Here is a 230,686-nt window from a genome sequence, read left to right on the forward strand (position 1 = left end):
GTGACCACACCGATCGGCGCCGAAGCCATGCACGGCGACGCTCCGTGGCCGGGAGCCGTCGCCCTCGACGCAAACACCTTTGCCGAACAGGCGGTGCAACTGTACGAAAATCCGGCGCGCTGGCAGCAGGCGCAGATTCAGGCTTCGGCACTTTTGCAGCAGCGTTATCAGCGCAGCGTACATGGCCCGCGTCTGATCAACCGGATAGATGATTGCCGACAACACTTGGCACAACTTAGAAACGACAACTTCACCGGCGCCATGTTGCGACATCACACACTCAAAAGCACTCAATACATGGCTCAATGGATCGAAGCCAAAAACCAATTGAGCCCAACAGAGCGCTGATTACATCAATTACATGACTTGCATTAAAAGCCAACTTTCGCAATAACACGAACATGCTTATAAACATCCTGCGCGCAACTTACTAACCACTTCGCAGGATGTGCAACATGGAAAACTTCGACGATATACCAACCCATCAATGGATGGCTTATTCACCACAAATCGATAATCTTTCGTTATTTGAAATGACCCTGCCCGGCGCGCATAACGCCGGTTGTGACTGGGAAGCGTCTTACGCCCTTATTCCCGGGAAAAACTGGCTTGCCTGCCAGGACGTTTCCTTTTATTCGCAGTTGAATCGCGGCGCTCGCGCACTTGATGTACGCCTTGTTTACAACAGCAAGGCGAAACAACTGGCGAGATTCCGTTTTCACCACAATGGATTCAACTCTTCGCGAACGCTTGAAGACCTGATCAGGGACCTTAAGGGGTTTTATGAAAGAAGCCCGAATGAGTTTATCATTCTGGACTTTCATGAACTTTCCAGCGCTACAGATCCATTCAACCATGAGGAATTCAAAACAGCTTTGCTGGAGCACCTTGGGGAACGGATCATTCCCACCGACAATCTGCATCTGACAATTGGCCAACTCAAAGCCATCAATCCATTGCAACGCATTATGGTGGCCGCGCCGATGACCTGGGAAAGCGAAGACTTTCGTTTCTACAGACCAATCAATCACAAGTGGATCGGCAAATCACAGGTCAGCACCTCGGATCTTTATGGCTATATAGACAACGTACTGAGCACACCTGTCAGTACGCTTCGCCCATGGTCGCTGTCGGCAACCAGTTACACACTCGGCGGGCCGCAGCGAATCCTCGACAGTCTTGACGAGTGGTTCGACCCGGAAAAATCCGATTGGGCGCGCAAGTGCAACATTATCAATTTCGACTTCATCAAAAATTCCAACATCGTGCGTTTCTGCCAAATGGCCAACCTGCAAAAGGCGCGCGACAAGCTCAGTTGAGCGGTCACCACGGACGGCCGGTCGGAAGTGGCACAAATGGCAAAAAACGAGGCATGATCGCGCAGCGATAATAAAAAAGTGCCCCGTCATGACCCGAACCGCTCGCGTGACCGACCCTTCCTACGAGTTGATGGACGACCATAACGGTTTGTCCATCATCTACCGCCAGCACGGCTTCCCCTGCCCGCTGGTGCGCTGGCATTTCCACAAGGAGTACGAGCTGCACCTGATCGTGGCCAGCTCCGGCAAGGTGTTCATCGGCGATTACATCGGCAACTTCTATCCAGAGACTTTGTTTTTGACCGGTCCCAACCTGCCGCACAACTGGATCAGCCAGGTCGCCGAGGATGAAGTGGTGGAGAAGCGCGACATGCTGGTCAACTTCACCGACGAATTGTTCGAGAGCGGGCACCAGGTGTTCGCTGAGCTGAAATCCCTGGCGCCACTGCTTGAGCGTGCGCAGTACGGCATCGAATTTCGTTGCAAGCGCACGATCCGTCAGGCCATGACACTGATGCAGCGGATCGCCGACAGCACCGGCATCACTCGCCTCGGGCACTTTTTCATCCTGATGGAATTGCTCGCGGCCAGTGATGACTTCCAGTTGTTGTCCGGCGCCACCACGCCGCAACTGGCCGACGAACACAACATCGACCGCACCAACCGCGCGGTCGACTACATCTTCAGCCACTACGCGCGGGACATCTCACTGGAAGAAGTGGCCGAACACCTGGGTATGACACCGACCTATTTCAGCCGGGTATTCAAGCAGGCCACCGGGCGCAACTTCATCGAATTCGTCAATCGCCTGCGCATCAGCAAATCCTGTGAGCTGCTGGCCGATGGTGACAAACCGGTGACCGAGGTGTGCTTCGAGTCGGGCTTCAACAATATTTCCAACTTCAATCGACGCTTCCAGCAACTCAAGGGCATGACGCCGTCGCACTATCGACGGCTGGCGGTGCAGCGGCTGACTGAACAGAACCATCTCTGACGACACGCCACCTGTGGGAGCGAGCCTGCTCGCGAAAGCGGTCTGTCAGTGAAAAATCCTGTGGCTGACACACCATCTTCGCGAGCAGGCTCGCTCCCACAAAAAACCGTGCCCCGGCTGGCGAAATCTGTACGCATTCGCTAACGGTCCCTCGCGCAAAACCCCTTCCCTGCGTTCCCCCGCCCAAACCCCAGTGCAAAAAAGTATCAACAAAAGTGCTAGGGATGATTTGTCAGCTCCGCCGTGGAAGGCTGTAATCAGCGCAGATTCTTCCTGCATTCGGAAGACACAAAAACAATAACTGTCCTTCTGCCCCGTCGGGTGTCAGAAAAGGAGTGCACGATGCAACCCACTGCAAAAGCTCTGCTCGCTCTCACCTGCATGACCCTCAGCAGCGTCAGCCTTGGCGCCCAGACCCTGACCATCGCCACCGTCAACAACAGCGACATGATCCGCATGCAGAAACTCTCGAAAACCTTCGAGAGCGAGCATCCGGACATCAAGCTCAATTGGGTGGTGCTGGAAGAAAACGTCCTGCGTCAGCGCCTGACCACCGACATCGCCACTCAGGGCGGCCAGTTCGACGTGTTGACCATCGGCATGTACGAAGCCGCACTCTGGGGCGGCAAGGGTTGGCTGGAGCCGATGAGGGACCTGCCGGCCAGTTACGCCCTCGACGATGTCTTTCCGTCGGTGCGCGAAGGCCTGTCGGTGAAGGGTTCGCTGTATGCGCTGCCGTTTTACGCGGAGAGTTCGATCACCTATTACCGCACCGACCTGTTCAAGGAAGCCGGGCTGACCATGCCGGAGCGGCCGACCTGGGAAGAGATCGCCGGGTTTGCCGAAAAGCTCACCCACAAAGACAAAGAGCAGTACGGTATCTGCTTGCGCGGCAAGGCTGGTTGGGGCGAGAACATGGCGCTGGTCACCACGGTCGCCAATGCTTATGGCGCGCGCTGGTTCGATGAGCAATGGAAACCGGAATTCAGCGGCCCGGAGTGGAAAAACGCGCTGAATTTCTACGTCAACACCATGAAGAAATCCGGCCCGCCGGGCGCATCCAGCAACGGTTTCAATGAAAACCTCGCCCTGTTCAACAGCGGCAAATGCGCGATCTGGGTCGATGCCAGCGTCGCCGGCTCGTTTGTCACCGACAAGACCCAGAGCAAGGTCGCCGATCACGTCGGTTTCACTTTCGCTCCGCATCAAGTCACGGATAAAGGCTCGGCGTGGCTGTATTCGTGGGCGCTGGCGATTCCGACCAGCTCCAAGGCCAAGGACGCAGCAAAAACCTTCAGCGCCTGGGCCACGTCCAAAGAGTACGGCGAACTGGTTGCCAAGACCGATGGCATCGCTAACGTGCCGCCGGGCACCCGCGCTTCGACCTACAGCGATGCTTACATGAGCGCCGCGCCGTTTGCCAAAGTGACGCTGGAATCGCTGAAAGCCGCTGACCCGAGCAAACCGACGCTGAAACCGGTGCCGTACATCGGCATTCAACTGGTGACCATTCCTGAATTCCAGGCAGTCGGCACCCAGGTCGGCAAGCTGTTCTCGGCAGCGCTGATCGGCCAGACCACGGTGGATCAGGCGCTGGCGGCGGCGCAGCAGACCACGGAACGCGAGATGAAGCGCGCCGGTTATCCCAAGTAACCGCTGAATGCCTTGCTCCTGCCTCTTGTGGGAGCGAGCCTGCTCGCGAAGGCGTCGTGTCAGCCAACACACATGACACTGACCCAGCGCTTTCGCGAGCAGGCTCGCTCCCACATGGGGATCTCCATAGGTCTGTATGACTCGGTTGTGAATGCCATGAATACTTCAACTGCCAAAGCCCACATCGACCTGTCGCCACCGCAGCGCAAGCTGCGCGTGCGCAATCCCGGCTGGTTTCTGGTCAGTCCTTCGGTGGCGCTGTTGCTGCTGTGGATGATCGTGCCGCTGGGCATGACCCTGTACTTTTCGATGATCCGCTACAACTTGCTCTATCCCGGCGAAAACGAATTCGTCGGGCTGGAGAACTTCACCTATTTCCTCACTGATTCGGGTTTCATGCCCGGCGCGACCAATACATTGCTGCTGGTTGGCAGCGTGTTGCTGATCAGCGTGGTCTTCGGTGTGTTGATCAGCGCGTTGCTGGAGGCCAGCGAATTCCTTGGGCGCGGCCTGGTGCGGGTCATGCTGATCTCGCCGTTTTTCATCATGCCCACCGTCGGCGCGTTGATCTGGAAAAACCTGATTTTCCACCCGGTCTCGGGGATCCTCGCCTACATCTGGAAGCTGTTCGGTGCGCAACCGGTGGACTGGCTGGCGCACTACCCGCTGCTGTCGATCATCATCATTGTTTCGTGGCAATGGCTGCCCTTCGCGATCCTGATTCTGATGACCGCCATGCAGTCACTGGATCAGGAACAGAAAGAAGCCGCGCGCCTGGATGGTGCCGGCCCGATCGCGATTTTCTGGCACTTGACCCTGCCGCATCTGGCGCGGCCGATTGCTGTGGTGGTGATGATCGAAACAATCTTCCTGCTCTCGGTGTTCGCCGAAATCTTCACCACCACCAACGGTGGCCCCGGCTACGCCTCGACCAACCTCGCCTACCTGATCTACAACCAGGCGCTGGTGCAGTTCGACGTCGGCATGGCCTCGGCGGGCGGCTTGATTGCCGTGGTCATCGCCAACATCGCCGCGATCATTCTGGTGCGAATGATCGGCAAAAACCTGACTGACAAAGCGTGAGGCCTGCCATGACCCTCCAACAATCCCGCCGCCTGCAAAGCCTGCTGCTCGGCACGCTGGCCTGGGCCATCGCGATCGTGATTTTCTTCCCGATCTTCTGGATGGTGATGACCAGTTTCAAGAGCGAAATCGACGCTTTCGCCACGCCGCCGCAGTTCATCTTCACGCCAACGCTGGAGAACTACCTGCACATCAACGAGCGCAGCGATTACTTCAGCTTCGCCTGGAACTCGGTGGTGATCTCCTTCAGCGCCACCGCCCTGTGCCTGTTGATCGCGGTGCCGGCGGCCTACTCGATGGCGTTCTACGAAACCCAGCGCACCAAAGGCACGCTGCTGTGGATGCTCTCGACCAAAATGCTGCCGCCGGTGGGCGTGCTGATGCCGATCTACCTGCTGGCCAAGAGTTTCGGCCTGCTCGACACGCGCATCGCGCTGATCGTGATCTATACGCTGATCAACCTGCCGATCGTGGTCTGGATGGTTTACACCTACTTCAAGGACATCCCCAAGGACATCCTCGAAGCCGCCCGCCTCGATGGTGCGACGCTGTGGCAGGAGATGGTCCGCGTGCTGCTGCCAATCGCCAAGGGCGGCCTCGCCTCGACCGTGCTGCTGTCGCTGATCCTGTGCTGGAACGAGGCGTTCTGGTCGCTGAACCTGACCTCATCGAATGCCGCACCGCTGACCGCGCTGATCGCCTCGTATTCAAGTCCCGAAGGGCTGTTCTGGGCCAAGTTGTCGGCCGTATCGACCCTGGCCTGTGCGCCGATTCTGATCTTTGGCTGGATCAGCCAGAAGCAACTGGTGCGCGGTCTCTCGTTCGGCGCCGTGAAATGAACATCCCGAATCCAACCCTATCCCCTGTGGGAGCGAGCCTGCTCGCGAAAGCGGAGTGTCATTCAACCCTGATGTCGACTGACACGGCCCCTTCGCGAGCAGGCTCGCTCCCACAGAAAAGCCGATCTGGTTTAACCCAATAATAAATTGCGGAGGCCCATCTCATGGCCAACCTGAAAATCAAGAATCTGCAAAAAGGCTTCGAAGGCTTTTCCATCATCAAGGGCATCGACCTTGAAGTGAACGACAAGGAATTCGTGGTCTTCGTCGGCCCCTCGGGCTGCGGCAAATCCACCCTGCTGCGCTTGATCGCCGGTCTGGAAGAGGTCAGCGGCGGCACTATCGAACTTGATGGCCGCGATATCACCGAAGTCAGCCCGGCCAAGCGCGATCTGGCGATGGTGTTCCAGACCTACGCGCTGTACCCGCACATGACCGTGAAAAAGAACATGTCGTTCGCCCTCGATCTGGCCGGCGTGCCGAAAGCCGAGGTCGAGCGCAAGGTTGGCGAAGCGGCACGTATTCTTGAACTCGGGCCGATGCTCGAGCGCAAACCGAAACAGCTGTCCGGCGGTCAGCGTCAGCGCGTGGCGATCGGCCGCGCCATCGTGCGCAACCCGAAGATTTTCCTCTTCGATGAGCCGCTGTCCAACCTCGACGCGGCGTTGCGCGTGCAGATGCGGCTGGAACTGCTGCGCCTGCATAAAGACCTGCAAGCGACGATGATTTATGTGACCCACGATCAGGTCGAAGCGATGACCATGGCCGACAAAGTCGTGGTGCTCAATGGCGGCAGGATCGAGCAGGTCGGCTCGCCGCTGGACCTCTATCACAACCCGGCCAATCTATTTGTCGCAGGCTTCCTCGGTACGCCGAAAATGGGTTTCCTCAAAGGCAAGATTGCCCGCATCGACGGCGCCAGCTGCGAAGTTTCGCTGGACGCCGGCACGCGCATCACCCTGCCGTTCAACGCCGCCAGCCTCAGTGTCGGCAGCGCTGTCACGTTGGGCATTCGCCCCGAACATCTTGAGCTGGCGCAACCCGGCGACTGCACGTTGCAAGTCACTGCCGACGTCAGCGAACGCCTTGGCAGCGACACCTTCTGCCACGTCACCACCAGCGCCGACGAAGCCCTGACCATGCGCGTGCGCGGCGATCTGGCCAGCCGTTACGGCGAGCAATTGAGCCTGCGCCTGGACCCGACTCACTGCCATCTGTTCGATGCCGAAGGTGTGGCGCTGACCCGTCCGCTGCGTGCTGCGGCCTGATTTCGAGACTATCCGATGAAACTCAACCAACAGAACCTCAATCGCCTCGCCGCCCAGGTGCAACTGCCAGGCTACGACCTCGCTGACACGCGTCAGGGCATCGCCCACATCGGCGTCGGTGGTTTCCATCGTGCGCATCAGGCGTATTACACCGATGCCTTGATGAACACTGGCGAAGCGCTGGACTGGGCAATCTGTGGCGTCGGCCTGCGCCCGGAAGATCGCCGTGCTCGCGATGATCTGCGCGAGCAGGATTACCTGTTCACCCTGTTTGAACTGGGCGACAGCGATGACACCGAAGTGCGCGTGATTGGCGCGATCCGCGACATGCTGCTGGCCGAAGATGGCGCCCAGACGCTGATCGAAAAACTCGCCGGACCACAGATCCGCATCGTCTCGCTGACCATCACCGAGGGCGGCTACTGCATCGACGACAGCAACGGCGAGTTCATGGCGCATCTGCCGCAGATTCAACACGACTTGGCCCATCCCGAGGCGCCGGGCACCGTGTTCGGTTTCCTCTGCGCCGCGTTGGCCAAACGGCGTGCGGCGGGCGTTCCGGCATTTACTGTGATGTCCTGCGATAACCTGCCGCACAACGGCGCCGTCGCCCGTAAGGCGCTGCTGGCTTTCGCCGCCCTGCGTGATCCGGATCTGCGCGACTGGATCGACCAGAACGTCAGTTTCCCCAACGCCATGGTCGATCGAATCACACCGATGACCAGCACCGCGCATCGCCTGCAACTGGCCGACAAACACGGTGTCGACGATGCCTGGCCGGTGGTCTGCGAACCGTTTGTGCAGTGGGTGCTGGAGGACAAATTCGTCAACGGCCGCCCGGCGTGGGAAAAGGTCGGCGTGCAGTTCACCGACGATGTGTCGCCGTACGAAGAGATGAAGATCAAACTGCTCAACGGCAGTCACCTGGCGCTGACGTATCTGGGCTTTCTCAAGGGCTATCGCTTCGTCCACGAGACCATGAACGATCCGCTGTTCGTGCGGTACATGCGCGCCTACATGGACCTGGATGTCACGCCGCAACTGGCGCCGGTGCCGGGCATTGATCTGAGCGAATACAAGGACACGCTGGTCGCGCGGTTTTCCAATCAGGCGATTGCCGATCAACTGGAGCGTGTGTGTTCGGATGGCTCGTCGAAATTTCCCAAGTTCACCGTGCCGACGATCAATCGCCTGATCGCCGATGGCCGCGAGACCAAACGTGCAGCGCTGGTCGTGGCGGCGTGGGCGCTGTATCTGAAGGGCGTGGATGAGAATGGCGATACGTATTCGATTCCGGATCCGCGAGCGGCTTTCTGCCAGGGATTGGTGGCGGACGATGAGTTGATCACCGAGCGCCTGTTGGGCGTGGAGGAGATTTTCGGCACGGCGATACCGAAGTCGGCGGAGTTTGTTGCGGCATTCGAGTGGTGCTGCCAGAGTTTGCGCGAGGTTGGGGTTTCGCGGACTCTGGAACGGGTGCTCGGCTGAAAAGCCTCTCACCCTAGCCCTCTCCCGGAGGGAGAGGGAACCGACCGCGTGGTTCTTCCGTTATTCATCGACCTGAAATTCCGAGTCGAATACAGAGTGTGAAAGGCATGAAAATCTGCTCCCTTTCCCCCTCGCCCCCGTGGGGGAGAGGGCTGGGGTGAGGGGGTAGCTCTTGATCTTCAGCGCAATCTGACAGGCCCATACATGACAACAACAAAGCTCTTCCTGGGTATCGACTGCGGCACCCAAGGCACCAAAGCGATCATCCTCGACGCCGACAGCGGTCAGGTGCTCGGTCTGGGCGCGGCGCCGCACACGATGATCAGCGGCGCCAACGGCCGCCGCGAACAAGACGTTCAACAGTGGCTCGACGCTTTCGTCAGCGCCACCCGCCAGGCCTTGCAAGCGGCAGAAGTCGACGGTCAGGCGATCCTCGGTGTCGGCGTCTCCGGCCAGCAACACGGCCTGGTCCTGCTCGATGAGCAAGGCGCAGTGCTGCGTCCGGCCAAACTCTGGTGCGACACCGAAACCACGCCGGAAAACGAGCGCTTGCTCGCACAACTGGGCGGCGAGAAAGGTTCGCTGGAACGCCTCGGCGTGGTCATTGCGCCGGGCTACACGGTGTCGAAACTGCTCTGGACCAAAGAGCAGCATCCCAATGTGTTCTCACGCATCGCGCGGATTCTGTTGCCTCACGACTACCTCAATTACTGGCTCACCGGCCGCGCCTGCAGCGAATACGGCGACGCTTCCGGTACCGGCTATTTCAACGTGCGCACGCGGCAATGGGATGTGCAGATCCTGCGCGACATCGACGCCAGCGGCCGTTTGCAAACCGCGCTGCCGGAGCTGATCGACGCGCACGCCGCCGTCGGCACCCTCCTCCCGGCAATCGCCGAGCAACTCGGCATCAACCCCAACGCCGTGGTTTCCAGCGGCGGTGGCGACAACATGATGGGCGCCATCGGCACCGGCAATATCCAGCCCGGCGCGATCACCATGAGCCTCGGTTCGTCCGGCACGGTCTACGCCTATTCGGAGGAGCCGAACGTCAGCGCCGATGCCTCGGTTGCCACATTCTGCTCCTCCAGCGGCGGCTGGCTGCCGCTGATCTGCACGATGAACCTGACCAATGCCACCGGTGCCATTCGCGAACTGTTCAAGCTCGACCTGCCGACATTCAACGAATTGGTCGCGCAATCGCCGATCGGTGCCGAAGGCGTGAGCATGTTGCCGTTTCTCAACGGCGAACGCGTGCCCGCCCTGCCCCACGCCACCGGCAGCCTGCACGGGCTGACGATGGACAATCTGACCCAGGCCAATCTGTGCCGCGCGGCTGTCGAAGGCACCACCTTCGGTTTGCGCTATGGGCTGGATTTGCTCCGCCAGAATGGTTTACAAAGCCTGCGCATCTGCCTGATCGGCGGCGGCTCGAAGAGCGCGGTGTGGCGGCAGATCGTCGCCGACATCATGAACGCCCCGGTGATCTGCACAGAACAAAGCGAAGCCGCCGCACTGGGCGCGGCGATTCAGGCAGCGTGGTGCGCGTCGCGCTCGAACGGCGATGATGTGTCCCTGGCCGATCTGTGCGAACGCTGCGTCAAACTCGACGCGCGCAGTGAAACCCTGCCGATCGCCGCCAATGTCGCGGCGTTCCAGCAGGCCTACGAACGCTATCAACAGCATGTCGCAACCCTATAACGAGCAAACAACTATGTACCTGGTGTGTGGCGAAGCCCTGTTTGATTTTTTCAGCGAAAACGACGCCATCGGTCTGGCCTCGAAAGTCAATTTCAAGGCAATTGCCGGCGGCTCGCCGTTCAACGTCGCCGTCGGACTGCGCCGCTTGGGCGTGGACTCGGCGCTCTTCGGTGGGCTGTCCACCGACTACCTCGGCCGACGTTTGCAGCAAGTGCTGCAGGACGAAGGCGTGCGCCCGGAATACCTGGTGGATTTCGCCGCGCCGACCACCCTGGCGATGGTCGCGGTAGGCGCCAATGGCTCACCGCACTACAGCTTCCGTGGCGAAGGCTGTGCCGACCGGCAACTGAGCGAGGCGCATCTGCCGACACTTGGCGACGAGGTGCGCGGCCTGCACATTGGCTCGTTTTCGCTGGTGGTGCAGCCGATTGGCGACACGTTGCTGAAACTGGTCCAGCGCGAAAGCGGCAAACGCCTGATCAGCCTCGACCCCAACGTGCGCCTCAATCCCGAGCCGAACATCGAGCTATGGCGCGAACGCATCGCCACGCTGGTACGACTGGCCGATCTGATCAAAGTCAGCGACGAGGATCTGAGCCTGCTCTATCCCGAGCAAGATCCGCAGCATGTTATTGAAGGCTGGCTCGAACATCGCTGCCAGATCGTGTTCCTGACACGCGGTGGCGACGGCGCAACGGTGTTCAGTCGCACCCATGGCTCGTGGTCGGTGCCGGCCAACCCGGTTCAGATCGCCGATACGGTAGGCGCCGGCGACACCTTCCAGGCGGCGCTGATCACCTGGCTGACCGAACATTCGCTGGACTCGGTAGAAGGCGTCCAGCAGCTCAGTCGAGAGCAAATCGACGGCATGCTCAGGTTCGCCGTACAAGCCGCCGCGCTGACCTGCAGCAAAACCGGTCCGGATCTGCCCTATCGTCATCAATTGAGCTGAGCGCGTAGACTGTCGGCCTTTTTGCGCACGACGGAAAACAGCTCTTGAATCACAGGCACATCCTCGCCCTCCTGACCATGGCCACCCTGCTGAGCGGTTGCGGCACCTCGCCGCCCCGCTCCCCGGAAGACATCTGCGCAATCTTCCGCGAGAAAAGCGATTGGTACGACGCTGCGCAAGTCACGCAGAAACGCTGGGGCGTGCCGATCCAGGTGCCGTTCGCGATCATGTATCAGGAATCCGGCTACCGCTACGACGCCAAGACGCCGCGCAAATACCTGCTCTGGGTGATTCCTTGGGGCCGCGTCTCGACCGCGTCCGGCTACGCGCAAGCCAAGGACGAAGTCTGGGCCGACTACCAGAAAAGCACCGGCCGCAACTGGGCCGATCGCGAAGACTTCGACGACGCCATCGACTTCGTCGGCTGGTACATGGACAAGACCACCTCGATCAACGGCGTGTACAAATACGACGCCTATAACCAATACCTGAACTACCACGAAGGCTGGGGCGGCTTCCGCAACAAGACCTACGCGAGCAAAGCCTGGCTACCGCCGACCGCGCGCAAGGTGCAGAACCGTTCGGATCTGTATGCGCAGCAATATGCCGGCTGCAAGGAAGACCTCAATCGCGGGTTCTGGAGCCGGTTCTGGCATTGGTTGTAGAAGCCCTTCGCGAGCAGGCTCGCTCCCACAAGACCTTAGTGAACGCCGATTTTGTGTACACCCGAGAAACCTGTGGGAGCGGGCTTGCCCGCGATGGCAATCTCTCAAACACCATCAAAGTCTATGAAAGGCCCGATTTCACTGACCCAAACCGCCCTCCTAAGGGTTTTCCCTATGGCACTGACGCCCCACACCTACGCCATTTGCGCCTTGAATGAGGCCGTCTAATCCTGCAACATCCATCACCTGCTTATTCAACGGACGGAATTCAAGGCATGCTGGACGCCAATGCAACCCACATCACCCTCTCGATCGAAGACGCCAACGCCGACCTGCAAGTCCTCAGCTTCACCGGTCGCGAAGCCCTCAACGAACCGTTCCGTTTCGACCTCGAACTGGTCAGCGCCCGCCCCGACCTGAAGCTCGAAGAGCTACTGCACAAGCGCGCCTGCCTGACCTTCGGCGCCACCGGAGAAGGCAAGATTCACGGCCAGGTCTACCGCATCGAGCAGGGCGACTCCGGCAAGACCCTGACCCGCTACAGCATCAGCCTGATGCCGCAACTGGCGTATCTGCAGCACAACCATGATCAGCAGATCTTCCAGCAACTGACGGTGCCGAAAATCATCGCCCAGGTGCTGGAAGATCGCGGCATTCTCTCTGACGCCTACAGCTTCCAGCTCGGCGCCGAGTATCCGGAACGCGATTATTGCGTGCAATACGACGAGTCCGACCTGCATTTCATCCAGCGTCTGTGCGAAGAGGAAGGCATCCACTTCCACTTCCAGCACAGCAGCATCGGCCACAAACTGGTGTTCGGCGACGACCAGACGGTGTTCCGCAAACTGAAGCCGGTCAGCTACCAGCAAGACTCCGGCATGGCCGCCGAGAAGCCGGTGATCAAGCGCTTTAACCTGCGCCTGGAAACCCGCACCACCCGCGTCAGCCGTCGCGACTACGATTTCGAAAAACCAAAGCTGCTGCCCGAAGGCGCGGTCAAATCCGAATTCGCCCCGGATCTGGAAGACTACGATTACCCCAGCCGCTTCACCACCCGCGAGCGCGGCAAGTTCCTCTCGACTCGCGCCCTCGAACGCCATCGCAGCGACTACAAACTCGCCGAAGGCAAAGGTGATGAACCGACGCTGACCAGCGGCCATTTCCTCACGCTCGCCGAACACCCGCGCGCCGAGTGGAACGACCTGTGGCTGCTGCTGGAAGTCTTCCACGAAGGCAAACAGCCGCAAGTGCTCGGCGAAAACGTCACCAGCGACGTCACCGACAACAAAAGCGATTTCCATCAGGGCTACCGCAACAGCTTCCTCGCCACCCCGTGGGACGCGCACTACCGACCTGCCCTCGAACATCCGAAACCGAAAGTCCTCGGCAGCCAGACCGCCGTCGTCACCGGCCCTGCCGGTGAAGAAATCCACTGCGATCAATACGGCCGCATCAAGGTGCAATTCCACTGGGACCGCGACGGCCAGTCCGACGACAAAACCACCTGCTGGATGCGCGTCACCAGCGGCTGGGCCGGCGCAGCCTACGGCGGCATCGCCATCCCGCGCATCGGCATGGAAGTCCTCGTCACCTTCCTCGAAGGCGACCCCGACCAGCCCCTCGTCACCGGCTGCCTGTACCACAAGGAAAACGTCGTCCCCTACGACCTGCCGGCCAACAAAACCCGCAGCACCTTCAAAACCCTCAGCTCCCCGGGCGGCAAGGGCTACAACGAATTCCGCATCGAAGACAAAAAAGGCGCCGAACAGATCTACATCCACGCCCAGCGCGACTGGGACGAAAACATCGAACACGACCAGAAAATCCGCGTCGGCAACGAACGGCATGACACTGTTGAAGCCAATGTGCTTAGCGAATTCAAGGTTGAAGAGCACCGGATCACCCATCTGGACCGCATCAGCGAAATGCGCGCGGATGATCACCTGACGGTGGGTGTGACGCAGCATGTGAAGGTTGGGACTGGGCAGTTTGTTGAGGCCGGCAATGAAATCCATTATTACGCCGGCCAGAGAGTCGTGGTCGAAGGCGCCATGGAGCTGACCGCGAAGGCTGGAGGCAGCTTCGTCAAGGTCGATGCGGGTGGCGTGACCATCAGCGGCGCTGAGGTGAAGGTCAATACCGGCGGCTCGCCCGGGGTGGGCACGCCGGCGGCGCCGTTGTTGCCGGGGCCGATGAAGGTTGTGGATGCGGATAAGGCGGGGAAAGCACCGCTCCCTGCCCGTCTTAATGAGTCAGGTATCACCCCGCTGTGCGGAAAACAGAGTAACGGCGCTTGCAGCCGTAAGGATTGCACATGCATGTAAAAGCGCTGAGCGCTCTCCTCGCCGAGCCTCGTTACGACTTTTCAGACCTGCCCGCTACAAGCGAATCGCTGTGTTTCATCATCGACCAAGGGCTCCAGCCAGACGCTTTGGGTCGTCTTTATCGATTAGGCGAACCCGTCGTCGCTCAAGGTCTGTTTGTAGGGACAGACCTTGCAGAGATTCCTGACGAGCCATTGTGGCTGGTGGCCCCAAAGGGCGGCAAAGTGGCAAAGGTCGCTGTGGAACTATGTGAGGAACGCTTTTCGGGAATTGCAATCTCAACCCGGGATCCTGAAAAAGCTCTGGCTCATGCGCGCTGGCTGCTTAAGGCAAACGATGGTTCAGGTGGCCAAAGTCTGCTGAGTTTCCACAAGCCGAGTTTATGGGCTGCGCTGGCCTACACCGCCGATAAAGCATTCGACCAGTTACTAGGCTGCTGGGAGGCGGTCTACAGCCCTGCGCCGATTCATTTCGGTCAAGAGCGTGGGCGATGGCTGACCTGGAAGGCCACCGATCAATCAACGTGGGACGGTGACAGAGCGGCGTTCAATCTGCCCGAGGCGGCCGCGAAAGTACAAGCGCGCCTGGGCTGGATGTACTGGATCGATGAGGAATACACAGCATTCAATGAGCCATCCGATGACCGCTTGAATGACATGGCGGACAACCTCGACATGTTGCTCAAAAACAACATTTATGATGGCGATCACCTGCTCAAGCTTGGCCATGTCGTGAACGGTCCGCTGTTCGAGACCCAGCTTGGGATCATGGCGATCCTGCAATCAAAGGACGAGTCGTTTATCAAAGTAGATCGGCTCCTGGAATCAGCCGCCGTTGCCCAACACTAAGGCGACGCGACAACAGAACGGAATCACCATGGAAATTACAAATCACGCTGTGATGCCCGGCGAAACTCTGGGCCAGATTGCTACGCGCTACAACACTACTGTGGCGCAACTTCGTCAGATGAACCCCTTCATCACCAACCCGGATAACGTCAAAGTCGGATGGAACCTGAGCGTTCCGAAAAGCGCACTAACGCCTGCTGCGCCTGCCGCTCAGACACCTGCCGCGGCTCAACCGCCTGCGCAAACTACCCCGGAAGCCGCAACTCAGTGCTCTGCGGAGGATCTGGTTGAACTGGAGCCTGTCAAAGATACCCCTGATCAGAGCTCAAAGACTTTCAAACCGCACGCGCCTCCCTGCTCGAAAAAGTTTGCAAGTGCGATTTATGCCACCGAAGAGCAAGAATTTTGGCTGCTTCCCGAACGGGCAAAGTCCGCCATCAAAGAATCCATGTTCGCCCTGGATAAAATGATTGCGCCCAGCAAACCACGTGATGCACGCCTGAACGGGTTGCAGGAATCTGGTTTGCTGGAATACTTCCTTGAGCCTAAGTTGAGTAATTTCCTCACGGGCGCACAGCGTGCACGTATGGAAGAGTTTGAAGCGATGGGCGATGAGATCGAAATCGATCCAGCCACCGCTAAAAAAAGGCAGAACGAAGCTAATGGAAACAAACCGGCAGTCGCTCCTGCTCAGTCCACGGAGGAGGAGACGCCAGTATCTCGCCTCGACCGTCTAGCGGCAGACATAGCTACTGACCAGCGCGTTCACGAAGCATATGCCGACTTTTACAAGCGGCGGGCTGAGTGGGTCGCGTTAAAAAAAGAAGCGGTAGCGGCCGCTAAGTTAGAAGGCTACACCTACGAAAGCGGCTCGCTGTACTCCAAGGAGGCGATTGAAGCGCGGGCACGCGTGCAAGCTTATCTGGAGGCTCGCAAGAAATTCCTCGGCAACAAAAACTTCAAGCAGGTATCGCTGGAAGACGTTGCCAAAGCCTTGGCAGAGAAGAAAAAAAGCTACGAAAACATCTGCAGCGGCATGACTGACTGCACCGCCGATCTGGTCGGCTATGTCTACACTCTACACAAAAACGCCGATGCGCTTGAATACCACGCTTACACTGAATCCATCATCAAAGCGTCTGAATATGGTCTGGCTCTTCCGGAATTCGCCTTGATCAGTGACGGACTCCCTTCCGGTATCGAGCAGTTCAAACTGTATCTGGACACAGAGAAAGAGCAGGTAGAAGTTACAGCGCAACTTCAGGAGAAATACAAACGCTGGATCGAGGCAACAGGCCAAAATGCACAGGCGCCAGCCGGCCTCGTTGATGCAGAACGTGCCAAGTGGGATCAACTACAAAAAATCAAGGATGACCTCCAGGCCACAGCCCAAAAAAATGTCAGCACCAGTAAACCTGGGCGCTATTTAATTTGGGAACCAGAAGAGTTCCAACCGAAACCAATCGACCGTATGGTAAAGCCAGGCTTTCCACTGCGTGAAGTCAGCCTTTCTGACGCCAAGGGCACGCCCCTTGGATGGTTCAGCATGGCGAACCTGAAAGACGCAAAAAAAATCATCAATGAAGATTTAAAAAAGGCGGCTGGCTCGATAAAGAAGGTAAAAGAAAGTTTACCTACCGACGCTACCGAAGGCTCTGATAAAAACAGTGAAATCAGTTCGTTCCGCCAATGGCTCTTGGATCAGGGCGCAATAAAAATCAGTGATCAGGCTGGCGACTGTTTCGACGAAAAAGGCTGGTTCAAAGCTAAAGACTTTTACGCGTACTTGAAAAAGCAAGGTTATGAGATTACTGAACTAGAAGACGACGCGGCCCTAACTAACTGGGGCAAGCACCTTCAGCAACTAGTGTTCCAGAAAAGTGTGCGCGGCGAAGTAAGGCTGTTTGATGCAAGTCCTCAGGCTCAATTCGTCCGCTGTCTGACTCCTCCACAGCCGAGCATTCACGGTGAACTGAAGCTAGAAGGCCCGAAGATGTCCGCCGCGGAAGGCTTCCAAATATCTGGGGAGATGGGATTGAGCCTGGACTTGGCACGGGGCGAAGTTCAGTTAATGAAAGTGGACATGCCTGCCAAAGCCAACGCTCAAGAAATCATGCTTGACTATCTCTTGGACGGCAGCCCACGACAAATGAGTTTCGGCCGCTTCTCCTTTCACTTTGGTGTAAAGGCCTGGGGTTACGCTGGAGCGTCGTTATTGTTAGCTGGCAGCGTCGAGCTGAGCCCTATCTTCGGGAACGTCAAATATGGAGCGTCGCTGAGCCCGGTAAAACGCGCACAGCGTGAAGACGCTTCTGCAAAAGAAGAACGCGCCGATCACGCAGCCGCCAAGCAAGCAAAAACCGATAGCGGTGACGATAGTCCTACTCCTGATCTTGAACACAAATCGAGATCCGGCACCTACGCCGACTCCAAAAGCACAGAGCAACTGCGCGGCGGACGTTTCGCCAAAGTACAAATCGAAAACGGCGCAAAAGCCAGCTTCAATATTTTTGGAGGCTTGCAAGCCGCTATTGAGCTTACCGGCGTATTGAACTGGGCACCGCCAAAAGAACTCGTCGCCTTACGCACCCGACCTTCAATGGGGATTGGCAGCGCTAAAGACGCGAAAAACGCAAATCCCTGGTTGACGCTGGCGAAGTTGAGCGGATCAGTTGGGGTGGCATTTGGCGCGGGCTTTCAGGGAACGGCGCAGGTGTCTCTGGATAAGGGGCGTTTTATTTTGAACTTGAAAGCGGCTGTGGTACTTGGCCCCGGTGCAAATGGTAGCTTCAAGTTCGAAGTCGGTTATGAGGCAGTGGTTGATCTTGTCAACTTGTATCGCAAGGAGTTGCACAGAGCCAAAGGCAGAAAAGTGGAGTGGATGGAAACAGAAGCGGGACAGTTTGCATCGGCGCTGAACGCATTAGGAGCTGCTGGGCTTAGTGTGGAAATGTCTTACCTGATGGGTTGGAGTGTTGTCATGGACTTGTATGACGCGATGACCAGCGGAGGAAAAGGTGGTCCGATTGCTCATGCGATCATTGAATACCAGAATCCCGACGAACTAAAAGCTTGGGTAGTTGAAGCCACTCCCGCAGCACTAGGCCCCATTTTAATGACTCTTACGTCCAATCCTGAAGATTTTTCAATTGCAGCGACAGAGGAAAGCGACACGTCTTCAGCATTTAGCAAGCAAGATTACCCAAAAGACAAGGCGCATTTAGCCCAACAGCTGGCAATCGGAACAATTATCGACCACATAGTCACTAACGCGAAAGAAAAGAACACATTAGAAGAGGCTCAGAAACAATTCGAACTGGCCTGTGCCAGCATGAATAAATTTGGTATCGAACCTGTTGACATTGGTCAAAAATACTGTGAAAACCGTTATTTACTCGATAATTTCATGAGCGACGCTGTACTCAGTTTTACCGATCCAAGGGGAAATAAAGCAAGAGCACGCTATAAAGAAAACTCAAAAATTTTAGGCCAACGTATTGACGGCGCTTGTAAAATCGCAATGGGCGAAAACAGTTATATTCCTAGAACATCCGTAAAATACTTACCCGCAGCGAGCGAATAACTTTGAAAATGAAGTTCAATATAATTCGGGCACCCTTCTATGCTTTTTTTATTTTAATGTGTGCGACCGCGAATGCGGAACTCACCTCCCAACAACAGGAGGCAAAGCAGAAAGGTATAGAGCTATACAATCAATACAAAGCTATCTCTGCAATTGAACCATTACAAATAGCAGCCGATGGCGGTGACGATGAAGCACTTTATTATCTCGGTGAAGCGCGAAGAAAAAACAACCGTCACATGACTGCGGAGGCTAAAAAAGCATACGAAAGCTCCGCAAAAAAGGGGAACATCTACGCCATGATTCGCCTTGGAAGGATTGGAGAAGATTTGTGTACGACCATGAAAAACTGTCCTCCAGGTGAAGATTCTGCCAGTAGCTGGGTGATTAAAGCTAAAAGCCTTGCCGTTGAACGAGCAAAGCAGGGAGATAGCGAATCAATGTACTTGTTATATGAAATGACGGGCAACGATGAATGGTTGGAGAAATCCGCAGAGAACGGATTCGCATTTGCTCAGTTCCGTCTGGCGACGAAGTACCAAGAAGGGAATGGCTCATTTTTACTACCCTCAAGGCGCAAACAAGCTATCGAACGATGGATGAAGGCGTCCGCTGAAAATGGTTATCCACTCGCAATGATGGGGTTAGCCGCAATCATGATAGAAAAAAATGATCTAGCCTCGTTCAGATTCTGGAACGAGAAAGCCGCCGACTCAAGCTATGTAGAAGGTGTATTTGGATATGCATCCTACATAGGTGAAGAAAACTCCAAGTACGGTTTCGCATTCGACCCAATTAAGTCCTATGCTCTACTTTCAAATCTGCTGGAGCTTAATGGCGGAGGTAACGTAACACGAGATGTCAATGACACATTACCTGACATAGAAAAAAACCTGTCAAAAGAGCAATTAGAAAAAGCAAAAGAACTCGCAAAAACGTGGAAGGCCACCCACCCGCCGCTCTCGTTCTTTCCAGATAAGTTAGGGTACTGAAATTTTGCAGCACAGCCTTATCATTAATTTTTTTCGAGCACGTCAAAGCCCGTACCCTAATGATTCATATCGCAAACGACAAATGCCCGAGACAAGGGAAAAGCAACCGTAAATAACTCAGCTCATGTTCACATCGGTTAACTCAGCCTTAACGCCATAGTCAGAGACTCCATACCACCGCACACCCTCAGCTCTCCCCCGCTGACGCCCAGTGCGGCAGGCTCGTCCGGCTTCGTGCCGGGCGCCTCTCCGTTACGCTGGAGTCCTCTCATGAACATTCGTCCCTTTCTGCTCACCGCCACCCTCGCCTGCTGCTCATACGCCGCACTGGCCCAAGCCAACGACACCTCCGCCACATCGAATCAAACACCCTACCAATACGGCATGCCACTACACGTGGCGAAGGTGCTTTCGTTAACCGAGCCGCCGACCTCGGAATGCAAAGTCATCACCGCCGACATGAAATACATCGACAACACCGGCAAGCACGCACAAATCAGCTACCGGAAATTGTCTGACGCATGCCGTCAACAGAACTGACAGACGCTTCTGATTTTCCGGTTGGCCATAGGCTTGGGGTGGCTTCGGCGGTTATGCTCAGGGCCTTCCCTACTGCCGCAAGGATTGGCCATGCAGTTGTCGTTCCGCACGTTGTCGAGCTTCACTTCAATCCTGTGTTTTCTGCTGGCGCTGGTCTGGGGATTTTTTCCGGAGGTGTCGCTGGCGATCTGGAGCATTGGCTATTCGGAAGGCACTGGCGTAGTCGCAAGGCGCAGCGCGGTGCTGTTTGCGGCGTTGGGGGTGATGTTTTATTTGCTGCGCAATGCTCCGCCGTCAGCGGCACGCAGTGCACTGAGCAATGGTTTCATCGTCGGCTGTTTCGGTTTGGCGGCGTTGGGTTTTGGCGAATGGCTCAATGGCCATGCCGGCCCCGGAATTTTGCTCGCGGTGCTGGTCGAGTTCGCGCTGGGCCTTGGCTTTGTGCAGGCCCGGCGCGTGACGGTCGAACTGGGTGAAACGGTGGGTTAAACAGCTCGAGAACGAGCGCTGGTTTGATGGGTCGTGGTTTGTTGCGCGAGGTCGGAACGCAGGCCAGCGACCAGGTTGTTGATTTCACGGCAGCTGTTCAGGCGGCTGGCGTCGATTCCACTGACGTAGAGATCGGCTTGGTCGGTTCGATGGTCGCCAAATACTTTGACGGACATCGACAAGTCGGGTGACAGCGTGCACTGGCAGCGTTTCGGCAAGAAGCTGCTTTCAATGATGTTGCGTAATTCCAAGGCAGATAAAAACATGGCGAACCCTCTCCTTTCTGTGCGATTGCCAATCAAGTATTCACGCTGACCCTCTGCTGCGCCTTCACGGGTGTGCCCCCGCTGTTTCCCTGGTGCGGCAATTGGTGGTACTGCGAAATGCCCATTGGAGTGTAGGCGCCCAAATCCTGTGCGCCTCACCCAAAGAACGCATAAAACGTGCCTTTGATCGGTTCGTTTTGCTCCCTTAAAAATCAAGCACTTGGAAATGTGGCCAGTATCCTGCTATTTGCAAATTGCATGAATCGACCACCCGTCCACTGCAATCTGCAATCTTCAGGCGAATTTGCTTTCGACGACCATGACGGCAAGAATGTCTCCCATTGCAATTCAACCCGCACGGAGGCCTTCATGAATTCCTTAAGCGTTTGCGCGATCACCGGCCTGTTGATCGCCAACCTTTCCACCCTCGCCCACGCCGCCAAGCTCGAAGACATCGCGCCGTATCCCAAAGCCGAAGCCGGGTTTACCCGACAAGTCATCCATCTGCCCAAGCAAGAGCAGGAAGAGAATTTCCAGGTTGAAATTCTCGCCGGCAAAACCCTCGAAGTGGATTGCAATCGCCAGCGTTTGGGCGGTGTGCTCGATGAAAAGAATCTGCAAGGTTGGGGCTATCCGTTCTATCGCCTGGAAAAGGTCGTCGGCCCGATGAGCACGATGATGGCCTGCCCGCCTGGCAGCAAGAAAAAGCGCGCTTTCGTTCCGGTCGTCGGTGATGGCTTCATGTTGCGCTACAACAGCAAGCTGCCAGTCGTGGTGTACGCGCCTTCGGACGTCGAAGTGCGCTATCGCATCTGGTCGGCGTCGGACAAAGTCGGCACCGCCCTGCAGGAATAACCGGAGCCCAGCCCTTGATTACTTGCCACGTCAGATATGTGATCGATCCTTACCAGTTACCCGCTTTCGAAGCCTATGCCAAAGCGTGGCTCGACATCGTTGAGCGCTTGGGCGGCACCCATCACGGCTACTTCCTCCCCTCGGAGGGCGCGAGCAACATTGCTTATTGCCTGTTCAGTTTCCCGTCGCTGGCCGATTACGAAAGCTATCGACATATTGCAATGACCGACCCGGAAAGCACCGCACTGGTTGCCGATCTGGTCGAGAAGAAATTCATCGTCAGTTACGAGCGCACGTTTCTGCGCCCGCTGCTGCCCTGATCGACATCACGCCGGCACGCCGCAAGCAGCGGCGCGTTCGGCGACATGGCGCAGGCTGTCGAAGTTGATGTTGGCCCCGGAGTCGATGGCGACGAATGTCTGATCGCGAACCCCACTGCGCGCCACGTACTGCTTGATCCCCGCAACAGCCAGCGCACCTGAAGGTTCAGTGATCGAACGGGTATCGTCGTAGATATTCTTGATCGCGGCGCAGAGTTCGTCATTGCTGACCGTGATCACCTCATCTACGCAGAAGCGGCATACCTCAAAGCCATACGCGCCGATCTGCGCCACCGCGACGCCATCGGCGAAGGTGCCGACGCTCGGTAGAACCACCCGCTCGTCCGCACTTAAAGCCGCTTGCAGGCACGCCGAATGTTCGGATTCGACGCCGATGATCCGCACTTCCGGGCGCAGGTATTTGACGTAGGCCGCGATACCGGCGATCAAACCTCCGCCCCCGACCGGGATGAAGATGGCGTCCAGCGCGCCTTGATGCTGGCGCAGGATTTCCATTGCCACCGTGCCTTGTCCGGCGATCACGTCAGGATCATCGAATGGTGAAACGAACGTGCATCCGGTCTGTTCGGCCAAATGCAACGCATGGGCCAGAGCAAAGGGGAAACTCTCGCCATGCAGCAATGCGTCGGCACCGCGACTGCGCACGCCGAGCACCTTGAGCTCAGGGGTGGTAGACGGCATGACGATCGTCGCGCCGATGCCCAATTCCCGTGCCGCCAGCGCTACACCCTGCGCGTGATTACCCGCCGATGCAGTGATCACTCCCCGCGCTCGCTGCTCATCGCTCAGTTGCACGAGTTTGTTGTAAGCACCACGGATCTTGAAAGAGAACGTCGGTTGCAGATCTTCGCGCTTGAGCAGGACCCGATTGCCCAATGCTTGCGACAATGCCGGCGCAGGCTGCAACGGGGTACGCACCGCAATGTCGTACACCGGCGCGGCCAGGATTTTCTTTACGTAGTGCTCGAGCAGGGCTTGCTGGTCGGGGCTGTGCGGCATGGTCGTCTCCTGACATTTATCAGAACCCCGGAGACAGAAAGTAAAAACCCGCCTCTAGGGCGGGTTGGGTGCTGCAGCCGTGAGCTAGCCCGCCAAATGAGGAATGGCGGTAATAATGCTTGGCTGGCAGCGCGATACGGTGAAAGTCATGGGCTGGAAATTAGCCTGCCAGCGGATGACAAGTCAATGGCCCGCTGCAGAACTTTGAATCTTCCTAATGACTGAACAGTCACTGCAAAAGAGCACAACAACTTCCGCTCCAAGCCGATGAAAGTGGAGATTGACCATGAATATCCGCCAAGCGCTATTCGCCGTCCCGCTGCTGGTCGCCGCCCTGTCCAGCCCTGCTGTATTCGCTGTCGATGAAAGCGACGCCGTGAAAAAGCCCGAATGTCCGAAAGGTCAGGTGTGGGACAGTAAAACCCAGCAATGTGTGTTGCAGACCAGCGGCACAACGCAGCCCTGAAATTCGTCATACGGTTCAGGCCGTGGCCGGCAACCACAGTCTGAATCGCGCCCCACCCAACGGCGAACTCTCAACGGTCAGCGTGCCGCCCTGCGCTTCCAGCGCGCGGCGGCAGATCGCCAGACCGAGGCCGAAACCACCCGTCGCGCGATCACGGCTGCGGTCGAGCCTGTAGAACGGTTCGAAAATCCGCTCGCGCTCATCGTCGGGAATGCCGATACCATCATCGTCGACCCATATCTCACACCCTCCGGCAATGACCTGCACACCGATCTGAATGCGCTTTTCGCAATAGCGCATGGCATTGCGCAACAGGTTCTGGATAGCCCGGGCGGTCAGGCGCGGATCCAGCGCGAAGCGTTCGAGTTGACCGTGCAGCAGAACGTCAATCACGATGTCTGGCGACTCCAGTTCCTCATCGACGCTGCCGAGAATGCTGTCGATGAACTCGTCCAGCGACACCTCGATGCGCTCGGGCAATTGCGCCGGATTCTGCAAGCGGCTGTAGGAAAGCAACTCCAGCACCAGTTCATCCAGTTCACGAATATGCGCAACCAGGCTCTGCAAACGCTCGCGACTGGCGGCTGGCAAGTCTTCGGACAACGCCAGCGCCAGGCCGAAATCCAGACGCGTCAACGGCGTACGCAGCTCATGGGAAACAGCGTTAAGCAGATCGCGCTGCTGGTTGAGCAGGTTTTCAATATCGCCGGCCATAGTGTCGAACACATTGGCGAGACTGCCGATGTTCGAACTAGGGGCAATTCTGGTTCGCTCGCTCAAGTGGCCTTTGCCGAAGCGTTCGGCGGTGCCTTTCAGACGTTCAAGATCGCGCCAGTGCGGGCGCAACCAGAGCAGCAGGCAGCCGAGCAACATGGCGCCGATCAGCACGTTGATGCTCCAGTACAACAGATCGACGTCGACAGGATCCGGCGGTACGACCATACGCACGGCCATGTCCGCATTCAGCGGAGTCACCGCCAGCGTTCGCCAGCCCCAATCGCCGATGCGCACCACGTTCTCACCACGGTGCAAACGTTCCTGCTCGATGGGCGTGAACACCGGGTCGTCGATTGGCGTCAGGACGATGTGCAGCGGCTGGAATTCCTTGTCCATCGCCGCCGCAATCGCCGGCCATTGCTCTTGCGGCGCAGCATGAAACTGCTTGGTGATCAGCGATTGCAGACCTCGGGAGAACTCCAGGTTGTAGGTGACGAAGCGGTCCCGAAAGGCCATGACCACCAGATCCGGCACCAGATAGATCGCCGCACTATAGGAGACGATTGTCACCAGATACAGGCGAAACAGAATGCGAAACATCAGCTCAGCATTCCCACTCGGAGCGGCTGAACAGATAGCCCTTGCCCCACACGGTCTTGATCTTGCGCGCCTCGCCGGCGTGATCATCGAATTTGCGCCGCAGCTTGGAAATCGCCACGTCCACCGAGCGGTCAGTGCCATTGAATTCAATACCGCGCAGCCGCTGAAGAATCTGATCGCGACTCAGCACTTCGCCGGCATGCCGGGCCAGCACCACCAGCAAATTGTATTCGCCGCTGGACAGTTCAACCGCTTGATCACGCCAGGTCACGGTGCGCTCGGACAGATCGATGCACAGATTGCCCATGACGATCCGATCGTTGACCGCCAGCGGTTCGCCGAGGCTGCTGCGCCGCAACAACGTGCGCACTCGCGCCAGCAGCACTCGTGGCTCGCAGGGTTTGGTGACGTAGTCGTCAGCGCCCATTTCCAGGCCCAGTACCTGATCATGACTGTCATCGCGGGCCGTGAGCATGAGGATCGGCAGTGTCGCCGAATCGGCACGCAGCAAACGGCACACCTGCAAGCCGTCGAGGCCCGGCAGCATGAGGTCGAGGATCACCAGATCCGGCGGACTGATCCGCGCCCGCTCGCGCACATGGTCGCCACGGCCGATGACGCTGACGGAATAACCGTTGCGCTCCAGGTAGCTGGAAATCAGTTCGGCGAGGGCGGTGTCGTCTTCGACCAGGAGAATGTTGGGCATGGGGTGTTCCAGAGAATGCTGTGGCGACAGTCGGGACTCATTCGCTCGCACATTGAAATGCGATCTCCTGTGGGAGCGAGCCTGCTCGCGAAAGCGATCGAACTGTCGCAATAAATTTCAAGGCCTGCAGGATATACGCCCTCGCGCACCACCGAGCAAAACCCTTACACAATTTCACACAGCAGCTACAAAGCTTCACCGCTAACCTCCCCGTCTGGCCGTAGGATGCGGCCTTCAATATTGGGGGTTGTACATGTCTGGAAAACTGCTGGCCGGGCTCGGCCTGATCGCATTGGCGCTGACGCTGAGCGCCTGTGACTCATCCTCGAACGCCGAAGAGCAAGCACCACCAGCCACCGTGCGCATCGAGACCATCAAAACCCAGCCATTGTCGATCAGCAGCGAACTGAGCGGCCGCATCGCCGCGCCACGGATTGCCGAAGTGCGCGCACGCGTGGCCGGCGTGGTGTTGCAGCGCACCTACCGCGAAGGCAGTGACGTAAAAAAAGGCGATGTGCTGTTCCGCATCGACCCGGCACCTTTCAAGGCGGATCTGGACAGTGCCGAAGCCGCGCTGCGCAAAGCCGAGGCCAACGCCTTTCAGGCCAGATTGCAAGAACAACGCTATGCGCAGTTGATCGAGGATCAGGCCATCAGCGGTCAGGACTACGACAACGCCCGCGCCGCTGCCCGGCAGACGGCAGCTGATGTCGCGGCCAGCAAAGCGGCGCTTGAACGGGCGAAACTGAACCTCGGCTATGCCACCGTCACCGCGCCGATTTCCGGCCGTATCGGTCGCGCCTTGGTCACCGAGGGTGCGTTGGTCGGGCAGAACGAAACCACGCCGCTGGCGTTGATTCAGCAACTCAACCCGATCCATGCCGACCTCACCCAGTCGACCCGCGAGCTCAATGAACTGCGCCGGGCATTGCGCTCCGGGCAGTTGCAGGAAGTCGGTCAGGATCAAGCGAAGGCCACGCTGATTCAGGATGACGGTAGCGTGTATCCGTTGCCCGGCAAGCTGCTGTTCAGCGACATCACTGTCGATCCCGGCACCGGGCAGATCATTGTGCGCAGCGAGTTTCCCAATCCGGATCTCGACTTGCTGCCGGGCAGCTTCATCCGCGTACGCCTTGAGCAGGCAACCATCCAGAACGGCATCACCGTACCGCAACGCGCGGTGCAGCGTGACAGTGCCGGCATTGCCCAGGTGCTGACTGTCGATGAACAGATGCGCGTGGCGCAGCAACCGGTGCAACTGGGTGCGGTGCAGAACAATCGCTGGATCGTCACCGGCGGCCTGAAGCCCGGCGACCGTGTTGTCATCGAAGGCCTGCAACACGCCCGTCCCGGGGAAAAGGTGCAGATCGACGAAACCCCACTTCCACTTGCCCAGACCACTGGTCAGTAAGCAGGACGCTTCTATATGCCGCAGTTCTTTATCGACCGCCCGGTGTTTGCCTGGGTGGTCGCCCTGTTCATCCTGTTGGCCGGTGTGCTGGCCATTCCGCAGTTGCCGGTGGCGCAATACCCCGACGTCGCCCCGCCGCAAATCGAGATTTACGCCGTCTACCCTGGCGCCTCGGCGCAAACCGTCGATGAAAGCGTGGTCAGCCTGATCGAGGAAGAGCTCAACGGCGCCGATCACTTGCTCTACTTCGAATCACAAAGCAGCCTGGGCAGCGCGACGATCAAGGCAACCTTTCAGCCGGGCACCAATCCCGAGCTGGCGCAGGTCGATGTGCAAAACCGCCTCAAGGTGGTCGAGTCGCGCCTGCCGCAAGCGGTCAATCAGCAGGGGTTGCAGGTGGAGAAGGTCTCTTCCGGTTTCCTCTTGCTGATCACCCTGACCTCCAGCGACGGCAAGCTCGATGACGTTGCGCTCAGCGATTATCTGGCGCGCAACGTGATGAACGAGATAAAGCGTCTGGACGGTGTCGGCAAGGCGCAGTTGTATGGTGCCGAGCGGGCTATGCGCATCTGGATCGATCCGCAGAAGCTCATCGCGTTCAACCTGACGCCGGCCGATGTCAACGACGCCATTGTTGCGCAGAACGCCCAGGTTTCGGCAGGTAGCATCGGTGATCTGCCGTCACCTTCGACGCAGGAAATCACCGCGACAATTCTGGTCAAAGGCCAATTGTCGACGCCGCAGGAGTTTGCCGACATCGTGCTCAAGGCCAATCGCGACGGCTCCACGGTGCGCATCGGTGATGTTGCGCGGGTCGAAATCGGCAGCCAGGAATATCAGTTCGGCACACGCCTGAACGGCAAGCCGTCCACCGCCGTTGGCGTGCAGCTTTCTCCAGGCGCCAACGCGCTGAACACCGCGACACTGGTGCGGGCGAAGATGGATGAACTGGCGCGCTACTTCCCGGCCGGCGTGGAATACAAGATTCCTTACGACACTTCGCCGTTCGTCAAAGTCTCGATCACCAAAGTGATCTACACCCTCGGCGAAGCGATGCTGCTGGTATTTGCAGTGATGTTCCTGTTCCTGCAAAACGTGCGCTACACGCTGATCCCGACACTGGTGGTGCCGGTGGCGTTGATGGGCACTTTCGCGACCATGCTGGCGCTGGGGTTCTCAATCAACGTGCTGACCATGTTCGGCATGGTGCTGGCCATCGGCATTCTGGTGGATGACGCCATCGTCGTGGTGGAGAACGTCGAGCGCATCATGGCCAGCGAGGGCCTGTCGCCCAAGGAAGCCACGCGCAAGGCGATGACGCAGATCACCGGGGCGATCATCGGCATTACTCTGGTGCTGGTCGCGGTGTTTATTCCGATGGCATTTATGCAGGGTTCGGTCGGGGTGATCTACCAACAGTTCTCGCTGTCCATGGCCACCTCGATTTTATTCTCCGCGTTCCTCGCCCTGACCTTGACGCCGGCGCTGTGCGCGACATTGCTCAAGCCTGTCGGCAAAGGCGAGCACCACGAGAAGTCCGGATTTTTCGGCTGGTTCAATCGCCGATTTGAGCAATTGACCGACCGTTATCAGGGTTGGGTCGGCTATGCGCTCAAGCGTACGGGTCGCTACCTGATGATCTACGTGGTCCTGCTGATTGGACTCGGAATCTGTTTTGCGCGCCTGCCCTCCTCGTTTCTGCCGACCGAGGATCAGGGCTACACCATTACCGATATTCAATTGCCACCCGGCGCAACGAAGAACCGTACTGTACAAGTAGCCGAGCAGCTCGAAGCGCACAACGCCGGTGAGCCGGGAATCAGTGACAGTGTGGTGATCCTGGGTTTCAGTTTCTCCGGTAGCGGGCAGAACGCAGCGCTGGCGTTTTCGACGCTCAAGGATTGGTCGGAACGTGGCAGTGACGATACTGCCAGCTCAATCGCCGACCGCGCCAACGCGGCGCTGAGCCAGATCAAGGACGCCATGGCCTTCTCGGTGCTGCCGCCGCCGGTGGATGGCCTTGGCACGTCCAGCGGTTTCGAGTTCCGCTTGCAGGATCGCGGTGGTCTGGGTCATGCGACGTTGATGCGGGCGCGTACCGAGTTGCTCGCCGCGGCCGAAAAAAGCCCGGTATTGATGAACGTCCGTGAAAGCGCGCTGGCCGAAGCACCGCAGGTGCAGCTGATCGTCGACCGCAAGCAGGCGAATGCCTTGGGCGTATCGTTCGCCGACATTGGCAACGTGCTGTCCACTGCCGTGGGTTCGAGTTACATCAATGACTTCCCCAATCAGGGCCGTATGCAGCGGGTGGTCGTGCAAGCCGAAGGTGATCAGCGCAGTCAGGTGGATGATTTGCTGAAAATGCATGTGCGCAACAATGCTGGAAACATGGTGCCGCTGTCCGCATTCGTCCAGGCCAACTGGATTCAAGGCCCGGCGCAGTTGACTCGTTACAACGGCTATCCAGCGATCGCGATATCTGGTGAACCGTCACCCGGGCACAGTACCGGCGAGGCCATGGCGGAAATCGAACGACTGGTTGCGCTGGGGCCGAAAGGTCTGGGTCAAGAGTGGACCGGTTTGTCGTTGCAGGAACGCCTGTCAGGCAATCAGGCGCCGGTTCTGCTGGGCCTGTCGCTACTGGTGGTATTCCTGTGTCTGGCGGCGCTGTACGAGAGCTGGTCGATTCCGACCTCTGTATTGCTCGTTGTCCCGCTTGGTGTGCTCGGCGCGGTACTCGCCGTGACACTGCGCGGCATGCCCAACGACGTGTTCTTCAAGGTCGGACTGATCACCATCATTGGTCTGTCGGCGAAAAACGCGATCCTGATCATCGAGTTCGCCAAGAGCTTGTATGACGAAGGTCACGATCTGATCGATGCGACGTTGCAGGCCGCGCGTTTGCGTCTGCGGCCGATCGTGATGACATCGCTGGCGTTCATTCTCGGTGTGGTGCCGTTGGCCATCGCCACCGGCGCCAGTTCGGCCAGCCAACAGGCGATCGGCACTGGCGTGATCGGTGGGATGATTACGGCGACGCTGGCGGTGATCTTCGTCCCAGTCTTCTTCGTCGTAGTGATGAAACTCGTACAACGGTTCACCAAACCCCACTGATCCAAATGTAGGAGCTGTCGAGTGCAACGAGGCTGCGATCTTTTGATCTTGAAAAGCTAAAGTCGAAAGATCGTCCGATCGCGGCCCGAGCCTTCGGCAGCTCCTACAAAAGCCGGATCGCCTGCGCTATGGTGCGCTGACAGTTCACCAACGTGAGTCACCATGCGTTTCCTCGCCCGCACCCACCCTCGCCTTTCCGCTGCCGCCTCGCTCGGCCTCGCCACCGGCCTGTTGGTCCCGGCCGATTCCATCGTCAGCAAAATTCTCATTGGCTGGAACGTCGGTGTCTGGACATACCTGATCCTGATGTTCTGGCTGACCATACGCGCCAAGGCACCGGACGTGCGACGCATCGCCGAAGTCGAAGACGAGAACGCCGGACTGGTGCTGTTTGTGGTGTGCATTGCCGCGTTGGCCAGTCTCGCCACCATCACCCTTGAACTGGCCGGCAGCAAAGACCTGGAAACCTCACGCAAACTCATGCACTACGGGTTCACAGCGCTGACAGTGACCGGCTCATGGCTGCTGATAGGTGTGATCTTCTGTGTGCACTACGCCAGATTGTTTTACACCTGGGACGGCAAAGAGCCGGCGCTGCGTTTTGCTGAAGGACTGACCACCCCCAATTACTGGGATTTTCTGTACTTCTCGTTCACCATCGGCGTGGCTGTGCAGACTTCGGATGTGGGTGTTGCAACGCGGGATATTCGAAAAATTGTGCTGGCGCAGTCGTTGATCGGTTTTGTGTTCAATACCGCGATCCTCGGGTTCTCGATCAACATTGCAGCAGGATTGTTCGGCTGAAAAACACGGCTTGTTCTGGCAGTTCAAAGCTCACAAAAACGTACGCCTGTAAACTGTCAACACTGACAGTTTACAGGCGTACTGTATTCACGCTTCCATACAACATCCAGAAGTAGGACGGGTCAGTCTTTGGATGTCCCCAACCATATTGTATGGAGATAAAACTCATGAGCTATGCAGCCCGAGCCTACACGACGATCTCTCCGGTTTTAGCGCCGACCTATTTGTCAGCCACTATCAACGGCGATGCCAACCCAAACTACAGGTTTGTCAAAATCCCTCAATTCATGGAGTTTCGATCTACCTCTGTACCTTCCTTCGGGCCGAAGCCCTACCCGGAAGGCCTGCGTTACGTCCTGACAGCTGGACACACTAAGGATGGTGTGACGCGTACGCTTGAGTTTGTGTTCCCTTTTAAACCCCAATCGTCGACCTATGACCTCTCCAAAGATAGCGATGATGTCAGAAGTACCTACTATTCCAATCCTGCGACGGGTGATCTGCACGTCTCTGTGAGCGGGAGCCTGACATTGAAATATGACGACATTAAAAAAACCTTGAGTGGCACTTGGTCCGGCACATATGACCATGGTGGAGAGAGCGGCAACGAAGAGTTTCCGATCACTGGGGAGTTTGTCGCTAACGCAGACCTGAGCAAGAGAAAAAACGCTTACTGACTACGACAAAAAGGAAGCTGCGAGGCTTCCTTTTTTTAATGCTGATGCAATCAGAAACTGAAGCTCAGCCCGACACTCCCTCCTAGCTCCTGGTCAGCTTTGCTGCCCCTGCTGGTCCCTATCTCGCCATACAGTTGCCATTTGTTATTGGCCGGAACCCAATTGAGGCCCCCGGTCAGCTCTAGGCTGGTGCTGGACAAATCGTTGTTGAATCCAGTGTCATTCACGCTGACACGATTATTGTTGACGAATTCATGACTTAACGCCGCGTGCAGCCTGGGTTGCAATTTTCCGCCATTGTTCAGCACCACCTCGCGGCCAACGGTCATTCCGACCTTGCCGAGCAATGAGCGGGTCTCGTTGCTGTCTACCTGCAGTCCGTTGTCCAATTTGTAGTCCTTGCCTTTTACCGTCGCAACACCAACCTGAGCAGAGGGTTCGATGAAGTAACCTCGGTTAAAGACTATATGCTTACCCACTTCGACGGTTCCACTGATGCCGAGATTATCGAAGTCACCCTTTGTTCGAGTGTCATCGCTCAAGGTGACTTTGACGTCATTACTGAAACGGTTGATTTTGCCAACGGTATCCACGTAATACCCGGTCGTTTCGTCATACCAGGACAGATACATCCCGCCATAGGTGCTGTTGATCGTGCCGGCGCTGCCGCGGGCCAGGTTAAGGCGAGTGGTGCTGTAGCCACCAAAAACCCCGATCAACCATTGGCCATCACCTATCGGTAGTGGCGTGTCCACCCCCAATGAGACGCCAGTCTGATTTTGTTTATAACCATCACCGTAGGCATTCTTGACGTTGTACTGATTGGCATGAGTGCGTATCCACAGGCCGCTGGTCGCGTTCTGATTATCTGAGTCCAGTGCCGCAATCGATCGCGATCGCGGCTGAGTGCCGGCCATGCGACGGTCGCCGAGGCGAGTATTGAGAGTGGTCATTTCCGAATAGATAACCGTAGGAGCGGTACCGGCAATAGCCAATGCTGTTTGTGAACCTGTACTCGGCGTTGTCCCATCAGTCCGCAGGAAAATACCTTCGCCCTCTCGCACCAGTTTGTACGCCAAAGCACCACGATCAACCTGACCGTTTCTCAGATCGAACTCAGCATCCCCGCCAGCGATGTTAGCCACTTGAAGCGGTGCACCGGTGACAGGTTCGCTGGCGCTTGCACCAACTACCAGCTCGTGACGGCCACTGGCTGATTCCGTGACATTGAGAAAGTCCGTTTCACCGGTGGACACGTCAGCATCCAAAAAAACCGGCCGTTGCCTGACAGGTTGGCAACATCCAGACGGACGAACTCGGCGGGCGTGCCGAATCTGACGTTCCCTCCCTGCATTTCGAGATTCGATAACGAATTGCTGCCATCCAGGTTCCATTCAGCGCCACGCCCGATGGACATAGCGCTGACGCCAGTAACCGAACCGTGCAGGATCGAGTCGTTATCCAGCATCACGACGCCAGCCCCGGAGCCCTGAATGTTACCGGTGAGTATGCTTCGGGTATCAAGCGAAACAGAATCGACGTTGGTCAAATCGCCGTCAAGGCTGGCATTGTTTTGCAAGAAAACCGCGGCGGTCCCGCCGTCAGCAACCGCTACATTGCCGGTCAACTGGCTGTCGTCGATTTGAAAGCGCGCTGCTGCGCCATCCATGACCTCGAGGATATTACCGTTGCCGCCGATCAGATTCGAACGGTTAGCTATCTCGATCAATACCGGTTGATCGTCCGGCGTCGCAAAATCGACTTTGATCGCTGCGCCGGTGCGGCCCTGCACGGTTGACCCATCAATCTTCAGTACACTCTGTGCGGTGACATCGCTCGGGTTCAGGACAGTATCCTCGCCAAAGATGATCCCATTCAGTTCCCCGGTGACCTCGCTGGCTGCACTGACATTGGCGTTGCCGCCATAGAGTTCGAGACCAACACCATCGGCGTCTGTCCCTTCAACCCGGCTGTCCACCAGATTCAACGTACTGAGGGATGTCACCGCTGCACCCGAAAAACCGCCTGTCAAAGTACTGCCAGTGACGGTCGCTGTTGAGCCAACGGGTATATTCAGGTCGCGCGCAAGCGACATTGCTCTGCCATCGCTGGACAGCGTACTGCCGGATACCACTGCCGAGCTGTCGGTCAAGCTCAGCGCAGTGTCAAAATTGCTAGCCGTCACCGTTGCCGCGTCCAGAGACACTCGGGCGTCTGCGGAGGCTTCAATCTGTGAAGTGCTGGCGGAAATCGCGTTTAACGTCCCACCGCCGACAACGATGTTCAGCGTATCACCGCCATTGACGTTGAGCGTGGCGGTGACAGGGATGAACCAGGCTTCTGGCGTAGCACCGCCGGATACGGTTTCGACTTCACCAGGATTGAGATTTCGGGAAAAGGCCGTCTCGGATATTGCAATCAGCAATGCTGCGCAAGAGAGCGTGCCAGCGAGTTTTGAAACTGTCGGTCCCAAGCAATTTTCAAACGTCATATTCACTTCTCGTTGAGTTTTATCGGGACGGAAGAAAGACGGTTCAGACGTACATATTCCATCAGACGACCGTTGTAGACGGCGCTGGAGAATACCTGCTAGTCCGGACTTTCTCTGTAGGACTAATCCTCTTAATAGGTGGGCTTAATCGCCCACTCGCGACATTTCGAGATGTTTCTTACTCCGCAAATAAAATTGCATTGCCTGAAGAGGCTGGCTCTCCGGCAATGCAATGATCGCGAATGCCGTTTATGGAGCAGGCGCAGGATCCCAGCCCGGTTCCGATTCGCAGTACAAGAAGTCAGCATTGAGCAAGTAGACAATCATTTCCTGAACTTCTGACGTGGTTACAATTGGCGTCGAATACCAGATTTTTACATAACCTGCGTAAAAGTCGGTCGGATCAGGCGTGGTAGCAGGTGGACGAGGAAGATTACGAATAAAAGGTGCGTATGGCACTTCCCAAAGCATCCCCTCCGTTAACTCGAGCGAAGTGATCGCACGAGTATCGGAAAAAACCGTATCCGGCGGTGCGTCTATGGTGTATTTATCGTCATGCCAGCCTTGCCAATTGAATGTGATATTCATCCCATCGGTGAAATGATCATTAGGTTTGATCTTGAACGTCGCAACGTGATCATCCCCCGTCAAGCTCTCGCAAATAATGTATGGGTCTTCGGTGCCATCTGTAGGTGGGCGTTGGAATTCTGGCTTATCGAGAACGATGACTACAGTATTGACAGTTACCGTCTCCTTTGCCGAGTCTTGAGTATTATTCCGGGCGGGGTTTTCATATGTCCACCAAGCCTCTTTAAGCCCGATACCACCCGGACCGACAACGGTATATGGCAAATCTATCTGAACGACATTATTGATATTCGACTGAGTCATTTGAATGGAATTAACGATAATTTCGCCTTGATCCCCAAGATACTTCAGGGTAACCAGATCGCCCGGTTCGGGATCGGGAAACGACGTCCCGGCGGTGACAGGCGAGACATCGATGTGAGCCTTGGCTGTCTGATCGACATCCTGAGGGCCCAGTAAGTTATCCGTGACAGGTGGCTGTCCGCGGACGATCAGTTTCCGGAATTCGGGATTAACTTCAGGGGGCGGGGTCGTCGGGTCGACGGTATAAGGCGGATGCGTCGAGAAATCTGTTTTGACAGTTGTTGATCCGTCGTCGATGGATAAGCCGCCACGCATCAAGTCAGCTTTGACGACCACGTCCAATTCAAAATTCGTACCCGTCTGGTTATCAAAGTATTGTTTGCTCAGACTCGACCAAGGAATGGTGAACTCCAGCTCCGTGAGTGCGTTGAATGGCAGATCCTGGGCTGGTTGAGCGCCGTATGTCAGGCTCACTACGTCGGTGCCGATTGTATCTACCAACCGGCTGACTTTTACCTTCACACCTGCACGCGCATCTTTTAAATCGATCAGACCATCTTCGTTTGCCGGGACGGTAATGACGCCCAGTTTGGGCAGTGGCAGAAAACGCACGTTTTTGAAATACACGCCCCATGCGCTCTGGTTGCCAGCAGCGTCAGTAATGATGAACCAGATGAAGGCCCGGCCGCTCGTTACCTTGCGTAGCTCTGCGGTCGGGATGGACAGCTTGCCATCGGTGGGCATCGGTCCGTTGAAAAAAGGGGGCACCTGCGGAGGGTTGGTACGTGTACCTGCCACGTACAGGGTCAACGTGTCATCCGGCTGAACGTTGGCGTAGCCGGTATCAATTTGTACCTGCAATCCCCCTTCGTTACCTGGCTGACCCGCCCATGTGTCATCCAGATCCCCGGGGGCATTTGGAAAGGTGGCTGGCGGAATTGTTCTGGCGCCTGGAACCTGTCCTGGATTTGTACCTGTTTGTGCAGGTTTCGCTTGCCAGGCACCAGTACGGTCGATAAAAAACTTCATCACCGGACCGGTCAGCGGGTTGAGCCCCCGCTCATACAGCACGCTACGCACCCAGATCGGCGTCGGCCCCACCGGGGTTGCATCCTCACCCAGAAATTCGGTAGGCACTGTGATCGGAAAATCTACAGGACGGCTGGCCACGTCGCCGAGGTTTACCCTGTTTAACCGCGTGAAGTCTGTCGGCAGCGGATTGGCAGGAGGCTGGGTTCGCGTAACGTCAAGGGCGATCTGATCTCTGCTGTTAGGATTCGACCACACATTGGTCTTGACCATAAGTGTCAGCGCGGCGCCCACAGGTATCGCAGCTATCGGAATGATGTCCTTGTTCGTGCCGCGCCCGTCTGGCAATTCGGGGGTAGGTGCGACCAGAACGCCCAAGGGTGTGCCTGACTCCGCAGTTTGAATACTTGTCATGTGCCTTCTCCATTGCGTAGAAAATGTTTTTTGATCCATGCATCTTCGACAATGGCGAATGTCGCCAACTGCAGTCGTAATATCGCTGCTACTGTTGCGGCCTGATCACTTCATCCAACTTGCATCCGAGCAATACTTGCTTTCTCCCGGAATTTTCCTGTCTACCTTCACCAGCCCGGTAAACGAGCGAAAGATAGGTACACCGTCGCGCAATAGTTGGTAATTAACTAAGGCCGAATCGTTTTCCTCCATGGGTTCTATATGTGAAGCAAAGGGCTTGATTACAATCTTCACTGGCTCCTTGGTCACAACATCTGTCACAACCTCAGTAAAGTTAAACACCTGTGTCAAAGGGTTTCCCGACCCGTTTAAAGAATCCCATGCCTGCCAATCCAGGCTGAGGACATCCGTAAGCTGAAACAAGTCATCGAAAGGAATTTCGATACGTACCCCTTCCCAGATAAACAAGGCTTCCGGATCGCCGGGATGGTTCTTGTAACATCCGATATATCCCCAAGCATCCGCATCGGGAAAAGTAACCTCCTTCAAAAGTTGCGGCGGCTTAACTATCGCAAAAGTCAGGCGTCGTGAAGGTGACGTAGTAGGGTTGATCGAACGTACTGTGTAAAAAGTTCAAACGTAGCCACATCCGGAAGTTTCTCGGGAGCTACTGGAATACGAAACTCCGGCGCATCGTCCGCGGCTCCATACTCGCCAAAGGCGACGAAATCAGGGTTACCAACGATGAAAATTTCAACACGATCTTTATTCACGCCTGAAACAGGAAAGCTCGGCCAGCGGTCAATAATACAAACGATGCCCACCTGTTTTGCGTCCGGCGGCAATGTTCCGGCCGGGTCAAGCGGATCGACGCCTTCCACTCGTGGCAGGCTCAGAAGCACGCCGGGATTCAATGGATCGCTGGAGGTAATCGGCGTTTCGATCGGCATGGAATTTCTCACTGGCTGGTCATCTAGGCCTGAAAGAAATTAAGCGCTGGTATTGGAAAGATGCCTACTGTCAGATCTGACAGGTAAAGCAACCGTTTGTCGGAAATCCATTTTGCCGTGACTGCTTCCGCTGCATTTGAAGGTTGACGGCTCAAGGTCAGATAGTGTCTTCTGAAACCGGTTTCAGCGGTATCCATGCCGTTAAAACGCTACATTTCAAAAATAAGGTCTGACCCATTGAACGACTTCTCCGCCGCCCAGCGCAGCCGCGTGACCATGCTTGATGTTGCCGAACGCGCTGGTGTATCCAAGGCCAGCGTCTCGCGCTTCATCGGCGAAGACCGCGCGCTGCTCTCCGATGCCATTGCCCGGCGCATCGAGCAGGCGATTGATGAACTCGGTTACCGCCCCAACCAAATGGCCCGTGGCCTGAAACGCGGACGCACTCGGCTGATCGGCATGCTCGTCGCCGATATCCGTAACCCCTATTCGATTGCCGTGATGCACGGGGTGGAAACCGCCTGCCGTGCGCACGGCTACAGCCTGGTGGTGTGCAACACCGACCGCGATGACGAGCAGGAACGCCAGCATCTGGCGCTGTTGCGCTCGTACAACATCGAAGGGCTGATCGTGAACACGCTGGGCCATCACCGGGACGAACTGCATGAGCTGCGCCGCGAGATGCCTATGGTGTTGGTGGATCGCAAGGTCGACGGGCTCGACAGCGACATGGTCGGACTGAACAACTCGCAAGCAGTTGAAATGGCGCTCGCGCACCTTGAGCAGCGCGGATATCAGGATTTATTGCTGGTAACCGAACCGTTTGATGGCACCAGTTCGCGGATCGAACGGGTCAGCAGTTTTCAAGCGCAGATTGCCCAACGCTCGGCCCTGACCGGGGCGGTGCTGGAAACCGGCGATGATCTGAAGGCGCAACTTCAAACTTTTTTAAACACCCACGTTGACGGTCCGAAAGCACTGTTTTGCGCCAATGGCGTGGCGGCGCTGGCGGCGACTCACGCGTTGCGCGCACTCGGTGTGCGCTTGTTCGAGGATGTCGGGCTGATTGCTCTGGATGATCTGGATTGGTATCCGCTGGTGGGCAGCGGGATTACCGCGCTGGCACAGCCGACGCAAGAGATAGGCGCGCGGGCGTTTGAGTGTCTGCTCAAGCGCTTGCGCGGGGATGATGAGGTGGCGCGAATTGTGGATTTTGCGCCGGTGCTGATTGAGCGGGGTTCGACCCGAGGGATTGGCGGCGTCTGATCTGGCGCTTTCGCGAGCGGGCTCGCTCCCACAGGTGACCGTGTTGCAAATGTGCGGGCGAGCCTGCTCGCCAAAGGGCCTGCAAAAACACTACAGAATCACCTGATTTTTTTTGAACAAAAATGAAACCGGTTTCAGAGGTCAATAACAATGAATAAACCCGCCGTTTCCATCAGTCTGTCCAGCTACGGTGCCGAGCTCGTGCGCCAGCGTGGGCAGGATTGTTTTATCGACATCCTCGCGGCAGCCGGGGCGAATCGCATCGAGTGGCGTGAAGAGCTGCTGACCCGTGAAGACCCGGCGCAACTGGCTCAGGCTACCCAGGCGCAGGGCCTGCAAAGCATTTACTCCTCACCCACCGAACTCTGGCTCGCAGGGCAAGCGCAGCCAAATCCCGAACTGATTACCGCGCTGCAGCAGGCCCAGGCATTTGGCTCGAAATGGCTGAAAGTGTCCCTCGGTTATTTCACCGACAACTCTGACTTGCAGGCACTGGCCGAGCGACTCAAGCAAAGCCCGGTGCAACTGCTGGTGGAGAACGACCAGACCTTGCACGGCGGACGTATCGAACCGTTCCAGCGTTTCTTTACCGCCGTCGAGCAACACAACCTGCCGATCAAGATGACCTTCGACATTGGCAACTGGCACTGGCAGGACCAGTCCGCCGCCAGCGCCGCACGCGCGCTCGGCCGTCACGTCGGTTATGTGCATTGCAAAGCCGTTGCGCGCCGCGCCGACGGCAAACTGATCGCCGTACCGCCGGCCATCAGCGATCTGCATCTGTGGGAACAACTGCTGCGGCACATGGACCAAGGCGTTATGCGCGCCGCCGAATACCCGCTGCAAGGCGATGACCTGGTGCAACTGACCCGTGAACACGTCGCCGCCCTCGCCCGCCTCGGTCAATCGCGCCTGGAGCCAGCTCATGTCTGAGATCGATATTCTTTCTTTCGGTGAAACCATGGCGATGCTGGTCGCCGAGCAGACCGGCGATCTGGCCAAGGTCGAGCAGTTTCACAAACGGATTGCCGGGGCCGACAGCAACGTCGCGATCGGCTTGTCGCGCTTGGGTTTCAACGTCGCGTGGCTGAGCCGGGTGGGTAATGATTCGCTCGGACGCTTTGTGGTGGAAACGCTGATCAAGGAAGGTCTGGATTGCAGCCACGTCGAAGTCGATAAAAACCAGCCAACGGGTTTCCAGTTCAAATCGCGCAACGACGATGGCAGCGACCCGCAGGTCGAATATTTCCGGCGCGGTTCGGCGGCCAGTCATTTGTCGCCGCACTCCATCAGCGACAACCTGCTGAGCGCCCGTCACTTGCACGCCACCGGTATTCCGCCGGCGCTGTCAGGTACCAGCCGGGAAATGTCCTTCGAGCTGATGACCCGGATGCGCAACGCCGGGCGCAGCGTGTCGTTCGACCCGAATCTGCGCCCGAGCCTGTGGGCCAGCGAGGGCGAGATGATCCGCCAGATCAACCGCCTCGCCGCTCTCGCCCACTGGGTGTTGCCGGGGTTAAGCGAGGGCCGCTTGCTCACCGGTTTCGACGACCCAGCCGACATTGCTGCGTTCTATCTGGATCAGGGCGCCGAGGCGGTGGCGATCAAGCTCGGGCCTGCGGGCGCTTATTACCGCACGCAGCTGGATCAGGGTTTTGTCGCTGGCGTGCCGGTGAGCAACGTGGTCGATACCGTGGGCGCCGGGGATGGCTTTGCGGTGGGGATGATCAGCGCCCTGCTCGAGCATCAGAGTTTTGCCGAGGCCGTGCAGCGAGCGAACTGGATTGGCAGTCGCGCGGTGCAGAGTCGTGGCGACATGGAGGGGTTGCCGACCCGCCAAGAGTTATCGATTGAATTTGAATCCGCCTTCGCGAGCAGGCTCGCTCCCACATTTGGAATGCAATCCTCTGTGGGAGCGAGCCTGCTCGCGAAGAGGCCCGCCTGATCACCGCAAATCAATGAACCTGCTGCGACAAAAACAACAAGCTCAGGAGTCACACCGATGAAAACCGCTACCCTCGCCACCCGCCGCTGGTGGTACATCATGCCGATTGTGTTCATCACATACAGCCTGGCCTATCTTGATCGCGCCAACTACGGTTTTGCCGCCGCGTCGGGCATGGCCGAAGACCTGATGATTACACCGGGTCTGTCCTCGCTGCTTGGTGCGCTGTTCTTTCTCGGTTACTTTTTCTTTCAGGTTCCCGGCGCGATCTACGCGCAAAAGCACAGCGTCAAGAAGCTGATTTTCGTCAGCCTGATCCTCTGGGGTGGTCTGGCCACGTTGACCGGCGTGGTGTCCAACGCCTATTGGCTGATCGTCATTCGCTTCATGCTCGGCGTGGTCGAAGCGGCGGTGATGCCGGCGATGCTGGTGTATCTGTGCCATTGGTTCACCCGTGCCGAACGTTCGCGGGCCAACACCTTTTTGATCCTCGGTAACCCGGTGACGATGCTGTGGATGTCGGTGGTGTCGGGCTATCTGGTGCAGCATTTCAGCTGGCGCTGGATGTTCATCATTGAAGGTCTGCCGGCGGTGCTGTGGGCGTTTATCTGGTGGCGTCTGGCCGACGACCGCCCGGCCCAGGCCAAGTGGCTCAATGAGCAGGAAAAACACGATCTGGAAAGCGCGCTGGCCGCTGAGCAGGTCGGGATCAAAGCGGTGAAGAACTACGCCGAGGCGTTCCGCTCGCCGAAGGTGATAATCCTGGCGCTGCAGTTTTTCTGCTGGAGCATCGGCGTCTACGGTTTCGTTTTGTGGCTGCCATCGATCCTCAAGGCCGGCGCGCAAATGGACATGATCGAGGCTGGCTGGCTCTCGGCGCTGCCGTATCTGGCGGCCGTGCTGGGCATGCTCGCGGTGTCGTGGGGTTCGGACAAATTGCAGAAGCGCAAACGCTTCGTCTGGCCGCCGCTGCTGATCGCTTCGATTGCGTTTTATGGCTCGTATGCCTTGGGCGCCGAACATTTCTGGTGGTCGTACACGCTGCTGGTGATTGCCGGCGCCTGCATGTACGCGCCGTACGGGCCATTCTTCGCCATCGTTCCCGAGATCCTGCCGGCCAACGTCGCTGGCGGCGCCATGGCGCTGATCAACAGCATGGGCGCGCTCGGTTCTTTTGGCGGCTCGTATCTGGTCGGCTATCTGAACAGCTCGACCGGCTCGCCCGGCGCTTCCTATCTGCTGATGAGCGGCGCGCTGTTGCTGTCGGTGGTGTTGACCATTTTCCTCAAGCCCGGCGCCAGTGATCGCGTCGTCGCCAAAGCCGTCGCCACGCCGCGTGTGCCGGCGCATTCCTGAAAGGACTTTTGCCATGAAAAAACAGGTCGTGCTGTATAAAAAACTTTCGCCCGCGCTGATGGCGCGCCTGCAAGAGCAATTTGACGTAACGCTGATCGAAAGCCTCGACGCCGATGGCCTAATGCAGCTGCGCGATGCCCTGCCCCGCGCCCACGGTTTGCTCGGGGCCAGCCTGAAACTAGATGCCGCGCTGCTGGATCTGGGGCCGCAGCTGGAGGCGATTGCCAGCGTCTCGGTGGGTGTTGACAACTACGACATCGAGTATCTGAATCGGCGCAAGGTTCTGCTGACCAACACCCCCGACGTGCTCACCGAAACCACCGCCGACACCGGTTTCGCCCTGATCCTCGCTGCCGCGCGGCGGGTGGTCGAACTGGCGGACATGGTCCGTGGTGGGCAATGGAGCCGCAACATCGGCCCGGCGCATTTCGGCACCGATGTGCACGGCAAGACGCTGGGCATCATCGGCATGGGCCGCATCGGCGAGGCCTTGGCCCAGCGCGGGCATTTCGGTTTCGGCATGCCGGTGATCTACCACAGCCAGTCGCGCAAACCGGCGGTCGAGGAGCGTTTCGACGCGCAATATCGCAGCCTCGAAGATTTGCTCCAGCAGGCCGATTTCATTTGCCTGACTTTGCCTCTGACGGCGCAGACCGAACGCTTGATCGGCGCGGAACAATTTGCGCTGATGCGGCCGGAGAGCATTTTCATCAATATCTCGCGGGGCAAGGTGGTTGATGAGGCGGCGATGATCGAGGCGTTGCGCAGCAAGCGGATTCGCGCGGCGGGGCTGGATGTGTTCGAGCGCGAGCCGTTGAATCATGATTCGCCGTTGTTGCAGTTGAGCAACGTGGTGGCGACGCCGCACATGGGCTCGGCGACCCACGAAACGCGTGAGGCAATGGCGCGGTGTGCGGTGGAGAATCTGTTGGCGGCGTTGAATGGACAGCGGCCGGCGAATCTGGTGAACGCCTCTACTTGGCAAAACTGAGATCTTTATTGCCGGCTCTGGCCTCATCGCTGGCAAGCCAGCTCCCACAGGATTCGGGTCGTCCATGAGTGTCATGGACACTGAAAAACCTGTGGGAGCTGGCTTGCCAGCGATTTGGCCAGTGAAGACACAGCAAATCCATCAGGCACTGCGCGCCTGCAACAGCTGCACCGCACACAACGCAATCCGCGCGCAGGCATCCGCCAGTTTGACCCGATCCACCACCAGCCCGATGCGAATATGCCCCGCCGCGCTCGGCCCGAACGCTTCACCGGCCAACACTGACACCCCGTAACCTTCCAGCAAGCGCTCGGCAAATGCCTGGGCGCCGAGGCCAGTCTGGCGCACATCGACCATCACGAACATGCCGCCATCCGGGCGAATCGGCTGCAACCCAGGGCAACCGTGCAAACGTTCGCAGACCAGATCGCGGCGCAAGCGATACTCCTCGCGCATCTGAGAGACTTCCGGCAGATCACTTTGCAGCGCCACTTGCGCGGCTTTCTGTACGAAATCCGGCAGACCGAAGAGCATGCTCAGCGACAGATTCACCAGATGCTCGGCCAAGGCATTCGGGCCGATCATCCAGCCGATACGCCAACCGGTCATCGCATGGGATTTCGACAGACTGTTGATCGTCGCGGTGCGCTCGGCCATGCCCGGCAGGCTCGCCGGGCTGATGTGCTCGCCTTCATATAACAGCTCGCTGTACACCTCATCGCTTATCAGCCACAAGTCATGGCGAATGCACAGCGCCGCCAGTTCCTGCCAGATCAGCAAGGGCAAACTCGCGCCGCTGGGATTGTTCGGACTGTTGAGCAGCATGGCGCGCGTTCGCGGGGTAATGCGCGCGGCAACATCGGCCGGGTCGACACGGAAACCGTTGTCGGGGCGTACCGGCACCGCAATCACCTTGGCACCGCAGGCGCCAAACACACCTTCGTAAGTGACGTACATCGGCTCAGCGACGATCACTTCATCGCCCGGATCGAGCAGACACTGCGCCACCGAGTACACCGCGCATTGTGCGCCGGGCAGGACAATCACCTGATCAGGATCAACCCGTTGACCACTGCGCTGGCGATGACGCTCGGCAATCAGCCTGCGCAGCTCAAACCGCCCACGCACATCGGCGTAATGGGTATCACCGGCCAACAGGCTATCGATCGCGCCATGGACGATCGGCAACGGCGTATCGAAATCCGGATCGCCGACGCTCAACAACAAAACATCAACGCCCTCGGCGCGCAGTTCCAGCGCTCGGTCGTGAATCTGCCAGGCAGCGGCACCCTCCCCGGCGATTCGTTGGGTCAAGGCTGAATAGCGCATGTACGTCTCCTGTTAGCGCGGTTTCCAGCCTTCACCGTATCTCAAATCACGAAACGCGCCACCATGGCGTTCAAATCCACTGCCAGTCGCGACAGTTCGTGGGTCGCGGCGCTGGTCTGGTTGGCGCCGGCGGCCGATTGCGTGGCGAGGTCGCGGATGTTGACCAGATTGCGATCGACTTCGCGGGAGACTTGCGCCTGCTCTTCCGAAGCGCTGGCGATAACCAGGTTGCGTTCGTTGATCTGGTGAATCGATTGCGTGATCTGCTCCAGTGCCACGCCAGCCGCGCGGGCCATTTCCAGAGTGGACTGGGTACGCTGGTTGCTTTGCTGCATCGAGGAGACCGCTTCACCGGTGCCGTTCTGGATGCCGGCAACCATTTTCTCGATTTCCTGGGTCGACTGCGCGGTGCGATGGGCCAAGGCTCGCACTTCATCAGCCACCACGGCAAAGCCACGGCCAGCCTCGCCGGCACGCGCGGCTTCAATCGCAGCGTTGAGCGCCAGCAAGTTGGTCTGCTCAGCGATGGCGCGAATCACGTCCAGCACCTTGCCAATGTCACGACCTTGCGCGGCGAGGCCTTCGATCATCTGCGCGGTGTTCTGCACGTCGTGAGTCATGGTCTGGATCGCGTCGACGGTTTTCACCACCTGATCACGACCTTCGCGGGCGGCGTGGGTCGACTGGTTTGACGCTTCGGAAGTCGACACGGCGTTGCGCGCCACCTCTTCCACCGCAGCGGTCATCTCGTTGACGGCCGTGGCGGCCTGTTCGATTTCATTGTTCTGCTGCTGCAGCCCGCGCGACGCTTCTTCAGTGACGGCGCTGAGTTCTTCGGCAGCGGCGCCCAGTTGCGTGGCGGAACCGGCGATCTGCTCGATGGTTTTGCGCAGGTTGGACTGCATCGCTGCCAAGGCTTCAAGCAAGCGCGCCGGTTCGTCCTTGCCGTCGACTTCGATGGCTTTGCTGAGGTCGCCGTCGGCAATGGTTTGCGCAGCGAGCACGGCGCGGTTGAGTGGTGTGACGATGCTGCGGGTCAGCAACCAGGCAAGCAACACGGTGGCCAGCGCCGCGATGACGGCGACGATAATGATCCCGGTGATGGCGCTGTCATAGTTTTCACCGGCCTTAATGGCCGCCGCTCTGGCCCCGGCGGTATTCATGCCGATCAGCTTGTTGAGCTGCTCGCCCATCTGATCGGTGCCTTCCTTGATGCGGGTGTTGATCAAGGCACGCATTGCTTCCAGATCGCCCTGGCGCGACAGCTCAAGCATCCGGTTCTGCGCTTGCAGATAGTTATCGAGGGTGGTCGAAAACGTCTGGAAAACTGCGTGCTCTTCAGGACCTGCCGGCAACGCAGCATAGCTGGCCTGAGCTTTGCGCACCTTGTCGACCAGCACCGCGATGCGGGTTTCTGCCTCTTGCAGGCTGGCCGGTTCGCGATTGACCAGCACACGGAACGAGAGAATGCGCATGCGCAGGACGTTTTCCGTGACCACGCTGAGGTGGGTCACGCTTGGCAATTGGTTGGTGTCCATGTCGACCGACGCCTGACGAATGACCGTCATGCGGCTGACGGCGAATACGCCGAGGACAATCACCAGCAAGGCGATAAAGGCAAAACCGAGGAAAGCACGGGGCGCGATATTCAGGTTACGCAGGGACATGGTCGGACTCTCGAAAGAAAGAAACTGCGAGCGTCCATGCCGTGAGCACTGGCCCATAGCGGGCGACAGTCCGGCGGCACTGAGTTGTGGTTTTGTGTGCGCCTGACCGTTGTATCGGCCAGGCTTGAGGAAGGTTTCGGGTCTGCGGTAAATATTTTTCAGGACGTGGCAACAATCAAAAACTGCTCCGCTGCCCTTGGTAGGAGCTGTCGAGTGCAACGAGGCTGCGATCTTTTGATCCTGCTTTTAAAAGTCAAAAGATCGCAGCCTCGTTGCACTCGACAGCTCCTACATAGGCAAGCCGATCAGCGTTGGGCGGCGAGTTGCCAGACCCGAGCAATATCGGTGGCGCGTTCACGCAGCAGGCGCGGTGCTTCGGCGCAGGCTTGTTCGAGTGTCATCGGTCCGCTGGTCACGGCGAAAGCGGCGTCGATGCCGTGTTGATAGAGCTCCTGATAGCCCTCGCCCAAGGTCCCGGCAATCACGATCACCGGCACAGCGTGTTGTTTGGCAACTCGCGCAACACCGAACGGCGTTTTGCCGCGAAGGGTTTGCGCATCGAAGCGGCCTTCTCCGGTAATCACCAGATCCGCACCTCTGACCGCGTCAGCGAGCCCGACCAGTTCCGCTACCACCTCGACGCCCGCCTGAAACTGCGCACCGAGAAAAGCCTTGGCAGCAAACCCCAGACCACCCGCCGCGCCGCTGCCCGGTTCATCGCGCACGTCCCTGCCCAATGCTTGCGCGCAGAGTTTGGCAAAGTGCCCCAGCGCCTGATCAAGTTGCTCAACCTGCGCAGGCGACGCGCCCTTCTGAGGGCCGAAAATGGCCGAGGCGCCGTGGGGGCCGCAGAGCGGATTATTGACGTCGGCGGCGATGTCGAAACGCACATCGGCCAGACGTCGATCAAACCCACTCAGGTCCAATCGCGCCAGTTGCGCCAAGGCCAGGCCGCCGGGCACCAGCGACTGATTCTGCGCATCCAGCAACTTCACCCCCAGCGCCTGCATCGCCCCGGCGCCGGCGTCATTGGTCGCGCTGCCGCCAATCGCCAGAATCACCCGTTGCGCGCCGGCATCCAGCGCTGCACGAATCAATTCACCTGTGCCAAAGGTGCTGCTGATGCAGGCATCGCGCTGTCCCGGCGGGACCAGTTGCAGACCGCTGGCCTCGGCCATTTCGATGATCGCGGTGTGGTTGTGCGGCAGCCAGCCCCATGCGGCTTCGACCGGCGCGCCCAGTGGACCGCGCACGCGGGTGCGGCGTAACTCACCTTCGCAGGCTGCAAGAATCGACTCGACCGTACCTTCGCCGCCATCGGCCATCGCGCATTTGATCAGCGTCGCCTGCGGCCAGACCTGGGCCAGTCCGAGGGCAATGGCTTCGGCAACGCCTTGGGCACTCAGGCTATCCTTGAACGAGTCGGGGGCGATGACGATTTTCATGGGAATTCTCCGGTTGCAGTGGCATTCATGCTGCCAGTCGGCCTGCGCCTTGACGCCGGTCGAGTGCACAAGTGGCGTCGGCGTTTATTGTTCATTTCCACAAAAGATATGTGTTGGTCGTACCGGCCTCATCGCTGGCAAGCCAGCTCCCACAGGGTTCTGCGGTGACTATGGAAGTTATGAACGCCTTCTGACCTGTGGGAGCTGGCTTGCCAGCGATGGCGGCCTCAAGGACAACTCATGGCAATGGATCAGTCTGCGGCAGCAGCTGCACCCCAAGATACAACGCCAGCATCCCGTCCAGCTTCAACGGATCAACCCCGCTCAACTCGGCAATCCGCTCCATGCGATAACGCAGACTATTGCGATGAATGCCCAACGCCTCGGCACAGGCCTGGCTCTGCCCGTCGTGCTCGCACCAACTGCGCAGGGTCGCCAGCAACTGGCCGTTGCTGTCCTTGGCGATGACCTGGCGCAGCGGCTTGAGCAGTTCGTCCAGCGCATCATCGTTGCGATGACGCCACAGCATGACCGGCAAGCGATAACGATTGAGCGTCAGCAGTCTCGAATTCGGCAGCACGTCACGACCATAAGCGAGCAAATCGCCGACTCGTCGATAACAGCGACGCAACCCGGCCAGACCATCCGCCTGCCCGCCGACGGCGATGCGCAAAATCTTCCAGCCGAGGCCATCGAGTTTTTCCAGCAGGCGATCATGCTCGACGTTCTGGCTCGCCGGGCGACACCACAACAACGAAGACTTCGCCGAACTCACGCACCAACTGTCCGGATAACGCGAGGTCAGCCACGCACTCAGTGCCTCGACGGTTTGCCCCGGCCCGTGCTCAAGACCCAGCTCAAACAAATACGGCACGCGGGTCAATTGCGGCTTGAGCCCTAGTTGCTGCGCCTCATCGATCAGACGCGGCGAATCCCCCGCCTCGCTCAGCAGCAACGCCAGCAGATCATCGCAACGCTGCCGTCGCCATTGTTGCTCGGCCTGCTGGTTGCGCTGGCCGACCAGCATTTCAGCGGTCATGCGCACCAGCTCGGCGTAGGTGCGCAATTGCTCCGGCTCGCCGGTGATGCCGAGCACGCCGATCAAGCGCTGATCGAGCAGCAGCGGCAGATTGATCCCCGGTTGCACACCTTTGAGATGCACCGCCGTCTGCGCGTCGATTTCCACCACACGCCCGTTGGCCAGCACCAGTTGCGCGCCTTCATGCCGGGTGTTGATGCGTTCCGGTTCACCGCTGCCGAGGATCAGGCCCTGACTGTCCATGACATTGACGTTGTACGGCAAAATGGCCATGGCCCGGTCGACGATGTCCTGGGCAAGGTCGTGATCGAGTTCGAACATAGCGGCGGCAATCCTTCAGTTCAGGCACGAACGGTTGTTCAGCCGCACAGGGTCTGGCGGCAAACCCTGTGCTCAGGCACAAAGACAATCCGGCCAAAGGTGGCCGAGACTCTCAGGGCGATCAACGTTACCCTTTGCATCGCAAAAAATCATAATAAAGAGAGAGCCGCTATGTCGCAGAGCGCCGCAGCTACCCAGACCATCGACGACGGTAAAAACGCCGTCTACAAACGCATCACCCTGCGTTTGATTCCCTTCATTTTCATCTGCTATCTGTTCAACTACCTCGACCGGGTCAACGTCGGCTTCGCCAAATTGCAGATGCTTGACGCACTGAAATTCAGCGAAACGGTGTACGGCCTCGGCGCCGGGATTTTCTTCATCGGTTATGTGCTGTGCGGCGTGCCGAGCAACCTGGCACTGACCCGCTTCGGTCCTCGGCGCTGGATTGCCTTGATGATGATCACCTGGGGCACGCTGTCGACCTGCCTGTTGTTCGTCACCACCCCGACCGAGTTCTACACCCTGCGCTTTTTCACCGGTGCCGCTGAAGCCGGGTTCTTCCCGGGCGTCGTGCTGTATCTCTCGCAGTGGTTCCCTACCTTCCGCCGTGGCCGGATCATGGCGTTGTTCATGTCGGCAATCCCGGTCTCCGGTTTGCTCGGCAGCCCGTTTTCCGGCTGGATTCTCAACCACTTCGCCGCTGGCCGGGGTGGCCTGGCCGGCTGGCAGTGGATGTTCCTCCTGCAAGGCATTCCGACGGTGATCCTCGGCGCACTGGCGTATTTCCTGTTGAGCGACAGCTTCGCCAACGCCAAATGGCTGACCGCCCATGAACGTTCCGTGCTTGAAGCCGACCACGCCGAAGACCTCGCCAACAAACCGAAAACCGCGACCGACTCGCTGCTCGCGGTGTTCAAGAACCCGGCGATCTGGGCCTTCGGCCTGATCTATTTCTGCATCCAGAGCGGCGTGTACGCGATCAACTTCTGGCTGCCGTCGATCATCAAGAACCTCGGCTTCAGCGACAACCTGGTGATCGGCTGGCTGAGTGCGATTCCGTACCTGCTCGCGGCGGTGTTCATGCTGGTCGTCGGGCGCTCGGCGGACTTACGCAAGGAGCGCCGCTGGCACTTGGTGGTGCCGATGCTGATGGGCGCTGTCGGGCTGGTGATCGCGGTGAATTTCGCGGCCAATCCGGCGATTGCGATTCTCGGCCTGACCATAGCGACCATGGGCGCACTGACCGGTCTGCCGATGTTCTGGCCGGTGCCGACCGCCATGCTGAGCGCGGGCGCGGCGGCTGGTGGGCTGGCGCTGATCAACTCGATGGGGCAGATGGCCGGGTTCCTCAGCCCGTACCTGGTGGGTTGGGTCAAGGACAGCACGGGTTCGACGGATGCAGCGTTGTACGTGCTGGCGGCGGTGATCGTCGGCGGGAGTCTGCTGGCGTTGCGGATGACTCGGACGTTGCGGGCCTAATCAGACGCGCAGATCAAAAGATCGCAGCCTTCGGCAGCTCCTACTCTGGAATGCGTTCCCTGTAGGAGCTGCCGAAGGCTGCGATCTTTTTGCGTTTAAGCGGTGCAATCATGCATAGCGCCAGTCGACGCAACATCTATGCTGAATCTGCTGGCCTCTTAGCGAGCAGGCTCGCTCCCACAGGTTTTGTGCTTGGCTCCAGGATGTGGGAAATAATGAGCATCCGCTCAATATTCAGCACAAAAACCACGTATCCTGCGCGCCCCGTTCAACCATCACGTCGCGAGGACAGTTTGTCTAAAGGTATCGCTCTATCGGTTTCAGCCTCCGTGCTGTTTGCCGTCATGTATTACTACACGTCGCTGCTGACCCCTCTGAGCGGCGTGGAAATCTTCGGCTGGCGCATGCTTCTGACCGTGCCGTGCATGACGGTGTTCATGCTGGTTTCCGGGGAATGGCGGCGGGTGCTGGAGCTGCTTCGATTGATGGCCGCCAGGCCGAAGCTGATCGCCGGGCTGCTGGTTTCTTCCGCCCTGCTCGGGGTTCAGCTGTGGCTGTTCATGTGGGCACCGCTCAATGACTACAGCCTGGATGTATCACTGGGCTATTTCCTGTTGCCACTGGCGATGGTGCTGACCGGGCGGATTGCCTATGGCGAGAGCCTGTCTTACCTGCAGAAAATCGCGGTATTTTTCGCCAGTCTTGGCGTGTTGAACGAGCTGTATCAGGTTGGCGGATTTTCCTGGGCGACGCTGGTGGTCGTGGTCGGTTATCCGCTGTATTTCGTGCTACGCAAATACCTGCAAACCGACAACCTCGGTGGCCTGTGGGTCGACATGACCCTGATGCTGCCGGTCGCCTACTGGTTTGTGCAGGGCGGCGAACAGGGTCTGGCCGTGTTCGATCAATATCCGGGACTGATGTGGCTGATTCCACTGCTCGGCCTGATCAGTGCGTCCGCGCTGGTGGTGTATATCATCGCCAGCCGCTTGCTGCCGTTCAGTCTGTTTGGGTTGTTGAGTTATGTCGAACCGGTGCTGTTGCTTGCGGTGGCGTTGTTGCTGGGAGAGAGCATCAAGTCAGGCGAGTGGCTGACTTACATCCCGATCTGGCTGGCGGTTGTGGTGCTGGTGTTCGAGGGCTTCAAACACTTGACGCGCCAACGCCGCTCTTGAATGCAACACAAGACAAATGTGGGAGCGAGCCTGCTCGCGAAGTCGTCAGACCAGTCAACATGACTGTTGAATGAAAGTCCGCATTCGCGAGCAGGCTCGCTCCCTCAGGTTTTGTATGAAGCAAAAAAATCCCGGCCCTGCATTTCTGCAGGCCGGGATTTTTTCATTTCAGATTACTCGGTGGTCAACACACCACGACGCACCTGGTCACGCTCGATCGATTCGAACAAGGCCTTGAAGTTGCCCTCGCCGAAACCATCGTCGCCCTTGCGCTGGATGAATTCGAAGAACACCGGCCCCATCAGGGTTTCCGAGAAAATCTGCAGCAGCAGACGCTTGTCGCCCTGCTCCGATGCGCCATCGAGCAGGATGCCGCGCGATTGCAGCTGATCGACCGGCTCGCCGTGATTCGGCAGGCGACCTTCGAGCATTTCGTAGTAGGTATCCGGCGGCGCGGTCATGAAGCGCATGCCGATTTTCTTCAGTTGATCCCAGGTCTTGATCAGGTCGTCGGTGAGGAACGCGACGTGCTGGATACCCTCACCATTGAACTGCATCAGGAACTCTTCGATCTGCCCGGCGCCCTTGGACGACTCTTCGTTGAGCGGAATGCGGATCATGCCATCCGGTGCGGTCATGGCCTTCGAGGTCAGGCCGGTGTACTCGCCTTTGATGTCGAAGTAACGGATTTCACGGAAGTTGAACAGCTTCTCGTAGAAGTTCGCCCAATAGGCCATGCGACCGCGATAAACGTTGTGGGTCAGGTGGTCGATGATCTTCAGGCCAGCGCCAACCGGGTTGCGATCAACACCTTCGATGAACACGAAGTCGATGTCGTAGATCGAGCTGCCTTCGCCGAAACGGTCGATCAGGTACAGCGGCGCGCCGCCAATGCCTTTGATTGCCGGCAGGTTCAGTTCCATCGGACCGGTCTCGATGTGAATCGGCTGAGCGCCGAGTTCGAGTGCGCGGGAATAGGCCTTCTGCGAATCCTTCACGCGAAACGCCATGCCGCAAACGGACGGGCCGTGTTCGGCGGCGAAGTACGAGGCGACGCTGTTGGGTTCGTTATTGAGGATCAGGTTGATTGCGCCCTGACGATACAGGTGCACGTTCTTGGAACGGTGGGTCGCGACTTTGGTGAAGCCCATGATCTCGAAGATCGGCTCCAGTGTGCCAGGAGTCGGCGCTGCGAACTCGATGAATTCAAAGCCCATCAGGCCCATTGGGTTTTCGTATAAATCTGCCATGGTGACGCCTCATCATTTCTTATCAATTAACCAGGGTTATTTGTCAGGAAAGTGATGTGGAGGGCGGCGCGCAGGAGATGCCACGCACGCTGCGCGCGAGGAAGTCTCCGTAGATCAGTTGAAACCCGAATATCTTCATTGTCGACCCAAGGCTCTTGCGGGCGAGGCTTCTGCTGCCAGAAGACGATTATTATTGTATGCGTAACCCGATTCTACACAGCGTAACCAGACCTGTCTGCCCTCTGTATAAAATCCGCTTTTTTACCTACGGCGCAAGCGCCATCTGCCATCTATTCTCCTCTCTGGCTCAATTGTTTATCGGGTCGGATTTCTAAACCACAGGATGTGTCCATGCCACTGACCCACCGATCCCGCCGCAAACGCAGCACCCGAATCGCCGTGACTTTGCTCACCGGTCTGCTGCCAATCGTGCTGGGCAGTGGGATTCTTTATATGCAGGCAAAACGAACGCTGGAGCAAAGTGCCGGGGAAACGGCCGAACAAGCGTTGCAACAGTTCGATCTGATGCTCGACAACACGGCAGAAGCCGCTCGGGTTCTGCTGCCTCTGGCCGGGAAAAATTGCGAAGACGTGAAACTGGCCCTGCGCGAACAAGTGACCCGCCGCCCCTTCGTGCGCTCGACCAATCTGGTCTGGGACAACACGCTCTACTGCAGCTCACTGTTCGGGCAGTTCAAGGAAGCGGTCAATGCCGGGGACTATCATCAAGGCAAACTGTGGTTGATGAACGGCAATCCCGTCACTCCCGACACGGCATTGTTGATCTACCGCCTCAGCGACGGTCGTGGCGGCGCGCTGACCACGCTTGATGGTTATCACCTGAGCAACATCCTGCGCCTGATCGGCCGCCAGACATTACTGATGTTGCAAGTGGGCGATAACTGGCTGTCCGCCGACGGCAGAGTGCATCAAGGGCCCCTGCCCGCTTTGCCAGTCGCGCATAGCATGCTCGAATCCGAACGATACGGTTTCAACGTGTCGGCGGGTTTTCCCGAGGGAGAGACCTGGCGTTACATGGCGGCCAACTACCCGCCGTTGTTCAGCCTGCTGATATTTTTCGGCGTGATCTCGGGCGCCATCGGCCATGTCGTGCAGAAACGCTCGAACTCGCCCAGTCACGAAATGCTTCGCGCACTCGAGGCCGGGGAATTCATTCCTTATTTCCAGCCGGTGGTTCACGGTGACAGCAAGCAGTGGTCCGGCGCTGAAGTGCTGATGCGCTGGAATCACCCGAAAGAGGGCCTCGTACGCCCGGATCTGTTCATTCCATTTGCCGAGCATTCAGGCTTGATCGTGCCGATGACCCGCTCGCTGATGCAACAGACTGCCGCCCTGCTGGGACCGCATTCTGCGGTCTTCGCCAAACCTTTCCATATCGGCATCAACATCACTGCCAGCCATTGCAAGGATCTGGAACTGGTCGAAGACTGTCGCGACCTCCTGGCGGCGTTTGCGCCCGGCAGCGTCGAACTGGTGCTGGAATTGACGGAGCGCGAGCTGATCGAACCGAATGAGATGACCCTGCAACTGTTTGAGCAATTGCACGCACTTGGAGTGAAAATCGCGATCGACGATTTTGGTACTGGCCACTCAAGCCTCGGCTACTTGCGCGCCTTCAAGGTCGACTTTCTCAAGATCGATCAGAGCTTTGTCGCCATGATCGGCATCGATGCGCTATCACGACATATTCTCGACTCCATCATTGAACTGTCGGCAAAGCTGGATCTGGCCATTGTTGCCGAAGGTGTCGAAACACAGGCCCAAGCCGATTACCTGACGGAGCATCAGGTGGATTTCATGCAAGGCTATTTGTTTGCCAAGCCAATGCCGGCAGCAGATTTCATCAGCGCATTAAGTGATCGTTAACTCATTAGCATAGCCCGTCCAACAACCGCACCAAATTGATACAAAAAGTCATTGTTGTTACATGGCGACAACATCAGGATTTACTCTTGTCGCATTAACTACTACAATTTTTTCAACCTGAGCCAGACTGACAGGTGAGCCAATTATCACCGAGTCGCTTCCAGGCTCTTGGCTTATAGCTTTGTTTGCGGTTGGTATCAGCCAAACACACTATTGGAGTAAAGATATTGTCCAGACTCGCTGAATTTCGCGCAGCTGAAAAGGCCCTTCAGGAACAGCTCAAACAGCTGGAGTCACTGAAGAATGACGCCGGGCTCAAGAAAGAAATCGAATTCGAAGAAAAGCTCCAGGGACTGATGAAAACCTATGGCAAAGGCCTGAAAGACATCATCGCCATCCTCGACCCGAACCCGGCGAAGTCCGGTCTGCAGGCTGCCCCAGCGCCGAAGACCCGCCGCGCCCGCGTCGTCAAGGTTTACCAGAACCCGCACACTGGCGAGCTGATCGAAACCAAGGGCGGCAACCATCGCGGCCTGAAAGCCTGGAAAGAACAGTACGGTGCGGCCACCGTGGATTCATGGTTGCGCGGTTAATCTGACGCCAACAAAAAGCCCTGCGCGATGCAGGGCTTTTTTATTGACAATATCTAACAAATGAAATGATTTTCATCGAACAAGTTAGAAAAATGTGTAACGTTACTGAGTCATCACGCTAAACATTTTGCTGCGCGATGTTGCTGCAAACGATGAATCAAACTTTGTGCTTAATCCTTTCCGGCATTCAAAACACCGCGAGTTAGTACGGACGTTTATAATTTCAGGCTGTTACGTGCCGCCTCTATGTCGTCGGCGCTCGCCTTATAAACCTCAGCCTGACCGGCATATGAAAGTACATAAGCCTTGTCTGTTTCCACGGCAGCCACCAGCGTTTGTGATAATACGTGCCGGCCGTTCTCGGTGATCGTGCAGGTCGTCTCCAACCCGGTCAATGATCCGAACGCAGCCGGATGGATTCGGTTGCAGACGCTCTGATAACCACTGCGGAAGAAATCCTTCTGGATGGATTTACGCATCTCCAGCAGCACGCCTTGCAAATTGACCTGATGCCCCGCCTCCACTTGCGTCATGGTCAACTCCATCACCATCACCTGATTGCCGTCGGCATCGAGCTTCACTGCCCTTTGCCGCGAGACTGGCGGCGCGGTATCCGGCAACACTTCAACCTTCCAGCCCGCTGGCCAGGTGATGCTCGGTTCGGCCATGGCCGGGAAAACCACGGCCAATGACAAAGCAAAAAAAACAAACACGGATTTGAACAGTCGGATCATTGCCGGACGCACTCGAAGGTAGAGAGCAAAGTCTGAGCCCCGCCCTCGCGCAGGGCAAGCCCGCCTTGCATTTGGCGATGCCGGCCGGCATGCGTATCATTGCGCCCATTCACTCGCCCATTGTTATTGGAGGGCCCATGAGCCTCAACGAACTGAACACTTTCCCCGGCGTGACCGCCACGCCAGACAGCGCAACCCGCAACTTCGTGTTCAACCACACCATGCTGCGCGTGAAGGACATCACCAAGTCGCTGGATTTCTACACCCGCGTCCTGGGTTTCTCGCTGGTCGAGAAGCGTGATTTTCCGGAAGCCGAATTCAGCCTGTACTTCCTTGCGCTGGTCGATAAAGCGCAGATCCCGGCCGATGCTGCTGCGCGTACCGAATGGATGAAATCGATTCCAGGCATTCTCGAATTGACCCACAACCACGGTACCGAAAACGATGCCGACTTCGCCTATCACAACGGCAACACCGATCCCCGTGGCTTTGGTCACATCTGCATTTCGGTGCCGGACATCGTCGCAGCGTGTGCACGCTTTGAAGAGCTGGGTTGCGATTTCCAGAAGCGCCTGACCGACGGCCGGATGAAGAGCTTGGCCTTCATCAAGGACCCGGATGGCTACTGGGTCGAGATCATTCAGCCTGCGCCGCTGTAAAAGCTGAAAGCCCCTACCCTAGCCCTCTCCCAGAGGGAGAGGGGACTGATTGCGGGATGTTGGAGAATTACGCCGACTTGAACGATTGGCGGTGAATCCATAATCGACCGGCTCTCTCAGGTCGATGGATGACTTCAGACACCTCGGTCGGCTCCCTCTCCCTCGGGAGAGGGCTGGGGTGAGGGGTGGCTTTCCACGCGCAATAAAAAACCCATGATCGCTCATGGGTTTTTTCGTTTTCGACCTGGCAGTTACGCCGGGGCCGAAGTCCGGATCAAGTGATCGAACGCACTCAGCGAAGCCTTGGCGCCCTCGCCCACTGCAATCACGATCTGCTTGTACGGCACAGTCGTCACGTCACCCGCTGCAAAGATCCCCGCAATGGAAGTCTCGCCACGGTTGTCGACAATGATCTCGCCACGCGGCGACAGCTCGATGGTGCCCTTCAGCCAATCGGTGTTCGGCAGCAGACCGATTTGCACGAAAATGCCTTCCAGCTCAACCGTGCGCAGTTCATCGGTAGTGCGGTCCTTGTAGCGCAGGCCGTTGACCTTCTCGCCATTGCCGGTGACTTCAGTGGTTTGCGCACTGGTGATCACGGTAACGTTCGGCAGGCTGTGCAGCTTGCGCTGCAGCACGGCGTCGGCACGCAGTTGCACGTCGAATTCCAGCAGCGTTACGTGCGCCACGATACCCGCCAGGTCGATCGCCGCTTCAACGCCGGAGTTACCGCCGCCGATCACCGCTACGCGCTTGCCCTTGAACAGCGGGCCGTCGCAGTGCGGGCAATACGCCACGCCTTTGTTGCGGTATTCCTGCTCGCCCGGAACGTTCATTTCGCGCCAGCGTGCGCCGGTCGCGAGAATCACGCTCCTGGCTTTCAGGGTTGCACCGCTGGCGAAGTGGACTTCATGCAGCTCGCCATTCTTGCCCGGGATCAGCTTGTCAGCGCGTTGCAGATTCATGATGTCGACGTCGTACTGCTTGACGTGTTCTTCCAGCGCCGTGGCCAGTTTCGGCCCTTCGGTTTCCTGCACGGAAATGAAGTTCTCGATGGCCATGGTATCCAGCACCTGACCGCCGAAGCGCTCAGCCGCGACACCGGTGCGGATGCCTTTACGCGCGGCGTAGATAGCGGCCGAAGCACCCGCCGGGCCACCGCCGACGACCAGCACGTCAAAGGCTTCTTTGGCGCTGATCTTCTCGGCCTGACGCTCAATCGCGCCGGTGTCGAGTTTGGCAAGGATTTCCTCCAGGCCCATGCGGCCCTGGCCGAAGTTTTCGCCATTGAGGTAGATGCTCGGCACAGCCATGATCTTGCGATCGTTGACTTCGTCCTGGAACAGCGCGCCGTCGATGGCGACGTGGCGGATGTTCGGGTTGAGCACGGCCATCAGGTTCAGCGCCTGAACGACGTCCGGGCAATTCTGGCAAGACAGCGAGAAGTAAGTCTCGAAGCTGAACTCGCCTTTGAGCGAGCGGATCTGCTCGATGACTTCAACGCTGGCCTTCGACGGGTGGCCACCGACTTGCAGCAGAGCCAACACCAGCGAGGTGAATTCGTGGCCCATCGGAATACCGGCGAAACGCAGACTGATGTCGGCTCCAGGGCGATTGATCGAGAACGATGGCTTGCGGGCATCGTCACCGCTGTCGATCAGAGTAATCTGGCTCGAAAGACTGGCAACGTCTTTCAGCAGGTCCAGCATTTCACGGGATTTCGCACCGTCGTCGAGGGATGCAACGATCTCGATCGGTTGGGTGACCCGTTCCAGGTACGATTTCAACTGGGCTTTAAGATTGGCGTCCAACATACGGGCGATTTCCTTTATTTGAGGCGAAAAAAAGCCCGAGCGAATCTCGCCCGGGCATTTTTATTGGGCGGTGCAGCTAACTTAAGAAGGTGCGGCGTGCCGCCCTGCGTTGCATGGCACAGACTTAGATCTTGCCGACCAGGTCCAGCGACGGAGCCAGAGTGGCCTCGCCTTCTTTCCACTTGGCCGGGCAAACTTCGCCTGGGTGTGCAGCGACGTACTGAGCAGCCTTGATCTTGCGCAGCAGCTCGGAAGCGTCACGGCCAACGCCGCCATCGTTCAGTTCAACGATTTTGATCTGGCCTTCAGGGTTGATCACGAAGGTGCCACGGTCAGCCAGACCAGCTTCTTCGATCAGCACGTCGAAGTTGCGGGAGATGATGTGGGTAGGGTCGCCGATCATGGTGTATTCGATTTTGCCGATGGCTGGCGAAGTGTTATGCCAGGCAGCGTGAGCAAAGTGGGTGTCGGTCGAAACGCTGTAGATTTCCACGCCCAGCTTCTTGAACTCAGCGTAGTTGTCAGCCAGGTCTTCCAGCTCGGTTGGGCACACGAAGGTGAAGTCGGCTGGGTAGAAGAACACTACGGACCACTTGCCTTTCAAGTCAGCATCCGAGACTTGAACGAAGTCGCCGTTTTTGAACGCGGTAGCTTTGAACGGTTTTACTTGGCTGTTGATGATAGGCATCGATGACTCTCCGTCAGGGGTTATGAAGTTGATGGGTGAATCCTACCCACTCACTCGACGGAAGGCTCATTGGCAAACCTGATACTGCTGATTTGTTTTCGCTATTAGCTGACTGTATTAATAGAAGAAAACGATCTCTACGGCTGATCCGGCTTATCCATAATCCGAGCCATTCCCTGGAATGGGCTGACCTCAACATAGCGCATGGCGGATTTCATGTCCTTCCAGCCAACGTAGCTCATCAGCGATTTCAGGTCCCAGCCGCTTTGATGCGCCCATGTGGCAAAACCACGCCGCAGTGAATGGCTGGTGTAGTTGGCGGCGGCAATCCCGGCGCGCTGCAACGCCTGGCGGAGCAGCGGAATGATGCTGTTGGCGTGCAGGCCCTCTTCGCTCAGATTGCCCCAGCGATCAATGCTGCGGAACACCGCGCCGCGTACCAGCGCAGCCTCTGTAATCCAATCGATATAGGCCTGCACCGGGCACAGCTTCAGCAGCGCCGGGGCCTGGTAGGTCTGCCCGAGGTTCTCCCGGTCGCCCTTGCTGCGCGGCAGATACAGAGTGATGCCCTTGCCAGCGCTCGCCTGCACATGCTCGATTTGCAAACGGCACAATTCGTCGCTGCGAAAGCCGCGCCAGAAGCCCAACAGAATCAGCGCGCGATCCCGATACGCCTTGAGCAAGGTCGGGCGGTCCTGTTCTTCCCGGGCCGTCTGCGCCTCCTGTTCAAGCCAATCGATCACGCGCTGCAGATCCTGCAATTGCAGCGGCTCAGCCTGTTTTTCCTGCGCCGGGTGCAAAGCGCGAATGCCCTTGAACACCTTGCGCACCACTGGCGCCTTGGTCGGATCGGCAAAACCCTGACTGTTGTGCCACTGCGCCAGCGCCGACAGACGCAGCTTCAGCGTGTTGATCGATAGCACGCCAGCGTGCGCCACCAGATAGCGCGCAACGCTGTCGGCAGTAGCCGGCAGAAATCCGCCCCACGTCACCTCGAAGTGCTCGATCGCCATGCGATAGCTGCGGCGAGTGTTGTCCCGGGTGGCGGCTTGCAGATATCGATCAATGTCGCTCATGGGCAGTTTTCTCGCTGGCGTACGGGTTCAGGCATGCAGATGCGCATTTTGCCCCCTGACATTGGGTAATACCAGTATATCCCGCCTGTTTTACCTTAACGATTTACCTATATTTTCAGCATGGTACACTGTGTACTTCAGTGGCATGTACCACAGTACGTAAACGTAGGAGTTCACATGGCCCGTGGCGGCATTACCAAAGCACTGGTGCAAATCGCACGCACAGCGATCCTGGCTCGCGGCGAACACCCAAGCATCGATGCAGTACGCATTGAAATGGGCAACACCGGCTCGAAAACCACGATCCATCGCTATCTGAAAGAACTGGACGACGGTGCCCAGCCGAATGAGGCGTCGGCAGAACCGATCGATGATGAGCTCACCGCCCTCGTCTCTCGACTCGCCCAGCGTCTGAAAGAACAGGCGCAGGAGCCCATTGAGCAAGCCCGCGAACAGTTCGAGGAGCAACGCGAAGCACTGGAAACCGAACTGAAACAGGTTCGCCAGGCGCTGGAAAAACTCGAGCACGACCACGAGATTCAAGGCGCCGCGCTGCAACGCGAATCCGAAGCGCTGAGCAACACCCGCTCGATGCTGCAAACCGAACAGACGCGCAACGCCGGCCTCAACCAGGCATTGGCCGACTTTGAATTGCGCTTGCAGGACAAGGACGAACAGATCCGCTCACTGGAAGAAAAACACCTGCACGCCCGCGATGCGCTTGAGCATTACCGTAACGCCACCAAGGAACAGCGCGAGCAGGAGCAGGCCCGCCATGAAGGGCAACTTCAGCAGATACAGGCAGAATTGCGTCAAGCCCAGCAGAGCGCGTTGGTGCGCCAGGACGAGATCACGCAGTTGCACCGCGACAACGAACGCCTGCTTACCGAAAACCGTGGCACCCAGCGCGAGCTGAATCTTGTGCAGGATCAGCTCAAGCACAGCAATCAGCGTCAGGATCAGTTGCTCGAGCAGGCCACGCGCATGGACAGCGAGCGCACCCTCCTCCAGGAACGTCTGCGCGTGGCGGCACTGGAAAGCCAAGCGCTCAAGCAGAGCGTCGACGAACAAACGCAGCTCAATCAGTCATTGGAAAAGGAATTGCTCAAGGTTCAGGCAAGCCTTGAAGACAGCCAGCGTCTGGCGGCTACCGTTGCGGCAGCGCCAGACTCGGCCAAAGCGACAGACGCTTAAGCGCTGACCGGCGTACGCATGGTGACGAACTCTTCGGCGGCCGTCGGGTGCACCCCGATGGTGTCGTCGAAGTCGCGCTTGGTCGCGCCGGCCTTCAAGGCGATCGCCAGACCTTGCACGATCTCGCCAGCGTCCGGGCCGACCATGTGGCAGCCAAGCACCCTGTCGGTTTTGGCGTCGACCACCAACTTCATCAGGGTTTTCTCCTGGCAGTCAGTCAGGGTCAGCTTCATCGGCCGGAAGCGACTCTCGAAAATAACCACCTCGTGGCCGCATTCGCGCGCTTCTTCTTCGCTCAAACCGACCGTACCGATGTTCGGCAGGCTGAACACGGCGGTCGGAATCATCTTGTAGTCCACCGGACGGTATTGCTCCGGCTTGAACAGACGCCGCGCCACGGCCATGCCTTCAGCGAGCGCGACCGGTGTCAGCTGCACGCGACCAATGACGTCGCCCAGCGCCAGAATCGACGGCTCGGTGGTTTGATACTCGTCGTCGACTTTGATAAAGCCCTTGTCGTCGAGCTGCACATCGGTGTTTTCCAGGCCCAGATTGTCCAGCATCGGACGGCGGCCGGTGGCGTAGAACACGCAGTCGGCTTCGAGTACGCGACCATCCTTGAGCGTCGCCTTCAAGCTACCGTCGGCCTGCTTGTCGATGCGCGCAATGTCGGCATTGAATTGCAGATCGAGGCCACGCTTGGTCAACTCCTCTTGCAGATGCTTGCGCACCGCACCGTCGAAGCCGCGCAGGAACAGATCGCCGCGATACAGCAGCGTGGTGTTGGCGCCGAGGCCATGGAAAATTCCGGCGAACTCGACGGCAATATAACCGCCGCCGACCACCAGCACACGCTTGGGCAGCTCTTTGAGGAAGAACGCTTCATTCGAACCGATCGCATGCTCATGCCCCGGAATTTCAGGGATCTGCGGCCAGCCGCCGGTGGCGATCAGAATGTGCTTTGCGGTGAAGCGCTCGCCATTAACCTCGACCTCGTGCGGCCCGACGATTTTCGCGTGCGCCTCGTGCAGGGTCACGCCGCTGTTGACCAGCAGATTGCGATAAATGCCGTTAAGGCGATTGATCTCGCGATCCTTGTTGGCGATCAGCGTGGCCCAGTCGAAGTTGGCTTCGCCCAGGTTCCAGCCGAAACCGGACGCCTGCTCGAAGTCCTCGGCAAAGTGCGCGCCGTAGACCAACAGCTTTTTCGGCACGCAGCCGACGTTGACGCAGGTGCCGCCCAGGTAACGGCTTTCGGCCACCGCCACTTTCGCCCCGAAGCCTGCGGCAAACCGCGCAGCCCGCACACCGCCGGAACCGGCACCAATCACATAAAGGTCAAAATCGTAGGCCATTTCTATCTCCTCGGCAGGCCATCAGCATACCCGCAGCCATTCATTGGGCAAGCACTGCCATCCATATAAGGGCGGAAAATGAAAAAGCCACCCGAAGGTGGCTTTCTTTTGCAGACGAGGCGAAGACTATTAGTAAGCCTTGCCAGTCTTGTAGAAATTTTCGAAGCAGAAGTTGGTCGCGTCGATGTAGCCTTCAGCACCACCGCAGTCGAAACGCTTGCCCTTGAACTTGTAGGCCATGACGCAGCCGTTCTGGGCCTGCTTCATCAGGGCGTCGGTGATCTGGATTTCGCCGCCCTTGCCCGGCTCGGTCTGTTCGATCAGGTCGAAGATGTCCGGGGTCAGGATGTAACGACCGATGATCGCCAGGTTCGACGGCGCGTCTTCCGGCTTTGGCTTCTCGACCATGCTGTGCACGCGGTAGATGTCGTCGCGGATCATTTCGCCAGCGATGACACCGTACTTGTTGGTTTCCTGCGGATCGACTTCCTGGATCGCGACGATCGAGCAGCGGAACTGCTTGTACAGCTTGACCATCTGGGTCAGTACGCCGTCGCCGTCGATGTTGACGCAAAGGTCATCCGCCAGGACCACGGCGAACGGTTCGTCACCGATCAGTGGGCGGCCAGTCAGGATTGCGTGGCCCAGACCTTTCATTTCGGTCTGACGGGTGTAGGAGAACGAGCACTCGTCCAACAGCTTGCGGATACCGACCAGGTATTTTTCCTTGTCGGTGCCCTTGATCTGGTTTTCCAGCTCGTAACTGATGTCGAAGTGGTCTTCCAGAGCACGCTTGCCACGGCCGGTGACGATGGAAATCTCAGTCAGGCCCGCGTCCAGTGCTTCTTCAACGCCGTACTGGATCAGTGGCTTGTTTACCACCGGCAGCATTTCTTTAGGCATGGCTTTGGTCGCTGGGAGGAAGCGAGTGCCGTAACCGGCTGCTGGAAACAAGCATTTCTTGATCATATAAGTCCTTGAAAAGGCTGTGTGTACGAGTTTCGGGGCAGTCTAATCAGGCGGCGTGCGCCTTACAATGCCCCGCGCTGGCTAACCGATGCCAACATAGAGAAATATTCGCGCGGATAGTTCCATCCGGGTATTTCAGCGGCGGAGTCAGCGTAGCTCAAGATCCGGGCAAACAGGATCACCATACGCTTATCAGCCCCCATTGCGAGCATTTGCCGCTATCATGGCGCCTTTGAACCAGCGAATGAGACAGACTAGATGGCTGCGGTAAAAATCATCAACGGGTATGTGATCGACAAGAAAGACGGCAAGTGGACGCTGACCACTACCAATGGCGAACATATCGCCGGGCCTTTCGACAGCGAGCAGATGGCGACAGATGTGGCCTCGGTGTTCACTGATACGCCTGCTTCTTCCAAGCGCCGAGGCAAAGATCAGGACTGATCCTTTTAGCACTTGCGCCAAGCCCTGCCAGCATGCAGGGCTTTTTTGTGCTTTGTTGGCAAACAAGTGGCCAATCGCTATAACCTTTTCATCGCGGCGCTGTCAGAGCAACCAGTCCCCCACTTGAAGACCTCGCAACCATGAACCTGAACAAACTGCAGCCGCTTTTCGCGGTATTGGTACTGAGCGGCTGTGCCACTTCGCAGCCCACCTATCTGAACAATGGCGAACAGGGTCTGAGCATCGACTGTTCCGGCGAAGCCAACTCATGGGCCATGTGCTACGAAAAGGCCGATGCATCCTGCGCCGGCACCGGCTATCGCATCGTCGGCACTGATGGCACACCGGCGCCCAAGGAAGATGACAAAACCCTGGGCGTTGACGTTGGCAACTACAAGACGCGCAACGTCGTGGTCGTCTGCAAGTAAGCCTTACATGTGGATTTCGGCGAATTTGATCCCGAGGCCACGGACGACCTCGATCAGGTCGTCGAGCCGATTGAAGGACTCGACTTCATCATTGTCATCCACCAAAAAGTAGCTGCGCCCTGCACTCTTCTTGAAAAACACGATCCATTCACCCGGATTCGCCGGGTTCTGGATGACATGAGTGGCAGAGATAAGGCCCTCTGCGTGGCGCTCCCGCACGTGCTCTCGCTTCATTGCGACTCCATAAATGACAATGCCGCCACAGCAGGACTGTGACGGCATCGGGTGCTGATGTTCGATAGTCTATCAGCCGGAAATACAGGCGTTCGCAGCTTTCTGTACATCGCGAGGGCGAACCGGCACGTTGGACATGCGCTCATGCAGCTTGATGCTGCTGCCGCCGGCGCGATCTTCGATATCAAACACGGCTGCCGGGCCTGACGAAAGTTTGCCGGGAACGATGACTCGTACACCGTCTTTCTGCGGCTGGACTTGCAACGCACCACGACTGTCAGCGAGCTTGTCGGTCAGACACTGCGCATACTCCTGGGGCTTTTTGCCGGAGATCACGCTCATGGTTGGCAGCGTTTCATTGATTTCGGAAACATTTGCACAACCGGCCATCGCCAGAATCAACGGCACACACACCACACCCCACTTCATATAAATCCTCCGTTAAAGACCGTCCGACAGCACAAATGCCGCTTTTCTCCGGGGCCTTGTGCATTTAACCCGCCCGCCATGGCGAAGTTCTGTTCAAAATTTGTCAAAGCAACGCCCGACGGCCAGATAATAACCCGTGCGGGCTGATAAACTGCGCCCATCGACAAGCTATCGTTTTGATTTAGTAGAAAAAGCCCTTCTGGAGGCGCCCATGAAATTCATTCACCAGCGCGAGCACCTCAACGAAGACGACATCGTCGTCATTCAATGCTCGCAGATGTGCAACATCCGTTTGATGAACGACGCCAACTTCCGCAGCTTCAAAAACGGCGGCCGTCACACCTACCACGGCGGCGCGTTCGACACGTTCCCGGCACGCATCACTGCACCGAGCACCGGCTTCTGGAACATCACCATCGACACCGTCAACCGCCGCGCAATCAGCGTGACGCGCAAGCCGACGCTGACCCACTCGATCAAGATCATCCGTCGCTCCAGCACTAAACTGAGCTGAGACGCGCAGCCTATTCTGAAAGGGAAACATGACCGTGGCGCAAAAAACCAAATACGTGATCAAGTACAAACTGGACGGTGAACAGCGTTTCGAATTCGCTGAACTAGAAACCGGCACTGACGAGGAAGCGAAGGCGGCGCTGAAGAAAATGCACGCTGACGAAGAGCTCAGTGACATCAAGGTCAGCAAAGCGCTGTAACCAACACCATGCAACCGACCACGTTTGACCTGTTCGCCGACAACGAACCCCTACAGCAAGCCCGCGCCGAGCAGATCGGCGAACAATCGTGGGTGCTGCGCGGGTTCGCCTTGCCGCAGGTCGAGCAACTGCTGACCGGGCTCGACGCCATTCTTGCCGCCGCCCCGCTACGCCACATGGTCACGCCCGGCGGTTTCAGCATGTCGGTCGGCACCAGCAGTTGCGGACAGCTGGGCTGGATCACCGATCGCAGCGGTTACCGCTATTCCAGCGTCGATCCACTCAGCGGCTTGCCGTGGCCGTCGATGCCGGCGGTGTTTGCCGATCTGGCGCACGAGGCGGCGGAACGCGCCGGGTTTACGGATTTTCAAGCCGACTCCTGCCTGATCAACCAGTACGTCCCCGGCGCCAAGATGTCGCTGCATCAGGACAAAGACGAAAAAGGTTATGCCGCGCCCATCGTTTCGCTGTCGCTAGGTTTGCCGGCAATGTTTCTGTTCGGCGGCTTCGAACGCAGCGATAAAACCCAGCGCATTCCGCTGTTGCATGGCGACATGGTGGTCTGGGGCGGCGTGGACCGCCTGCGCTATCACGGCGTGCTGCCAATCAAACCTGGCCGTCACCCGCTCTTGGGCGAGCGGCGCATCAACATCACCTTCCGCGTCGCGGGCGCTCAATAAAAGTTTGACCGCAAGGCGCGGAGTGTTGCGGGTTACGATGCTGGTTAACCTGAATCAAACAGGTCAACGGATTCCCTCTCATGGACAAGCTTTCGAAGACAATCAGCATTGAACACGATCCCCGCTGGGCCGCTGTGGTGGCGCGCGATCCGCGTGCCGACGGGCAATTTGTCTATGCGGTCAAAACCACTGGCATCTACTGCCGGCCGAGCAGTCTGGCGCGCCTGCCGAAACCGCAGAACGTCGAGTTTTTCGACAGCGCCGAACTGGCCGAAGCTGCCGGGTATCGGCCAAGCAAACGCGCCAGCAAGGATCAGAGTGATGCGCAGCATGCAGCGATCGTGGCTGCAGCCTGTCGGCAGATCGAGACCTGTGAGACGCTGCCGGCGCTCAACAGCCTCGCGGCCACCGCTGGCCTCAGCCCTTTTCATTTCCACCGGCTATTCAAAGCCGCGACCGGCCTGACGCCCAAGGCTTACGCCACGGCGCATCGCTCACGCAAACTGCGTGCGCGCCTGGCGGACGGCGGCTCGGTGACCGACGCGCTGTATGACGCTGGCTTCAATTCCAACAGCCGCTTTTACGAATCAGCCCATCAACTGCTGGGCATGAAGCCCACCGATTACCGCGCCGCCGGGCAGAACAACGACATTCGCTTTGCCGTTGGCCAATGCTCGCTGGGGGCGATTCTGGTGGCGCAAAGCGAACGTGGGATCTGCGCGATTCTGCTCGGCGACGATCCGCATCAGCTGGTCTGCAACCTGCAGGATCAGTTTCGCAAGGCCAACCTGATCGGCGCCGACCGCGAATTTGAACAGTTGATCGCCAGCGTCGTCGGCTTTGTCGAAGCGCCCGCGACGGGCCTGAAATTGCCGCTGGATATACGCGGCACAGCGTTTCAGGAGCGCGTCTGGCAGGCGCTGCGCGAGATCCCGCCAGGCAGCACGGCCAGTTACGCCGAGATCGCGCAACGCATCGGCGCGCCGACTTCGATGCGTGCGGTGGCCCAGGCTTGCGGGGCCAACCGTTTGGCGGTGGCGATTCCCTGCCACCGCGTGGTGCGCAGTGACGGCAATCTTTCCGGCTACCGCTGGGGCGTCGAGCGCAAACGCCAACTGCTTGAGCGCGAACTCAACGATTGACGTCGACCACCACCCTGCCCCGCAGTTGCCCGGCGAGTAATCTGGGCGCGGCCTCAAGGGCTTCGCTCAAGCTGATTTCGTGACTGATCAATTGCAATAACGAGAAATCCAGATCCTTGGCCAGTCGGCCCCAGGCCTCGATACGGCGCGCCTTGGGCTGGGTCACGCTGTTGATCCCGGCCAGCGTTACGCCGCGCAGAATGAACGGTGCTACCGAGGCCAGGAAATCCATGCCTTGCGCCAACCCGCATGCCGCGACCACGCCTTCCGAGCGTGTGCTGGCGCAAGCATTCGCCAGCGTATGACTACCGACCGAATCGACCACCGCCGCCCAGCGCTCTTTCGCCAACGGCTTGCCCGGTTCGGACAAGGTGGCTCGATCGATGATGTCGGCAGCACCCAATTGCTGCAGGTATTCATGCTCGGATACACGGCCGGTGGATGCCACCACGCGGTAGCCCAACTTGCTGAGCAAGGCGATGGCAAAGCTGCCGACCCCGCCATTGGCGCCGGTGACCAGCACTTCGCCGTGATCCGGTGTCAGGCCATGGCGCTCCAGCGCCAGAATGCACAGCATTGCCGTGTAACCTGCGGTGCCGATGGCCATGGCTTGCGCCGGCGTGAAAGCTTCGGGCAACGGAATAAGCCAGTCACCATTGAGCCGAGCCTTTTGCGCCAGCCCGCCCCAGTGGCTCTCACCGACGCCCCAACCGTTGAGCAGCACCCGATCGCCCGCCTTGAAATCGGCATGCGAACTGGATTCGACAGTCCCCGCCAGATCGATCCCCGGCACCATGGGAAACTTGCGCACCACCGGGCTGCTGCCGGTAATCGCCAGGCCGTCCTTGAAATTCAGCGTGCTGTACGCGACGTTCACGCTGACGTTGCCTTCGGGCAGTTGCTGCTCATCGATTTGCTGCAGATTGGCGCGATAACCGCTGTCATCTTTGTCGATCAGGATGGCGTTGAACATGTCGGCCCCTCGAAAATAATGGGAAGAAAGCGTGCCCTGAAATAACACATCGCAACACATTGCCACACTCGACTTTCGCTAAGCCACCCACACCGACGCTGAAAAACTGCACGTAATGTTCAGAATTTCAGACTGGCCCCGCAACCGGTTTTGCTGCTAAAACCGCTTGCCGTCCCTGCCCGTTTCATCGTTCGGAGATTCGTTATATGAGCCAGTGGCCAGACATCCGCATCCTTGATCTTCTCGGTATCGAACTGCCGATCATCCAAGGCCCGATGGCCGGTGCGACCAATTCTTCGATGGTGATTGCCGTGTGCAATGCCGGCGGCCTCGGTTCAATGCCGGCAGCGATGCTGAGCATCGAGCAACTGCGCGAAGAACTGAAGACGATTCGCCAGCACACCACCAAGCCGTTCAACGTCAATTTCTTCTGCCATCAGCCACCGGCGCCTGATGAGCAGCGAGCCCGGGACTGGAAAAATCTGCTCGAACCTTACTACCGCGAACTCGGTGCCGATTTCGAGGCGCCGACGCCGGTGTCCAACCGTGCTCCTTTCGACGAGACTGCGTGTGCCGTGCTCGAAGAATTCCGCCCCGAAGTGGTGAGTTTTCATTTCGGGTTGCCGGAGAAAAATCTGCTTGATCGGGTCAAGGCAACCGGGGCGAAAATCCTTTCGTCTGCCACCACGGTCGAAGAAGCGATCTGGCTGGAGCAACACGGCTGCGATGCGATCATCGCCATGGGTTATGAGGCGGGCGGGCATCGCGGGATGTTTCTCAGCGATGATCTGAGCAGCCAGGTCGGCACCTTTGCACTGGTGCCGCAGGTGGTCGACGCGGTGAAAGTGCCGGTGATTGCGGCGGGTGCGATTAGCGATGCCCGAGGCGTTGCAGCCGCGTTGATGCTCGGAGCCTCGGCGGTGCAAGTCGGCACGGCGTTTCTGTTTACCCCGGAGGCGAAGGTCAGCGCCTCGCACCACAAGGCCCTGCGCACCGCCAAGGAAAGCCAGACCGCCATCACCAACATTTTCACCGGACGTCCGGCGCGGGGCATTGTCAATCGGGCGATGCGTGAACTCGGCCCGATGTCAGCGCAAGCGCCAGCCTTTCCGTTGGCCGGCGGCGCGCTGATGCCGCTGCGAGCCAAGGATGACGCCGATTTTGCCAATCTGTGGGCCGGTCAGGCGCTGACGTTGGGCAAGGATATCGGTAGCGCTGAACTGACCCGGCAACTCGCCGAGGGCGCATTGGCGAAACTCAACCGTCATTGAATTTACGCGGCGAGCGGATTTAATCCCTCGCCACTTGGCGGCGTATCGCTATATATTTCCGTATACAGCGATTGCGCCCGTGTATCGGCGTTATCCAAAGCAAAGCATTCAATGCCGATCACGGAGCCTTTACATGACACTTGCTGCCACACGCCTCGCCCCTGCCTGTCTCGCCTCATTCCTCGCATTTTTCAGCATCGGTGCCGCGCAGGCTGACGAAGTGCAAGTGGCGGTCGCCGCCAATTTCACCGCGCCAATCCAGGCCATCGCTGCCGATTTCGAAAAAGACACCGGGCACAAATTGGTTGCTGCTTACGGCGCAACCGGCCAGTTCTACACCCAGATCAAAAACGGCGCGCCCTTCCAAGTGTTTCTCGCAGCTGACGACAGCACCCCGGCAAAACTCGAACAGGAAGGCGAAACCGTCAAAGGCTCGCGCTTCACCTACGCCATTGGCACCCTGGCGCTGTGGTCGGCAAAAGAAGGTTATGTGGATGCACAGGGTGACGTGCTGAAAACCAACCAATACCAGCACTTGTCCATCGCCAACCCGAAAGCCGCGCCATACGGTCTCGCCGCCACCCAGGTGCTGGAAAAACTCCAGTTGAGCGAAGCCACGAAAAGCAAAATCGTCGAAGGCCAGAACATTACTCAGGCCTACCAGTTCGTCTCCACCGGCAACGCCGAACTAGGCTTTGTGGCGCTGTCGCAAATCTTCAAGAACGGCAAAATCAGCAGCGGCTCGGCATGGATTGTTCCGGCCACCCTGCATGATCCGATCAAACAGGACGCGGTGATCTTGAACAAAGGCAAGGACAGCGCTGCTGCCAAGTCCCTGATCGATTATCTCAAAGGCCCGAAAGCCGCTGCGGTGATCAAATCCTTCGGATATGAACTGTAAATGTCGCTGACCAGTGCCGACTTCGCCGCGATCTGGCTGACCCTGAAACTGGCGTCGCTGACCACCGTGATTCTGCTGGTGATCGGCACGCCGATCGCGTTATGGCTGTCGCGCACCTCGTCGTGGTTGCGCGGCCCGATTGGCGCCATCGTCGCCCTGCCGCTGGTGCTGCCGCCGACGGTGATCGGCTTTTATCTGTTGCTGGCGCTGGGGCCGCACGGTTTTCTCGGCCAGTTCACTCAATGGCTGGGGCTGGGCACGCTGACGTTCAGTTTCACCGGGCTGGTCATCGGCTCGGTAATCTACTCCATGCCTTTCGTGGTGCAACCGCTGCAAAACGCATTCTCGGCGATCGGCACCCGCCCGCTGGAAGTCGCCGCGACGTTGCGCGCCAATCCCCGGGACACGTTCTTCAGCGTGATCCTGCCGCTGGCGCGCCCCGGTTTCATCACCGCAGCGATCCTCGGTTTTGCCCACACCGTCGGTGAGTTCGGCGTGGTGCTGATGATCGGCGGCAACATTCCCGACAAGACCCGCGTGGTCTCGGTGCAGATTTACGACCACGTCGAAGCGCTGGAATATGCCCAGGCGCACTGGCTGTCCGGGGCGATGCTGGTGTTCTCGTTTCTGGTGTTGCTGGCGCTGTATTCCAGCCGCAAAACCCGCGCAGGCTGGAGCTGATCGATGATTGATGTACGCCTGAAACGCACTTATCCGGGGTTCGAACTGGATGTTGATCTGCAAGTGCCGGGCCGGGGCGTCACTTCGCTGTTTGGCGATTCCGGCTCGGGCAAAACCACTTGCCTGCGCTGCATCGCCGGGCTGGAGCGCGCCGAGCAGGGTTTTGTGCAGATCAATGACGAGATCTGGCAGGACAGCGCCAACGGCATCTTCGTACCGCCGCATAAACGTGCGCTTGGCTACGTGTTTCAGGAAGCCAGCCTGTTCCCGCATCTGTCGGTGCTGGCCAATCTGGAGTTTGGTCTCAAACGCATCGCCAAGTCGCAACGCCGGGTCAATATCAACCAAGCGACCGAACTGCTCGGCATCGGCCATTTGCTTGAGCGTCACCCGCAGCATCTGTCCGGCGGCGAACGACAGCGCGTCGGCATCGCCCGCGCCCTGCTGACCAGCCCGAAACTGCTGCTGATGGACGAACCACTGGCGGCTCTCGACAGCCGGCGCAAGAGCGAAATCTTGCCGTACCTGCAACGCCTGCACGACGAACTGGATATTCCGCTGCTGTACGTCAGCCATGCCCAGGATGAAGTCGCGCGTCTGGCTGATCATCTGGTATTGCTCCGTGACGGCAAAGCCCTCGCCAGCGGCCCGATCGGTGAGACCCTCGCACGCCTGGATCTGCCCTTGGCAATGGGTGATGACGCCGGGGTGATCATCGAAGGTCAGGTCAGCGCCTACGACGCCACCTATCAATTGCTCAGCCTGCAACTGCCAGCTACCGAAATGAACATTCGCGTCACCCACGCGCCGATGGCCGTGGGCCAAGCCCTGCGCTGCAAGGTGCACGCCCGTGACATCAGCCTGGCGCTGAACAACGATGCAGCCAGCAGCATTCTCAATCGTCTGCCCGTTACCGTCATCAGCGAACAGGCCGCTGACAACAGTGCCCATGTGCTGATCCGCCTCGATGCGGGCGGCACGCCGCTGCTGGCGCGGATCACCCGCTTCTCGCGTGACCAATTGGGCGTGCACCAGGGCCAGCGGCTGTGGGCGCAGATCAAGGCAGTGGCGGTGCTCGCGTAAATCATTCGGCACGACGGCCAGCGACTGCGGTCAATCAGTTACAGACTGCCGTATGACCGAAGGAAACCGCCATGCCCGATACCGTGCTGACAGATGCCCTGCCCGCCGATCTGCATTACGTCGATGACACTCAGCCTGGTATCACCCGGAAAAAACTGCGCGGCAAGTTCGTCTATTTCGAACCGTCGGGCCAGCGCATCAGCGATCCGGACGAAATCAAACGCATCAATGCCCTCGCGGTGCCGCCGGCTTACACCGATGTGTGGATCTGCGCCGACCCGTGCGGTCATCTGCAAGCCACCGGCCGCGATGCGCGCGGGCGCAAGCAATACCGTTATCACGCACGCTGGCGCGAAGTGCGCGACGCCGACAAATACTCGCGCCTGCGCGAATTCGGCCTGGCCCTGCCCAAACTGCGGCGCCAGCTTGAGGCGCTGCTCGACGCCCCGGGCTTCAGCCGCGACAAGGTCATGGCCACGGTCATCACCTTGCTCGACGCCACGCTGATCCGCGTCGGCAATACCCAATATGCGCGGGACAATCGCTCTTATGGCCTGACCACGTTGCGCAGCCGGCATGTCGAGGTCAATGGCAGCGCGATCCTGTTCCAGTTCCGTGGCAAGAGCGGCATCGAGCACCAGATCACCGTCAAGGATCGGCGTCTGGCGCGAATCATCAAGCGCTGCCTGGAGATTCCCGGGCAAAACCTGTTTCAGTACCTTGATGAACACGGCGAACGGCACACTGTCACCTCCTCCGACGTAAACGCCTATCTGCAAAAGCTCACCGGCGCTGAATTCACCGCCAAGGACTACCGCACCTGGGCGGGCAGCGCATTGGCTTTGGCAGTGCTGCGCGAGCTGCAGCATGAGTCGGAAACCGAGGCCAAGCGCCATGTGGTCGAAGCCGTGAAGAACGTCGCCAAACAGCTGGGCAACACGCCAGCGGTGTGCCGCAAATGCTACATCCACCCTGCGGTGCTCGAACATTTCATGCTCGGCGCGCTCGCCGAACTGCCCCGCCCGAGAGTGCGCAAAGGCCTGCGCGCTGAGGAAGTAGCCTTGGCGATGTTTCTCGAGCGGATGTGTGAGGTGAGCGAGGCGTCCTGAGTCGCACAAACCCCCTGCAGGCTCACTCCTACAAGATTTGCCGATGAGCTGAGCCGGGTATTTTTTGCACGATCGCGCAGGGCTTCTATAGTTGATCTGAAGGTTCGCGCCATGCGGGCTTTTTGTTGCAACTCAGCCGTTTCAGCGAACGGAGGTGTTTCATGTCCGAGAAAGAGTCCATCACCACCCTCCTCACCCTGCTCGACGCCCGCCAGGCGCGCCTGGCAGCCGCCTGCAAAGAGATCGCCGACTGGGTTGATCATCAAGGCGGGCATCCGACAGCACTGCGCATCCGCGATCGACTGCACGACATCGAGAAAGATACGCCGCTGATTCGCGATACGCTTTCGACGCTCAAGCCAATTGATCGGCCGTTGCCACGATTCAGATAGTCGAGGTTCAATTAACTTCAACAACCGGCTCGGCATCGGTGTAAGTGTTTTTCTTTATTATCCAATGCGATTGAGCGTAGCCCTTTTAGTTATATATGCACTACTGGCCGATACAAGTTGAAAGTGCAGGCACCGCTCATCGGATCAATTAAAAAAAATCAAAACACCGTGAACCGATATGTAATCGAAGTAGGTGTCCATGACGAAAACGGACATCACTAGCGAAACGTTAATAGATATCGGAGAGCTATCATGACCACCGGAAATAAAAATACAGGTAACGCCGGCAACGATCGTGACAAGATGCAAGAGTCCGGAAAAAAAGGCGGACAGTCTGGCGGCAACTTCGCCAACGATCGTGAAAAAGCATCCGAGGCTGGTCGCAAAGGCGGACAATCCAGCCACAGTGGAGGTCGCAAGTCGTAAATGAGCAATACAAGGGCAGCCTCGCTGCCCTTGTAATATTCGACGGAGCGCAAAGATGAACACCTCCACACATACGCCTCCAAGCCAGTTACACCAACACGAAGGCGCTGAAGTTGTAGCAGAAGCGACGCGCAGCTCCCCGGAGAAACTGCCGGACGACGCTGGGTCTTCGTGCATTGAAAGAGAACCAGGCCACCCGCAGCACAGCGATCGTGCCCAACATGAATGTTACGAGCGCAGGCAGTTGAACGTTGACTCTGAAAACTCTCGAGAAACGCAAACGACGCCAACGTACGAACGCTGCTCCTGACTCACGGGCACCAGTCCTTGCGCAAAGAGCCCGTTCGCAGAGCCCCGGCCCGTCGAGGAAATTGCCATGCCTGTTCACGTGATTAACTTTACCGGCCCTATCAATGCTTCAACCTGCGGTCAGCTGATTGATAGAGCCTCGCGTGCGGTAAAGGAAGATGCCCCCAGGTTGATTCTGAACATCGCTACCATGGGTGGCGAATGCAGTTACGGTTTTACGATGTACAACTTTCTGATGGCGCTGCCCGTCCCGGTACACACGCATAACCTGGGAACGGTCGAGTCGATGGGCAATATCGTTTTCCTCGCCGGCCAGCGCCGCACTGCGTGCACTCATAGCAAGTTTCTGTTTCACCCTTTTCATTGGCACTTGCAGGGAGCGGTTGATCATTCGCGCATGTCGGAATATGCCATGAGCCTGGATTACGACTTGCATCTGTACGCGCAGATTGTCGCCGAGCGTACCAGTAACGGGAAAAATGCATTGGAGACAGAGAAATACCTGACAGCGGCTCCGCGCATTATCAATCCTGAAGAAGCTTTGCATGCAGGGCTGATCACAGCGGTTGAAGACACCGAGATTCACGCAGACTTTGTCTGCTCATGCATTTACTCCTGAAGCCCCTCCTGAATAACGCGCCGTTTTAGATGCGTTTCATTCTATTCAGATCGCCACTCTGAGCAGCGACATTACAAGATCATGTAGTGCATTGGCGCCTCAACTTGTACACGCCCCAACGGGCGGTATAACGCAAAACAAGCGGCGTATGCCGGTCATCCCAGCCAAAAGAATTTTCTCTGAATTATTCATTTCGCCAGACATCCCTCTTTTTAACAGCCGGAGGAAATGTATGAGCGCAGTGGACTTGTACGTGATCGAGTACCTGTTACATGGAAAGCCCAGGTCATTCGTCATTCGCACAAAAAACATGAACAACGCCGAAGCGTGGCAGTGGGCAAGTTGCGACGCAGGAATCGCGCCCATCCCCCGCCCCGGTAGGCCTCCATTGAAACGTTTTTCCAAACCGATGGCGGAGCGCTTTGGCGTGAGCGGGGTGCAATGGCGCGAGTCGGTGCCTCTGGTGTGGGAGGAGGATCAGGCAAAATGAATGAGCACACGTTGAAATTCGGTTTCGGCCGATCGTGGGATGACGAGATGGCAGAAAACGCCGCGATGTTCCGCGAGGCCGACCTGCTGGAAGAGGCGGCCTACAGAATCATTGAGCATGACGCCGACAGTCCTGAGGACTGGGCTCGCTTCAGCGAAGCAAAAGCCCTGGCCGACGCCAAGCGAACGGCGGCCTATCAGGACTGGATGCGCATCAAGCGCGCGATGAGCAAGCCGCGCTCGAAATAGCGGACTGGCGCCTCATGGCTTGAGGATCAGCAGCGGTTCGCCTTTCGGGACGACGTAAGTGGCCAGTTCGACGCCTTTCTCGTTGCCGACGTTTTTGGCCACATGCGCAACGCCCGCCGGAATGAACAACGAATCACCGGCCTTGAGTATCACCGGCGCCCGCCCTTCAAGCTGATACTCGAACGTGCCGCTGATGACATAGGCCACTTCCACACCGGGATGAGCATGCCGAGGCGAAGTGACGCCAGCATCAAAATCGATACGCGCCTGAATCACTTCGCGATTGTCAGCGCCGAGATCCTGGCGAACCAGATCAGTACGGCTCAGACCTTTCTGCCAACTCGTCGCCGGTGCATCCGCCGCATGGGCGAAACCGGCAAGGGAGGCGAAGACAACGGCAGAAGCCAGAAACAGTGGACGGTACATGGTGGTGCCCTCTTGAACGTAGTGTTGGTGTGAGGGCTACTTTGGGCTTTGCATGTAAGGCGGATGTGTCTCGAAAGCGCAGTTTGGTGTTGCCGTGTGTATCCGCTGAGGGCTGATACACGCTTATACAAACGTGTCGCGGTCCCCGTCCGGGCCATGGTGGGAAAGAATCTGTAAACTGCCGCAATCTTCATTCACTCAAACAAGAGTTGCCCATGGCCAATCAAGACATCATCTTCACGCCTGATCCGGACACCGATTCGATTTCTTCCGACGTCGCCACCTTTGGCGGGATCATGGTCTCGACGCAAATCCCGACCCGCGCCGATGGCAGCCTGGAACTCGGCGGCATCACCGAGCAAAGCGAGTGCACGCTGCAGGCGCTGAAAGTCGCCTTGGAACGTGCTGGCAGTTCGATGGACCGGGTGCTGCACCTGACCATTTACCTCACCGACATGGGCGATCGCGGGGCTTTCAATGAAGTGTACAAACGCTATTTCGCCAAGCCTTGGCCAGTGCGGGCAGCGGTGGGCGTCGCCTCGCTGGCGGTTGAAGGGATGCGTGTGGAAGTGACGGCGATGGCGGCCAAGGGCTGATTTGCGGAAATACTGCGTAGGCTGCCGCCACGATTCCGGGGTGCGACACACGCAGTGAAATACTCAAGGGCGCGCGCCAAACACAGCAGCCACCAGGATGGGGCCGTTTGGCAAGCGCTGGCTCGCCCGTTGAGCGAATTGGCGTCAACGGTCTATCCACAAAACTTAAAGTGGACCGCTAGCTACAACAAACAGTTTACCTTCTGATACCCGGTATGTTTGCCCGCGGTGCTCGATTTCAAAATTGAATGTTGCCGTAATCGAATCGATGCCTTCTTCGTGTTTGCGAGCAAACTCTATTGTTCCTGTTTTCGCATATAAGATTTCATGCGACATAGTCATCAATCCCGCGACAGGGCTTCCGAACCCGCCAATTTCATGCGTACCGTCCGTAAGGGAGCGATCTATCACAAATGAAATGATCTCACCCACCTCGTCCGTAAAATATTGACCAATAACGCTAAACGTCTCTTTTGTGCCGAAATAAAGATGCCGAGTAGCGGAGAATATTGGCTTGCCTATGCCCGGATGATCGGGTGACACGACCGCTTTGTAATACACTTCGGCCGTCTTGCGAGGACGCGGTTTAAACGACGCGAAATCCGAGATACCAATCGTCGCGAAGGCGTTATTACCTTTCATGATATTAATCTCCAATGTCTTGCGTGATATAGGCCAGAGCGACTTTCCCGCTCCCACCTGATGTTCACGCTTTGGACGCGGGCGGACAACTGACAGTCTTTACAGTTATGCATTGCCTCGTATTGTGCTAGGTCCTTCGTACCTGATATCGGCACGCTGATGCCGCCCAAGTGTTTCACAGGTACAATGCGCCCCTTGCCCGTGACCGCCTGACTAAAAAAACTATGTCCTTGCCCAAGCATCACCTGGAATTGCTCAGCCCTGCCCGCGATGTCGCCATTGCCCGCGAGGCCATCCTGCATGGCGCTGACGCCGTGTACATCGGCGGCCCGAGCTTCGGCGCACGCCACAACGCCTGCAACGAAGTCAGCGAAATCGCCGAACTGGTCGAGTTCGCCCGCCGTTACCACGCACGCATCTTCACCACCATCAACACCATCCTGCACGACAACGAGCTGGAGCCGGCGCGCAAGCTGATCCATCAGTTGTACGACGCCGGCGTCGATGCGCTGATCGTTCAGGATCTGGGCGTAATGGAGCTGGACATTCCGCCGATCGAGCTGCACGCCTCGACCCAGACCGACATCCGCACCCTCGAGCGAGCGAAGTTCCTCGATCAGGCCGGTTTCTCGCAGTTGGTGTTGGCCCGTGAGCTGAACCTGCAAGAAATCCGCGCCATCGCCGATGAAACCGACGCGGCCATCGAATTCTTCATCCACGGCGCGCTGTGCGTGGCCTTCTCCGGCCAGTGCAATATTTCCCACGCGCAAACCGGCCGCAGTGCCAACCGAGGCGACTGCTCCCAGGCTTGCCGCTTGCCGTACACCTTGAAAGACGAAAAGGGTGGCGTGATCGCTTACGAAAAACACCTGCTGTCGATGAAAGACAACAACCAGAGCGCCAACATCCGCGCGCTGGTCGAAGCAGGCGTGCGTTCGTTCAAGATCGAAGGTCGCTACAAGGACATGGGCTATGTGAAGAACATCACCGCCTATTACCGCCAGCGTCTGGACGACGTGCTCGAAGACCGCCCTGACCTGGCCCGCGCCTCCAGCGGCCGCACCGTGCATTTCTTCCTGCCCGACCCGGAAAAGACCTTCCACCGTGGCAGCACCGATTACTTCGTCACCGATCGCAAGATCGACATCGGCGCCTTCGATTCGCCAACCTTCACCGGGCTGCCGGTCGGCACGGTGGAAAAAGTCGGCAAGCGTGACATGCAGGTTGTCACTCACGAGCCGCTGTCCAACGGCGACGGCCTGAACGTGCTGGTCAAGCGCGAAGTGGTCGGTTTCCGCGCCAACATCGCCGAGGCCAAAGGCGAGTTCGAAGAAGACGGCGAGAAGCGCTACCGCTACCGCGTCGAGCCGAACGAAATGCCCGAGGGCCTGTTCAAGCTGCGTCCGAGCCACCCGCTCAATCGCAACCTCGATCACAACTGGCAGCAGGCGTTGCAGAAAACTTCTTCGGAACGTCGCGTGGCCCTGAGCTGGTTCGCTCGTCTGCGTGAAGAACAGCTGGAAGTGACCGCGACCAGCGAAGAAGGCATCAGCGCCAGCGTCACCCTCAACGGGCCGTTCGGCGTTGCCAACAAGCCGGAGCAGGCGCTGGAGCAACTGCGCGACCTGCTTGGTCAGCTCGGCACCACGCAGTACCACGCCACCGACGTCAAGCTGGATGCGCCGCAAGCGTTCTTCATTCCCAACTCGCAGCTCAAGTCGCTGCGTCGCGAAGTGATCGAAGCGCTGACTGCGGCGCGTGTCGCCGCGCATCCGCGTGGCAGCCGCAAGGCCGAAACCACGCCGCCGCCGGTGTACCCGGATTCGCACCTGACCTTCCTCGCCAACGTCTACAATCAGAAGGCCCGCGACTTCTACCACCGTCACGGCGTCAAGCTGATCGACGCGGCGTACGAAGCTCACGAAGAGCCAGGCGAGGTGCCGGTGATGATCACCAAGCACTGCCTGCGTTTCTCCTTCAACCTGTGCCCGAAACAGGCCAAAGGCGTGACCGGCGTGCGCACCAAGGTCGCGCCGATGCAGTTGATCCACGGCGATGAAGTGCTGACGTTGAAGTTCGATTGCAAGCCGTGCGAGATGCACATCATCGGCAAGATGAAAGGCCACATTCTGAACCTGCCGCAGCCGGGCAGCGTGGTCGGCCACATCAGCCCTGAAGACCTGATGAAAACCATCCCGCGCGCACCGCACTGAGTGACCGGCGTGCGCGGTGCTTCGGCATCGCGCACGCATGCCTGGCTCGAGCGCGGTAAATCGCAGGCATAAAAAAACGCCAACTTCTTGCGAAGTTGGCGTTTTTTCGTAGATGGCAGGGGCGGCTGGATTCGAACCAACGCATGGCAGGATCAAAACCTGCTGCCTTACCGCTTGGCGACGCCCCTGTAGCTCTGATCAGCGGCTCCGTTAGGATCGCTGTGAGAACGGGCCGCAATTTAACAACATTCATTTCATTTGGGAAGCCCGAAATAAAATTTTTTTTGTTTTAAAACAGCCACTTATTATTTTCGCGCGAAAACTCACCGTTTCATCGCCATGTATCACACTGTGTACGCGCCCCGCTGCTACACAACCCAATGCAAAAACGCTCTCTGGCGACACAGAGCAGATACCTCGCCACGCTTCAATGCACCCAGGGTTTCAAGGGTTCATCCAGCCCCTTGGCCACAGGCTCGCAAAGGAGACGTCAGTATGAAACAGGCTCTTCACACCTCTAAAATCACCGCCGCGCTCGGCTTGTCAGTCCTGGCACTGTCACTGTTCGGCGCCGTCGGCAGCGCTCAGGCGCAAACCACAGAACCCGCCGCCGTCAGCTATTCCGCGCCCTCGCCCTTCGGCCCGCTGAAGCACATCAAGGCTGGCTTGCTCGACGTGGCCTACGCCGAAACCGGCCCCGCTGATGGCCCAGTGGTGATTCTGCTGCACGGCTGGCCCTACGACATTCACAGCTACGACGAAGTCGCACCACTGCTCGCGGCCAAGGGTTACCGCGTGCTGATGCCGTATGCACGCGGTTATGGCGACACGCAGTTCCTGTCCAAAAACACCCTGCGCAACGGCCAACCGGCGGCGCTGGCCAGCGACGTGATCGACTTCATGGATGCGCTGAAGATCAAGCAAGCAGTGCTTGGCGGCTACGACTGGGGCGCGCGTTCGGCGGACATCGTCGCAGCATTGTGGCCAGAGCGCGTCAAGGCGTTGGTGGCGGTCAGCGGCTACCTGATCGGCAACCAGGCCGCCGGGCAGAACCCGCTGCCGCCGAAAGCCGAATTGCAGTGGTGGTACCAGTTCTACTTCGCCACCGAACGCGGCCGTGCCGGCTATAAAAAGAACACCCACGACTTCGCCAAACTGATCTGGCAGCTGGCTTCGCCGCAGTGGAAGTTCGACGACGCCACTTTCGACCGCAGCGCCCAAGCGTTGCAGAACCCCGATCACGTCGAAATCACCGTGTTCAACTACCGCTGGCGGCTGGGCCTGGTGCAGGGCGAGGCGAAATATGCCGCGCTGGAAGAAAAATTGGCTACTGCGCCTTCGATCAGCGTGCCGACGATTACCCTGGAAGGCGACGCCAATGGTGCGCCACATCCCAAGCCTGAGGACTATGCCAAGCGTTTTACCGGGAAATATCAGTTCCGGTTGATTGAGGGTGGGGTTGGGCACAATTTGCCCCAGGAAAGCCCGGCGGCGTTTGCGCAAGCTGTAATCGATGCTGATCGTCTCTGACAGACCCGCCCTCAATACCCCTCACCCTAGCCCTCTCCCGGAGGGGAGAGGGAACTGATTGGGGGATATTCGAGATTTACGCCGACCTGAAAGCGCTGTATTGAATCCAAAGTCGACGCCCATCTTTCAGGTCGATGTACAGCGCAAGATACCTCGGTCGGCTCCCTCTCCCTCTGGGAGAGGGCTGGGGTGAGGGTTTTTGGGGATTGCACCGGTCGATCTATTTAACCAGCCGTTTTTCCTTCGAAGGCCGATAACCGAAATACGAGCTGTAGCACTTGCTGAAATGGCTCGGTGAAACGAAACCACACGCCACCAGCACTTCCACCTGCGACAGCTCGGTGTGTTGCAGCAGGCGCCGTGCTTCGGTGATGCGCAGTTCCAGATAGTAGCGCTGCGGCGTGGTGCCCAGTTGTTCCTTGAACAAGCGCTCGAGCTGGCGCCGTGAGCGGCCGGCGTAGACCGCCAGTTGTTCCAGCTCCAGCGGTTCTTCGAGGTTGGCGTCCATCAGCTTGATCACTTCCCGCAACGGCGCGCTGACGCAGATGTTTTCATCCGGTTTGATTCGCCGGTAGCGCGATTCCTCGAACGCCAAAATGTCCTCGACACCCTCGACCAGCGCCTTGCCGTGCAGGCCTTTGATCCAGTCCAGCGCCATGTGGAAAGCCCCCGATGGGCTCGACGCGGTGAGCCGGTCGCGGTCGATCACATAAGGCTCGCTGCTGACGTGCGTAGCCTTGGCAATTTCCGTCAACGCGGGGCGATGTTCCGGGTGAATCGCGCAACGGTAGCCGTCGAGCAACCCGGCACGCCCGAGAAACCACGAACCGTTCCACAACCCGGCCAGACTGACGCCCCGCTCCGCCGCGAGTTTGAGCAAGTGCACAAACCCATCGCTCGCTCGCAGTTCAGTGCGATAACCGCCGCAGACCACCAGCAGATCCAATTCCTCGAGCGCTGCTGAGTCCAGACGCGCATCGGGGCGGATCACCAGCCCCAGGTCGCTGATGACCTCGCCCTCACCCAGCCCGAAGGTGCGCGAGGTAAACAGCCCCGGGCGCAACAGATTGGTAGTCACCACGGCGTCCAGCGTCTGCGTAAAGGCCGGTAGCGAAAAGTGTTCGAGCAGCAGAAAGCCGGTGCGCGTCAACTGCGCGTTATCGCTGTGCTCATTCAGATAGCGGAGGTTTTTCCCCTTCATGCCTCCGCTGAATTGGCGTCGTTCGGTCAAGTTTCAATCCATCGGTCACATTGTTGTGCGCCGATAGTTGGCCGGAACCGGTAAAGAGTCAATCACGTCATCGGGCCACACCTTCAAACAACCCATGGCCGTCGCCCCGGGTATCTCAAACGATCGTATTCAACCCCGCCCCGAGCCGCCCTTCGAGACGCCCAAACAGGACGTAGTGTTGATAGCCACTGGAGAAGGCGCCTGTGGCGATTGCAGTCTTTACGTCGGCATTGAGGCGCAAATATTGCTCCTCATCGAAGTGCTCGGCGCTGACTTCACCTGTACGGCCCAGACGTTCGCTATCGATCGGCTGTTCGAGAATCGTGCGTCGTTGAAAGTCGATGATGCGATTGACCGCATGACTTTCCAGCGGCCCCTTGTTGGGCGATGCGGAGTAGATGTGCAGACCGTTCTTCGCGCAGCGGTTGCACAAGTCCACGCAGTTCTTTTGCGTGGATTTGCGACTCATCAATTCCTGTACCGGCATGTCCAGATACTTGCCGACGCTGTATTCCGCCTGATTGAAAATCGTGCAGCACAGCACGGTATTGCCATTGCAATCGAGTACCAGCCAATCATCTTTCAGGGTGCACGCCTGTTTGGGGTATTGCTTGACCAGATTGACCAGGTCTGCATACGGTGGCAACGCCAGGCGCTTGAGGGTTTCCCGGTCCGTGTCGGTGACCGAGGCATCGTCTTCGACGATGGCGAAGGTTTTTTCCAGCGGCATCATCACCGAGTAGCCGGTGGAGAAATTGAAACCCAGGCGCTCGCTGAACTCGCGCATCAGCCCCTCTTCTTCGAGGTTATCCAGATAGCGGTGGTAATAGACCTCGATAAGCGTATTCAGGCCGTGACGCTGCTTGAGGTCATGCAGCTTGATCATGTTCTGCTTGACCACTTCGATGTCGCCGCCGACATGCCCTTGGCGGTAGGTATCCTGGTGGAACCCGGACAGGGAGACACGGAAGAACCAGGGATTGGCGAGCATCGCGCTTTCAATGTTCTTGGCCAGGTTAAGGTTGGAGCTGATGCCGCTTTGCAAACCTGCAGCGTTAATGATTTCGACGAACTCACCGATGCGCGGGTGAATCAACGGCTCGGTCCAGTTGTACAAAAAGATCGCCTTGACCCCTTCACGCCGTGCCTTGTCGACAATCTGCGTGAACATCTCGAGCTGCATGGCTTTCTTGAAATTGGCATTTTCCGAATTACCCATCGGGCATGACGGGCAGCTCAGATTGCAGGCGCCGACGATATCGATGTACATATTCATTACGCGCATAGCTCCTTGGGTCGAACGTGCGCCTCTCATCACGAGCACGTTCGGGTCGCCGGGTTGGTTGTTTTTCTGACGACCTGCCTTCACGTAAAGCAATAAGCGCACCAGAACCCTACGCCATTAACGCCACAATCCAGTCGATAAACACCCGCAATTTCAAGCTGACATGCCGGTTCGGCGGATACGCGACGTAAAGCGGCATGCTTTCCAGGCGCCAGCCCTCAAACAACGGCACGAGCTCGCCGCGCGCGACATGCGCATCGGCCATATACGTCGGCAACCACAACACCCCCATGCCCGCCAGTCCCGCCGCCAGATAGGCATTGCCGTCATCTACCGCAAGCACATGCCGGCCCTTGATCTGCAAGCGCTCGGTGCCGTTGTGCAACGTGTACGGAAGAGGTTTACCAGTGCGAGCCCAAAGAAACGCGACCACCCGATGATGGGAGTCTTCCAGTTCGCGTGGATGGTCGGGCGTACCTTCGCGAGCCAGATAAGCCGGCGCGGCAAATACCCCCAATGGTAGATCGGCGAGCTTGCGCGCCATCAGCGATTGATCGAGCAATTCGCCGCCGCGCACCACGCAATCGACGTTCTCATCGATGATGTCGACGATGCGGTCGCTGACGCCCATGTCGATCTGGATGTCCGGGTAGCGCGCATGAAACTCCGGCAACGCCGGCACCAGAATGTGCCGCGCGAACGGGCTCGGCACGTCGATGCGCAAGCGCCCCCGTGGCCGTGCGGCGGCACCGGGAAGGCTGGTTTCGGCGTCGTCCATGTCGGCCAGCAACTTGATCACCCGCTCGTAATACGCCGCACCATCGGCGGTGACGTTGACCTTGCGCGTAGTGCGATTGAGCAGCTTGACCCGCAGCCGCGCCTCCAGCTGCTGCACCAGTTGCGTCACCGTGGTCTTGCTCATGTGCAGGGTTTCGGCAGCTTTGGTGAAACTGCCCGCCTCGACCACCCGGGCAAAGGCCTGCATCGCATCGAACCGGTCCATCCGCGCCCCTCGATTGTTTGGAATTTGCAAACAGTGAACGCCAAGCTTGCGCGTTTATCCAGCAGCTGCAAATACCTAAAGTCACTCCATCAACCACTGATGGAGTCAGCCCCATGTCCAAGCGCGATGTAGTGTTCCCACCCGCCCGCCACGCCCTGTATGAACGTCACCGTTACTCGCCGGCGATTCGCTCCAACGGTTTCCTGTTTGTCTCCGGACAAGTCGGCAGCCGTGAGGATGGCTCGCCCGAGGCCGATCTGCGCGATCAGGTGCGCACCGCCTTCCACAACCTCAACGCGATCCTCGCTGCGGCCGGTTGCAGCTTCGATGATGCGGTGGATGTCACCGTGTTCATGGTCGATCCGCACTCGACGTTCGAAACGATCTGGACTGTGGTGCCGGAGTTCTGGGGCGAAGCGCCGTTTCCGACCATCACCGCTGTCGGCGTGACCTGGCTGGCGGGTTTCGATTTTGAAATCAAGGTGATTGCCAAACTGCCGGAAGCGGCTTGACCGCAACCGTACACAAACAGACACACCGCGCCGGCACGGAGGCTGGCCAATCTCCTCGCGAATGCGTATAACCTCGCCGTTTCGTCTACCCTGACGTGGCGCGCCGCCCGGTAGCGGCTGCCCTTCGAATGTTGACGCTTACGAAACGGAGAATTCTATGTTCAAGCGTACCCTCGCCCTCACCGCCGGTCTGGCGCTGTCCTTTTCTGCCCTGATGACGCAAGCCGCTGATGTCCTGCGCGTCAGCGCGATTCCCGACGAAGCCCCGACCGAGCTGCTGCGCAAGTTCGAACCGCTGGGTGCCTATCTTGAGCAGCAGTTGGGCATGAAGGTGCAGTTTGTGCCTGTCGCCGACTACCCGGCGGTGGTTGAAGCGCTGGCCACCGATCGCCTCGACATGGCCTGGCTCGGCGGTTTCACTTTTGTGCAGGCTCGTTTGAAGACCGACGCCACTACACCAGTGATCCCGCTGGTGCAGCGCGAACAGGATGCGCAGTTCACCAGCAAATTCATCACCGCCGACCCGAACGTGAAAAGCCTCGCCGACCTGAAGGGCAAGACCTTCGCCTTCGGTTCGGTGTCGTCCACCTCGGGCAGTCTGATGCCGCGTTACTTCATGCTGAAGAACGACGGCATCAAGCCTGAAGGCTATTTCAGCCGTGTCGCCTACTCCGGCGCGCATGACGCCACCGTTGCCTGGGTGCAGGCCGGCAAGGTCGACGCTGGTGTATTGAACGCCAGCGTCTGGCAGAAACTGGTCGACGCCGGCAAGGTCGACACCAACAAGGTCAAAGTCTTCGCCACCACGCCGACCTACTTCGATTACAACTGGACCGTGCGCGGCACCCTTGATCCGAAGCTGGCCGCGAAGATCAAGCAAGCCTTCCTCGACCTCGACCCGGCCAATCCTGAGCAGAAGAAGATCCTCGATCTGCAGGCCGCCAGTCGCTTCATCGAGACCAAGCCCGAGAACTACAAGGGCATCGAGGAAGCCGCCCGCGCCGCCGAACTGCTGAAATGACCCTACGCCTCACCCAGGGCAGCCTGCGCCATGCCAATGGCGTCGATGCCCTTCGTATCATCGACGTGCAGATTGGCGCTGGCGAACAGGTCGCCATCATCGGCCCGTCCGGCGCTGGCAAGTCGAGCCTGCTCAATCTGCTGGCCACCGCGCTCAAGCCCAGCAGTGGCGACATCGAAGTGCTTGGCGAACGCGCCTGGCACTTGTCGGCGCACCAGCGGCAGCGCCTGCGTGCGCGCATCGGCCTGGTGCATCAGGCGCCGCCGATTCCGCCGCGTCAGCGGGTCATTACGGCGGTGCTGGCCGGCAAGCTCGGTCAGTGGAGTCTGGGCAAAAGTCTGCTGAACCTGCTGCATCCACTGGATGTGGCGGGCGCTCGCGCGGCGTTGGCGCGGCTGGATCTGGGCGACAAACTGTTCGCCCATTGCCAGCAGTTGTCCGGCGGGCAATTGCAGCGCGTCGGCATTGCGCGAGTGCTGTATCAGGCGCCGGAAATATTGCTTGCCGACGAACCTGTCTCGGCCATGGACCCGGTGCTTGCCGGCCATACGCTGTCGATCCTTTCGCGTCACGCCCGCGAGCACAACGTCACGCTGGTGGCGAGCCTGCACGCGGTGGATCTGGCGCTGGCGCACTTTCCACGGATCATCGGTTTGCGCGACGGGCAGATTCTTTTCGATTGCCCATCCGATCAAGTCAGTCGCGACAAACTCGATGCGCTGTACGCCAATGAACAACTGCAATCGCCTGCGCCGGCGGTCGCGCCTTTGATTGTGCAGATTCCGCGATGCTGAAAGCCGATTCACGGGACCCGGCGGCGTGGCCGCGATTGTTGCTGACGCTGCTGGCGCTGGCCCTGCTGTGGCCGGGCATTCAGCTCAGCGAGCTGGACCTGGGCGTGCTGTTTCAGGCCGATAGCCAGAACGAAATGGGCCGTTTTGTTTCGGCATTCTGGCCGCCGGCGCACGATCAGGCGTTCCTGCAACTGTTGCTCAAAGCCACCCTGCAAACCCTGGCGATTGCCACAGCGGGAATGGCCCTGGCGTTGCTGCTGGCAGTGCCGGCAAGCCTGATCGCCAGTCGCGCGTTGTCGCTCTCGGCGGCGTCACGGGGCGGCGTGCCGAGCCTGCCCGGGCGCTTGCTGCGCTGGCCGGTACGCGGCTTGCTGATCTTTTTGCGCAGCGTGCCGGAGATCGTCTGGGCGCTGTTGTTTGTGCGTGCCGTTGGCCTCGGCCCGGCGGCGGGCGTGTTGGCCATCGCCATCACCTACAGCGGTATGCTCGGCAAGGTTTACGCGGAGATATTCGAGTCCACCGACCAGCGCCCGGCGCACGCATTGTTGCAGGCCGGCAGCGGTCGACTGGCGGCGTTTGCCTACGGCACGTTGCCGAATGTCGCCGCCGAACTGCTCTCGTACACGGTGTATCGCTGGGAGTGCGCGATCCGTGCCTCGGTGGTGATGGGCTTTGTCGGTGCCGGTGGGCTGGGGCAACAGATCGATCTGTCGATCCGCATGTTTGCCGGCGGTGAAGTCGCCAGCATGTTGCTGACGTTCCTGCTCCTGGTGCTGTGCGCTGATCAACTCAGCCGCTTGCTGCGCTGGAGGCTGACATGAGGCGCCTGATCAACCTGCTGCTGATCGTCGTGATCGCATTTGCGGTGTTCGCTTCCTTCGCTTATCTGGAACTGGATCTCGCCGAACTCGGCAGCGCCAATAGCCTCAAGCAGATGGGCAGTTACGTGCAGCGCTTTCTAAGTCCCGACTTGAGCGCCGGTTACCTGAAAGCCATTGCCCACGGTTCGCTGGAAACACTGGCCATGTCCGCGTTGGGCACCCTGCTTGCGGCACTGTTCGGCATCGTTCTCGCGCTGCCCGCTGCCGGGCGTTTCGGCTGGCCGCTGCAAAGTGCGGCGCGCCTGCTGCTCAACGGCTTGCGGGCGATTCCAGAGCTGGTTTGGGCGGCGCTGATGGTGCTTGCCGCCGGTCTCGGACCGAACGCCGGCACCCTCGCCCTTGCCCTGCACACCACTGGGGTGCTCGGTCGGCTATTTGCCGAAGCATTGGAAAACACTCCGCCACAACCGGCCGAGGCGATCCGTTTGCAGGGCGGCAATCCGATCCTCGCGTTCTGCTACGGCACCCTGCCTAACCTTGCCCCGCAACTGCTCGCCTACTGCCTGTATCGCTGGGAAAACAACATCCGCATGGCCAGCGTGCTGGGCTTTGTCGGTGCTGGCGGCCTGGGCCAGATGCTGTATGTCAGCTTGAGTCTGTTCCAGGAAGCCCAGGCCAGTACGGTGATTCTGGCGATGCTGTTGCTGGTGTTTCTGGTCGATTGGTTGAGCGCCTGGAGCCGGCAGCGTTGGGTCAAAGCGTAGGCCGAGTGGATATCTGGCAAAAGCTGATTATGCTTCAGGAAACCTTGCAGCCCTGCGAGGCGGTCAGACTGTGCAAGCTTCACGCTAGAGCAACGGCGGCAGATGCCAACGGGCCAGAGTGCGACAGGCAGTAACGGGGGACTCCGGCCTACAACAATAAGCACGACGGAGAACACCCATGGCCACAATCGACACAGCATCCACCGGCACGCCACCGCGCAGCGGCGGTATCACGAAGGAGGAGCGCAAGGTCATCTTCGCTTCCTCGCTGGGCACGGTTTTCGAGTGGTACGACTTTTACCTCTACGGCTCGCTGGCGGCGATCATCGCCAAACACTTCTTCGCCGGCGTCAACGAAACCACCGCATTCATCTTTGCCCTGCTGGCCTTCGCCGCCGGGTTTGCGGTGCGGCCGTTCGGCGCCATCGTCTTCGGGCGTCTGGGTGACATGATCGGGCGCAAGCACACGTTTCTGATCACCATCGTGATCATGGGCGTGTCCACAGCAATCGTCGGCTTGCTGCCCGGCTACGCCACCATTGGCGTGGCTGCCCCGGTGATTCTGATCACCCTGCGTCTGCTGCAAGGCCTGGCGCTGGGTGGCGAATACGGTGGCGCAGCGACCTACGTGGCCGAGCACGCGCCACGCAACCGTCGTGGCTTTTTCACTTCGTGGATTCAAACCACCGCCACCCTCGGTCTGTTCATGTCGCTGCTGGTGATTCTCGCCTGCCGCACGGCGCTGGGTAACGAGGCGTTCGAGGCTTGGGGCTGGCGGATTCCGTTTCTGCTGTCGATCATTCTGCTGGCCGTGTCGGTGTACATCCGCCTGCAACTGAGCGAGTCGCCGGTATTCCAGAAAATGAAGGACGAAGGCAAGGCCTCGAAAGCGCCGCTGACCGAATCCTTTGCGCGCTGGGACAATCTCAAAGTGGTGATCATGTCGCTGCTCGGAGGCACCGCCGGGCAAGCAGTGGTCTGGTACACCGGGCAGTTCTATGCGCTGTTCTTCCTGTTGCAAACATTGAAGATCGACGCGCAGACCGCCAACCTGCTGATCGCCGGATCGCTACTGATCGGCACACCGTTCTTCGTGATTTTCGGCAGCCTGTCCGATCGCATCGGGCGCAAACCGATCATCATGGCCGGGTGCATTCTGGCTGCTTTGACCTACTTTCCGATCTTTACTGCGCTGACCCAGTACGGCAACCCGGACGTGTTCGTTGCTCAGGAAAAAAATCCGGTCAAGGTGATCGCCAATCCTGATCAGTGTTCGTTCCAGTTCGATCCGGTGGGCAAGGCCAGATTCACCAGTTCCTGTGACTTGGCGAAAACCTTGCTGGCGAAACGCGCGATCCCGTACGAGAACGTCGCCGCCGAACCGAACACCGTCGCGCAGGTGCGCATCGGTGACCGCGTTGTCGAGAGCTTCGAAGGCAGCGCCCTCACCGCCGCCGACTTCAAGGCCCGCAACGACGCCTTCACCGCCAACCTCGGCGCCGCGTTGAAAGACGCCGGTTACCCGGAAAAAGCCGACCCGGCGAAAATCAATTACCCGATGATGCTACTCCTGCTCACCGTGCTGGTGATCTACGTGACCATGGTTTATGGCCCGATCGCCGCGTGGCTGGTCGAACTGTTCCCGACGCGCATCCGCTACACCTCGATGTCGCTGCCCTACCACATCGGCAACGGCTGGTTCGGCGGCTTCCTGCCGACCGTGGCGTTCGCCATGGTCGCCGCCACCGGTGACATCTACTACGGGCTGTGGTACCCGATCGTCATTGCAGTGGCGACGGCAATACTCGGCACGTTCTTCCTGCCGGAAACCAAGGATCGCGACATTCTCAAGGACTGAAAAAAGCCACAGTGCCCTCTCCTGCCGGAGAGGGCCTCGCAGCTGAAAAATTTCGAACGTCTGCCGCCGCGCTGTCTCCAATGTGTACACCCACAGGAGGCCAGCGCCATGAACCCCAACGACGACAAAACTCCCAACGCCCCACCCACCGATGCCAGCGGCAAACCGGTGAACGTGGTCGAGCGCGATCTGCAGGACCGCGACAACAACACCGAGGGCGTAGACAAAGTCATCACGCCGTCTTCCACTCGGGTCAAAGAGCAGGAAGCTGAAGAGCTACAGCGCAAAGTCGATGAGATCGAGCGTAAGGTTGCAGACGGTAACTGAGTGCAGCGTGGCTGTGGCCGCAGCTTTGAGCGGCGGCTGTCAGCCCGATGACCAAAAGCTGATTTCCTACAGAATTGAACTACACAGCTGATCGACTTCACGTGCATCACAAGCGAAGCGTCTGACAGATTTGCATCGTCTGTTTGCGGATGATGTCTCCCTCGTCCCGCCAGTGACGACAACGAGCCCACATCCCCTTAGACTGCTTCACATTGATCATGGAGGTCATGATGAGCGCTGAACTTTCACTTATCGTTTCAGACTTCGAAACCGAAGAAGAGGCTGCGGATTACGATCTTTGGTATCGCGCCAAGGTACAAGCCGCACTTGATGATCCACGTCCGCCTATTCCCCACGATGAGGCAATGGTGCTGCTAGGTCAGATGCTGGAAGAGAGACGCAAGAATCGACGCGCTGCCGGTTAGCTGGAGTAAACCGGCTCTTGGAGACCTGGCTGACATCATCGAATACGTAGAACAACGCAACACTGTCGCTTCAGTTGCACTGCACCAAAGGCTCAGCGCCGCAGCGCGAAGGCTTTCCTGGATACCGCATGGTTTCCGCTCCGGCCGAATACCGGGCACTCGCGAAATGGTCATCAACTCGAATTATTTACTGGTCTATCAGGTGACAGACCACATCAAAATTCTGACGGTGTTGCACGCCCGTAAAAAATATCCATAACCATTCATAAAAAAAGGCGGCCAACCGGCCGCCCAAACGTACTGCACGAGAGCCTTTTACAACGTCAGCTGCCCACGCTCCTCCTCGGTCAGCTGCTGCTTAGCCTGTTCATCCAATGCCCCGGCGCCCAGCACCTGCACCGGGCTGTCCGGGTTATAACCCGTCGCTGGCGCGCGACTGGCACCATCGCGCGTTGGTGCCAGTTGCTCGTTGCCGAAGCTGAGCACCTGCACAGTGAATACCGAGGCTTGGTTCTGCCGCGCCGCTGCCTGTTGCTGCCGGGCGACGTCTTCCGCCGCTTGGGTGGCGGAGGATGCTGCCGAACTGGCCGAGGTGATTGCGCCGGTATTCACCGCCGACACCACCGGCACGCCGGTCGCTTTGCCCTGCACCGAAATGTTCGCGGCGTTGACCACCGTCAGCGCGGCGATGTTGACGTTGCCTGACACGCGAATCCCCGCCTCGCCGGCATCGATGGTGCCCAGTGGCGCGATCAGGTCGATGTTGCCCGGTGCCACTTCGGCGATCGGGTTGAGCGTGGCGATACCGGCGCCGGTACTCGGCACCGATGGCGACAGCGTGACGTTGCCCCAGTTGTCGTAGACACGTTTTGGCGGTGTGTAGACCACGGTGGTTTTCGAACCGCGACCGGCGTTGATGTCGCCCTCGGCGGACCAGCCGAGAATCGAGCCGCCGAACGTAGTCATGATCCGGCTCTGGCCGAGCAGAATGCTGCCTTGCGAGTACAACTGAATATCGCCCGAACCTTGGGTGATGATCCCCGCCGTCGACGGCGGCGCCGCGCCTTCGATGCCGAACACCTGACCACCGCCCGGTGTGAGCATCTGGATATCGCCGCCAAACAGCGTCTTGACCCCGGCGCCGCCGTACATCGTGATATCGCCGTCGTAGCGAATCGGATTGCCGGCGACATCAGTGGTCGGGAACAGCGCCGCAATGGCGTTGCGACCGCGCAAGTAACTGCCGGTGCGCGGGCCATTGGCATCGGTGTATTCCAGGCCGCCGGCACGCAGTTCGGCGAAGTACACCTGGCGGGCGAAGATCGCCTGTTCGGTACTCGGCAGTGCGGCGAAGAACGCTTGCGCCTGTTCGTCGCCACCCTTGAAGCCATAACCGAGGCTCAGCCAGCTCTGCAGTTCTTCGACGTAGGTCTTGACCACTTTGCCCGGCTGCGCGCTGAGGGTCACCGCTGAATCCGCGACGTTTTGCGGGTTCAGATAACGCGCAATGAACCGTGAGTAATCCGGCCCCTGCGCGCCCGCACCCGCTTGCATCACGATGCTCGCACCGGGGCGCTGATCACCTGCCACGACAGGGCCGAGGCTGGTGATGCTGGCGCGATCTTCCATCAGGATATTGCGCCCGGCATTGACGTCCAGAACACCCGGGCCGGCAATGTCGAAGCTGCTGTAGAGAATGTCTCGCCCGGCCGAAACCCGCGAAATGTCGTGCGCATCGTTATGCACGAACAGATTGCCGGTAGACGCGACCTGTTCGTTATTGCGACTCATGCCCCCAACGGGTGCAAACGTGGGTTGCCCCAAATTGGTACCGGACGCCACGATGTCACGCCCCGCCACCATCCACACCGGGCCTGCCGATTCATACCAGGTGCGCTTCGTGGTCGCGAACGCCAGCGTTTCGCCCGTGCGAATTCCTACCAGGTCACCGGTCAGTGCATAGAAGCGCGCCGGCCCCTGAACACTGCTAGACCCCGAGTAGCTATCGGGACCAAAGGCAAACAGTGGATAGCGCGAATTGGTTTGCGCCAGCACACCATCGCTGCCGGCGTTGGTCGTGATCGGCCGAGCGGACTGGTTGTTGCCGTAGCCATTGAACGCGGGTGCAAACGGTGTGGCGAGCGCCGCCGGGCTGGCCCCTGACTGGTTGATGGCGTAGCCGCCGGCATAGATCGAATCCCCAGCGATCAGTTCAAGCTGCCCCGCGCTGGAAGGTGCCAACAGCAATGACCAGGCCAGAGCCGGCGCCGGGTTGCCTATGCCGTAGGCCGCTGATGGTCCCGCATAAATCGAGCCCTGGCCGGCCACGGCACGCAATATCGAAGGAAAGACGAAGCGGTCATCGGTCGGTGACCCGTTAAGCCCGGCGACGGGGTCCTGCCCGGTGGTTTCCATCAACTGGGTGCTGGGCGTCAGGTTGCCGCCGGCCGAGAACAAATCGATGGCCGTGTGATCGGTCCACAGCGAGAAACCACTCAAACCGCCACCGGCATGGTAAATGCCATCCGCCGTGGTAAACGGTGTGGAGTTCTGCAACCTCACGCGGCCCGGATCGGCGGCGCCACCCAACACCAGATCGCCGCGGGTGTTGAGGCGCATGCCGGAGTCACCGGGAATCAGCACCAGCCCACCACTGGCATTACTGGCCGTCGAGTTGAACGGGTCGAAGGCGCGCGTTTCCCGTGGGTCATGAAACAGCGCCGAGGCGCCGTACTGCAGATTGATACCGCCCAACGCGGCGCCCGTCAGTTGCGCCGCACCGCGCAGGTTGATGAGCGCGCCCTGCAAGTCGTGCGTCGGCGTGCCGGTACCCGCCAGGCCGGCACGTGCCTGCAGAGACGGATTAAGGACACCGCCCAGACGAATATCCAGGTCTCCGCCACCGGTCAGTTGCAGGTTCCCGTCACTGTCCACGCGGCCCGTACTGCCGACAGCCACGATCAACCCCTGACTGCGAGGGTACGACGCATACCTGTCGTCGCCCATGGCCTTGAGCATGCCTGCATCCCCGCCGGCGCTCAGACTGATGTTGCCGCCGCCCAGCGTACCGAACCCGGTAAAGCCCACCAGATAAGGTCTGGTTTCCTCGCCCAGCGCTGGCAATGGCTGCGCAGCGTAGCTGCCGAAATTGATCCACCAGGCAGTCGGTACATCGTTGTTGCCGGTGCCCTGGCGCCAGAGCCAATTGCCCACCGCCACACTCGGCACCTGCTCCCGCGTACCGTCGCCCGTGGCGACCGAGCGACGGCCAAGCACGTCACCCGACACAGACCCGCCGGCATTGATCGTCAGGTTACCGCCCATCTGCGGATACCAGGCCTGATAGAGGCTGGCACTGCCGCCATCGACCCATTTTTCGTAATCGCTGCCAGCGCTGCCCAATACCGAGCCATCAGCCGACAGCCTTCCGCGGGGCTGGTTATAACGCGCGTCGACGTCTGCCGATTGGGTGCCGGCGGTGTAGACGCCGAAAGGTGAAGCCATGCTGAGGTTACCGGCCGCCATCAAATCCAGGTCGCCGGTGCCAGTACGCAAAACGCTGAACATCTGCGTGTGGGCCTGGGCGCTCTTGCTCGGATTGTTTTCAATGCACAGTGCCGGGTCGATGGAGCACCAGAACAATTCGTCATCGTTCATCGGTGTGTAATCCGGCATGCCCATCCAGTTGCCAGGCGCCCACACACTGCGCGCCATGGGCGCGCAAGAACCGGGAGCGATATCACAGAGCACAAGGTATTCCTCGGGAACCGGTTCGTACGGTGTAAAGCCATACTCGTTATCCACCGCCCAGACCAGTTTGCCGGCCACCTCGATCATGCTCACACCATAGTGAGTGTCGGCCATCTGCAAGTTGCCAACGCTGGCCTGAGGTTTCACGCTACGGCTGTCGGCCGCGGTCAGATCGGCCCCTGCCACCATGCGCATCGACCACGACGCACTGCCCGCCGGCAGCATGCTGGCGATCGCCCAGTTTCGACCTTGCTGGTTTCCATTGGCAGGACGCAGGTCGAGGAATACCGTGCCATCGGCGAGCTTCACGTTGGTCATGGAGGGGATCAGCGAACCCCGCAACAGCGCCAACGTTCCGTTCAACACAACACCCACCGTTTTATTGTCGGCATCAACCGCACCCGGCAGCGGCACGCCTTTGGGCCAGAGCAGGGCCTGCAGTGCGGTGGCGTTGTTCAAGCGGATACCTGCACCCAAACGACTGCCGGCCGGCAGGGTCACAGCGTTGTCGAGCAACGTACCGGCGGCATACATCAGGTTACCCGCCGCGTCATGCACATCGCCGGCCAGCACCGTTCCACCCTGTAACACGTAAGGTGCGGCCAAAGTGCTCTGAACCGGCAACACCGTGCCCGCGGCCAGTGTGGCGGCTTGAATCGGCAGGTCGTAATTCAAGGTGGCGCCAACCGGAAAGAGCGTCCCTTCGGCAAGGCTGACACCACTGCCCGGTACGATCAGGTCACCGCCGAAAGGCTGTATCCCCGGCAACAGTTTCCAGCCGGCGTCGTCCACGGTTTCCGGCGGCGGTGCGAAACCGTCGTTGATGCTGCCGTAGATATCGAGGTTGCCACCGGCACGGATCAACAGGCTGCCCGCTTCCCCGCTGCCATACACCGAGGTCCGGCGAGTGTGCGGGTTGAGGCTGGCGTAACGGTAGCCGGACAAGTCGAGATCGCCCTGCACCACCAGATCGCCGTCAGCGGTTTTGCTGACGATTTCCACCCCCGGGCGCAGATGAAACGCATCGGCATAGGTCGCATTGTTGAGGCCGGCCAGTTTGCGTTGTAGCAGATCACTGTTACCCAGCGCCGCATCGATAAAGCCGCTGCTGTCTGAGTGAATGCGATCCAGGTAGGCTTGATCGATCACTTGATACGGGCGACCGCTGGCCGCCGGATCGGTGCCATCGGCAGCATCACTGTAACTTCGCACGGCATTCAGCCCGATGGAGCGGGCACCTTGGATACTCAACGTACCGCTGGCATCCACCGCAATGTCTCCGCCGCCCAGGCGCGGTGCATTCAGCTCCAGCGTCCCACGCAACACGTCATCGCGTTGTCCCGCCTGGTTTCCAGGCACGGCATCGGTGCCGTGACGCAGATCAATCCGTGCACCAGCGGCCAGCGTCAGCACGCCGTCATCTGAATTGAGTTCAACCATGGCGCGGTTCGGTGCGTCGATGATTTTGCCGTAGCTGTCGACGCGCAGTACGCGGCCATGGGCATCGAGCAGCGCGTTGCCTGTCAGGTTCAAACCGTTTTTGCCGGCAAGGCGAATGCTGCCGACCCGTTCACCACTGGCATCGATCACCCCGTCCACGGTCAGGTTGCCGTTGTCCACCGAGACATTGACTTGGCCCGCTTTGAGTTCGTTACCGATACGCAGATTGCCCTGCTTGAACTGGAAGCTTCGACTGCCCACTACCCCGCCGGCATTCAAGCGCAGGTTAAGGCTGGCAAAGGCCTCGCTCAAATCACCCGCCAGGCGCTGGGCGCGAATGTCCACGCCAGCGGCCTTGTACGGCACCCACGTACCGCCCGCGTCGTAATAGCCACTGCTGCTGCCGACAATCTGCCCTTGCAGATCAACCTGTCCAGCGTCAGTGGCCAGGGCCACAACGTTCAATTGCCCGGCCTGATTGTTGACGGCGGACAGATCGATTCGCGAGCCCGCCAACTGACGAATATTGCCGTTGTTGCTCTGCAACGACACGTCGCCGCCCCAGCTGTATTTCTGCACATCATTGAACGGCAGAACCCGGCCCGCCATGTCCACCTGTGCGCCGCTGCCAAGCAGCAGATCATCCTCGGCATTGACCAGCAGCTTGCCGCTGGCGAGGACGATGCGACTGTCGAGCACAACACTGCGTGCCGTCAGGCTCAGTTGCGCACCGAGGGCATCCGCGGCAGCCGTTGTGGCGCTACCACTCAGCGTCAGGTTGTTGCCCGCCTTGAGTTCACTGACCGAGGCGGCCTCGGCGGTCAGCAATGGCGTGCGCAGATTGAGATTGCCGCCGCTGTAGCTGAACCCCTTGACCGCGTCATAAGCTCCTTGGGATTCGTACACCGCCAGACTGCCCTTGTGGTTGGCGGTGATGCGCTCGCTGGCGTTGAAGTTGACGTTGGCAAATCCCAGGGCCAGTCGGTTATTGCGATCCAGGCCATTGGGCTGCGGGTTCGGGCCATAACCCAATTCGATCCGCTGCGCCTGAATATCCAGCGTGCCGTGCCCGTTGCCGGCGCCGTCGTTGACCACCGTACCCGGGGCCTGAGTCGCCCCGTTCCAGATCAGATTGCGGGTGCGGATCGTCGCGACATCGGTGGCAGCGCCCGAGCCGTAGATGGCCGGGCTACCCAACACCAGATTCTGCAAACGGCTCTGGCCGGTCTGCGGATCAATGGTGTCGAGGGTCACGCTGCCGAAAAAGTTGAACGCATCGCGGGCCACCAGACTCAGGGTTTCCAGGGCGGGGGCGCCAGATTGCGTGTCGCCCTGCAACAGGCGATCCAGCACGTTCTGGTTAAGCGTCAGGCCCGCGGGTGTGCGGCCGCTGGCTGCGGCCAGTGCTTGCGGACTGCCGGCATTGACCACACCGACCGAAAGCCCGAGTTGGCGAGTGCCAAAGCGCACGCTTTCGCCCAGTTCGAAGTCTTTGTCAGTGGCGGCGATGATGCTGCCGTTGGAGTACAGCAACGCCGCAGCGGTGCAATCGGCCGTCGGACAGTTGCCGATACGAATGCTCCCGCCCCCGCCATCGGTGGGCGCAAGCACCGGCGTCCAGCCGTTGGACACCACCAGCAGGCTGGAGCGCCCCGGTTCGTAGACGAAACCGGCTGCGGCATCATACGGGACGTTACCTCTCCCCAAGGTATTGACGCCCGCTCCCGCATCGATGGTGATGCCGCCATTGGCGCTGTTACTGCTCAGCACAACCTCTGGCGCCGAGAGGATCGCGCCTTCGCGCAGACGAATCGCCGAGGTATTGCCGATCACCTTGATCGAGCCGCCCTCCGAACCGTAATACACGGTTGGGGTGCCACCGATGGTCAAACGTCCGGCATTCAAGCGGTTGAGGGTGTCGGCGTACAGCGATACACCGTCGAACCCTGGCGTTCGCGTATGCCCGGCACCGAGAATTTCAAACTCTGCGCCGGTATAACCGCCCTGAACGACCGCCGTACCAATAACCCCGCCGCTGGCAGGTTTGAACAGCACCTGCCCGTTGAAATCCAGGGCTGAGTCGTGCTCGCCGCCACTGACCATGCGCAGGTGCAGCGTGTTGCCGTCCAGCGGTGTGCGGGCGCGCGGCAGACCGCGGCGGGCAGCATCATTGAGCACAAATTGGCTGAACCCGGTTTCGTTGTACTGTGAATAGCGCCGCAGCACATCGGCAGACGTCACGATGACCTGGCTGGGCAAACTGTCGCGAATCCCGGTGTTGGCAATCGACAGCTGTCCGGCCGTGGTCCACGAGCCATTGCGCAACTTCAACGCACTGTCCATCGGCCCCGCAATCGCTTGACCATTGATTTCGACCCGCAAGGCGCCCGGTAACAAGGCAAAGGTCGATGGCAACAAGGTGTAGGTGCCGGGTGCCAGTCCGGCAACGCCGGTCCCGAGGGTGATCTGCTGGCCGATACGCGGGTCGACCGCGCCGGCCTCGGCCAGCATCGGCGCATAGCGGCTCTGGTCACCGGCCACGATTGCATACACGGGGTTGCTGGCCAGCCCCGGCAAACTGAAGGTGCCATCGGTGGCATTGCGTACCAGCGGATTGAAACGCGCGTCAGTGGAGCCACCTCGTCCGGAGACAAAACCGGCACCGCGCAAATCGCCGCCGCCCGAAAGGTCGATCACCGCCCCGGCCTGCACATTGGTGTATTGCGCATCAAGGATGACCCCGGAGGTCGCTCCGGCAATGCCATTCAACATCACCGACTTACCGTTGTACCGATAGTCGATCCCGTCGGTGGTTCCTCCATAGGGCATGACCAGTCCGGCGGCGCTGACTGAAGTCACGCTGCCCGGCAGAAGGTGAAGTTCACGGGTTTTGACAATGACGTCATCACCCAGGGATATCAGCCCCAAAGGCGCACGAATGACGCCGCCCTGCTCGATCTGTCCCGCACTGAGTGTCAGGCTGCCGAACACCGAGTAAGGCAAAGCGGTCGGCGCCGCCCCGTGATTGCCGATACGCAACGTATGCTCCGGCACCGATCCGGCCATACTTTGATAGCCCACTCGCACCTCAGCCGAGACGCCACTGGCCGGGTAGATCTGCGCAGCCCGCATGTGCATGTCACCCGCAGTCCACAGACGGCTGCGCTGCTGTTCATCGGTTGGCGCGAGGAAGCGCAAGTCGCCCTGGCTGTCGAGCGTGACCAGACCAAAGCCACGGCGGCTGACCGCCAGCGCCGGTGCGGCCGATTGCACAAGAGTCCCTTCGGTGCCGAATGAAAGCGAGTTGCCCACGTCCAGCAGGTTCGCGCTGGCGGTGAATTGCGCGCCGGACAACTGCGCTGTCGGATTGCTCATCACCCGCGGACGCACTTTGACTTCCGAGCTCAAATAGGTGCCCAGCCCTGACAGGCGCAGGTAAGGTGCGCTGAGGTTGACCCGGGCGCTGTCACTCGCCGACTCGGCCAATGAAAGAGAACCGGCGAACAGACTCAGGCCCTGTCCCATGTGCAGGTCGACATCGCCGTCGAACGTCATCAGACCGTTGCTCAGCAGACTCACGCTGTCGAAGCCACCGCTCATCAGCTGATCGGCACTCAAGCGTGTACGCCCGTAGCGTAAAAGTGGCGAAGCCTCACCCGCTCGCAGCGGCTGCGGCAGTGCCGGCGCTGGCCCTTGGGCAATGATCATTTCACGTGGCACGCGCACCGCATTGCTCAAGTTCGCGGGACCGTACGCCGGTGTATCCAGAGCGATCTCCAGACGCCCGCCTGCCGCACCTGCACCGCCAGCACTGGCCTGCAGACTGCCCTCGATGAACAGACCATTGTAGGAACTCAGGGTGATCCGTCCGCCATCGCTGGCCACACGAACGGGGCCTTGCCCACCGCTATCGAGCACGGCTTGCGCACCGGACGCTTCCAGTCGCGCACCTTGGCGGATGATGACGTAAGCATCGGCAGCGGTCGCCGTGATTTTCTTCACATCAATCTCGCCACCGACAATGATCGAGCCACCCTTGCCAACCTGGCCGTAGACGCGGCCCAGCGCATCGACAGCGGTCGCTGCCCGACCGGCGACATCGATCAAGGCATGTTCACCGATCCAGATCGAACGGTTGTGCGGGGTCGGATCGGCCTCTTGCAAGGACGTCGCCACATCAATCGCGCCGAACTGCTGTTGACGGATATCGACAATACCGCCCCAGGCGTTGAGTTCACCATCAAGCGTGATCTGGCCTGCCCCGCGCAAACCGATGCGCTGACCGGGATCGACACTGATCCGTGAGCCTTCGCCAATCGACAACGGACTGCTGGCGGGATCAATCAAGCCAGCAAGCGTCGCGCCGGCCTGCAATGCGACAGAAGCGCCGGCCCTTTGCGTCAAGACGCCCTTGAGCGGGTCTTCCTGAAATAACGCGGGCGTCCATAGCTCCAGCGCAGCGCGCGGCGACATACCGGACACAATGGTCGAGGCGGATTCGCCAAATCGATAGACCGGCATCTGCACATCGATCGCGCTTTGCGCGGCGACCTCCAGCCCCTTCAGACCGATGATGTTGTAGGCGCTGAACCCCGTGCGGAACAGCTCCGGCGTCAGGCGCAGGGTCTGGTCTTCGGCCACTTCGCCGGAAGCGCCGATCCGCACCTTGCTGGCCTGCACGGTCAAGGTGCCGCCGCCGATCACGCCATAGCCCTGCACCTCGCCATCGAGCACCATGCGCGACAGGCCTGGCGCACTGTTGGCGCTGGATTCAAGCGTCACGTCGCCACCCTTGCCGCCACGCGTCTTGCCGTTGGCCAATACCGCACCGCCCGACGAAACATCGACCAGACTGCCACTGGCCAGCAGAATGTCGCCGGTACTGCGGATCGACACCGTCCCGCCATTGAGGTACGCCAGGCCGCCCGCGTCGTCCGGGTTACTCGACAGGTTGCTCCACAGACCGCGTGCCTGCAGCTGCACACCCTGCGCAACCGTCACCCGCGCTTGCTTGCCTGCTGAAACCTGGAGACTGGTGTCATCACGCCGATCGGTGGCGAGCTGGTTCAAAACGTTGCCCAATTGCAGGCTGCCGCCTTGCGCAATCAGATCGGCATTGACCTGCACGTCAGGGCTGAACAGGGTGATGTTGCCACCGTGATCCACGGTCACATCTTCATTGACTTCAATCGTGTTTTTTGCCGAGATCTTCAGCGCGCCCAGCGCGAAACCATTGAGCAGCCCGGCATCGAGGAACAGTTTGCCTGCGCGTTCTGCCGCGACCGCGTCGGTCAGCCCTGCGTTCGCTACGCTGGCATGCGCGCCCCCCACTTGCACCTGATCGAGCAACGGGTCGAGTTGATAGAGCAGGCCGGCACTGGCAGCGACATAAGCAGCATCGTAACTGCCAACCACCAACTGCCCTCGCCGCGCCCGGGCGGTCTGGGTCTGGGCATAGCCGTCCAGACCTGCCCGCGGTGCCTGGATTTGCCGTTCGCCCTGGAACACCTCACCCAACAGCTGGCCTTCCAGCACGGCGTTGCCCGTGGCGATCACCAACTGGCCGGCATCCCGGCCAACGGTGTAACCCGCTTCCTGACGACGCGTCGGCGCGATCAGCGGGCTATAGAAATAATCCGTCTGGCCCCAGCGCTCGCTGTGACTTTCGTAACCTTTGTAAAGACCGTTGTAGAGAATATCGCCCGGCGCACGCGACACTTCGTATAACCGCCCGTCCGCACCGCGCAGCCAGCTCTGGCGAATCTCGCCGCCCTGCACATCAAGCGTGCCGCCGGACACATTGATCAGCGAACCTTTTTCGCTGATCACGTCCTTTCCGGAAAACCGCACCTCACCGCCCTGCGCCATCCATTCACCAACGCCATGGCCCTGAGTGCCGAGGTATCCGCCGACCTCCAACAACCCACCGGCGGTGTACCAGCGGTCGGTGGCGTAACCGTTGGTGCCCGCCGGCACGAATACCAGCTCACGGACATCGACCCAGATGTCGTTACTGTTGAGCGCGCCGTTCTCGCGATTGACCGGCGCATCACGCTGCTCGTTGCCCTGGACGTTGATCTTGATGTTGTTGTTTGCCATCGCCACTTTGACGCCGAGGGCGCCGGACACGTCGATCACCGCACCCTCGCGCAATAGACTGCGCCGTCCCGCGGCAACCGCCACCTGCCCACCGGTGGCAAGGGTGATCGAGCCGCTTTTGAATTCGACGGTGCCGCCGCTGCCGATGTCGATGCGTGACTGATCGCTGCGGATCCGGTTGTTGGCATTGACGCCGGTCAGCGCCGCCTCGCGCTGGCTGTCCAGGGCCGTGAGATCACTGCTGTCGAGCAGAATCGCACTGACGCCATTTTCGCCCAGGGTCACACGGCCCTGGGCATCGCTGGCCGGATTGAGCAAATGCACGGTGCCGCGCGTCGCCACCGAAGTGCTCGCCAGCAGCACACCGTTTTGCACAACGTCGCGGCCGGTCAGGGTGATGTCGCCGGTGGATGCCTGGATCAGGCCGGTGTTGCTGACTTTGCCCGAGCTGTCAGCCTTGAAACCGGGAATGACCTCACTGCCGAAAGTGGTTGAATAACCATTGCCGTCGGTGCCCGAGCCCTTGCGGATATAGAAACGGTCCCCCGCACCCAGCACCGTCTGACCTTTGGCCGTACTGATCGAGCCGTCGTTCTGCACGTCCTGGCCGAGCAGCAAGGTATAGCCGCCGGCGTCGGTGGAGAGCGCAGGTTGATGCGTTTGTATGGCTGCGCCACGCTCCACCAGGACTTTGCCAGCAGCGTCGGTAAAGGTTGGCTGACTGCCGGTGCTGTCGAAATACAGACCCCGATCGCGAAATTGTGCATCGGTCATGTTCGCGGCTGCCGCTACCAGATTTCGCACATTGACCTGGCTGCCACCGCTGAAGACGATGCCGTTGCGGTTGATCAGCATCACCGTGCCGTCCGCTTTGATCTGCCCCTGAATCTGGCTGGCCCGTGCGCTCGGATCGTTGACGCGATTGAGCACCGCCCAGTTGGCCTGCTGGGCAAATTCCACTGTGGTATTGCGGCCGACGTTGAACGTTTCCCAATTGAGAATCGCCTTGTCGGCGGTCTGCTCGATCTTCACCGTGGTCTTGCCGTCGGCCTGGGTTTGTTGCGGGCCTTTGGCGTTCATCCAGCCCTGGCTCAGGCTGTTATCGACCTTCAGGCCGCCCTCGCCCAATCCGTCCGGAACCACTTGCACACTGCCCAATGCGGCGGCACGTCCAGCGGCTTGTGCGGCCTGCTGAGCGGCAATCGCTGCCACGGTGTTATTGAGCGTCTGCAAAGAGCGCTGCAACTGCTGGCTGGCCCGTTGCTGCTGTGCCAGCGGTGGGGTCATCCCCGGCAGACCGCTCCCACCCGGACGCGACGCCGAAGCCTGCTGCGCTGCGCCCTTCGCGGCAAACCAGGTGGAACTGAACGCTGTCGCCGCCTCGGCACTGCCCGCCACCAGACACAAGGCGACGGCTTGCGCCAATGGCTTGAGCAGCCACTGTGCGGGATCGCCCGCGCCACGTTTGATCGGCCGGATACGGTTACTGTGACGGGAGGTGCGAGCAAGCATCACTACAGGTCCTTTTGGGTGGCAGGTCGGATCAGCCCTGCTGTTACGACATAGGCAGTTGGCGAGCCTCACGACCGAACGGATGTCACACAAACTTCATGTTCGAGGAGTAAATCGGCAAAAAAAAACAGCAGCCCGAAGGCTGCTGCCGTTTCATTGCAGTTGAGACAAGGCTTACAAAGGACGACCAATGCCGTTGCAGGCGTTGGCGTTGTTGATGTCCAGGTTATTGCCCGAGGTGTTGGTGATGAAGTTGGCGGTCACAGCGGTTTTCCAGTTGTTGGGAACCGGCGTGAAGCTGTGGGCGACGGTGGCGACGTTGTTGCCCGGGTTGCTGTAGTGGGTGGTCAGGAAGTTGCGCACGGCGGTGGCCACGGCTGCATCTTTGTAGCACTGGCCGAAGATGAAGTTGGTGTAAGCCACAATCGGGTAACCGCTTGCCGGGTTAGGCACGACCGGGGCCCAGCCAGCCGGGTTGGCAGGTGCGCTTGGCACCGGTGCAGTGCTCAGCGCCAGCGTCACGTTAGCGTTGGTTGGCTGGACGCCATTGACGCGGGCAACCACAGCGTTGCTGGTGGCGTTCACGCCGTCTGGACCCACATAGCCGATCGAACCGTCCACGGCGTTCACCGCAGTGGCCACATCAGCGGTGTTGGCTACGCCGACCCAAGTCGATGGCAGCGCGGAACCGGCCGGCAGACGAGCGTTGGTGAAGGTGGAGTTGACGGCGAATTTGCCCGGGCAAACGGCGTTCAGGTGGCGACTGAGGATTTCAGTGGTGCCACTGGACACGCTGCGGTAAACCACACGGATCGGCGTGCTGTCGGCGTTACCCAGCAGAGCGCCCCAAGTGGTGGCGGTGCCCGACAGCGCATCGCACAGTTGAGCGCTGGTCAGGTTGAGCGCGGTCTGACCGGATTTTTTGTACGGAATGGCAACCGAAGTGGCCACCGATGGCAGCTGGATCAGCGGGCCGTACGAAGCACCGAAGTTGGTGGTGTAGGTGCTGAGTTCCGAAGCGCTGAGGATCGAGTCGCTAGCGGCAAAGTGCACAGTGCCGGTGGTGCTGAACTGGGCAGCGTTGTTGGTCAGGAAAGCGCTTTTGCCGACGCCGCTACCGGTCACGGCGTAGCTGAAGTTGGCTGGCAGGATGCTGTTGGCAGAACCTTTGTACAGCGCGGCAGGCAGCGAGGCGCCACCACCGGTAACGGCCATGGCTTGAGCGGATGCCAGAGCGGCGACGGTCAGTGAGGCGGCGATCAGAGTGCGCTTGAACATGAAGAATCTCCTTTTCAACTTGGTTTGGAACACAGGTTTCGGAAGGCTTGCATGACACCGGGAGGGTCCACCGCAGTGGAGCCGCAGGGAGAAATTCGCAGCTTCCGGTGACAGATAAAGGAAAAAACCTCGGGAGCTGCGCGGGGATTTTGGTGCGGATTTCTCGGGTGTTTGCGGGGTGTCGCGGCATGTCTGGATCGGGGGTTTGGCTGAATCGGGCTGGAGCCGTTGGCGGGTGGTTGCAGATGACAGAATGGAGAACCCGAGGATGGCGGATCGGGACTCGGGTGAGGGTCAGGCCGGTGCAAAATATTTGAGTTTTGTGTTGTCGGGACTGGCGCTTTCGCGAGCAGGCTCGCTCCCACAGTTGAAATGCGTTCCTCCTGTGGGAGCGAGCCTGCTCGCGAAGAGGCCGGCCCGGCCAAACTCAAACCCAGCTACTGCACCAACTGATTGATCTCAATAATCGGCAACAACACCGCCATCACAATCACCAGAACCACCCCGCCCATCACCACAATCATCAGCGGCTCCAGCAGCGCGGTCATGCCCATCGCCCGTCGTTCAATGTCCCGGGAAAGCGTCTGCGCCGCGCGCTCGAGCATCGGCGGCAGCGAACCGGTTTTCTCGCCGCTGGCGATCAGGTGAATCAGCACCGGCGGGAAGACATTCTCCACGCGCAGCGCGGCGGCGAGGTTGACGCCTTCGCGCACCTTCGCCGTGGCCTCGCTGACGCTCAGGCTCAAGCGGTCGTTGGACAGTGTCTGTCGCGCGGCTTCCAGTGCACGCAATAACGGCACCCCGGCACCGCCGAGAATTGCCAGCGTGGAGGCGAATCGCGCGGTGTTCAGGCCGAGAATGAAACGCCCGAACAGCGGCAGCTTCAGCACCCGGTGATGCCAGCTCAAACGCGCCGCCGGATTGCGCAAATATAGACGCCAGCTCCAGAACGCCCCGGCCATGAGCGCCGCACACAACCAACCCCAGGCGCGAATGAAATCACTGGCGGTGAGCATCGCCAGGGTCAACCCGGGCAAATCCTGCCGCGCCTGGGAAAACGCGCTGACCACCTGCGGCACCACGTAGCTGAGCAGGAAAATCACAATGCCGATCGACACCAGCCCGACCACGCCCGGATAGATGAACGCGGTAAGAATCTTGCCGCGCAGGTTGTTGCGTTCCTCGATGTAATCGGCCAACCGTTCCATCACCTGGGCGAGATCGCCAGACTCTTCGCCAGCGGCAATCAGCGCGCGGTAAATCTCGGGAAAATCCCGTGGCCGCGACGCCAGCGATTCCGCCAGACGCATGCCGCTGCGCACATCGGCGCGCACGGCGCTGAGGGTCTGGGCGATGTGCTTTTTCTCGGCCTGCTCGACCGTCGCGCTCAGTGCTGCTTCCAATGGCAGACTGGCGCCGAGCAGGCTCGCCAGTTGCCGGGTGGCCCAGGCGAGGTCGTTGTCGGAGAGTCTGGCGCTGAACAAACCGCCGCCGCCGTGTCGGGCGACATTGCTTTCCTCGTGCACCGACAGCGCAGTCAGACCACGCCCGCGCAAGGCACTGAACGCCGCGCTCTGGCTGTCCGCCTCAAGGTGCCCGGACTCGATTTTCCCGGTGGTATCCGCCGCTTCAAAGCGATAGCGATTCATCAGGCGTCCCGTGTCACACGAAGGATTTCTTCCGGCGCGGTGGCACCGCTGCGAATCCAGCGCTCACCGTCCTCACGCAGGCTGAACATCCCCGCTTTCGACGCCGCCGCGCGCAGGGCCTGCTCCCCTGCTCCTTGGTGAATCAGCGTGCGGATGTTGTCGTCGATGCAGAACAATTCGTGGATGCCGGTGCGGCCGCTGTAACCGGTGTGATTGCACGCCGCGCAACCGACCGGCCGCCAGGTGCCGGGCGTCGCCGGGTCTTCCTGTTTGCACTGATTGCACAGGCGTCGCACCAGGCGCTGCGCAAGCACGCCGAGCATGGATGACGCGAGCAAGAACGGCTCTACACCCATGTCGACCAGTCGATTGACCGCCGACACTGCGTCGTTGGTGTGCAGCGTCGCTAGCACCAGATGCCCGGTAAGAGAGGCCTGCACGGCGATTTGCGCAGTCTCGAGATCGCGGATCTCACCGATCATGATGATGTCCGGGTCCTGGCGCAGAATCGCCCGCAGCGCGAGGGCAAAGGTCATGTCGATCTTGGCGTTGACCTGAATCTGGCTGATCCCCGGCAAATCGTATTCCACCGGATCTTCCACGGTGAGGATGTTGCTGGTGCTCGCATCCAGCCGCGCCAGCGCCGCGTAGAGGCTGGTGGTTTTGCCGCTGCCGGTCGGCCCGGTGACCAGCACGATGCCGTGGGGCTGGCGGATCAAATGATCGAGTTTGGCCAGCACCTGCGCATCCATGCCCAAAGTTTCCAGATGCAGGCGCCCGGCCTGTTTGTCGAGCAGGCGCATCACCACGCGCTCGCCGTGGCCGGTGGGCACCGTCGACACCCGAATATCGATCGGCCGCCCCGCTACGCGCAAGGCAATGCGACCGTCCTGCGGCAAGCGTTTTTCGGCGATATCGAGCTGAGCCATGATCTTGATCCGCGACACCAGCGCACCGTGCAACGCCTTGCGCGGCGAGACCACGTCGCGCAGAGTGCCGTCGACGCGGTAGCGCACCACCGAATGGGTTTCGAACGGTTCGATATGAATGTCGCTGGCTTCATCGCGCGCGGCCTGGGTGAGCAAGGCGTTGATCATGCGAATCACCGGCGCGCCGTCCTGGGTGTCGAGCAGGTCGGTGATCTCCGGCATGTCCTGCATCAGCCGATCGAGATCGACTTCGTTTTCCGCAGCACCCACCACCGCCGCCGCACTGCCGGTATCGGCGTAAGCGCTGGCGAGCAAACCGTCGAGCTCGTCATCACGCACCCGCTCGACCTGCGTCGCGCCAAACTGCCGACGCACTTCGCTGATCGACCAGCCGGGCGTCGATGGGCACACCGTCAACACGCCATCGCGCAAAAGAATGCGCTGCGCCTTGGCCCAGGCGTAAGGCAATACACTCATCGTCCATGCTCCCCACAATCCACCGTGGCAATGAGATCCCCTGTGGCAATGCGATCCTCTGTGGCAATGCGATCCCCCGTGGCGAGGGGATTTATCCCCGTTGGGCTGCGAAGCAGACCCAAAACTTGAGAACCGGTTTCTCCAGACAAATCGCGTGTACCGGTTTTACGACTGCTGCGCAGCCGAGCGGGGATAAATCCCCTCGCCACAATCATCATCTCAGTCAAAACCGGGTGCTCCCTTCAATCGGTACCGTGGCAATGAGATCCTCTGGGGCAATGCGATCCTCTGTGGCAATGAGATCCCCTGTGGCGAGGGGATTTATCCCCGTTGGGCTGCGAAGCAGACCCAAACCTTGAGAATCGGTTTCTCCAGGCAAATCGCGTGTACCGGTTTTACGACTGCTGCGCAGCCGAGCGGGGATGAATCCCCTCGCCACCGTCATCCTCTCAGTCAAAACCGGGTGCTCCCTTCAATCGAGACCGTGGCAATGGGATCCTCTGGGGCAATGAGCCCCCCCGTGGCGAGGGGATTTATCCCCGCTGGGCTGCGAAGCAGACCCAAAACCTGAGAACCAGTTTCTCCAGGCAAATCGCGTGTGCCCGGTTTACGACTGCTGCGCAGCCGAGCGGGGATAAATCCCCTCGCCACAGTCAACATCTCAGTCAAAACCGGGTGCTCCCTTCAATCGAGACCGTGGCAATGGGATCCTCTGGGGCAATGAGATCCTCTGGGGCAATGAGATCCCCTGTGGCGAGGGGATTTATCCCCGCTGGGCTGCGAAGCAGACCCAAAACCTGAGAACCGATTTCTCCAGGAAAATCGCGTGTGCCCGGTTTACGACTGCTGCGCAGCCGAGCGGGGATAAATCCCCTCGCCACAATCATCATCTCAGTCAAAACCGGGTGCTCCCTTCAATCGAGACCGTGGCAATGGGATCCTCTGGGGCAATGAGATTCTCTGGGGCAATGCGATCCCCTGTGGCGAGGGGATTTATCCCCGTTGGGCTGCGAAGCAGACCCAAACCTTGAGAATCGGTTTCTCCAGGCAAATCGCGTGTGCCCGGTTTACGACTGCTGCGCAGCCGAGCGGGGATGAATCCCCTCGCCACAGTCATCATCTGAGTCAAAACCGGGTGCTCCCTTCGATCGGTACCGTGGCAATGGGATCCTCAGTGACAATGCGATCTTCTGTGGCAATTAGATTCTCTGGGGCAATGCGATTCCCTGTGGCGAGGGGATTTATCCCCGTTGGGCTGCGAAGCAGACCCAAAACTCGAGAACCGGTTTCTACAGGCAAATCGCGTGTACCGGTTTTACGACTGCTGCGCAGCCGAGCGGGGATAAATCCCCTCACCACAGTCATCATTCCAGTCAAAACTGGGTGCTCCCTTCAATCGGTGCCGTGGCAATGAGATCCTCTGTAGCAATGCGATCCCCTGTGGCGAGGGGATTTATCCCCGTTGGGCTGCGAAGCAGACCCAAAACCTGAGAACCGATTTCTCCAGGAAAATCGCGTGTGCCCGGTTTACGACTGCTGCGCAGCCGAGCGGGGATGAATCCCCTCGCCACCGTCATCATCTCAGTCAAAACCGCGTGCTCCCTTCAATCGGTACGGCTTTGATCGTGGCGCGTGGGCCTGATGTCGGCCCCGGCCCCGCCCCCGGCGCTGGCACGCCTTGCGCAGCGCTCGGCAATTGCGGCGCCTGCATGTCGGGCATCGCCCAGCTGCGTTCCGGTTGCAAGCCGCCCTGGGCGCGGCGCATGAAGTCGTAGCGGTTGAGGGTGATGCTGCGCCCTGCTTCGCTGTCGCGGATGATGTACGGGCGCAGGAACACCATCAGGTTGGTCTTGGTGATCGCCCGGCGTTCGTTGCGAAACAGCGCGCCGATGCCCGGCAGGCTGCCCAGCCACGGCACCGCATCATTGCTCTGGCTGTAGCCGTCCTGAAGCAACCCGCCGAGGACCATGATCTGCCCATCGTCGAGCAGAATGCTGGTGTCGATCGCCCGTTTGTTGGTGACGATGCCGGCGGCGGTCACGCTGTTGGACGCGCGCTCATCGATGCTGCTGACTTCCTGATAGATATCCAGCTTCACCGTGCCGCCCTCGGAAATCTGCGGGCGCACGTTGAGCTTGAGGCCGACCTCTTCGCGGGTGACGGTCTGGAACGGGTTGTTGCTGGTGCCCCCGCCGCCGGTGACGTAGCTGCCACTGACAAACGGGATGGTCTGGCCGACAAAAATGCTCGCCGCTTCGTTGTCCAGGGTCAGCAGGTTCGGCGTCGACAGCACGTTGGTGCCGCCCTTGCTCTTCAGCGCCCGCGCCAGCACTTTCAGGTCGAGAATCTTGCCGATGCCGGGGATGTCGACCGTGCCGTTGACATAGCCAAGGTTCAAACCCTGCGGCAGTACGTCGATGCTGTTCTTCGCTCCCGTATTGAGACCCGCGCCACCCAGATTGGCGCCACCGATCACGCCCTTGCCGCCAAGATTGCCGGTCTGCCATTGCACACCGAATTCGCTAGCATCGTCCTCGCCAACCTCGACGATCAGGCTCTCGATCACCACTTGCGCACGGCGCTGGTCGAGCAGATCGATAACCTCACGCAGGTTGCGATACAGCGGTTCCGGCGCGGAAATCAGCAGTGTGTTGGTGGTGGCGTCAGCCTGAATCGTCACACCGCCAGCGCTGAAAGCAACGTTCTGTTCGCTGCTCTGCGTACCGCCACTGCTGCTGCCGCCGCCACTGCCCTGCGCATAGCTACCGCCGGTTGCGCCGCTGCCAGTCGTCGTTGAAGTGCCAGTGCTCGGCGTGCTGCTCTGGCCGTTCTGCCCGGCATTGCCGCCGGTGCTGCTGCCCATCGCGCTGAGCACCGACCGCGCCGCGTCGCTGCTGCCGCTATCACTTTCGCCGGTGAGCAAACCGCGCAGCGCCTGCGCCAGTTTCGCCGCTTGGGCGTTGCGCAGATAAACCACGTGCAGATTGCTCGGATTGCTCTGCGCGTTGTCGAGTTTGTAGATCAGGTTGCGCGCCAGCTCGGTACGCTCGGGGCTGCCGGCGCGGATGATGATGGTGTTGGAGCGCGGGTCGCCGATCACGGCGATTTTCTGCGTCGGATCATTGCCCGGCGCGTCGAGCAAGTCGGCCACCATCGGCGCGATATCGGCGGCAATGCCGTTCTGGATCTGCACCACATCGGTGTCGATCGCGCTCGGCGTGTCGATGCTCTCGATCAACTGCGCGACACGGGTGAGGTTCTCGGCGTAATCGGTGATGACCACGGTGTTGTTGCCGGGATAAGCGTTGATCGGATTGTTCGGCGAAACGATCGGGCGCAGCACCGGGATCAGGTTTACCGCGTTTTCGTATTGCAGGCGAAACGTGCGCGTGAGCATGCCGTTGCCGGCCGGTTTGTCGGCGCTGTAGATCGGCCCGCCGAGCAGTTTCGCGTCGGCCTCGGGAACCACCTGCGCCACACCGCCGACATCGACCACGCTGAAGCCTTGCATGCGCAACGCCGCGAGCAGCATGTCGTAAGCCTGGCGGGCCGGCACCTGACCTTCCGAGACCAAGGTCAGATTGCCCTTGACCCGTGGATCGACGAGAAACTGCTGCCCGGTGGCCCGCGACAGCGCCCGCACCACCGCCTGAATATCGGCCTCGACGAAATTCAGCGTCACCGGTTGCTCGCCCAACGGATTGCGCGCAACCGTGTTGCTCGGCGCAGCACCACCACTGCGCCCACGCTGGCTGATGTTATGCAACTGCTTCGGCAGCGGCCGCGCCTGAGCCTGCGCCCGTTCGCGATCGGCCACCGCATCGCCGCTGCGCTGGGTGTTGGCCAGCGGCCGCCCGAGTTCGCTGTCGACCAATAGCGGCGGCTGATTCTGCGGCGCCGTGGTGCTGTTGCACGCGCTCAATGCCATCAGCAACAACGGCAGCGCCAGACGTGCCGGTTTGCAGCGTGACTCCTTCATGAAGCTTCCTTAGCGCCCTGCGCCTGATCCATGCGAACGGTGCCTGACAATGTGCCGGCGGTGACATCGGTCGAGGTTTCGTTTGCGCGTTGCAACTGCGCCTCGACCACCTGCAGAGAAAGTTGTGACGGCTGGCTGAGCAGCCAGTCGAGCAGCGTATCGGCCGGCGCGGCGTCGACATTCAACTGCCACGCACCGCCCTCCGCCGCTTGTAATTGGTAGTGCCCAGCCAGCCCCGCCGCTTGCAGGCTTTGCTCCAGCGACTGGCCAACGCTTTGCCCCTGCGGCCGGACGTTGACGCTGCGCAACAGCACTTCCAGCGCCTCGGTTTGCGCGCGCAACTTGGGCGTTTCGCTCTGCCAAAAAGTGATCCTGGCCAATGGTGGTTTGACCAGCGTCAGCCAGATCAGCAGACCGACAAGCACCAGCGCCATGCCGGCGACCATGCGTTTTTCACGCAGCGCCAACGGCTGCCAACGCGCCTGCAACTGGCTGCGCAAGCGCTGCCAGCGCGCACGGTAAATCGCCAGCGTCGCCCTACTCATCGTCTGCTCCGCTGTCGTCGTCTTCGTTGGTGTTTGCGCTGGATTCATCGCTCGGGCGCAGCGTCCAGCCTGCGTCATCGGCAGTGACGCTGATGCCGGCCTGGGCCAAGGTGCTTTGCCAGTTCTTTTCGTTGCCGCCACGGTTTGCATCGCTGAGCAAGGCCAGTTGCAAAGCGCCGTCACGGTAGCTCAGGCGCTCGACACTGCCAGCCATGAACGGCATGCCCGTGCCGGCCTGCAACACCAGTCGATTGAAATTTTGCGCCGGGTCATCGACCGCGCCTTTTTGCCGCTGCTCGAGTTGCTGACGCGCCTGTTGCAGCGGGTTGAGAATCACCGGCAATTCGGGAAAGGCCTGCTTCACCCGCTGGCTCATCTGCGCCTTGAGCTGCTGGCCCTGCCGCGCTTCGCGAGCGGCGTAAAGATTCAGACCAATCACCCAAACCGCCACGGCCAAAGCCACACACCCGACAGCGCGCCCCCAGCCACGTTGCTCGCCGCCGCTTTGCTGCAGACCACCGTGCAAACCCCAACCCGGCAAGGGGCCGATCCAGCGTTGCGTCGCTTCAGCTGCGAACGATGCCTCATCAACTTCGTCACCGAGCAACGGCTCAACCTGCGCACTGTTCAAACTCTCGCGCCGGAGCAAATGCCCGTCCGCCACACAAGCGACAACCCCCGGCAGCACTGGCAGGCTGTACGGCGCCGGATACAAACCGCGCAGCGTCAACCCCGCCTGCTTGAGTACCGCAGCCAGACGCTGCAAATGCTGCCGCGAGACCCAGGCAATCTGCACCTGCCCGCTTGCATCGCGAGGGCTGTGGCCGATATGCATCTGGCTGCTGTCGCCGAGCATCAACGCCTGCGCCGCACACTGCACAGCGGCCGCCGTTTTGTTCGCGGGCAGCGGCGGTAGATCAATGCTGGCGAGCAGGCTGTCGGCCGGGTGCAGAAAACACAGCAATGGCGGCTGTTTCGGCCGTTGCCCCAACTGAATCAAAGTTAGCTGCTCCTCACCACTGACCTGCCCCTGACGATCCAGCCAGGCGCAGCTCACTTCGCTGTGCAACTCCAACTCCGCCAATGGCGGCAACCCGACGCGCAACTGGCTCATGCGCCCACCCGCGACCAGATCACCTGCGGCAGCCGATCCTCGCTGCGATGCAACAAAGCATCAAGGCTGACCCGGCGCTGATCCCGCCGCGCCTCACCACGTAAACGAAACCAGTCACTGGTGATGCCGACCTTGACGCTGCTCACTTCCAGCTGCGGCATGCGCAAGCGGTTCACGAAATCGCCGCGATTGATAAACCAGCGCCCGGCGTCACGCTCGGCAATCAACGCCGTCGCCCGCTCCAGCGAAAGCCCCGGCACATACGCCGCCAGCAGCTGCGCCGTGGCGGTGTTGCCGTTGATCCACGTCGTCGCCGGAATCACCGTCACGTACGGCGCCAGTTGGCCGAGCAGCGCATCGGTGATGCCTTCGACGCTGCGCAAATCATCCAGCGTGCGCAGCATCGGCACCTTCGGCGGTGGCGGTTTGTGATCGGCATCCGGCGACGTCGCGCGGCCGCTGTCGAAACCCGCTTTGCCCGTCGCGCCAATCTGCGCATTCAGCAGATGCGGATAACCGGCAATCACGCGCTGACGAATGCGCTGCCCGACAACGGCGCTCACACCGACCAGCTCACACAACCGCTCGAACGCCTGCACCTGCGCCTCATCGATGCGCTCATTGGCGACCAGATTGCGCAGGTTGAACTTGCCCTGCTCATCCTCCAGCCGCCCGGCAAAACCCGCCGCCAACAACGGCTGCGCCCAAGGCTGATCGCGCCGGGTCAACGGATCACGCAGGCGCGCATCCCAGAGCGACTGCCGGCTGATCTCCAGACCACCCTGCGCCAGCCAACGCCCCTGCACCCGCTGCTGATCGGCCTCCAGCGCCCGGGTCGCCACGCTCTGACGCGTCAACATCCCCGCCGCAATCACCGCCACCACGGCGGCAATCAACAACGCGCTGATAATCGCCATGCCCTGTTGCTTCGCCCCGCTGAGCGAACCTGTGTTCACGGCCGGCCTTACAACTGCCAGGAACCGATATCGGCATTCACGCCATCGCCGTCCGGCTGGCCATCGGCGCCGAGGGAAAAGATATCGACCTCGCCATTCGCGCCCGGGTTGAGGTACTGATAAGGCCGGCCCCACGGGTCATTCGGCAAACGCTCCAGGTACGAACGCCAGTTGCTGTTCTTCGCATCCGCCGGCCGCTCGACCAACACCTTCAGCCCCTGATTCATGCTCGGATACGTGCCGTGATCGAGGCGATACAACTTCAACGCCTGCATCAACCCACCAATATCCTGCTTCGCCGCCGTCGCCCGCGCCTGATCCGGCCGGTCGAGCACCTTGGGCACCACCATCGCCGCTAGAATCCCCAGAATCACCACCACCACCATGATCTCGATCAAGGTAAAACCCTGCTGGCGACGCGGCATGCGCGGCGACTGACTGAGCGTTTTCAAAGGTGCGATATCCATCTCGACATTCCCTGGCTTGATCCGAATTCGACGCGCAGTGTTGCAAGAAGATATGTCAGGGATGTTGAAAATCCTCGGGTGTTTCCGTCGTCAAGCCGTCAAGGACGGGGGTTAGCGTCGAGGGCTGGGTTTTGCTTTTGGGCCATGTATGCGCGCGCGAACGCGAGAGGAAGGTTTCACCCTGATTGAAGTGCTGGTGGCACTGGCGATCATCGCCGTTGCCATGTCCGCCGCCGTGCGTGTGGCGGGGTTGATGACGCAGAGCAGTGGGGTTTTAAGGGATCGGTCGGTGGCGATGATTGCCGCGCAGAGCCGGATGGCTGAGCTACGGCTGGAGGGGCGATTGCCGAATGGGATGAAGGCTGTTGAATGTGATCAAGGAAGATTGTTGTTGCGCTGTGAACAGGTGATCGCTAGCGCAGAGAATGGACGGTTGCTCAAGGTTGGAATCCAAGTATTTGATCGCAACCAGGATGCGCCGCCGTTGGCCAGACTGGAGACCCTGTTGTCACGGCCAGGAAGCCCCTCACCCTAGCCCTCTCCCGAGGGAGAGGGAACCGATACGGGGATATTCGAGAGATACGCCGACCTGAACGCATCGCTCTGAATCCAGCATCGCTGAACCCCAGCAAAGCCATAGCCGCTAAGGTCTTCCAGGTCGATGTATAACGCAAAACACCTCGGTCGGCTCCCTCTCCCTCCGGGAGAGGGCTTGGGTGAGGGACTCTTCTGCCGCAGTGCATAAGCATCAAAAATCCATAATCAACACGCTCGTCCAGGTCGATGCACAACGCAAGACACCTCGGTCGGCTCCCTCTCCCTCCGGGAGAGGGCTGGGGTGAGGGGCTTTTCTGCCGCACCTAAAATCCCAAGGCCCAGCGCCGGATCAAGGCCAACGACATCACCCCGCCACCTCCAAATTATCCATCACCCGATTCACCGCCAGCTCCCCCAGCATGATCAACTGCGCAACCCCCAACAACGCCCGCCGCTGCGGCGCCGGCAGCAAACTGGAAATGTCCTGAGCAATCGTCTTCGCCGAAGCAAGCGTTTCACTCGCATCCGCCAGCAGTTCTTCATTCTTGGTATCCGCCGTCACCGCATACATCCCACGCGCCTTACGTGGCGGCGGCAGGAGATTGTTTGGAGACAGGTAATGATCGAGCGCGCGGTCAGCGGCTTCGTGGAGCTTGTTGGAATCGAGGGATTCGTAGGGAGACGTGGGATCGGTTTCGGGCGGGTTGGGTGTTGGTTTGATCATGGTGAAGCTCCTTGATGACTGGAGCCGCCACGTTTCGCTGCGAAACGAAGAGAGGTGGCAGCTGTACGCAGGTTCGCAGACCGGGAATCAAGGAACCCGGCATACCCGAAGGTATCCCGCGCACAGCCGCCATAAAGCACCATTGCCAAAAATGACAACGAACTGGAGCGCTGTGCGCCTTGATTGATCCGGGCTGCGAAACCCGATCGCTGATTCGTCAGCGACCGCACCACAATAAAACCCGCCCCCTAGGCGCACAAGCCGGCGGATTCTGGCGTAGCTGTAGGCAAAGGCGCAAGAATATGTAGCCTGGGAGCGTGACTGAAGATGTCTTTTTAAACATGAACGATCGTCGAAAAATTACTGCCCCGCTACCTGCTGAAAAGATCTGTCCCGTTACCCCCAGAATTTTGCCCGCAAGAGCAAGTCGCGTAGGCTGCTGCTTTTGCACAAACAATATGCACCCGCAAGGACGCACAGGACTGCCCATGAACACGACACAAGACTGGCTGGCTCGGTTGGCACGCAATCAAGGACAGCTTTCCCATTATGAAAACTATCGGCGCAACGAGGCGCTGGAGATACTCGCTCACTTCAATAACACCGGTACATGGGCAGACGTGAGCAATCACTCCAACGGTTTCGTCCGGGAAGTCGCTGTGCGAGAACTGTGCAGGCAACCGTCCCCCGAAGCATTAGCCGTGTTGATCGAACGTCTGAACGATTGGGTTCCTCAGGTTCGCGACTTGGCAGCGGATGGCCTGAAGCACTACCTGTCACCAGCTCACACCCAGGCATGGTTATCAGCACTGGAACCCTTGATGGCATTGGCAGCGCAACGCCGGGTCGACCACGCCCAGACACTGTCGGCGGTCCGAGCGATGCTGCAATCGGTGGACTGCTGGGATGAGGTCTACGCCGACTTCTTGAATCGCCAGGGCAAAGCCGCGCGCTACCTGTTTACGCTGTTGCTTGAAGCCCCCGAGACTGCCGAAACGCTGATACGCAGCGCGTTGGCTCATCGCGAGTTGACCGTACGGTTGATGGCGGTGTCGGCGAGCCTGACACTGCCGGCGACGCAGAGCCTGCCGTTGCTCCTTGAAGCCATGTCCCACCCCGGCGCCAAAATCCGCGTACGCGTGCTTTATGCGCTGCTGCCGCTGCTCGACGATCCGAAACCTGTACTGCGCGAAACTTTATTGGATGATTCACCGGCGGTCCGCAATCTCGCGCTATGGGCTGCGGCTCGTAACGAAGTTGATGCGCGCGCAGTCCTGACCCAGCGCTTGAGCCAGCCTCTACCCACGGCAAAACAACATTGGCTGGGCGTGATTGGCCTCGCCGCAGAACTGGCTGTGGAGTTGCCAGAGCGATGGCATACACCTGCGCTGCGCTCGACCTATGTGACCGTGCGCCAAGCCGCAACACGCCTGCTTCGCGATGATCAACTGTCCGAGCTGTTCGAGGCGCTTGATGATCCTTCGGAGAAAGTGTTTGCGGTGGTGATTGCGAAACTGGACAAAATACCGTGGTCCTTATTGCACATCAGATTGACGGCCAAACTTGATCAAGACTGGCATGAGCTTACGTCGAAACGGCGCAGCACCATTTTCCGACTGGTTCCGACGTGGCAACAACTCGGCTACTTGCTGAAACGCCTCGACACGGGGCACGCCGGTCAAACCTATTGGCTCGGCCAAATCGATGCGTGGTGTGACAGGCAGTATCTCGCTTTCGATCCGATAACTCCCAAGACCGATCGCGCCGCATGGCAAGAAAAGCTTCGTGAATTAAAGGCAACCGGGCAGATCCGCTCGGGTGCGCGGTAGTCATGGCTGGTTTTGTCGAGCTACAAGTCAGCTGAAGGAACTGTGAAATTAAAGCTTCGATCCTTGTACTTATCGCACTGTATTGCATGGGTATCAGCGCAGCGTTTGCCGATGACTCACAGGCGTCAAACGACAAGCGCGGGCCAGCAGGCATCGTCGTCGGAGAGCGTTTGGCTGCGGCCAAGTCCAAGCTCGTCAAACAAGGATGGAAGCCAACACCGATGCACACCACCGACGGTTATGAATACAGTGGCGTTGAGAAGGAGCTGGCTGCACGCAACTACTTCGAACTGGACACCTGCTCGTTTGATAGCTCGCGCTGCATCTTGTACTACTCGAAGAAAGGCTCTTGCCTGCGCGTCGATACCATCGGTGAGCAGTTCAACGACATGACGGTGACGCGATGGACCCGTGAATGTCCTGAAGCGACTCAATAATCACGTAAAACTAAACCGACCCGCTCCCACAGGTTTCAGCGACGAACACAACGTGCCTGATTAACACAAAACCCTGTGGGAGCCAGCCTGCTGGCGATAGCGGATTATCAGGCAGCACAAACAGCGCATCTGCCATCGCTGCCTGCTCTACTCCACATCAACCCGGCAACTCCAAATTATCTAGCGCCCGATTCACCGCCAGCTCCCCCAACATGATCAGTTGAGCAACCCCCAACAACGCCCGACGCTGCGGCGCCGGCAGCAAACTGGAAATGTCCTGAGCAATCGTCTTCGCCGAAGCAAGCGTTTCACTCGCATCGGCCAGCAGTTCTTCGTTTTTGGTATCAGCGGTAACGGCGTACATCCCACGCGCCTTACGTGGCGGCGGCAGGAGATTGTTCGGCGACAGGTAATGATCGAGCGCGCGGTCAGCGGCTTCGTGGAGCTTGTTGGAATCGAGGGATTCGTAGGGAGACGTGGGATCGGTTTCGGGCGGGTTGGGTGTTGGTTTGATCATGGTGAAGCTCCTTGATGACTGGAGCCGCCACCGTTCGCGGTCAAACAAACAGGGTGGCAGCTGTACGCGGGTTGACCGACCGGACATCAAGGAATCCGGCACACCCGAAGGTGTCCCACGCACAGCCACCGCAACAGAATTTCAGACAATGCCTGAACAAGTGCAGAACGCTGGCGCGCCTTGATATTAGGCGGACGGTCAAATCCGATCGCTGATTCGTCAACGACCGCACCACAATAAAACCCGCCCCCAAGGCGCACAAGCCGGCGGATTCTGGCGTAGCTGTAGGCAAAGGCGCAAGGATATGTAGCCTGGGAGCGTGACTGGAAATGTCTTTTTAAACGTTGGCGTTTATCCGAAATCCTGAGTGCGTCTCGGATCCCACGGCAGATCCGTCCCCTTCACCCAACAGACGTAAGCGTCCGGCGAACACATACTCCGGAAGCTGATCCCATCGCCTCCATTGAACCGAGACAGCAGTGGTGATGCGGATTATGTTTTCTATAATGACTGACCGGCCATGCTAAGGGTGCTTGAAATGCCAGCCTCCGCTGATCAAAACTCCGCTGTCGTTTTATGCGCAGCTTCCAATAACGACCTGGAAGATCTGGTGGCCATCAGGATTGAGGCCATGCGCGAGAGCCTTGAACGGCTTGGACGATTTAACCCGGATCGTGCGCGCGAACGATTTCTTGCTGGGTTCGACGCTAACAGCACACGCCGCATAGAAGTATCAGGTGATCTGGTCGGTTTTGTCGTAATCAAAGACCACCAGAGCGAGCTTCTGCTTGACCACTTGTATGTGATACCCAGTGCTCAAGGAGCAGGAATCGGCTCTGAAGTTCTTACTCGGATTTTCAGAGAGGCTGATGAGATCGGGCGACCCATCAAGGTTGGAGCTCTCAAAGAAAGCGCCTCAAATCGTTTTTACACTCGCCATGGCTTTGTGTTCGTCGAAAGCGGTGAATTCGATAACTATTATGTTCGGGCTAACGGTAATGCCGTTGATTTGGGCGACCAGGCAGATCTTGATACGGTGCCCCGTCAGCGGTTGCACCGTTAGATGGGCAACCATCTGTGCGGCGGTAGGTCGGTAATTTCATTCGCCCGCTGAGTATTCAAGATGGGATGGATCTATTTTTCAAAAATAAATCCGGCCCCTTTTCCTCTTTTCCTAGGGAAGAGGTGACAGTCGGCCGCTTCCCTTTTGCTCGTAGTCAGTTGCGGCGGCAATCGGCCCAAAGCTGCGATTGGTGATGTAACGAAAGCGACCAGAAGCAGCCCTTAGGGAGATGGCTATCCTCACAGAAGGAGTATTAGTCGGCCAAGGCGATGGAAATGTTTTGCTAGTGTGTTTTTTTCAATGGTGTTTCTCAAGCACCAAATTAGTGAAAACCTCATGACACCATGTAATAAAAAAAACGTTTAAATACAATAATTTAAACACAATAAAGTATCTCTTCAGCCACGCAAACCAAACAGTTGTCACCTCGCCAAATCTGGGCCAACGCTCATTACCCGCAAAAAAACATCAATTTCAAACAATCCGGCCTTGCTAACTATCACCATGCCACTATGGTGATAGATGCTGCACCAAGGTGCGGGCTATAACGACGAACTACGAAAGTTTCGTGGGTCTCTTCATTAGCTAAAAGATTCATGGAATTCGTCTATTTCGATGTCATTTTAAATAGGATTTCTTAATGGTTAACCGGGCTGCCAATGCCACCATCAAAGGCTATTTTTACCAGTTCGACTTCGCGATTCTTCAGCTGCTAGAAGCTGCCGATGAAGATGCTCAAATAACCGTTGAGGGTGTCGAAGACGTCGACATTGAAGACGTGTCGAACGAAAGGTACATTCAATGCAAGTATTATGCAGCCACGGACTACAACCACTCCGTGATAAAGCCTGCAATCGCAGCAATGATTATTCATTTCAAAGAATCAGGCTCAAAAAAAACACCTCTTCCAAAGTACAAGCTTTACGGCCACTACAATAGCGGCCAAGAAAAACTCCCTGAAAAACATCTAATAACCGTAGATTTCATTAAAACTCATTTCCTTACAACAACAAAAAAGGAGGGACCGCCCGAACGAGTTCATGTGAAGAACAGCATCACTGATGCCGAGATACTCCAATTCTTGAATCAACTTGAAATCGACATATTTGCTCAAAGCTATGAGAGTCAGTTTGAAAGCATTGCAAAACTACTGAAATCCACCATACCAGGCGCTACAAAGGAAGATGCCGAAAACCTTTTCTACCCTGCATCGATCAACAATATTCGAGCCCTAGCAATCGAGAAAAATCAAGCGGCAAGAGTAACCACTAAAAAACGCTTTCTCAAAGAAATCAATAATAAAAACATTCTATTCAGCAACTGGCTCAAGCAATATCAGGGTGCAAAAAAATATGCCGCTCTGGTGCGGGATAGATATTTCAAACAAAGCGCTGCCACGTCAATTGAGAACAAGGCTAGGTTTTTCATTATCAATCTTCCTCGCAACAGCTTGGATGTGGGAAACTCGCTCGACTTGGCACTGAAATTCAGTAAAAAATTCTCTAATCGTACAAGCTCCAGAATCAAAGACAACGACAGATTTTGTCCCTATCTTCATCTAGCCAATACGGATGAATCAGGCTATCGAGAACTGAAAAAATCTTTACGTGATTCGGGCATCCTCTTCCTTGATGGGCATGATTTCAAGGGGTCAGAATTCTACGTAGACTCCATCTTGAAAGTGCCTACTTCCTACACGGAGACACGCCTGAAAATTATTGACGAACTAACTGACCTCAATAGCACATTACGTGGAGCGCATCGCCGCCCAATTGAGGTGTTCGAGTTTTACCACGAAACACCTATAGTCGGCCTAGATCTTCCCCAAGCATCACTGTATGCAGCAATCAAGGTTGACTCCTTCGAAGACATTAAAGAGATGATCAAATGACAGAAAAACCGCAAGCCGAAGTTATTGCAGTTTATCCTAACAAAGTTCGGATCTGCGTAGATGACTTAGGAAGCTTTACTAATGGTCATCCCTTATTACGTGTTGGCTCATACCTGAGAGTGACCGACAATGAGGATTGTGTCCTCATCGCCATTATCGAGAGCTTTCTAATTGAAGTAGACCATAAGTCCGATCGCCGACATGTTATCGAGGCTTTGCCGCTGGGGGTAATCAAGGATGGAAAATTCATTCGAGGTGGAGATGCGCTGACTATACCTCCGACCGGGGTTGAGCCAGCCACAATGAACGACATTAAAAAAATCTTTGAAGATTCTGTACCCGAACACAAAAAACTCGAGTTTTCAGCGTTGCTCGCCGACCCTGAGATCAGGGTACCTGTTGACGGAAACAAATTCTTTAACAAGCACATTGCCGTTGTAGGCTCAACTGGTGCGGGCAAATCAAATGCCGTCACCCGCATCATCCAAACATCTACGGCAAAAAACGCTACTGACACTCCCAACAACTCTCACGCTATCATTTTTGACATTCACTCCGAATATAAAACAGCTTTCCCTGCTGCCAACCATATGGACATAAACAGTTTGAACCTTCCGTACTGGTTGCTCAATAGCGAGGAATTGGAAGAGGTGCTCCTTGACACCGGCGAACGCGACAACTACAACCAGTCCTCCGTCTTTAGATATCTAGTAACGGAGAACAAAAAAAAACACAACAAGGGCTTCTCAAGAATTTTTTAGGACAGCCCCGTTTTTTTTGACATCCATGAAGTTCTGAATGCGCTGCACAACATTAAAAGCGAAACAACGAATGCTAAAAACTCAAATCTCTACATGATTGATGACGGCACCTACAAACTATTGGCCGAGGGAAAAACTGACGCCACTACAGGGGTGCCGCTTGATGACGAGCAGCGCATCCTTAAATACTTCGAAACGAAATTGGAATTTCATCCAACCAAATCTCAGAGTATTACCAACGGTAGCTACGCAGACGGGTCTCTGGATAAATTCTTTACTCGCTTTGAGTCAAAAGTTGCTCAGGAGCGACTGAGTTTCCTCTTTGGGGCTAACGCCAAAGCCGCTACGCTTGAGGACACTCTCCGTAACCTTATAGGTTACCAAACAGGTAAAACAGCTAACGTAACCGTACTTGATCTGAGCGGCATACCATTTGAGGTATTGAGCATCACCGTGTCACTAATCTCTCGGCTAATCTTTGAACACGGCTACCACTATAAGGTGTACCGGACGAAAAAAGGAGAAACCATCAATAATGACGCCCCTATTCTGCTGGTGTATGAAGAGGCTCATAAATACGTACCTACCAGTGAGCTCACAAAGTACCGCGCAGCTAAACAGTCCATCGAACGGATTGCAAAAGAAGGCCGTAAATATGGTGTGACGTTGTTGCTTTCCAGTCAGCGTCCATCCGAGATTTCAGAAACCATCTTCTCCCAATGCAACAATTTTGTCGCAATGCGCCTTACGAACCCAAGTGATCAAAATTATGTCCGCAGACTGCTGCCCGACACGTTGGGCAAGCTGATTGAGAAAATGCCCAACCTAGGCGCTGGAGAGGCGCTCTTGATCGGGGATTCACTGGTTATGCCATCTCTGGTGAAGATCGACGCCTGCGATCCAGCGCCATCGTCTGCCGACATCCCGTATTGGGAGCTGTGGAAGGATGAATGGAAAGATCTTAGCTTCGATGACATTACAACTGAATGGCTAAAATAAGCGCTGCGGCCGATCTTAAGAACCCGAAAACACGAGCGACCCGGCGGCTAGCAAGAGCTAAGCATCGCCGGGCTGCCGACGATCATGGAGGTACTTCACCAATTCGCACATCGCTGATCAGTCCACTGTCACGATTAGCAGCAGAAGGCTGCATGGGATAGCGGGGGATGATGTTTGCTTCTGAGCCCGGAAGTGAGCCGATGCCGATGGACGAGAAGGCAAGTGCTTAGCAGACGAATATCAAGTCGTGGCTCTCACAGGTGCGGGGCTGATTGGTGGTCCCACATTTAGAGATCCTGGCAGCGGACGGCCTCTTCTTTGTGGCCCTGTCAGGAAATGAAGTTTTTGGCACTGTTCTCGCCGGATACGACGGCGATCATGGATGGTTGTGCTCTGTAGCGGTGCACCCGATGCACCGCAGAAAAGGCATAAGAATGAATCTAATCGGACATGCAGAGGAGGCTTTGAATGCGCAAGGCTGTATGAGAATCACTCTGCAAATCGTCAGCTCAAATGAAAGTGTCAAAACCTCCTACAAATCGCTAGGCTACTCGACCGAGCTGCGAATCAGCATCGCCAAAAGATCGAGTCGAATATTGAGATGCCGAAAGAGCAGGCTTGGTAAACGTCCGACTCAGGTCGTAAAAGGATATTCTAGAATGGCCTCTTATGGCTGATAGCGGACTAAGAACACGTCTCTTTTTTTTTGCCCGCGAGCAAACCCGAACATCCTCGTTTCTATCCGTTTCGTTTTTTTAATAGCGCTTGAATTAGCCCTCTAAAAACGGCCAAAGCACTTCCACAGCGCCGCTCATCACGGCCCCACCAACCTAGGCAACTCCACCCCCTCCCCCAACCTCTCCACCCCCAACCGCACCCTCTCCCCACCCCGCTCAATCACCACCCCATCCCCCTCAACCCCCACCAACTTCACCCCAACCCCAACCTTCTCCCCCACCAAAAAACTCCTCGGCGCGCCATCGTTCAAACTCAATATCGCCACCGTCCCGCTCCCGCCCGCGATCACCCCGCTCACCTTGATATCCACCGGTGCGGTCTCATTGGAAAACCACTGCAACGCCGGGCTATCACTCCTCGCCGCAAGCACTTGCGGGGTGGCTGCGGGTGTGTGGGATTCCGCCGTGGTCAGCAGCAGCGACGACCATGTCGCGACGCCCACCAGGGCGGCGAGCAGTGCCAGGGCCTGGACGGTTTGTGCCGGGGTAATCCGTGCGGTGAACTTCATGGGTTGTCGCTCCTTGTTGTCCCTGTTGCCAGCCTACGCGGCAATTCTCTCCGTTTTATTTCACATGCCTTACATGTTCGCCGGGCACGATGGGGTGGGACGCCAAGGAGCGCGTGGGTGATGAGCAGGCAGCAGGGTTTTACGTTGATCGAGTTGATGGTGGTGCTGGTGATCATCGGGATTGCCAGCGCGGCGATCAGTTTGAGTATCAGGCCCGATCCCTTGCAGTTGTTGCGCAAGGATGCCGAGCGGGTTGCGCAGTTGCTGCAGGTGGCGCAGGCGGAGGCTCGCGCGGATGGGCGGCCGATTGTGTGGGTGGCGGATGCCAAGGGGTTTCGCTTTGGGCGGCGTGGGAATGATGGCGTGGGATTTGAGTCGTTCAAGGAGGATGCGCAGTTGCGCCCGCGTGCGTGGCAGAGCCCAAAGGTGGAGGTGCGTGTGGAGCCTCGGCAGACGGTGGTGCTGAATGCCGAGTGGATCAATCCGCCGTTGCGGCTGATTTTGTCGGATGGGGCCAATCGGCTGAGTGTGCTGCGCGATGGCAGTGGGCGGATCAGTATTCAATGAAGACTCAGCAAGGGTTCACTCTGATTGAGGTGATGGTCGCGATTCTGCTGATGGCGGTGGTGAGTCTGATTGCCTGGCGCGGGCTGGACAGTGTCACGCGGGCGGACAGTCATTTGCAGGCGAGCAGTGAGCAGAGCGATGGGTTGTTGCGGGTGTTGAATCAGTTGCAGCGGGATGTGGACCTGCGCGCGGGGGTGGAGTTGAGCGAGCCGCGCAAGGTTGGGGCTGAGGATGAGGCGCCGACCGCGCCGCCGGCGGTGACGGTGCGCAGTAGTGACAGCAAGGGGTTTCGGCTGGACATTGTTCGTAGCGCGGCGGATCAGCCGGGGGCGTTGCAGCGGGTTCGGTGGTGGGTCAAGGGGGATACGTTGTATCGGGCGGTGGCTGAGGCGCGCAGTCGCTATCCGTTGCCGGCGCCTGGGAATGGGGTGGCGGTGTTGAGTGAGGTGAGTGATGTGCAGGTTCGGGTTTGGGAGGTGGATAAGGGATGGCGGCAGTTGAGCGGGAATCGGCGGGAGGATCCGTTGGGGTTGGAGATTCGTTTGAGTCGGCAGACGGCGCAGGGGGTTGAGCGGTATCGGCAGGTGATTGGGTTGTTGCAATAGCCGGGGTCACCGCAGCTTTTTTTGTAGGAGTGAGCCTGCTCGCGATTGCGGTGGGTCAGTCAATATTGTTGTCACTGGTAGACCGTTTTCGCGAGCAGGCTCGCTCCCACAATTGAATTGGGGGCGGTCTGTTAGGCCGTCATCGCTGGCAAGCCAGCTCCCACAGGGGTCGAGTGCGACCGGAAGATATTGGTCAGATGGTAGACCGCTTTCGCGAGCAGGCTCGCTCCCACAATTGAATTGGGGGCAGTCAGGTTTAGCTTGGTTGGCTGTTAGGCCGTCATCGCTGGCAAGCCAGCTCCCACAGGGTTCGAGTGCGACCGGAAGATATTGGTCAGCTGGGAAACTGCTTTCGCGAGCAGGCTCGCTCCCACAGAAAGCAAAAGCAAGATCAGAAGATCGCGGCCTTCGGCAGCTCCTTGTATCTCGACTAACGCTCCGTCAGGAGCGATAGTTCTCGACTGATCATCGAGGGAGGGACTTGGAAGCCGCGCAGCTCCTTAGGCTTTTTGCCTGTGACGTAGATCGTGCTCCAGCCCTCCACACTCACTCGTACAGTTCGCACGGTATCTTGGGCCCGCCTGCGGCGAGAGCCCGCATTCGCAAGGTTGGACAGAGTGACGTGATGATCGCAACAGGGAACAAGTGGAGAAACGATCATGTCCGGTTTCGTTGGCGTCGACATCGCAAAGAACACCTTTGATATCGCTACACACCAGCCCAACGGCAAGCACAAAACCAAGGCCAAGCTGGCCAACGATCCAAAGGGCTTTAAAGAGTTTGAGGCGTGGCTAGAAAAAAACGCCGAGCGTTCGGCCCTGATCGTGATGGAAGCCACCAGCGTCTACCACTTGGAGCTCGCGGAATTCGTTTACAACAAAGGCTTCCGGGTCTGCGTCGTGAACCCGGCTACGACCAAAGCGTACGCTGACAGCGAACTGCGCCGCATCAAGACCGATAAAAGCGATGCCAAACTGATCGCCGACTTTGCCCGGGAAAAGGATCAAAAACTTCACCCATGGGCGCCTGAGCCGCTGAAATACCGCCAGTTAAAAGCAATGGTGCGCCGCCTGGATGACCTTCAGGAAATGGAACAAATGGAGCTTAATCGTCTGGACGTTTCCGACGAAAAGGTCAAAGACTCGATCAACTCCGTTCTGCGCCATATCGAAAAAGAGATCGTAGAAACGCATAAGGCGATCAAAAAACACATCGATGACGACCCGGATATGCGTCAGATGCGGGATCTCATCGTAACCATCGACGGCATCGGACAAAAAACGCTTGAACGATTGCTCGCCGAACTGGGTGACTTGCGCAAATACAGTGATCCTCGCCAACTGGTCGCTGCTGCAGGGCTCAATCCAAAGCTGCAGGAATCAGGAAAGCTCAAAGGTCACACCCTGATCTCAAGAGTAGGGTCAGCACGGCTGCGTGCAGGCCTTTACATGCCTGGCATGGTGGCGCTGAAACACAATAAGGCGATCAAGGCGATGAAAGAACGCCTGGAAGCCAATGGCAAGGCCCCCAAGCAGATCATCTGCGCAGCAATGCGCAAGCTGCTGCACTTCGTTTACGGAGTGCTCAAGTCAGGACTGCCATATGACCCGAAACTTGCGCTTGCCCGGTGAGGCTCAAGACGGTATCTACAGTTGGATTGGGTGTAGGCAGTTGGGGATTGGGTGGCTGTTAGGCCGTCATCGCTGGCAAGCCAGCTCCCACAGAAGGCAGGATCAAGATCAGAAGATCGCAGCCTTCGGCAGCTCCTACATTTGGATCGCGCTGGGCTTTGGTTAGCTGAGAACGACCACGCCGCCGGGCAGTTCGGTGCATTTGACGCCGTAGGCATCGCGGATCAGCAGGGCGACGCCGGCGAGTTGGTCGAGGTTGAAGCGGGCCTGGACGCGGCGTTGGCCGAGTTCGCGGTTGAGCAGCAGGAGCATGCCGGGGCGGTAGCGGTTGATTTCGTCGATCATCTGGCTGAGGGTCGCGCCGTTGAACACCAGCACTTGTTGGCGCCAGTTCATCACGGCGGCGGTGTCGACGGTTTGTACGTTGCCGATTTGCCGTGTGTCGTAGGTGATTTGCTGGCCCGCTTCGAGGCGCAGGTTGCGGCCGTCGATGGCGACGTCGACCGTGCCGTCGAGGCAGGTCACGCACACTTGCTGGTCGGTGTTGCGCAGGTTGAAGCGGGCCTTGCTGGCGCGCAACCACCCTGCTCCGGCCTGCATCGCCAGTGGCAGACGTGCGGTTTGCACTTCGACTTCGCCGCTGACCAGTTCAAAGCCCTGCACGCCGTTTTCGACGCTGCGCTGGTTGATGCGGGTCTGGGTGTTGAGTTCGAGGCTGACGCCTTGCGCCGGTTCGACCCGCCGTTGCTGGCCGACTTCGGTGATGTAGTCGGCGCCCAGTCCTTCGAAACCACCGGGAATCGTGCCGCGCACCAGCAGGAATGCGGCGGATGCGGCAATCGCGCCGCCGAGAAATGCCCGTCGACCGAAACCGCGTCGGCCCTGCAACGCTTCGGCGGCCGGTTGCAGGTGATGCCATAGCCGCTTGGCTTCTTCGAACGCCTGGGCATGTTCGCCGCTCTGCGCGCACCATTCGCGCAGGGCGCGGGCGTCGGCGACGGTGGCGCGGCCCGAGGTCAGCAGGATCAGCCAATCTTGGGCTTCGCTGTGCAGAGACTCGGTGGCCGAGGGTTCGGCGGGTTTCAGTCGAAAGATGTTCAAACGCGCAAATTCTCAACGGATTAATCGGGTCACTATTCGCTAGACGGTTTTCCGGCCCCGCGACCGAACCGCTGAAACACTTTTCTTTCCAGTTTCGCTGCGCAGAAGCCCAGCGCGGCTTTGATTTCCTTCTCGACCATGCGCGTGGAAATGCCGAAACGCTGGGAGATTTCCAGGTGTGGCGCCTCTTCCAGCCGCGCGGCGATGAAGATCCGCCGACGCCGTGCGGGCAGTTCGTACAAGGCGCTGAGCAGGGCCTGCATCTCCTTTTGCCCACCGACCACCCGCGCCGGGTCGAGGGCTTCGTCGCCCAGTTGCAGCAGTTCCTCGACTTCGGTGCCGGTGAGCAGGCGCGCATCGGCCTGGCGGCGGTCGGCGGCGATGTTGAGGGCCATGCGATACAGGTAGGCGTTGGGCTTGAGCAGGTTCGGCGGGGTTTCCATGCGATCGACCCGCAGCCAGGTTTCGTGCAGCACGTCATTGGCCAGATCCTCGGAACCGAGGCGGCGGCGCAGGCGCACGCGAAAGTCCTCGTAGGAGCTGAGGAACAGCTGGCCCATCACGCTTTGTCCGGCGTCTTTCATCCCCCGGAAACTCCTTCCCATCTCGTGCATTCCATGGGCTTCCCTGACGACTCCGGTAACAACAGCAACGTGACCGGCTGGCGCAAGGCGCTGGGCGTCGGCCGATCGATTGTGAGGTTGCGAAAACTTTCCACCAGCGCGTTATCGCGCCGTACATCGCCGGTCGAAGTGACCAACCGGTTGTGCTGCACCACGCCGTCGCGCCCGACCCACACCTGCAACACCGCGCGATAACTGCCCGGCCGTGTCAGCGGCGAGCGGCACAGCTTGCGCTCGATCGCCGCTTGCACCGCCGTCGCATAACTGCGGTTGACCGCGACAGCGGCCGGCGTGGGTTTGTCCGTCGGCATCGGCAGATCTTCCACCTGCGCCGCTTGTAGAGTGAACGCGTCGGCGCGGGCGTAGCGCGCCATCAACCCGGTGCCGCCGAGCAAATGGCGCAAGGCATCGGCGGCGGTGTATTCGCCATCCACGGCGAGGGAGCGGCGGCCCCGGCTCAACTGGCTATCGACCAGCACCGCGACGCCCGTGGCGCGGCTGTACTGATCCAGCGCCCGGGCCAGTTCCTGAGCCGGGATGTGCAAGGTCAGGCGCATATCCGCCGCTGCTGGATCTGCATTGGCCGCGTTGGCCAGCAGACCGAGCAGCCACCCCAGACCCGCGCGGCGCACAAGCGTCGCCGAGCGCTGAAGACTGATCCGCGAACTGCCTCGCTGCACGACTGGCGCACCCCTGAAAATCGCTATCCTGCGGGGCATTTATGACTCTGGTATGACGGGCGGTGCAAAAAAACCATCACGGGTTTTGCGCCGCGCTTGCACTAGACTCAAAGCCAGAGCGGCCCATTCGGGCGGGCCAGGAGGCGGACATGAAAACGCGGTGGATGTGGGTCTTGCTGATGACGGTGGGCGCGGCGCAGGCCGAAGAGCCCCTGGGCTGTGTCGAGGTCACGGTCGGCGGTTACAAGGCGCCGAATTACGATTGCCTGAGCCAGCAGATGGGCAACAATCCCGACGGCGCGGCGGCGGCGCAGAAGAACATGGAAGCGTTGAATGTGCCGGTGCACAAGCGCGCGCCGAATCAGGTCGGACTGGCGACCCCGGCTGCGACCAGTACGCGGATGGGCAATACGTTTGGCACATCAGTGAAACCGCAGCGGCCGGCGAATTAGGCAGGTTGATCGTTCCCACGCTCCGCGTGGGAATGCCTCAAGGGACGCTCCGCGTTCCAATGGGACGCAGCCCGGGATGGGTGCTTTCAGTCACTCGGGGTCTGACGGAAGCTGACAGCCAAACGATTCCAGCTGTTGATGGTGCTGACTGCAACCGTCAGGTCCACCAGTTCGCCTTCATCGAACTGCTCGCGCGCCTGCTGGTAGACGTCATCCGGCACGTGGCTTTCGGCCAACAGCGTCACCGCCTCGGCCCAGGCCAGAGCCGCCCGTTCGCGGGGGTTGAAGAAGTTGCTGTCGCGCCACACCGCGATCGCGTAAAGGCGCCGATCACTCTCCCCGGCCCGCCGCGCGTCCACCGAATGCATGTCAGTGCAGAAGGCGCAGCCGTTGAGTTGCGAGGCGCGGATTCTGATCAGTTGCAGCAGCGGCGCTTCGATACTCAGGTTGCTGGTCAGCGCCTCCATGGCAAGCATCGCTTTCATCGCCTTGGGCGAAGCGTTGTAGTAATCCAGACGCAGGGACATGGCGCGGCTCTCGGCAGGCGGAATGATGAGTTCACGGTAAGGGCTGTGCGGGCTGTGTTACAGCCCCAATTCCATGAATTCCGGCTACACCAATGAACCTCGGCCAAACGCAATACCTGTGGGAGCGAGCCTGCTCGCGAAAGCGGTTTCCCAGACAAATATTCATCCACTGCACCACCGCCATCGCTGGCAAGCCAGCTCCCACAAGGTTTAACGTCGTTCACAAGATTTGTGCACGCCGCGAAAACTGTGGGAGCTGGCTTGCCAGCGATAGCGGAGTGTCAGACAACGAATCTGTTCAATGACAGACCGCTTTCGCGAGCAGGCTCGCTCCCACAGGGACTTGCGCCAATTTGCGGTATTTACTCCACGCAACTACTGCCATAAGCCCAACAACGCTAATCTGACCGACACCTCACTCAACACCCGGGAGCCTCGTCGGTATGGAACTTCATGTCGTGATCAACGGCCGCAAGGATCTTGCCGGTCAGTTGTATCAGCAGTTGCGCGCGGCGATTGAATCCGGGCGGTTGGCGGCGGGTACGCAGTTGCCGCCGAGCCGCTTGCTGGCCGAGCAATTGGGCATTTCGCGCAAGACCATTTCCGACACCTATGCGCAGCTGACCTACGAAAATTTCCTCACCGGGGTGATCGGCAAAGGCACCTATGTCAACGCCCGCCCGGCGCAGGTGCAGCGCAAGCAGAGCCACACCGAGCTGGCCAGTGCCGAGGTGATCGAGAGCTGGCGCAATCTGCCGGTGTTCCTCCGTCACCCGACGCTGCAAGGTTCGCTGCGCTACGACTTTATCGGTGGCGCCACCAGCAAAGGCCAGTTCCCCCACGACGACTGGCGCCGCTGCGTCGCCCACGCGATGCGGCAGATGGCGCAGTCGAAGGGTTTTTACAGCGTTGCCGAAGGTTTGCCGGCGCTGCGCAATGCGATCGCCCGGCACATCGCGTTTTCCCGTGGCATCAACTGTCAGAACGAGGACATCGTCGTGTGCAACGGCGCGCAGCAGGCGCTGGACCTGATTGCCCGCGTACTGACCCGTCCCGGCAGTCTGGTGGCCATGGAAGATCCCGGCTATCCGCCCGCGCGCTTGTTGTTCGGCACGCATGGCGCGGAGGTGGTCGGGGTGCCGGTGGATGCCGAGGGCATTCAGGTCGAGCACATTCCCGATGGCACCCGGCTCATCTATGTGACGCCATCGCATCAGTTTCCGCTGGGCATGGCGATGAGTCAGGCGCGCCGCGAAGCCCTGCTCGCCCGTGCCCATGAACTCGGCGCGATCATCATCGAAGACGATTACGACAGTGAATTCCGCTACGAAGGCCGGCCTACGGATTCGCTGTACAACCTCGATCAGCGCGGCATCGTCGCCTACGTCGGCACCTTCTCGAAAACCCTGCTGCCGGAGTTGCGCCTGGGCTACGCGATCCTGCCGCCGTCGATCATCGAGGCGGTGATCCGCGCCAAACAGCTCACCGATCTGCACGCCTCGACCCTGCCGCAATGGGCGCTGGCCAAGTTCATCGCCGAGGGTTGCCTGCTCAAGCACATCCGCCGCTGCTACACGATCTACGCGCAACGCCGCGAGCGGATCCTGGCGCGCATGGCGACTGACCTTGCACCGTGGCTGCAAGCCGTGCCGGCCAGCGCCGGGTTTCACATGGCGGTGTTCTGCAAGGTGCCTATCGATTTGCCGTTGGTCATCGAGCTGGCAAAAAAGGTCGAGGTCGGCCTGTATGCGATCAGTGGTTTCTACTACCAGCAGCCGGCGAAAGAAGGCCTTTACTTCGGTTTCGGCGCCATCGAAACCCTCGACATCGACATTGCCCTCGATCGCCTGCGCGACATCCTCGAACAGCTGTCATGAGCCTTTGGTATAAGGCTTTTACCGCCGATTGGTTATTGGTGATTCAGGGCGGCAGGCCTATTCTGCACAGGCGTTATCCCTCAGTGAGCAGGATTCGTCCGGCCTGATTCAGGAGTGTGAGCAATGTCCAACGAAGTGATCAACACGGTTGAAGTGAAGGCTGTTGCGGGCCGCTCGGAAGAGCTCGGCAAGCAATTGCAGAAGATCGTCGACACCCTGCGCGAAACTCCGGGCTGCGATTCCTACCTGGTCGACCGCTGCCCCGAGGACAGCCACCGCTGGACGGTCAGCGCGCGCTGGCAGTCGGAAGCGGCGATGCAGGCGCATTTCAACCGGCCCGAGGCACAGGGGTTTATCGACCTGATCGATAGCCGCCTGGCCAATAGCGTCGATTTCAACAGCTTCCCTATCGTCTGATATGCCCCGTTCGCGAGCAGGCTCGCTCCCACATTGACATGCGGTCAACTGTGGGAGCGAGCCTGCTCGCGAAGGCGATTTGCGCCACACCGAAATCCTTCCAAGGCCAATTGGTCACCTGATCTTCGCGAATATTGGCCGTTTGAACCGGCCACATTGCGGCCTACTGTGAGCACACCCCCACCATCACAGGTAACCCGCCATGAAAGCCCTGCACCTCGTCGCCGCAGCCCTCGCCTTCACCTTCTCCGCTTCGGCAATGGCCCACGATCCATCCGAAAAAATCACCGTCCTGCAGGAACAACTGCTGAAAAACGCCCCCGGCAAGAAAGCCATGATGATCGAAGTCGACTACCAGCCCGGGCAATCCTCGATCGCCCATAAACACGAAGGCACGGCGATGGCTTACGTGCTCGACGGCGAAGTGATTTCCCAAGTAAAAGGCGAACAGGCGATCACTTACAAAAAGGGCCAGTTCTGGTACGAGCCGGCCGGCTCCGAGCATCTGGTGTCGAAAAACGCCAGCTCAACCAAGCCTGCCAGGTTGCTGGTGTTCATGGTGATGGCCCCGGATGAGCAGGTGCTGATCCCGCTGGAAAACTGATGGCTGCCTGATCACATTTGGAATGCGATCAACCGTGGGAGCGAGCCTGCTCGCGAAGGCGCCAGACCAGACACCACAAAATCCCTCAGACATTAAATCCCCGGCAAGACAGGCCATCCCGTCTTCCAAATCCACAATCATCCGCCGCTGTCCACTGTCAGGTCTGACAGTGGACAGCGCGACCGAAAGCTCCCCAAATACCAGCACTGCGTTGATTTGCCGGTCCCTATCGACTGATCGCTTTACGCAAAAACAGCGTATTCGAGGAGCAGACCATGACTGAAGTAAAAGACACCGCTGTGCATAATCTGGACCCCACTTTCGGCCCCGATAAAAATGGCCTCACCTGGTTTAAATATCCCGATCAGGAAAACGGCTTCGCCAACGCAGTTGCCGTCGCGGCGGACGGCAAGCTGCTGATCGCCGCAAGTCCAGGCAACAAGTTCGCCATTGTGCGATTGAAGCCTGATGGCACACAGGACACTTCGTTTGCCCGGGATGGCGTGGCCAGCGGGGTTTTCGCTCCGGGCTATAAATCCACGGGTGGCAGCATCAGCATCCTCAAGAACGGAAATCTGTTGCTTCAGGGTGCCTTTTATCTACACGAATACGCACAGCCACAACGCTGCCTGGCAATGTTTCGCAATGACGGAACGCCCGAGACCGCATTTGGCGTCAACGGCGTAGTCTTCGTTGATCCGATTCCGGTGCCCGCGCTCACGTCGTCCGAGATCGAACTTGGGCAAAAACGCACTACGGCATCCGATTACAGTGGCCATGCCATTGAACTGGACGACGGAAAACTGATGGTGTTGAGCAACCATCGATATTCCCCCAATGACCAATGCGGTCTTTTGATCAGACTGCAAAGCAACGGGGCTCTGGACACTGCGTTTGGCCAGGGAAAGGGTTACGTCGTGATTCGATACCTGGCCAACTTCACGTGGGCTGGCTCACTGATCCGGCTCCAGGACGGCAAATTTGCCATCGCAGGCAGCGTCTCAAGCAATGTCGGCTACCGCGCAATGATCGCCCTCTTCGACGCCGCAGGTAAACCTTTCAGCAGCTTTGGCGATAACGGTTTTGCCCTGTTCGACCGCCTGGACAAGCTCAGTCAGATCAACCAACTGATCGAAATGCCTGACGGCAACATCCTTGGCATCGGTAGCGCCCGCTCCATTGATTTCGTTAACAGGGGCCTCCTGGTATGCGTCGACAGGCATGGGAAATACGCCATCGACTTCAATGAAGGGAGGCCAGTCCTGACGTCCTATCCAAAAGCCCTTTTGGGCATCCAATGGACTGCTGGCACGCTGAGGGACGGACACATCGTTGTGCTTTCCAGCACCCACGGCGAACAAGACTCGGAAATCGTCATTGCCCAGTTCAAATCGGACGGCTATCCAGATCGCGATTTTGCCGACGACGGTGTGCTGGTCATCAATCTGACCGGCGTGCTCGACATGGCGGGAGGTCTTGCCATTCAGGACAATCAGATTGTCGTAGCCGGAACATCCCTGCCCCGTACGGACGGCGTCGGTAGCTTCGCCTTTCGCTGCGCCGATACGTTCTGAATGACAGACAAGAAAAAGCCCCGCCTCTTTCGAGAGCGGGGCTTCTTCATTCAGCCACTACTTACGCCAGTTCAAGCTCGGCATTCGCAGTGATCGCAGGCACGATTGCTTGCCCGCTCAACGCCAGATCCAGCAGTTCACGGTTGGCCACCGCGTACATGGCGTAGTCCGTACCGCTCGCAGCACGGATTTCCACCAACATGGCGCGCCAGCGTTCGATCATGCTTTCGTGCTGGGCCATCCACAGCGCCAGGCGTGCTTCCACGTCCTGCGAGCCGTCGCCCTGTTGCAGGACGGAGATTGTGATCGCCCGCTGCTGCCAGTCGACATCATCACGGAACGCTTCACGGGCCAGAGCCTGCCAGTTGTTTTCAACCGGCAGAGCGCTGATCTGTTGCAGGTACCAGGTGATGTCCAGCGCAGAGCCGACGGCGAAGTAAGCCTTGGCCACTTCGGCCGGGTTCTGCCCGGTGACGTCTGCGGCTTCGATGATCGGCAGCAGCGTGTACAGGTGCGAAGTACCCGCAACCATACGCGCCAGCAATTCCGGCACACCGGCTTCGACGTACGCCTGATAGCGCGACTGCCAGTTCTCGCGGATTTCGCCGCTGAGCAGTTCGTCGAGTTTCAGGCCCAGTTCTTTCAGGTGCGGACCGAAATGCGCGACGTCACGGGCAGCGTTCTGCTCGTTGCGGCGGGCACGCAGGAACCAGCGCGTGGCGCGACGGCCCAGACGCATCAGCTCGTCCATCAGTTCCAGTTGCACGTCAGCGGAAACCTGATAGTCCAGCGCTTCGATCTGACGGAACCAGTGCGGGAGGTGGAAGATGTCGCGCACGATCACGTAAGCGCCAGCCACGTTCGCCGGGCTCATGCCGGTCGACTCTTTGAGTCGCTGCACGAAAGTGATGCCCATGTGGTTGACCAGATCGTTGGCGATCTGGGTGCTGACGATCTCGCGCTTCAGACGGTGGCGACGCATGGCTTCGGAGAACTTGCTGACCAGGGTCGGCGGGAACGCCGTTTCCATGTCGCGGGTCAGGTAGTCGTCGTCCGGCACCAGCGAGCCCAGCAGTTGCTCTTTGAGGTCGATCTTGCTGTAGGAAATCAGCACCGACAGCTCAGGACGGGTCAGGCCGTGGCCCTCAGCGACGCGCTCGGTCAGTTGCTCTTCGGTCGGCAGGAACTCGATGGCACGGTCCAGCTTGCCACGGCCTTCCAGATCGCTCATCAGACGCTTGTACTCAGCGATGCGCGCGTAGGCACGGCGCGCCGCCAGGGACAGGGCCTGAGTCTGCTTGTAGTTGTTGCCCAGCACCAGATTGCCGACTTCGTCGGTCATGCTCGCGAGCAACTGGTTGCGTTGCTTGTCGGTCATGTCACCGGCCTGAACCACTTCGTTCAGCAGGATCTTGATGTTCACTTCGTGGTCGGAGCAGTCCACGCCACCGGCGTTGTCGATGAAGTCGGTGTTGGAACCGCCGCCATTGAGACCGAATTCCACACGACCCAGTTGGGTCATGCCGAGGTTACCGCCCTCGCCCACGACTTTGCAGCGCAGCTCGTTGCCGTTGACGCGCAGTGCATCGTTGGCCTTGTCGCCGACATCGGCGTGGCTTTCGGTGCTGGCCTTGACGTAGGTGCCGATACCGCCGTTCCACAACAGATCCACCGGCGCCTTGAGCAAGGCATTGAGCAGTTCGGTCGGGGTCAGCTTGTCAGCCTGGATGTCGAAGCGTTCTTTCATCTGCGGCGAGATCGCGATGCTCTTCGCGCTGCGCGAGAAGATACCGCCACCTTCGGACATGATGCTGGTGTCGTAGTCGGTCCAGGCCGAACGCGGCAGGTCGAACAGACGCTGACGCTCGACGAAACTGGTCGCCGGGTTCGGGTTCGGGTCGATGAAGATGTGCATGTGGTTGAACGCAGCGACCAGTTGCAGCTTGTCGGACATCAACAGGCCGTTACCGAACACGTCGCCGGCCATGTCGCCGACACCAACCACGGTGATGCTGTCTTCCTGAACATTGATGCCGCGTTCGCGGAAGTGGCGCTGTACGCCGACCCACGCGCCCTTGGCGGTGATGCCCATTTTCTTGTGGTCGTAACCGGCCGAACCACCGGAGGCGAACGCGTCACCCAGCCAGAAGCCGTAGTCGATGGCGATGCCGTTGGCGATGTCGGAGAAGGTAGCAGTGCCCTTGTCCGCCGCGACCACCAGGTACGGGTCATCATCGTCATGACGCACGACGTTGACCGGCGGCACCAGGGCGCCGTCCTTCAGGTTGTCGGTGATGTCCAACAGGCCGGAAATGAAGATGCGGTAGCAGGCGATGCCCTCGGCCGCGATTTCGTCACGGCTGCCGCCCAGTGGCAGGCGACGCGGCAGGAAGCCGCCCTTCGCGCCCACTGGCACGATGACCGAGTTCTTCACTTGCTGGGCTTTTACCAGGCCGAGCACTTCGGTACGGAAGTCTTCTTCACGGTCGGACCAGCGCAGGCCACCACGAGCAACGTTGCCGAAGCGCAGGTGCACGCCTTCGACGCGTGGCGAGTAGACGAAGATTTCAAACTTCGGCACTGGCTTGGGCAGCTCAGGGATCGCATGCGGGTTGAACTTGAAGCTGAAGTACGACTTGTTCTGGCCGTTGGCGTCAGTCTGATAGAAGTTGGTGCGCAGGGTGGCTTTGATCAGGTCGAGGTAACGACGCAGGATGCGGTCTTCGTTGAGCACCTGAACATCGTCCAGTGCAGTCAGAATCGCTTGTTCCAGACGCAGTTGCTTGTCTTCCAGATCGTCGCTGCCGAGCTTGCGTGCCAGGTAGAAACGGGTCTTGAACAACCGGGTCAGCTCGCGAGCGATGTCGGTGTGGTTGTTCAGGGTGCTGGCGATGTAACCCAGATCGAAGCCCAGACGAATCTGCTTCAGGTAACGGGCGTAGGCGCGCAGCAGCGCGACGTCGCGCCATGGCAGACCAGCGGTCAGCACCAGACGGTTGAATGCATCGTTCTCGGCATCGCCGCGCACGATGTGCACGAACGCGTCCTGCAGCGTGTCGTTGAGTTGCTGGATGTCGAGGTCCAGACCTTCAGCGGCGGTGAAGGCGAAATCGTGAATCCAGAATTCGCGGCCGTTGGTGTGGCGCAGGCGGTACGGGAATTCACCCAGCACGCGCAGGCCGAGGTTTTCCAGAATCGGCAGGACGTCGGACAGCGCCAGCGGCGTGTCGGCGTGATACAGCTTGCAATGCAGCTCGCGCTGGCCGGAGACCTGACCGAGCGGCTGATAGAAGCTCATCACCAGCGGATTTTTTTCGTTGAGGCTCAGCAGGTGCTGCATGTCGACCACGGCCGAATGCGCAGCAAAACGCTCGCGGTAGCCGGCCGGGAAGCCTTTCGGGAAGTCGGCCAGCACGTTGGTGCCGTGGGCTTCGCCGAAGCTTTCGACGGTCAGTGCGGCGTAGTCGTCCTGCCAGCTGCGGCACGCTTGTACGACTTCTTTTTCCAGCAGCAGCGGGTCGATGTCGAGGCGGTTCTTCGGATCGACGCGCAGAATCAGCTGCACGCGGGCCAGCACGGATTCCGAGAAGAAGGTCCAGAATTCGCAATCGGACGCCTTCAGGCGTTCCATCAGCACTTGCTGGATCTTCTGGCGCACTTCGGTGGAATAGATGTCGCGCGGCACGTAGGCCAGGCAGTAGCAGAAGCGACCGTACGGGTCTTTGCGCAGGAACACGCGGATCTTGTTGCGCTCCTGGATCTGCACGATCGACATCACGGTGGTGAACAGTTCGTCGACCGGGGTCTGGAACAGGTCGTCACGCGGCAGCACTTCGAGGACCTGTGCCAGTTCCTTGCCCAGGTGAGCCTTGGACTGGAAGCCGGAGCGGCGCTCGATTTCTTCGACCTTGCGGCGGATGAACGGGATGACCCGCACGCTCTCGCCGTACACCGACGAGGTGTACAGGCCCATGAAGCGGTGTTCCTTGATGACTTTGCCGTCGGCGTCGATTTCACGGATCGACACGTAGTCCGGGTAAGCCGGACGGTGCACACGGCTCGGGTGCGCAGCCTTGGCGAACGACAGCAGGGTCGGTTCGCGCAGGTAGGACACGGCGTAGTCTTCGATGCGCAGGTCTTCGTAGGTCAGGCCGGTGCGCAGCAGTTTGGTCAGGCCGAGGAAGGAGTTCCGGTCGTACTCGATGTGGCCGCCATCGGCCTGATCGGTGACCACGAACTCTTCGTAGCCGAGGAAGGTGAAGTGGTTGCCCACCAGCCATTCCAGGAAGCTCTTGATTTCATTCTTTTCGTCGGCATCGACCGGATAGGCGCTGTTGTCGAGCTGGGTGAGGATGTCCTGCACCTTGGCTTTCATCGGCTCGAAGTCAGCGACGGCGACGCGCACTTCACCGAGCACCTGCTCAAGCTCTTTGCTCAGCACGTTCAGCTCGGCCGCGTTGGCGCAACGGTCGATTTCCAGGTACATCAGCGATTCGTGCAGCACGCCTTCGCCGGTGCTGCCCTTTGGCAGGACTTCCAGCAATTCGCCCTTGCTGCCACGACGTACGCTGAGCACGGTGGTCTGCAGGGTGTGAATGCTGTAGCCGCGACGGTTCAGCTCGGTACGCACCGAGTCGACCAGAAATGGCAGGTCGTGGTGCAGCACTTCGACCGCGGTGTGGGTCGACTGCCAGCCGTGGCGTTCGTAATCGGGGTTGTAGACACGCACTTGCGGTTGCGCGTGATCGAAGCGCTCAAGCAGGCGCCACGCAGAGAGAGTACAGCCAGCGAGGTCGGAGAGACGACGTTGAGTCAGCTCGTCCAGGGAAATGATGCCGAAGAATTGTTCAGCGAACAGCGCCACTTGTGGCAGTGCCTGTTCACTGATGTGCTGCGCCAGTGCCGCTTGCAGTTGGTGCTGGAAGTCGGCTTTGCTGGCTGCGGTGAAGAACGCCATCTGTGGTACTCCGCTTAAGCTTGTTATTGATGGAAAGCGTCGCGTGCAACACCCCTTTCGGGGCTGGTGTCGCCCTGTTCCTGATTCTCGGGCAGAGGAAACAGGGAGACAGGTGGGTGAAGCTGGACGGGACACTCAGGTCACATTCACCTTCCATGAATGAGCATCTGCAAAAGCGACTGCCAACGCTGTCGACAATGCCTTTACGGGTGCTCATCCGTTGCGCAGCTTAATGGGTGCGACAATGTGTCTGCTTGCGGTGCTGCGACATATTCGGTCATTGGCACGTAAATGCAGGGTTTGGCCTGCATCAACACTAGCAGGCGTGAGCTGAAATGCAGGCTCGACACCCCGGTTTCACGGGACTTTCGTGCCAGGTCGGTCGCCGAGGACGTTACATATCCGGAAACGAAAACGCCCAAGGCCCTGTTATCGACCCTGAGCGTGGCATCCGGTTCAGCGCTGGCGGTTGACGCGGATCAGTCCGGCAGTTCCTCAAAGGCTCTGAATTTGCTCACCGTGGCGCAGTCGTAGCACATCGTCTGCAGGATCTGCTTGTCCATGCTGGCGTCAATGTTGCTCGAATCGCATTCGCGGCAGAACAGGCGCAGATTGCCCAGCAAGTCGCTGTCGAACGCTACGGCGCTGAAGAATTGCGGAACCAGTTCGTCGCGCCAGTACATGCCCGGCGACTTTGAGAATCCGGCGCCGCTGTCCTTCAGCACTACGTCGTAAAGCAGTCGCTGCAAGGCTGTCTGCGGCACCCGCGCATCACGATGGCCGTTCTTGCGCCAGTTACGGACGAGCGCGTCCTGCGCCGTGCCCAGCATGTTGCGCGGAATGGTGTTGGAGGCGTGACTGCGCCCCTTGGAATTGCCGGTGGCATAGAAATGCGCGGCGTTTCTCACGGCCAGCCGGGCAAAGTAATACAGCTGACTGACCGAGAAGTCCTGCAGCAACTGCCCGACCACCTCATCGGCACGGGCTTCGGCCGTGAAGGCGAAATCCACCTCACTGGCCAGCACACGAATGTATTGAAGCGACTCTTCGCGGGCGAGACTGAAGACCAGCGAATAGATTTCGCTCTTCCAGGCCGCCTTTACGCTGCGCGACAATTCCTGATACAGCGCCAGATACAGATTCTCTCGGGTACAGCGCGCCAATCCATCCAGCGTGACGTTGGGCAGCCAGCGCACGGCGCTGTAATCGCGAATACTGCAGCCCTCGCTGCGATCGAAGGCGTTGATATCGGATTCGGTGGAAACCGCCAGCACCCCGGCTTCGTGCAGGTTTTTGAGCAACTCTTCCCGCGCCTCGAACGTCAGGGCAAGCAGCTCTTCTCGGGATGGCGCGTTCAACGGCGCAATCCATTCAACGTTTGCGCCGTAGCCATCATCAAGCAAGGCGAGCAACGTCAACTTTTGCACAAAGCCCAGATTGGCGTAAGGCACTGCAGGGAGTTGCGCGCCATATCTGGCCTGCAACTCCAGACGGTCCCGCGCTGCCCGGGCGGCCAGTTGCTGCTGGCGAACCTTGAAACATTCTGTGCAGTTGCACGCTGTGTGGCGGCCATTGGCGCCGGGGACACTGTGCTGGTGTTCACAGCGTACGCATTTGAACTGACCCCGCAGTGAGAGCGGAGTACCTCTGGCGTATCGGCGCACCCACATCGGAAGTTCACAGTAAGGACAGGTAAGGTCTGCACTGACAATCGGTGGCAGAACCTTGAGCAGACTGCGCACCCTGGAAGGAATCTGGAATTGCTCCATCAGCTGCGAAGTTTTCTCACCTTCCAGATAGCGCTTGTAGATCTCCTCGATCTGTTCATCAGACAGGTGGCGAATTTCTTCGGCGCGTTCGAAATATTGGGTCATGGCAAAGGTCCTTTTTTTGGGTTTTGGTAACGCACTCCGTTGCGCAAGAGCGGCGAAACTAACGGCAAAACGGTGGCGATCACAAGCGAAAAATCGCAATTTCGGGTGGATTTAGCGCATCCGGTAATTGCCTTACGCTGGCGTCGGATTTTCCCTTCTCGCTATTCGGAACCGGGCGACGGAAATGTCCTGCTTTGCGACCTTTTGCCGATGCAGGCAGCGCGAACGAGCAGAGACTGGCAAAATCGCGCCTTCGAACAGATTCACCGCCGCCACTGCCCAGGATTTCCCCCATGCAAATGACCACCGCCCTACTGATCGTCAACCCGTGCGACGACGAAGAAGACAACATGGCCATGCTCTGCTGCCACAGCGACAAGGGCGAGATGTTCCTGATGAGCCGTTATCCGGATGAGGATGAGCTGGAGATCACGCTGGATGGCGAGCCTTCAACGCTGGAGGGAGTGAAGGTCACGCTGACGTCGGAACTGCTGAAGATCGAGATTGCTGCGACGGATGCCGATGCGTTGAATGGGGATGATGTGCTGGAGATCAGTTTCAATCCGGATATGGTGGATATGGATGAGGTTGTTGAGACCTTGAAGAATATTCTCGATGGGACAGGAACTTTTGTAATTAATCTGGAATAACCAGTTCGGCTCGCATGACAAGATAAATGACGACGGCATTTGATCGCCCCTTATGCCATCGTCATTAATTCCACGCTGATCGATACCTCTACAAGCTCTAAACACCTGAAAACCATAATTCGCGCTAATTTTCCGCATAGAACGCCGCTGTGTTTAACAGCACGAAGCTCGATCCTACTACTCCTCAAGAAGTGCCCTACGCAATCATCGGAAGCCGTCTGATTGCGGGCCCACCCCTCCCTTGTTATTACTCGTTGCGCTTGCAAAAAAACATGCAAGCTCGGCGCACAAAAAAAAGTGCCGACAACGTGATATTCAATGGAGTCATATGTAATGGGTAGAAAACGTTCTGAAATAAACACCTTCGAGGATTTGCCTTATGGCTCGGGCCACTTTGAAGGTTTCCTGGCGACGGAACTGGACTTCTTCGCCTCACTGACCCGCTGACTCGGCCTCCCGATCAGCCAATCCTGAAAATGCCGAAAGTCGATCTTTCGGCATTCAAGCCTACGAGGCTCACCATGTCAGAGCGTGAGATTTCATCCAGCGAAGCGTTTGTCCGAATAAACAATGTTATTCAGACACTGGGTTTGAAAGCGCGAGTGCGCTATGTCGATGACGGTAATCTGGTCGCTACTGCCGAACTCTATAACGAATACGACACGCTGATTGAATCAGGCGCAGGCAAAGGTCCCGACGCGCTTGTAGGTGCACTTGCTGAAAGCCTTGAGCACTACGCGATGTTTCACGCCGAGCCGCCATTTTGCACAACGCTTGGTTGCAGTGACATCGCTTCGCAGAACGGGGTCGAGTCGGACGGCATTTTCACAAGTCTGCGAAAAAACATCGAGCCTCTACAGTGTCTGCAGCTTGCAGCACTCGACGGCTGCGCCGGGCTTTTTGTGCCATGCGCCCTGCTGTATCCGGTCAAAGATGAACGTAAAACAACGAGTCAACCGACGCGCTTTTTAAATCGCTACGCCTCTAACTCAGGAACTGCTTTCGGCTGCACGAAATCAGAAGCACTGCTGCACGGTACCCTGGAACTGATTGAGCGACACCTGTTGTCCCGGTTTTTCATGGCCGTCTGCAGACTGATACCTGCGATAGATCTCTACTCACCGTCGGCGCCCCTGCTTGCGCAAGCCCTGTTCAACAACTCATACGCGCTACGGGCTGCCGAAGCTTTGCAGATCATCATTATCAAAGACGAGTCAGAAGTTTATCTGGCGGTTGCATTCCCACGAACCGGCCCCGGCGACCGACATATATCCGCAATCGGCTCCGGCTGTTCTTTGGACATATTTATCGCCATCCAAAGAGCGGTAACGGAGCAATTCCAATCAAACGCCTTATACGACGCCAACGATGAAATCGCGGACCGAAAGGTACTTGATGTGCTTTGTCAATCCGAGAAACTGAAACAGCTGATAGACTTTGCACCCGTTAAAAACTTGAAACTCAATACCCTGGCGCCGCCAAAAAGCCTGCTTGCACTCTCTGTTCCTGAACAACTTGCCTTGCTCCGAAAAAACCTGAGCGGTATGAACAAAGTCCTATTTTTCAGAACAGTCATGGAGTACCCGGGGACCAACGTAGTTACCCAGACTTATATCCCGGGTCTCGACCGATTCAACATAATCAGAAATGGCCAACCCGTAGCTCCTCAGCACATTTTGCTCGGCACCAGGAGCACGCCAACGGCGTGATCCAAAACGACCACAGGCCCATACTCATGCAGACATTTATAAGAACAGCCTGCGAGAAACATCGACTCCTGCTGGTGATGACAATAGGCGCGACCATCACCCTGAAAATCCTGGCCCTGGCCCCTCCTTTGTTATTGGGCAAGATCGTCGATTCACTAAACGATGCCGATCACACAACGCTGCGTACGCTGCTTTTTTTCACCGCAGCTTTTACGCTGGCCGGTTGCATTCAGTCGATGACCACCCCCCTGCAAACGCTGCTGCTCTCAAAGCTCGTCCAGCGAATTGTCATGGATGCTTCCATCAATTGGATGGCGCGGTTGATGGGCAAGGATTTTTCCCAGTTTGGCACGTGGCGAGTAGGACACTTCATCAAGTCGGTCGAGCGCGGAATCACTGCCCACGAACAGTTGCTGATGTTCTTCGTCACTACGGGTTTTCCCCTGTGCCTGGAATTTCTTATTGTGGCCGGCGCATTCTGGTATATGGGCGGAGCCTGGGTTTTCTGCGCGCTAGCTGGCCTCGGTGGCTGTTATCTCTACGCAACTCACCGGATCATTCGATGGCGCCGAAAACACATCGATGCTGTTAATGACCAGGAGGATGAGCTGAGTGCAACCTTGGTCAATACTTTGAGAGCTGGTAAATCGATAAAACTGGAACGCGCCGAACGCACGGCCCTGCAACCCTTGAACCGAGCGTTTGAGCGCTACGCCAACGCTGCTGTAACCGTAGCAGGCTCGGGCGGACTGTTGAGCGCGGCGAAGATTTTGTTTATCAGCCTGTCCACCGGCGGTTTGTTGGCTTGGGGAGTCATGGATCAGACGTCCGGACAAGCAAGTATCAGCGTCGGTCAGTTGGTGGCCATTTCCTCTATTGCTGGTACGTTCCTGTTGAATGTATCGGCGCTGACCGAAGGCTATCGGGTGCTGGATCAATTTTCGGCTGATCAACGGCGACTCAAAGAATTACTTGCAACTGCTGACTTCGATAACGATCGCCGCAATGACTCTGATGCGTTGCATAACCTATCAACATTACGGCTCGAGCCCTGCGAGATCACCCATAACGGTGTTGCGCAGCTATCAATTGCCAGCCAGATCAGCTTCCGACAGGGCCAATCCGTTGCGATCATCGGGCCCAGCGGCGCTGGCAAATCGACGTTACTCGAAGCGCTGGCAGGACTGGATTTTTCGGTGCGGCCCCGGCTGTTCATCGACGAGCTGTGCATAGATCGCTTAAATGCTCGCGTTCATCTGGAAACGGTGCGTTACAGCCCCCAGTCTCCGCAGTTCCTGGAAGGAAGTTTTGAACAGTCCGTACTTTTCGGTGTTGAGCAGTCGAAAACATTGAACGAGGCAATTCAATGCCTCCAGCTTGATGAAATCATTGGCCGAGGTCACATCGCTGAAAACGCCACCAATATCTCCGGAGGTGAAGCGAAGCGGCTTTCGTTGCTGCGACTTCTGAATCGACCGGGCAAATTCAATCTGTTTGATGAGCCGAGTGCTTCGATTGAACCGAAACTCGCTACACCAGTGTGGGATTTGCTATTCAAGACATTCGCTGGACAGGGCCTTATATGTGTCACCCATGATGTTGAACATCTCCATCGTTTTGACCGCGTGCTCGTCATGCAGCAAGGCGCCATCGTTGATGAAGGCAAATGGTTCGAACTGCTTGAGCGCCCCGCCATCAAGGTCATATTGCACAGCTTGCACACGCAGACCTGAATCGCAAAAACGTCCAGAAACGGCCCCACGCAGTGCAAACGAGGGCCGATACTGACAAATCGCGCAAATGCCGTTAGTCGCCGCCCCCCACGATGGATTAAAGTAACGCCCCCAGCCCCGGCGTTATCCGAACGCCCCGGCCACCCCCTTTCCAGGAACAGTCACCGATGGAACATCGTGAAGCGCTGCTGGCGCTGCGAACCTTTCTTTCAACGCAGATTCTCGGCCAGGAAAAACTCATCGAGCGTTTGCTCATCGCCCTGCTCGCCGACGGCCACATGCTGGTCGAGGGCGCTCCCGGTCTGGCCAAGACCAAAGCGATCAAAGAACTCGCCGAGGGCATCGAAGCCCAGTTCCATCGAATTCAGTTCACCCCCGACCTGCTGCCGGCCGACATCACCGGCACCGAAATCTACCGTCCGGAAACCGGCAGTTTCGTCTTCCAGCAAGGGCCGATCTTCCACAACCTGGTGCTGGCCGACGAAATCAACCGCGCGCCGGCCAAGGTGCAATCGGCCTTGCTCGAAGCGATGGCCGAGCGTCAGGTCAGCGTCGGGCGCAGCACTTATGAGCTGTCGCCGCTGTTTCTGGTGATGGCCACGCAGAACCCGATCGAACAGGAAGGCACCTATCCGTTGCCGGAAGCCCAGCTCGACCGTTTCCTCATGCACGTCAAGATCGGTTTCCCCGACGCTGCTGTCGAACGGCGCATCCTCCAGCAGGCCCGTGGCGAGGCGTTGAACGGTGAGACCAAGCCCGAGCGCCGGGTCAGCCAGCAGGCGATCTTCGCCGCGCGCAAGGAAATCCTTGGTTTGTACATGGCCGACGCCGTGGAGGAGTACCTGGTGCAACTGGTCATGGCCACGCGCAACCCGGCCAAGTTCGATCCGGAAATGGCCGAATGGATCGCTTACGGTGCCAGTCCGCGCGGTTCGATTGCCCTCGATCGCTGCGCCCGCGCCCACGCCTGGCTGGCCGGTCGCGACTTCGTCAGCCCGGAAGACATTCAGGCCGTGCTGTTCGACGTGTTGCGCCACCGCATCATTCTGTCGTTCGAAGCCGAAGCCGCTGGCATTGATCAGGATCGCGTGGTGCAGCGGATTCTCGACGTCGTCGCCGTCGCTTGACCCCCATGAACGCCGCCCTGCCCTCCGAACCCGGTATCCGCATCAGCCTCGCCGAGCTGATCGAGATGCGTCACCGCGTGCGCGAGGTGCAACTGTTTTCTACGCCGAGTCAGCGCAGCCCGCTGATCGGCCTGCATCATTCGAAATTCCGTGGCCGTGGCGTCGACTTCGATCAGGTGCGGGTCTATCAGGCCGGTGACGACGTGCGCACCATCGACTGGCGCGTCACTGCGCGCACGCAGGAGCCGCATACCAAGCTGTTCCATGAAGAACGCGAGCGGCCGATTTTCATCATGGTCGAGCAAAGCACGCGGCTGTTTTTCGGTTCGGGGCTGATGTTCAAATCGGTACTGGCGGCGCAGGTCGCGGCGCTGATCGGCTGGGCCGCGCTGGGGCACAACGACCGCGTTGGCGGGCTGGTGTTCGGCGATAACGAGCACTACGAAATCAAGCCTCGGCGCAGCAAGCAGAGCCTGCTGCAATTGCTCAACCGGCTGGTCAAGGTCAATCAATCGCTGCACAGCGAGCGCGAGCCGGATCGCGATGCCTTCGGCGTGGCCCTGCGCCGGGCGCGGGAAGTGCTGCGGCCGGGCAGTCTGGCCATCGTTATTTGCGATGAGCGCGCGTTGTCCGACAGCGCCGAACAACAACTGAGTTTGCTGGCGCGGCATTGTGATTTGCTGATGTTGCCGCTGTCCGATCCGCTGGATCATGCTCTGCCCGCCGCCGGCCTGCTGCGCTTCGCCGAACGTGGCGCGCAACTGGAAATCGACACGCTGAACTTCGACCTGCGCCAGACCTACCGCGCTCAGGCCGAAGCGCGCATCGCTCGCTGGGAGCTGCTCGCACAAAAGCTGCGGGTGTTGCTGATGCCGCTGAGCACGCAGAGCGAAATGGTCGAGCAGATGCGCGAGTTCCTGAACCCGCAGCGTCCGGGGAAAGGTCGATGAACGGCCTCGAACAACTGCAACCGCTGATCTCGCCGCCGCCGATCGCGTTCTGGCCGCCGGCGCCGGGCTGGTGGCTGCTGCTTCTGCTGTTGCCGCTGCTGGGTTTCGCCGTGTGGAAGCTACGGCGTTTCATTCCGATGAAGAAACGCCCGGTGGTGCGCGCCGAGCAGCCGCTGGACCCGGTACGCATCGCCGCGCTCGCCGAACTGGCGCAAATGCCCAAGCCTTACGACGGCGCTCCGGCCGGCGCTTGGCTGCAACAACTCAACGGCCTGCTCAAACGCCTGTGCCGCAACCACTATCCATACAGCCAGAGTCACACCCTCAACGGCCGCAAATGGCTGGCCTTCCTCGATAACCGCTGCCCCGCTGCCGGCCTGACGCGCTGGATGGTGCTGGTTGAAGGCGCGTACAAACCGGAATGCAAACTCGACGACAAAGCCATCGCCGGCCTGACCCAAGCGGTCGACACGTGGATTCGCAAACATGTTTGAGTTCGCCTGGCCTTGGATCTTTGTGCTGTTGCCGCTGCCGTGGCTGATGCGTCTGATCCTGCCGGTGGCCGACAGCGGCGAGCCGGCATTGAAAGTCAGTTTCCTCGCCGACCTCGAAGGCCTCGCCCGCCGCCGCGCCCGCGCCAACTTGCCGGCGTGGCGGCAGCAGGCGCCGTTTATTTTGCTGTGGCTGATTCTGTTGACCGCCGCCGCCCGCCCGCAATGGCTCGGCGAGCCGCTGCCAATTGCCGCCAGTGGCCGTGATCTGCTGGTGGCGGTGGACGTGTCCGGTTCGATGGATTTTCCCGACATGCAGTGGCAGGACGAAGAAGTCAGTCGCCTGTCGCTGGTGCAGCACTTGCTCGGCGATTTCCTTGGAAGCCGCGACGGCGATCGCGTCGGTCTGATCCTGTTCGGCAGCCAGGCCTACCTGCAAGCACCACTGACCTTTGACCGGCGCACCGTTCGCATCTGGCTCGACGAAGCGCGGATCGGTATCGCTGGCAAAAACACCGCGATCGGCGATGCCATCGGTCTGGCCCTGAAACGCCTGCGCCTGCGCCCGGCGCAAAGTCGCGTGCTGATTCTGGTCACCGACGGCGCCAACAACGGCGGCGAAATCAATCCGCTGACCGCCGCAAAACTGGCCGCCAGCGAAGGCGTCAGAATCTATCCAATCGGCATCGGCGCCAATCCCGAGGACAGCGGCTCGACAGGCCTGCTCGGGGTCAATCCGAGCCTTGATCTGGATGAGCCGGCGCTCAAGGCCATCGCCGAAATCACCGGCGGCCAGTACTTCCGCGCCCATGACGGCCTGGAGCTGCAAGCGATCAAGGACACCCTCGATCAGCTCGAACCGGTGACCCAGCAACCGACTCAGGCACGCCCGGCGCAAGCCTTGTATCACTGGCCGCTGGCGCTGGCGCTGTGGTTGAGTCTGTTGCTGGTCGTCCGCGAACTGTGGCCGGATAACCCGCTGCAACGCCTGTTTACCAAGCAACTGTATTTGCAAAGTCCGCTGCCGGACTGGCGTGAGCGCTTGCAGCGTTTGCGCCTGCGGAGGCGCCGATGATCGCGCTCTGGCCGCACTGGTTCCGCCCTTGGTGGCTGCTGCTGTTGCCGCTGCTCGGCTGGCTGCTCTGGCAACTCTGGCACCGACAGAAACGCGCCGGGCGCTGGCAGATGATTCTGCCGCCGGCATTTCACGCTGCGCTGCTCAGTGGCGGCAGCGGGCGCCAGAGCAAACTGCCGTGGATCGCCCTAGGCGTGGCGTGGTTGCTGACCATTCTGGCCTTGCTCGGGCCGAGCTGGGAGCGCGTCGAACAGACCAGCCAGAAACCCGCTGACCCGCTGGTGGTGGTGCTCGAACTGACCCCGGAGATGCTCGCCACCGACTCTCCACCGACGCGTCTGGAACAGGCGCGGCGCAAGCTGTTCGACCTGTTGCAGGCGCGCAGCGATGCGCAGACGGCCATCGTCGTCTATGCCGGCAGCGCGCACACGCTGGTGCCGCTGTCGGATGATCTGGCCACCAGTCGCAATCTGCTCGACGCGCTGAAGCCGTCGCTGATGCCGGAAGCCGGCCACCGCGCCGATCTGGCCGTGGGCAAAGCATTGGCCTTGCTCAAGCAAGGTGCGCTGGGACAGGGGCGGATTCTGCTGATCGGTTCGTCGCTCAATGAAGAAGAACGGCGAGGCATTCGTCGTGCTCTGAATGGCGAGTCGACGCAACTGCTGATGCTCGGCATCGGCACCGCCGAAGGTGCGCCGATTGCCCAGGAAGACGGCAGTTTCCTCAAGGACGAGCAAGGCGCGATCCGCGTGCCGCAACTCGACAGTCCCGGTCTGGCGACTTTCCTCAACAGCGTGGGCGGTGAGTATCACCCGGCGCGACTCGACGAGGCTGATCTTGGCGCACTTGGCCTGCTCAACGGCCCGCGCAGCCTGCGCGACGATGGCCAGACCGTGCGCCTCGACACGTGGGCCGATCAGGGTTACTGGCTGCTGTTGCCGCTGCTGTTGCTCGCCGCCTGTGCCGGGCGTCGCGGCTGGCTCTTCTGCCTGCCGCTGCTGTGGTGCCTGCCGCAACCGAGCTACGCTTTCGACTTCGAAGACTTGTGGCTGCGCCCCGATCAACAGGGTTTGCACCTGCTCAAGCAGAAACGTCCGGCCGAAGCCGCGCAGCATTTTGACGATCATCAATGGCAAGGGGTGGCGTTGTACGAGGCCGGCGACTACAGTGGCGCCGCTCAGCGTTTTGCCGAGGGCAGCGATGCCCGCGCCCACTACAATCGTGGCAACGCTTTGGCGAAAAGCGGCGAGCTGGAAGCGGCGATCGATGCCTACGAACAGGCGCTCGAGCTGCAACCGGATCTGCGTCCGGCGCAGACCAACAAGGCGCTGGTGGAAAACCTGCTGAAGCAGAAAAACGCTCCGCCGCCGCCCGAGCCGGACAACCAGCCGAACGAACAAAGTCTGCCCGGCGATGAGCCTTCGCCCACCACCGCGCCCCCTCCGGCGGTGAGCAGTGAAACCCAGAGCGAGGCGCAACCGGCCGAGTCGGCCAGCGAACCGCCGCCGACCGCCCCGCCGCTGCCAGGCCCCAATGAAATCCCCGGCAGCAACGAGGAAGAGGAAACCGACACGGTGCCGACCCTGCGCCCGAGCGAGAACAACCTCGAAGGCGAGCAGCGTCAGGCGCTCGAACAATGGCTGGGCAAGATCCCGGACGACCCGGGCGAACTGCTCAGGCGCAAATTCTGGTACGAACAGCAACAACATCAGGATCAGGAAAACAATCGATGACCCGCTTCGCCGATCTATTGCTGCCCCTGCTGATCTGCACGACTACCGCTCAAGCGGCCGTGCTGACCGCCAGCGTGGATCGCAGTCGCCTGAACTCCGGCGAGACGGTCGAGCTCACCCTCGAAACTGACGACGTCACCCAGTTCGGCAAGCCCGATCTGTCGGCGCTGGAAGCGCTGTTCGACGTGCGCGGCACGCGCCAGGTCAACCAGCTCAACACCCTTAACGGCGACAACCGCGCGACCACACGCTGGATCATCACCCTGCTGCCGAAAGAGAACGGCAGCGTAGTGATTCCGCCGCTGCAACTGGGCGAAGCGCAGAGCCAGCCGATCACCGTGCAGGTGATCGCCAGCGACAACCGCGAAGACAACAACAGCCTCGATCCGGTGTTCATCGAAGCCAGCCTCGACCAGACCAGCGTCTACGTGCAGGCCCAGGCCATCCTGACCCTGCGCATTTATCACTCGGTTTCGCTGTACGACGACAGCAGCCTGAGCCCGCTGCAAATTGCAGACGCGCGCATCGAGCAGCTCGGCGACACGCGCACCTACGAGAAAGACATCAATGGCCTGCGCCACGGCGTGATCGAGATGCGCTACGCGATCTATCCGCAACACAGCGGTCTGCTGACGATCGCCCCGCAGACGTTCAGCGCCACGCTGGTCGATACCGCACCATCAGCAGACGCCTCGGGGCCGAAACCCGGCAAACTGATGCGCGTCAGCTCGGCGTCGATTCCGCTGACGGTCAAACCGAAACCGCTGACCTACCCGGTCGATGCACCATGGCTGCCGGCGCGCAACCTCAGCCTCAGCGAAAGCTGGAGCCCGGAACCGGATCACACTCAGGTCGGCGATTCCCTCACCCGCAGCCTGACCCTGAAAGTCGAAGGCCTCGCCAGCTCGCAACTCCCCGCCCTGCCCGCCACCGACGTCAACGGCCTGCGCCGCTACCCCGACCAACCGGTGCTGAGCAACCAGAGCAGCGACCGCGGGATCATCGGCAGCCGCGAAGAACGCGAAGCCCTGGTGCCAAGCCGCAGCGGCGCGATCGACCTGCCAACCGTCGACGTGGTCTGGTGGAACACCTTCGAAGACCACCTCGAACACAGCAGCCTGCCCGCGCGCACCCTGCAAGTGGCGAACAACCCCAGCCTGCAAATCGACACCCCGGCCGGCACCCTGCAACCGAGTACGCCCGACAACGACACTTTGTGGTGGTGGAAACTCAGCACCCTGATCCTCGCCTGCACCACCCTGCTCGGCTTCGGCCTCTGGTGGCGCGCCCGCTGGCAACCGGCAATCCACCGCGCCGCCCAGACCGGTCCGAGCCCACGCACCCTGCTCGACGACATCAAACGCGCCAGCCAAGCCAACGACCCCCACGCCACCCGCCAGGCACTGGACGCCTGGGCGCGGCAACAGCCGGAGACGCTGGCAGACATGGCCGCGCGGTTTGTGCCGTTATCGGATGCGTTGGATGGCTTGAACGGCGCGCTGTACAGCGAGACCGGGCAGCATTGGCAGGGTGAGGATTTGTGGCGGGCGATTCGAACTATTCCAGCGGCGGAACGGGTGCAGGATCCGGTGGGTGACAGCGGGTTGCCGCCGCTTTATCCGAAGTGAACAGCAAAAGATCGCAGCCTTTGGTAGCGCCTACGGATTGTGTTTAGGAGCTGCCGAAGGCTGCGATCTTTTGATCGGAAAGTCCGGAATCAATACTCGAATTTCGTTTTGACTTGTTCGCCTTCTCGATATGAGAGGACGAATGACTTCCAGGGTTCACCGCGTTTGACTGCGTTGGCCTGTAATTCGCGGACCAGACGTAGAATTTTTGCATCGTTCATATCGGTTTCGACGCTCCAGTCTTCGATGCCATCCTTCTCAACGGATAGTTCAGTTTCAATGAACCCTTCTCCCAGCTCCACCCCGTAACGGAATGAGTCATAGCCGTGGACGATGCCGGCTTCGACTTCCTGGAAGATTTCTTTAACGATTTTTACATCTTCAGTAATCACTATATAACCTCTGGCACCTGATTCGGCTCATTATCAAAAAGCACAGTTTTAGGCTTCCCATCAATTGTGTAAGTAACTCTCATCGCGTCAGGGCGTACTGAGCTTGGGTCTTCACGGATAAATCTGACGGTTGTGACACCGACTGTTTTTGACGGATCGTTGAGCGCTTCCCTAACTCTATTCTCATAGAACACTTTATAAGCCGAATTATTGAAATTTCTGTCCTGTGGAAACAGATTGTACCCATCGCACGTGCCGCCCTGGCTACACGCTTGCGCATGCCCGCCCACATCCGTGTCTCTGCCTTCCTTGCCTGCTTCAGTTTGTCTTGGATCCCGAGGAACCTTCTCTTTGGTCGGCGTAAATGTCAATTCCTCGACCATGCCTTTGCTGTTGGTGGTGAAGCTTGTGCCGTTATCAAGCTCATAACGGGTGTTCGGGCTTCTGGCAGCAGGATTGTTGAGCAGTTCATATTCATGGCTACCCTTGACGGACTTGGTGGTATCGACTTTAACAACCGTCTCGACGTGAGTCTTGGGCGCATCGCCATGGAACGGGGAAACAGGTGGATTGGTCTTTGGTCCGTCAACCCAGCCTTTGCCTGGGGAGTCGCCAAGTTCATCTGCCCAACCCGGATGCTTGGGATCTATAGGATCTGTCAGCTTCCCGCCGCCGGTTCCCTTGTTTCCGGCGATACTGAAAACCTTGCCAGTGATGCTACCTGCCATGTTGGTTGCGGTGCCTAGTGCGATGTTCAGCAGCGTAGTGGCCCCGCGCACATAAACGTCGCCCTTTTGATCGCTAACACCGAGTCCAAACATCTTCTTGAAGGCGTTATCGCTGGCTTCCAGGCGTTTCTTGTCTTCACCGCTGAGCTCGCTGGCGATCCCCTTGGCAATTGCATCCTTGGCGGCATCAATCTTGTCGCCGAATAGCTTGGCGATCAGGACATTTCCTGCCAGACCAACAGCAGCTTTTGCTGGCCCCATCGCTGCCTGGATGGCGAGGCCAAGCAGCTGAACTTGCTCCTTGGGTAGCGTATCCATGTAGCTTTGTAGCTTTTCAGCCTCAAACAGGAGCTTGTCGCCCGGAGAATCGGGAACGAGCTTTACGGTTCCGATGGCGCGATTTTCGCCATCCGTGTCCCGGAAGTGGGTATAAACCGGATCCGATGCCTGACTTTTATCAGCACATCCGGTTGAATCACTGCAGCCCTGTTGCTGCTGTGCGAATGTGACGAATACCTGCGCGAATTTGCGAATGACTATTACGTCTTCAGGCTTCAGATCATTTATATCCCCCGGCTTCCCTCCATTGCGCACCAGATTTTTGGCAATGCTAAGTGCTAGTTCGTCCCCCAGATCCTGACGCGCCGAGGCTGGCACTTCATCCAGCGATACTCGCTGTGCCTGAAGATTGTTCCAGGCCTGACCAACCAGGTTGACAGGCCCTGTGACGAGGGACAGCGCAGCTTCGATAGAGCCTTGAGTGGCGTCACCGTAGTTCTCTATTTTTTCCGCCCAGTCCTTCAATGTGCCCGAAGGATCGGCGACGGCCTCAAGTGACGATTTGCTCACGTACAGATCGGTGCGAGACTCCTTGTCCTTGGTGATTTCGTAACCTTTGTCTACGTCGCGATTCAAACCGGCAGTCGAATCCTTGCCCGTTTCGGCGTCCTGGCGTACCACGATCTCGCCGGCGCCGACGGTGCCGCGCACGATCTGTTCACGGTCTTTGTCGTACTTCCAGCCGTTGACGCTCCAGCCAGTTTCGCCTTCCTTGCCTTTACCAACCTGGCTGCCGTCCTGAGCACCGCTGCCTTTGCCAGCGGTGTAACTGCCACCGACGTTCAGGTAATAACCGTGCTCTTTGTCTTTACCGGCGATGTCACTGAAACCCAACGTGCCGGTATCCAGTTTCAAATTACCGTTGTCGGCAGCGATCAGTGCACCGTCCAGTTGAGTGTGATTTTCGGTACGGATATCGACTTTGCTTTTACCGGTGATGCTGGTTTGCTGTTCGATCCAGTTCGTCTTGCCGGTGGTCTGGCCGTAACCGACTGAACCGCTGACACCAGCGCCCGGACCAAATGTGGCGGTTACACTGATATCGAACTCTTTACCCTTCACTTTCCCGGTGTCAGGGACCGAAGACACATTCAGATCACCGCCCACGCGCCCATTGACCTCATCACCACGCAACGTAGCGCCAGCGATATTGGTGTCCTTGCCGCTGGTGAAGCCCAGCCGGTCGCCTGCATAGAGGTAAGCCTCTTGCTGACGCTCGCCCTCACGCTCCAGATTGCCCTTGCCCAGGTTGACGCTGGCGTAAACGCCAACACCCTCGGAACCAAACACCAGCCCCAACTCCCCGCCGCCGTTGTGGCGGTTGCGGTCACTGCTGCTGTCGTTCTGTGTCGAGCGGATATTGAGGTCATTGAAAGCGTTGAGCTCGATATCGCGGCGAGCCGTGACCTGGGTACCGATGAGGTTGAGATCGTGTTCGGCTTGCAGATTGACGTCCCGGCCAGCACCCAGTTGAGTCGGCGTGGAAGTGCCATGTGAACCATCTTCAGTGGCGACCCCGTAGCTGCCGCCGACACCGATCTTGAAGCCACCACTGGTTCCGCCATGGATGCCGCCCCAGCTTTCGCGCTGGGTACTGTCTTGGCTGACGTTGCCTTTGGCGACGTCGAAGGTGACATCGCGTCCGACGACGTTGATGTCGCGCCCCGCCTGGAACTTCGCACCCTTTACCGTCACATCATTCTTGGCATTCAGGTTCAGGTCGTTGCCGGCATTCAAGGTTGACGACCGACTGCTCTGCTCGATGCTCTGCTGACTGCTGCTTTGCTTGCTGTTGCCGAACTTGACGTCCGCAGTCGGGCCCGAAACAAATTGGCCGACTGCATCCACCGCCTTGAGGGTGCTTGAGCCTTTGCTGACGTTGTCCTCACCTTTACCGGCGCCATTTACAGCGTCTTTGGTCTGGCCGTAGTTATGGTTCAGGCTCACGCCCAAGCCATTGCGCTCGGCCTCGCGCTGCTGTTCCACCAAAAGCGTTTCGCGAGCCGCGTCAATGTTGATATTGCGCCCGGCGGTCAGATTGATGTCGTTATTCGCCACCAGATCCGAGCCGGTCTGGTTGATATCGCGTTTGGCGTTGATGCTCAGATCCTGGCCGGCACTGATCTGGCTGGCGGCACCGGTCTGCTGTTCGCGCCGGTCCTTTTCCTTGAGCCCATCGGCACCGGCAAAGAAACTCACGCCATTAGCGTCACTGGAAACGCCGATACCGGCTTTTTTCGATTTCGACCAAGCCTGCTCGGCACTTTCGTCGGAAGCGGCGACTATGCTGACGTCTCGACCCGCGTCCATGCTGACGTGGCGTCCGGCATCGATTCCGCTGCCTAGAACGTTGATATCGCGCTCGGCGCTCAGGATCGTGTCCCGCCCGGCGCTGACCATGCTGCCAACGCTCGTGCTGCCTTCACCCAGCCGTCCCGCCTCTTTGGCTGAAGAAAGGGAAAGGAAACCGCCGGAAACAGAAAGCCCGGTTTTCTTTTTGTAGGCTTCACTTCGCCTGTAGTCGGTTTCGTCCGCCGAAATCAGGTTTATGTCACCGCTGTCATCGACCAGACCGGCGCGGAACTCGACGTCGTTGGCCGCTGAAACGGTGCTGGCCTGCAACAGGAAATCCTTGCCTGAAGCAACGACTACGTCATTGCCAGCCTGGAACTCGCTGGCGATCTGACTGGTGCTCGTGTTGACTGCGTTTTTACCGCTCTTAGAGAGACCGAAAGATCCCTTCTTGGTGGTTTTGCTGTAGTCACTGTGCTCGTCAACACTGGAGAGCACCGAGATATCGTTCAACGCGCCCAGGACAAGATTATTACCAGCCTTCATTTGGCTGCCAATGACAGTAACGTCGCGGCCTCCATTCAAAGAGACGCCGCCTTCGGCCGACTGGGTGGTGTTGACCGTCAGATCATGGCCAGCCTCAATCACAGAAGCCACGTTGGTGCTGTCATAGCTTCCTCGCTCTGTGGTTTTACTTTTACCGAATGAACCCTTTTTCTTCTTGTAGTAATAAGACGAACTCTCATCCTTCGCCGAAGCTACGGTGATGTCCTGCTCGGCATCGAGGCTGATGTCCTCGGTCGCTTTGATGCGGCTGGCAATGATGCCCAGGTCGTTGCCGGCGTTCAGCGCGATGTCGCGGCCGGCGTTCAACACTGATGATTGCTGCGTGATGCTATGGGTTTCGTTCGCGCGTTTTTTGCTGCGTGAAACGTAGTCGCTCTCATCGGCGGCCGAGGTGATGACGATGTCGTTACCGGAATCGACGCTGAGATCGCGCTTGGCATCCAGTCGACTGGCCACGATTGCCACGTCGCGATCGGCACTGATCGACAGATCCCGTCCGGACGTTACTTCGGCGCCGTGCTGGGTGATGGTCTGGTTGAGGAAGTTGCTGCCGCGCGAGTCGGTGCGGCGATCCTGGACCGAGGTGATGTTGACGTCGCGTCCGGCATCGAGCGCCATGTCCTGTCCGCTGCTCAGGACACCACCGATGTTGCTGATGTCGCGACCTGCGCCAATGTTGAGATCATTGGCGGCTTCGATCCGCGCGGCGTTGTTCAGTACGTCGCGATGCTGCAGCGTGCCGCCGTAACTGGAATCGTAGCCATACACGTCGCGTTGGTTGATCACATCGCCGCGAGTGGCGGTCAGGCTGACATCGCGCCCGGAAATAATGCCGCCACCGCTGTTGACGATATTGTTGCCGGCCTTGAGCGTCAGACGCTCGCCCGCCTCGATCAATCCTGTATTGGAGAGGTTGTTGCCGGCTTCGGCCGACAGGTTATTGGAGGCGCGAAGCGTGCCGGCGTTGGTCAGGTCCGTACCGGCAATCAGTGTTACGTCGCCGCCCTGGATGAGCGCACCGTTGGGTACCAGGCGGTTATTGGCCTGGGCCAGATACAGCACCGGCACTAGCACTTTCTCGCCATTCACTTCGTGCTCTTCGAGCCAGACGATGTCGTGGGTCAGGGCTGCCACTTGCTGAGCGGTCAGAGTGACGCCGACGGACAGGTTCAGTTCATTCTTGCTGGCGACGGCGTTATTCATGAGGTACTTGAACATAGCCTCGTCGGAGGTCTGCCCATCGATGAAACGCTGGCCGGTACGGGCGACAACGGCTTGCTGCACCAGGCGCTGTTCGAACAAGCCGTCGCCCAGACGCTTGGCGCTGTTGTCGGGGTCATAGCCGAGTTTATCGAGCAGGTAGTCCGAGCTCATGAACTGCTTGAGCTCAGTGAGCGCCGGGTTGGTCTCGATCAGGTATTTGTGTGGATTGGAACGCACGCTGGTGTCGGGCAGGCCCTGTACCCGCGGCACGTCGAACGAAACGTTGCCACGATTGGGCAGCAACACGCCGACCGGGCCATCCCCGGCGGCCGCGCTGACATTGATCAGCGTCGCCTGATCGTTGAGATTGAGCGATGGCCGGGCCGCCAATGCCAGTTCGCGGTTCTTGATCGATACAGGATCGCTACCGTCGAACTGAATATCCGTGGCCTTCCTCACTGGCATGCCGCCCGCATGACTTAAGGGCGCAACGTCGATGGAGCCGATTGTCCTCGACGGGCCAGATGCTAGCGTCGGATCGCTGCCGCCTTTACCGCTGAGTCGAAACAGACCGTTGTCGCCGGTTGGCAGCGTGAAGCCAGGCAGTGCCAGCGGGTTAACTTGTTGTTGAGCCAGATCCGGTGGCAACTGCGGGTTAAGGAAAACTACGGTAGGTTTGGCGGAGTTTTTCACTCCGGTGTCCGCGGTGCCTTTGACGGTGCCGCCGAAGTTTGTGTACGGGTTCAGATTGCCGTTGTTGATCGTGGTTTTAGCGTTGATTTCTACGGCCTGGCCGGCCTGGACGATAGAGGAAACGCTTGAGCCGCCGTTGGTGAAAATTCTGCGGTCTTCCTTGAGTTGACCAGCCAGAATGGACGCAGGAACGGCCACCTCAGGGCCCATACCGAACTTGGTATTAATCGCTGATGTTTTTTGTTTATCTAAATCGGTTTCTTCCCAATGAGTGCCACCTTTGTCGGGCTCGTGCACACTCTTCCCATAGCGGTACACGTTTTTCGAGTTTCTCAGGGCATAGGCGGTGAGCTCATTGTCATAGCCATACGCCAGACTTTCAGGCAAGTAAGAGAGCTTGAATATACGCGACCGAGTAAAGCTCCCCGATTGCAATCCCTGGTTCTCAAACGAATCGACATTCAACGTGATATTTTTTCCCGCTGAAACTGTCGAAGCGATATTTGCGAAATCGCCGACATCAGCCGTCATACTTCCTGCAACGGATACCGAGGACTGCGGGCCATTGATCGTGGACTGCGAATCGAAACTTTCGTTGACATAAAAGGTGTTGTTACGCCAATCGAAAGTGATGTCGCCAGAAACCAACTTCTCCTCGCCAATCACCCCTTCTGTCTTGTTATTGAAGCTATTGGCCGACAACGAAAAATCACCGTCGACATTGATCGAAGCCGCGAGGTTATTCACGCTGTTCGCACGGCCACCGCTCATGCCGGCAATTGTCAGATTGCCGATGCTGTAAACATCGCCCGTCTGGTTGGTGAAGTCATTGACCAGCAGGTTCATGTTGCCGCCGCTGAACAACAAGCCGTGATCGTTCACCAGGCTTGCAGTTCTGACGGTCAGATCCTGAGCGGCACCCAGCGTACCGGTGTTGCTGACGCTGCCCGCGTTGATCGTCATGCCGTAATTGGAAGTCAGTCTTCCGCCAGCGTTGTTCAGCAACCCGCCGATGTTGAATGTACCCTGTCCGCCACTGCCGATGCTGGCGAGACTGGTCAGGCCAAGTTGAGCCGCAGTGAAGGTCATATCGCCCAGACTGCTGACACGACCATTACCGCCGTAATTGCCGCTCAACTGAATATCAAGCCCGCCATCACTGGCAATCAACCCCTCGTTCGTCCAGTTCCCGCCACGCCCCACCAACTGATTCGAAGCCAACAATTGCCCACTGGCCGTCTGCACGAAATTGCCGACATTCACCGTCAAGCGCCCCGCCTGAATCACGCTACTGTTGGTCCAGCTGTCCGCGTTCAGGGTCAGGCCGCCACGGGTCACCAGTGAGCCGCCGGCGTTCATTACGTTGGTGGTGGAGATGCCGAATTCACCGAGGCCGACATGGGTTACCGTGCCGCCGGCGTTGAGCAAGCTCGGTGCGGCGAGGGTGAAGTCGCTGTTGGCGGTTTCTACCAGGCCGTTGCGGTTGTCGAACTGGCTGCCGATCTGGAAATCGGTTTTGCCGCTGCCGCCGAGGGCGCGCAGTTTGCCGCTCTGGTTGTTGAGGTTGGCGGCGCGAATCGCCAGGGTGCTGGCGCTTTCAATCAGGCCGCCGTTGTTGGCGAGATTACCGCCGAGGCCAATGTCGATGAGGCTGCCGCTGACCTGGCCGGCCGTGTTGTTCATCGAGCCGGCGATGACGTTCACCTGGCCGCGGGCATAGATGCCGCCGCCGCTGTTGTCGAGGGCGTTGCCGCCGGCGTTGAGCAGGATGTCGCCGCTGTTGGCGGCAATGCGCCCGCCGTCGCTGTAGATGCCGCCCAGCGCACGCAGGTCGAGGCGGCTGCCTTCGATCTTGCCTGACTGGCCGTTGCGCAGGACACCGGTCAGACGGGTTTGCAGCAGACCTTTGAGGCTCGACAGCACGCCGCCTCGGCTGTCGAGGCTGGCGGCAGTGAGGTTCAGGTCGCCGTTCTGCGCAATGATCTTGCCGCCCTGGTTGTCGATTGCGCCGTTGCCCGTGTTGACGGTCAGCGCGGTCATGCTTTGCACCGCGCCGCCGGCGTTGTTCAGCGCGGCTGCGGTGAGAGTGGCGTCGGCGGCGCTGCTGGAAATCAGGCCATCGCCGTCGTTGCGCAGCAGGCCGCCGGCGGTGAGGTTCAGTTGGCTGGTGGCGGCGATGGTGCCGCGCTGGCTGTTGTTCAGATCGCCGCTGGTGAGCAGGCTCAGCAGGCTCTGGCTGATCATCTGGCCGCCACGGTTGTCGATGCTGGTCGAACGCGTCAGCACCAGCGGCCCGGTGCTGCCGAGCGCGCCGTTGACATTGGTCAGCGCGCCGAGCAGGTCGAGTGTGACGCGATCATCGCCGACCAGACTGCCGCCGCTGTTGTTCAACGCACCGCCGGTGAAGGTCAGGGCGTTTTTCGCATTCAGGTTACCCGAGGCGTTGTTCAGGCTGGCCGCATGGATATCGACGGTGTCAGCGCTTTTGATCAAGCCGCCGGAAGCGTTGCTGATTTCACCGCCGAGCACAGTCAAGGTCTGCTTGCCGTCGCTGGTCAGCGTGCCGGCGCTGTTGTTGAGGCTGGCGGCCTTGATGTAAAGCTCGCCCTTGCTGCCGACGCCACCCTGGCTGTGGTTGATCAGCGCGCCGCTGAGGTCGATGCTGACATTGCCGAGCTGGCTGGAGATCGCGCCCCCGAGGCTGTTATCGACGCTACCGCCGGACAGAGTCGCGCCGGTCCAGCCAGAGACCAGTCCGCCCTGATTTTTCAGCTCGGCCGCCGTGAGGGTCAGTTGCTGATTGCTGATCAGGTTGCCGCCGCGATTGTCCAGACTGTTGACGTTGAGGCTGAAGCTGTTGACGCTGGAAATTTCACCTTTCTGGTTGTTCAGATCACGCAGGGTGGCGATGCTCAGCACCCCTTTGCTGTTGATCACGCCGTCCTGGTTATTGAGGTCACGCAGGTGCGCAATGCTCAGCGCGCCTTTGCTGCTGATCACCCCGCCCTGGTTGTTGAGGTCCTGCGCGGTGGCGCCGAGGTCGATGGCAAGGCCAGCGGCACCCACCAGCGTGCCCTCCTCGTTGTTCAGGCCGGTGCTGTTGAGGGTCAGTTGTTGCGCGGCGCGGATGCTGCCTTTGTTGTGATTGTCGAGCAGGCCATCGACGGTCACCGAGATATCGCTGTCACTGAGCAATACGCCGCCATCGCTGTTGTCGAGACTGGCCGCGCGAACCTGCAACGCTGCTGCCGCGATCGTGCCTTTGATCGAAGTCAGAGCCTTGTCGAGGGTCAGGCTCAGTTTCTGATTGCTCAACACTTGGCCGCCGCTGTTGTCCAGCGATTTGGCGACCAGTTCAAAGGCCTGCTCGCTGGAAATCTCGCCGCCACGGTTGTTGACCTCAGCGAGATTTTTCAGCAGCAACTGCCCCGGCGCATTGATCACCCCACCCTGGTTGTTCAGCGCACCATCGTGCAGGTCGACGCTGACGCTGGCGTGGCTGCTGAAGAGTTTGCCGCCTTGCTGATCGAGGCCTTGAATATTGGCAGTCAACGCATTGCCAGCGCCGAGGCTGCCAGCCGTGTTGGTCACTTTGCCGGCGCTCAACTCAAGCTGATCGGCGGCGTAAATGCTCGCCTGACTGTTATTAAGCTCGCCGGTGGTGATGTGCAGATTGCTTTTGCTGCTGATCACGCCTTTCTGCTGGTTGTCCAGCGCGCTGCTGGTGAGCGTCAACGCTGCATCGGTCAGCAACTGGCCGCCACGGTTGCTGACCGCACCGTGTGTGTCGACGCTGAGCGCTTTGGCGCTGGACAGCGTACCGCCATCGTTATTGAGGTTTTGCGCATCGATCGCCAGCGCACCTTCGCTGAACAGACTGCCCTGCGCGTTGTTCAGCTCGCCAGAGAGGGTAATCGCGAGGTCTTGTTGCGTGGTCAGGCGAGCGCTGTTTTCCAGACTCTTGCCGACCAGCGTCAGCCCGGTAACGCCGGACAGCACGCCGTTGTTGCGGTTGATCACCTCGTTGACGGTCAACGCCAGATTGCCGCCCGCCAGCATGTAGCCGCTGTCGCTGTTGTCGAGCCAGGCACCGATCAGGCTCACGCCGGCCTTGCTCGACAGTTCACCGCTGCGGTTATCGACACGGTCGACGACCAGTTGCAGCGCTTGGGTCGAACCGACCAGGCCCTCGCGACGGTTATCCAGACGCGCCGCCGTGAGCGTCAGGCCCTCGTCGGCGATGACCACGCCAGCCTGGTTGTCGAACAGATCAGTGACGGTGAAATCGACCTCGCCACGCCCGCGAATCTCACCGCCGCTGTTGTCGAGGCTGGCGCTGCGCGCTTGGAGGCCAGCAGAGGCGATCAGGCCTTTCACGTTGCTCAGCGCACGGTCGATGACCAGGGTGAGTTTTTCATTGCTGAGCAGCTTGCCGCCGTCATTGTTGAGGCTTTGCGCGCTCAGATTCCAGGCTTTGGCAGCGGAGATTTCCCCAGCGCTGTTGTTCACATCCTTGAGGTTTTTCAGCAGCAGTTGCCCCGGCGTATGAATGTTGCCGCGCCGGTTATCGAGCAGGCCATTGTTGAGGTCCAGGGTCAGGTCGCCGTTGCTGAACAGCTCGCCGCCGTCCTGCTGCAGCGAGGTGACGGAAGCCTGCAGGGTTTTCTGGCTGCCGATAATCCCGCCGGAGTTATCCAGATGCGCGGTGGTCAGCAGCAGCGTGCCGTCCGTGGCGAGGCTGCCGCCCTGCCGGTTCTTGAACTCACCGGTGGTCAGGGTCGAATCGGCCTTGGCACTGAAGATGCCGTCGTCGCTGTTATCGAGACTGCCGCTGGTGAAGGTCAGGCCCTTTTGCGAGGCGATCAGCCCGCCCTGATTCTGCACCCCAGCGACGCTGGTCAGTGCCATCGCTTCCAGGCTCGACAGCTTGCCCAGGCGATTGTCGAGGCTGCCGAGATTCAGGGTCATCTGCCCTTCACTGCTGATCAGGCCTTGCTGGTTGTCGAGGGCATTGTCGAAGGTCAGGTCCAGTGTGTTCTGGCTGACGATCCGCCCCCCCACATTGCTCAAACCGATGCCGCTGAGCGTCGCCGCGCCTTTGCTGAAAATCAGGCCATTGGTGGCGTTGATGATCTGCGCGACTTTCAGGCCCAGCGTGGTGTCGGACAGCACCTTGCCGCCCTCGCTGTTGTCCAGGCGTGCGCCATTGATATGCAGGTCGAGTTGACTGGAAAGCGTACTGGCGCGGTTGTCGATCTGGTCGACATTGACGGTCAGGGTCTTGAGCGACCCGACCAGGCTGTCCTGGCGGCTGTTGAGGGTTTTGCCGGTGAGTTTCAGATTGCCTTCGGCAACCAGTTCGCCGGTTTGCTGAGTCAGGTTGTCGATGCTGGCGTCGATATCGCCCTTGCCGGAAATCCGTCCGGCATCGTTGGTGACATCCCGGGCTTTGAGGCTCAACAGTCCGGTCGAGGTCAGCAAACCGCCGTTGCTGTTGTTCAGCGTGCTGCCTTCGAAGGTCAGCGCTGCCTTGCTCTCGGCGCGGCCCTTGTCGCGGTTATCCAGATTATCGATCAGCAGCGTCGTCGCTTTGTCGGCGCGCAAAACACCCGCACGGTTGTCGGTGGTCGCGCTGCTGACGGTCAGGGTGTCGAGACCGGAAATCTTGCCGGCGCGGTTATCCAGGCGCGTGGCCTGCACGTCCATCGCACCGTTGGCCTGGATCAGGCCCTTGTTCTGGTTGTTCAACTGGTCGCTGATGCGCGTGGTCAGTGTGCCTTCGCTGGTCAGCTGGCCTTGCTGGCTGTTGTCCAGTTGTTGCGCTTTGATCGCTACGGCCTGTTTCGCGCCGATCCGTCCGGTGCGATTGTTGATGGCGCCGAGGGCGGTGATGTCGAGCAAACGGCCAGCGGTGATCAGTCCGGCGACGTTGTCCAGCGAGGTGACCATGAGCACTACGTCACTCTGGCTGCCAAGTTCACCGTTGCTGTTGATCAACTGACCGATGTTGCCGGTGAGTTTGCCATTGCTGGTGAGCGTGCCTTGATTGTTCAGCACCTGATTGGCAGTGAGGGTCAGGCTGTTGTTGCCCAGCACTTTGCCGGCGTTGCGGTTGTCCAGCGTGCCGGCGGTGATGCTCGTGGTCTGGCCACTGAGCAGGCCATTCTGGTTGTTGAGGGTTTGCGCGGCGTTGACGGTCAGGTTGCGGCTGGCGCTGAGGCTCTTGCCACTGTTGTTCAGATTCTGTGCGCGAAGGCTCAAATCACCGTTGCTGTTACGGCTGCCGTCAGCATTGACGCCGGCTTCGATGGCGCCGGCATTAGTCAGTTGCCCACCGGCGCTGAGCACCACGCTGTCGCGGGCGGCCAAGGTCTGGCGGTTGGTCAGGTTGCCTTGGGTCTGTACGTTGAGCGATGTGCCGGCGTAAACCGGAGCTTGCGCGTCGAGGCTGGCGGCTTTGACGTTGACCGCGCCGGTAGCCGAGGTGTCGGCCAGGCTCAGTTGCCCGTTCGCATCAAGCTGAATATCGCCGCCGCTGGCGATCAGTTTGCCGTCGAGTTTCACCCCCACGCCGGCCTCGGTGCCGACCAGTTTGATCGCCCCGGCGTACATGCCGCCGAGGGCCGAGGAGTCGATGGCCAGTTGCGGTTTGGCGCTGCCGTCGTCCGCGCGGGCAGTGGCGTTGAGGGTGTCGGCGTTGACGTCGTTGCGACCGGCGACGATGGTCAGGTTCTGCGCTTGAATCTGCGCATTGATCTTGGCGCTGCGGGTGATGATTTCGAAACGGTCGATATTGGTCGCGTTGATGCCCGCGCCTTCGATAGCCACGCTGCCCTGATCGACCTGAATGCGATCCAGCCGACCGTTTTCCAGCACTGGTTTACCGGTAGTCAGCGTCACCCGTGGTGCGTTGATGAAACCGCAGCCATTGCAGGTGATGCCGTAGGGGTTGGCGACGATGACCCGCGCCGACTGCCCGGCCACTTCGGTGTAACCGCGCAACTGACTCGGGTTGCCGCTGATGACTTCGTTGAGAATCGCCTGCGCCGAACCGCTGTTTTTCAGGTTCGGGTTGCCGACGACATGCCCGCCCAATTGCGTGTACGTGGTCTGCGCCGCGCCGTTGTTGAGGATGACGCCCTGCGCACCGACGTTGTAGTCGTGGAACTGGTTGTGCGACAGGCCGCTGGCGTTGGGCGTGGCGATGTTGACGATCGGCACGCCGTTGCCGGCACGGTCGAGCGTGGTATTCGGGTTGGCCACGACGATGCCATCGGCCTGTGCCCACAGCGGCTGCCAGAGCATGACGTTGGCCAGCAGGAACGCCAGTCCGCGTTTGGGCATGCCGAGAAACAACTCACGGTTTTTCACGACCGCACTCGGCTGATCTGCGAGGAAGGCAAACTGGCGAACGTCCATGTGAAGATCCTGCAACGGGCAATAATCGGTCTGATCAGGTGCCATGCTCCGCAGGTAAGCGGCGCGGATGAGCGCAAAGAGTCGCTGGCATCCCTGCAATAGCGCACCAGTATCAAAATAGTGGCGCGATATTAGATGGCCACTATTTTGGCGTCAATTAATGGATGCGTTGAAAAATCGATTTCGATGAGCGGTACGGCTCAAATCCGTAGGCAATGAGCTTGTTAACGGATCTATTTATCAGCGTAGGTTTGCGAGCGCGGGTACGCCTTCAGGGTTACTCACGATTCATCCGAAGCAACCTCTGTAAGATTTCAGACGATCCCTTGTAGGTTTCATCCCGAGTGTTCGATTCCTACGCAAAACACAGAAAGATCTGACTGCTGTCGTTTTCCAGATACACGCACATTTCTCTGTCACAAACAGACACAGGGAAATGTGCTCAATGATGCACCCCGCCAACCTCGCGGCAGCCGCAGCGTCCAAAGCCCCGATCATCGGCCCCGCCGCCTGCCCCTTGCGCAACACCCACGTGCAACTGCTGCCCCTCGCGTACGGCCTGGTGGAAAAACCCTTCGACCCCAGCACCGAAATCACGCTGCCGTACACTCTGACCACGCGCCCCATGGGCATCCGCCGCCTGCGCGACGGTTGGCTGTACATCGTCGACAGTCTCAGCGGTGAGCTCTACGAATACCGCGTGCTGGAAGGTGTCATCAGCGCATTGCTGCATCGCGGCAAAAGCGTCAGTGAGGATCAGCGCAGCGCCATCGAAGAACGTCCGGCGTTGATCTTTTCGCGCAAAAGCACCCTTTACGTGACCTTCGCCGACGTGCAGTTGAGCGCGGCGAAGTGCCGACAGGTGCTGGACAGTGCGGAGGAACGCGAGCACTTCATGCAGGCGGTCGATCTCGGCCCGGTGCATTGTCTGATCGGCGGCGAGCATTTGCTCACCGTGGCTCAGGCGAAACAGTGGCTGGCGGAAGTGGCCTGCACAGCGAAACCGCTGGCCGAGGCCGACGCCACGCGGATGCCGGCGGTGCAGGTCAGCGACGCGCCGGAGCACGAGCGTGAACCCTATCTGTGGGAAAACCCGCGACGTTTTCGCGAGGCGCATATCGGCGAATTTCTCGGGCGGGTGCGCGGACCTTATCAGGACGACACGCTGTTTCTGCTGGTCAACGACGACCTCGGGGTGATGCGTGATCTGGCTGATTATCAGGACCTGGTGGTCGGCTGGATCGAGCAGTGGAGCAACACCGACAACAACGAGCGCGACTACCTGCTGGCCAGTTACATCGAGTCGCTGAGCCAGCTCGGATCTCAGGACTTCGACACTTTGGCCAAGGCCAGCGACGATCCGCGCGCCCAGGCATTGTTCGCTGAACTGGAGCAATTGCCCGAGCCTAATCGGGAAAATACCCGGCAGGCGCTGCTCGACTATCTGAACAAAGGTGGTGAGGTCGAGCCAGTTGCAGTCGAAGCCACGCCTGAGTTGCAACAGCTTCGCGAAAAGGCACTGGACGAGTCATTGGCGCTGAACCGCTTCGACGGCATTGCCCCGGATTTCACCGCGCACGCTCGCGTCACCGCCGAGGCAGATCGGCGCTTTTACACCCGCGAATATTTTGCTGAAGTGGCCCCGGCCGATTTCGTCGAGCGTCATCTGAACACACTGGTCGACCTCGGCAAGGATCAGAACCGACGCATGAGAGACGTGCTCGACGGCCCGTTGCTCAGCGGCAAACGCGGCATCAACGACCTGATCGACCGCCCGGCCATGGACGAGGTGCTGAACAATCATCGCGACAACCTCGGACGCTGGAATCGCCTGCTCGAACGCATCACCGCCGACCGCGCGCAATTGCTGTGCGCCGGGCGTTTCCATCGCTCGGCGTGGTATTTCGACGGGCAAGTGCAGATCGATCAGGCGCTCGCCAGCGAATACGCCTGCCTCAAGGACATCGGCCGCAGCGACGCGGCCAATGAGCAAATGCTCGGTTACCTCGAGCAACACCCGCAACTGACCCGCCCGCTGTTCTACACCTTGCCGCTGCGCTTGCAGACCGAACAGGCCGGGCAATATTCAACGCTGTTCAACGCCGGCATGGCGATGTTCAACAACCTGCCGGACTGGCTGGCCAAATTGCAGAGCATCGAGCATCCGCAGTTGCCGGCCCTCGACGATCTGCCGGCACACAGCCGCGTCCTCGCCGATGCGGTGCAGGACACCTACAGCCCGGCGCTGAACCTCGGCCTGAGCCGGGCGCTGGAAGGCTTTGATCTCGCCGGCGAGAAAATCCCCGACCTCGACGAACTGTTCCAGCGCCTGCCCAAAGCCCTGCGCCTGCGCGTCTTCGACGCCGCGCGAACCAGCGGCGTGACCTTCACCGTATCCACCCCGGCGGAACAAGCGGCGCTGCAAGCCACGATCAAGGAAGTGCTGCGCGAACGCGACTACCTGAAAACCCTCAACCGCGAACGCAACCAGCTCACCCACAATAAAAACCGCCAAGGCCACAAAACCGCCCGGGCGATGGAATTGCAGGAAGAAATCGTCCGCGTGCGCACGCAACTGGCCTTGTTCGAAGGCCGCCTTGCGGCAGCGCTAAGCCCGATTGACGAACTGCCGGATCGCTCGGCACGGCTGTATGGCGCCACCCCGGCGAAAGCGGGCGTGACGGTGGTGTTTCCGCCGGCGCAGCACGGGGAATTGCGAGGGTTGCTGGAGAACATTCGCGCGGGAGTGGCGGGGGTTTCGAAGGCGAGTCTGGTGCGGACGGAGGGGATGGGGTTGTTGGTGGTGATGGTGCAGGTGGTGAATTTGGTGGGGGTTTATCGGGAGCTGCGCAGGCAGGCTGTAAATGAAAGAGTGTGGACCTCGTTGATGAATTCAGTCGCTGCAACGGGAGCGGCGGGATTTAGTGCCGCACAAAGTCTTGCTGATACGGCGTTAAAAGTTCGCTGCGCTTCTCTAGTGGCAAGCGTTCAGCTCCATGCCTTGCAGACCGTGCACGTGCAGATGGGGAAATTGCATGTGGGATTGGGTTTTTTTACATATTTGTCAGGGTTGGCTTCTTCTACGAACAGTTTTGTCACGCAGCGCAAAAACTGGGAACAGGCGGTTCGCAGTGGAAATCATTCGGCGCAAAGCGCAGCTGCATTGGCGACGATGGGAGCTGGTGGCATGACATCAACTACTAGCTATGGTTTGACCAACACTGTCCACTCCACATTCAAGGTATTGAAGGCGTCAAGTAATGCCGCTCGAAGAGCTGCTTGGGCCGCTGCTGGCACACGTTTATCCACCGTCTTTTTCCGCTTCAATCTCGCTGGAGCACTTTTTACCGTTCTAGAGCTGGGCGGCAGCTGGCTGTACAGCCGCTACAACATCAGTGCTCACGATAAATGGTTGAAAATCACACCGTGGAGTAGGGATAGCGAGATGCGTGGCGACCACTCACTTGATGACTATCAAAGTTATCTGGCTTTTTTAATTCACGCACCTTACGCGCAGCTTGGCCCAAATCTGTACGACTCTTGGCTGAAGGATCTGTTATTCAAAGCCAAACCCAGCGATATTCACTTAGCATTGCCGACCCTAACGCTGAATGATCTGCTGCCTCCGTTTGGCGGCAACCCAACCTCCCGTTTAGGTATCGGCGCGCACCGCATTTCAATTCCGCTGCACAGTCGAGGAGCACCACGAGAGCAGCGAGATGTCATTAGTGACGAGATTTTAAGCAGCCTGCGCATCGTGAAGTCCAGCCCAGAAGGACTGATACTTTGTCTCCAGTATCCAGCGGGCCTCGGGTCGGAATTTGTTCCCGCGAAAGAAACGCTGGAATTGGCTGTGTGCGTTCAGACATTGAATGAAAAAGGTGAATGGGCATCTCGAACTCGCGTCATTCACCTAGATCCGCGTGGTGAGGGTCATTTTGGGGTTGTTACTCCTCAACAGGTCAAAGAAAAACCTCCAGTTTTGCTGGTTGAGGCTCACCTGTTAGAAAGAGCTGACCATGCTGAATAATCACGATGATCCATTAACAATTCGCCCGCTTCAACAGCCTAGAAAGGCCGGTGACATTGAGGCGTTTCCGAGCGGAAAAATTACCTATCTCGCGCCCTTGCCATTACCAACATCAATGCCAGCTTACGGTCGGCATATTGGTGAACTGAATGACGTTTATATGGATTTCGGTTTAGGGACACTGGAGGTTTTTTCTTGGCAAGTCATTTTAGGCGGACCATTCAGCGGCACATTAATGATCGCGTTCCTATATCCACTGATGGGAGGGTTTATAGGACTTCTGTTAGGTGATAGCTGGGAGTTCATTAAAGAAGTCATTGAGGGTATTTTTTTTGCCATTTACAAATTGGCTTTCTCAACGGGTTTAATTGCCTTGTTTATTGGCCTAGGCGTCTGGCACCACGTCCACAAAACCCGCGCCACCCTCATCCCAACCCGCTTCAACCGTCAACGCCGCGAAGTCTGCTTCATGCGCGAAGGCGCCACCGAACCTGTCTTCGTCCCATGGGAATCGCTGTCCGCCTGGATCATCGAAGCCAAGGGTGCCACCCAGTTCGGCATCCATCGCCAATACGGCATGGGCATCGGTTTCTACCAAGGTGAAACCCTCATAAGCCAGGAATTCCAATGCGCCGGCCTGGAGCTCGCGATCAGCCATTGGGAGGCGATTCGCGGTTACATGGAGTACGAAGTCAACGACCTCAAATCGATTCAGGACCTGCAAGACCTGCAAGGCCCGGACGACCCGCCCCACGAAGGCCTGCACACTTTTCGTAACGCCCGGGCGCGGATGCATCAGCAGATCCGTGAAGGCCGCCGCTCGCGGTTGTCGGGATTTTTTTGGTACCTGTATCACGTCATGACTTTATGGACGGTTCCCAACCGTTTGGTCGAATGGGAAGTGCGCCGACTCGAAAGAATCGGCAAGCAGGCGCTGCCGGAAGTCATGCGCGCCTGGTCCGAGCCGCTGCCTAAAGAGCAATGGGCCAAGCCCAGTGAAGAGCTGTTGCGACTAAGCGAACAAGTGCGGCAGATGCACAAGCGCCAGCCGCATCGGCCGATTACGCAGATTTTCGCTGAGGTTTGCAGGCGGGCTGTGGACTGATGCAGAGCAGTTTTGTGACCAGAGGGAGGGAGGTTTTTTGCCTGTTTGCGCGCCTTCGCGAGCAGGCTCGCTCCCACAGAGGACCGCGTTGGATGCGGATGTTTCGGTTGATGTTGGCCGAGGCGAGAGACCCTCGGGGTGACGGCCATTTCGCAGTTGTTGCTCCCGGCTCGTTCAAGGAAAACCCGATGGTTCTGCTGGTTGAAAATCAATACCTCGAAAGGGCTGACCATGCTGAATAATCACAATGAGCCTCTTGTTGATGCGCAATGTGAGGTGATCAGAAAAGCGGGCGATGTAGAGCCGTTTCCGAGTGGAAAAATTACCTATCTCGCGCCCTTGCCATTACCAACACAAACGCCACCCTACGGGCCTCATATAGGGGTACTAAACAGTGTTTACATGGACTTCGGGTTGGGAAACCCGCAGGTATTCATGTGGCAGATGACTTTAGGAGGACCGTTCAGTGGCACATTCATGATCGCGTTTCTATATCCACTGGTGGGAGGCTTTATTGGGCTCATGTTTGGAGATAACTGGGAGTTTATTCAGGAAATTATTGAGGGTGTTTTTCTTGCCCTTTACAAATTGGCGTTATTAACGGGTTTTATGGCCTTGGGTATCGGCCTGGGCGTCTGGCACCACGTCCACAAAAAACGCCTCTCCCTCATCCCAACCCGCTTCAACCGCCAACGCCGCGAAGTCTGCTTCATGCCCGAAGGCGCCACCGAGCCGGTTTTTGTCCCGTGGGAGTCGCTCAGCGCGTGGATCATCGAAGCCAAGGGCGCCACCCAGTTCGGGATCCATCGCCAATACGGTATGGGCATCGGTTTCTACCAAGGTGAAACCCTCATAAGCCAGGAATTCCAATGCGCCGGCCTGGAGCTCGCGATCAGCCATTGGGAAGCGATTCGCGGTTACATGGAGTACGAGGTCAACGACCTCAAATCGATTCAGGATTTGCAGGATCTGCAAGGCCCGGACGACCCACCCCACGAAGGCCTGCATACATTCCACAATGCCCGCGCGCGGATGCATCAGGAGATCCATGAAGGCCGCCGCTCGCGGTTGTCGGGGTTCTTCTGGTACCTGTATCACGTCATGACCTTATGGACGATTCCCAACCGTCTGCTCGAATGGGAAATTCGTCGGCTGGAAAGAATCGGCAAGCAGGCGCTGCCGGATGTTATGCGTGCCTGGTCCGAGCCATTGCCGAAAGAGCAATGGGCCAAGCCCAGTGAAGAGTTGTTGCGACTGAGTGAACAAGTGCGGCGGATGCACAAGCGCCAGCCGCATCGGCCGATTACCGAAATATTCGCCGCTGTCGGTGCAAGCAGACACGCGACAAGGCAAGGGGCGTGATTTGCCAGTAAACTCCCCTCCTCTCGCCGCCCGTTCTTCTTCGCGGCCACCCTCTTGATCAAAATGCGGAGTCCACCTTGCGTTTGTTCCACACCTCCGACTGGCACCTTGGGCAAAACCTGCACGGCCAGGAGCGCGATTTCGAGCACGCGTGTTTTCTCGAATGGCTGCTGCGCCAGTTGCACTTGGCGCAGCCGGATGTGCTGCTGATTGCCGGCGATATCTTCGATACGGTCAATCCGCCGGTCAAAGCTCAGGAACGCCTTTACGACTTCATCGTCAGCGCTCACCAACAGCAGCCGTTGCTGACCATCGTGATGATCGCCGGCAACCATGATTCCGGCTCGCGGATCGAGCTGCCGGCGCCGTTGATGCGGCGTTTGCGCACTCACGCGTTGGGTCGGGTGCTGTGGCTGGATGACGGGCAGCTCGACGCCGAACGTTTGTTGCTGCCGCTGCCGAATGCGCAAGGAGAAATCGCCGCGTGGTGTCTGGCGCTGCCGTTCTTGCGCCCGGCGGAAGTCACTGGCGCGCATCTGGGTGACAACTATCTGCGCGGCATCGGTCAGGTGCATGAATGGCTGATCGCGGCGGCGAATGCCAAGCGTCAACCCGGGCAGGCGTTGATCGCTATCAGCCACGCGCACATGGCCGGGGGCTCGGTGTCGGAGGATTCCGAACGCAGCCTGATCATCGGCAATGCCGAAGCGCTGCCCGCCAGCCTGTTCGGCGAAAGCATCAGTTACGTCGCCCTCGGCCATTTGCACAAGCCGCAGAAGGTCAACGGCGAGGAGCGCATTCGCTACAGCGGCTCGCCGATTCCGCTGTCGTTCTCCGAAATCGGTTATCAGCATCAGATTCTCGATGTGGTCCTGGACGGTGAAACTCTGGTCAGCGTCGAGCCGAAACTGATCCCGCGCTCGGTCAATCTGCAGCGCATCGGCCCGGCGCCGCTGGCCGAGATTCTGCTGCAACTGGCCGACCTGCCGAATATCGATCTGCTCGCCGAAACCCAGCGCCAGCCCTGGCTCGAAGTGCGCGTGCGTCTGGATGAGCCGCAGCCGGATCTGCGCCATCAAGTGGAAACCGCACTGCAAGGCAAAGCCGTGCGACTGGTGCGCATCGCCGCTGAATACGCCGGCAATCGTGGCGCCGATGGCAGCGATGACGGCAGCACACTGATCGAACTCGACCAGCTCACCCCGCAGGAACTGTTCAGCCGCGCCTGGCTCGACAATTACGGCAGCGAGGTCGACGACCAGACGCTCAAGGACTTCGCCGAACTGCTGCAGGACGTGCAACTGGAGGGCGAGCAGCCGTGAAGATTCTCGCCATTCGTTTGAAGAACCTCGCCTCGCTGGCCGGTCCGTTCGAGATCGATTTCACCGCCGAACCGCTGGCCAGCGCTGGTCTTTTTGCGATCACCGGCCCCACAGGCGCTGGCAAGAGCACGTTGCTTGATGCGTTGTGTCTGGCGCTGTTCGGCGCCGTACCGCGCCTGAACAACACCGGTCGCGATGCCAAAGTCCCCGACGCTGACGGTGAAATCGCCACTGGTGACCCGCGCACCTTGCTGCGGCGTGGCACGGGTGAAGGCTATGCCGAAGTGGATTTTGTCGGCGTCGATGGCCGCCGCTATCGCGCGCGCTGGGAAGCCAATCGTGCTCGCGAGAAGGCTGGTGGCAAACTCCAGGCCAGTCGGCAGAGCCTGCGCGACATCGATCAGGATCAACTGCTCGCCAGCCAGAAAGGCGAATACAAAACCCAGCTGGAAGCCGCGCTGGGCCTCAACTTTGAACAGTTCACCCGCGCTGTGCTGCTGGCGCAGAGTGAGTTCAGCGCGTTCCTCAAGGCCGACGACAACGACCGCAGTGAACTGCTGGAAAAACTCACAGACACCGCGCTCTACACCCGCCTCGGCCGCCGCGCTTTCGACAAGACCAAAGAAGCCCGCGAAGCGCACAAGCTGTTGCAGGATCAGGCTACCGGGGTAACGCCTTTGGCGCCGGAAGCCCGCGCCGAACTCGACGAGCGTTTCAACACCGCGCAGCAACAGATGAAGGCGCAACAGGCGCAGCTCAAACAGCTTGAGCAACAACACGGTTGGCTGAAGGATTTGCGCCAGTTGCAGGACGCGCAAAAAGCCGCCAGCGAACAACTGCAAGCCGCGCAGCAGCAATGGCAGGCACTGGCCGGCGAGCGGGTAAAACTGACGCGTCTGGAACAGCTTGGCCCGCAGCGCCATCAGTTCGCGCGCAAGGCCGAGCTTGATGCGCTGCTGACGCCACTGGCGACGCAGATTGCCGCGCACACCCAACAACACGCCGCGTTGGGCGAACGCCAGACACAACTGGCGCAAAACCTCGACGCAGCAAAAGTCGCCCTGAGCGAAGCGCAACAGCGCCAGAGCGAAAACGCGCCGCTGTTGCGTCAGGCATTCGAAGAGCAAAGCACCCTCGCCCGTCTGATCAAGGACACTGCCAGCAGCGCCGAAGCCCGACAAACCGCCGAGCAAGCGTTCAAGGATGGCCAGAGCGCGATTCAGGCCTTGCAGGAAAAACAGGCTGAAGTCGCCGCACGCTTGCAACGCATCGCCACCGAGCTTGAGCAGAGCGCCCATCTGGCGCCCTTGAGCGATGCCTGGAGCGCCTATCGCGACCGTCTGCAACAGTTGATGCTGATCGGCAACCGCTTGAACAAAGGCCAGAGCGAACTGGCGTCCCTCGAACAGAACGCCGCGCGCAGTGCTGAGCAACTGGCCTCGCACAAGCAACAACTGGAAGTGTTGTTCAAAGAGGCTGGCGCCGAGCCCGATGCGGTGGCCGAACAGATCGGCCTGCTCGGCACCTTGCTGCAGGACAACCGCAAACAGCTGCGCGCAATCGAAGACCTGTCGCGTTTGTGGGCGACTCAGCAGGATCTCGACAAGCGCAGCGCCGAGTTGCAACAACGCCAGCTCGACGCGCAGCAGCAACGCGAACGCTTGACCCAGGACGGTGTGAAAACCAAGGCCGAACTGACCGTCGCCGAGCAGACCCTCAATGTCACTCGCGAACTGCTCGAGCGTCAGCGGCTGGCGCGCAGTGCCAGTGTCGAAGAGTTGCGCGCGCAGTTGCAGGACGATCAGCCCTGCCCGGTCTGCGGCAGCAACGAGCATCCCTATCATCAGCCCGAAGCGCTGTTGCAAAGCCTTGGCCGTCACGATGAAAGCGAACAGGCCAACGCCCAGCAAATGGTCGATCAGCTCAAGGAAAAACTGATTGAGCTGCGCGGCGAAGTCGGTGGCGTGATCGCGCAACAGAAAGAATTGCTCCAGCAACAGGAACAACTGGCGGCGCAACAACAAGCCCTGGCGCCGAGCCTCGACGCGCATCCGCTGGCCGCGCAACTGTTCAATCAGGACGCCGACAAACGCGACGCCTGGCTCAGCCGCCAGACCGAGCAGTTGAACCAGAGCATCACTCAAGACGAACAACGGCAAAGTGCCCTGCTCACCTTGCAGCAGGACGCGGCGCGCTTGTCGCAACAATTGCGTCAGGCCGAAGTGGCTCACCAGCAAGCGACGCAACAGCTGAGCCATCAGCAGCATGAACTCAACAGCGACCGTCAGCGCCTTGAAGAAGAACTCAGCGCGTTCGGTCCGCTGCTGCCGGCTGACACTCTCGAAGCACTGCGCCTGGAGCCGGCCGCGACATTCATGCAGCTGGATCGGCAGATCGGCGAGCGTCTGGCCCAGCTTGAGCAGCAAAAGGAAGAGCTGAGCGAACAGCAGCAACGCCAGCAGACGTTGGAGAAAGCACAGGATCGCCAACAGCTGCGCACTCAGCAACTGCACAGCGCCGAGCAACAATTCACCACGCTGACCGAGCAGCAGCAAAGCTGTCAGGAAAAGCTCGCGCAGTTACTTGGCGAGCACAGCAGCGCCGAGCATTGGCAGCAGCAGCTGGAACATGCGGTGGAACAGGCGCGCGTCGCCGAAACCAGTACGGCTGAAGAGCTGCAAAGCGTGCGCACGCAGCTGGTGCAGATCGCAGCCGAACTCAAGTCTCAGCAGGATCGCCTGCAAGCATTGGAGGCTGAAGAACAGGCACTCGCCGGCAAGATCGCCGATTGGCGCGCCAGCCACCCGGAACTGGATGACAGCGGCCTGGAAGACTTGCTGCGCTTCGACGACGCGCAAGTCGCCGACCTGCGTCAGACCCTTCAGCACAACGAAAAAGCCATCGAACAGGCCCAGGTCTTGTTGCAAGAGCGCGATCAGCGCCTGCTCGATCACCAGGCCCGGCAGGACGGCAATCTTGACGCAGAACAGCTGGACAGCGCCCTCGCCGAGCTGCAAAACCAGTTCGCCGTCAGCGAACAGCAGTGCGCCGAACTGCGCGCCGAACAGGCGGAAGACCAGCGCCGGCAGAACGCCAATCAGGCGTTGGCCCGGCAGATCGCTGACGCCTACGCCGAGTATCAACGCTGGGCGCGACTCAGTGCCTTGATCGGCTCAGCCACCGGCGACACCTTCCGCAAGATCGCCCAGGCCTACAACCTCGACCTGCTGGTGCATCACGCCAACGCGCAGCTGCGCCAACTGGTCAAACGCTATCGCCTCAAACGCGGCGGCAGCATGCTCGGCCTGCTGGTGATGGACACGGAAATGGGCGACGAACTGCGCTCGGTGCATTCGTTGTCGGGCGGCGAGACGTTCCTCGTATCACTCGCCCTTGCGCTGGGTCTGGCCTCGATGGCGTCGAGCACGCTGAAAATCGAATCGCTGTTTATCGATGAAGGTTTCGGCAGCCTTGATCCGGAATCCTTGCAACTGGCCATGGACGCGCTCGATGGCTTGCAGGCACAGGGACGCAAGGTGGCGGTGATTTCCCACGTGCAGGAAATGCACGAGCGGATTCCGGTGCAGATTAAGGTGCGGCGCCAAGGCAATGGTTTGAGCACGCTGGAGGTGAAATGAACACGCTGTATTCCTTCCGCCGCTGCCCTTACGCCATGCGTGCGCGAATGGCGCTGCGTTATGCGGGCGTGCCGGTGGAGATCGTTGAGGTCAGCCTGAAGGACAAACCGGCGCAGATGCTGGCGCTCTCGCCCAAGGGCACCGTGCCGGTGCTGAATGCCGATGGCGTGGTGATTGATGAGAGTCTGCAGATCATGTGCTGGGCGTTGGCGCAGAATGATCCGGATGATTGGTTGCTGGCCGGTGATTCGTTCGCGGCACTGTGGATGGAGAAACTGATTGAAGGCAATGATCAGATTTTCAAATCGGCTTTGAATCGCTACAAGTACGCCGAGCGTTACCCTGAGCAGCCGATGGAAGCTTATCGGGCTGAAGGTGCGTTATTTCTGCAGAAACTGGATGAGCTGCTTGAAGGACGTGACTACTTGCTGGCCGATCATCCGAGCCTCGCCGACATCGCCCTGCTGCCCTTCGTCCGGCAGTTCGCTCACGTTGATCGCGAGTGGTTCGCGCAGATGCCTTATGTTCGCTTGCAGGTGTGGTTGCAGCGTTTCCTCGAATCCGACCTGTTCATCTCGATCATGAAAAAATAACCCTCTCTCCCTTTGATCGTTCCCACGCTCCGCGTGGGAATGCAGCCGGGGACGCTCTGCGTCCCAGTGGAACGCGGAGCGTCCCTTGAGGCATTCCCACGCAGAGCGTGGGAACGATCATTACGCCAGGGCGTTACACATGCCCAGCGCCATGCAATCCACTTCAAACGGCCCGAGAAAATCCAGCGCGACCTTGACCGGTGGATTGCCGGCCATCAGGCCCAGCGTGTTGGCTCGTTCAATGTTGTGGGCGATGTTGTGGTTGGCCTCTATGGCCCGGGCCAAGCCGCCCACCGAGCCCTGGCCAAACCCCAAGAGGGAAGCGCCGTTGGTCATCAGCGCGAGGCTGGCGATGACCCAGAGTCTGTAGCCTTTCATGCGCCGCCGACTCCTGCGAGTTCGGCCCTGTCGACCATTGCGCTTTGCGAGCGCAGTTCGAACTGGATGCCGGGGTGGGCGACGTCGATCGGGGCGTCGAAGCTGTGTTCCATTTGCGCGCCGATGCTGACAAACAGCACCACGGCCAGGTACAGACCGATGGCCAGGTAGGCGCCGCGTTTGGCGGAAGTGAGGATTGCGCTGGCCATGGTGTTCTCCGTGGGCAAAGGTTTCGATGGCCACAGAATCAATCAAAAAAGCCGAAGCAACCACTCAGGGTTTGCAATGGTGAATATCAGCTTCGTTGATTATTTAGCGGCTCTATTTGCCGGCGAGGGAAAACCTATGAGTGGAGAACGCGTACGCGCGTAGGAGCTGCCGAAGGCTGCGATCTTCTGATTGATCGTTCCCACGCTCCGCGTGGGAATGCCTCAAGGGACGCTCCGCGTTCCAATGGGACGCAGAGCGTCCCGGGCTGCGTTCCCACGCAGAGCGGGGGAACGATCAGGTTACGCGCGCGCGTAGGAGCTGCCGAAGGCTGCGATCTCTTGTTTGATCATTCCCACGCAGAGCATGGGAACGATCAAGATCGCAGCCTTCGGCAGCTCCTACAGGAGAACGCTGCGCTCAGGCTTGGGTTTTGTGATCCAGCGCGGCGTAGAAGTTGGCGCTTTGTTGCAGGTATTTCTGGGTGTAGCTCTGGGTGTGGGATTTTTTGCTGGCGATTTCGACGTTGGCACCGGCTGGCAATACCACGGTGGCAGAAATGGCGGAAGCGGCGATGACGGAGAAGAGATTGAAATTCATGGCGGTAACCCTCGTGTTCGTTTGCTTGGTTTGCCCGGCGGGCTGTGAAACAAACGTAACGCTCGAGGGTTGCTCGCTTGAAATCTTTTGTAGCATTAGCCGATATCAGTGCAATTAATACAACGATGCAGGCCCCGCAGACCGGGGCCTGTGGCTTATTGTCGCACTACAAACTTCAGATCGCTTGGCGCGTCCATCGGCAGTTTTTGCACGGTTTTACCGAGCAGACCCGTCTTGGTATCGCGTTCGACGACGACAATCTGGTTGCTCTTCTGGTTGGCGATCAAGACGAATTTACCACTCGGATCGAGGGCAAACTCGCGCGGGTGATCACCCTCGACCGAGCGCTTTTGCAGCTCTTTGAGCTGACCGGTCGCAGGATCAATGCCGAACACTACAAGCTGATTGGCCGTGCCGCGATTGCTCACGTAGAGAAACTTGCCGTCAGCCGAGGCATGCAGCGCCGCGCCGGCCTTGTCCGAGGTTGGCTGGCCCGCTGCCAGATCCACCAACTGCGTCTGGCTCAGTACGCCGTCCTTGTAGTCGAACACCGCGACCTGTGCACTCATCTCCATGGTCAGCCAGGCGTGTTTGCCGTCAGCGCTGAACAGCAGATGACGCGGGCCACTGCCGGCCGGCAAGGCTACCGAGGCGGTTTTCGCCGGGGTTAGCGGCAAGTGCGGGTTGGCCTTCGGGTCGTACTGATAGATGAAAACCTTGTCTGCGCCCAAATCATTGGAGAACACATAGCGCCCGTCCGGCGACGACACCGTCGAGTGCACGTGATTCGAGGCCTGACGCTCAGGGTTGACCCGGCTGGCCGGGTGGCCGCTCATCTGCACCACCGGTTTCAGCTGGCCGTCGGCATCGACCGGCAATACCGCCAGGGTGCCGCCCGGATCTTCCATGACCGAATAGTTGCTGACGAACAGGTGTCTGGCATCAGCGCTGAGGCTGGAATGGGTCGGCTCGTTGCCCAGGCTCTGCACTTGATTGATCAGGCTCAGCGCATGGGTCTTCGGGTCGATGGCGAAGCTGCTGACGCGGCCGACCGGGTCAGTCTGGCCCGGACCGTTTTCATTGACCACGAACAGGCGTTTCTGGTCTTTCGAGAGGGTCAGCCACGAAGGGTTTTCGGTCTTGACCACTTGCAGCGGCTTGGCGTCGATCTGGCCGGTGGCGCTGTCGAACTGCATGCGGTAGATGCCCTGGCTGGAACCGGCGGTGTACGAGCCGACCAGCAACTGCAAGGTGTCGGCGCTGGCGCTGGAAAGCCCCATCGCGCCGACGCTGCCGGCCATCAGCAAAGGCCAGAAATTACGCATCTTCATTATTGTCATCCTCATCGTCGCTGCTGCTGACTACGTCGCCGAGGCACACCAGACGATGCTCGCCCGTGGTCTTGGTGTCGCTGGCGTAACCGACGATCAGCCAGCTCTGCAGCGTCTCATCGAACGTCGCTTGCGCGACCTGCGCCGGGGTGAATTGCCAGTGCTTGGCTTCGCGGCCATCGATGCATTCGATGTGCAGGTTATCGTCCTCGTCGAGGGCGAATTCGAAGGCGTGCAGGCCATCGATTTCGACCATACCGCAGTGTTCGAGGGCGTTGAGAAGGGTCTGGGCAGTCATGGCAAACAGTCTTTCTAGGGGGGAAAGGGCCAATGATAGCCCAATGTGATCCAGAGGCCCCTGCTGGAACCTCTGTCTGATCGTTCCCACGCTCCGCGTGGGAACGCCTCAAGGGACGCTCCGCGTTCCAGTGGGACGCAGAGCGTCCCGGGCTGCATTCCCACGCAGAGCGTGGGAACGATCAACACAAAAAATCGCGGTGTTGGCTAGATCGCCTCACGCGATGGCTTGCCATCCACCAGGCGCTGGATCCGCAGCGGGTTGGCGTTTTTCAGTGGTTCGGGCAGCAAGCTGTCCGGGTAGTTCTGGAAGCACACCGGGCGCAGGAAGCGATCGATCGCCAGCGTGCCCACTGACGTGCCGCGCGCATCGGACGTCGCCGGGTACGGGCCGCCATGCACCATCGAATCGCATACTTCGACACCAGTCGGATAACCATTGAGCAGGATGCGCCCGACTTTCTGTTCCAGCAGCGGCGTCAGTTCGGCGAATTGCTCGAAGTCAGACGGCTCACCAATGATCGTCGCGGTCAGTTGACCGTGCAGGCCGTGCAGCGCTGCGCTCAGTTGTGCCTGATCGGCCACTTCGACGATTACTGTGGTCGGACCGAACACTTCTTCCTGTAGCACTTCGTCGCCGTTGATCAACAGGCTGACATCGGCCTTGAACAACTGCGGCTGCGCCTGATTGCCCTGCTGCGGATTACCGGCCAGATGCTCAATGCCGCTGTGCGCCAGGAGCTTTTCCAGGCCTTTACCGTAGCTGCCGAGGGTGCCGGCGTTGAGCATGGTTTGCGCCGGTTGATCACCGATCGCAGCGGCGACTTGCTCTACAAACGCGCTGAACTGCGCAGAGCGAATACCGATGACCAGACCTGGATTGGTGCAGAACTGACCGCAACCCTGCACTACCGAAGCGGTGAGGTCGCGCGCGACGGTTTCCGAACGCGTGGCCAGTGCCTGCGGCAAGACAATCACCGGGTTGATGCTCGACATCTCGGCAAACACCGGGATCGGTTGCGGACGTGCAGCGGCCATGTCGCACAAAGCGCGACCGCCCTTCAGCGAGCCAGTGAAACCAACGGCCTGAATTGCCGGGTGCTTGACCAGCCATTCGCCGACGCCGCCACCGTAGATCATGTTGAACACGCCTGCGGGCATACCGGTTTTTTCTGCGGCACGAATGATCGCGTCGGCGACCAGTTCAGCCGTGGCCATGTGGCCGCTGTGGGCCTTGAACACTACCGGGCAACCGGCGGCCAGCGCTGCTGCGGTATCGCCACCGGCAGTGGAGAACGCCAGCGGGAAGTTGCTCGCGCCGAACACCGCGACCGGGCCGAGGCCGATGCGATACTGGCGCAGGTCCGGACGAGGCAGTGGCTGGCGATCAGGCAGTGCCAGATCGATCCGTGCGCCGTAGAAATCACCACGACGCAGGACTTTGGCGAACAGACGCATCTGCCCGCTGGTGCGACCGCGCTCGCCCTGAATGCGCCCGGCTGGCAGCGCGGTTTCGCGGCAGACCACGGCGACGAAATCGTCGCCAAGCGCATCCAGCTCATCCGCGACTGCGTCGAGGAACTGCGCGCGACGTTCGGCGCTGAGGCTGCGATAGGTCGGATAAGCCGCAGCGGCGGCCTTGGCGGCGGCATCGACCTCTTCGGCCGTGGCCTGGATGAAATCATGCGGCAAGGCCTCGCCAGTGCTGGCGTCGACCGAGTGCAGTTTGACGCTGCCGGCGGCGCTGCGCTGACCGCCGATGTAGTTGTGACCGAGAATCTGAGTCATGGGATCTCCTTAAAGGGTGCCGATGCTGTCCGGTTCAAAAGCCGCTTTGACCGGTGCGATACCGTTGACCAGCGGTGCGCCGAAGTCGGCCTGGCTGATCTCGAACGTGTCGCCCGGCTGGGTGCGGATGCCGTCGGCAAACGACAGGGTCGCAGTGCCGAAAAAGTGAATATGCACGTCGCCCGGACGCAGGAACTGACTGTATTTGAAGTGGTGGTACTCGAGGTTCGCCAGGCTGTGGCACATGTTGGCCTCGCCACTGAGGAACTCGTTCTGCCAGAGCACTTCGCCGTCACGCAGGATTCGGCTGGTGCCGGCAAGGTGTTGAGGCAATTCACCGGTGCGAAGTTCCGGGCCATAACTGCAACTGCGCAATTTCGAGTGCGCCAGGTACAGGTAATTCTTGCGCTCCATGACGTGGTCGGAGAACTCGTTGCCCACCGCGAAACCGAGGCGATACGGCTTGCCATCGTTGCCGATGACGTACAGGCCGGCCATCTCTGGCTCTTCACCGGCGTCTTCGGCGAACGGCGGCAGCGGGAACGCCTGCCCCGGACGCACGACAATGCTGCCGTCGCCCTTGTAGAACCACTCCGGTTGCACACCGGCCTGCCCCGCCGCCGGTTTGCCACCCTCCACGCCCCATTTGAAAATGCGCATGGTGTCGGTCATTGCCGCTTCATCGCCGGCCTGCTGGTGCATCTTGTCCCGGGCCGAAGCGCTGCCCAGATGGGTCAGGCCGGTACCGCTGACCAGCATGTGCGCCGGGTCCGGGTGATCGAGTGGCGGCAGGATGCGCAGGTCTTTGAGCAATTGCGCGTAGTCGTGACTGGCGCCGAGGCCGAGGCTTTGCACTTGCTGCTCAAGGGAGCTGCCGGCCTCGATTGCCGCCAGGGCCAGATCACGGACACTGCGGGCGTCCTCGACTTCGCGGACCTGACCGCTGTCGACCACGCCGACCCGGCGCTCGCCGTTGGGTAATTCGAATTGAACCAGATGCATGATTTTCTCCTGTTCCATCAAAAACGCCGCTATCCCCTGTGGGAGCGAGCCTGCTCGCGAAAGCGGTGTATCAGTCACCAACAGTGTTGAATGTGATGGCCTCTTCGCGAGCAGGCTCGCTCCCACAGGGGCCAGTGTTGGTCAGTCAGGTTCGGGTCGCGCCACGGGCGCTGGCGGCGAACTGGTCGACGGGCAGCACATGCTTGCGTTCCAGCACGCGGTAAACGACGCCGGTCAGAATCAGCCCGAACACCATCACGCCCGAGAGGAAGTACAACCCCGAAGCCAGATTGCCGGTGTATTCCTTCAACGCGCCGATCACGAACGGCCCGATGTAACCGCCGAGGTTGCCGACCGAGTTGATCAAGGCAATCCCCGCCGCGGCACTCGCGCCAGCAAAGAAACGCCCCGGCAAGGTCCAGAACACCGCGGTGCATGAGAACAGCGCGAACGCCACCAGACACAGCGCCGCCAGTTGCGCCACCGGTAGCGACAGCCAGGCACTGAGGAACAGGCCCAGCGCACCGAGCACATAGAGCACCGCCAAGTGGCCGTAGCGATCGTTCAAACGGTCGGAGCTACGCGGAATGATCAGCAGGCCGATGATCCCGAAAATGTATGGCACCGAAGAGACGAATCCGGTCACCAGATCGCTGCCGCCGAACTGTTTGATCAACGTCGGCAGCCACAGGCCGAGGCCATAAATGCTCAGGGTCACCGGCAGATAGAACAGCGCCAGCAGCAACACGCGTTTGTCTTTCAACGCATGCAGAGGGTTGCCGTGACGGGTCTGGCCGTACTCCTGCAAGTCCTTTTTCAGTTCGCCGGTCAGCCAGTCTTTTTCCGCCTGATCCATCCACTTCACTTGCTGCGGGCCGTCCGGCAGCCAGCGCAGCACCGGCCAGGTCAGCAGGATCGCCGGGGTGCCGATGACGATGAACAGCCACTGCCAGCCGTGCAGGCCGAGGATGCCGTCCATGCCGAGCAAACCGCCGGACACGGGACCGGTGATCATCATCGCGATGGGTTGCGAGAGGATGAACAGGCCGAGGATCTTGCCGCGATGGCGCACCGGGAACCATTGGGTGATGTAGTACAGCACGCCGGGGAAGAAGCCCGCCTCGGCCGCGCCGAGCAGAAAGCGCATCACATAGAAGCTGTGCGGTCCTTGCACGAAGGCCATGCCGATGGTGATCGCGCCCCAGGTGATCATGATCCGCGCGAACCAGCGCCGCGCGCCGAAGCGTTCGAGCATCAGGTTGCTGGGAATCTCGAGAAGAAAATAGCCGATGAAAAACAGCCCGGCACCCAGGCCGTAGGCGGCGTCGCCGATGCCGATGTCGGCGCCCATGTGCAGCTTGGCGAAGCCGACGGCGGAGCGATCCACATAGGCGATCAGGTATAGCAGGATCAGGAAGGGAATCAGTTTCAGTGTGATGCGCCGGACAAGCCGCAATTCCTGGCTCATGAGATCGGTCTCCGATTGTTGTTTTTATAGAACCTCGGGGGACACCTCTCGCCAAAAACAACCAGGGCCATCCCTCCGTCGAAAACGACTATATAGTAATACTAATTACCCAACAACACTTCCAAAGCGTCGATTTTGCGCTTAGATTAAGCGTCAGCTCGCAAACAATAGTCTTACAATAAGAGAATCGATCATGTCTGATAAGAAACCCACCCTGCGCTCCGCCCAATGGTTTGGCACGGCCGACAAGAACGGCTTCATGTACCGCAGCTGGATGAAGAATCAGGGCATCGCCGACCATCAGTTCCACGGCAAGCCGATCATCGGCATCTGCAACACCTGGTCGGAACTGACCCCGTGCAACGCGCACTTCCGCCAGATCGCGGAGCACGTCAAACGCGGGGTGATCGAGGCTGGTGGTTTTCCGGTGGAGTTTCCGGTGTTCTCCAACGGCGAATCGAACCTGCGCCCGACCGCCATGCTCACCCGCAACCTGGCGAGCATGGACGTTGAAGAAGCGATTCGCGGCAACCCGATCGACGGCGTCGTGCTGCTCACCGGTTGCGACAAAACCACTCCAGCACTGCTGATGGGCGCGGCCAGTTGCGACGTGCCGGCCATCGTCGTCACCGGCGGGCCGATGCTCAACGGCAAGCACAAGGGCAAGGACATCGGTTCCGGCACCGTGGTCTGGCAGCTCAGCGAACAGGTCAAGGCCGGCACCATCACCATCGATGACTTCCTCGCAGCCGAGGGCGGCATGTCGCGTTCGGCGGGCACCTGCAACACCATGGGCACCGCGTCGACCATGGCGTGCATGGCTGAAGCGCTGGGCACTTCGCTGCCGCACAACGCCGCGATTCCGGCCGTAGATGCACGGCGTTATGTGCTGGCGCACATGTCCGGCATGCGTGCGGTGGAGATGGTTCGCGAAGATTTGAAACTGTCGAAGATCCTCACCAAGGAAGCCTTTGAAAACGCCATTCGCGTCAACGCCGCCATCGGTGGTTCGACCAATGCGGTGATCCACTTGAAAGCCATTGCCGGGCGCATCGGCGTCGAGCTCGATCTGGACGACTGGACCCGCATCGGTCGCGGCATGCCGACCATCGTCGACCTGCAACCGTCCGGGCGTTTCCTGATGGAAGAGTTCTACTACGCCGGTGGCCTGCCAGCGGTACTGCGTCGCCTCGGTGAAGCCAATCTGATCCCCAACCCGAACGCACTGACCGTCAACGGCAAGTCCATCGGCGAGAACACCAAGGACGCGCCGATCTATGGCGAAGACCAAGTGATCCGCACCCTCGACAATCCGATTCGCGCTGACGGTGGCATCTGCGTGTTGCGCGGCAATCTGGCGCCGCTGGGCGCGGTGCTCAAGCCGTCCGCCGCTAGCGCTGAACTGATGCAGCATCGCGGTCGCGCCGTGGTGTTCGAGAACTTCGACATGTACAAGGCGCGGATCAACGATCCGGAGCTGGACGTCGATAAGGATTCGATTCTGGTGATGAAGAACTGCGGGCCGAAGGGTTATCCGGGCATGGCTGAAGTCGGCAACATGGGCCTGCCGGCCAAGCTGTTGGCGCAAGGCGTGACGGACATGGTGCGCATTTCCGATGCACGCATGAGCGGCACCGCTTACGGCACGGTGGTTTTGCACGTCGCGCCGGAAGCGGCAGCGGGCGGGCCTTTGGCGGCAGTAAAGGAAGGCGACTGGATCGAACTCGATTGCGCCAGCGGCCGTCTGCATCTGGACATTCCGGATGCTGAACTGGCGGCACGCATGGCCGATCTGCAAGCACCGCAGCAGTTGCTGGTGGGCGGTTATCGTCAACTGTACATCGATCACGTGCTGCAGGCGGATCAGGGTTGCGACTTTGACTTCCTGGTTGGTTGCCGAGGTGCTGAAGTCCCGCGCCACTCGCACTAACAGCGCAATTCCCCTGTGGGAGCGAGCCTGCTCGCGAAGAGGGAGTGTCAGTCGACATCTATTTGACTGATATGCCGCCTTCGCGAGCAGGCTCGCTCCCACAGTTGCTTTTGCGTATCGCCTCAAATCTGTGCCGTGCCTGCTATGATGCGCGGCATCTCCATCGCTCAGGATCGCGCCACTCCCCATGGATTACCGCAAACCTTCCGACCGTAAAAGCATGCACTCGCGCATCGTCCAGGAACTGGGCATGCAGATCGTCTCCGGACGCTTTTTGCCCGACGACAAACTGCCCGCCGAAGCCCTGCTTTGCGAGGAGTACGCGGTCAGTCGCCCGGTATTGCGCGAAGCGACGCGGGTGCTGGTGGCCAAGGGTCTGGTGTATTCCAAACCGCGCGTCGGCACCGTGGTCAAGGCTCGCCGCGAATGGCACATGCTCGACCCGGACGTGCTGCACTGGCTGATGCAAAGCAGCCCGCAGAATGAATTCTTCAACGTGCTGACCAGCGTGCGCAGCATCATCGAGCCGGCAGCGGCCGCCCTCGCCGCTCAGCATGCAACCGATGCCGACATCGCCGCGATCAACGAAGCCTACCAACGCATGGAAGCCGCGCCGACCCCGGAAGCGCTGTTGCAGCCGGACCTGGACTTCCACAGCCGCATCGCCGATGCGACGCACAACGACCTGCTGGCGAACCTGTGCAATATGTTGGCGGTAGCGATTGCCGAGGCGTTGAAGCATTCCAATCAACGGCCGAATCTGCATGAACTGGCGTTGCCGCGACACAAGGCGATTCTGACGGCGATCGAGAATCGTGATGCCCTGGGCGCCCGGCATGCGACGCTGGTGCAGCTGGATGATGCGCGCAGTGCGTTGAGTGTGGTGCTTGGCGCTGAGCTTTCTTAGGGCTTGAGACCGCTTGCCCTCACCCTAGCCCTCTCCCAGAGGTAGAGGGGACCGATTGGGGAATATTTGAGATTTACGCCGACTTGAACGTTCTGCTGTGAATCCATAACCGACTCGGTATTTCAGGTCGATATATCTAGCCGCACCCCCTCGGTCAGTCCCCTCTCCCTCCGGGAGAGGGCTAGGGTGAGGGGCTCTTGATCTTGATTCACAAAAAAAGCCGCAACCCCTCAAGGTTGCGGCTTTGTCGTTTCAGGCCTTCAGATCAGTGGGCAAACAGCGAATTGCCCTTCTGCCCCGCCAGCTTCTCCGGCTTGATCAGGAACTTGGCCAGCGCCGGCAGCAGCCACAGCGCGCCGAACATGTTCCACAGCAGCATGAAGGTCAGCATCAGGCCCATGTCGGCCTGGAACTTGATCGCCGAGAAGATCCAGGTGCATACGCCGATCGCCAGGCACAGGCCGGTGAACAGCACCGCTTTACCGGTGGACTTCAGGGTCTGGTAATAGGCTTCCTGCAACGGCAGCCCGGCACGCAGGAAACTTTCCAGGCGGCTGTAGATGTAGATGCCGTAGTCCACGCCAATCCCCACGCCCAACGCCACCACCGGCAGCGTCGCGACTTTCACGCCGATGCCCATGAACGCCATCAGCGCGTTGCCGAGCACCGAGGTGAGCACCAGCGGCAAGACGATGCACAGGGTCGCTGCCCATGAGCGGAAGGTGATCATGCACATCACCGCCACGCAGATGTACACCAGGATCAGGATGGTCAGCTCAGCCTGTTTGATGACCTCGTTGGTGGCCGCTTCGATCCCGGCGTTACCAGCAGCGAGGATGAATTCCAGGCCGTCCTTGTTGTTTTCCTTGGCAAACTCCTGCACCGCTTGCACCGCACGGTCGAGGGTTTCGGCCTTGTGGTCGTTGAGGAACACCAGTACCGGTGCCAGCGAGCAGCTGTTGTTGTACAGGCCATCGGCGCGGGCGATCGAGTTATTCAGTACGTCCGGGTTGCGCGACAGGGTTTCCCATTTCAGGTTGCCCTCGTTCATGCCCTTGATCATCTGCTTGGACACGGTCACCAGCGAGATCGCCGACTGCACGCCCTCGGTGTTCTGCATCTTCCACATCAGCTGATCGATCGGCGCCATGGCTTCGTAGCGCGAGCAGCCTTCAGCTTTGGTCTTGACCATCACCACCAGCACGTCGGAGCTGGTCGAGTAGTTGCTGATGATGAAGTTGTTGTCCTTGTTGTAGCGCGAGTCCGGACGCAGTTCCGGCGCGCCCTGGTCGAGGTCGCCGATCTTCAGGTTCTGGCTGTACCAGAGGCCGCCGCCGAAGGCGATCAGCGCCAGCGCTACCGAAATCGGCGCGACTTTCGGGCTGGCGAAGTTCGACAGCAGGCGCCAGAAGGGGTGCTCGCGGTTGGCGTCCTTCTTGCTCTTGGCAATCGCGCGCTTGCTGATGCCGACATAGGAAATCGCCACCGGCAGCAGGATCAGGTTGGTGAACACGATCACCGCCACGCCGATCGACGCGCCGATCGCCAGTTCACGGATCACGCCGATGTCGATGATCAGCAGCGTGATGAAGCCCACCGCATCGGCCAGAATCGCGATCATCCCCGGCAGGAACAACTGGCGGAAGGTGCGCCGCGCAGCGGTCAGGGCGTTATCGGCCTCGCTGGATTGCAGGGCGATACCGTTGATTTTCTGCACGCCGTGGGAAATGCCGATGGCGAAAATCAGGAACGGCACCAGCATCGAATACGGGTCGAGGCCGAAGCCGAAGAAGTGCATCAACCCGAGCTGCCAGACCACCGCCACCAGCGTCGTACTCAACACAGCGATGGTGCTGCGCAGGCAGTTGGTGAACCACAGCAGCAGAATCAGGGTGATGACGAAGGCGACACCGAAGAACAGCACCACCATCACCAGACCGTCGATCAGGTCACCGACCTTCTTGGCGAAACCGACGATGTGGATCTTGATGTTGGGGTTCTGCGCTTCGAACTTGTTGCGGATCTTGTCTTCGAGCTCATGGGAGAACTGGCGATAGTCCAGCGCCAGCAACTTGCCTTGGTCCTGCGGGTCCGGATAGGCCTCCAGCAGTGGGATGTCGACGATGCTCGACTTGAAATCGTTGGCCACCAGACGCCCGACCTGGCCGGACTTGAGCACGTTGTTGCGCAGCAGATCGAGGCTGTCCTGGGAACCGTTGTAGCTCTGCGGAATCACTTCACCGCCGGCGAAACCCTCTTCGGTCACTTCGGTCCAGCGTACGCTCGGGCTCCACAGCGATTTGAGCCCGGAACGGTCGACGCCGGAAATGTAGAACACTTCGTCGTTGATCTGGCGCAGGGTCTCCATGTACTCCTTGGAGAAGATGTCACCGTCGGTGGCTTCCACCGAAATACGTACGGTGTTGCCCAGGTTCGCCAGATCGTTGCGGTGTTCCATCATCTTTTCGATGAAGGGATGCTGCAGCGGGATCATTTTTTCAAAACTGGTCGACGGCCGGATCAGCGTGGCCTGCCAGAACAGGAAAATGCTCACCACCAGGCAGATCAGGATCACGGCCGGACGGTTGTTGAAGATCAGGCGCTCGAGAACCGTCGCCTTTTCCTGCTGAGGAGTGATCAAGGAAGTCATAGCCCCGCCTTCTTGTTATTGGTCTCGGCACCGTTTGGCTGGGTGATGTGCAAACCACCCTGCCCGGTCAGAATCAGGTTGCCGTTGCCAGCGGCGGTGACCGACGACAGCGAAATGCGATCCGGGCGGTTGAACACGCTGAAGGTTTCGCCGTTGTCACTGCTGCTGATCACCGAACCACCGTTACCGACGATGACGATCGAGCCGTCTTCCAGCAGCGTGCCGCCAGACAGACCGAACTCCAGCGCACCACGTGCAGCTTTGAGTTCGACCTGCTCCCAGTTGCTGCCGAAATCAGTGGAGCGATAAAGGTTGCCGCGCAAGCCGTAAGCCAGCAGGGTCTGCGGCTGCGCCGTAGCGAGAACGCCGAACAGCGAACCTTCGTATGGGCCTTCGAGTTTTTCCCAGGTCTGGCCGTCATCGGCGGAGCGAAACATGCTGCCGGACTCGCCGACGATGAACAGCCCGGCGTCTTTCACGGCGGCGATGGCGTTGAGGTGGAACTGGTCTTCGTTGTCGAGGCGGTCGCTGACGTCTTCCCAGTTTTTGCCGCCGTCGGTGGTTTCCAACAGCGTGCCGTAGGCGCCCACGGCAAAGCCGCTGCTGGCGTCCTTGAACCAGACGTCGAGCAGCGGCGATTCGCGTGCGAGGTCTTCGAATTGTCTGGTCCAGGTCAGACCGCCGTCTGCGCTGGCGAGAATCTGCGCGTCGTGGCCCACGGCCCAACCGTTTTTGTCGTCGACGAAATACACGGCGGTGAGCAGTTGCCGCGTCGGCACCTTGGCCTGGGTCCAGGTCTTGCCCTGGTCATCGGAATAGACGATGTGCCCGCGATCGCCGACCGCGACCAGACGCGCGCCAGCATGGACGACATCAAGAATCAGGCTTTTCGCGGCCTTGGCCGATTCCGTGGCATAGACCACGTCAGCCGGGGCCTCGGCGGCAATCACAGGTGCCGATAACGTGGTAAAGCCCAGCAGCGAGAGTGCTGTGGCCAGCAACGCGGTGTTGCGTAACGCCGGCGGGCGGCAACGACTCATAGACCTTCCCCTATTTATTATTGTTGGGCCATCGGGCCTTCAAGGGCGCCGCAAGGGTGCTCGGCTAGTGGCAGATCAGAAGCATAGTCCTGAAACCCGCAATCCAGAGCCCCTTCGGAAGCTGGCTCATCCTATCGGGCTTTGCAAATGTCTGACAATCGGCGCCGCGTTATCTTTTGTTAACCGAAAGCGGCTCTCTGTAACCCATCATTTTCCCTGTGGGAGCGAGCCTGCTCGCGAATGCGGTGTATCAGTCACCCTGTTTATTGGCTGACCCACCGCTTTCGCGAGCAGGCTCGCTCCCACAGGGTTTGTAGTGATGGTTGGTTTTGCGACAAAGGGTGAATGCGCAGCCATTCGTAGGATGGATGACGCAATTGTTGCGGAGGGGACTTGCAGGATCGGTATTATGGTATACCATCAGACGCACAGACACTCTCAATCCCCCAAACGGAGCAGCTCATGAGTTTCGAAATTCGCAAGATCGTCAGCTATGTCGAAGAAACCTTCATCGAAGGCGGCAAGTCCACTGACAAGCCGGTGACCATGGTCGGCCTCGCCGTGGTGATGAAGAACCCGTGGGTGGGCCACGGTTTTGTCGAAGACCTCAAGCCGCAGATCCGCGCCAACTGCTCCGACCTCGGCGCCATGATGGTCGAGCGCCTGGTGGGCATCATTGGTGGCGCCGAGAAGATCGAGGCTTACGGCAAAGCCGCCGTGGTCGGCGCTGACGGCGAGATCGAACACGCCTCCGCGGTGATCCATACGCTGCGCTTCGGCAACCACTATCGCGAAGCGGTGAAAGCCAAGAGCTACCTGAGCTTTACCAACAAGCGCGGCGGTCCGGGCACGTCGATTCAGATCCCGATGATGCACAAGGACGACGAAGGCCTGCGTTCGCACTACATCACCCTGGAAATGCAGATCGAAGACGCGCCGCGTGCCGACGAAATCGTCGTCGTGCTGGGTTGCGCCGACGGTGGCCGCCTGCACCCGCGTATCGGCAACCGCTACATCGATCTGGAAGAACTGGCCGCCGAAAAAGCCCAGTAATCACAACAAGAAAGGCATTGCAGGAGCGCTCCATGATTCGGCTCACCGCTGAACTCACCCCGGCTGGCACCAGTTACCTGGCGACCGGCCAAGGCCAGCCCGTGGTCTTGATCCACGGCGTGGGCCTGAACAAAGAAATGTGGGGCGGGCAGATTGTCGGCCTCGCCAGCCAATATCAGGTGATCGCCTACGACATGCTCGGCCACGGCGCCAGCCCGCGCCCGGCCAGCGGCACCGACCTGCTCGGTTACGCCGATCAGTTGCTCGAGCTGCTCGATCACCTCAATCTGCCCCAGGCAGCGGTGATCGGTTTCTCCATGGGCGGTCTGGTCGCGCGGGCCTTCGCCCTGCACTACCCGGAGCGCCTGCAAAGCCTGGTGGTGTTGAACAGTGTGTTCAACCGCAGCGAAGAACAGCGTGCCGGTGTCATCGCGCGCACTGCGCAGGCTGCCGAACATGGCCCGGACGCCAACGCCGAAGCCGCCCTGTCACGCTGGTTCAGCCGTGAATATCAGGCGGCCAACCCGGCGCAGATCGCCGCGTTGCGCCAGACCCTGGCCAACAACGATCCGCAGGGTTACCTGACCACTTATGAATTGTTTGCCACCCAGGACATGTATCGCGCCGACGACCTGAGCAGCATTCAGGCGCCGACACTGATCGCCACTGGCGAGCTCGACCCTGGCTCGACGCCGGAAATGGCCGAGCAACTGGCCCGACGCATCCCCGGCGCGAAGGTTGCCGTGCTGCCCGAGCAACGGCATATGATGCCGGTAGAGTCGCCGCGTCTGGTCAATCAGATGCTGCTGGAATTTCTCCAATTCGCACACGCCCGACAAAACCATATAAAGGGGATCGTTGCATGACACTCGCACGCTTCCAGATGTGCATCGGCGGAGACTGGGTCGACGCCCTCTCCGGCAAGACCTTCGAAAGCCTCAACCCGGCCTCCGCGCAAGCCTGGGCGCAATTGCCCGACGCCGATGAAGCGGACGTCGAACGCGCCGTGCAAGCAGCGCAAACTGCTTTTGACAGCCCGGCGTGGCGCGGCCTCACCGCCACTGCGCGCGGCAAACTGCTGCGCCGCCTCGGTGATCTGATCGCAGAAAACAAGGAACACCTGGCGCAGCTTGAAAGCCGCGACAACGGCAAGCTGATCCGCGAAACCCGTGGCCAGGTCAGCTATCTGCCGGAGTTCTTCCACTACACCGCAGGCCTCGCCGACAAGCTTGAAGGCGGCACCCTGCCGCTGGACAAGCCCGATCTGTTTGCCTACACCGTGCACGAAGCCATGGGTGTGGTTGCCGCGATCATTCCATGGAACAGCCCGCTGTACCTGACCGCGATCAAACTGGCCCCGGCCCTCGCCGCCGGCAACACGATTGTGATCAAGCCGTCCGAGCACGCCTCGGCGACCATTCTCGAGCTAGCACGCCTGGCCCTCGAAGCCGGGATTCCGCCGGGCGTGGTCAACGTCGTCACCGGATACGGCCCGAGCACTGGCGCCGCCCTCACCCGTCATCCGCTGATCCGCAAGATCGCCTTCACCGGCGGCGCGGCCACGGCTCGGCATGTAGTGCGCAGCAGCGCCGAGAATTTCGCCAAGCTGTCGCTGGAGCTGGGCGGCAAGTCGCCGAACATCATTTTTGCCGACGCCGATCTCGACAGCGCGATCAACGGCGCGATTGCCGGGATCTACGCGGCGTCCGGGCAGAGTTGCGTGTCCGGTTCGCGCTTGCTGGTGCAGGACGAAATCTACGACGAGTTCGTCAATCGTCTGGTCGAGCGCGCCCAGCGCATCCGCATCGGCAACCCACAGGAAGACAACAGTGAAATGGGTCCGATGGCCACCGCGCAGCAACTGGCGGTGGTCGAAGGTCTGGTCGCCGATGCGATCGCCGAAGGCGCGCGTTTGCGCACCGGTGGCAAGCGTCCGGCGGATCTCGGTGAAGGCTGGTTCTACGAGCCGACGCTGTTCGAGTGCGACCGCAATTCGATGAAGATCATGCAGGAAGAAGTCTTCGGCCCGGTGGCTTCGGTGATTCGTTTCAAAGACGAAGCCGAAGCGCTGGCGATCGCCAACGACTCGCAGTTCGGCCTCGCTGCCGGCATCTGGACCCGCGACCTGGGTCGCGCCCATCGTCTGGCCCGCGATGTGCGCTCGGGGATTATCTGGGTCAACACTTACCGCGCAGTGTCGGCGATGGCGCCGATCGGCGGCTTCAAGAACAGTGGCTATGGACGCGAAAGCGGCATCGACTCGGTGCTGGCCTACACCGAACTGAAAACGGTGTGGATCAACCTCTCCCAGGCGCCAATGCCTGATCCGTTTGTGATGCGCTAGGAGTCCTGCGAAATGATCGAACCCGGCATTTACAAAGACGTCATGAGCTCGTTCCCGTCCGGCGTCACGGTGGTCACCACCCTCGACCCGGACGGCGGCATCGTCGGTATCACCGCCAGCGCGTTCAGCGCGCTGTCGATCGACCCGGCGCTGGTGCTGTTCTGCCCTAACTACGCCTCCGACACCTACCCGGTACTGCGCGACAGCAAGAAATTCGCCATCCATTTGCTCTCCGCCGAGCAGACCGCCGAAGCCTACGCGTTCGCCGGCAAGGGCAAGGAAAAGGCCAAGGGCATCGAGTGGCATTTGAGCGAACTCGGTAACCCGATTCTGGCCAAGGCGACGGCGATCATCGAGTGCGAGTTGTGGCGTGAATACGACGGCGGCGATCACGCGATCATTGTCGGCGCAGTGAAGAACCTGATCCTGCCCGAGCAACCGGTGACGCCGATGATTTATCACAAAGGCAAGCTCGGCCCGTTGCCGACTCTGGCCTGAAGCGACAATGCAAAACCCTGTGGGAGCTGGCTTGCCAGCGATGAGGGCTTAACATTCAACATTGATGTTGGCTGATAGTCCGCTATCGCTGGCAAGCCAGCTCCCACAGGGATTGAGGTGAGGCAAAGAATATGAGTAACGAAAAGTACGAAAAGGGTCTGAAAATCCGCACTCAGGTGCTCGGCGAAGCCTATGTTCAGCGCTCGATCGAGAACGCCGACGATTTCACCCGTCCGCTGCAGGAAATGGTCACCGAATACTGCTGGGGACATGTCTGGGGGCGTGAGGGTCTGTCGCTCAAGGAGCGCAGCATGATCAACCTGGCGATGATCTCGGCGCTCAACCGCCCGCATGAACTCAAGCTGCATGTGCGTGGCGCCTTGCGTAACGGCCTGAGTCGTGAGCAAATACGCGAAATTCTGCTTCAGGTCGGCATTTATTGCGGCGTTCCGGCGGCCGTGGACAGTTTCCGGCTGGCCCGTGAAGCCTTTGCCGAAGCCGACGCCGAGGCCTCCAGTTAACCCTCGGCTGTTTTGATGCCCGTCTGGCATGGACAGCCAAGCTCAAGAGCGGACCCCATGAAACGCCAGCCACTCGACGACAGCTTCAAGGTCAATCGCAACCCCGTTACCCTGCGCGAAATCGTGCTGGACAAACTGCGTAGCGCGATCATGAATTTCCAGCTCATGCCAGGCGATCGCCTGGTCGAACGCGACCTCTGTGATCGCCTCGGTGTCAGCCGCACTTCGGTGCGCGAAGCCTTGCGTCACCTTGAGTCCGAAGGCCTGGTGGAATTCGCCGACGCCAAAGGCCCGCGCGTAGCCATCATCACCCTCGACGACGCCGTCGATATCTACGAATTGCGTTGCGTGCTCGAAGGCTTGATCGTGCAGTTGTTCACCCTGCGTGCCAAAGCCAAGGACATCAAGGCCCTGGAAAAAGCCCTCGATGACAACCGCAAGGCGTTGAAGGACGGCGAGCTGCAACAGGTGATCGACTCGGTGCAGGGCTTCTACGACGTGCTGCTCGAAGGCTCGGGCAACCATGTCGCCGCCACGCAATTGCGCCAGTTGCAGGCGCGCATCAGCTATCTGCGCGCGACCTCGGTCTCCCAAGAAAACCGACGCGGCGCGAGTAATCACGAGATGGAAAAAATGGTCGAGGCGATCAAGAGCGGCGATCCGCTGGCGGCGCATCAGGCCTGTGTGGATCACGTCCGCGCGGCGGCTGCCGTGGCCCTCGATTACCTCAAGCGCAAACAGGAAGAAACCGGCGTCGCCGTCAAAGGCACTCCGGCGATCACCCTGCCGATCGCGCTGAAAGAACCGCGCATAGGTCAATGACGTGTTCAGCCCGAGCTTTTGCCCGAAATGCGGTGGCCCTGACCTTGGTCAGCAGACGCCGCCGGGCGATACGCACGAGCGCCTGATGTGCCGCGCCTGCGGCTACATCCACTACGTCAATCCGAAGATCATCGCCGGCTGCATCATCGAGCAGGACGGCAAATACCTCTTGTGCCAACGGGCGATCCCGCCGCGCCCGGGCACCTGGACGCTGCCCGCAGGTTTCATGGAAAGCGGCGAAACCACCGAGCAGGCGGCGCTGCGCGAAGTCTGGGAAGAAAGCGGCGTGCGCGCGGAAATCGTCTCGCCGTATTCGATTTTCAGCGTGCCGAAGATCAGCGAGGTGTACATCATCTTCCGCGCCATCGCCCTGGAGATCACCGGGCAGTTTGGGCCGGAAACCATGGATTACAAGTTCTTCGCCCCTGAAGAGATTCCCTGGGAGCAGATCTACTACCCGGCGATCCGGCAGATTCTCGAGCGCTATATCGAAGAGCGCCAGGCTGGAGTTTACGGGATCTACATGGGTAATGATGACAGCGGCAAAATCCATTTCATGCGCTGATCACCACCTATACCCCTGTGGGAGCGAGCCTGCTCGCGAAGGCGTCGTGTCAGTCGATACAAATGTTGAATGATCGAACGCATTCGCGAGCAGGCTCGCTCCCACATAGTTTGGTGGTGTGGCTCAGTTCGGGGCGATGCCTTCTACGATGATGATCTCCGCCCTCGCCCATTCTTCGCGGTAACTTTTCGCCTCCTGATACGCCGCCGAGCGATAGCACGCCACGGCCTGTTCGTAGCTGTCGAACTCGATGATCACTGTGCGCTGCGGCGTCTGCCGGCCTTCCAGCGCCTCGCTGCGCCCGCCTCTGGCGAGAAACTTGCCGCCGAATGCGGCAATCGCCTGCGGGGTGCGCTGGGTGTATTGGCTGTAGTGCTCGGCATCGGCTATATCCACGTGTGCAATCCAGTACGCCTTCATAGTGACCTCTTTGTTGATTTTGTATTATGGTATACCAATATATTTCCAACGAACCCTGAGAGTCCAGCATGGCCTTCAACAGCATCGAAGAAATCATCGAAGATTATCGCCTCGGCAAAATGGTCCTGCTGGTCGATGACGAAGACCGCGAGAACGAAGGCGACCTGCTGCTGGCCGCCGACCGTTGCACGCCGGAGGCTATCAGCTTCATGGCCCGCGAAGCACGCGGGCTGATCTGCCTGACCCTCACCGACGAACATTGCCAGCGTCTGGGCCTGGAGCAAATGGTACCCGCCAACGGCAGTGTGTTCAGCACTGCATTTACCGTGTCGATCGAAGCGGCGGTCGGCGTGACCACCGGCATTTCCGCCGCAGATCGCTCCTGCACAGTCGCCGCCGCCGTGGCGCCAAATGCCCGCGCCGAAGACCTGGTGCAGCCAGGCCACATCTTCCCGTTGCGCGCCAAGGAAGGTGGCGTGCTGACCCGCGCCGGGCACACCGAGGCCGGTTGCGATCTGGCGCGCCTGGCCGGGTTCACCCCCGCCTCGGTGATTGTCGAAGTGATGAACGACGACGGCACCATGGCCCGCCGCCCGGATCTGGAGCAGTTCGCACGCAAACACGGGATCAAGATCGGCACCATTGCTGACCTGATCCACTATCGCCTGAGCACCGAGCACACCATCGAACGCATCGGTGAACGTGAGCTGCCGACGGTGCATGGCACCTTCCGTTTGATCACCTTCGAAGATCGCATCGAAGGTGGCGTGCACATGGCGATGGTCATGGGCGACCTGCGCCGCGAAGAGCCGACGCTGGTGCGCGTGCATGTGATCGATCCGCTGCGCGATCTGGTCGGCGCCGAGTACAGCGGACCGACGAACTGGACCCTCTGGGCAGCGTTGCAACGGGTCGCGGCGGAAGGTCATGGAGTTGTGGTCGTGCTGGCCAATCATGAATCGTCGCAGGCGTTGCTGGAGCGCGTGCCGCAGTTGACCCAGCCGCCACGGCAGTTCAGCCGCTCGCAGTCGCGGATTTATTCCGAGGTCGGGACGGGGGCGCAGATTCTGCAGAACCTTGGGGTTGGCAAGCTGCGCCACCTTGGCCCACCGCTGAAGTATGCAGGGTTGACCGGGTATGACCTTGAGGTGGTTGAGAGCATTCCGTTCACTGAATGACGCCGCCCTCACCCCAGCCCTCTCCCAAAGGGAGAGGGAGCCGACCGCGTTGACCGGTCGCTATACATCGACCTGGGATACCGAGTCGAACTCAGCTTTGAGCAGCATACGGATCCACTCCTTTCCCATTACCGAATCGGGCTCGGTTTTGAACAGCATGAAGATCGACTCCCTTTCCCTCTCTCCCCTTGGGAGAGGGCTGGGGTGAGGGGCTGGATCTCACATTCACAAAATATCTCAGGCCGAACGGCTCAAAAAAACCAACCGGCCAGATAACCGGTAAGGCAAAGTGCTTGCACAAAGTTTGGAATACCATAATATGATATTCCATATACCGGACGACGTGAAAAAGCGTCCAGCTACTGCTCCCGACAGGCGGGCAACAACGCAAGGCCCGCTCAAAAACACAACAATGAGGGCGTGAACATGGTGTTGAACAAAGCTGCAACCGCGATCTTTTTCGCGGGACTGCTCAGCGTTACCGGCCAGGCTGCAATGGCTGCCGAAAGCGTGAATTTTGTCAGCTGGGGCGGTAGCACCCAGGATGCGCAGAAACAGGCCTGGGCCGATCCGTTCAGCAAGGCCAGCGGCATCACCGTCGTCCAGGACGGCCCCACCGACTACGGCAAACTCAAGGCCATGGTCGAAAGCGGCAACGTGCAGTGGGACGTGGTCGATGTCGAAGCCGATTTCGCCCTGCGCGCCGCTGCCGAAGGCCTGCTCGAACCCCTCGATTTCAAAGTGATCCAGCGCGACAGGATCGACCCGCGCTTTGTCAGCGATCACGGCGTCGGTTCGTTCTTCTTCTCCTTTGTCCTCGGCTACAACGAAGGCAAGCTCGGCGCCAACAAGCCGCAGGACTGGAGCGCGCTGTTCGACACCAAGACCTACCCGGGCAAGCGCGCCCTGTACAAATGGCCAAGCCCCGGCGTGCTCGAACTGGCGCTGCTGGCCGACGGCGTTGCGGCTGACAAGCTCTACCCGCTGGATCTGGATCGCGCCTTCAAGAAACTCGACACCATCAAGAAAGACATCGTCTGGTGGGGCGGCGGTGCGCAGTCGCAGCAACTGCTGGCGTCCGGCGAAGCGAGCATGGGCCAGTTCTGGAACGGTCGGGTGCACGCCCTGCAGGAAGACGGCGCACCGGTCGGCGTGAGCTGGAAGCAGAACCTGGTCATGGCCGACATTCTGGTCATCCCCAAAGGCTCGAAAAACAAAGATGCGGCGATGAAGTTCCTCGCCAATGCCAGCAGCGCCAAAGGCCAGGCCGACTTCTCCAACCTGACCGCCTACGCGCCGGTCAACCTCGACAGTGTGGAGCGTCTGGATTCGACGCTGGCCCCCAACCTGCCGACGGCTTACGCCAAGGATCAGATCACCCTTGATTTCGCTTACTGGGCCAAGAACGGTCCGGCTATCGCGACACGGTGGAACGAATGGCTGGTCAAATGAAAATCGCGGCCACTGCGCCCCGTCCTTCCACTGCCACCGGGAGCGCCGCCGGCGCTGCCGGTTCGGCTTTCAAGCAACGCTGGCGCGGCGCCGGCAACCTCGTACCGGCGCTGCTGTTCCTCGGCCTGTTCTTTCTCGCGCCGTTGATTGGCCTGCTGTTGCGCGGTGTGCTGGAACCTGTGCCTGGTCTCGGCAACTACGAACAGTTGTTCGCCAACTCGGCCTATGCGCGAGTGCTGCTCAACACCTTTTCGGTGGCCGGGCTGGTGACGCTGTTCAGCCTGCTCTTGGGCTTTCCGCTGGCCTGGGCGATCACCCTGGTGCCGCGCGGCTGGGGGCGCTGGATCCTCAACATCGTGCTGCTGTCGATGTGGACCAGCCTGCTCGCCCGCACCTATTCGTGGCTGGTGTTGCTGCAAGCCTCGGGCGTAATCAACAAGACCTTGATGGCCATGGGCATCATCGATCAACCGCTGGAGATGGTGCACAACCTGACGGGCGTGGTGATCGGCATGAGCTACATCATGATCCCGTTCATCGTACTGCCGTTGCAGGCGACCATGCAGGCCATCGACCCGATGATCCTGCAGGCCGGCTCGATCTGTGGCGCCAGTCCGTGGACCAACTTCTTCCGGGTGTTCCTGCCGCTGTGCCGGCCGGGTCTGGCGTCCGGCGGTTTGATGGTGTTCGTAATGTCGCTCGGTTACTACGTCACCCCCGCGCTGCTCGGCGGGGCGCAGAACATGATGCTGCCGGAGTTCATCATTCAGCAGGTGCAATCGTTCCTCAACTGGGGCCTGGCCAGTGCCGGCGCCGCGTTGCTGATCGCAATTACCCTGGTGCTGTTCTACTTCTACCTGAAGCTTCAACCGGAATCCCCGGTTGGCGCCAGTAACGCGAGGTAAGCCGACATGCTCCTGACCCCCAATGCCATGAGCCGGCGCATGCGTTTCGGCCTCTACGCTACGACTGGGCTGATCGGCCTGTTCCTGCTGTTGCCGATCGTGTTCATCGTGCTGCTGTCGTTCGGCTCCTCGCAGTGGCTGGTGTTCCCGCCACCGGGCTGGACGCTGAAATGGTACGGCCAGTTCTTCTCCAATCCCGACTGGATGAACGCCGCCGCCGCCAGCCTAAAAGTTGCCGTGCTGACCACCATCTGCGCTGTGGCGCTCGGTTTGCCGACCGCGTTTGCGCTGGTGCGCGGACGCTTTCCCGGCCGCGAGATGCTCTATGGCCTGTTCACCCTGCCGATGATCGTGCCGCTGGTGATCATTGCCGTGGCGGTGTACGCGCTGTTTCTCAAGCTCGGCTACACCGGAACGATGTTCGCCTTCGTCGTCAGCCATGTGATCGTCGCGCTGCCGTTCACCATCATCTCGATCATCAACTCGCTGAAGCTGTTCGATCAGTCGATTGAAGACGCGGCGGTAATCTGCGGTGCCTCGCGCTTGCAAGCGGTGTTCAAGGTGACGTTCCCGGCGATTCGTCCGGGGATGGTCGCCGGCGCCCTCTTCGCCTTCCTCGTTTCCTGGGACGAAGTGGTGCTCAGCGTGATGATGGCAAGCCCGACTCTGCAAACCCTTCCCGTGAAAATGTGGACCACTTTGCGCCAGGACCTGACCCCGGTGATCGCCGTCGCTTCGACGCTGCTGATCGGCCTGTCGGTATTGGTCATGGTGATCGCCGTCGCCCTGCGCCGGCGCAACGAAATCAGCGCCTGAGCGCCCAGGAGTACGACATGAGTGCCGTGATCAAAGACGCATCCCAGCAGAACGACAAACCCCTGGTCAGCCTGCGCAACCTGAACAAGCACTACGGCGATTTCGCTGCCGTCGACAATATCTCGCTGGACATCAAGGACGGTGAATTCCTCACCTTCCTCGGCTCCAGCGGCTCGGGCAAAAGCACCACGCTGTCGATGCTCGCCGGTTTTGAAACACCGAGCAGCGGCGAGATCCTCGTCAACGGCCAGTCGCTGGTCAACGTGCCGCCGCACAAGCGCGACATCGGCATGGTCTTTCAGCGTTACTCGCTGTTCCCGCATCTGTCGGTACGCGACAACATCGCCTTCCCTCTGACCATTCGCAAACTGGCTGCGGCCGAGCGCGAAAAGCGCGTCGATGCGATGTTGAAGCTGGTGCAACTCGAACAGTTCGCCCATCGCCGCCCTTCGCAACTGTCCGGTGGCCAGCAACAACGGGTTGCCATCGCCCGGGCGCTGGTTTACGAGCCGCGCATTCTGCTGATGGATGAACCGTTGGGCGCGCTGGACAAGAAGCTGCGCGAGGACTTGCAGGATGAACTGCGCCAACTGCACCGACGCCTGGGTATCACCATCGTGTACGTGACCCACGACCAGGAAGAAGCCATGCGTCTGTCGCAACGCATCGCGATTTTCAGCCACGGCAAGATTGTCGGGCTGGGCAGTGGTTATGACCTTTATCAGAATCCGCCGAATGCATTTGTCGCGTCGTTCCTGGGTAATTCGAACTTCCTCAAGCTCAAGGCGCAAGGCAATGCAGCGGCGAGTTTCGAGGGCCAGTCGTTGTCGATTCGGCTGACGTCCGGGTTGCACACTGATCAGGATGTGCTGCTGATGGTGCGTCCGGAAAAGGCCTTGGCGCTGAGCACGCAGCAGGCGCTGGATGAGCCGCTGGCAGCGGGCTGGAATGAGGTGTCGGCGAACGTTGTGGAGGTGCTGTTTCTCGGTGAAAGCCAGACCTGCAGCGTGGTGACTGCGGGCGGGACGTCGATGACGGTGAAAGCGCTATCGGCAGCGGGCATGCCGCTCAAGGCCGGCGATCCGGTACGGGTGCGCTGGGCGACGGCGGATGCTTGTGTTTATACCGAGTGGACCGAGAGCGACTTGAACAAGGCTGCCGGTGCTCACTGATTGCGCTGAGTCAGTTGGATCTACCCCCTCACCCCAGCCCTCTCCCCCACGGGGGGCGAGGGGGAAAGGGAGCCGATCTTAATGCTGTTCAAAATGTAAGTTCGACTCGGTATCGCACGTCGGCGTATCTCGCACAACACCTCGGTCAGTCCCCTCTCCCATTGGGAGAGGGCTAGGGTGAGGGCAAGCAGGCGACACGGTATTAGCCAATGGCCCGGTACCCTTCAATCTCATCCGGCCAAGCCGTCAGCACTTCAAACCCGGTCTCCGTCACCGCGACCATATGCTCCCACTGCGCCGACAAGGAGCCATCCTTGGTCAATACGGTCCAGCCATCCGGCATGTTCTTCACATGGCGTTTGCCGGCATTGAGCATCGGTTCCACGGTGAAAATCATCCCGGCCTTAAGCTTCAGCCCTTGATTGGGAAAGCCGTAATGCAGGATTTGCGGTTCGTCGTGATAGACCTTGCCGATGCCATGGCCGCAGTACTCGCGCACCACGCTGAAGCCCTCCGCCTCCGCCAGGCGCTGGATCGCATGACCGATATCGCCCAGCGTTGCGCCCGGCTTCACTGCACGGATGCCTGCGCACATGGCTTCGTAGGTGGTCTTGATCAGGTGCTGCGCTTCACGAGTCGCCTCGCCCACCACATACATGCGACTGGTATCGCCGAACCAGCCGTCCTTGATCACCGCGATGTCGAGGTTGACGATGTCGCCGTCTTTCAATGGCGTACCCGATGGAATCCCGTGGCACACCACATCGTTGACCGACGCGCAGACGGTTTTCGGGAAGCCGTGATAACCGACATTGGCTGGCACCGCCTTCTGCACATTGACGATGTAATCGTTGCACAGTCGATCCAGCTCATCGGTGGTCACGCCAGCCTTCACATGCGGCACCAGCATTGCCAGCACTTCAGCGGCGAGTTTGCCGGCAGCGCGGGATTTTTCGATGTCGGCCGGGGTGTTGATCTTGATCTGGTTTCTCATGCGCTGACGGCTTCCTGAGTCAGTTGTTGCAGATCCAGCCCACCATTCTGTTCGGCGCGGATCAGCAGGCGGCAAATGGCGCTGTGGTCGAGATTGGGATGCAGCTCGGCGAGCATGCCGATGCGCATCCAGTGCTCAGCCTGCGCGTTGATCGAGCGGCTGAGGGCGTTGCTGGAGATGCGCAGATTCTCGTGCATGTCCTCTGAAATCTTTACGATGCCCATGTCTATATCCGATACGAAATGTATATGGATCGTATACTAGCCAAGCTTACCCTCGGATTGCAAACGCTTCGCCACGCAAACACGCACCCGTGTAGGAGCTGCCGAAGGCTGCGATCTTTTGATCTTGCCCGTTAAAGACCAGATCAAAAGATCGCAGCCTTTGGCAGCTCCTACCAAAGCAGATTCGGCTCCCCATCAGCGGCCTGATCGACTACCATGCCCGCGCCGGTTTCCACACGGAATTAATAGGGAATCCGAGGTGCTCCACGCATCAATCGGAACTGCCCCCGCAACTGTAGGTGCCGAGCCTGCTCCTCGACTGCCACTGGGTGAACCCCGGGAAGGCCGGAGCGTGGCGATGACGCATCAGTCAGGAGACCTGCCGGCACAGTGACTGACCAACCGGCGGGGTGTCCGGGAAGGACATCGTGCCGTGCGCATTTTCCCCGTGCCGGCCTTGCGCAGTTTCCACGACCGCGCCCGAGGTGTGTTTCCAAACCGTACCCGCCCACTCCCGTACGGTTCCCTCTGGAGACTGCCACATGCTGCTGCCCCGCGTTGCCACCCTGCTCACCACTCTGAGTCTTTGCCCCCTGGCGCAAGCGGCGCCGACTGCGTATCCGCTGACCGTCGAAAACTGTGGCAGCAGCCTGACCTTTCAGCACGCGCCTGCGCGCACGGTGACCATCGGCCAGGCCGGCACGGAAATGCTCTATGCCTTGGGTCTGGGCGACAAAGTCGTTGGCACTTCGCTGTGGTTCAACGACGTGCTGAGCACATACAAAGCGCAGAACGACACGATCGAGCGCCTCGCCGATAACGAGCCGAGTTTCGAAGCGGTGATCGCTAAACGCCCGGAGCTGGTTGCCGTCGAGCTGGAATGGATGGTCGGCCCGCAAGGCGCGGTCGGCACCCGCGAGCAGTTTCATGAACTGAAGATTCCGACCTATCTGCTGCCCTCCGATTGCGAAGCCAAGGACAACCTCGTCGGTTCGGACGGCACGCGGCTGGCGCCGTTTCGCATCGACAGCATCTACAAAAGCGTGAGCCAACTGGCGGCGATTTTCGATGTGCAGGCGCGTGGCGAGCAGCTCAATGAGCAGCTCAAAGCCAGCCTCGCGCAGTCGATCGCCACCGCGAAAAAGCAGCAGCGCAAAGACGTCAGCGCCCTGGTGTGGTTCTCCAGCGCCGAGATGGACATCGAGCCTTTCGTGGCCGGGCACAAAGGTGTGCCCGATTTCATGCTCAGCACCCTCGGCGTGCGCAACGTCGTCGAGTCGGATGAAGAATGGCCAACCGTCGGCTGGGAAACCATCGCCAAGGCCAACCCGACGTTTCTGGTGATCGCGCGCATGGATCGTCGACGTTTCCCGGCGGACGACTATCAGAAGAAACTCGCCTTCCTGCGCAGTGATCCGGTGACGCGCAACATGGACGCGGTCAAGCACAACCGCATCATCATCCTTGACGCCATGGCCATGCAGGCCAGCCTGCGCACCTTCGACGGCCTCGAACAACTGGCCAGCGCCATCAACGGCTACGACCTGTCGCCATGAGCAGACGCCTGATCCGTTTGCTGCTGGTGCTGTTGACGCTGTCGGTCGCGCTGATTGGCGGCGTGGCCATTGGTGAGACTTCGATCGAGCCGAGCGTGGTGTTGCAGGTGCTGGCGAACAAGCTGTGGGGCGCCGGTTATGTGCTCGACCCGATCGACGAAGGCATTGTCTGGAACTATCGCCTGACCCGCGCGCTGGTCGCGGCGGCCTGCGGCGCCGGTCTGGCGACCTGTGGCGTAATCCTGCAATCGCTGCTGCGCAATCCGTTGGCCGATCCGTATCTGCTGGGAATTTCTGCTGGCGCCTCGACCGGCGCGGTGATGGTCGCCCTGCTCGGCGTCGGTGCCGGGGCGATTTCATTGTCGGTCGGTGCTTTTGCCGGCGCGGTGACCGCTTTCGCACTGGTGATCCTGTTGGCGCGAGTCAGCGGCTCGGCCAGCGGCACCGGGCAGATCATTCTGGCCGGGATTGCCGGCTCGCAGCTGTTCAACGCCCTCACCGCTTTCCTGATCACCCGCTCGGCCAGCTCCGAACAAGCGCGGGGGATCATGTTCTGGCTGCTCGGCAATCTCGGCGGCGTGCGCTGGCCGTCGGTGTGGCTGGCGGTGCCGGTGGCTGTGTTGGGGTTGGTTGTTTGTCTGTGGCATCGCCGGGCGCTGGATGCGTTCACCTTTGGTGCGGACTCGGCGGCGTCTCTCGGCATTCCAGTGCGACGTGTGCAGATTCTGTTGATTGGCTGCGCCGCGCTGGTGACGGCGGTGATGGTGTCGATTGTCGGCTCGATCGGTTTTGTCGGCTTAGTGATTCCCCATGCCGCGCGGTTGTTGCTCGGCACCGGCCATGCGCGTCTTCTGCCTGCCAGTGCGTTGGGCGGCGCAGTGTTTCTGATCGCCGCCGATGTGCTGTCACGCACCCTGATCAAGGGTCAGGTGATTCCTGTCGGCGTGATTACCGCGCTGGTCGGCGCGCCAGTGTTCGCGCTGATTCTGGTAGGCCGGAGATCGGCGCGATGAACACGGTTCTGAGTTGTGCTGGTTTGGGCTTCAAGGTGCGCGGTGCCGAGTTGCTCAACGGTGTCAGCCTCGACGTTCAGCGCGGCGAGACCCTGGGCATTGTCGGGCCGAACGGTTCGGGTAAATCCACGCTGCTGAAACTGCTCGCCGGCCTGCGTGAACCGAGCGTGGGCCATGTGCAGCTCGACGGTCGGACGCTGGGCAAGATGTCCCGGCGCACTATCGCGCAGACGCTCGCGGTGGTTGAGCAACAGGCCGATACCGACGATGGCATTCGCGTGTTCGACGCGGTGGCGCTGGGGCGGACGCCGTGGTTGTCGGCGCTGCAACCGTGGTCGCCGGCCGATGACGCCATCGTCGAGCAAGCGCTGGTCGACGTCGACGCCGTGCACCTGCGCAACCGCCTCTGGCGCAGCCTCTCCGGCGGGGAACGCCAACGCGTGCACATCGCCCGCGCACTGGCGCAGCGCCCGCAGATCCTGCTGCTCGACGAGCCGGCCAACCACCTCGACATCCAGCATCAGTTGAGCATTCTGCAAGTGGTGCGCGCACTGCCGGTGACCACGCTGATCGCCCTGCACGATCTCAATCAGGCGCTCAAGTGCGATCGCCTGGCGGTGCTGGAGCGCGGGCGTCTGGTGGCACTGGGCGAGCCGCTGCACGTGCTGACGCCGGAGCGGTTACAGACGACTTTCGGGGTCAGGGCGCACTATCTGACAGACCCGTTCGATGGTGCGCCGATATTGCGCTTCCTTGCCTGATGCATGGGTGGCTGACACACCGCTTTCGCGAGCAGGCTCGCTCCCACAAAGGATTTGTGTGTTGCCGTGAATGACGGGGAGAACGCGAATTCTGTGGGAGCGAGCCTGCTCGCGAAGGCGTCAGGTCATCCAACATGGTGTCGATTGACACACCGCTTTCGCGAGCAGGCTCGCTCCCACAAAGGTTATGTATTCCAGGGCGGTAAAGGGTCAGGCCCACTCTTTGCGCAGTTGCCGCGCGGCGCTGACCATGTGCACCAGCGCCGCTTCGGTCTCTGGCCAGCCTCGGGTCTTCAACCCGCAATCCGGATTGACCCACAGCCGCTCCACCGGAATACGCTGCGCCGCTTTGCGCAGTAAACCGACCATTTCCGACACATCGGGAATCCGTGGCGAGTGAATGTCGTACACGCCGGGGCCGATGTCGTTCGGGTAGGCAAACGCTTCAAACGCTTCGAGCAGTTCCATGTCCGAACGCGAGGTTTCGATGGTGATGACATCGGCGTCCATCGCCGCGATCGACTCGATCACATCGTTGAACTCGCTGTAGCACATGTGCGTGTGGATCTGCGTTTCGTCGCGCACGCCGGAGGCGCACAGGCGGAACGCTTCGCTCGCCCAGTGCAGATACGCCGGCCACTGCGCCCGGCGTAACGGCAAGCCTTCACGGAACGCCGCTTCGTCGATCTGGACGATTTTGATTCCCGCCGCCTCCAGATCATTCACCTCGTCACGAATGGCCAGCGCCAGTTGTTGAGCCTGCACCTCGCGGCTGACGTCTTCGCGCGGGAACGACCACATCAGCATGGTCACCGGGCCGGTCAGCATGCCTTTCATGACCTTGTCGGTTAGGCCTTGGGCGTAGCGGATCCACTCGACCGTCATCGCCTGCGGGCGGCTGAGGTCGCCGAAAATCACCGCCGGTTTGACGCAGCGCGAACCGTAGCTCTGCACCCAGCCAAAGCGGGTGAAGGCATAGCCGTCGAGCTGTTCGGCGAAGTATTCGACCATGTCGTTGCGCTCGGCCTCACCGTGCACCAGCACATCCAGGCCGAGGCGCTCTTGAATTTCCACCGCGTGGCGAATCTCCGTGTGCATCGCATCGGTGTAATCGGCCGCGCTGAGCTTGCCTTGCTTGTAGGCCTGACGCGCCAGACGGATCGCCGCCGTTTGCGGAAACGAGCCAATGGTGGTGGTCGGGAATAACGGCAGGTCGAGCTTGCCGCGCTGTTTGGCAATACGCTGGGCAAACGGCGATTGCCGTTGCGCATCCTTGGCAGTGATCGCCGCGACCCGCGCTTGCACCGCCGGTTTGTGAATACGCGGCGAGGCAGCGCGGCTGGTCTGCACCGAACGGCTTTGCGCGAGGGCACGCAGTACCTTCGGCGCTTCCGGTTCGCTGACCGCTTGAGCGAGCACGGCGACCTCTTCGCACTTCTGCACGGCGAACGCCAGCCAGCTTTTCAGTTCGGCATCGAGCTGGTCTTCGCGGCCCAGATCAACCGGGCTGTGCAGCAACGAGCAGGACGGCGCTACCCACAAACGATCACCCAGACGCTCATGAGCATGGCGCAGCGTCGCCAGCGCGTTTTGCAGATCGCAGCGCCAGACGTTCCGACCGTTGACCACACCCAACGACAGCACCTTATAAGCCGGCAGACGATCCAGAATGGTCGGGTACTGATCCGGCGCGCGCACCAGATCGATGTGCAAGCCATCGACCGGCAGGTTCGCCGCCAGACCGAGATTTTCTTCCAGGCCACCGAAGTACGTGGCGAGCAGTTTTTTCAGCGGATCGCGCTGGATCTGGTTGTAGGCGCGCTCGAAGGCATTCTTCCAGTCCTGCGGCAAATCGAGCACCAGAATCGGCTCATCGATCTGCACCCACTCCACGCCCAATGCCGCCAGCCGCGCGAAGATCTGGCCGTACAGCGGCAGCAGGCGATCAAGCAAATCGAGCTTGTCGAAATCGGTGCCTTTGGTTTTACCCAGCCACAGATAGGTCAGCGGACCGATGATCACCGGTTTGACGTTGTGCCCCAGCACACGGGCCTCTTCGGTTTCCTCAAACAACTGCTCCCAACCGAGCTGGAATTGCTGATCGGCGCTGAATTCCGGTACCAGGTAGTGATAGTTGGTGTCGAACCACTTGGTCATTTCCTGAGCGTGGCCTTCGCTGCAGCAAGTATTGCTGACGCCTCGGGCCATGCTGAACAGAGTGTGCAGCGTGGCTTTGCCGTCATGCGGACGGAAACGCTCGGGGATCACGCCGAACATCAGCGAGTGGGTCAGCACCTGGTCGTACCAGGCGAAATCGCCAACCGGCAGCAAGTCGATGCCAGCGTTTTTCTGCAAGTCCCAATGGACCTTGCGCAGCTCACGCCCGACGTCACGCAGGCCCGCCTCGTGCAGTTCTCCTTTCCAGAACGCCTCTTGCGCTTTCTTCAGTTCGCGATCGCGACCGATGCGCGGAAATCCAAGGGAATGGGCCAGTGCCATGACAAACAACTCCAGATGCTTATTCGATGGCGGGTATTGTCGGGAACCGGACTTGATGAAACAAACTCAATAAATTCTAGATCATCACAAGTTCTACTCATGCACAGACGCCCCTTTAGGAGCTGCCGAAGGCTGCGATCTCAAGACCGTAGGGACGCAGAGCGTCCAAGGCTGCATTCCCACGCGGAGCGTGGGAACGATCAGAACACCTCAGGGCAACATGCAGGTTTTCGTTCTATCGTTAGATCCAAATGGCTGGATTTTCCAAGGATTAGAGGTTGCGAGAGAGGATGTCTGCGCCTAAGTTGCACGCGAGTCTTTTCCCCGCGATTGGAACGCGATCAACACCATAAAGAGGTGAAGAAATGTCGAAGGAATCACGCCCTGCCGTGCTTGGGCTGATAGGCAATACTCCGCTGGTGCAGGTCACCCGCTTCGATACCGGACCGTGCACGCTGTTTCTCAAACTTGAATCGCAGAACCCCGGCGGCTCGATCAAGGACCGTATCGGTCTGGCGATGATCGACGCTGCCGAACGTGACGGTCGCCTGCAACCGGGCGGGACGATTGTCGAGGCCACTGCCGGCAATACCGGTCTGGGTCTGGCGCTGGTCGGTCGCGCCAAAGGCTATCGCGTAGTGCTGGTGGTACCGGACAAGATGTCCACCGAGAAGGTCCTGCACTTGAAGGCCATGGGCGCCGAAGTGCACATCACTCGTTCTGACGTCGGCAAGGGCCATCCCGAGTATTACCAGGACGTCGCCGCGCGTTTGGCCAAGGACATTCCCGGCGCATTTTTCGCCGACCAATTCAACAATCCCGCCAACCCGCTGGCCCATGAATGCAGCACCGCGCCGGAAATCTGGGCGCAGACCGAACATGATCTGGACGCCATCGTCGTCGGCGTCGGATCGGCCGGCACGCTGACCGGGCTGAGTCGTTTCTTCAAGCGCGTGCAACCGGATCTGGAAATGGTCCTCGCCGATCCGATCGGCTCGGTGATGGCGCAATACAGCCGCGACGGTACCTTGCCGACGCCCGGTTCGTGGGCAGTCGAGGGCATCGGCGAAGACTTCATTCCGTCGATCACCGACCTCTCCAGCGTGCGTCACGCCTACTCGATCAGCGACGCGGAAAGCTTCGATCACGCGCGCCAGTTGCTCAAGGCCGAGGGCATTCTCGGCGGCTCATCGACCGGCACACTGTTCGCTGCCGCGCTGCGTTATTGCCGCGAACAGACCGAGCCGAAACGCGTGGTCAGCTTCGTCTGCGACACCGGCACGCGGTACCTGTCGAAGGTCTACAACGACCAGTGGATGACCGATCAAGGCCTGTTGCAACGCAAAGGCTACGGCGACTTGCGCGACTTGATCGCACGGCGTTTCGAGGACGGCCGGGTGATCAGCGTCGGCCCTGACGACACCCTGCTCACTGCGTTTCAGCGCATGCGTCTGGCGGATGTTTCGCAACTGCCGGTGCTGGTCGAAGGCAAGCAACTGGTGGGCGTGATCGACGAGTCCGACATCCTCCTCGGCGTCCACGAAGATGCCGCGCGCTTCAGCCAGTCGGTGTCCAGCGTGATGACCGACAAACTGCAAACCCTCGCCCCGGCTGCGACCCTGGCCGAGCTGGAAGCGGTGCTCAGCCGTGGCCTCGTCGCGATCATCGCTGACGGTTCCAGCTTCCATGGCCTGATTACCCGCACCGACATGCTCAACCAATTACGGAGATCCCTTGCATGAGTCAGCACGACGATAAATCCCAAGGCTTCGCCACCCGGGTGATCCACGCCGGGCAGGAGCCGGACCCGACCACCGGCGCGCTGATGCCGCCGATCTATGCCAACTCGACTTATCTGCAAGACAGCCCCGGCGTGCACAAGGGGTTCGACTACGGCCGCTCGCACAACCCGACGCGTTTCGCCCTGGAGCGCTGCATTGCGGACCTTGAAGGCGGCACCCGAGCGTTCGCCTTCGCCTCAGGGCTGGCGGCGATTTCCACGGTGTTGGAACTGCTCGACGCCGGCTCGCACATCGTTTCCGGCAATGACTTGTACGGCGGCACCTTCCGCCTGTTCGACAAGGTTCGCCAGCGCAGCGCCGGGCACCGTTTCAGCTTCGTCGACCTGACCGATCTGTCGGCGTTCGAAGCCTCGCTGCAGGACGACACGCGCATGGTCATGGTCGAAACCCCGACCAACCCGCTGCTGAGCCTGTCGGATCTGGCCGCGATCGCGCGCATCTGCCGCGCGCGGGGGATCATCTGCGTGGCCGACAACACCTTCGCCAGCCCCTACATCCAGCGCCCACTGGAGCTGGGTTTCGACATCGTCCTGCACTCGACCACCAAATACCTCAACGGCCACTCCGACGTGATCGGCGGCATTGCCGTGGTCGGGCAGAACGCCGCACTGGCGGAAAAACTCGGTTTCCTGCAAAACGCCGTCGGGGCGATTTCCGGGCCGTTCGATGCATTCCTCACCCTGCGCGGGGTGAAGACTTTGGCGCTGCGCATGGAACGTCATTGCAGCAACGCCCTGGATCTGGCGCAGTGGCTCGAGCAGCAACCGCAGGTCAAGCGCGTCTACTATCCGGGCCTTGAGTCGCACCCGCAGCACGAACTGGCCAAGCGGCAGATGCGTGGCTTTGGCGGGATGATTTCCGTCGATCTGAACAGCGACCTGGCCGGTGCGCGGCGCTTTCTGGAAAACGTGAAGATCTTTGCGTTGGCCGAAAGCCTCGGTGGCGTGGAAAGCTTGATCGAGCATCCGGCGATCATGACCCACGCGACGATTCCACCGGAGACGCGCGCCAAGCTTGGTATTGGCGATGGCTTGGTGAGGTTGTCGGTCGGAGTTGAAGACGTTGAAGACCTGCGCGCCGATCTGGCTCAGGCACTGGCAAGAATGTAAACAGCTCCACCCAAAGAAGCCCGCGCAATGCGGGCTTCGTCTTTTTTTGTCCGTCGATCTTTCTGCCGTGGCAGTTCCCGAGGCCGATCCTATACTCAATCGGCTCGATCAAAATTATCTCGACACCCGCACGCCGTTCGGTGTGCCCGTGCCTTTCGCCAACCAGGTAGAACCCAAGCCAGTGAGTCGTGGCGTCTGTATGCATCGCGCGCGATTGATCGCTGTTTGGCAACGGGTCGTGGAGAAAACCATGAAATACAAGTTGTTGTCAGGCGTGCTTCTTGCGGTAGCGGCCAGCATTGTGGTGCCGAATGTCTTGGCGGCGCAACCGCAGGTGTTGGCTTCGGATGGGGCTGATCATGTTGGCGCCGGCGCAGTGGCTGCCGATGGCGCCGATCGTGTCGGTGCCGGCGCGGTGGCTGCCGATGGCGCTGATCGTGTCGGTGCCGGCGCGGTGGCTGCCGATGGCGCTGATCGTGTCGGTGCCGGCGCGGTGGCTGCCGATGGCGCTGATCGTGTCGGTGCCGGCGCGGTGGCTGCCGATGGCGCTGATCGTGTCGGCGCTGGCGCAGTGGCTGCCGATGGCGCTGATCGTGTCGGCGCAGGTGCAGTCGCTGCCGATGGTGCTGATCGCGTCGGCGCGGGCGCGGTGGCTGCCGATGGTGCTGATCGTGTCGGCGCTGGCGCAGTGGCTGCCGATGGCGCTGATCGTGTCGGCGCTGGCGCAGTGGCTGCCGATGGCGCTGATCGTGTCGGTGCCGGAGCATTGGCAGCGGATGGGGCCGACCGCACCGGCGTCAACCGAGTGGCCTACTCCCGGGTCGGAGTCGGTTCTGATCGCGTGGCATCGGCGCTGATGACCGGCAGCTATTCCGACCAGTTCAACAGCCCACAATAATCGCCGCGAAATAACGGGCGAGCTTCTGAGCCGCCCGTTTACATCGGCCTTTACAGCATCTGTTCAACCGCTGCGCCTTGTCGATCACGCAGGGCGCGCAGCGTCGCGCGTAACTCGGCCGGGCGCACAGGTTTCGACAGAATCGCAATCTGCCGGTCATGCAAGGCAGCCTGAATCTTCTCGACGTCATGCCCGGTGATGATCATCGCCGGCACGGCCCAGCCGCGCTGCCTGCGCACTTCATCGATGCATTCGATACCCGTGGCGTGGGTGCCGAGGTCATAGTCGGCGACGATGATGTCGCAGTCGGTGACCAGGCCTTCAGCTGACCACTCGGCCTGCACCACGCAGCCCCAGCGTTCGAGCAACGCCGAAGTCGCGAGCAACACGTTGCGGTCATCCTCGACCAGACACACCTTCAGCCCGGTCAACAAACCTGCCTGCCGCGCTTCACTGCGAACCACCGGTGACTGCGGCGCCGCCACGATCGGCAACCCCGCAAGCGTCACAGCGGTGCCGCGTCCCAACCGTGAACGCAGAGCAACGTGCACATCGATCAGTTCACCAAGACGCTTGATGATCGACAGGCCCAGCCCGACGCCCTCGACATCTTTGTCGCGCACTTGCCGTACCCGATAAAACTCCTCGAAGACCTTGTGCAGATGCTCTTCGGCAATGCCGTTGCCACGGTCATGGATGACGATGGCCAGCCCTGCCCCACGTTTACGCACGCCGATCAGCACGGGACGTTGCGCGCCGTATTTGAAGCAGTTGGAGAGCACGTTCTGCACCATGGTCGCGAGCAGCGCCGGGTCGGTTCTGACCCAGTGGTTGCACGGTCGCAGCCGCAGCTCGACGCCTGCCCAACGGGCCGCTTCCTGGTGTTGGCGTATCAGATCCGCAAGCCATTCACCAAGATTCAGCGTTTGCATTTTCGCTTCAACCCGACCGTTATCGAGGGTGTAGAGGTCGAGAATCGAGCGGAACAATTGCGAAACGTTAAGCAGCGAGCGGTCGATGTTATCGACCAGCCGCCGCTCGTCATCGCCCAGGCGCGACTCTCGCAGACACGCGGTAAACAGACCGATGGAATGAATCGGCTGACGCAAGTCATGACTGGCCTGCGCCAGAAACCGCGACTTTTCCAGGTTAGCCGCCAGCGCTTCTTCCGACGCCTTGCGCGTGCGCTCAAGCAGCAAGTGCGCATAAAACGGAATCACCGTGCTGGTGATCAGCAGCATCAGCACCATGAACGGCTGCGCCTGCCAATACGGCGTCAGGCGATAGACCACCAGCAGCGCCACCAATGCAAGGCCGGTGGCGATTGCCAGATAGCGCGAGCCGTAGCGCATGCCGTTGCCGAGATTGACCCAGACCATCACCGCATACAACGGCAGCGCCGCTTCGCCGCCGATCACCAGTCCAAAACAGGTGCCGGTGTAATCGTGGACCATGGCAAAAATCCGCCGCGCCGGATAATGCCCGGGCCAACGCGCAATGGCTTGGCGGAACGCGATCGAAGCCAGCAGAAACAAGACAATGTAAGTGATGACCGGCAGGTAGGTATCGAAGCGATGGCCCGGCAGAAAACCCAGCACGACCATGTAAACCACCGCAATGGCAGCGATGATAATGCGCAGGTTGGCCTGGTCGAGTTCGGTATTTTTTTCGAACTTCATGGTAAACGTCCTTGTGCAGCAATCGTCAGTTTCGGAAGCAGCCTACAGGCAACCTTCGCGTCCAGTGCTAAGGTGCAGGCCTTGAATCACGCCTGACCCAGGGAGGGTCGCGTCATGACGTGCCGGATCATCATAGCCGACGATCACCCGCTGTTTCGCGAGGCGATGCTGCGCACCGTGCAGCGCTTGCTGCCCGATGCGGATACCTGCGAGGCCGGCGACTTCGACGCGGTGCTCAAGCTGCTGTCACAGGGCGACGAGCCGGACACGCTGATGCTCGATCTGCGTTTTCCCGGACTGACCTGCATCACTCAACTCGCCGACTTGCGAAGACGATTGCCGCGCACCACGCTGATCGTGGTGTCGATGGTTGACGATCAGACGCTGATCAGTGAAGTCATGGCGGCGGGCATTGACGGTTTTATCGGCAAGAACATTGCGCCGGATGAAATCGACCAGGCAATTCTGGCGATCCGTGAAGGTGAGGTGCTGGTGAAGTCGGCGCCGTCCGGCTTGTTGCCGCTGGAAACCGCGACGACGCTGACGCCGCGTCAGCAGGACGTGCTGCGGTTGATTGCGCAAGGCAAGACCAACAAGGAAATCGCCCGTGAACTGGATATTTCGCCGTTCACGGTGAGGATCCATGTGTCTTCGTTGTTGCGCACGCTGGACGTGCCGACGCGAGCGGCAGCGGCGGTCAAGTATTCGGGGCTGTGAACCCTTTTACGGATCAACCTGCGCCATCAGATCCGGCACCGACTCCGGCCGCTTGGCATAGCGCTGCGCCAGCACCGCGCAGACCATCAGTTGAATCTGATGGAACAGCATCAGCGGTAGAATCAGCACGCCGATGGTGCTGCCGGCAAAGAGTACCTGCGCCATCGGCACGCCGGTGGCCAGGCTCTTTTTCGAGCCGCAGAACAGGATGGTGATGCGGTCTTCCTGATTGAAGCCGAAGGCTTTGCTCAACAGAATTGATGCCACCAGAACCGACGTCAGCAGGATGCAGCAGACCACCACCAGGCCGAGCAACTCGAACAACGGAATCTGCTGCCAGATGCCTTCGTTGACCGCCTCGCTGAATGCGCCGTACACCACCAGCAGAATCGAGCCCTGATCAACGAATTTCAGCCAGTTCTTGTTGCGCCCCACCCACGCGCCGATCCAGCGACGGGCGATCTGCCCGGCAATGAATGGCAGGAGCAATTGCACGCTGATCTTCACGATCGCATCGAGAGTCGAACCGCCGTCACCGTGAACGTTGAGCAGCAGCGTTACCAGCAGCGGCGTCAGAAAAATCCCGAACAGACTGGAAGCCGCCGCACTGCAGATCGCCGCCGGAATATTGCCTCGCGCCAGCGAAGTGAACGCGATCGCCGACTGCACGGTGGCCGGTAATGCGCACAGATAGAGCATGCCCATGTACAGCTGATCACCGATCAGCGGTGACAACAGTGGTTTGAGCGCCAGACCGAGAATCGGGAAGAGCACGAAGGTAAGCCCGAACACCAGCAGATGCAGACGCCAGTGGCCAGCGCCGGCGATGATCGATTCGCGCGACAGCTTGGCGCCGTGCAGGAAGAACAGCAGGGCGATGGCGATGTTGGTCAGCCAGCCGAAGCCGACTGCGACCTGGCCGCTGGCGGGCAGGAAGCTCGCCAGCAAGACGACGCCGATCAAGGTCAGGGTGAAGTTATCGGGCAAAAAACGTGGGCGAGTCATGCGGTTCATCCGAAGGTTGCCAGTGCGTGCGAACGACTCTAACGTGACTGGCAATTACCGACTAACGCCGAAGAGCCGCAAGATGCCGCCTAAAGGACATGCCAAAAGCGTCCGCCGCAGTGTTCCCGGGCTGCCGAGCCTGCCGCGCCCCGTGTATGGACGCATTGAATCTCTGCCCAACCGCGCCCTCACCCGCCGCCACAGTCATCCGTGGGTGCAGTTGTCCTACGCGATTCAAGGCGTCCTCGAAGTGCAGACCAGCGCTGGCCGTTTCGTCGCGCCGCCGGAGCGTGCGGTGTGGATTCCGGCCGGCGTGCCGCACCGGGTGTTCAGCGCACCGCATACGGAAATGCGCAGCCTGTACATCGACAGCAGCGTCACCGGTTGGGCGGCTGAGCATTGCCATGTGCTCGGCGTCAGCGATTTGCTCAGGGAGTTGATCCGCGCCTTCAGTCAGGTGCCAGTGGAATACGACGAAAGCGGCCCTGACGGACGCTTGGCCCAGGTGATCCTTGATCAATTGGCCGACGCGCCGACCATCGACTTGATGCTGCCGCTGCCGCAAGACCCGCGCCTGAAGCAGATCTATCAGAGCCTGGAGCAACACCCGGAACAGCAGACCACGCTGAGCCACTGGAGCGAAAAATTCAGCATCACCGAAAAGACTCTGACGCGCCTGTTTTTGCGCGACACCGGTCTGACCTTCCGCGCCTGGCGCCAGCGCCTGCGCTTGCTCGGAGCTCTAACGCCGCTGGAGAAAGGTGAGCGTGTGACCGACGTTGCACTGGCTTGTGGATACGACTCGACCTCGGCGTTTATCGCCGCGTTTCGTCAGCAGTTCGGCGAAACGCCGGGAGAGTTTTTCCGCTGATACTTCGTTTTTGCCGAACTGTCAGTCAGAAATAAACGATTTTTCTTTGCTCCAGATCCGTCGCTAGCATGGCCCCGTCTGACTTTGATCGAGAAGAGAAGATGATCCCTGTGGGAGCGAGCCTGCTCGCGAACGCGGTGGGTCAGCAACCTCAACTTCGCTGTTCCATCGCATTCGCGAGCAGGCTCGCTCCCACAGGAGATGTGCTTGCTGCAAATAAAAAGACAGGGGAGCGTGCCATGCCTGCCACGAACATCAACATCGGCGAACCCTGGATGTGGGGTGCCTTCATCATCTTCGTTCTGGCCATGCTGGCCCTGGACCTGTTTGTCTTCGGTGGGCGCAAGGCGCACCGGGTGTCGGTGCGGGAAGCGTCGGCCTGGGTGGTTGCCTGGTGCCTGTTGGCGCTGAGCTTCGCCGGGTTGCTCTGGTGGTATCTGCATGGCGAATTCGGCAGTGAAATCGCCCGACAGAAAACCCTGGAATTTCTCACCGGTTATCTGATCGAGCAGTCCCTGTCGATCGACAACATGTTCATCTTCGTGATGATCTTCAGCTACTTCGCCGTGCCACCGGAATTGCAGCGGCGGGTGCTGCTGTACGGCGTGCTCGGCGCGATTGTCATGCGCGCGATCATGATTTTTGCCGGGGTGTGGCTGGTGTCGCAGTTCGAATGGCTGCTGTATGCCTTCGGTGTGTTCCTGATCATCACCGGGATCAAGATGCTGGTGTTCGCTGATCATCAACCGGATCTGGAAAAGAATCCGATACTGCGCTGGGTTCGCGGGCATATGCGCATCACCAGTGGCTTTCACGGCGAGAAGTTTTTCATCCTGCAGAACGGCGTTCGCTGGGCAACACCGATGTTCCTGGTGCTGGTGCTGATCGAGGCCAGCGACCTGATGTTCGCGGTCGACAGCATCCCGGCGATCTTCGCCGTCACCACCGACCCGTTCATTGTCTTCACCTCGAACATCTTCGCGATCATGGGCCTGCGCGCGCTGTACTTCCTGCTGGCGGACATGGCTGATCGCTTTCACCTGCTCAAGTATGGCTTGGCGATCGTACTGGTGTTCATCGGCGGCAAGATGGTGCTGATGCCGTGGTTCCACATGCCGGTGGAATGGTCGCTGGCAATCGTCGGGTCGGTGATTCTAGGGTCGGTGCTGTTGAGTCTGGCGACCAGCCGCGAGGCTGAACGCCGCACCGAATGACACCACACAACCCTACCTGTGGGAGCGAGCCTGCTCGCGAATACGCCGGATCATTCAACATAGGAGTTGAATGACACCCCGCTTTCGCGAGCAGGCTCGCTCCCACATTTGAAGTGCGATGCTCTTATTTATCGGATTTGATACTGGTCCACACCCGCGTGCGCACCCGCTCCATTTTCTGCGGCAACGGCTGCACCACATACAGGGTTTTCAGCGCTTCGCTGGTCGGGGTCAGGTTGGGGTTGTCGGTGATGTCCTTGTTGACCAGCGGCATCGAGTCCTTGTTGGCATTTGGGTAACCGAGAAAATCGCTGATCGGTGCGATCACTTTCGGGTCGAGCAAGTGGTTGAGGAATTCGTGGGCCTCGGCGACGTTCTTCGCGCTCTTCGGAATGGCGAACGTGTCGAACCAGATCGGCGCGCCCTCCTTCGGCAAACGCCAGTCGACCACCACGCCATTGCCCGCCTCTTTGGCGCGATTGCCGAACTGGTAGAAGCTGCCGGAATAACCGATCGCCACGCAGATGTCGCCGTTGGCAATGTCGGTCATGTACTTGGCCGAGTTGAAGTAGGTCACGTACGGGCGAATCTTCATCATCAAGGCCTTGGCCTTTTCATAGTCCGCCGGGTTCTGGCTGTTCGGATCGAGGCCGAGGTAATGCAGGGCCAGCGGCAGGATCTCCGACGGCGAATCGAGCATCGCCACGCCACAGGCCTTGAGCTTTTCCATGTTCTCGGGCTTGAACACCAGATCCCAACTGTCCACCGGCGCGTTTTCGCCCAGGGCGGCCTTGACCTTGGCCGGGTTGAAGCCGATCAGCACGGTGCCGTACATGTACGGCACGCCGTACTGGTTGCCGGGGTCGTTGGCGTCGAGCAATTTGAGCAGGGCCGGATCCTGGTGCTTCCAGTTCGGCAATTTCGACTTGTCGAGTTTCTGGAACACGCCGGCCTTGATCTGGGTTTCGATGAACTGATTGGACGGCACCACCAGGTCGTAACCGGAGTTGCCGGTGAGCAGTTTCGCTTCCAGGGATTCGTTGGTGTCGAAGGTGTCCCAGGTCACTTTGATCTTGCTTTGCTCGGCGAAGTCCTTGGGCACTGACGGCAGGATGTAATCCGCCCAGTTGTACACCCGCAGTTCGCGCTGCTCGGCCTGGACGGCGCTGGCCAGCAGCGTCAAGCCACACACGGTGGCGCCCAGAATGCGTTTGATCGTGACCATGGTTGTTTCCCCGAATGCGACGTGAGATCGATGGTTTTTATGTTCTGTACACGGCAGTGGCTGTAACGATAGCCAAGGGCAAAAAAGGTCGAGCCTGTTGTTATGGTTTCGATTCTTGCTGACAGCGTAGCGCGATGACAGTAGGCGGCAGGCCAAAAGGGGATCGATATGGCCAATTTGCTTGACCGCCGAGATACGCACACAAAAATGCCCGGCACTGGGCCGGGCATTGCTGTGTTGCCGTTGGGATCAGTCGGTATAGCCGAGCCTGGCCGCCCTGCTCTGCTGCGCCTGACCACGGGTTGCGAGGCAGTAATACAGCGGCACCGTTACCACCAGACCGACCAGCCAGGACAGGTCGGCACCTTCCACCAAGTTGGCGTACGGCCCCACGTACAGCGAGGTGTTGGCAAACGGCAGCTGCACGATGATGCCGATGAAATAGGCAATGATCGCGTGCAGGTTGAAGCGCCCGTAAATCCCGCCGTCAGCGCGGAAGATCGAGGCGATGTCGTAGTTACCGCGCTTGATCAGATAGAAATCGATCAGGTTGATCGACGCCCACGGCACCAGCACCAGCAACAACGCGAGAATCAGTCCGATGAATTCGGAAATGAAATCCGCCGAGGCACCGAGGGCGACCACGCAGCATCCGGCCAGGATCACGCTCGACAGCACCACGCGCACCTTGATGCTCGGCGTCCACTGGCTGGCAAAGGTCTGAATCGAGGTGATGATCGACAACACCGCGCCGTACAGATTCAGCGCGTTGTGGCTGATGATGTTGAGCAGAAACAGCACCATCAGAATCGGCCCCAGCCAGCCGGTGGACTGCTTGACCGCTGCCATCGCTTCAGTGCCTTCCGGCGTCGCCAGTACCGCCACCGCGCCAAAACTGAACGACAGAATCGTGCCCAGCGTCGCACCCAGATACGTCGCCCAGAAGGGTTTGGCGATGCCGATGTCTGCTGGCAGATAACGCGAATAGTCGGAGACGTACGGCGAGAAGCTGATCTGCCAGATGATCCCCAGCGACACCGTCGCCAGCCAGCCGGAGAGATTGAAACTGCCGCGTGTCAGGAAGTCTGCCGGCAAGTCATGGGCGAAGATGTAGATGAATCCGGCGAGCAACGCGCCGCCCATCACCCAGGTGCCGATGCGGTTGAGGGTGTGGATGAAGTTGTAGCCGATCACACCGATCGCCGTAGCAGCCAGCGCTCCGATCAGAATGCTCAGCGGCGCCGGTACTGACGGCGCAATGCCGACGATGGATTTGCCGGCCAGCACGATGTTGGAAATGAAGAAACCGATGTAGATGAGCGCCGCGAAGAACACGATCAGCAGTGCGCCATAACGACCGAACTGACCGCGACTCTGGACCATTTGCGGAATGCCCATGCGCGGACCCTGCGCCGAGGCCAGCGCAATCACCACGCCGCCGATCATGTGCCCCAGCGCAATCGCCAGCAGCCCCCAGAACAGATTGAGGTGGAACACCTGGACCACCATGGCGCCGGTGACGATGGGCAGTGGCGCGATGTTGGTGCTGAACCAAAGAGTGAACAGATCGCGGGCCTTCCCGTGGCGTTCCGCGAGTGGGACGTAATCGACCGTATGATTCTCGATCAACGGATCTTGCCGGGACATCTGGGACATATGCATGAACTCGAGTTTGTCTGTTTTTATCTTTGTATGAAGCCAAACCGGGAGGACTCTTGGGTCGCCCCTCAGATGCAGACCATATTATGGTATTCCAAACTTTGCACAAGCCTGATCCGCTGATTCTGTCGCTGTCTGATCCGCTATCCTCGCTGATCCCACCCCTGACCGGCTAGCTGAAAGCCCCGTAAACACTGAGTTTCCGACGAAAGTGGCACGTTTATCGGTTCACCAGAAAAGCTCTTGCAAGATATGTATTACGGTATACCATCATACTTACAGGCCATAAAAAATTGCGTCACACCACCCGAGGACCACCCAATGATCGATGCTGCCATTTACAAACAAGTCATGGGCTCGTTCCCGTCCGGCGTTACCGTCATCACCACGCTGGACGACGACGGCCAGATCGTCGGCCTGACCGCCAGCGCGTTCAGCTCACTGTCGATGGACCCGGCGCTGGTGCTGTTCTGCCCCAACTACAGCTCCGACTCCTATCCCGTGCTGATCAAGAACAAACGCTTTGCGATTCACCTGTTGTCCAGCGTGCAGCAAAGCGAAGCCTATGCCTTCGCGCGCAAAGGCAAGGACAAGGCGCAGGGCATCGAGTGGACGTTGAGCGAACTGGGCAACCCGATCCTCGCCAATGCCACGGCGGTGATCGAGTGCGAGTTGTGGCGTGAATACGAAGGTGGCGACCACGCGATCATGGTCGGCGCGGTGAAGAACCTGATCGTCCCCGAGCAGGTCGCCGGACCGCTGGTGTATTGCCACGGCAAGATGGGTGCGTTGCCGGTTGTGGCGTGATTTCACCAGATCTCGGATATCCCATGTGGGAGCGAGCCTGCTCGCGAATGCGATGGGTCAGTTGTTACATTGTTGACTGACCCGACGCCTTCGCGAGCAAGCTCGCTCCCACAAGTTTTGGTGTTGCCTGGGCTACCGTGTCAGGTCCTAAACCGGCTCACCAACTGATTCAACGTCTGCGACAACGCCGTCAGGTTCTGCGCATCCTGGCGAGTCGAATCCGCCAGGCTCGCCACCAACTGCGCATCACCATGAATCTGGCTGATGTGCCGATTGATGTCCTCCGCCACTTGATGCTGTTCCTCCGCCGCCGTGGCGATCTGGGTGTTCATGTCGCGGATCACGTCGACCGACTCACGAATCAATTCAAAACTCGCCCGCGCCTCGTTGATCGACACCACGGTTTCCTGTGACACCTCAAGGCTGGCGTGCATCTGCTTGCCCATCTGATGGGTGCGCCGCGCCAGATTGCCCAGCAGTGCGTCAATCTCACCGGTGGAATCCGAGGTGCGTTTGGCCAGCGCGCGGACTTCATCGGCGACCACGGCAAAGCCCCTGCCCTGTTCACCGGCGCGCGCGGCTTCGATGGCGGCGTTGAGCGCGAGCAGATTAGTCTGCTCGGCAATCGAACGGATCGTGCCGAGGATGGACTGGATGTCGTTGCTGTCCTGTTCCAGTTGCTGCATCGACTCGGCACTGTGGCCGATCTCCTGGCTCAAGCGCCCGACGTTGCTCACAGCCGCATCGATCTGCTGCTGCCCGGTGTGTGCCTGACGCTGACCGTTGTCTGCTGAATCGGCCGCTTGGCTGCACGAGCGTGCGACCTCGTTGGAAGTGACGACCATTTCGTGAAACGCCGTAGAAACCATGTCCACCGCCTCACGCTGACGCGAAGCCACGTCGGCCATTTCCGCCGAGACCTCGGTGGAGCTGCCGGAGCTGCTGTGAATCTGCCCGGCTGCCTGGCCGATGCGTTGAATCAACGTGCGAATCGCTTCGAGAAACTGGTTGAACCAGCCCGCCAGTTGCGCGGTTTCATCCTGCCCGCGTACTTCCAGTCGCGCAGTCAGATCGCCCTCGCCCTGGGCAATGCCTTCGAGTCCGCTGGCGACACCACGAATCGGCTTGACCATCAGCCCGGCGAACCACGCGCCGGCCATTGCAAACAACAGTGCGCAAACCACAGCGATAGCGCCGATCAGCCAGGTCAAACGAGTCGCCCCGGCCATCACTTCGCTCGCCTTGACCAAGCCGACAAACCGCCAGCCCAACGCTTGCGAAGGCCAGACCAGCGCCATGTAATCCTCGCCGGCCAATTGCACCTCGACCAGGCCCTTGCCCGCCTCGGCCAGTTGCTGATAACCGTCGCCGAGATCGCTGAGTTTCTTGAAGTTGTGCGCCGGATCACTCGGGTCGACCAGCACGGTGTTGTTGGCTTCCATCAGCATCAGATAACCGCTCTCACCGAGGCGAATCTGCTTGACCAGGTCGGTCAATTGCTTGAGCGACACATCGATGTTGACCACGCCGGCATTGCTGCCCAACTGGTTGTTGAAGCTGCGCACAGTGCTCACCAGCACCACGTCATCCGCCGCCCAGTAATAGGCCTCGGTGCGCAGGGTTTTACCGGGATTGGCTATCGCGGTTTTGTACCAGGGCCGGGTACGCGGATCGTAGTTGGCCAGTTGCGCATCGCCCGGCCAGAACAGGTAACCGCCCTGCTCGGTGCCAACAGATAGATAGGTGTAAGCCGGGTGCGCCTTGGCCAGACCGTCGAACAGCTTGAACAGCTGTTGATCCCGCGGCCCCAGCGGCACTTGCGCGGCGTCGCTGCTCAGGTAGCGTTTGAGGCTGGTGTCGATGCTCTGCAGTTGCGGATGCTCGGCCAGGTAAGCAACGTTCTGGCTGATGCCCTCGAAAAACAGCTGCATTGCGTTTTCCACCTGACGCACTTCGCGCCCGGTGCTGTCGGTAAAGGTGTCGCGCGCGCCCTCGCGGACATTGAGGATGATCAGCGCTGCCACCAGCAACACCGGCAGGCTGGCGATTACCGCAAACGCCAGAGTCAGTTTTTGTTTTATGTTCATTGCTTGCGCCTTCCTTGTTCGAAGTGTCGGTCAGAAATATTTTGCGGATATTCCGTATTATGGTATACCAATATTCAATCAACCGAACAGCCGTCCTCGAAGGCGTGCTTGAATGGTGAGAAGACTCGCGAGCGCACAGCGTTCACGTCAGTTCGACAGGCCCGCACACGACCGGCCAATTACAAAAGACTCGAGGTAGCGTCATGAAATTTTCCCTGTTCGTACACATGGAACGCTGGGACGAAAGCGTCAGCCACCGCCAACTGTTCGAAGACCTGACCGAACTGACCCTGATGGCCGAGGCTGGCGGTTTCAGCACTGTATGGATCGGCGAACACCACGCCATGGAATACACCATCTCCCCAAGCCCGATGCCGCTGCTGGCCTACCTCGCAGCGAAAACCACCACCATCCACCTCGGCGCCGGCACCATCATCGCGCCGTTCTGGCACCCGCTACGCGTCGCCGGCGAATGCGCCCTGCTCGACGTGATCAGCAACGGCCGCATGGAAGTCGGTCTGGCGCGCGGCGCCTATCAGGTTGAATTCGACCGCATGGCCGGCGGCATGCCCGCCTCCAGCGGCGGCCAGGCCCTGCGCGAAATGGTTCCGGTGGTCCGCGCCCTGTGGCAAGGCGACTACGCCCACGACGGCGATATCTGGAAATTCCCCACCTCCACCAGCGTGCCGAAACCGATCCAGAAGCCCAACCCACCCATGTGGATCGCCGCCCGCGACCCGGATTCGCACAACTTCGCCGTCGCCAACGGCTGCAACGTCATGGTCACGCCATTGATGAAAGGCGACGAAGAAGTCCTCGACTTGAAGAACAAATTCCAGACCGCACTGGACAACAACCCCGATGTTCCGCGTCCACAATTGATGGTGCTGCGTCACACCCACGTGCACACCGCTGATAACCCGGACGGCTGGCAAGTTGGCGCCAAAGCCATCTCACGTTTCTACCGCACCTTCGATGCGTGGTTCGGTAACAAGCAGACACCGGTCAACGGCTTCCTCGCGCCGAGCCCGGAAGAGAAGTTTGCCGGACGTCCGGAGTTTGAGCTGGAAAGCCTGCACAAGACGGCGATGATCGGCACGCCGGAAGAGATCATTCCGCGGATCAAGTATTACCAGGAACTGGGCGTGGATGAGTTCAGTTTCTGGTGTGACAACAGCTTGCCGCATGAAGAGAAGAAGAAGTCGCTGGAGTTGTTTATCAAGCATGTGGTGCCGGCGTTTCGTTGAGTCACTGCTGAGTGCGTTGCCCAAATCAAAAAGCCCCGAGCAATTCGGGGCTTTTCAGTTCTGTATGCAAATAATCTTCTGGGATATTCCCACCACCAAATCAGGACTCAAAAAATCTGTCTTGTCAGAGCCACTTCTATATCTGGTCGACATCAACTCCTACTGCTGTTGCTCATGGCACACGGCCGAAAATTTGGCCTTCATCGTCAGAGTCAATTTATATCCAGCAAAAATCAGGCGTAATCTCACGAGCTATCCCAGTTGACACAAGAATATTTCTAACCCGAAGGATCGACTGCGCGTGACCGCTAAATACCAGAGTAGAGCTTTTCTGGAGCAGATTTCTCGACATTAAAAAATTGTGACCTGTCACTTCGGAAACCGCCCTTATCGGTGCTTGATTTCAAAAGTCGCCGCGACAGCAAATTTCATACAAGATCCGCAACGGTCAAGCACCGTGCTTCGGTTTAAAATCATCGATGGTTTTGTGCTTTTGCTTCAGTAAAGACTCTACAAATTCGATATCGAAATTCAGTAAAAACACAATAGCATCGTAAATTTTCCAGCGATGAATTTCAAAACTATCGACTATCGAAAGAAGATGGTCTTTTATAAGAGGTAGATATTCTTGATATCTTTCTCTCTTTGCAAAATCAAGCGCAGCAGTTATTTCAAATGGTTTACTGTTCGCCAGCAAAATCATTTTCGAGACAAGTGGAAAGACTTCAGCTCTCGCGACCTCAGCGTGGCCTCGTTCGGCCCTATTGGCATAGTATTGAGTCAGCGCATAAAGTATATGACGATAAGTATCGTCATAACCGTGCAATCGATGGAAGTAATTCCCTTCGATGCTTTCAGGCTTTTCCATACATTTCTCGAGAGCCATTAAACCATCTCGGCATCCCCAATGGGTCAAAAGCTTCGCGGCCAGGAACCGCTCTTCATCATCCCGTGTGCGACAAAGTAATGCCCTAACGGCGTCAACTCGCTCCTGAGGAATATCCTCTGAATCCAGGTCTCCGGCTTCGACAGCATAATCAGCATGCTCCGGGATATCGTTTAAAAGCCCGTATATGTTCGAGTCCATAGATGTTTCTTTTATACCTTTGTCTGGTCATCCCAAAACAAAATGAGGGACGGGTCACAACTTGCGGAACGCTTACTAAACGAGATCAGTGCCTTTCTGTGTTCCGCCCTACTCAATTGCTGCGCTTAAACCCTGCACCCGCACTGAGGCGCATGCCTGAATACGGATCACTCACATCTGTACCAAGCTCAGCGATGGCGTCTTCGATAGCTTCTGCAACTTCAAACGAAACTTCGTCAACTTTGCGACTTAAAATAAAATCGTGCGTGCCCTGAAGCCCAAGCCCTGCGCTGACCGAAATGGCAAGCCCAACACAAGCAAGGTCGAAGCCGTCCCAGCAAGCAATCAAAAAAGTGTCGAGCTGCGTCTTCAACGGCTCCTCCAGAACGGTATAACTGTGCCATTGGCGATCACTCAACGCCCATAATACCTGTAAACACTCGCCTCTTTTCTTGCGCTGAATGGGAATGCTATCGATGATGCTGGAAAACTCGTGGCGCAAGTCTTCGGCCGTCATAGTGTCTGGTAGCGCATCATAGTAAGAAACTGCTTTCATCTCTGAACACCTCGAAGTACCTGCTCACCGCACATAAAAAGGAACAGCGAATACCAGGATAAACTGGCGAAAGCTCTGCGTGATGAGGTACATCGTCAACCGCAGAGCCTAAATGGCTTTGAAGGGATCCCCCAAGGTCTG

Annotated in this window: 186 protein-coding genes, 1 tRNA gene, 4 pseudogenes and 1 riboswitch (1 of these 192 running past the window's edge); of the genes and pseudogenes, 120 read left to right on the forward strand and 71 right to left on the reverse strand. The window is 59.3% G+C overall.

Translation table 11 applies throughout. The features are described 5' to 3' along the window. From AB4N73_RS09295 to AB4N73_RS09375, 17 genes are all read left to right on the forward strand, one after another. A protein-coding gene (locus AB4N73_RS09295) for a glycosyltransferase (RefSeq protein WP_460143315.1) crosses the window boundary here: on the forward strand, positions 1-348 show its 3' end. 957 nt of this gene lie to the left of the window's left edge; only the last 348 of its 1,305 coding nucleotides appear in the window; its start codon lies off the left edge, out of view; its stop codon occupies positions 346-348. 107 nt (positions 349-455) lie between these two features. Next, a complete protein-coding gene (locus AB4N73_RS09300) occupies positions 456-1,319 on the forward strand; it encodes a PI-PLC domain-containing protein (protein ID WP_315435115.1) in 864 nt (287 codons plus the stop codon). A gap of 88 nt (positions 1,320-1,407) precedes the next feature. Continuing rightward, complete coding sequence (locus AB4N73_RS09305) at positions 1,408-2,313, forward strand: AraC family transcriptional regulator (RefSeq protein ID WP_056789758.1); 906 nt, start codon at positions 1,408-1,410, stop codon at positions 2,311-2,313. A gap of 342 nt (positions 2,314-2,655) precedes the next feature. Further along, a complete protein-coding gene (locus tag AB4N73_RS09310) occupies positions 2,656-3,966 on the forward strand; it encodes an ABC transporter substrate-binding protein (protein WP_353188267.1) in 1,311 nt (436 codons plus the stop codon). A 156-nt stretch (positions 3,967-4,122) separates the two neighbouring features. Beyond that, a complete protein-coding gene (locus AB4N73_RS09315; RefSeq protein WP_041480415.1) occupies positions 4,123-5,049 on the forward strand; it encodes a carbohydrate ABC transporter permease in 927 nt (308 codons plus the stop codon). A gap of 8 nt (positions 5,050-5,057) precedes the next feature. Beyond that, entirely contained in the window at positions 5,058-5,888 is an 831-nt protein-coding gene (locus AB4N73_RS09320; protein ID WP_016774872.1) for a carbohydrate ABC transporter permease, read from the forward strand. 164 nt (positions 5,889-6,052) lie between these two features. Beyond that, on the forward strand, positions 6,053-7,156 hold the full coding sequence (locus AB4N73_RS09325) for an ABC transporter ATP-binding protein (protein WP_150740923.1): 1,104 nt from the start codon (positions 6,053-6,055) through the stop codon (positions 7,154-7,156). 15 nt (positions 7,157-7,171) lie between these two features. Then, positions 7,172-8,644: a mannitol dehydrogenase family protein gene (locus AB4N73_RS09330; RefSeq protein WP_150740924.1), complete on the forward strand. Its 1,473-nt coding sequence runs from the start codon at positions 7,172-7,174 to the stop codon at positions 8,642-8,644. A gap of 204 nt (positions 8,645-8,848) precedes the next feature. Then, complete coding sequence (xylB, locus tag AB4N73_RS09335; protein WP_460143316.1) at positions 8,849-10,345, forward strand: xylulokinase; 1,497 nt, start codon at positions 8,849-8,851, stop codon at positions 10,343-10,345. A gap of 13 nt (positions 10,346-10,358) precedes the next feature. After that, complete coding sequence (locus AB4N73_RS09340; RefSeq protein WP_460143586.1) at positions 10,359-11,297, forward strand: carbohydrate kinase family protein; 939 nt, start codon at positions 10,359-10,361, stop codon at positions 11,295-11,297. Between the two features lie 77 nt (positions 11,298-11,374). Then, positions 11,375-11,962, forward strand: a complete 588-nt coding sequence (locus tag AB4N73_RS09345) for a transglycosylase SLT domain-containing protein (protein WP_041480414.1) — start codon at positions 11,375-11,377, stop codon at positions 11,960-11,962. A 275-nt stretch (positions 11,963-12,237) separates the two neighbouring features. Next, a complete protein-coding gene (locus AB4N73_RS09350) occupies positions 12,238-14,286 on the forward strand; it encodes a type VI secretion system Vgr family protein (RefSeq protein WP_460143317.1) in 2,049 nt (682 codons plus the stop codon). Then, positions 14,277-15,134 (forward strand): DUF4123 domain-containing protein, encoded by an 858-nt coding sequence (locus tag AB4N73_RS09355; protein WP_460143318.1) that lies wholly within the window; start codon positions 14,277-14,279, stop codon positions 15,132-15,134. Before AB4N73_RS09350 ends, AB4N73_RS09355 begins: the two co-directional genes overlap by 10 nt. Positions 15,135-15,162: 28 nt before the next feature. Beyond that, complete coding sequence (locus AB4N73_RS09360; RefSeq protein ID WP_256810003.1) at positions 15,163-18,717, forward strand: LysM peptidoglycan-binding domain-containing protein; 3,555 nt, start codon at positions 15,163-15,165, stop codon at positions 18,715-18,717. An 8-nt stretch (positions 18,718-18,725) separates the two neighbouring features. After that, positions 18,726-19,709: a tetratricopeptide repeat protein gene (locus AB4N73_RS09365; protein WP_256810004.1), complete on the forward strand. Its 984-nt coding sequence runs from the start codon at positions 18,726-18,728 to the stop codon at positions 19,707-19,709. Positions 19,710-19,979: 270 nt separating this feature from the next. Then, positions 19,980-20,249 (forward strand): DUF2790 domain-containing protein, encoded by a 270-nt coding sequence (locus AB4N73_RS09370; RefSeq protein ID WP_460143319.1) that lies wholly within the window; start codon positions 19,980-19,982, stop codon positions 20,247-20,249. 90 nt (positions 20,250-20,339) lie between these two features. After that, positions 20,340-20,738 (forward strand): hypothetical protein, encoded by a 399-nt coding sequence (locus AB4N73_RS09375; RefSeq protein ID WP_460143320.1) that lies wholly within the window; start codon positions 20,340-20,342, stop codon positions 20,736-20,738. Here the strand turns inward: AB4N73_RS09375 and AB4N73_RS09380 are convergent. Further along, on the reverse strand, positions 20,735-21,004 hold the full coding sequence (locus AB4N73_RS09380; RefSeq protein ID WP_016774885.1) for a DUF1652 domain-containing protein: 270 nt from the start codon (positions 21,002-21,004) through the stop codon (positions 20,735-20,737). The genes AB4N73_RS09375 and AB4N73_RS09380 overlap by 4 nt on opposite strands. Before the next feature lie 369 nt (positions 21,005-21,373). Here AB4N73_RS09380 and eco point away from each other — a divergent pair, with 369 nt between their 5' ends. Both eco and AB4N73_RS09390 read left to right on the forward strand, forming a co-directional pair. After that, a complete protein-coding gene (gene eco, locus AB4N73_RS09385) occupies positions 21,374-21,859 on the forward strand; it encodes a serine protease inhibitor ecotin (RefSeq protein WP_095180122.1) in 486 nt (161 codons plus the stop codon). Positions 21,860-21,873: 14 nt separating this feature from the next. Further along, a complete protein-coding gene (locus tag AB4N73_RS09390) occupies positions 21,874-22,179 on the forward strand; it encodes an NIPSNAP family protein (protein ID WP_056789713.1) in 306 nt (101 codons plus the stop codon). A gap of 30 nt (positions 22,180-22,209) precedes the next feature. Here AB4N73_RS09390 and ilvA read toward each other — a convergent pair. After that, positions 22,210-23,199 (reverse strand): annotated as a pseudogene (gene ilvA / locus AB4N73_RS09395) (threonine ammonia-lyase, biosynthetic); the annotation flags it as partial. 286 nt (positions 23,200-23,485) lie between these two features. Here ilvA and AB4N73_RS09400 point away from each other — a divergent pair. Next, positions 23,486-23,665, forward strand: a complete 180-nt coding sequence (locus tag AB4N73_RS09400) for a hypothetical protein (RefSeq protein ID WP_016774888.1) — start codon at positions 23,486-23,488, stop codon at positions 23,663-23,665. 15 nt (positions 23,666-23,680) lie between these two features. Here the strand turns inward: AB4N73_RS09400 and AB4N73_RS09405 are convergent, their stop codons facing one another. Together AB4N73_RS09405 and AB4N73_RS09410 are read right to left on the reverse strand one after the other, a co-directional pair. Beyond that, positions 23,681-24,982 (reverse strand): ATP-binding protein, encoded by a 1,302-nt coding sequence (locus tag AB4N73_RS09405; RefSeq protein WP_460143321.1) that lies wholly within the window; start codon positions 24,980-24,982, stop codon positions 23,681-23,683. Positions 24,983-24,986: 4 nt separating this feature from the next. Next, entirely contained in the window at positions 24,987-25,688 is a 702-nt protein-coding gene (locus tag AB4N73_RS09410; RefSeq protein WP_016774890.1) for a response regulator, read from the reverse strand. Between the two features lie 253 nt (positions 25,689-25,941). On the opposite strand from AB4N73_RS09410, the gene AB4N73_RS09415 reads away from it, so the two are divergent. The 4 genes from AB4N73_RS09415 to AB4N73_RS09430 all read left to right on the forward strand — a co-directional run bounded on the left by AB4N73_RS09415 (position 25,942) and on the right by AB4N73_RS09430 (position 31,694). Next, entirely contained in the window at positions 25,942-27,099 is a 1,158-nt protein-coding gene (locus AB4N73_RS09415) for an efflux RND transporter periplasmic adaptor subunit (protein ID WP_041480213.1), read from the forward strand. Between the two features lie 15 nt (positions 27,100-27,114). Next, a complete protein-coding gene (locus AB4N73_RS09420; RefSeq protein ID WP_460143322.1) occupies positions 27,115-30,213 on the forward strand; it encodes a multidrug efflux RND transporter permease subunit in 3,099 nt (1,032 codons plus the stop codon). Positions 30,214-30,375: 162 nt separating this feature from the next. After that, positions 30,376-31,017, forward strand: coding sequence for a DUF1345 domain-containing protein (locus AB4N73_RS09425; RefSeq protein WP_056789701.1), 642 nt, complete (start codon positions 30,376-30,378; stop codon positions 31,015-31,017). Positions 31,018-31,184: 167 nt separating this feature from the next. Then, complete coding sequence (locus AB4N73_RS09430; RefSeq protein ID WP_056789698.1) at positions 31,185-31,694, forward strand: hypothetical protein; 510 nt, start codon at positions 31,185-31,187, stop codon at positions 31,692-31,694. A gap of 50 nt (positions 31,695-31,744) precedes the next feature. On the opposite strand, the gene AB4N73_RS09435 is transcribed toward AB4N73_RS09430, so the two are convergent. From AB4N73_RS09435 to AB4N73_RS09455, 5 genes are all read right to left on the reverse strand, one after another. Further along, positions 31,745-32,950, reverse strand: coding sequence for an autotransporter outer membrane beta-barrel domain-containing protein (locus AB4N73_RS09435; protein ID WP_460061544.1), 1,206 nt, complete (start codon positions 32,948-32,950; stop codon positions 31,745-31,747). Beyond that, on the reverse strand, positions 32,884-34,185 hold the full coding sequence (locus AB4N73_RS09440) for a hypothetical protein (RefSeq protein ID WP_460143323.1): 1,302 nt from the start codon (positions 34,183-34,185) through the stop codon (positions 32,884-32,886). Before AB4N73_RS09440 ends, AB4N73_RS09435 begins: the two co-directional genes overlap by 67 nt. Positions 34,186-34,434: 249 nt before the next feature. Beyond that, on the reverse strand, positions 34,435-36,519 hold the full coding sequence (locus AB4N73_RS09445) for a hypothetical protein (RefSeq protein WP_056789691.1): 2,085 nt from the start codon (positions 36,517-36,519) through the stop codon (positions 34,435-34,437). 105 nt (positions 36,520-36,624) lie between these two features. Next, a complete protein-coding gene (locus AB4N73_RS09450) occupies positions 36,625-37,068 on the reverse strand; it encodes a hypothetical protein (RefSeq protein ID WP_460143324.1) in 444 nt (147 codons plus the stop codon). Between the two features lie 29 nt (positions 37,069-37,097). Then, positions 37,098-37,469, reverse strand: coding sequence for a hypothetical protein (locus tag AB4N73_RS09455; RefSeq protein ID WP_460143325.1), 372 nt, complete (start codon positions 37,467-37,469; stop codon positions 37,098-37,100). 237 nt (positions 37,470-37,706) lie between these two features. On the opposite strand from AB4N73_RS09455, the gene AB4N73_RS09460 reads away from it, so the two are divergent. The 5 genes from AB4N73_RS09460 (at position 37,707) to AB4N73_RS09480 (ending at position 43,027) form a co-directional block, all read left to right on the forward strand. Then, positions 37,707-38,735, forward strand: a complete 1,029-nt coding sequence (locus tag AB4N73_RS09460) for a LacI family DNA-binding transcriptional regulator (RefSeq protein WP_310216262.1) — start codon at positions 37,707-37,709, stop codon at positions 38,733-38,735. 150 nt (positions 38,736-38,885) lie between these two features. Further along, the gene (locus AB4N73_RS09465) at positions 38,886-39,668 is read left to right on the forward strand and encodes a sugar phosphate isomerase/epimerase family protein (protein ID WP_252878284.1); all 783 of its coding nucleotides are present in this window, start codon (positions 38,886-38,888) and stop codon (positions 39,666-39,668) included. Beyond that, positions 39,661-40,680 (forward strand): sugar kinase, encoded by a 1,020-nt coding sequence (locus AB4N73_RS09470; protein WP_460143326.1) that lies wholly within the window; start codon positions 39,661-39,663, stop codon positions 40,678-40,680. The genes AB4N73_RS09465 and AB4N73_RS09470 overlap by 8 nt, the downstream gene beginning before the upstream one ends. 57 nt (positions 40,681-40,737) lie before the next feature. Next, complete coding sequence (locus tag AB4N73_RS09475; protein WP_076562678.1) at positions 40,738-42,036, forward strand: MFS transporter; 1,299 nt, start codon at positions 40,738-40,740, stop codon at positions 42,034-42,036. 13 nt (positions 42,037-42,049) lie between these two features. Beyond that, on the forward strand, positions 42,050-43,027 hold the full coding sequence (locus AB4N73_RS09480) for a 2-hydroxyacid dehydrogenase (protein ID WP_460143327.1): 978 nt from the start codon (positions 42,050-42,052) through the stop codon (positions 43,025-43,027). A 141-nt stretch (positions 43,028-43,168) separates the two neighbouring features. Here AB4N73_RS09480 and AB4N73_RS09485 read toward each other — a convergent pair whose 3' ends face one another. The 4 genes from AB4N73_RS09485 to AB4N73_RS09500 form a co-directional block, all read right to left on the reverse strand. Beyond that, entirely contained in the window at positions 43,169-44,356 is a 1,188-nt protein-coding gene (locus tag AB4N73_RS09485) for a pyridoxal phosphate-dependent aminotransferase (protein ID WP_056789670.1), read from the reverse strand. Between the two features lie 41 nt (positions 44,357-44,397). Further along, positions 44,398-46,023, reverse strand: coding sequence for a methyl-accepting chemotaxis protein (locus tag AB4N73_RS09490; RefSeq protein ID WP_460143328.1), 1,626 nt, complete (start codon positions 46,021-46,023; stop codon positions 44,398-44,400). Positions 46,024-46,328: 305 nt separating this feature from the next. Continuing rightward, complete coding sequence (locus AB4N73_RS09495; protein ID WP_460143329.1) at positions 46,329-47,468, reverse strand: glycerate kinase; 1,140 nt, start codon at positions 47,466-47,468, stop codon at positions 46,329-46,331. 238 nt (positions 47,469-47,706) lie between these two features. Beyond that, positions 47,707-48,828 (reverse strand): sugar diacid recognition domain-containing protein, encoded by a 1,122-nt coding sequence (locus AB4N73_RS09500; protein WP_150635138.1) that lies wholly within the window; start codon positions 48,826-48,828, stop codon positions 47,707-47,709. Between the two features lie 171 nt (positions 48,829-48,999). On the opposite strand from AB4N73_RS09500, the gene AB4N73_RS09505 reads away from it, so the two are divergent. Beyond that, positions 49,000-50,310: an MFS transporter gene (locus AB4N73_RS09505; RefSeq protein WP_460143330.1), complete on the forward strand. Its 1,311-nt coding sequence runs from the start codon at positions 49,000-49,002 to the stop codon at positions 50,308-50,310. Positions 50,311-50,603: 293 nt separating this feature from the next. After that, positions 50,604-51,485, forward strand: coding sequence for an EamA family transporter RarD (gene rarD, locus AB4N73_RS09510; protein ID WP_460143331.1), 882 nt, complete (start codon positions 50,604-50,606; stop codon positions 51,483-51,485). Between the two features lie 173 nt (positions 51,486-51,658). Here the strand turns inward: rarD and hppD are convergent, their stop codons facing one another. Continuing rightward, the gene (gene hppD / locus AB4N73_RS09515) at positions 51,659-52,735 is read right to left on the reverse strand and encodes a 4-hydroxyphenylpyruvate dioxygenase (RefSeq protein WP_016774910.1); all 1,077 of its coding nucleotides are present in this window, start codon (positions 52,733-52,735) and stop codon (positions 51,659-51,661) included. 351 nt (positions 52,736-53,086) lie between these two features. Here hppD and AB4N73_RS09520 point away from each other — a divergent pair, with 351 nt between their 5' ends. Both AB4N73_RS09520 and AB4N73_RS09525 read left to right on the forward strand, forming a co-directional pair. Then, positions 53,087-54,622 (forward strand): EAL domain-containing protein, encoded by a 1,536-nt coding sequence (locus AB4N73_RS09520; protein WP_460143332.1) that lies wholly within the window; start codon positions 53,087-53,089, stop codon positions 54,620-54,622. A 227-nt stretch (positions 54,623-54,849) separates the two neighbouring features. Continuing rightward, on the forward strand, positions 54,850-55,215 hold the full coding sequence (locus AB4N73_RS09525) for a histone-like nucleoid-structuring protein, MvaT/MvaU family (protein ID WP_041480175.1): 366 nt from the start codon (positions 54,850-54,852) through the stop codon (positions 55,213-55,215). A 215-nt stretch (positions 55,216-55,430) separates the two neighbouring features. On the opposite strand, the gene AB4N73_RS09530 is transcribed toward AB4N73_RS09525, so the two are convergent. After that, positions 55,431-55,949 (reverse strand): DUF4946 domain-containing protein, encoded by a 519-nt coding sequence (locus AB4N73_RS09530; RefSeq protein WP_095180140.1) that lies wholly within the window; start codon positions 55,947-55,949, stop codon positions 55,431-55,433. A gap of 137 nt (positions 55,950-56,086) precedes the next feature. On the opposite strand from AB4N73_RS09530, the gene gloA reads away from it, so the two are divergent. Further along, positions 56,087-56,608: a lactoylglutathione lyase gene (gloA, locus tag AB4N73_RS09535; RefSeq protein ID WP_039762746.1), complete on the forward strand. Its 522-nt coding sequence runs from the start codon at positions 56,087-56,089 to the stop codon at positions 56,606-56,608. Positions 56,609-56,859: 251 nt separating this feature from the next. Here gloA and ahpF read toward each other — a convergent pair whose 3' ends face one another. The 3 genes from ahpF to AB4N73_RS09550 form a co-directional block, all read right to left on the reverse strand. Further along, on the reverse strand, positions 56,860-58,422 hold the full coding sequence (gene ahpF, locus AB4N73_RS09540) for an alkyl hydroperoxide reductase subunit F (protein ID WP_460143333.1): 1,563 nt from the start codon (positions 58,420-58,422) through the stop codon (positions 56,860-56,862). 124 nt (positions 58,423-58,546) lie between these two features. Next, on the reverse strand, positions 58,547-59,110 hold the full coding sequence (gene ahpC / locus AB4N73_RS09545; RefSeq protein WP_236169081.1) for an alkyl hydroperoxide reductase subunit C: 564 nt from the start codon (positions 59,108-59,110) through the stop codon (positions 58,547-58,549). A 137-nt stretch (positions 59,111-59,247) separates the two neighbouring features. Beyond that, a complete protein-coding gene (locus AB4N73_RS09550) occupies positions 59,248-60,186 on the reverse strand; it encodes a site-specific integrase (RefSeq protein ID WP_150635134.1) in 939 nt (312 codons plus the stop codon). Between the two features lie 177 nt (positions 60,187-60,363). Here AB4N73_RS09550 and AB4N73_RS09555 point away from each other — a divergent pair, with 177 nt between their 5' ends. Next, complete coding sequence (locus AB4N73_RS09555) at positions 60,364-61,380, forward strand: DNA-binding protein (RefSeq protein ID WP_310216290.1); 1,017 nt, start codon at positions 60,364-60,366, stop codon at positions 61,378-61,380. On the opposite strand, the gene gorA is transcribed toward AB4N73_RS09555, so the two are convergent. Together gorA and galU are read right to left on the reverse strand one after the other, a co-directional pair. Continuing rightward, on the reverse strand, positions 61,377-62,735 hold the full coding sequence (gene gorA, locus AB4N73_RS09560; RefSeq protein ID WP_056789635.1) for a glutathione-disulfide reductase: 1,359 nt from the start codon (positions 62,733-62,735) through the stop codon (positions 61,377-61,379). The two genes, AB4N73_RS09555 and gorA, sit on opposite strands and share 4 nt — an antisense overlap. A 129-nt stretch (positions 62,736-62,864) precedes the next feature. Then, positions 62,865-63,704: a UTP--glucose-1-phosphate uridylyltransferase GalU gene (gene galU / locus AB4N73_RS09565; RefSeq protein WP_024013124.1), complete on the reverse strand. Its 840-nt coding sequence runs from the start codon at positions 63,702-63,704 to the stop codon at positions 62,865-62,867. 258 nt (positions 63,705-63,962) lie between these two features. On the opposite strand from galU, the gene AB4N73_RS09570 reads away from it, so the two are divergent. Both AB4N73_RS09570 and AB4N73_RS09575 read left to right on the forward strand, forming a co-directional pair. Beyond that, positions 63,963-64,148 (forward strand): hypothetical protein, encoded by a 186-nt coding sequence (locus tag AB4N73_RS09570; protein ID WP_016774922.1) that lies wholly within the window; start codon positions 63,963-63,965, stop codon positions 64,146-64,148. Between the two features lie 140 nt (positions 64,149-64,288). Further along, positions 64,289-64,576: a hypothetical protein gene (locus AB4N73_RS09575; protein WP_016774923.1), complete on the forward strand. Its 288-nt coding sequence runs from the start codon at positions 64,289-64,291 to the stop codon at positions 64,574-64,576. Between the two features lie 3 nt (positions 64,577-64,579). Here AB4N73_RS09575 and AB4N73_RS09580 read toward each other — a convergent pair whose 3' ends face one another. Together AB4N73_RS09580 and AB4N73_RS09585 are read right to left on the reverse strand one after the other, a co-directional pair. After that, complete coding sequence (locus AB4N73_RS09580) at positions 64,580-64,810, reverse strand: hypothetical protein (RefSeq protein ID WP_016774924.1); 231 nt, start codon at positions 64,808-64,810, stop codon at positions 64,580-64,582. Between the two features lie 72 nt (positions 64,811-64,882). Beyond that, positions 64,883-65,239 carry a hypothetical protein gene (locus AB4N73_RS09585; RefSeq protein WP_016774925.1) on the reverse strand — a complete coding sequence of 119 codons (357 nt, stop codon included), beginning with the start codon at positions 65,237-65,239 and terminating at the stop codon, positions 64,883-64,885. Between the two features lie 211 nt (positions 65,240-65,450). Here AB4N73_RS09585 and AB4N73_RS09590 point away from each other — a divergent pair, with 211 nt between their 5' ends. The 4 genes from AB4N73_RS09590 (at position 65,451) to ada (ending at position 67,774) form a co-directional block, all read left to right on the forward strand. Further along, the gene (locus tag AB4N73_RS09590) at positions 65,451-65,753 is read left to right on the forward strand and encodes a DUF1883 domain-containing protein (protein WP_007912251.1); all 303 of its coding nucleotides are present in this window, start codon (positions 65,451-65,453) and stop codon (positions 65,751-65,753) included. A gap of 28 nt (positions 65,754-65,781) precedes the next feature. Continuing rightward, the gene (locus AB4N73_RS09595; protein ID WP_016774926.1) at positions 65,782-65,952 is read left to right on the forward strand and encodes a hypothetical protein; all 171 of its coding nucleotides are present in this window, start codon (positions 65,782-65,784) and stop codon (positions 65,950-65,952) included. An 8-nt stretch (positions 65,953-65,960) separates the two neighbouring features. Then, complete coding sequence (alkB, locus tag AB4N73_RS09600; protein WP_460143334.1) at positions 65,961-66,632, forward strand: DNA oxidative demethylase AlkB; 672 nt, start codon at positions 65,961-65,963, stop codon at positions 66,630-66,632. A gap of 80 nt (positions 66,633-66,712) precedes the next feature. Continuing rightward, on the forward strand, positions 66,713-67,774 hold the full coding sequence (gene ada / locus AB4N73_RS09605; protein WP_460143335.1) for a bifunctional DNA-binding transcriptional regulator/O6-methylguanine-DNA methyltransferase Ada: 1,062 nt from the start codon (positions 66,713-66,715) through the stop codon (positions 67,772-67,774). Here ada and acuI read toward each other — a convergent pair. Next, positions 67,764-68,747 carry an acrylyl-CoA reductase (NADPH) gene (gene acuI / locus AB4N73_RS09610; protein ID WP_310216300.1) on the reverse strand — a complete coding sequence of 328 codons (984 nt, stop codon included), beginning with the start codon at positions 68,745-68,747 and terminating at the stop codon, positions 67,764-67,766. The genes ada and acuI overlap by 11 nt on opposite strands. 206 nt (positions 68,748-68,953) lie before the next feature. On the opposite strand from acuI, the gene AB4N73_RS09615 reads away from it, so the two are divergent. From AB4N73_RS09615 to AB4N73_RS09660, 10 genes and pseudogenes are all read left to right on the forward strand, one after another. Further along, positions 68,954-70,018, forward strand: a complete 1,065-nt coding sequence (locus AB4N73_RS09615; protein ID WP_460143336.1) for an NAD(P)H-dependent flavin oxidoreductase — start codon at positions 68,954-68,956, stop codon at positions 70,016-70,018. 133 nt (positions 70,019-70,151) lie between these two features. Beyond that, entirely contained in the window at positions 70,152-70,919 is a 768-nt protein-coding gene (gene modA, locus AB4N73_RS09620) for a molybdate ABC transporter substrate-binding protein (RefSeq protein WP_423662071.1), read from the forward strand. After that, positions 70,920-71,600 carry a molybdate ABC transporter permease subunit gene (gene modB, locus AB4N73_RS09625; RefSeq protein WP_460143337.1) on the forward strand — a complete coding sequence of 227 codons (681 nt, stop codon included), beginning with the start codon at positions 70,920-70,922 and terminating at the stop codon, positions 71,598-71,600. 3 nt (positions 71,601-71,603) lie between these two features. Then, a complete protein-coding gene (modC, locus tag AB4N73_RS09630) occupies positions 71,604-72,683 on the forward strand; it encodes a molybdenum ABC transporter ATP-binding protein (RefSeq protein WP_256810029.1) in 1,080 nt (359 codons plus the stop codon). A gap of 71 nt (positions 72,684-72,754) precedes the next feature. Then, entirely contained in the window at positions 72,755-73,792 is a 1,038-nt protein-coding gene (locus tag AB4N73_RS09635; protein WP_056789610.1) for a DNA topoisomerase IB, read from the forward strand. Positions 73,793-73,953: 161 nt separating this feature from the next. After that, a complete protein-coding gene (locus AB4N73_RS09640; protein WP_076562638.1) occupies positions 73,954-74,184 on the forward strand; it encodes a hypothetical protein in 231 nt (76 codons plus the stop codon). 309 nt (positions 74,185-74,493) lie between these two features. Beyond that, a pseudogene (locus tag AB4N73_RS09645) lies at positions 74,494-74,610 on the forward strand (con-10 family general stress protein); the annotation flags it as partial. Between the two features lie 376 nt (positions 74,611-74,986). Continuing rightward, positions 74,987-75,538, forward strand: a complete 552-nt coding sequence (locus AB4N73_RS09650) for an ATP-dependent Clp protease proteolytic subunit (protein ID WP_041480149.1) — start codon at positions 74,987-74,989, stop codon at positions 75,536-75,538. Positions 75,539-75,770: 232 nt separating this feature from the next. After that, positions 75,771-76,028 (forward strand): DUF6555 family protein, encoded by a 258-nt coding sequence (locus tag AB4N73_RS09655; RefSeq protein ID WP_236169089.1) that lies wholly within the window; start codon positions 75,771-75,773, stop codon positions 76,026-76,028. 11 nt (positions 76,029-76,039) lie between these two features. Beyond that, entirely contained in the window at positions 76,040-76,276 is a 237-nt protein-coding gene (locus AB4N73_RS09660; protein ID WP_353954814.1) for a hypothetical protein, read from the forward strand. A 12-nt stretch (positions 76,277-76,288) separates the two neighbouring features. Here AB4N73_RS09660 and AB4N73_RS09665 read toward each other — a convergent pair whose 3' ends face one another. After that, positions 76,289-76,702: a cupin domain-containing protein gene (locus AB4N73_RS09665; protein WP_076562631.1), complete on the reverse strand. Its 414-nt coding sequence runs from the start codon at positions 76,700-76,702 to the stop codon at positions 76,289-76,291. Between the two features lie 215 nt (positions 76,703-76,917). Here AB4N73_RS09665 and AB4N73_RS09670 point away from each other — a divergent pair, with 215 nt between their 5' ends. Next, complete coding sequence (locus AB4N73_RS09670; RefSeq protein ID WP_024013136.1) at positions 76,918-77,298, forward strand: RidA family protein; 381 nt, start codon at positions 76,918-76,920, stop codon at positions 77,296-77,298. 165 nt (positions 77,299-77,463) lie between these two features. On the opposite strand, the gene AB4N73_RS09675 is transcribed toward AB4N73_RS09670, so the two are convergent. Then, the gene (locus AB4N73_RS09675) at positions 77,464-77,940 is read right to left on the reverse strand and encodes a hypothetical protein (RefSeq protein ID WP_460095265.1); all 477 of its coding nucleotides are present in this window, start codon (positions 77,938-77,940) and stop codon (positions 77,464-77,466) included. Between the two features lie 224 nt (positions 77,941-78,164). Here AB4N73_RS09675 and AB4N73_RS09680 point away from each other — a divergent pair, with 224 nt between their 5' ends. Further along, the gene (locus AB4N73_RS09680; protein WP_150740958.1) at positions 78,165-80,153 is read left to right on the forward strand and encodes a peptidase U32 family protein; all 1,989 of its coding nucleotides are present in this window, start codon (positions 78,165-78,167) and stop codon (positions 80,151-80,153) included. 113 nt (positions 80,154-80,266) lie between these two features. Here AB4N73_RS09680 and AB4N73_RS09685 read toward each other — a convergent pair. Further along, positions 80,267-80,341, reverse strand: a tRNA-Gln gene (locus AB4N73_RS09685). 307 nt (positions 80,342-80,648) lie between these two features. Between AB4N73_RS09685 and AB4N73_RS09690 the strand changes: the two genes are divergently transcribed. Next, positions 80,649-81,683 (forward strand): alpha/beta fold hydrolase, encoded by a 1,035-nt coding sequence (locus tag AB4N73_RS09690; protein ID WP_256810031.1) that lies wholly within the window; start codon positions 80,649-80,651, stop codon positions 81,681-81,683. Positions 81,684-81,903: 220 nt separating this feature from the next. On the opposite strand, the gene AB4N73_RS09695 is transcribed toward AB4N73_RS09690, so the two are convergent. The 3 genes from AB4N73_RS09695 to AB4N73_RS09705 form a co-directional block, all read right to left on the reverse strand. Beyond that, positions 81,904-82,914 (reverse strand): GlxA family transcriptional regulator, encoded by a 1,011-nt coding sequence (locus tag AB4N73_RS09695; protein WP_460143338.1) that lies wholly within the window; start codon positions 82,912-82,914, stop codon positions 81,904-81,906. Positions 82,915-83,029: 115 nt separating this feature from the next. Then, the gene (locus AB4N73_RS09700; RefSeq protein ID WP_150635122.1) at positions 83,030-84,190 is read right to left on the reverse strand and encodes a radical SAM protein; all 1,161 of its coding nucleotides are present in this window, start codon (positions 84,188-84,190) and stop codon (positions 83,030-83,032) included. Positions 84,191-84,308: 118 nt separating this feature from the next. Beyond that, on the reverse strand, positions 84,309-85,202 hold the full coding sequence (locus AB4N73_RS09705; protein ID WP_056789579.1) for a LysR family transcriptional regulator: 894 nt from the start codon (positions 85,200-85,202) through the stop codon (positions 84,309-84,311). Between the two features lie 113 nt (positions 85,203-85,315). On the opposite strand from AB4N73_RS09705, the gene AB4N73_RS09710 reads away from it, so the two are divergent. From AB4N73_RS09710 to AB4N73_RS09750, 9 genes are all read left to right on the forward strand, one after another. Beyond that, positions 85,316-85,714, forward strand: a complete 399-nt coding sequence (locus AB4N73_RS09710) for a RidA family protein (RefSeq protein ID WP_041480136.1) — start codon at positions 85,316-85,318, stop codon at positions 85,712-85,714. Between the two features lie 157 nt (positions 85,715-85,871). Next, positions 85,872-86,735, forward strand: coding sequence for a putative selenate ABC transporter substrate-binding protein (locus AB4N73_RS09715; protein ID WP_041480134.1), 864 nt, complete (start codon positions 85,872-85,874; stop codon positions 86,733-86,735). Further along, entirely contained in the window at positions 86,732-87,529 is a 798-nt protein-coding gene (locus tag AB4N73_RS09720) for a phosphonate ABC transporter ATP-binding protein (RefSeq protein ID WP_150635120.1), read from the forward strand. Before AB4N73_RS09715 ends, AB4N73_RS09720 begins: the two co-directional genes overlap by 4 nt. After that, positions 87,523-88,350 (forward strand): PhnE/PtxC family ABC transporter permease, encoded by an 828-nt coding sequence (locus tag AB4N73_RS09725; protein WP_024013147.1) that lies wholly within the window; start codon positions 87,523-87,525, stop codon positions 88,348-88,350. The genes AB4N73_RS09720 and AB4N73_RS09725 overlap by 7 nt, the downstream gene beginning before the upstream one ends. Next, a complete protein-coding gene (gene phnE / locus AB4N73_RS09730) occupies positions 88,347-89,114 on the forward strand; it encodes a phosphonate ABC transporter, permease protein PhnE (protein WP_095180157.1) in 768 nt (255 codons plus the stop codon). The genes AB4N73_RS09725 and phnE overlap by 4 nt, the downstream gene beginning before the upstream one ends. Before the next feature lie 178 nt (positions 89,115-89,292). Next, entirely contained in the window at positions 89,293-90,972 is a 1,680-nt protein-coding gene (locus AB4N73_RS09735) for an MFS transporter (protein WP_038861763.1), read from the forward strand. 108 nt (positions 90,973-91,080) lie between these two features. After that, positions 91,081-91,299: a hypothetical protein gene (locus AB4N73_RS09740; RefSeq protein WP_016774958.1), complete on the forward strand. Its 219-nt coding sequence runs from the start codon at positions 91,081-91,083 to the stop codon at positions 91,297-91,299. 230 nt (positions 91,300-91,529) lie between these two features. Next, positions 91,530-91,724: a type II toxin-antitoxin system RelB family antitoxin gene (gene relB / locus AB4N73_RS09745; protein WP_056789559.1), complete on the forward strand. Its 195-nt coding sequence runs from the start codon at positions 91,530-91,532 to the stop codon at positions 91,722-91,724. Positions 91,725-91,761: 37 nt separating this feature from the next. Next, on the forward strand, positions 91,762-91,983 hold the full coding sequence (locus tag AB4N73_RS09750) for a type II toxin-antitoxin system RelE/ParE family toxin (protein WP_252878180.1): 222 nt from the start codon (positions 91,762-91,764) through the stop codon (positions 91,981-91,983). A 56-nt stretch (positions 91,984-92,039) separates the two neighbouring features. Here AB4N73_RS09750 and AB4N73_RS09755 read toward each other — a convergent pair whose 3' ends face one another. The 9 genes from AB4N73_RS09755 to gspG form a co-directional block, all read right to left on the reverse strand. Next, positions 92,040-104,525: a filamentous haemagglutinin family protein gene (locus tag AB4N73_RS09755; RefSeq protein WP_460143339.1), complete on the reverse strand. Its 12,486-nt coding sequence runs from the start codon at positions 104,523-104,525 to the stop codon at positions 92,040-92,042. Between the two features lie 174 nt (positions 104,526-104,699). After that, positions 104,700-105,803, reverse strand: a complete 1,104-nt coding sequence (locus AB4N73_RS09760; RefSeq protein WP_095180160.1) for a substrate-binding domain-containing protein — start codon at positions 105,801-105,803, stop codon at positions 104,700-104,702. Between the two features lie 437 nt (positions 105,804-106,240). Beyond that, complete coding sequence (gene gspF, locus AB4N73_RS09765) at positions 106,241-107,452, reverse strand: type II secretion system inner membrane protein GspF (RefSeq protein ID WP_252878314.1); 1,212 nt, start codon at positions 107,450-107,452, stop codon at positions 106,241-106,243. Further along, on the reverse strand, positions 107,452-108,858 hold the full coding sequence (gene gspE, locus AB4N73_RS09770) for a type II secretion system ATPase GspE (protein WP_460143340.1): 1,407 nt from the start codon (positions 108,856-108,858) through the stop codon (positions 107,452-107,454). Before gspE ends, gspF begins: the two co-directional genes overlap by 1 nt. Before the next feature lie 1,585 nt (positions 108,859-110,443). After that, a complete protein-coding gene (gene gspD, locus AB4N73_RS09775; RefSeq protein WP_460143341.1) occupies positions 110,444-112,837 on the reverse strand; it encodes a type II secretion system secretin GspD in 2,394 nt (797 codons plus the stop codon). Beyond that, positions 112,834-113,382: a type II secretion system protein GspM gene (gene gspM / locus AB4N73_RS09780; protein WP_460143342.1), complete on the reverse strand. Its 549-nt coding sequence runs from the start codon at positions 113,380-113,382 to the stop codon at positions 112,834-112,836. The genes gspD and gspM overlap by 4 nt, the downstream gene beginning before the upstream one ends. Further along, positions 113,375-114,496, reverse strand: coding sequence for a type II secretion system protein GspL (gene gspL, locus AB4N73_RS09785; RefSeq protein WP_460143343.1), 1,122 nt, complete (start codon positions 114,494-114,496; stop codon positions 113,375-113,377). The genes gspM and gspL overlap by 8 nt, the downstream gene beginning before the upstream one ends. Next, positions 114,493-115,413: a type II secretion system minor pseudopilin GspK gene (gene gspK, locus AB4N73_RS09790; protein WP_460143344.1), complete on the reverse strand. Its 921-nt coding sequence runs from the start codon at positions 115,411-115,413 to the stop codon at positions 114,493-114,495. Before gspK ends, gspL begins: the two co-directional genes overlap by 4 nt. A gap of 47 nt (positions 115,414-115,460) precedes the next feature. Beyond that, a complete protein-coding gene (gene gspG / locus AB4N73_RS09795) occupies positions 115,461-115,919 on the reverse strand; it encodes a type II secretion system major pseudopilin GspG (protein WP_151552154.1) in 459 nt (152 codons plus the stop codon). A gap of 148 nt (positions 115,920-116,067) precedes the next feature. Between gspG and gspI the strand changes: the two genes are divergently transcribed. After that, complete coding sequence (gspI, locus tag AB4N73_RS09800; protein ID WP_460143345.1) at positions 116,068-116,454, forward strand: type II secretion system minor pseudopilin GspI; 387 nt, start codon at positions 116,068-116,070, stop codon at positions 116,452-116,454. A 366-nt stretch (positions 116,455-116,820) separates the two neighbouring features. Here gspI and AB4N73_RS09805 read toward each other — a convergent pair whose 3' ends face one another. After that, positions 116,821-117,180 carry a DUF6124 family protein gene (locus AB4N73_RS09805; RefSeq protein ID WP_016774969.1) on the reverse strand — a complete coding sequence of 120 codons (360 nt, stop codon included), beginning with the start codon at positions 117,178-117,180 and terminating at the stop codon, positions 116,821-116,823. Positions 117,181-117,668: 488 nt separating this feature from the next. On the opposite strand from AB4N73_RS09805, the gene AB4N73_RS09810 reads away from it, so the two are divergent. Next, complete coding sequence (locus tag AB4N73_RS09810; protein ID WP_460143346.1) at positions 117,669-119,009, forward strand: HEAT repeat domain-containing protein; 1,341 nt, start codon at positions 117,669-117,671, stop codon at positions 119,007-119,009. Between the two features lie 86 nt (positions 119,010-119,095). After that, entirely contained in the window at positions 119,096-119,446 is a 351-nt protein-coding gene (locus AB4N73_RS09815) for a hypothetical protein (RefSeq protein WP_460143347.1), read from the forward strand. 157 nt (positions 119,447-119,603) lie between these two features. Here AB4N73_RS09815 and AB4N73_RS09820 read toward each other — a convergent pair whose 3' ends face one another. Further along, positions 119,604-119,963, reverse strand: coding sequence for a DUF6124 family protein (locus AB4N73_RS09820; RefSeq protein ID WP_065616219.1), 360 nt, complete (start codon positions 119,961-119,963; stop codon positions 119,604-119,606). A gap of 538 nt (positions 119,964-120,501) precedes the next feature. On the opposite strand from AB4N73_RS09820, the gene AB4N73_RS09825 reads away from it, so the two are divergent. From AB4N73_RS09825 to AB4N73_RS09845, 5 genes are all read left to right on the forward strand, one after another. Further along, complete coding sequence (locus tag AB4N73_RS09825) at positions 120,502-121,026, forward strand: GNAT family N-acetyltransferase (RefSeq protein WP_122506871.1); 525 nt, start codon at positions 120,502-120,504, stop codon at positions 121,024-121,026. Positions 121,027-121,666: 640 nt separating this feature from the next. Then, positions 121,667-122,917 (forward strand): DUF4297 family anti-phage-associated protein, encoded by a 1,251-nt coding sequence (locus AB4N73_RS09830; RefSeq protein ID WP_460143348.1) that lies wholly within the window; start codon positions 121,667-121,669, stop codon positions 122,915-122,917. After that, on the forward strand, positions 122,914-123,678 hold the full coding sequence (locus AB4N73_RS09835) for an ATP-binding protein (RefSeq protein ID WP_460143349.1): 765 nt from the start codon (positions 122,914-122,916) through the stop codon (positions 123,676-123,678). Before AB4N73_RS09830 ends, AB4N73_RS09835 begins: the two co-directional genes overlap by 4 nt. Positions 123,679-123,771: 93 nt before the next feature. Continuing rightward, complete coding sequence (locus AB4N73_RS09840) at positions 123,772-124,677, forward strand: ATP-binding protein (protein WP_460143350.1); 906 nt, start codon at positions 123,772-123,774, stop codon at positions 124,675-124,677. Between the two features lie 320 nt (positions 124,678-124,997). Next, positions 124,998-125,354, forward strand: a complete 357-nt coding sequence (locus AB4N73_RS09845; RefSeq protein WP_460143587.1) for a GNAT family N-acetyltransferase — start codon at positions 124,998-125,000, stop codon at positions 125,352-125,354. 137 nt (positions 125,355-125,491) lie between these two features. Here AB4N73_RS09845 and AB4N73_RS09850 read toward each other — a convergent pair whose 3' ends face one another. Beyond that, positions 125,492-125,923, reverse strand: coding sequence for a type II secretion system protein N (locus tag AB4N73_RS09850; RefSeq protein WP_460143351.1), 432 nt, complete (start codon positions 125,921-125,923; stop codon positions 125,492-125,494). A gap of 120 nt (positions 125,924-126,043) precedes the next feature. Here AB4N73_RS09850 and AB4N73_RS09855 point away from each other — a divergent pair, with 120 nt between their 5' ends. The 3 genes from AB4N73_RS09855 to AB4N73_RS09865 all read left to right on the forward strand — a co-directional run bounded on the left by AB4N73_RS09855 (position 126,044) and on the right by AB4N73_RS09865 (position 128,726). Then, positions 126,044-126,490 carry a GspH/FimT family pseudopilin gene (locus AB4N73_RS09855; RefSeq protein ID WP_339101463.1) on the forward strand — a complete coding sequence of 149 codons (447 nt, stop codon included), beginning with the start codon at positions 126,044-126,046 and terminating at the stop codon, positions 126,488-126,490. Continuing rightward, positions 126,487-127,095 (forward strand): prepilin-type N-terminal cleavage/methylation domain-containing protein, encoded by a 609-nt coding sequence (locus tag AB4N73_RS09860; protein WP_460143352.1) that lies wholly within the window; start codon positions 126,487-126,489, stop codon positions 127,093-127,095. Before AB4N73_RS09855 ends, AB4N73_RS09860 begins: the two co-directional genes overlap by 4 nt. Before the next feature lie 659 nt (positions 127,096-127,754). Continuing rightward, the gene (locus AB4N73_RS09865; protein WP_056786210.1) at positions 127,755-128,726 is read left to right on the forward strand and encodes an IS110 family RNA-guided transposase; all 972 of its coding nucleotides are present in this window, start codon (positions 127,755-127,757) and stop codon (positions 128,724-128,726) included. A 162-nt stretch (positions 128,727-128,888) separates the two neighbouring features. Here AB4N73_RS09865 and AB4N73_RS09870 read toward each other — a convergent pair whose 3' ends face one another. From AB4N73_RS09870 to AB4N73_RS09880, 3 genes are read right to left on the reverse strand one after another with little or no spacing between them, the layout of a single operon-like run. After that, positions 128,889-129,827 carry a FecR family protein gene (locus AB4N73_RS09870; RefSeq protein WP_460143353.1) on the reverse strand — a complete coding sequence of 313 codons (939 nt, stop codon included), beginning with the start codon at positions 129,825-129,827 and terminating at the stop codon, positions 128,889-128,891. Positions 129,828-129,859: 32 nt separating this feature from the next. Then, the gene (locus tag AB4N73_RS09875; RefSeq protein ID WP_122698125.1) at positions 129,860-130,411 is read right to left on the reverse strand and encodes an RNA polymerase sigma factor; all 552 of its coding nucleotides are present in this window, start codon (positions 130,409-130,411) and stop codon (positions 129,860-129,862) included. Continuing rightward, complete coding sequence (locus tag AB4N73_RS09880) at positions 130,408-131,130, reverse strand: secretin and TonB N-terminal domain-containing protein (RefSeq protein WP_460143588.1); 723 nt, start codon at positions 131,128-131,130, stop codon at positions 130,408-130,410. Before AB4N73_RS09880 ends, AB4N73_RS09875 begins: the two co-directional genes overlap by 4 nt. 149 nt (positions 131,131-131,279) lie before the next feature. Here AB4N73_RS09880 and AB4N73_RS09885 point away from each other — a divergent pair, with 149 nt between their 5' ends. Next, entirely contained in the window at positions 131,280-131,582 is a 303-nt protein-coding gene (locus AB4N73_RS09885) for a hypothetical protein (protein WP_041480100.1), read from the forward strand. 86 nt (positions 131,583-131,668) lie between these two features. Here AB4N73_RS09885 and AB4N73_RS09890 read toward each other — a convergent pair whose 3' ends face one another. Beyond that, positions 131,669-132,109: a carboxymuconolactone decarboxylase family protein gene (locus tag AB4N73_RS09890; RefSeq protein WP_130886981.1), complete on the reverse strand. Its 441-nt coding sequence runs from the start codon at positions 132,107-132,109 to the stop codon at positions 131,669-131,671. Positions 132,110-132,552: 443 nt separating this feature from the next. On the opposite strand from AB4N73_RS09890, the gene pdxR reads away from it, so the two are divergent. From pdxR to AB4N73_RS09910, 4 genes are all read left to right on the forward strand, one after another. After that, positions 132,553-133,986, forward strand: coding sequence for a MocR-like pyridoxine biosynthesis transcription factor PdxR (gene pdxR, locus AB4N73_RS09895; protein WP_460143354.1), 1,434 nt, complete (start codon positions 132,553-132,555; stop codon positions 133,984-133,986). Between the two features lie 123 nt (positions 133,987-134,109). Beyond that, a complete protein-coding gene (locus AB4N73_RS09900; protein ID WP_016774982.1) occupies positions 134,110-134,403 on the forward strand; it encodes a putative quinol monooxygenase in 294 nt (97 codons plus the stop codon). Positions 134,404-134,605: 202 nt separating this feature from the next. After that, entirely contained in the window at positions 134,606-135,007 is a 402-nt protein-coding gene (locus tag AB4N73_RS09905) for a cupin domain-containing protein (RefSeq protein WP_460143355.1), read from the forward strand. Between the two features lie 275 nt (positions 135,008-135,282). Further along, positions 135,283-136,581: an NHL repeat-containing protein gene (locus tag AB4N73_RS09910; RefSeq protein WP_460143356.1), complete on the forward strand. Its 1,299-nt coding sequence runs from the start codon at positions 135,283-135,285 to the stop codon at positions 136,579-136,581. A 61-nt stretch (positions 136,582-136,642) separates the two neighbouring features. Here the strand turns inward: AB4N73_RS09910 and AB4N73_RS09915 are convergent, their stop codons facing one another. Together AB4N73_RS09915 and AB4N73_RS09920 are read right to left on the reverse strand one after the other, a co-directional pair. Then, positions 136,643-141,538, reverse strand: a complete 4,896-nt coding sequence (locus tag AB4N73_RS09915; protein ID WP_056789474.1) for an NAD-glutamate dehydrogenase — start codon at positions 141,536-141,538, stop codon at positions 136,643-136,645. A gap of 479 nt (positions 141,539-142,017) precedes the next feature. Then, positions 142,018-143,412, reverse strand: a complete 1,395-nt coding sequence (locus AB4N73_RS09920; RefSeq protein WP_460143357.1) for a hypothetical protein — start codon at positions 143,410-143,412, stop codon at positions 142,018-142,020. Between the two features lie 293 nt (positions 143,413-143,705). Here AB4N73_RS09920 and AB4N73_RS09925 point away from each other — a divergent pair, with 293 nt between their 5' ends. From AB4N73_RS09925 to AB4N73_RS09965, 9 genes are all read left to right on the forward strand, one after another. After that, positions 143,706-144,062 carry a hypothetical protein gene (locus tag AB4N73_RS09925; protein ID WP_252882159.1) on the forward strand — a complete coding sequence of 119 codons (357 nt, stop codon included), beginning with the start codon at positions 143,706-143,708 and terminating at the stop codon, positions 144,060-144,062. Positions 144,063-144,583: 521 nt separating this feature from the next. Beyond that, on the forward strand, positions 144,584-145,771 hold the full coding sequence (locus AB4N73_RS09930) for a YcaO-like family protein (RefSeq protein ID WP_082530321.1): 1,188 nt from the start codon (positions 144,584-144,586) through the stop codon (positions 145,769-145,771). A 26-nt stretch (positions 145,772-145,797) separates the two neighbouring features. Further along, entirely contained in the window at positions 145,798-147,504 is a 1,707-nt protein-coding gene (locus AB4N73_RS09935; RefSeq protein WP_252878334.1) for an ATP-binding cassette domain-containing protein, read from the forward strand. 167 nt (positions 147,505-147,671) lie between these two features. Then, positions 147,672-148,631: an AAA family ATPase gene (locus AB4N73_RS09940; RefSeq protein WP_007913915.1), complete on the forward strand. Its 960-nt coding sequence runs from the start codon at positions 147,672-147,674 to the stop codon at positions 148,629-148,631. A gap of 5 nt (positions 148,632-148,636) precedes the next feature. Further along, positions 148,637-149,581 (forward strand): DUF58 domain-containing protein, encoded by a 945-nt coding sequence (locus AB4N73_RS09945; RefSeq protein WP_016774988.1) that lies wholly within the window; start codon positions 148,637-148,639, stop codon positions 149,579-149,581. Continuing rightward, entirely contained in the window at positions 149,578-150,075 is a 498-nt protein-coding gene (locus AB4N73_RS09950) for a DUF4381 domain-containing protein (protein ID WP_042606790.1), read from the forward strand. Before AB4N73_RS09945 ends, AB4N73_RS09950 begins: the two co-directional genes overlap by 4 nt. Next, entirely contained in the window at positions 150,068-151,147 is a 1,080-nt protein-coding gene (locus tag AB4N73_RS09955) for a vWA domain-containing protein (protein ID WP_460143358.1), read from the forward strand. Before AB4N73_RS09950 ends, AB4N73_RS09955 begins: the two co-directional genes overlap by 8 nt. Further along, the gene (locus tag AB4N73_RS09960) at positions 151,144-152,880 is read left to right on the forward strand and encodes a tetratricopeptide repeat protein (protein ID WP_122750530.1); all 1,737 of its coding nucleotides are present in this window, start codon (positions 151,144-151,146) and stop codon (positions 152,878-152,880) included. The genes AB4N73_RS09955 and AB4N73_RS09960 overlap by 4 nt, the downstream gene beginning before the upstream one ends. Beyond that, positions 152,877-154,508, forward strand: a complete 1,632-nt coding sequence (locus AB4N73_RS09965; RefSeq protein ID WP_460143359.1) for a BatD family protein — start codon at positions 152,877-152,879, stop codon at positions 154,506-154,508. The genes AB4N73_RS09960 and AB4N73_RS09965 overlap by 4 nt, the downstream gene beginning before the upstream one ends. An 89-nt stretch (positions 154,509-154,597) precedes the next feature. Here the strand turns inward: AB4N73_RS09965 and AB4N73_RS09970 are convergent, their stop codons facing one another. Together AB4N73_RS09970 and AB4N73_RS09975 are read right to left on the reverse strand one after the other, a co-directional pair. Beyond that, positions 154,598-154,900 (reverse strand): hypothetical protein, encoded by a 303-nt coding sequence (locus tag AB4N73_RS09970; RefSeq protein WP_434765813.1) that lies wholly within the window; start codon positions 154,898-154,900, stop codon positions 154,598-154,600. After that, positions 154,900-168,141, reverse strand: coding sequence for a hemagglutinin repeat-containing protein (locus AB4N73_RS09975; RefSeq protein ID WP_460143360.1), 13,242 nt, complete (start codon positions 168,139-168,141; stop codon positions 154,900-154,902). The genes AB4N73_RS09970 and AB4N73_RS09975 overlap by 1 nt, the downstream gene beginning before the upstream one ends. A 448-nt stretch (positions 168,142-168,589) precedes the next feature. On the opposite strand from AB4N73_RS09975, the pseudogene AB4N73_RS09980 reads away from it, so the two are divergent. From AB4N73_RS09980 to AB4N73_RS10010, 7 genes and pseudogenes are all read left to right on the forward strand, one after another. Next, positions 168,590-168,997, forward strand: a pseudogene (locus tag AB4N73_RS09980) (toxin VasX); the annotation flags it as partial. A 183-nt stretch (positions 168,998-169,180) separates the two neighbouring features. Next, the gene (locus tag AB4N73_RS09985; protein WP_375123786.1) at positions 169,181-172,171 is read left to right on the forward strand and encodes a hypothetical protein; all 2,991 of its coding nucleotides are present in this window, start codon (positions 169,181-169,183) and stop codon (positions 172,169-172,171) included. Beyond that, positions 172,161-173,276: a SoxR reducing system RseC family protein gene (locus tag AB4N73_RS09990; RefSeq protein WP_252886334.1), complete on the forward strand. Its 1,116-nt coding sequence runs from the start codon at positions 172,161-172,163 to the stop codon at positions 173,274-173,276. Before AB4N73_RS09985 ends, AB4N73_RS09990 begins: the two co-directional genes overlap by 11 nt. Positions 173,277-173,477: 201 nt before the next feature. Continuing rightward, on the forward strand, positions 173,478-174,638 hold the full coding sequence (locus tag AB4N73_RS09995; protein ID WP_256810093.1) for a hypothetical protein: 1,161 nt from the start codon (positions 173,478-173,480) through the stop codon (positions 174,636-174,638). A 77-nt stretch (positions 174,639-174,715) separates the two neighbouring features. Continuing rightward, positions 174,716-175,960, forward strand: coding sequence for an exonuclease SbcCD subunit D C-terminal domain-containing protein (locus tag AB4N73_RS10000; protein ID WP_460143361.1), 1,245 nt, complete (start codon positions 174,716-174,718; stop codon positions 175,958-175,960). Continuing rightward, positions 175,957-179,598, forward strand: coding sequence for an AAA family ATPase (locus AB4N73_RS10005; RefSeq protein WP_460143362.1), 3,642 nt, complete (start codon positions 175,957-175,959; stop codon positions 179,596-179,598). The genes AB4N73_RS10000 and AB4N73_RS10005 overlap by 4 nt, the downstream gene beginning before the upstream one ends. Further along, positions 179,595-180,191, forward strand: a complete 597-nt coding sequence (locus AB4N73_RS10010; protein ID WP_460143363.1) for a glutathione S-transferase — start codon at positions 179,595-179,597, stop codon at positions 180,189-180,191. Before AB4N73_RS10005 ends, AB4N73_RS10010 begins: the two co-directional genes overlap by 4 nt. 120 nt (positions 180,192-180,311) lie before the next feature. Here the strand turns inward: AB4N73_RS10010 and AB4N73_RS10015 are convergent, their stop codons facing one another. From AB4N73_RS10015 to AB4N73_RS10050, 8 genes are all read right to left on the reverse strand, one after another. Further along, positions 180,312-180,569 carry a hypothetical protein gene (locus AB4N73_RS10015; RefSeq protein WP_150740997.1) on the reverse strand — a complete coding sequence of 86 codons (258 nt, stop codon included), beginning with the start codon at positions 180,567-180,569 and terminating at the stop codon, positions 180,312-180,314. Next, a complete protein-coding gene (locus AB4N73_RS10020; protein WP_039763920.1) occupies positions 180,566-180,778 on the reverse strand; it encodes a hypothetical protein in 213 nt (70 codons plus the stop codon). Before AB4N73_RS10020 ends, AB4N73_RS10015 begins: the two co-directional genes overlap by 4 nt. Before the next feature lie 418 nt (positions 180,779-181,196). Further along, complete coding sequence (locus tag AB4N73_RS10025; RefSeq protein ID WP_016775003.1) at positions 181,197-181,376, reverse strand: hypothetical protein; 180 nt, start codon at positions 181,374-181,376, stop codon at positions 181,197-181,199. A 155-nt stretch (positions 181,377-181,531) separates the two neighbouring features. After that, positions 181,532-182,707 carry a lactonase family protein gene (locus AB4N73_RS10030; protein WP_460143364.1) on the reverse strand — a complete coding sequence of 392 codons (1,176 nt, stop codon included), beginning with the start codon at positions 182,705-182,707 and terminating at the stop codon, positions 181,532-181,534. Further along, a complete protein-coding gene (locus AB4N73_RS10035) occupies positions 182,694-183,005 on the reverse strand; it encodes a DUF5629 family protein (protein WP_073471121.1) in 312 nt (103 codons plus the stop codon). The genes AB4N73_RS10030 and AB4N73_RS10035 overlap by 14 nt, the downstream gene beginning before the upstream one ends. Positions 183,006-183,211: 206 nt before the next feature. Beyond that, positions 183,212-184,792 carry an aldehyde dehydrogenase (NADP(+)) gene (locus AB4N73_RS10040; RefSeq protein ID WP_236169618.1) on the reverse strand — a complete coding sequence of 527 codons (1,581 nt, stop codon included), beginning with the start codon at positions 184,790-184,792 and terminating at the stop codon, positions 183,212-183,214. Between the two features lie 9 nt (positions 184,793-184,801). Then, a complete protein-coding gene (gene araD1 / locus AB4N73_RS10045) occupies positions 184,802-185,794 on the reverse strand; it encodes an AraD1 family protein (RefSeq protein ID WP_460143365.1) in 993 nt (330 codons plus the stop codon). Between the two features lie 145 nt (positions 185,795-185,939). After that, entirely contained in the window at positions 185,940-187,262 is a 1,323-nt protein-coding gene (locus AB4N73_RS10050; protein ID WP_071172697.1) for an MFS transporter, read from the reverse strand. A gap of 193 nt (positions 187,263-187,455) precedes the next feature. On the opposite strand from AB4N73_RS10050, the gene AB4N73_RS10055 reads away from it, so the two are divergent. Together AB4N73_RS10055 and AB4N73_RS10060 are read left to right on the forward strand one after the other, a co-directional pair. Beyond that, positions 187,456-189,192, forward strand: a complete 1,737-nt coding sequence (locus AB4N73_RS10055) for an IlvD/Edd family dehydratase (protein WP_041480068.1) — start codon at positions 187,456-187,458, stop codon at positions 189,190-189,192. Positions 189,193-189,379: 187 nt separating this feature from the next. Continuing rightward, a complete protein-coding gene (locus tag AB4N73_RS10060) occupies positions 189,380-190,099 on the forward strand; it encodes a FadR/GntR family transcriptional regulator (protein WP_024013185.1) in 720 nt (239 codons plus the stop codon). Between the two features lie 265 nt (positions 190,100-190,364). Here AB4N73_RS10060 and AB4N73_RS10065 read toward each other — a convergent pair whose 3' ends face one another. Next, positions 190,365-192,749, reverse strand: coding sequence for an efflux RND transporter permease subunit (locus tag AB4N73_RS10065; RefSeq protein ID WP_042606775.1), 2,385 nt, complete (start codon positions 192,747-192,749; stop codon positions 190,365-190,367). After that, entirely contained in the window at positions 192,746-193,789 is a 1,044-nt protein-coding gene (locus AB4N73_RS10070; protein ID WP_460143366.1) for a WD40/YVTN/BNR-like repeat-containing protein, read from the reverse strand. The genes AB4N73_RS10065 and AB4N73_RS10070 overlap by 4 nt, the downstream gene beginning before the upstream one ends. 462 nt (positions 193,790-194,251) lie before the next feature. On the opposite strand from AB4N73_RS10070, the gene AB4N73_RS10075 reads away from it, so the two are divergent. From AB4N73_RS10075 to AB4N73_RS10105, 7 genes are all read left to right on the forward strand, one after another. Continuing rightward, positions 194,252-194,842 (forward strand): amino acid synthesis family protein, encoded by a 591-nt coding sequence (locus tag AB4N73_RS10075; protein WP_056789406.1) that lies wholly within the window; start codon positions 194,252-194,254, stop codon positions 194,840-194,842. 32 nt (positions 194,843-194,874) lie between these two features. After that, on the forward strand, positions 194,875-195,708 hold the full coding sequence (locus AB4N73_RS10080; RefSeq protein ID WP_071172700.1) for an alpha/beta fold hydrolase: 834 nt from the start codon (positions 194,875-194,877) through the stop codon (positions 195,706-195,708). Then, positions 195,705-197,186: an aldehyde dehydrogenase gene (locus AB4N73_RS10085; RefSeq protein WP_056789392.1), complete on the forward strand. Its 1,482-nt coding sequence runs from the start codon at positions 195,705-195,707 to the stop codon at positions 197,184-197,186. Before AB4N73_RS10080 ends, AB4N73_RS10085 begins: the two co-directional genes overlap by 4 nt. Before the next feature lie 12 nt (positions 197,187-197,198). Further along, positions 197,199-197,684 carry a flavin reductase family protein gene (locus AB4N73_RS10090; RefSeq protein ID WP_056789390.1) on the forward strand — a complete coding sequence of 162 codons (486 nt, stop codon included), beginning with the start codon at positions 197,199-197,201 and terminating at the stop codon, positions 197,682-197,684. Between the two features lie 131 nt (positions 197,685-197,815). Beyond that, complete coding sequence (locus AB4N73_RS10095) at positions 197,816-198,205, forward strand: carboxymuconolactone decarboxylase family protein (RefSeq protein WP_007968634.1); 390 nt, start codon at positions 197,816-197,818, stop codon at positions 198,203-198,205. A gap of 57 nt (positions 198,206-198,262) precedes the next feature. Then, on the forward strand, positions 198,263-199,027 hold the full coding sequence (locus AB4N73_RS10100; protein ID WP_016775014.1) for a GntR family transcriptional regulator: 765 nt from the start codon (positions 198,263-198,265) through the stop codon (positions 199,025-199,027). Position 199,028: 1 nt separating this feature from the next. Further along, positions 199,029-199,592, forward strand: a complete 564-nt coding sequence (locus AB4N73_RS10105) for an NUDIX hydrolase (RefSeq protein ID WP_460143367.1) — start codon at positions 199,029-199,031, stop codon at positions 199,590-199,592. Positions 199,593-199,715: 123 nt separating this feature from the next. Here the strand turns inward: AB4N73_RS10105 and AB4N73_RS10110 are convergent, their stop codons facing one another. Then, entirely contained in the window at positions 199,716-200,012 is a 297-nt protein-coding gene (locus AB4N73_RS10110; RefSeq protein WP_236169613.1) for a DUF1330 domain-containing protein, read from the reverse strand. 68 nt (positions 200,013-200,080) lie between these two features. Here AB4N73_RS10110 and ribBA point away from each other — a divergent pair, with 68 nt between their 5' ends. The 5 genes from ribBA to AB4N73_RS10135 all read left to right on the forward strand — a co-directional run bounded on the left by ribBA (position 200,081) and on the right by AB4N73_RS10135 (position 205,535). Then, positions 200,081-201,190 carry a bifunctional 3,4-dihydroxy-2-butanone-4-phosphate synthase/GTP cyclohydrolase II gene (gene ribBA / locus AB4N73_RS10115; RefSeq protein WP_460143368.1) on the forward strand — a complete coding sequence of 370 codons (1,110 nt, stop codon included), beginning with the start codon at positions 200,081-200,083 and terminating at the stop codon, positions 201,188-201,190. 426 nt (positions 201,191-201,616) lie between these two features. Further along, the gene (locus AB4N73_RS10120) at positions 201,617-202,642 is read left to right on the forward strand and encodes an ABC transporter substrate-binding protein (protein ID WP_016775018.1); all 1,026 of its coding nucleotides are present in this window, start codon (positions 201,617-201,619) and stop codon (positions 202,640-202,642) included. Then, positions 202,639-203,547, forward strand: coding sequence for an ABC transporter permease (locus tag AB4N73_RS10125; protein ID WP_056789380.1), 909 nt, complete (start codon positions 202,639-202,641; stop codon positions 203,545-203,547). Before AB4N73_RS10120 ends, AB4N73_RS10125 begins: the two co-directional genes overlap by 4 nt. A gap of 6 nt (positions 203,548-203,553) precedes the next feature. Continuing rightward, positions 203,554-204,363: an ABC transporter permease gene (locus AB4N73_RS10130; protein WP_460143369.1), complete on the forward strand. Its 810-nt coding sequence runs from the start codon at positions 203,554-203,556 to the stop codon at positions 204,361-204,363. 17 nt (positions 204,364-204,380) lie between these two features. Next, on the forward strand, positions 204,381-205,535 hold the full coding sequence (locus tag AB4N73_RS10135) for an ABC transporter ATP-binding protein (RefSeq protein ID WP_460061696.1): 1,155 nt from the start codon (positions 204,381-204,383) through the stop codon (positions 205,533-205,535). A 202-nt stretch (positions 205,536-205,737) separates the two neighbouring features. On the opposite strand, the gene map is transcribed toward AB4N73_RS10135, so the two are convergent. Further along, positions 205,738-206,529 carry a type I methionyl aminopeptidase gene (gene map / locus AB4N73_RS10140; RefSeq protein WP_460061698.1) on the reverse strand — a complete coding sequence of 264 codons (792 nt, stop codon included), beginning with the start codon at positions 206,527-206,529 and terminating at the stop codon, positions 205,738-205,740. Then, positions 206,526-206,753, reverse strand: a complete 228-nt coding sequence (locus tag AB4N73_RS10145) for a ParD-like family protein (protein WP_007918027.1) — start codon at positions 206,751-206,753, stop codon at positions 206,526-206,528. Before AB4N73_RS10145 ends, map begins: the two co-directional genes overlap by 4 nt. 209 nt (positions 206,754-206,962) lie before the next feature. After that, a riboswitch (cobalamin riboswitch) is annotated at positions 206,963-207,154 on the forward strand. A 141-nt stretch (positions 207,155-207,295) separates the two neighbouring features. On the opposite strand from AB4N73_RS10145, the gene AB4N73_RS10150 reads away from it, so the two are divergent. The 3 genes from AB4N73_RS10150 to AB4N73_RS10160 are packed head-to-tail and all read left to right on the forward strand — an operon-like array spanning position 207,296 to position 210,083. Next, positions 207,296-208,309 carry an ABC transporter substrate-binding protein gene (locus AB4N73_RS10150; protein WP_460143370.1) on the forward strand — a complete coding sequence of 338 codons (1,014 nt, stop codon included), beginning with the start codon at positions 207,296-207,298 and terminating at the stop codon, positions 208,307-208,309. Further along, positions 208,306-209,322: a FecCD family ABC transporter permease gene (locus tag AB4N73_RS10155; protein WP_041480056.1), complete on the forward strand. Its 1,017-nt coding sequence runs from the start codon at positions 208,306-208,308 to the stop codon at positions 209,320-209,322. Before AB4N73_RS10150 ends, AB4N73_RS10155 begins: the two co-directional genes overlap by 4 nt. Beyond that, a complete protein-coding gene (locus tag AB4N73_RS10160; RefSeq protein ID WP_460143371.1) occupies positions 209,319-210,083 on the forward strand; it encodes an ABC transporter ATP-binding protein in 765 nt (254 codons plus the stop codon). Before AB4N73_RS10155 ends, AB4N73_RS10160 begins: the two co-directional genes overlap by 4 nt. Before the next feature lie 210 nt (positions 210,084-210,293). Here AB4N73_RS10160 and metE read toward each other — a convergent pair whose 3' ends face one another. Beyond that, positions 210,294-212,582 carry a 5-methyltetrahydropteroyltriglutamate--homocysteine S-methyltransferase gene (gene metE, locus AB4N73_RS10165; RefSeq protein ID WP_460143372.1) on the reverse strand — a complete coding sequence of 763 codons (2,289 nt, stop codon included), beginning with the start codon at positions 212,580-212,582 and terminating at the stop codon, positions 210,294-210,296. 365 nt (positions 212,583-212,947) lie between these two features. Here metE and AB4N73_RS10170 point away from each other — a divergent pair, with 365 nt between their 5' ends. From AB4N73_RS10170 to AB4N73_RS10180, 3 genes are all read left to right on the forward strand, one after another. After that, a complete protein-coding gene (locus AB4N73_RS10170; protein WP_460143373.1) occupies positions 212,948-214,324 on the forward strand; it encodes a pyridoxal-phosphate dependent enzyme in 1,377 nt (458 codons plus the stop codon). Continuing rightward, positions 214,321-215,493 carry a cystathionine gamma-synthase gene (locus tag AB4N73_RS10175; RefSeq protein WP_460143374.1) on the forward strand — a complete coding sequence of 391 codons (1,173 nt, stop codon included), beginning with the start codon at positions 214,321-214,323 and terminating at the stop codon, positions 215,491-215,493. Before AB4N73_RS10170 ends, AB4N73_RS10175 begins: the two co-directional genes overlap by 4 nt. A 250-nt stretch (positions 215,494-215,743) precedes the next feature. Further along, complete coding sequence (locus AB4N73_RS10180) at positions 215,744-216,391, forward strand: hypothetical protein (protein ID WP_460143375.1); 648 nt, start codon at positions 215,744-215,746, stop codon at positions 216,389-216,391. Positions 216,392-216,441: 50 nt separating this feature from the next. Here AB4N73_RS10180 and AB4N73_RS10185 read toward each other — a convergent pair whose 3' ends face one another. Next, on the reverse strand, positions 216,442-218,070 hold the full coding sequence (locus AB4N73_RS10185; protein ID WP_305380938.1) for an ATP-binding response regulator: 1,629 nt from the start codon (positions 218,068-218,070) through the stop codon (positions 216,442-216,444). A 114-nt stretch (positions 218,071-218,184) separates the two neighbouring features. On the opposite strand from AB4N73_RS10185, the gene AB4N73_RS10190 reads away from it, so the two are divergent. Further along, positions 218,185-218,787, forward strand: a complete 603-nt coding sequence (locus AB4N73_RS10190; RefSeq protein ID WP_460143376.1) for a LuxR C-terminal-related transcriptional regulator — start codon at positions 218,185-218,187, stop codon at positions 218,785-218,787. A 6-nt stretch (positions 218,788-218,793) separates the two neighbouring features. On the opposite strand, the gene AB4N73_RS10195 is transcribed toward AB4N73_RS10190, so the two are convergent. After that, positions 218,794-219,792 carry a bile acid:sodium symporter family protein gene (locus AB4N73_RS10195; RefSeq protein ID WP_460143377.1) on the reverse strand — a complete coding sequence of 333 codons (999 nt, stop codon included), beginning with the start codon at positions 219,790-219,792 and terminating at the stop codon, positions 218,794-218,796. 82 nt (positions 219,793-219,874) lie between these two features. Here AB4N73_RS10195 and AB4N73_RS10200 point away from each other — a divergent pair, with 82 nt between their 5' ends. Both AB4N73_RS10200 and AB4N73_RS10205 read left to right on the forward strand, forming a co-directional pair. Beyond that, on the forward strand, positions 219,875-220,663 hold the full coding sequence (locus tag AB4N73_RS10200) for an AraC family transcriptional regulator (RefSeq protein ID WP_150635070.1): 789 nt from the start codon (positions 219,875-219,877) through the stop codon (positions 220,661-220,663). Positions 220,664-220,902: 239 nt separating this feature from the next. After that, a complete protein-coding gene (locus AB4N73_RS10205) occupies positions 220,903-221,877 on the forward strand; it encodes a TerC family protein (RefSeq protein WP_150635069.1) in 975 nt (324 codons plus the stop codon). A 124-nt stretch (positions 221,878-222,001) separates the two neighbouring features. Here AB4N73_RS10205 and AB4N73_RS10210 read toward each other — a convergent pair whose 3' ends face one another. Both AB4N73_RS10210 and AB4N73_RS10215 read right to left on the reverse strand, forming a co-directional pair. Then, the gene (locus tag AB4N73_RS10210; RefSeq protein WP_460061718.1) at positions 222,002-223,102 is read right to left on the reverse strand and encodes a polyamine ABC transporter substrate-binding protein; all 1,101 of its coding nucleotides are present in this window, start codon (positions 223,100-223,102) and stop codon (positions 222,002-222,004) included. Between the two features lie 249 nt (positions 223,103-223,351). Beyond that, the gene (locus AB4N73_RS10215; RefSeq protein ID WP_016775036.1) at positions 223,352-224,758 is read right to left on the reverse strand and encodes a purine-cytosine permease family protein; all 1,407 of its coding nucleotides are present in this window, start codon (positions 224,756-224,758) and stop codon (positions 223,352-223,354) included. A gap of 324 nt (positions 224,759-225,082) precedes the next feature. On the opposite strand from AB4N73_RS10215, the gene AB4N73_RS10220 reads away from it, so the two are divergent. After that, positions 225,083-225,568 carry a flavin reductase family protein gene (locus tag AB4N73_RS10220; RefSeq protein ID WP_016775037.1) on the forward strand — a complete coding sequence of 162 codons (486 nt, stop codon included), beginning with the start codon at positions 225,083-225,085 and terminating at the stop codon, positions 225,566-225,568. A 140-nt stretch (positions 225,569-225,708) separates the two neighbouring features. On the opposite strand, the gene AB4N73_RS10225 is transcribed toward AB4N73_RS10220, so the two are convergent. Further along, positions 225,709-226,476, reverse strand: a complete 768-nt coding sequence (locus AB4N73_RS10225; protein ID WP_460143589.1) for a methyl-accepting chemotaxis protein — start codon at positions 226,474-226,476, stop codon at positions 225,709-225,711. Positions 226,477-226,614: 138 nt separating this feature from the next. After that, positions 226,615-227,655: pseudogene (locus AB4N73_RS10230) on the reverse strand (cache domain-containing protein); the annotation flags it as partial. A 203-nt stretch (positions 227,656-227,858) separates the two neighbouring features. On the opposite strand from AB4N73_RS10230, the gene AB4N73_RS10235 reads away from it, so the two are divergent. Continuing rightward, positions 227,859-228,902, forward strand: a complete 1,044-nt coding sequence (locus AB4N73_RS10235) for an LLM class flavin-dependent oxidoreductase (protein WP_122602394.1) — start codon at positions 227,859-227,861, stop codon at positions 228,900-228,902. A gap of 448 nt (positions 228,903-229,350) precedes the next feature. On the opposite strand, the gene AB4N73_RS10240 is transcribed toward AB4N73_RS10235, so the two are convergent. Beyond that, on the reverse strand, positions 229,351-229,989 hold the full coding sequence (locus AB4N73_RS10240) for a hypothetical protein (protein WP_460143378.1): 639 nt from the start codon (positions 229,987-229,989) through the stop codon (positions 229,351-229,353). A 112-nt stretch (positions 229,990-230,101) separates the two neighbouring features. After that, entirely contained in the window at positions 230,102-230,545 is a 444-nt protein-coding gene (locus tag AB4N73_RS10245) for a hypothetical protein (protein WP_460143379.1), read from the reverse strand. Positions 230,546-230,686 lie beyond the last annotated feature (141 nt).

It is taken from the genome of Pseudomonas sp. S3_B08 (genome assembly GCF_054667725.1).

What these genes read in the sequence shown, in the direction of transcription:
- AB4N73_RS09445 (WP_056789691.1), bottom strand. Translation starts at nt 36,519, where the DNA reads ATGACAAGTATTCAAACTGCGGAGTCAGGCACACCCTTGGGCGTTCTG.
- AB4N73_RS09835 (WP_460143349.1), top strand. Translation starts at nt 122,914, where the DNA reads ATGACAGAAAAACCGCAAGCCGAAGTTATTGCAGTTTATCCTAACAAA.
- AB4N73_RS09820 (WP_065616219.1), bottom strand. Translation starts at nt 119,963, where the DNA reads ATGATCAAACCAACACCCAACCCGCCCGAAACCGATCCCACGTCTCCC.
- metE (WP_460143372.1), bottom strand. Translation starts at nt 212,582, where the DNA reads ATGGCACTGGCCCATTCCCTTGGATTTCCGCGCATCGGTCGCGATCGC.
- AB4N73_RS10135 (WP_460061696.1), top strand. Translation starts at nt 204,381, where the DNA reads ATGAGTGCCGTGATCAAAGACGCATCCCAGCAGAACGACAAACCCCTG.
- AB4N73_RS09430 (WP_056789698.1), top strand. Translation starts at nt 31,185, where the DNA reads ATGAGCTATGCAGCCCGAGCCTACACGACGATCTCTCCGGTTTTAGCG.
- AB4N73_RS09485 (WP_056789670.1), bottom strand. Translation starts at nt 44,356, where the DNA reads ATGCGCTATTCAGCCTTGACCCAACGAATCGCCGGGGAGGGTGCCGCT.
- AB4N73_RS10155 (WP_041480056.1), top strand. Translation starts at nt 208,306, where the DNA reads ATGAGCAGACGCCTGATCCGTTTGCTGCTGGTGCTGTTGACGCTGTCG.
- AB4N73_RS09370 (WP_460143319.1), top strand. Translation starts at nt 19,980, where the DNA reads ATGAACATTCGTCCCTTTCTGCTCACCGCCACCCTCGCCTGCTGCTCA.
- AB4N73_RS10190 (WP_460143376.1), top strand. Translation starts at nt 218,185, where the DNA reads ATGACGTGCCGGATCATCATAGCCGACGATCACCCGCTGTTTCGCGAG.
- AB4N73_RS09520 (WP_460143332.1), top strand. Translation starts at nt 53,087, where the DNA reads ATGCCACTGACCCACCGATCCCGCCGCAAACGCAGCACCCGAATCGCC.
- AB4N73_RS10125 (WP_056789380.1), top strand. Translation starts at nt 202,639, where the DNA reads ATGAAAATCGCGGCCACTGCGCCCCGTCCTTCCACTGCCACCGGGAGC.
- AB4N73_RS09310 (WP_353188267.1), top strand. Translation starts at nt 2,656, where the DNA reads ATGCAACCCACTGCAAAAGCTCTGCTCGCTCTCACCTGCATGACCCTC.
- xylB (WP_460143316.1), top strand. Translation starts at nt 8,849, where the DNA reads ATGACAACAACAAAGCTCTTCCTGGGTATCGACTGCGGCACCCAAGGC.
- AB4N73_RS09585 (WP_016774925.1), bottom strand. Translation starts at nt 65,239, where the DNA reads ATGAAGTGGGGTGTGGTGTGTGTGCCGTTGATTCTGGCGATGGCCGGT.
- AB4N73_RS09720 (WP_150635120.1), top strand. Translation starts at nt 86,732, where the DNA reads ATGACCCTACGCCTCACCCAGGGCAGCCTGCGCCATGCCAATGGCGTC.
- AB4N73_RS09925 (WP_252882159.1), top strand. Translation starts at nt 143,706, where the DNA reads ATGCAAATGACCACCGCCCTACTGATCGTCAACCCGTGCGACGACGAA.
- AB4N73_RS09655 (WP_236169089.1), top strand. Translation starts at nt 75,771, where the DNA reads ATGAGCGCAGTGGACTTGTACGTGATCGAGTACCTGTTACATGGAAAG.
- AB4N73_RS09850 (WP_460143351.1), bottom strand. Translation starts at nt 125,923, where the DNA reads ATGAAGTTCACCGCACGGATTACCCCGGCACAAACCGTCCAGGCCCTG.
- AB4N73_RS09555 (WP_310216290.1), top strand. Translation starts at nt 60,364, where the DNA reads ATGGCCCGTGGCGGCATTACCAAAGCACTGGTGCAAATCGCACGCACA.
- AB4N73_RS09840 (WP_460143350.1), top strand. Translation starts at nt 123,772, where the DNA reads ATGATTGATGACGGCACCTACAAACTATTGGCCGAGGGAAAAACTGAC.
- AB4N73_RS10075 (WP_056789406.1), top strand. Translation starts at nt 194,252, where the DNA reads ATGAGTTTCGAAATTCGCAAGATCGTCAGCTATGTCGAAGAAACCTTC.
- AB4N73_RS10095 (WP_007968634.1), top strand. Translation starts at nt 197,816, where the DNA reads ATGAGTAACGAAAAGTACGAAAAGGGTCTGAAAATCCGCACTCAGGTG.
- AB4N73_RS09885 (WP_041480100.1), top strand. Translation starts at nt 131,280, where the DNA reads ATGAAAACGCGGTGGATGTGGGTCTTGCTGATGACGGTGGGCGCGGCG.
- AB4N73_RS10110 (WP_236169613.1), bottom strand. Translation starts at nt 200,012, where the DNA reads ATGAAGGCGTACTGGATTGCACACGTGGATATAGCCGATGCCGAGCAC.
- AB4N73_RS09325 (WP_150740923.1), top strand. Translation starts at nt 6,053, where the DNA reads ATGGCCAACCTGAAAATCAAGAATCTGCAAAAAGGCTTCGAAGGCTTT.
- AB4N73_RS09350 (WP_460143317.1), top strand. Translation starts at nt 12,238, where the DNA reads ATGCTGGACGCCAATGCAACCCACATCACCCTCTCGATCGAAGACGCC.
- AB4N73_RS09365 (WP_256810004.1), top strand. Translation starts at nt 18,726, where the DNA reads ATGAAGTTCAATATAATTCGGGCACCCTTCTATGCTTTTTTTATTTTA.
- AB4N73_RS09705 (WP_056789579.1), bottom strand. Translation starts at nt 85,202, where the DNA reads ATGGACCGGTTCGATGCGATGCAGGCCTTTGCCCGGGTGGTCGAGGCG.
- AB4N73_RS09825 (WP_122506871.1), top strand. Translation starts at nt 120,502, where the DNA reads ATGCCAGCCTCCGCTGATCAAAACTCCGCTGTCGTTTTATGCGCAGCT.
- AB4N73_RS09380 (WP_016774885.1), bottom strand. Translation starts at nt 21,004, where the DNA reads ATGTTTTTATCTGCCTTGGAATTACGCAACATCATTGAAAGCAGCTTC.
- AB4N73_RS09570 (WP_016774922.1), top strand. Translation starts at nt 63,963, where the DNA reads ATGGCTGCGGTAAAAATCATCAACGGGTATGTGATCGACAAGAAAGAC.
- AB4N73_RS09480 (WP_460143327.1), top strand. Translation starts at nt 42,050, where the DNA reads ATGAAAAAACAGGTCGTGCTGTATAAAAAACTTTCGCCCGCGCTGATG.
- AB4N73_RS10040 (WP_236169618.1), bottom strand. Translation starts at nt 184,792, where the DNA reads ATGACTCAGATTCTCGGTCACAACTACATCGGCGGTCAGCGCAGCGCC.
- AB4N73_RS09815 (WP_460143347.1), top strand. Translation starts at nt 119,096, where the DNA reads ATGGGTATCAGCGCAGCGTTTGCCGATGACTCACAGGCGTCAAACGAC.
- AB4N73_RS09420 (WP_460143322.1), top strand. Translation starts at nt 27,115, where the DNA reads ATGCCGCAGTTCTTTATCGACCGCCCGGTGTTTGCCTGGGTGGTCGCC.
- AB4N73_RS09465 (WP_252878284.1), top strand. Translation starts at nt 38,886, where the DNA reads ATGAATAAACCCGCCGTTTCCATCAGTCTGTCCAGCTACGGTGCCGAG.
- AB4N73_RS09690 (WP_256810031.1), top strand. Translation starts at nt 80,649, where the DNA reads ATGAAACAGGCTCTTCACACCTCTAAAATCACCGCCGCGCTCGGCTTG.
- AB4N73_RS09415 (WP_041480213.1), top strand. Translation starts at nt 25,942, where the DNA reads ATGTCTGGAAAACTGCTGGCCGGGCTCGGCCTGATCGCATTGGCGCTG.
- modB (WP_460143337.1), top strand. Translation starts at nt 70,920, where the DNA reads ATGTCGCTGACCAGTGCCGACTTCGCCGCGATCTGGCTGACCCTGAAA.
- AB4N73_RS10085 (WP_056789392.1), top strand. Translation starts at nt 195,705, where the DNA reads ATGACACTCGCACGCTTCCAGATGTGCATCGGCGGAGACTGGGTCGAC.
- AB4N73_RS09455 (WP_460143325.1), bottom strand. Translation starts at nt 37,469, where the DNA reads ATGCCGATCGAAACGCCGATTACCTCCAGCGATCCATTGAATCCCGGC.
- AB4N73_RS09355 (WP_460143318.1), top strand. Translation starts at nt 14,277, where the DNA reads ATGCATGTAAAAGCGCTGAGCGCTCTCCTCGCCGAGCCTCGTTACGAC.
- AB4N73_RS10030 (WP_460143364.1), bottom strand. Translation starts at nt 182,707, where the DNA reads ATGAAGATGCGTAATTTCTGGCCTTTGCTGATGGCCGGCAGCGTCGGC.
- AB4N73_RS10210 (WP_460061718.1), bottom strand. Translation starts at nt 223,102, where the DNA reads ATGGTCACGATCAAACGCATTCTGGGCGCCACCGTGTGTGGCTTGACG.
- AB4N73_RS10055 (WP_041480068.1), top strand. Translation starts at nt 187,456, where the DNA reads ATGTCTGATAAGAAACCCACCCTGCGCTCCGCCCAATGGTTTGGCACG.
- AB4N73_RS09965 (WP_460143359.1), top strand. Translation starts at nt 152,877, where the DNA reads ATGACCCGCTTCGCCGATCTATTGCTGCCCCTGCTGATCTGCACGACT.
- AB4N73_RS10220 (WP_016775037.1), top strand. Translation starts at nt 225,083, where the DNA reads ATGATCGATGCTGCCATTTACAAACAAGTCATGGGCTCGTTCCCGTCC.
- AB4N73_RS10150 (WP_460143370.1), top strand. Translation starts at nt 207,296, where the DNA reads ATGCTGCTGCCCCGCGTTGCCACCCTGCTCACCACTCTGAGTCTTTGC.
- AB4N73_RS09495 (WP_460143329.1), bottom strand. Translation starts at nt 47,468, where the DNA reads ATGAAAATCGTCATCGCCCCCGACTCGTTCAAGGATAGCCTGAGTGCC.
- AB4N73_RS09505 (WP_460143330.1), top strand. Translation starts at nt 49,000, where the DNA reads ATGTCGCAGAGCGCCGCAGCTACCCAGACCATCGACGACGGTAAAAAC.
- AB4N73_RS10225 (WP_460143589.1), bottom strand. Translation starts at nt 226,476, where the DNA reads ATGGCCGACGTGGCTTCGCGTCAGCGTGAGGCGGTGGACATGGTTTCT.
- AB4N73_RS09930 (WP_082530321.1), top strand. Translation starts at nt 144,584, where the DNA reads ATGTCAGAGCGTGAGATTTCATCCAGCGAAGCGTTTGTCCGAATAAAC.
- AB4N73_RS10130 (WP_460143369.1), top strand. Translation starts at nt 203,554, where the DNA reads ATGCTCCTGACCCCCAATGCCATGAGCCGGCGCATGCGTTTCGGCCTC.
- AB4N73_RS09805 (WP_016774969.1), bottom strand. Translation starts at nt 117,180, where the DNA reads ATGATCAAACCAACACCCAACCCGCCCGAAACCGATCCCACGTCTCCC.
- AB4N73_RS09915 (WP_056789474.1), bottom strand. Translation starts at nt 141,538, where the DNA reads ATGGCGTTCTTCACCGCAGCCAGCAAAGCCGACTTCCAGCACCAACTG.
- relB (WP_056789559.1), top strand. Translation starts at nt 91,530, where the DNA reads ATGAGCGCTGAACTTTCACTTATCGTTTCAGACTTCGAAACCGAAGAA.
- gspE (WP_460143340.1), bottom strand. Translation starts at nt 108,858, where the DNA reads ATGAGTGTATTGCCTTACGCCTGGGCCAAGGCGCAGCGCATTCTTTTG.
- map (WP_460061698.1), bottom strand. Translation starts at nt 206,529, where the DNA reads ATGAGAAACCAGATCAAGATCAACACCCCGGCCGACATCGAAAAATCC.
- AB4N73_RS09320 (WP_016774872.1), top strand. Translation starts at nt 5,058, where the DNA reads ATGACCCTCCAACAATCCCGCCGCCTGCAAAGCCTGCTGCTCGGCACG.
- AB4N73_RS09975 (WP_460143360.1), bottom strand. Translation starts at nt 168,141, where the DNA reads ATGGACGTTCGCCAGTTTGCCTTCCTCGCAGATCAGCCGAGTGCGGTC.
- AB4N73_RS09955 (WP_460143358.1), top strand. Translation starts at nt 150,068, where the DNA reads ATGTTTGAGTTCGCCTGGCCTTGGATCTTTGTGCTGTTGCCGCTGCCG.
- AB4N73_RS09960 (WP_122750530.1), top strand. Translation starts at nt 151,144, where the DNA reads ATGATCGCGCTCTGGCCGCACTGGTTCCGCCCTTGGTGGCTGCTGCTG.
- modC (WP_256810029.1), top strand. Translation starts at nt 71,604, where the DNA reads ATGATTGATGTACGCCTGAAACGCACTTATCCGGGGTTCGAACTGGAT.
- AB4N73_RS10175 (WP_460143374.1), top strand. Translation starts at nt 214,321, where the DNA reads ATGAGTCAGCACGACGATAAATCCCAAGGCTTCGCCACCCGGGTGATC.
- AB4N73_RS09500 (WP_150635138.1), bottom strand. Translation starts at nt 48,828, where the DNA reads ATGTTCGAACTCGATCACGACCTTGCCCAGGACATCGTCGACCGGGCC.
- AB4N73_RS09755 (WP_460143339.1), bottom strand. Translation starts at nt 104,525, where the DNA reads ATGCTTGCTCGCACCTCCCGTCACAGTAACCGTATCCGGCCGATCAAA.
- AB4N73_RS09400 (WP_016774888.1), top strand. Translation starts at nt 23,486, where the DNA reads ATGAATATCCGCCAAGCGCTATTCGCCGTCCCGCTGCTGGTCGCCGCC.
- gspK (WP_460143344.1), bottom strand. Translation starts at nt 115,413, where the DNA reads ATGGCGATTATCAGCGCGTTGTTGATTGCCGCCGTGGTGGCGGTGATT.
- AB4N73_RS10120 (WP_016775018.1), top strand. Translation starts at nt 201,617, where the DNA reads ATGGTGTTGAACAAAGCTGCAACCGCGATCTTTTTCGCGGGACTGCTC.
- AB4N73_RS09580 (WP_016774924.1), bottom strand. Translation starts at nt 64,810, where the DNA reads ATGAAGCGAGAGCACGTGCGGGAGCGCCACGCAGAGGGCCTTATCTCT.
- AB4N73_RS09700 (WP_150635122.1), bottom strand. Translation starts at nt 84,190, where the DNA reads ATGAATATGTACATCGATATCGTCGGCGCCTGCAATCTGAGCTGCCCG.
- AB4N73_RS09300 (WP_315435115.1), top strand. Translation starts at nt 456, where the DNA reads ATGGAAAACTTCGACGATATACCAACCCATCAATGGATGGCTTATTCA.
- galU (WP_024013124.1), bottom strand. Translation starts at nt 63,704, where the DNA reads ATGATCAAGAAATGCTTGTTTCCAGCAGCCGGTTACGGCACTCGCTTC.
- AB4N73_RS09760 (WP_095180160.1), bottom strand. Translation starts at nt 105,803, where the DNA reads ATGTTCAAGCGCACTCTGATCGCCGCCTCACTGACCGTCGCCGCTCTG.
- AB4N73_RS09615 (WP_460143336.1), top strand. Translation starts at nt 68,954, where the DNA reads ATGAGCCAGTGGCCAGACATCCGCATCCTTGATCTTCTCGGTATCGAA.
- AB4N73_RS09530 (WP_095180140.1), bottom strand. Translation starts at nt 55,949, where the DNA reads ATGATCCGACTGTTCAAATCCGTGTTTGTTTTTTTTGCTTTGTCATTG.
- AB4N73_RS10185 (WP_305380938.1), bottom strand. Translation starts at nt 218,070, where the DNA reads ATGAAGTTCGAAAAAAATACCGAACTCGACCAGGCCAACCTGCGCATT.
- AB4N73_RS09405 (WP_460143321.1), bottom strand. Translation starts at nt 24,982, where the DNA reads ATGTTTCGCATTCTGTTTCGCCTGTATCTGGTGACAATCGTCTCCTAT.
- AB4N73_RS10090 (WP_056789390.1), top strand. Translation starts at nt 197,199, where the DNA reads ATGATCGAACCCGGCATTTACAAAGACGTCATGAGCTCGTTCCCGTCC.
- AB4N73_RS09890 (WP_130886981.1), bottom strand. Translation starts at nt 132,109, where the DNA reads ATGTCCCTGCGTCTGGATTACTACAACGCTTCGCCCAAGGCGATGAAA.
- AB4N73_RS09575 (WP_016774923.1), top strand. Translation starts at nt 64,289, where the DNA reads ATGAACCTGAACAAACTGCAGCCGCTTTTCGCGGTATTGGTACTGAGC.
- AB4N73_RS09360 (WP_256810003.1), top strand. Translation starts at nt 15,163, where the DNA reads ATGGAAATTACAAATCACGCTGTGATGCCCGGCGAAACTCTGGGCCAG.
- AB4N73_RS09425 (WP_056789701.1), top strand. Translation starts at nt 30,376, where the DNA reads ATGCGTTTCCTCGCCCGCACCCACCCTCGCCTTTCCGCTGCCGCCTCG.
- AB4N73_RS09735 (WP_038861763.1), top strand. Translation starts at nt 89,293, where the DNA reads ATGGCCACAATCGACACAGCATCCACCGGCACGCCACCGCGCAGCGGC.
- AB4N73_RS10160 (WP_460143371.1), top strand. Translation starts at nt 209,319, where the DNA reads ATGAACACGGTTCTGAGTTGTGCTGGTTTGGGCTTCAAGGTGCGCGGT.
- gspD (WP_460143341.1), bottom strand. Translation starts at nt 112,837, where the DNA reads ATGAAGGAGTCACGCTGCAAACCGGCACGTCTGGCGCTGCCGTTGTTG.
- AB4N73_RS09590 (WP_007912251.1), top strand. Translation starts at nt 65,451, where the DNA reads ATGAAATTCATTCACCAGCGCGAGCACCTCAACGAAGACGACATCGTC.
- AB4N73_RS09490 (WP_460143328.1), bottom strand. Translation starts at nt 46,023, where the DNA reads ATGTCCCTGCGTAACCTGAATATCGCGCCCCGTGCTTTCCTCGGTTTT.
- eco (WP_095180122.1), top strand. Translation starts at nt 21,374, where the DNA reads ATGAATTCCTTAAGCGTTTGCGCGATCACCGGCCTGTTGATCGCCAAC.
- alkB (WP_460143334.1), top strand. Translation starts at nt 65,961, where the DNA reads ATGCAACCGACCACGTTTGACCTGTTCGCCGACAACGAACCCCTACAG.
- gorA (WP_056789635.1), bottom strand. Translation starts at nt 62,735, where the DNA reads ATGGCCTACGATTTTGACCTTTATGTGATTGGTGCCGGTTCCGGCGGT.
- gspM (WP_460143342.1), bottom strand. Translation starts at nt 113,382, where the DNA reads ATGAGTAGGGCGACGCTGGCGATTTACCGTGCGCGCTGGCAGCGCTTG.
- gloA (WP_039762746.1), top strand. Translation starts at nt 56,087, where the DNA reads ATGAGCCTCAACGAACTGAACACTTTCCCCGGCGTGACCGCCACGCCA.
- AB4N73_RS09900 (WP_016774982.1), top strand. Translation starts at nt 134,110, where the DNA reads ATGTCCAACGAAGTGATCAACACGGTTGAAGTGAAGGCTGTTGCGGGC.
- AB4N73_RS09650 (WP_041480149.1), top strand. Translation starts at nt 74,987, where the DNA reads ATGCCTGTTCACGTGATTAACTTTACCGGCCCTATCAATGCTTCAACC.
- AB4N73_RS10015 (WP_150740997.1), bottom strand. Translation starts at nt 180,569, where the DNA reads ATGAAAGGCTACAGACTCTGGGTCATCGCCAGCCTCGCGCTGATGACC.
- AB4N73_RS10010 (WP_460143363.1), top strand. Translation starts at nt 179,595, where the DNA reads ATGAACACGCTGTATTCCTTCCGCCGCTGCCCTTACGCCATGCGTGCG.
- AB4N73_RS09375 (WP_460143320.1), top strand. Translation starts at nt 20,340, where the DNA reads ATGCAGTTGTCGTTCCGCACGTTGTCGAGCTTCACTTCAATCCTGTGT.
- AB4N73_RS10060 (WP_024013185.1), top strand. Translation starts at nt 189,380, where the DNA reads ATGGATTACCGCAAACCTTCCGACCGTAAAAGCATGCACTCGCGCATC.
- AB4N73_RS09725 (WP_024013147.1), top strand. Translation starts at nt 87,523, where the DNA reads ATGCTGAAAGCCGATTCACGGGACCCGGCGGCGTGGCCGCGATTGTTG.
- ahpF (WP_460143333.1), bottom strand. Translation starts at nt 58,422, where the DNA reads ATGTTGGACGCCAATCTTAAAGCCCAGTTGAAATCGTACCTGGAACGG.
- AB4N73_RS10050 (WP_071172697.1), bottom strand. Translation starts at nt 187,262, where the DNA reads ATGAGCCAGGAATTGCGGCTTGTCCGGCGCATCACACTGAAACTGATT.
- AB4N73_RS10080 (WP_071172700.1), top strand. Translation starts at nt 194,875, where the DNA reads ATGATTCGGCTCACCGCTGAACTCACCCCGGCTGGCACCAGTTACCTG.
- AB4N73_RS09330 (WP_150740924.1), top strand. Translation starts at nt 7,172, where the DNA reads ATGAAACTCAACCAACAGAACCTCAATCGCCTCGCCGCCCAGGTGCAA.
- AB4N73_RS09440 (WP_460143323.1), bottom strand. Translation starts at nt 34,185, where the DNA reads ATGACGTTTGAAAATTGCTTGGGACCGACAGTTTCAAAACTCGCTGGC.
- AB4N73_RS10195 (WP_460143377.1), bottom strand. Translation starts at nt 219,792, where the DNA reads ATGACTCGCCCACGTTTTTTGCCCGATAACTTCACCCTGACCTTGATC.
- AB4N73_RS09340 (WP_460143586.1), top strand. Translation starts at nt 10,359, where the DNA reads ATGTACCTGGTGTGTGGCGAAGCCCTGTTTGATTTTTTCAGCGAAAAC.
- AB4N73_RS10240 (WP_460143378.1), bottom strand. Translation starts at nt 229,989, where the DNA reads ATGGACTCGAACATATACGGGCTTTTAAACGATATCCCGGAGCATGCT.
- AB4N73_RS09640 (WP_076562638.1), top strand. Translation starts at nt 73,954, where the DNA reads ATGTCCGAGAAAGAGTCCATCACCACCCTCCTCACCCTGCTCGACGCC.
- hppD (WP_016774910.1), bottom strand. Translation starts at nt 52,735, where the DNA reads ATGGCAGATTTATACGAAAACCCAATGGGCCTGATGGGCTTTGAATTC.
- AB4N73_RS09935 (WP_252878334.1), top strand. Translation starts at nt 145,798, where the DNA reads ATGCAGACATTTATAAGAACAGCCTGCGAGAAACATCGACTCCTGCTG.
- AB4N73_RS10145 (WP_007918027.1), bottom strand. Translation starts at nt 206,753, where the DNA reads ATGGGCATCGTAAAGATTTCAGAGGACATGCACGAGAATCTGCGCATC.
- gspI (WP_460143345.1), top strand. Translation starts at nt 116,068, where the DNA reads ATGCGCGCGCGAACGCGAGAGGAAGGTTTCACCCTGATTGAAGTGCTG.
- AB4N73_RS09950 (WP_042606790.1), top strand. Translation starts at nt 149,578, where the DNA reads ATGAACGGCCTCGAACAACTGCAACCGCTGATCTCGCCGCCGCCGATC.
- ahpC (WP_236169081.1), bottom strand. Translation starts at nt 59,110, where the DNA reads ATGCCTATCATCAACAGCCAAGTAAAACCGTTCAAAGCTACCGCGTTC.
- AB4N73_RS10180 (WP_460143375.1), top strand. Translation starts at nt 215,744, where the DNA reads ATGAAATACAAGTTGTTGTCAGGCGTGCTTCTTGCGGTAGCGGCCAGC.
- AB4N73_RS09550 (WP_150635134.1), bottom strand. Translation starts at nt 60,186, where the DNA reads ATGAGCGACATTGATCGATATCTGCAAGCCGCCACCCGGGACAACACT.
- AB4N73_RS09665 (WP_076562631.1), bottom strand. Translation starts at nt 76,702, where the DNA reads ATGTACCGTCCACTGTTTCTGGCTTCTGCCGTTGTCTTCGCCTCCCTT.
- phnE (WP_095180157.1), top strand. Translation starts at nt 88,347, where the DNA reads ATGAGGCGCCTGATCAACCTGCTGCTGATCGTCGTGATCGCATTTGCG.
- AB4N73_RS10020 (WP_039763920.1), bottom strand. Translation starts at nt 180,778, where the DNA reads ATGGCCAGCGCAATCCTCACTTCCGCCAAACGCGGCGCCTACCTGGCC.
- AB4N73_RS09905 (WP_460143355.1), top strand. Translation starts at nt 134,606, where the DNA reads ATGAAAGCCCTGCACCTCGTCGCCGCAGCCCTCGCCTTCACCTTCTCC.
- AB4N73_RS10100 (WP_016775014.1), top strand. Translation starts at nt 198,263, where the DNA reads ATGAAACGCCAGCCACTCGACGACAGCTTCAAGGTCAATCGCAACCCC.
- AB4N73_RS10215 (WP_016775036.1), bottom strand. Translation starts at nt 224,758, where the DNA reads ATGTCCCAGATGTCCCGGCAAGATCCGTTGATCGAGAATCATACGGTC.
- AB4N73_RS09635 (WP_056789610.1), top strand. Translation starts at nt 72,755, where the DNA reads ATGCCCGATACCGTGCTGACAGATGCCCTGCCCGCCGATCTGCATTAC.
- AB4N73_RS09345 (WP_041480414.1), top strand. Translation starts at nt 11,375, where the DNA reads ATGGCCACCCTGCTGAGCGGTTGCGGCACCTCGCCGCCCCGCTCCCCG.
- AB4N73_RS09810 (WP_460143346.1), top strand. Translation starts at nt 117,669, where the DNA reads ATGAACACGACACAAGACTGGCTGGCTCGGTTGGCACGCAATCAAGGA.
- ribBA (WP_460143368.1), top strand. Translation starts at nt 200,081, where the DNA reads ATGGCCTTCAACAGCATCGAAGAAATCATCGAAGATTATCGCCTCGGC.
- AB4N73_RS10065 (WP_042606775.1), bottom strand. Translation starts at nt 192,749, where the DNA reads ATGACTTCCTTGATCACTCCTCAGCAGGAAAAGGCGACGGTTCTCGAG.
- AB4N73_RS09410 (WP_016774890.1), bottom strand. Translation starts at nt 25,688, where the DNA reads ATGCCCAACATTCTCCTGGTCGAAGACGACACCGCCCTCGCCGAACTG.
- AB4N73_RS10035 (WP_073471121.1), bottom strand. Translation starts at nt 183,005, where the DNA reads ATGACTGCCCAGACCCTTCTCAACGCCCTCGAACACTGCGGTATGGTC.
- AB4N73_RS09675 (WP_460095265.1), bottom strand. Translation starts at nt 77,940, where the DNA reads ATGAAAGGTAATAACGCCTTCGCGACGATTGGTATCTCGGATTTCGCG.
- AB4N73_RS09710 (WP_041480136.1), top strand. Translation starts at nt 85,316, where the DNA reads ATGTCCAAGCGCGATGTAGTGTTCCCACCCGCCCGCCACGCCCTGTAT.
- AB4N73_RS10200 (WP_150635070.1), top strand. Translation starts at nt 219,875, where the DNA reads ATGCCGCCTAAAGGACATGCCAAAAGCGTCCGCCGCAGTGTTCCCGGG.
- gspG (WP_151552154.1), bottom strand. Translation starts at nt 115,919, where the DNA reads ATGGATATCGCACCTTTGAAAACGCTCAGTCAGTCGCCGCGCATGCCG.
- AB4N73_RS10025 (WP_016775003.1), bottom strand. Translation starts at nt 181,376, where the DNA reads ATGAATTTCAATCTCTTCTCCGTCATCGCCGCTTCCGCCATTTCTGCC.
- AB4N73_RS09920 (WP_460143357.1), bottom strand. Translation starts at nt 143,412, where the DNA reads ATGACCCAATATTTCGAACGCGCCGAAGAAATTCGCCACCTGTCTGAT.
- araD1 (WP_460143365.1), bottom strand. Translation starts at nt 185,794, where the DNA reads ATGCATCTGGTTCAATTCGAATTACCCAACGGCGAGCGCCGGGTCGGC.
- pdxR (WP_460143354.1), top strand. Translation starts at nt 132,553, where the DNA reads ATGGAACTTCATGTCGTGATCAACGGCCGCAAGGATCTTGCCGGTCAG.
- AB4N73_RS09680 (WP_150740958.1), top strand. Translation starts at nt 78,165, where the DNA reads ATGTCCTTGCCCAAGCATCACCTGGAATTGCTCAGCCCTGCCCGCGAT.
- AB4N73_RS10205 (WP_150635069.1), top strand. Translation starts at nt 220,903, where the DNA reads ATGCCTGCCACGAACATCAACATCGGCGAACCCTGGATGTGGGGTGCC.
- acuI (WP_310216300.1), bottom strand. Translation starts at nt 68,747, where the DNA reads ATGTTCAACGCCATCCTGATCGACAAAGATGACAGCGGTTATCGCGCC.
- AB4N73_RS09740 (WP_016774958.1), top strand. Translation starts at nt 91,081, where the DNA reads ATGAACCCCAACGACGACAAAACTCCCAACGCCCCACCCACCGATGCC.
- AB4N73_RS09305 (WP_056789758.1), top strand. Translation starts at nt 1,408, where the DNA reads ATGACCCGAACCGCTCGCGTGACCGACCCTTCCTACGAGTTGATGGAC.
- AB4N73_RS09670 (WP_024013136.1), top strand. Translation starts at nt 76,918, where the DNA reads ATGGCCAATCAAGACATCATCTTCACGCCTGATCCGGACACCGATTCG.
- AB4N73_RS09315 (WP_041480415.1), top strand. Translation starts at nt 4,123, where the DNA reads ATGAATACTTCAACTGCCAAAGCCCACATCGACCTGTCGCCACCGCAG.
- AB4N73_RS09475 (WP_076562678.1), top strand. Translation starts at nt 40,738, where the DNA reads ATGAAAACCGCTACCCTCGCCACCCGCCGCTGGTGGTACATCATGCCG.
- AB4N73_RS09945 (WP_016774988.1), top strand. Translation starts at nt 148,637, where the DNA reads ATGAACGCCGCCCTGCCCTCCGAACCCGGTATCCGCATCAGCCTCGCC.
- AB4N73_RS10070 (WP_460143366.1), bottom strand. Translation starts at nt 193,789, where the DNA reads ATGAGTCGTTGCCGCCCGCCGGCGTTACGCAACACCGCGTTGCTGGCC.
- modA (WP_423662071.1), top strand. Translation starts at nt 70,152, where the DNA reads ATGACACTTGCTGCCACACGCCTCGCCCCTGCCTGTCTCGCCTCATTC.
- AB4N73_RS09715 (WP_041480134.1), top strand. Translation starts at nt 85,872, where the DNA reads ATGTTCAAGCGTACCCTCGCCCTCACCGCCGGTCTGGCGCTGTCCTTT.
- AB4N73_RS10245 (WP_460143379.1), bottom strand. Translation starts at nt 230,545, where the DNA reads ATGAAAGCAGTTTCTTACTATGATGCGCTACCAGACACTATGACGGCC.
- AB4N73_RS10235 (WP_122602394.1), top strand. Translation starts at nt 227,859, where the DNA reads ATGAAATTTTCCCTGTTCGTACACATGGAACGCTGGGACGAAAGCGTC.
- ada (WP_460143335.1), top strand. Translation starts at nt 66,713, where the DNA reads ATGGACAAGCTTTCGAAGACAATCAGCATTGAACACGATCCCCGCTGG.
- AB4N73_RS09865 (WP_056786210.1), top strand. Translation starts at nt 127,755, where the DNA reads ATGTCCGGTTTCGTTGGCGTCGACATCGCAAAGAACACCTTTGATATC.
- AB4N73_RS09990 (WP_252886334.1), top strand. Translation starts at nt 172,161, where the DNA reads ATGCTGAATAATCACGATGATCCATTAACAATTCGCCCGCTTCAACAG.
- gspL (WP_460143343.1), bottom strand. Translation starts at nt 114,496, where the DNA reads ATGAGCCAGTTGCGCGTCGGGTTGCCGCCATTGGCGGAGTTGGAGTTG.
- AB4N73_RS09470 (WP_460143326.1), top strand. Translation starts at nt 39,661, where the DNA reads ATGTCTGAGATCGATATTCTTTCTTTCGGTGAAACCATGGCGATGCTG.
- AB4N73_RS09830 (WP_460143348.1), top strand. Translation starts at nt 121,667, where the DNA reads ATGGTTAACCGGGCTGCCAATGCCACCATCAAAGGCTATTTTTACCAG.
- AB4N73_RS09940 (WP_007913915.1), top strand. Translation starts at nt 147,672, where the DNA reads ATGGAACATCGTGAAGCGCTGCTGGCGCTGCGAACCTTTCTTTCAACG.
- AB4N73_RS09855 (WP_339101463.1), top strand. Translation starts at nt 126,044, where the DNA reads ATGAGCAGGCAGCAGGGTTTTACGTTGATCGAGTTGATGGTGGTGCTG.
- AB4N73_RS09595 (WP_016774926.1), top strand. Translation starts at nt 65,782, where the DNA reads ATGACCGTGGCGCAAAAAACCAAATACGTGATCAAGTACAAACTGGAC.
- AB4N73_RS09910 (WP_460143356.1), top strand. Translation starts at nt 135,283, where the DNA reads ATGACTGAAGTAAAAGACACCGCTGTGCATAATCTGGACCCCACTTTC.
- AB4N73_RS10170 (WP_460143373.1), top strand. Translation starts at nt 212,948, where the DNA reads ATGTCGAAGGAATCACGCCCTGCCGTGCTTGGGCTGATAGGCAATACT.
- gspF (WP_252878314.1), bottom strand. Translation starts at nt 107,452, where the DNA reads ATGAATCGCTATCGCTTTGAAGCGGCGGATACCACCGGGAAAATCGAG.
- AB4N73_RS09875 (WP_122698125.1), bottom strand. Translation starts at nt 130,411, where the DNA reads ATGAAAGACGCCGGACAAAGCGTGATGGGCCAGCTGTTCCTCAGCTCC.
- AB4N73_RS09860 (WP_460143352.1), top strand. Translation starts at nt 126,487, where the DNA reads ATGAAGACTCAGCAAGGGTTCACTCTGATTGAGGTGATGGTCGCGATT.